This is a genomic window from Chloroflexota bacterium, from assembly GCA_040902225.1.
Taxonomy (GTDB): domain Bacteria; phylum Chloroflexota; class Limnocylindria; order QHBO01; family QHBO01; genus CF-167.
Window position 1 is genome coordinate 168,249 of the sequence record JBBDXT010000004.1, and the last position, 226,188, is coordinate 394,436.

222 protein-coding genes, 3 tRNA genes, 2 pseudogenes and 1 riboswitch (2 of these 228 running past the window's edge) are annotated in these 226,188 nt (G+C 68.7%); of the genes and pseudogenes, 151 read left to right on the forward strand and 76 right to left on the reverse strand.

Annotated features, from left to right (window positions below; all coding sequences use genetic code 11):
- Positions 1–346, forward strand: partial view of a glycosidase gene (locus WEB29_03075; protein MEX2135931.1) — the 3' portion only. The gene continues 623 nt to the left of window position 1, outside the view; 346 of the gene's 969 nt are visible here — the last part of the coding sequence; its start codon lies off the left edge, out of view; it ends in the stop codon at positions 344–346.
- Here the strand turns inward: WEB29_03075 and WEB29_03080 are convergent.
- From WEB29_03080 to WEB29_03095, 4 genes are all read right to left on the reverse strand, one after another.
- A complete protein-coding gene (locus WEB29_03080; protein ID MEX2135932.1) occupies positions 343–2,685 on the reverse strand; it encodes a glycosyltransferase family 4 protein in 2,343 nt (780 codons plus the stop codon). The two genes, WEB29_03075 and WEB29_03080, sit on opposite strands and share 4 nt — an antisense overlap.
- A 444-nt stretch (positions 2,686–3,129) precedes the next feature.
- Positions 3,130–3,537 (reverse strand): hypothetical protein, encoded by a 408-nt coding sequence (locus WEB29_03085; GenBank protein MEX2135933.1) that lies wholly within the window; start codon positions 3,535–3,537, stop codon positions 3,130–3,132.
- Positions 3,534–4,001, reverse strand: coding sequence for a hypothetical protein (locus tag WEB29_03090; GenBank protein MEX2135934.1), 468 nt, complete (start codon positions 3,999–4,001; stop codon positions 3,534–3,536). Before WEB29_03090 ends, WEB29_03085 begins: the two co-directional genes overlap by 4 nt.
- Positions 4,002–4,141: 140 nt before the next feature.
- Complete coding sequence (locus tag WEB29_03095; protein ID MEX2135935.1) at positions 4,142–4,504, reverse strand: hypothetical protein; 363 nt, start codon at positions 4,502–4,504, stop codon at positions 4,142–4,144.
- A 262-nt stretch (positions 4,505–4,766) separates the two neighbouring features.
- On the opposite strand from WEB29_03095, the gene WEB29_03100 reads away from it, so the two are divergent.
- Both WEB29_03100 and WEB29_03105 read left to right on the forward strand, forming a co-directional pair.
- Complete coding sequence (locus WEB29_03100) at positions 4,767–5,015, forward strand: hypothetical protein (GenBank protein ID MEX2135936.1); 249 nt, start codon at positions 4,767–4,769, stop codon at positions 5,013–5,015.
- Between the two features lie 414 nt (positions 5,016–5,429).
- The gene (locus WEB29_03105) at positions 5,430–5,591 is read left to right on the forward strand and encodes a hypothetical protein (GenBank protein MEX2135937.1); all 162 of its coding nucleotides are present in this window, start codon (positions 5,430–5,432) and stop codon (positions 5,589–5,591) included.
- Positions 5,592–5,669: 78 nt separating this feature from the next.
- On the opposite strand, the gene WEB29_03110 is transcribed toward WEB29_03105, so the two are convergent.
- From WEB29_03110 to WEB29_03120, 3 genes are read right to left on the reverse strand one after another with little or no spacing between them, the layout of a single operon-like run.
- Entirely contained in the window at positions 5,670–6,710 is a 1,041-nt protein-coding gene (locus WEB29_03110) for a DNA cytosine methyltransferase (GenBank protein ID MEX2135938.1), read from the reverse strand.
- Positions 6,707–7,282 (reverse strand): very short patch repair endonuclease, encoded by a 576-nt coding sequence (locus WEB29_03115; protein ID MEX2135939.1) that lies wholly within the window; start codon positions 7,280–7,282, stop codon positions 6,707–6,709. Before WEB29_03115 ends, WEB29_03110 begins: the two co-directional genes overlap by 4 nt.
- Positions 7,182–10,328: an ATP-dependent DNA helicase gene (locus WEB29_03120; GenBank protein ID MEX2135940.1), complete on the reverse strand. Its 3,147-nt coding sequence runs from the start codon at positions 10,326–10,328 to the stop codon at positions 7,182–7,184. The genes WEB29_03115 and WEB29_03120 overlap by 101 nt, the downstream gene beginning before the upstream one ends.
- 1,215 nt (positions 10,329–11,543) lie before the next feature.
- On the opposite strand from WEB29_03120, the gene WEB29_03125 reads away from it, so the two are divergent.
- From WEB29_03125 to WEB29_03140, 4 genes are all read left to right on the forward strand, one after another.
- Positions 11,544–11,795 carry a hypothetical protein gene (locus WEB29_03125; protein MEX2135941.1) on the forward strand — a complete coding sequence of 84 codons (252 nt, stop codon included), beginning with the start codon at positions 11,544–11,546 and terminating at the stop codon, positions 11,793–11,795.
- A gap of 788 nt (positions 11,796–12,583) precedes the next feature.
- Positions 12,584–12,829 (forward strand): hypothetical protein, encoded by a 246-nt coding sequence (locus tag WEB29_03130; GenBank protein ID MEX2135942.1) that lies wholly within the window; start codon positions 12,584–12,586, stop codon positions 12,827–12,829.
- A gap of 321 nt (positions 12,830–13,150) precedes the next feature.
- Complete coding sequence (locus WEB29_03135; protein ID MEX2135943.1) at positions 13,151–13,720, forward strand: hypothetical protein; 570 nt, start codon at positions 13,151–13,153, stop codon at positions 13,718–13,720.
- Positions 13,717–13,962, forward strand: a complete 246-nt coding sequence (locus tag WEB29_03140; GenBank protein ID MEX2135944.1) for a hypothetical protein — start codon at positions 13,717–13,719, stop codon at positions 13,960–13,962. The genes WEB29_03135 and WEB29_03140 overlap by 4 nt, the downstream gene beginning before the upstream one ends.
- 946 nt (positions 13,963–14,908) lie before the next feature.
- Here WEB29_03140 and WEB29_03145 read toward each other — a convergent pair.
- Positions 14,909–15,331 (reverse strand): hypothetical protein, encoded by a 423-nt coding sequence (locus WEB29_03145; protein MEX2135945.1) that lies wholly within the window; start codon positions 15,329–15,331, stop codon positions 14,909–14,911.
- Between the two features lie 124 nt (positions 15,332–15,455).
- Positions 15,456–15,531 (reverse strand) — tRNA-Ala (locus WEB29_03150).
- 75 nt (positions 15,532–15,606) lie between these two features.
- Here WEB29_03150 and WEB29_03155 point away from each other — a divergent pair.
- The 5 genes from WEB29_03155 (at position 15,607) to WEB29_03175 (ending at position 19,580) form a co-directional block, all read left to right on the forward strand.
- Complete coding sequence (locus WEB29_03155) at positions 15,607–16,389, forward strand: hypothetical protein (protein MEX2135946.1); 783 nt, start codon at positions 15,607–15,609, stop codon at positions 16,387–16,389.
- Positions 16,390–16,572: 183 nt separating this feature from the next.
- Entirely contained in the window at positions 16,573–17,628 is a 1,056-nt protein-coding gene (locus tag WEB29_03160) for a hypothetical protein (protein ID MEX2135947.1), read from the forward strand.
- Positions 17,625–17,879, forward strand: coding sequence for a hypothetical protein (locus tag WEB29_03165; GenBank protein MEX2135948.1), 255 nt, complete (start codon positions 17,625–17,627; stop codon positions 17,877–17,879). The genes WEB29_03160 and WEB29_03165 overlap by 4 nt, the downstream gene beginning before the upstream one ends.
- Positions 17,880–17,904: 25 nt before the next feature.
- Positions 17,905–18,675, forward strand: a complete 771-nt coding sequence (locus WEB29_03170; protein MEX2135949.1) for a dihydrofolate reductase family protein — start codon at positions 17,905–17,907, stop codon at positions 18,673–18,675.
- Positions 18,672–19,580 carry an LLM class flavin-dependent oxidoreductase gene (locus tag WEB29_03175; GenBank protein ID MEX2135950.1) on the forward strand — a complete coding sequence of 303 codons (909 nt, stop codon included), beginning with the start codon at positions 18,672–18,674 and terminating at the stop codon, positions 19,578–19,580. Before WEB29_03170 ends, WEB29_03175 begins: the two co-directional genes overlap by 4 nt.
- Before the next feature lie 27 nt (positions 19,581–19,607).
- On the opposite strand, the gene WEB29_03180 is transcribed toward WEB29_03175, so the two are convergent.
- The 3 genes from WEB29_03180 to WEB29_03190 form a co-directional block, all read right to left on the reverse strand.
- Positions 19,608–20,276, reverse strand: a complete 669-nt coding sequence (locus WEB29_03180; GenBank protein ID MEX2135951.1) for an alpha/beta fold hydrolase — start codon at positions 20,274–20,276, stop codon at positions 19,608–19,610.
- 118 nt (positions 20,277–20,394) lie between these two features.
- Positions 20,395–21,645 carry an MFS transporter gene (locus WEB29_03185; protein MEX2135952.1) on the reverse strand — a complete coding sequence of 417 codons (1,251 nt, stop codon included), beginning with the start codon at positions 21,643–21,645 and terminating at the stop codon, positions 20,395–20,397.
- Positions 21,642–22,178, reverse strand: coding sequence for a GNAT family N-acetyltransferase (locus WEB29_03190; GenBank protein ID MEX2135953.1), 537 nt, complete (start codon positions 22,176–22,178; stop codon positions 21,642–21,644). Before WEB29_03190 ends, WEB29_03185 begins: the two co-directional genes overlap by 4 nt.
- Positions 22,179–22,229: 51 nt before the next feature.
- Here WEB29_03190 and WEB29_03195 point away from each other — a divergent pair, with 51 nt between their 5' ends.
- Positions 22,230–23,477 carry an MFS transporter gene (locus WEB29_03195; protein MEX2135954.1) on the forward strand — a complete coding sequence of 416 codons (1,248 nt, stop codon included), beginning with the start codon at positions 22,230–22,232 and terminating at the stop codon, positions 23,475–23,477.
- Positions 23,478–23,553: 76 nt separating this feature from the next.
- Here the strand turns inward: WEB29_03195 and WEB29_03200 are convergent, their stop codons facing one another.
- The 6 genes from WEB29_03200 to WEB29_03225 form a co-directional block, all read right to left on the reverse strand.
- On the reverse strand, positions 23,554–24,180 hold the full coding sequence (locus tag WEB29_03200) for a hypothetical protein (GenBank protein MEX2135955.1): 627 nt from the start codon (positions 24,178–24,180) through the stop codon (positions 23,554–23,556).
- Between the two features lie 978 nt (positions 24,181–25,158).
- Positions 25,159–26,676 carry a hypothetical protein gene (locus tag WEB29_03205; GenBank protein MEX2135956.1) on the reverse strand — a complete coding sequence of 506 codons (1,518 nt, stop codon included), beginning with the start codon at positions 26,674–26,676 and terminating at the stop codon, positions 25,159–25,161.
- Positions 26,673–27,227, reverse strand: coding sequence for an RNA polymerase sigma factor (locus WEB29_03210; GenBank protein MEX2135957.1), 555 nt, complete (start codon positions 27,225–27,227; stop codon positions 26,673–26,675). The genes WEB29_03205 and WEB29_03210 overlap by 4 nt, the downstream gene beginning before the upstream one ends.
- Positions 27,228–27,385: 158 nt before the next feature.
- Positions 27,386–28,429, reverse strand: a complete 1,044-nt coding sequence (locus WEB29_03215; protein MEX2135958.1) for a hypothetical protein — start codon at positions 28,427–28,429, stop codon at positions 27,386–27,388.
- 355 nt (positions 28,430–28,784) lie between these two features.
- Positions 28,785–29,012, reverse strand: a complete 228-nt coding sequence (locus WEB29_03220) for a sigma factor (GenBank protein ID MEX2135959.1) — start codon at positions 29,010–29,012, stop codon at positions 28,785–28,787.
- A gap of 42 nt (positions 29,013–29,054) precedes the next feature.
- Positions 29,055–29,753 (reverse strand): dienelactone hydrolase family protein, encoded by a 699-nt coding sequence (locus WEB29_03225; GenBank protein MEX2135960.1) that lies wholly within the window; start codon positions 29,751–29,753, stop codon positions 29,055–29,057.
- Positions 29,754–29,821: 68 nt separating this feature from the next.
- On the opposite strand from WEB29_03225, the gene WEB29_03230 reads away from it, so the two are divergent.
- The 3 genes from WEB29_03230 (at position 29,822) to WEB29_03240 (ending at position 34,502) form a co-directional block, all read left to right on the forward strand.
- Positions 29,822–33,772, forward strand: coding sequence for a PHP domain-containing protein (locus tag WEB29_03230; protein MEX2135961.1), 3,951 nt, complete (start codon positions 29,822–29,824; stop codon positions 33,770–33,772).
- 78 nt (positions 33,773–33,850) lie between these two features.
- Entirely contained in the window at positions 33,851–34,117 is a 267-nt protein-coding gene (locus WEB29_03235; GenBank protein ID MEX2135962.1) for a translation elongation factor-like protein, read from the forward strand.
- 13 nt (positions 34,118–34,130) lie between these two features.
- Entirely contained in the window at positions 34,131–34,502 is a 372-nt protein-coding gene (locus WEB29_03240; protein ID MEX2135963.1) for an MmcQ/YjbR family DNA-binding protein, read from the forward strand.
- A 22-nt stretch (positions 34,503–34,524) separates the two neighbouring features.
- Here the strand turns inward: WEB29_03240 and WEB29_03245 are convergent, their stop codons facing one another.
- The gene (locus tag WEB29_03245) at positions 34,525–34,944 is read right to left on the reverse strand and encodes a hypothetical protein (GenBank protein ID MEX2135964.1); all 420 of its coding nucleotides are present in this window, start codon (positions 34,942–34,944) and stop codon (positions 34,525–34,527) included.
- A gap of 95 nt (positions 34,945–35,039) precedes the next feature.
- On the opposite strand from WEB29_03245, the gene WEB29_03250 reads away from it, so the two are divergent.
- Together WEB29_03250 and WEB29_03255 are read left to right on the forward strand one after the other, a co-directional pair.
- Positions 35,040–36,095 carry a DUF2330 domain-containing protein gene (locus tag WEB29_03250; GenBank protein ID MEX2135965.1) on the forward strand — a complete coding sequence of 352 codons (1,056 nt, stop codon included), beginning with the start codon at positions 35,040–35,042 and terminating at the stop codon, positions 36,093–36,095.
- 18 nt (positions 36,096–36,113) lie between these two features.
- Entirely contained in the window at positions 36,114–36,506 is a 393-nt protein-coding gene (locus tag WEB29_03255) for a plastocyanin/azurin family copper-binding protein (protein ID MEX2135966.1), read from the forward strand.
- Here WEB29_03255 and WEB29_03260 read toward each other — a convergent pair whose 3' ends face one another.
- Positions 36,507–37,286 carry a VIT1/CCC1 transporter family protein gene (locus WEB29_03260; GenBank protein ID MEX2135967.1) on the reverse strand — a complete coding sequence of 260 codons (780 nt, stop codon included), beginning with the start codon at positions 37,284–37,286 and terminating at the stop codon, positions 36,507–36,509.
- Positions 37,287–37,376: 90 nt separating this feature from the next.
- On the opposite strand from WEB29_03260, the gene WEB29_03265 reads away from it, so the two are divergent.
- Positions 37,377–38,270, forward strand: coding sequence for a DUF4349 domain-containing protein (locus WEB29_03265; protein ID MEX2135968.1), 894 nt, complete (start codon positions 37,377–37,379; stop codon positions 38,268–38,270).
- Here WEB29_03265 and WEB29_03270 read toward each other — a convergent pair.
- Positions 38,248–38,862 (reverse strand): biotin transporter BioY, encoded by a 615-nt coding sequence (locus tag WEB29_03270; protein MEX2135969.1) that lies wholly within the window; start codon positions 38,860–38,862, stop codon positions 38,248–38,250. The two genes, WEB29_03265 and WEB29_03270, sit on opposite strands and share 23 nt — an antisense overlap.
- A 133-nt stretch (positions 38,863–38,995) precedes the next feature.
- Between WEB29_03270 and WEB29_03275 the strand changes: the two genes are divergently transcribed.
- Positions 38,996–40,150, forward strand: coding sequence for a carbamoyl phosphate synthase small subunit (locus WEB29_03275; GenBank protein ID MEX2135970.1), 1,155 nt, complete (start codon positions 38,996–38,998; stop codon positions 40,148–40,150).
- Positions 40,147–42,939, forward strand: coding sequence for a carbamoyl-phosphate synthase large subunit (gene carB / locus WEB29_03280; GenBank protein ID MEX2135971.1), 2,793 nt, complete (start codon positions 40,147–40,149; stop codon positions 42,937–42,939). The genes WEB29_03275 and carB overlap by 4 nt, the downstream gene beginning before the upstream one ends.
- Before the next feature lie 7 nt (positions 42,940–42,946).
- Here carB and WEB29_03285 read toward each other — a convergent pair whose 3' ends face one another.
- A complete protein-coding gene (locus WEB29_03285) occupies positions 42,947–43,609 on the reverse strand; it encodes a hypothetical protein (GenBank protein MEX2135972.1) in 663 nt (220 codons plus the stop codon).
- A gap of 106 nt (positions 43,610–43,715) precedes the next feature.
- On the opposite strand from WEB29_03285, the gene WEB29_03290 reads away from it, so the two are divergent.
- The 8 genes from WEB29_03290 (at position 43,716) to WEB29_03325 (ending at position 52,756) form a co-directional block, all read left to right on the forward strand.
- Positions 43,716–46,271: a lamin tail domain-containing protein gene (locus WEB29_03290; protein ID MEX2135973.1), complete on the forward strand. Its 2,556-nt coding sequence runs from the start codon at positions 43,716–43,718 to the stop codon at positions 46,269–46,271.
- Positions 46,231–47,160 (forward strand): nucleoside phosphorylase, encoded by a 930-nt coding sequence (locus WEB29_03295; protein ID MEX2135974.1) that lies wholly within the window; start codon positions 46,231–46,233, stop codon positions 47,158–47,160. Before WEB29_03290 ends, WEB29_03295 begins: the two co-directional genes overlap by 41 nt.
- A 43-nt stretch (positions 47,161–47,203) precedes the next feature.
- Positions 47,204–47,347, forward strand: a complete 144-nt coding sequence (locus tag WEB29_03300; protein ID MEX2135975.1) for a DUF5679 domain-containing protein — start codon at positions 47,204–47,206, stop codon at positions 47,345–47,347.
- Between the two features lie 149 nt (positions 47,348–47,496).
- On the forward strand, positions 47,497–48,498 hold the full coding sequence (locus WEB29_03305; GenBank protein ID MEX2135976.1) for an ROK family protein: 1,002 nt from the start codon (positions 47,497–47,499) through the stop codon (positions 48,496–48,498).
- Positions 48,495–49,502: a type I glyceraldehyde-3-phosphate dehydrogenase gene (gene gap, locus WEB29_03310; GenBank protein ID MEX2135977.1), complete on the forward strand. Its 1,008-nt coding sequence runs from the start codon at positions 48,495–48,497 to the stop codon at positions 49,500–49,502. Before WEB29_03305 ends, gap begins: the two co-directional genes overlap by 4 nt.
- Positions 49,503–49,506: 4 nt before the next feature.
- Positions 49,507–50,697, forward strand: coding sequence for a phosphoglycerate kinase (locus WEB29_03315; protein MEX2135978.1), 1,191 nt, complete (start codon positions 49,507–49,509; stop codon positions 50,695–50,697).
- A complete protein-coding gene (gene eno / locus WEB29_03320) occupies positions 50,694–51,983 on the forward strand; it encodes a phosphopyruvate hydratase (GenBank protein MEX2135979.1) in 1,290 nt (429 codons plus the stop codon). The genes WEB29_03315 and eno overlap by 4 nt, the downstream gene beginning before the upstream one ends.
- Complete coding sequence (locus WEB29_03325; protein MEX2135980.1) at positions 51,983–52,756, forward strand: class I SAM-dependent methyltransferase; 774 nt, start codon at positions 51,983–51,985, stop codon at positions 52,754–52,756. The genes eno and WEB29_03325 overlap by 1 nt, the downstream gene beginning before the upstream one ends.
- Here WEB29_03325 and WEB29_03330 read toward each other — a convergent pair.
- A complete protein-coding gene (locus tag WEB29_03330) occupies positions 52,753–53,226 on the reverse strand; it encodes an MOSC domain-containing protein (protein ID MEX2135981.1) in 474 nt (157 codons plus the stop codon). The genes WEB29_03325 and WEB29_03330 overlap by 4 nt on opposite strands.
- A gap of 300 nt (positions 53,227–53,526) precedes the next feature.
- Positions 53,527–53,802: pseudogene (gene rpsT / locus WEB29_03335) on the reverse strand (30S ribosomal protein S20).
- A 103-nt stretch (positions 53,803–53,905) separates the two neighbouring features.
- Here rpsT and lepA point away from each other — a divergent pair.
- From lepA to hemW, 4 genes are all read left to right on the forward strand, one after another.
- The gene (gene lepA, locus WEB29_03340) at positions 53,906–55,717 is read left to right on the forward strand and encodes a translation elongation factor 4 (GenBank protein ID MEX2135982.1); all 1,812 of its coding nucleotides are present in this window, start codon (positions 53,906–53,908) and stop codon (positions 55,715–55,717) included.
- Position 55,718: 1 nt separating this feature from the next.
- Complete coding sequence (locus WEB29_03345) at positions 55,719–56,387, forward strand: CPBP family intramembrane glutamic endopeptidase (GenBank protein ID MEX2135983.1); 669 nt, start codon at positions 55,719–55,721, stop codon at positions 56,385–56,387.
- Between the two features lie 456 nt (positions 56,388–56,843).
- Positions 56,844–57,182, forward strand: coding sequence for a VOC family protein (locus WEB29_03350; protein MEX2135984.1), 339 nt, complete (start codon positions 56,844–56,846; stop codon positions 57,180–57,182).
- Positions 57,183–57,239: 57 nt separating this feature from the next.
- Positions 57,240–58,394 carry a radical SAM family heme chaperone HemW gene (gene hemW / locus WEB29_03355; protein MEX2135985.1) on the forward strand — a complete coding sequence of 385 codons (1,155 nt, stop codon included), beginning with the start codon at positions 57,240–57,242 and terminating at the stop codon, positions 58,392–58,394.
- Between the two features lie 237 nt (positions 58,395–58,631).
- Here the strand turns inward: hemW and WEB29_03360 are convergent, their stop codons facing one another.
- Entirely contained in the window at positions 58,632–59,168 is a 537-nt protein-coding gene (locus WEB29_03360) for a hypothetical protein (GenBank protein MEX2135986.1), read from the reverse strand.
- A 148-nt stretch (positions 59,169–59,316) separates the two neighbouring features.
- Here WEB29_03360 and hrcA point away from each other — a divergent pair, with 148 nt between their 5' ends.
- Genes hrcA through dnaK form a run of 3 tightly spaced genes read left to right on the forward strand, consistent with a single transcriptional unit; the run spans position 59,317 to position 62,900 of the window.
- On the forward strand, positions 59,317–60,411 hold the full coding sequence (gene hrcA, locus WEB29_03365; protein MEX2135987.1) for a heat-inducible transcriptional repressor HrcA: 1,095 nt from the start codon (positions 59,317–59,319) through the stop codon (positions 60,409–60,411).
- Complete coding sequence (gene grpE / locus WEB29_03370) at positions 60,404–60,958, forward strand: nucleotide exchange factor GrpE (protein MEX2135988.1); 555 nt, start codon at positions 60,404–60,406, stop codon at positions 60,956–60,958. The genes hrcA and grpE overlap by 8 nt, the downstream gene beginning before the upstream one ends.
- A gap of 4 nt (positions 60,959–60,962) precedes the next feature.
- On the forward strand, positions 60,963–62,900 hold the full coding sequence (gene dnaK / locus WEB29_03375) for a molecular chaperone DnaK (protein MEX2135989.1): 1,938 nt from the start codon (positions 60,963–60,965) through the stop codon (positions 62,898–62,900).
- A gap of 226 nt (positions 62,901–63,126) precedes the next feature.
- Here dnaK and WEB29_03380 read toward each other — a convergent pair whose 3' ends face one another.
- Both WEB29_03380 and WEB29_03385 read right to left on the reverse strand, forming a co-directional pair.
- Positions 63,127–63,957, reverse strand: a complete 831-nt coding sequence (locus WEB29_03380; GenBank protein MEX2135990.1) for a helix-turn-helix domain-containing protein — start codon at positions 63,955–63,957, stop codon at positions 63,127–63,129.
- 18 nt (positions 63,958–63,975) lie between these two features.
- Complete coding sequence (locus WEB29_03385) at positions 63,976–64,158, reverse strand: hypothetical protein (protein MEX2135991.1); 183 nt, start codon at positions 64,156–64,158, stop codon at positions 63,976–63,978.
- 259 nt (positions 64,159–64,417) lie between these two features.
- On the opposite strand from WEB29_03385, the gene WEB29_03390 reads away from it, so the two are divergent.
- Entirely contained in the window at positions 64,418–65,032 is a 615-nt protein-coding gene (locus tag WEB29_03390) for a hypothetical protein (GenBank protein ID MEX2135992.1), read from the forward strand.
- Positions 65,033–65,131: 99 nt separating this feature from the next.
- Here the strand turns inward: WEB29_03390 and WEB29_03395 are convergent, their stop codons facing one another.
- Entirely contained in the window at positions 65,132–65,437 is a 306-nt protein-coding gene (locus WEB29_03395; protein MEX2135993.1) for a hypothetical protein, read from the reverse strand.
- A gap of 179 nt (positions 65,438–65,616) precedes the next feature.
- Here WEB29_03395 and WEB29_03400 point away from each other — a divergent pair, with 179 nt between their 5' ends.
- Complete coding sequence (locus WEB29_03400; GenBank protein MEX2135994.1) at positions 65,617–66,057, forward strand: hypothetical protein; 441 nt, start codon at positions 65,617–65,619, stop codon at positions 66,055–66,057.
- Here WEB29_03400 and mscL read toward each other — a convergent pair.
- Positions 66,054–66,455 carry a large conductance mechanosensitive channel protein MscL gene (gene mscL, locus WEB29_03405; GenBank protein ID MEX2135995.1) on the reverse strand — a complete coding sequence of 134 codons (402 nt, stop codon included), beginning with the start codon at positions 66,453–66,455 and terminating at the stop codon, positions 66,054–66,056. The two genes, WEB29_03400 and mscL, sit on opposite strands and share 4 nt — an antisense overlap.
- Positions 66,456–66,498: 43 nt before the next feature.
- Between mscL and WEB29_03410 the strand changes: the two genes are divergently transcribed.
- Genes WEB29_03410 through WEB29_03420 form a run of 3 tightly spaced genes read left to right on the forward strand, consistent with a single transcriptional unit; the run spans position 66,499 to position 68,265 of the window.
- The gene (locus WEB29_03410; protein ID MEX2135996.1) at positions 66,499–67,296 is read left to right on the forward strand and encodes an exodeoxyribonuclease III; all 798 of its coding nucleotides are present in this window, start codon (positions 66,499–66,501) and stop codon (positions 67,294–67,296) included.
- Between the two features lie 48 nt (positions 67,297–67,344).
- Positions 67,345–67,806: a hypothetical protein gene (locus tag WEB29_03415; protein ID MEX2135997.1), complete on the forward strand. Its 462-nt coding sequence runs from the start codon at positions 67,345–67,347 to the stop codon at positions 67,804–67,806.
- 9 nt (positions 67,807–67,815) lie between these two features.
- A complete protein-coding gene (locus tag WEB29_03420) occupies positions 67,816–68,265 on the forward strand; it encodes a DUF1801 domain-containing protein (protein MEX2135998.1) in 450 nt (149 codons plus the stop codon).
- Positions 68,266–68,377: 112 nt separating this feature from the next.
- Here the strand turns inward: WEB29_03420 and WEB29_03425 are convergent, their stop codons facing one another.
- Together WEB29_03425 and WEB29_03430 are read right to left on the reverse strand one after the other, a co-directional pair.
- Positions 68,378–69,436 carry a winged helix DNA-binding domain-containing protein gene (locus WEB29_03425; GenBank protein MEX2135999.1) on the reverse strand — a complete coding sequence of 353 codons (1,059 nt, stop codon included), beginning with the start codon at positions 69,434–69,436 and terminating at the stop codon, positions 68,378–68,380.
- Between the two features lie 53 nt (positions 69,437–69,489).
- Positions 69,490–70,755: a crosslink repair DNA glycosylase YcaQ family protein gene (locus tag WEB29_03430; GenBank protein MEX2136000.1), complete on the reverse strand. Its 1,266-nt coding sequence runs from the start codon at positions 70,753–70,755 to the stop codon at positions 69,490–69,492.
- A 53-nt stretch (positions 70,756–70,808) separates the two neighbouring features.
- Here WEB29_03430 and WEB29_03435 point away from each other — a divergent pair, with 53 nt between their 5' ends.
- The 17 genes and pseudogenes from WEB29_03435 (at position 70,809) to ybeY (ending at position 84,737) form a co-directional block, all read left to right on the forward strand.
- A complete protein-coding gene (locus WEB29_03435) occupies positions 70,809–71,561 on the forward strand; it encodes a hypothetical protein (protein MEX2136001.1) in 753 nt (250 codons plus the stop codon).
- On the forward strand, positions 71,558–72,094 hold the full coding sequence (locus WEB29_03440; protein MEX2136002.1) for an RDD family protein: 537 nt from the start codon (positions 71,558–71,560) through the stop codon (positions 72,092–72,094). The genes WEB29_03435 and WEB29_03440 overlap by 4 nt, the downstream gene beginning before the upstream one ends.
- 57 nt (positions 72,095–72,151) lie before the next feature.
- Complete coding sequence (dnaJ, locus tag WEB29_03445) at positions 72,152–73,282, forward strand: molecular chaperone DnaJ (protein MEX2136003.1); 1,131 nt, start codon at positions 72,152–72,154, stop codon at positions 73,280–73,282.
- A 7-nt stretch (positions 73,283–73,289) separates the two neighbouring features.
- Positions 73,290–74,219: a 50S ribosomal protein L11 methyltransferase gene (locus WEB29_03450; GenBank protein ID MEX2136004.1), complete on the forward strand. Its 930-nt coding sequence runs from the start codon at positions 73,290–73,292 to the stop codon at positions 74,217–74,219.
- Positions 74,220–74,236: 17 nt separating this feature from the next.
- Complete coding sequence (locus WEB29_03455; protein MEX2136005.1) at positions 74,237–74,863, forward strand: dihydrofolate reductase family protein; 627 nt, start codon at positions 74,237–74,239, stop codon at positions 74,861–74,863.
- Between the two features lie 8 nt (positions 74,864–74,871).
- Entirely contained in the window at positions 74,872–75,564 is a 693-nt protein-coding gene (locus WEB29_03460) for an RsmE family RNA methyltransferase (protein ID MEX2136006.1), read from the forward strand.
- 9 nt (positions 75,565–75,573) lie between these two features.
- Entirely contained in the window at positions 75,574–75,936 is a 363-nt protein-coding gene (locus WEB29_03465) for a histidine triad nucleotide-binding protein (GenBank protein MEX2136007.1), read from the forward strand.
- Entirely contained in the window at positions 75,936–76,904 is a 969-nt protein-coding gene (locus WEB29_03470; protein ID MEX2136008.1) for a hypothetical protein, read from the forward strand. The genes WEB29_03465 and WEB29_03470 overlap by 1 nt, the downstream gene beginning before the upstream one ends.
- Complete coding sequence (locus WEB29_03475) at positions 76,823–77,938, forward strand: hypothetical protein (GenBank protein ID MEX2136009.1); 1,116 nt, start codon at positions 76,823–76,825, stop codon at positions 77,936–77,938. Before WEB29_03470 ends, WEB29_03475 begins: the two co-directional genes overlap by 82 nt.
- Positions 77,939–77,945: 7 nt before the next feature.
- Positions 77,946–79,229, forward strand: coding sequence for an MFS transporter (locus tag WEB29_03480; GenBank protein ID MEX2136010.1), 1,284 nt, complete (start codon positions 77,946–77,948; stop codon positions 79,227–79,229).
- Between the two features lie 18 nt (positions 79,230–79,247).
- Positions 79,248–79,724 (forward strand): plastocyanin/azurin family copper-binding protein, encoded by a 477-nt coding sequence (locus WEB29_03485; GenBank protein ID MEX2136011.1) that lies wholly within the window; start codon positions 79,248–79,250, stop codon positions 79,722–79,724.
- 8 nt (positions 79,725–79,732) lie between these two features.
- Positions 79,733–80,242, forward strand: a complete 510-nt coding sequence (locus WEB29_03490) for a pyridoxamine 5'-phosphate oxidase family protein (GenBank protein MEX2136012.1) — start codon at positions 79,733–79,735, stop codon at positions 80,240–80,242.
- A gap of 8 nt (positions 80,243–80,250) precedes the next feature.
- Positions 80,251–81,239, forward strand: a pseudogene (locus WEB29_03495) (proline iminopeptidase-family hydrolase).
- A gap of 62 nt (positions 81,240–81,301) precedes the next feature.
- The gene (rpsU, locus tag WEB29_03500) at positions 81,302–81,478 is read left to right on the forward strand and encodes a 30S ribosomal protein S21 (GenBank protein ID MEX2136013.1); all 177 of its coding nucleotides are present in this window, start codon (positions 81,302–81,304) and stop codon (positions 81,476–81,478) included.
- Between the two features lie 78 nt (positions 81,479–81,556).
- The gene (locus tag WEB29_03505) at positions 81,557–82,003 is read left to right on the forward strand and encodes a GatB/YqeY domain-containing protein (GenBank protein MEX2136014.1); all 447 of its coding nucleotides are present in this window, start codon (positions 81,557–81,559) and stop codon (positions 82,001–82,003) included.
- Between the two features lie 3 nt (positions 82,004–82,006).
- Complete coding sequence (locus tag WEB29_03510) at positions 82,007–84,118, forward strand: HDIG domain-containing metalloprotein (GenBank protein ID MEX2136015.1); 2,112 nt, start codon at positions 82,007–82,009, stop codon at positions 84,116–84,118.
- A gap of 31 nt (positions 84,119–84,149) precedes the next feature.
- On the forward strand, positions 84,150–84,737 hold the full coding sequence (ybeY, locus tag WEB29_03515; protein ID MEX2136016.1) for an rRNA maturation RNase YbeY: 588 nt from the start codon (positions 84,150–84,152) through the stop codon (positions 84,735–84,737).
- Here ybeY and WEB29_03520 read toward each other — a convergent pair.
- Positions 84,734–85,879, reverse strand: coding sequence for an FAD-binding oxidoreductase (locus WEB29_03520; protein MEX2136017.1), 1,146 nt, complete (start codon positions 85,877–85,879; stop codon positions 84,734–84,736). The two genes, ybeY and WEB29_03520, sit on opposite strands and share 4 nt — an antisense overlap.
- A 30-nt stretch (positions 85,880–85,909) precedes the next feature.
- Between WEB29_03520 and pth the strand changes: the two genes are divergently transcribed.
- Together pth and mfd are read left to right on the forward strand one after the other, a co-directional pair.
- A complete protein-coding gene (pth, locus tag WEB29_03525; protein ID MEX2136018.1) occupies positions 85,910–86,497 on the forward strand; it encodes an aminoacyl-tRNA hydrolase in 588 nt (195 codons plus the stop codon).
- Positions 86,494–89,880 carry a transcription-repair coupling factor gene (gene mfd / locus WEB29_03530; GenBank protein ID MEX2136019.1) on the forward strand — a complete coding sequence of 1,129 codons (3,387 nt, stop codon included), beginning with the start codon at positions 86,494–86,496 and terminating at the stop codon, positions 89,878–89,880. Before pth ends, mfd begins: the two co-directional genes overlap by 4 nt.
- Here the strand turns inward: mfd and WEB29_03535 are convergent.
- Positions 89,867–90,115 carry a hypothetical protein gene (locus tag WEB29_03535; protein ID MEX2136020.1) on the reverse strand — a complete coding sequence of 83 codons (249 nt, stop codon included), beginning with the start codon at positions 90,113–90,115 and terminating at the stop codon, positions 89,867–89,869. The two genes, mfd and WEB29_03535, sit on opposite strands and share 14 nt — an antisense overlap.
- A gap of 160 nt (positions 90,116–90,275) precedes the next feature.
- On the opposite strand from WEB29_03535, the gene WEB29_03540 reads away from it, so the two are divergent.
- Entirely contained in the window at positions 90,276–93,134 is a 2,859-nt protein-coding gene (locus WEB29_03540) for an aconitate hydratase (GenBank protein MEX2136021.1), read from the forward strand.
- A gap of 184 nt (positions 93,135–93,318) precedes the next feature.
- Here WEB29_03540 and WEB29_03545 read toward each other — a convergent pair whose 3' ends face one another.
- Entirely contained in the window at positions 93,319–95,682 is a 2,364-nt protein-coding gene (locus WEB29_03545) for an EAL domain-containing protein (protein MEX2136022.1), read from the reverse strand.
- A 126-nt stretch (positions 95,683–95,808) separates the two neighbouring features.
- Between WEB29_03545 and WEB29_03550 the strand changes: the two genes are divergently transcribed.
- The 5 genes from WEB29_03550 to WEB29_03570 all read left to right on the forward strand — a co-directional run bounded on the left by WEB29_03550 (position 95,809) and on the right by WEB29_03570 (position 100,378).
- On the forward strand, positions 95,809–96,339 hold the full coding sequence (locus tag WEB29_03550; GenBank protein MEX2136023.1) for an adenine phosphoribosyltransferase: 531 nt from the start codon (positions 95,809–95,811) through the stop codon (positions 96,337–96,339).
- Between the two features lie 10 nt (positions 96,340–96,349).
- The gene (locus WEB29_03555; GenBank protein ID MEX2136024.1) at positions 96,350–97,210 is read left to right on the forward strand and encodes a GNAT family N-acetyltransferase; all 861 of its coding nucleotides are present in this window, start codon (positions 96,350–96,352) and stop codon (positions 97,208–97,210) included.
- Positions 97,189–98,463 carry an adenosylhomocysteinase gene (gene ahcY / locus WEB29_03560; protein MEX2136025.1) on the forward strand — a complete coding sequence of 425 codons (1,275 nt, stop codon included), beginning with the start codon at positions 97,189–97,191 and terminating at the stop codon, positions 98,461–98,463. Before WEB29_03555 ends, ahcY begins: the two co-directional genes overlap by 22 nt.
- A 47-nt stretch (positions 98,464–98,510) precedes the next feature.
- Positions 98,511–99,728: a methionine adenosyltransferase gene (metK, locus tag WEB29_03565; GenBank protein MEX2136026.1), complete on the forward strand. Its 1,218-nt coding sequence runs from the start codon at positions 98,511–98,513 to the stop codon at positions 99,726–99,728.
- Between the two features lie 164 nt (positions 99,729–99,892).
- The gene (locus tag WEB29_03570) at positions 99,893–100,378 is read left to right on the forward strand and encodes a hypothetical protein (protein MEX2136027.1); all 486 of its coding nucleotides are present in this window, start codon (positions 99,893–99,895) and stop codon (positions 100,376–100,378) included.
- Here WEB29_03570 and WEB29_03575 read toward each other — a convergent pair.
- Positions 100,375–100,785 carry a hypothetical protein gene (locus WEB29_03575; protein MEX2136028.1) on the reverse strand — a complete coding sequence of 137 codons (411 nt, stop codon included), beginning with the start codon at positions 100,783–100,785 and terminating at the stop codon, positions 100,375–100,377. The genes WEB29_03570 and WEB29_03575 overlap by 4 nt on opposite strands.
- 74 nt (positions 100,786–100,859) lie before the next feature.
- Here WEB29_03575 and WEB29_03580 point away from each other — a divergent pair, with 74 nt between their 5' ends.
- The 8 genes from WEB29_03580 to WEB29_03615 all read left to right on the forward strand — a co-directional run bounded on the left by WEB29_03580 (position 100,860) and on the right by WEB29_03615 (position 108,761).
- Positions 100,860–101,930 (forward strand): sugar phosphate nucleotidyltransferase, encoded by a 1,071-nt coding sequence (locus WEB29_03580; GenBank protein ID MEX2136029.1) that lies wholly within the window; start codon positions 100,860–100,862, stop codon positions 101,928–101,930.
- Positions 101,931–101,934: 4 nt separating this feature from the next.
- Positions 101,935–102,576, forward strand: coding sequence for a hypothetical protein (locus WEB29_03585; GenBank protein MEX2136030.1), 642 nt, complete (start codon positions 101,935–101,937; stop codon positions 102,574–102,576).
- 87 nt (positions 102,577–102,663) lie between these two features.
- Positions 102,664–104,118 carry a phosphoglucomutase/phosphomannomutase family protein gene (locus WEB29_03590; GenBank protein MEX2136031.1) on the forward strand — a complete coding sequence of 485 codons (1,455 nt, stop codon included), beginning with the start codon at positions 102,664–102,666 and terminating at the stop codon, positions 104,116–104,118.
- 4 nt (positions 104,119–104,122) lie between these two features.
- A complete protein-coding gene (locus WEB29_03595) occupies positions 104,123–105,295 on the forward strand; it encodes a bifunctional phosphoglucose/phosphomannose isomerase (protein MEX2136032.1) in 1,173 nt (390 codons plus the stop codon).
- Positions 105,296–105,359: 64 nt separating this feature from the next.
- Positions 105,360–105,629 (forward strand): hypothetical protein, encoded by a 270-nt coding sequence (locus tag WEB29_03600; GenBank protein ID MEX2136033.1) that lies wholly within the window; start codon positions 105,360–105,362, stop codon positions 105,627–105,629.
- A 77-nt stretch (positions 105,630–105,706) separates the two neighbouring features.
- Positions 105,707–105,857, forward strand: a riboswitch (cobalamin riboswitch).
- Between the two features lie 28 nt (positions 105,858–105,885).
- On the forward strand, positions 105,886–106,842 hold the full coding sequence (locus tag WEB29_03605; protein MEX2136034.1) for a helical backbone metal receptor: 957 nt from the start codon (positions 105,886–105,888) through the stop codon (positions 106,840–106,842).
- A gap of 12 nt (positions 106,843–106,854) precedes the next feature.
- Positions 106,855–107,958, forward strand: coding sequence for an iron chelate uptake ABC transporter family permease subunit (locus WEB29_03610; protein ID MEX2136035.1), 1,104 nt, complete (start codon positions 106,855–106,857; stop codon positions 107,956–107,958).
- On the forward strand, positions 107,955–108,761 hold the full coding sequence (locus WEB29_03615; protein MEX2136036.1) for an ABC transporter ATP-binding protein: 807 nt from the start codon (positions 107,955–107,957) through the stop codon (positions 108,759–108,761). Before WEB29_03610 ends, WEB29_03615 begins: the two co-directional genes overlap by 4 nt.
- On the opposite strand, the gene WEB29_03620 is transcribed toward WEB29_03615, so the two are convergent.
- Both WEB29_03620 and trpS read right to left on the reverse strand, forming a co-directional pair.
- Positions 108,758–110,020: an AI-2E family transporter gene (locus WEB29_03620; GenBank protein MEX2136037.1), complete on the reverse strand. Its 1,263-nt coding sequence runs from the start codon at positions 110,018–110,020 to the stop codon at positions 108,758–108,760. The genes WEB29_03615 and WEB29_03620 overlap by 4 nt on opposite strands.
- On the reverse strand, positions 110,017–111,021 hold the full coding sequence (gene trpS, locus WEB29_03625) for a tryptophan--tRNA ligase (GenBank protein ID MEX2136038.1): 1,005 nt from the start codon (positions 111,019–111,021) through the stop codon (positions 110,017–110,019). Before trpS ends, WEB29_03620 begins: the two co-directional genes overlap by 4 nt.
- Before the next feature lie 79 nt (positions 111,022–111,100).
- On the opposite strand from trpS, the gene WEB29_03630 reads away from it, so the two are divergent.
- The 15 genes from WEB29_03630 to sodX all read left to right on the forward strand — a co-directional run bounded on the left by WEB29_03630 (position 111,101) and on the right by sodX (position 122,802).
- Positions 111,101–111,913 carry a biotin--[acetyl-CoA-carboxylase] ligase gene (locus tag WEB29_03630; GenBank protein ID MEX2136039.1) on the forward strand — a complete coding sequence of 271 codons (813 nt, stop codon included), beginning with the start codon at positions 111,101–111,103 and terminating at the stop codon, positions 111,911–111,913.
- A complete protein-coding gene (locus WEB29_03635; GenBank protein MEX2136040.1) occupies positions 111,910–112,482 on the forward strand; it encodes an RNA polymerase sigma factor in 573 nt (190 codons plus the stop codon). Before WEB29_03630 ends, WEB29_03635 begins: the two co-directional genes overlap by 4 nt.
- Before the next feature lie 96 nt (positions 112,483–112,578).
- The gene (locus WEB29_03640) at positions 112,579–112,920 is read left to right on the forward strand and encodes a hypothetical protein (GenBank protein MEX2136041.1); all 342 of its coding nucleotides are present in this window, start codon (positions 112,579–112,581) and stop codon (positions 112,918–112,920) included.
- 9 nt (positions 112,921–112,929) lie between these two features.
- Positions 112,930–113,934 carry an acetyl-CoA carboxylase, carboxyltransferase subunit beta gene (accD, locus tag WEB29_03645; protein ID MEX2136042.1) on the forward strand — a complete coding sequence of 335 codons (1,005 nt, stop codon included), beginning with the start codon at positions 112,930–112,932 and terminating at the stop codon, positions 113,932–113,934.
- On the forward strand, positions 113,931–114,923 hold the full coding sequence (locus WEB29_03650) for an acetyl-CoA carboxylase carboxyltransferase subunit alpha (protein ID MEX2136043.1): 993 nt from the start codon (positions 113,931–113,933) through the stop codon (positions 114,921–114,923). Before accD ends, WEB29_03650 begins: the two co-directional genes overlap by 4 nt.
- A complete protein-coding gene (locus WEB29_03655; protein MEX2136044.1) occupies positions 114,920–115,390 on the forward strand; it encodes a biotin/lipoyl-containing protein in 471 nt (156 codons plus the stop codon). The genes WEB29_03650 and WEB29_03655 overlap by 4 nt, the downstream gene beginning before the upstream one ends.
- On the forward strand, positions 115,387–116,352 hold the full coding sequence (gene fabD, locus WEB29_03660; GenBank protein ID MEX2136045.1) for an ACP S-malonyltransferase: 966 nt from the start codon (positions 115,387–115,389) through the stop codon (positions 116,350–116,352). The genes WEB29_03655 and fabD overlap by 4 nt, the downstream gene beginning before the upstream one ends.
- A complete protein-coding gene (gene accC / locus WEB29_03665; protein MEX2136046.1) occupies positions 116,352–117,716 on the forward strand; it encodes an acetyl-CoA carboxylase biotin carboxylase subunit in 1,365 nt (454 codons plus the stop codon). Before fabD ends, accC begins: the two co-directional genes overlap by 1 nt.
- Before the next feature lie 23 nt (positions 117,717–117,739).
- Entirely contained in the window at positions 117,740–118,243 is a 504-nt protein-coding gene (fabZ, locus tag WEB29_03670; GenBank protein ID MEX2136047.1) for a 3-hydroxyacyl-ACP dehydratase FabZ, read from the forward strand.
- Positions 118,240–119,529 (forward strand): beta-ketoacyl-ACP synthase II, encoded by a 1,290-nt coding sequence (gene fabF, locus WEB29_03675; GenBank protein ID MEX2136048.1) that lies wholly within the window; start codon positions 118,240–118,242, stop codon positions 119,527–119,529. Before fabZ ends, fabF begins: the two co-directional genes overlap by 4 nt.
- Positions 119,526–120,002 (forward strand): biotin/lipoyl-containing protein, encoded by a 477-nt coding sequence (locus WEB29_03680; GenBank protein MEX2136049.1) that lies wholly within the window; start codon positions 119,526–119,528, stop codon positions 120,000–120,002. The genes fabF and WEB29_03680 overlap by 4 nt, the downstream gene beginning before the upstream one ends.
- Before the next feature lie 25 nt (positions 120,003–120,027).
- The gene (locus WEB29_03685; GenBank protein ID MEX2136050.1) at positions 120,028–121,104 is read left to right on the forward strand and encodes a beta-ketoacyl-ACP synthase III; all 1,077 of its coding nucleotides are present in this window, start codon (positions 120,028–120,030) and stop codon (positions 121,102–121,104) included.
- Positions 121,104–121,859: a 3-oxoacyl-[acyl-carrier-protein] reductase gene (gene fabG / locus WEB29_03690; GenBank protein ID MEX2136051.1), complete on the forward strand. Its 756-nt coding sequence runs from the start codon at positions 121,104–121,106 to the stop codon at positions 121,857–121,859. The genes WEB29_03685 and fabG overlap by 1 nt, the downstream gene beginning before the upstream one ends.
- Before the next feature lie 93 nt (positions 121,860–121,952).
- Positions 121,953–122,384: a superoxide dismutase, Ni gene (gene sodN / locus WEB29_03695; protein ID MEX2136052.1), complete on the forward strand. Its 432-nt coding sequence runs from the start codon at positions 121,953–121,955 to the stop codon at positions 122,382–122,384.
- 4 nt (positions 122,385–122,388) lie between these two features.
- Positions 122,389–122,802 carry a nickel-type superoxide dismutase maturation protease gene (sodX, locus tag WEB29_03700; GenBank protein ID MEX2136053.1) on the forward strand — a complete coding sequence of 138 codons (414 nt, stop codon included), beginning with the start codon at positions 122,389–122,391 and terminating at the stop codon, positions 122,800–122,802.
- A 4-nt stretch (positions 122,803–122,806) separates the two neighbouring features.
- Here sodX and WEB29_03705 read toward each other — a convergent pair whose 3' ends face one another.
- Positions 122,807–123,187 (reverse strand): hypothetical protein, encoded by a 381-nt coding sequence (locus tag WEB29_03705; GenBank protein MEX2136054.1) that lies wholly within the window; start codon positions 123,185–123,187, stop codon positions 122,807–122,809.
- A 66-nt stretch (positions 123,188–123,253) separates the two neighbouring features.
- Between WEB29_03705 and deoC the strand changes: the two genes are divergently transcribed.
- From deoC to WEB29_03735, 6 genes are all read left to right on the forward strand, one after another.
- A complete protein-coding gene (gene deoC, locus WEB29_03710) occupies positions 123,254–124,216 on the forward strand; it encodes a deoxyribose-phosphate aldolase (protein MEX2136055.1) in 963 nt (320 codons plus the stop codon).
- 75 nt (positions 124,217–124,291) lie between these two features.
- Positions 124,292–124,765, forward strand: coding sequence for a sigma-70 family RNA polymerase sigma factor (locus WEB29_03715; GenBank protein MEX2136056.1), 474 nt, complete (start codon positions 124,292–124,294; stop codon positions 124,763–124,765).
- Positions 124,762–125,373: a methylated-DNA--[protein]-cysteine S-methyltransferase gene (locus tag WEB29_03720; protein ID MEX2136057.1), complete on the forward strand. Its 612-nt coding sequence runs from the start codon at positions 124,762–124,764 to the stop codon at positions 125,371–125,373. The genes WEB29_03715 and WEB29_03720 overlap by 4 nt, the downstream gene beginning before the upstream one ends.
- Before the next feature lie 68 nt (positions 125,374–125,441).
- Positions 125,442–126,905 carry an aldehyde dehydrogenase family protein gene (locus tag WEB29_03725; GenBank protein MEX2136058.1) on the forward strand — a complete coding sequence of 488 codons (1,464 nt, stop codon included), beginning with the start codon at positions 125,442–125,444 and terminating at the stop codon, positions 126,903–126,905.
- Entirely contained in the window at positions 126,902–127,414 is a 513-nt protein-coding gene (locus WEB29_03730; GenBank protein ID MEX2136059.1) for a cupin domain-containing protein, read from the forward strand. Before WEB29_03725 ends, WEB29_03730 begins: the two co-directional genes overlap by 4 nt.
- Positions 127,415–127,500: 86 nt before the next feature.
- A complete protein-coding gene (locus WEB29_03735; GenBank protein MEX2136060.1) occupies positions 127,501–128,403 on the forward strand; it encodes an aldehyde dehydrogenase family protein in 903 nt (300 codons plus the stop codon).
- Here WEB29_03735 and WEB29_03740 read toward each other — a convergent pair.
- From WEB29_03740 to WEB29_03750, 3 genes are all read right to left on the reverse strand, one after another.
- Positions 128,400–129,716 carry an Nramp family divalent metal transporter gene (locus WEB29_03740; protein ID MEX2136061.1) on the reverse strand — a complete coding sequence of 439 codons (1,317 nt, stop codon included), beginning with the start codon at positions 129,714–129,716 and terminating at the stop codon, positions 128,400–128,402. The genes WEB29_03735 and WEB29_03740 overlap by 4 nt on opposite strands.
- A gap of 5 nt (positions 129,717–129,721) precedes the next feature.
- On the reverse strand, positions 129,722–130,990 hold the full coding sequence (locus WEB29_03745) for a CBS domain-containing protein (GenBank protein ID MEX2136062.1): 1,269 nt from the start codon (positions 130,988–130,990) through the stop codon (positions 129,722–129,724).
- Between the two features lie 240 nt (positions 130,991–131,230).
- Positions 131,231–131,875: a CGNR zinc finger domain-containing protein gene (locus WEB29_03750; GenBank protein ID MEX2136063.1), complete on the reverse strand. Its 645-nt coding sequence runs from the start codon at positions 131,873–131,875 to the stop codon at positions 131,231–131,233.
- Between the two features lie 131 nt (positions 131,876–132,006).
- Between WEB29_03750 and WEB29_03755 the strand changes: the two genes are divergently transcribed.
- The 5 genes from WEB29_03755 (at position 132,007) to WEB29_03775 (ending at position 138,662) form a co-directional block, all read left to right on the forward strand.
- Positions 132,007–132,168 carry a hypothetical protein gene (locus tag WEB29_03755; protein ID MEX2136064.1) on the forward strand — a complete coding sequence of 54 codons (162 nt, stop codon included), beginning with the start codon at positions 132,007–132,009 and terminating at the stop codon, positions 132,166–132,168.
- A 72-nt stretch (positions 132,169–132,240) separates the two neighbouring features.
- The gene (gene polX / locus WEB29_03760) at positions 132,241–133,992 is read left to right on the forward strand and encodes a DNA polymerase/3'-5' exonuclease PolX (protein MEX2136065.1); all 1,752 of its coding nucleotides are present in this window, start codon (positions 132,241–132,243) and stop codon (positions 133,990–133,992) included.
- Positions 133,989–134,765 (forward strand): hypothetical protein, encoded by a 777-nt coding sequence (locus WEB29_03765; GenBank protein ID MEX2136066.1) that lies wholly within the window; start codon positions 133,989–133,991, stop codon positions 134,763–134,765. Before polX ends, WEB29_03765 begins: the two co-directional genes overlap by 4 nt.
- Before the next feature lie 235 nt (positions 134,766–135,000).
- Positions 135,001–135,831, forward strand: a complete 831-nt coding sequence (locus tag WEB29_03770; protein ID MEX2136067.1) for a tetratricopeptide repeat protein — start codon at positions 135,001–135,003, stop codon at positions 135,829–135,831.
- A gap of 8 nt (positions 135,832–135,839) precedes the next feature.
- On the forward strand, positions 135,840–138,662 hold the full coding sequence (locus tag WEB29_03775) for a hypothetical protein (protein ID MEX2136068.1): 2,823 nt from the start codon (positions 135,840–135,842) through the stop codon (positions 138,660–138,662).
- Positions 138,663–138,738: 76 nt separating this feature from the next.
- Here the strand turns inward: WEB29_03775 and WEB29_03780 are convergent, their stop codons facing one another.
- Positions 138,739–139,074, reverse strand: a complete 336-nt coding sequence (locus WEB29_03780; GenBank protein ID MEX2136069.1) for a metal-sensitive transcriptional regulator — start codon at positions 139,072–139,074, stop codon at positions 138,739–138,741.
- 90 nt (positions 139,075–139,164) lie between these two features.
- Here WEB29_03780 and WEB29_03785 point away from each other — a divergent pair, with 90 nt between their 5' ends.
- From WEB29_03785 to WEB29_03800, 4 genes are read left to right on the forward strand one after another with little or no spacing between them, the layout of a single operon-like run.
- Complete coding sequence (locus WEB29_03785; protein ID MEX2136070.1) at positions 139,165–139,893, forward strand: PIG-L deacetylase family protein; 729 nt, start codon at positions 139,165–139,167, stop codon at positions 139,891–139,893.
- Complete coding sequence (locus WEB29_03790) at positions 139,893–141,788, forward strand: ABC transporter ATP-binding protein (protein ID MEX2136071.1); 1,896 nt, start codon at positions 139,893–139,895, stop codon at positions 141,786–141,788. The genes WEB29_03785 and WEB29_03790 overlap by 1 nt, the downstream gene beginning before the upstream one ends.
- On the forward strand, positions 141,785–143,818 hold the full coding sequence (locus WEB29_03795) for a thioredoxin domain-containing protein (GenBank protein MEX2136072.1): 2,034 nt from the start codon (positions 141,785–141,787) through the stop codon (positions 143,816–143,818). The genes WEB29_03790 and WEB29_03795 overlap by 4 nt, the downstream gene beginning before the upstream one ends.
- 11 nt (positions 143,819–143,829) lie before the next feature.
- Positions 143,830–144,726: an LCP family protein gene (locus WEB29_03800; protein ID MEX2136073.1), complete on the forward strand. Its 897-nt coding sequence runs from the start codon at positions 143,830–143,832 to the stop codon at positions 144,724–144,726.
- A gap of 29 nt (positions 144,727–144,755) precedes the next feature.
- On the opposite strand, the gene ccsA is transcribed toward WEB29_03800, so the two are convergent.
- Positions 144,756–145,625, reverse strand: a complete 870-nt coding sequence (ccsA, locus tag WEB29_03805; protein MEX2136074.1) for a cytochrome c biogenesis protein CcsA — start codon at positions 145,623–145,625, stop codon at positions 144,756–144,758.
- A 54-nt stretch (positions 145,626–145,679) separates the two neighbouring features.
- Positions 145,680–146,078 carry a zinc ribbon domain-containing protein gene (locus WEB29_03810; GenBank protein MEX2136075.1) on the reverse strand — a complete coding sequence of 133 codons (399 nt, stop codon included), beginning with the start codon at positions 146,076–146,078 and terminating at the stop codon, positions 145,680–145,682.
- A gap of 86 nt (positions 146,079–146,164) precedes the next feature.
- Here WEB29_03810 and WEB29_03815 point away from each other — a divergent pair, with 86 nt between their 5' ends.
- From WEB29_03815 to WEB29_03830, 4 genes are all read left to right on the forward strand, one after another.
- Positions 146,165–147,238, forward strand: a complete 1,074-nt coding sequence (locus tag WEB29_03815; GenBank protein ID MEX2136076.1) for an amidohydrolase family protein — start codon at positions 146,165–146,167, stop codon at positions 147,236–147,238.
- 18 nt (positions 147,239–147,256) lie between these two features.
- A complete protein-coding gene (locus WEB29_03820; GenBank protein ID MEX2136077.1) occupies positions 147,257–148,123 on the forward strand; it encodes a PIG-L deacetylase family protein in 867 nt (288 codons plus the stop codon).
- A gap of 106 nt (positions 148,124–148,229) precedes the next feature.
- Positions 148,230–149,315 carry an Mrp/NBP35 family ATP-binding protein gene (locus WEB29_03825; GenBank protein MEX2136078.1) on the forward strand — a complete coding sequence of 362 codons (1,086 nt, stop codon included), beginning with the start codon at positions 148,230–148,232 and terminating at the stop codon, positions 149,313–149,315.
- Between the two features lie 65 nt (positions 149,316–149,380).
- On the forward strand, positions 149,381–150,142 hold the full coding sequence (locus WEB29_03830; GenBank protein MEX2136079.1) for a metallophosphoesterase family protein: 762 nt from the start codon (positions 149,381–149,383) through the stop codon (positions 150,140–150,142).
- Here the strand turns inward: WEB29_03830 and WEB29_03835 are convergent.
- From WEB29_03835 to WEB29_03850, 4 genes are read right to left on the reverse strand one after another with little or no spacing between them, the layout of a single operon-like run.
- The gene (locus tag WEB29_03835) at positions 150,139–151,218 is read right to left on the reverse strand and encodes an ABC transporter permease (GenBank protein MEX2136080.1); all 1,080 of its coding nucleotides are present in this window, start codon (positions 151,216–151,218) and stop codon (positions 150,139–150,141) included. The two genes, WEB29_03830 and WEB29_03835, sit on opposite strands and share 4 nt — an antisense overlap.
- 2 nt (positions 151,219–151,220) lie before the next feature.
- Positions 151,221–152,354 carry an ABC transporter permease gene (locus WEB29_03840; GenBank protein MEX2136081.1) on the reverse strand — a complete coding sequence of 378 codons (1,134 nt, stop codon included), beginning with the start codon at positions 152,352–152,354 and terminating at the stop codon, positions 151,221–151,223.
- Complete coding sequence (locus tag WEB29_03845; protein ID MEX2136082.1) at positions 152,351–153,982, reverse strand: ABC transporter ATP-binding protein; 1,632 nt, start codon at positions 153,980–153,982, stop codon at positions 152,351–152,353. The genes WEB29_03840 and WEB29_03845 overlap by 4 nt, the downstream gene beginning before the upstream one ends.
- Positions 153,983–154,015: 33 nt before the next feature.
- A complete protein-coding gene (locus WEB29_03850; GenBank protein MEX2136083.1) occupies positions 154,016–155,245 on the reverse strand; it encodes a BMP family ABC transporter substrate-binding protein in 1,230 nt (409 codons plus the stop codon).
- A gap of 170 nt (positions 155,246–155,415) precedes the next feature.
- Here WEB29_03850 and WEB29_03855 point away from each other — a divergent pair, with 170 nt between their 5' ends.
- Positions 155,416–156,270 carry an HAD-IIA family hydrolase gene (locus tag WEB29_03855; protein ID MEX2136084.1) on the forward strand — a complete coding sequence of 285 codons (855 nt, stop codon included), beginning with the start codon at positions 155,416–155,418 and terminating at the stop codon, positions 156,268–156,270.
- Here WEB29_03855 and add read toward each other — a convergent pair.
- The gene (gene add, locus WEB29_03860) at positions 156,263–157,303 is read right to left on the reverse strand and encodes an adenosine deaminase (protein ID MEX2136085.1); all 1,041 of its coding nucleotides are present in this window, start codon (positions 157,301–157,303) and stop codon (positions 156,263–156,265) included. The two genes, WEB29_03855 and add, sit on opposite strands and share 8 nt — an antisense overlap.
- Before the next feature lie 6 nt (positions 157,304–157,309).
- Here add and WEB29_03865 point away from each other — a divergent pair, with 6 nt between their 5' ends.
- The 9 genes from WEB29_03865 to WEB29_03905 all read left to right on the forward strand — a co-directional run bounded on the left by WEB29_03865 (position 157,310) and on the right by WEB29_03905 (position 169,747).
- Positions 157,310–158,200: a hypothetical protein gene (locus tag WEB29_03865; protein MEX2136086.1), complete on the forward strand. Its 891-nt coding sequence runs from the start codon at positions 157,310–157,312 to the stop codon at positions 158,198–158,200.
- Positions 158,201–158,289: 89 nt separating this feature from the next.
- On the forward strand, positions 158,290–159,768 hold the full coding sequence (locus tag WEB29_03870) for a M17 family peptidase N-terminal domain-containing protein (GenBank protein ID MEX2136087.1): 1,479 nt from the start codon (positions 158,290–158,292) through the stop codon (positions 159,766–159,768).
- Positions 159,769–159,804: 36 nt separating this feature from the next.
- Positions 159,805–160,476, forward strand: a complete 672-nt coding sequence (locus WEB29_03875; protein ID MEX2136088.1) for an A24 family peptidase — start codon at positions 159,805–159,807, stop codon at positions 160,474–160,476.
- Between the two features lie 168 nt (positions 160,477–160,644).
- Positions 160,645–161,943: a peptidoglycan DD-metalloendopeptidase family protein gene (locus tag WEB29_03880; GenBank protein MEX2136089.1), complete on the forward strand. Its 1,299-nt coding sequence runs from the start codon at positions 160,645–160,647 to the stop codon at positions 161,941–161,943.
- 65 nt (positions 161,944–162,008) lie between these two features.
- Complete coding sequence (locus WEB29_03885; protein MEX2136090.1) at positions 162,009–164,912, forward strand: transglycosylase domain-containing protein; 2,904 nt, start codon at positions 162,009–162,011, stop codon at positions 164,910–164,912.
- Between the two features lie 15 nt (positions 164,913–164,927).
- Positions 164,928–166,187, forward strand: coding sequence for a sugar phosphate nucleotidyltransferase (locus WEB29_03890; GenBank protein MEX2136091.1), 1,260 nt, complete (start codon positions 164,928–164,930; stop codon positions 166,185–166,187).
- 40 nt (positions 166,188–166,227) lie between these two features.
- Positions 166,228–166,755, forward strand: a complete 528-nt coding sequence (locus WEB29_03895; protein ID MEX2136092.1) for a YbjN domain-containing protein — start codon at positions 166,228–166,230, stop codon at positions 166,753–166,755.
- 14 nt (positions 166,756–166,769) lie between these two features.
- Complete coding sequence (locus WEB29_03900) at positions 166,770–168,689, forward strand: hypothetical protein (protein ID MEX2136093.1); 1,920 nt, start codon at positions 166,770–166,772, stop codon at positions 168,687–168,689.
- Positions 168,686–169,747: a nicotinate phosphoribosyltransferase gene (locus tag WEB29_03905; GenBank protein MEX2136094.1), complete on the forward strand. Its 1,062-nt coding sequence runs from the start codon at positions 168,686–168,688 to the stop codon at positions 169,745–169,747. Before WEB29_03900 ends, WEB29_03905 begins: the two co-directional genes overlap by 4 nt.
- Here WEB29_03905 and WEB29_03910 read toward each other — a convergent pair.
- Complete coding sequence (locus tag WEB29_03910) at positions 169,744–170,262, reverse strand: NUDIX hydrolase (GenBank protein MEX2136095.1); 519 nt, start codon at positions 170,260–170,262, stop codon at positions 169,744–169,746. The genes WEB29_03905 and WEB29_03910 overlap by 4 nt on opposite strands.
- A gap of 87 nt (positions 170,263–170,349) precedes the next feature.
- On the opposite strand from WEB29_03910, the gene WEB29_03915 reads away from it, so the two are divergent.
- From WEB29_03915 to WEB29_03960, 10 genes are all read left to right on the forward strand, one after another.
- Complete coding sequence (locus tag WEB29_03915; GenBank protein ID MEX2136096.1) at positions 170,350–171,291, forward strand: ABC transporter ATP-binding protein; 942 nt, start codon at positions 170,350–170,352, stop codon at positions 171,289–171,291.
- Positions 171,288–172,079 (forward strand): ABC transporter permease subunit, encoded by a 792-nt coding sequence (locus WEB29_03920; GenBank protein ID MEX2136097.1) that lies wholly within the window; start codon positions 171,288–171,290, stop codon positions 172,077–172,079. Before WEB29_03915 ends, WEB29_03920 begins: the two co-directional genes overlap by 4 nt.
- A gap of 27 nt (positions 172,080–172,106) precedes the next feature.
- Positions 172,107–172,574 (forward strand): hypothetical protein, encoded by a 468-nt coding sequence (locus WEB29_03925; protein ID MEX2136098.1) that lies wholly within the window; start codon positions 172,107–172,109, stop codon positions 172,572–172,574.
- A gap of 10 nt (positions 172,575–172,584) precedes the next feature.
- Positions 172,585–172,848, forward strand: coding sequence for a GlsB/YeaQ/YmgE family stress response membrane protein (locus WEB29_03930; protein ID MEX2136099.1), 264 nt, complete (start codon positions 172,585–172,587; stop codon positions 172,846–172,848).
- A gap of 66 nt (positions 172,849–172,914) precedes the next feature.
- Positions 172,915–172,990 (forward strand) — tRNA-His (locus WEB29_03935).
- Positions 172,991–173,173: 183 nt separating this feature from the next.
- Positions 173,174–174,124 (forward strand): CAP domain-containing protein, encoded by a 951-nt coding sequence (locus WEB29_03940; protein ID MEX2136100.1) that lies wholly within the window; start codon positions 173,174–173,176, stop codon positions 174,122–174,124.
- A 62-nt stretch (positions 174,125–174,186) separates the two neighbouring features.
- Complete coding sequence (locus tag WEB29_03945; protein MEX2136101.1) at positions 174,187–174,933, forward strand: ABC transporter ATP-binding protein; 747 nt, start codon at positions 174,187–174,189, stop codon at positions 174,931–174,933.
- 4 nt (positions 174,934–174,937) lie between these two features.
- Positions 174,938–177,478 carry an FtsX-like permease family protein gene (locus WEB29_03950; protein ID MEX2136102.1) on the forward strand — a complete coding sequence of 847 codons (2,541 nt, stop codon included), beginning with the start codon at positions 174,938–174,940 and terminating at the stop codon, positions 177,476–177,478.
- A 20-nt stretch (positions 177,479–177,498) separates the two neighbouring features.
- Positions 177,499–177,927, forward strand: coding sequence for a PPC domain-containing DNA-binding protein (locus tag WEB29_03955; GenBank protein MEX2136103.1), 429 nt, complete (start codon positions 177,499–177,501; stop codon positions 177,925–177,927).
- 698 nt (positions 177,928–178,625) lie between these two features.
- Positions 178,626–179,414: a hypothetical protein gene (locus WEB29_03960; GenBank protein ID MEX2136104.1), complete on the forward strand. Its 789-nt coding sequence runs from the start codon at positions 178,626–178,628 to the stop codon at positions 179,412–179,414.
- A gap of 477 nt (positions 179,415–179,891) precedes the next feature.
- Here WEB29_03960 and WEB29_03965 read toward each other — a convergent pair whose 3' ends face one another.
- From WEB29_03965 to WEB29_03980, 4 genes are all read right to left on the reverse strand, one after another.
- Positions 179,892–180,767, reverse strand: a complete 876-nt coding sequence (locus WEB29_03965) for a tyrosine-type recombinase/integrase (protein MEX2136105.1) — start codon at positions 180,765–180,767, stop codon at positions 179,892–179,894.
- Positions 180,768–181,367: 600 nt separating this feature from the next.
- Positions 181,368–182,609, reverse strand: a complete 1,242-nt coding sequence (locus WEB29_03970) for a glycoside hydrolase (protein MEX2136106.1) — start codon at positions 182,607–182,609, stop codon at positions 181,368–181,370.
- 50 nt (positions 182,610–182,659) lie between these two features.
- Positions 182,660–183,775 carry a UDP-galactopyranose mutase gene (gene glf, locus WEB29_03975; GenBank protein MEX2136107.1) on the reverse strand — a complete coding sequence of 372 codons (1,116 nt, stop codon included), beginning with the start codon at positions 183,773–183,775 and terminating at the stop codon, positions 182,660–182,662.
- Position 183,776: 1 nt separating this feature from the next.
- The gene (locus WEB29_03980; GenBank protein ID MEX2136108.1) at positions 183,777–184,994 is read right to left on the reverse strand and encodes a glycosyltransferase; all 1,218 of its coding nucleotides are present in this window, start codon (positions 184,992–184,994) and stop codon (positions 183,777–183,779) included.
- 263 nt (positions 184,995–185,257) lie between these two features.
- Between WEB29_03980 and WEB29_03985 the strand changes: the two genes are divergently transcribed.
- The gene (locus WEB29_03985) at positions 185,258–186,136 is read left to right on the forward strand and encodes a TIGR03560 family F420-dependent LLM class oxidoreductase (protein ID MEX2136109.1); all 879 of its coding nucleotides are present in this window, start codon (positions 185,258–185,260) and stop codon (positions 186,134–186,136) included.
- Positions 186,137–186,810: 674 nt separating this feature from the next.
- Here WEB29_03985 and WEB29_03990 read toward each other — a convergent pair.
- The gene (locus WEB29_03990; GenBank protein ID MEX2136110.1) at positions 186,811–189,711 is read right to left on the reverse strand and encodes an adenylate/guanylate cyclase domain-containing protein; all 2,901 of its coding nucleotides are present in this window, start codon (positions 189,709–189,711) and stop codon (positions 186,811–186,813) included.
- 234 nt (positions 189,712–189,945) lie between these two features.
- Between WEB29_03990 and WEB29_03995 the strand changes: the two genes are divergently transcribed.
- A tRNA-Arg gene (locus WEB29_03995) sits at positions 189,946–190,021 on the forward strand.
- 46 nt (positions 190,022–190,067) lie between these two features.
- The gene (locus WEB29_04000; GenBank protein MEX2136111.1) at positions 190,068–191,270 is read left to right on the forward strand and encodes a hypothetical protein; all 1,203 of its coding nucleotides are present in this window, start codon (positions 190,068–190,070) and stop codon (positions 191,268–191,270) included.
- 173 nt (positions 191,271–191,443) lie between these two features.
- On the opposite strand, the gene WEB29_04005 is transcribed toward WEB29_04000, so the two are convergent.
- The 5 genes from WEB29_04005 to WEB29_04025 are packed head-to-tail and all read right to left on the reverse strand — an operon-like array spanning position 191,444 to position 196,978.
- The gene (locus WEB29_04005) at positions 191,444–193,489 is read right to left on the reverse strand and encodes an APC family permease (protein ID MEX2136112.1); all 2,046 of its coding nucleotides are present in this window, start codon (positions 193,487–193,489) and stop codon (positions 191,444–191,446) included.
- Between the two features lie 40 nt (positions 193,490–193,529).
- A complete protein-coding gene (locus WEB29_04010; protein MEX2136113.1) occupies positions 193,530–195,125 on the reverse strand; it encodes an alpha-amylase family glycosyl hydrolase in 1,596 nt (531 codons plus the stop codon).
- A gap of 52 nt (positions 195,126–195,177) precedes the next feature.
- Positions 195,178–195,570, reverse strand: a complete 393-nt coding sequence (locus tag WEB29_04015; GenBank protein ID MEX2136114.1) for a hypothetical protein — start codon at positions 195,568–195,570, stop codon at positions 195,178–195,180.
- A 1-nt stretch (position 195,571) separates the two neighbouring features.
- Positions 195,572–196,546: a DUF4097 family beta strand repeat-containing protein gene (locus WEB29_04020; protein MEX2136115.1), complete on the reverse strand. Its 975-nt coding sequence runs from the start codon at positions 196,544–196,546 to the stop codon at positions 195,572–195,574.
- A gap of 3 nt (positions 196,547–196,549) precedes the next feature.
- The gene (locus WEB29_04025) at positions 196,550–196,978 is read right to left on the reverse strand and encodes a DUF2089 domain-containing protein (protein ID MEX2136116.1); all 429 of its coding nucleotides are present in this window, start codon (positions 196,976–196,978) and stop codon (positions 196,550–196,552) included.
- Positions 196,979–197,343: 365 nt separating this feature from the next.
- Between WEB29_04025 and WEB29_04030 the strand changes: the two genes are divergently transcribed.
- Positions 197,344–197,844, forward strand: coding sequence for a DnaJ domain-containing protein (locus tag WEB29_04030; GenBank protein ID MEX2136117.1), 501 nt, complete (start codon positions 197,344–197,346; stop codon positions 197,842–197,844).
- A gap of 103 nt (positions 197,845–197,947) precedes the next feature.
- On the opposite strand, the gene aceE is transcribed toward WEB29_04030, so the two are convergent.
- Entirely contained in the window at positions 197,948–200,632 is a 2,685-nt protein-coding gene (gene aceE / locus WEB29_04035; protein ID MEX2136118.1) for a pyruvate dehydrogenase (acetyl-transferring), homodimeric type, read from the reverse strand.
- A 44-nt stretch (positions 200,633–200,676) separates the two neighbouring features.
- On the opposite strand from aceE, the gene WEB29_04040 reads away from it, so the two are divergent.
- The 3 genes from WEB29_04040 to pgsA are packed head-to-tail and all read left to right on the forward strand — an operon-like array spanning position 200,677 to position 202,270.
- A complete protein-coding gene (locus tag WEB29_04040; protein ID MEX2136119.1) occupies positions 200,677–201,015 on the forward strand; it encodes a hypothetical protein in 339 nt (112 codons plus the stop codon).
- 26 nt (positions 201,016–201,041) lie between these two features.
- Complete coding sequence (locus WEB29_04045; GenBank protein ID MEX2136120.1) at positions 201,042–201,668, forward strand: glycerol-3-phosphate acyltransferase; 627 nt, start codon at positions 201,042–201,044, stop codon at positions 201,666–201,668.
- Positions 201,665–202,270, forward strand: a complete 606-nt coding sequence (pgsA, locus tag WEB29_04050) for a CDP-diacylglycerol--glycerol-3-phosphate 3-phosphatidyltransferase (GenBank protein ID MEX2136121.1) — start codon at positions 201,665–201,667, stop codon at positions 202,268–202,270. The genes WEB29_04045 and pgsA overlap by 4 nt, the downstream gene beginning before the upstream one ends.
- A gap of 44 nt (positions 202,271–202,314) precedes the next feature.
- Here the strand turns inward: pgsA and WEB29_04055 are convergent, their stop codons facing one another.
- The 4 genes from WEB29_04055 to WEB29_04070 all read right to left on the reverse strand — a co-directional run bounded on the left by WEB29_04055 (position 202,315) and on the right by WEB29_04070 (position 205,416).
- Entirely contained in the window at positions 202,315–202,764 is a 450-nt protein-coding gene (locus WEB29_04055; protein MEX2136122.1) for a hypothetical protein, read from the reverse strand.
- Between the two features lie 65 nt (positions 202,765–202,829).
- On the reverse strand, positions 202,830–203,654 hold the full coding sequence (locus WEB29_04060; GenBank protein ID MEX2136123.1) for an ABC transporter permease: 825 nt from the start codon (positions 203,652–203,654) through the stop codon (positions 202,830–202,832).
- Positions 203,651–204,481 carry an ABC transporter permease gene (locus tag WEB29_04065; GenBank protein MEX2136124.1) on the reverse strand — a complete coding sequence of 277 codons (831 nt, stop codon included), beginning with the start codon at positions 204,479–204,481 and terminating at the stop codon, positions 203,651–203,653. Before WEB29_04065 ends, WEB29_04060 begins: the two co-directional genes overlap by 4 nt.
- The gene (locus WEB29_04070) at positions 204,481–205,416 is read right to left on the reverse strand and encodes an ABC transporter ATP-binding protein (GenBank protein ID MEX2136125.1); all 936 of its coding nucleotides are present in this window, start codon (positions 205,414–205,416) and stop codon (positions 204,481–204,483) included. The genes WEB29_04065 and WEB29_04070 overlap by 1 nt, the downstream gene beginning before the upstream one ends.
- Before the next feature lie 251 nt (positions 205,417–205,667).
- On the opposite strand from WEB29_04070, the gene WEB29_04075 reads away from it, so the two are divergent.
- The 6 genes from WEB29_04075 to WEB29_04100 all read left to right on the forward strand — a co-directional run bounded on the left by WEB29_04075 (position 205,668) and on the right by WEB29_04100 (position 210,925).
- A complete protein-coding gene (locus WEB29_04075; GenBank protein ID MEX2136126.1) occupies positions 205,668–207,866 on the forward strand; it encodes a glycine cleavage T C-terminal barrel domain-containing protein in 2,199 nt (732 codons plus the stop codon).
- The gene (locus tag WEB29_04080) at positions 207,853–208,227 is read left to right on the forward strand and encodes a hypothetical protein (protein MEX2136127.1); all 375 of its coding nucleotides are present in this window, start codon (positions 207,853–207,855) and stop codon (positions 208,225–208,227) included. The genes WEB29_04075 and WEB29_04080 overlap by 14 nt, the downstream gene beginning before the upstream one ends.
- The gene (locus WEB29_04085) at positions 208,228–209,436 is read left to right on the forward strand and encodes an FAD-dependent oxidoreductase (protein ID MEX2136128.1); all 1,209 of its coding nucleotides are present in this window, start codon (positions 208,228–208,230) and stop codon (positions 209,434–209,436) included. It begins immediately after the preceding gene.
- Between the two features lie 13 nt (positions 209,437–209,449).
- Entirely contained in the window at positions 209,450–209,683 is a 234-nt protein-coding gene (locus WEB29_04090) for a sarcosine oxidase subunit delta (GenBank protein ID MEX2136129.1), read from the forward strand.
- Positions 209,684–210,035: 352 nt separating this feature from the next.
- On the forward strand, positions 210,036–210,341 hold the full coding sequence (locus WEB29_04095) for a helix-turn-helix transcriptional regulator (protein ID MEX2136130.1): 306 nt from the start codon (positions 210,036–210,038) through the stop codon (positions 210,339–210,341).
- The gene (locus tag WEB29_04100; GenBank protein MEX2136131.1) at positions 210,338–210,925 is read left to right on the forward strand and encodes a hypothetical protein; all 588 of its coding nucleotides are present in this window, start codon (positions 210,338–210,340) and stop codon (positions 210,923–210,925) included. Before WEB29_04095 ends, WEB29_04100 begins: the two co-directional genes overlap by 4 nt.
- On the opposite strand, the gene WEB29_04105 is transcribed toward WEB29_04100, so the two are convergent.
- Entirely contained in the window at positions 210,922–211,605 is a 684-nt protein-coding gene (locus WEB29_04105) for a hypothetical protein (protein MEX2136132.1), read from the reverse strand. The two genes, WEB29_04100 and WEB29_04105, sit on opposite strands and share 4 nt — an antisense overlap.
- 195 nt (positions 211,606–211,800) lie before the next feature.
- A complete protein-coding gene (locus WEB29_04110) occupies positions 211,801–212,505 on the reverse strand; it encodes a metal-dependent hydrolase (GenBank protein MEX2136133.1) in 705 nt (234 codons plus the stop codon).
- A 539-nt stretch (positions 212,506–213,044) separates the two neighbouring features.
- Between WEB29_04110 and WEB29_04115 the strand changes: the two genes are divergently transcribed.
- The gene (locus WEB29_04115) at positions 213,045–213,863 is read left to right on the forward strand and encodes an adenylate/guanylate cyclase domain-containing protein (protein MEX2136134.1); all 819 of its coding nucleotides are present in this window, start codon (positions 213,045–213,047) and stop codon (positions 213,861–213,863) included.
- Between the two features lie 190 nt (positions 213,864–214,053).
- Here the strand turns inward: WEB29_04115 and WEB29_04120 are convergent, their stop codons facing one another.
- The 3 genes from WEB29_04120 to WEB29_04130 all read right to left on the reverse strand — a co-directional run bounded on the left by WEB29_04120 (position 214,054) and on the right by WEB29_04130 (position 216,472).
- Complete coding sequence (locus WEB29_04120; protein MEX2136135.1) at positions 214,054–215,166, reverse strand: DUF4179 domain-containing protein; 1,113 nt, start codon at positions 215,164–215,166, stop codon at positions 214,054–214,056.
- On the reverse strand, positions 215,153–215,689 hold the full coding sequence (locus WEB29_04125) for an RNA polymerase sigma factor (GenBank protein MEX2136136.1): 537 nt from the start codon (positions 215,687–215,689) through the stop codon (positions 215,153–215,155). Before WEB29_04125 ends, WEB29_04120 begins: the two co-directional genes overlap by 14 nt.
- A 354-nt stretch (positions 215,690–216,043) precedes the next feature.
- Entirely contained in the window at positions 216,044–216,472 is a 429-nt protein-coding gene (locus WEB29_04130; protein ID MEX2136137.1) for a hypothetical protein, read from the reverse strand.
- 262 nt (positions 216,473–216,734) lie between these two features.
- Between WEB29_04130 and WEB29_04135 the strand changes: the two genes are divergently transcribed.
- Together WEB29_04135 and WEB29_04140 are read left to right on the forward strand one after the other, a co-directional pair.
- Positions 216,735–217,049 carry a helix-turn-helix transcriptional regulator gene (locus WEB29_04135; GenBank protein MEX2136138.1) on the forward strand — a complete coding sequence of 105 codons (315 nt, stop codon included), beginning with the start codon at positions 216,735–216,737 and terminating at the stop codon, positions 217,047–217,049.
- Positions 217,050–217,165: 116 nt separating this feature from the next.
- Positions 217,166–217,597, forward strand: coding sequence for a hypothetical protein (locus WEB29_04140; GenBank protein MEX2136139.1), 432 nt, complete (start codon positions 217,166–217,168; stop codon positions 217,595–217,597).
- A 24-nt stretch (positions 217,598–217,621) separates the two neighbouring features.
- Here WEB29_04140 and WEB29_04145 read toward each other — a convergent pair whose 3' ends face one another.
- Complete coding sequence (locus tag WEB29_04145) at positions 217,622–218,053, reverse strand: hypothetical protein (protein MEX2136140.1); 432 nt, start codon at positions 218,051–218,053, stop codon at positions 217,622–217,624.
- A 373-nt stretch (positions 218,054–218,426) separates the two neighbouring features.
- Here WEB29_04145 and WEB29_04150 point away from each other — a divergent pair, with 373 nt between their 5' ends.
- The gene (locus WEB29_04150) at positions 218,427–218,627 is read left to right on the forward strand and encodes a hypothetical protein (protein ID MEX2136141.1); all 201 of its coding nucleotides are present in this window, start codon (positions 218,427–218,429) and stop codon (positions 218,625–218,627) included.
- 4 nt (positions 218,628–218,631) lie between these two features.
- Here WEB29_04150 and WEB29_04155 read toward each other — a convergent pair whose 3' ends face one another.
- From WEB29_04155 to WEB29_04170, 4 genes are all read right to left on the reverse strand, one after another.
- Positions 218,632–218,823, reverse strand: coding sequence for a hypothetical protein (locus WEB29_04155; protein ID MEX2136142.1), 192 nt, complete (start codon positions 218,821–218,823; stop codon positions 218,632–218,634).
- A gap of 41 nt (positions 218,824–218,864) precedes the next feature.
- Positions 218,865–219,794 (reverse strand): diacylglycerol kinase family protein, encoded by a 930-nt coding sequence (locus tag WEB29_04160; protein ID MEX2136143.1) that lies wholly within the window; start codon positions 219,792–219,794, stop codon positions 218,865–218,867.
- A 266-nt stretch (positions 219,795–220,060) separates the two neighbouring features.
- Entirely contained in the window at positions 220,061–221,296 is a 1,236-nt protein-coding gene (locus WEB29_04165) for an alpha/beta fold hydrolase (GenBank protein ID MEX2136144.1), read from the reverse strand.
- Between the two features lie 158 nt (positions 221,297–221,454).
- Positions 221,455–222,660 carry an adenylate/guanylate cyclase domain-containing protein gene (locus WEB29_04170; protein ID MEX2136145.1) on the reverse strand — a complete coding sequence of 402 codons (1,206 nt, stop codon included), beginning with the start codon at positions 222,658–222,660 and terminating at the stop codon, positions 221,455–221,457.
- Between the two features lie 141 nt (positions 222,661–222,801).
- Between WEB29_04170 and WEB29_04175 the strand changes: the two genes are divergently transcribed.
- Both WEB29_04175 and WEB29_04180 read left to right on the forward strand, forming a co-directional pair.
- A complete protein-coding gene (locus tag WEB29_04175; GenBank protein ID MEX2136146.1) occupies positions 222,802–223,161 on the forward strand; it encodes a hypothetical protein in 360 nt (119 codons plus the stop codon).
- A 119-nt stretch (positions 223,162–223,280) separates the two neighbouring features.
- The gene (locus WEB29_04180) at positions 223,281–223,712 is read left to right on the forward strand and encodes a hypothetical protein (GenBank protein ID MEX2136147.1); all 432 of its coding nucleotides are present in this window, start codon (positions 223,281–223,283) and stop codon (positions 223,710–223,712) included.
- 198 nt (positions 223,713–223,910) lie between these two features.
- Here the strand turns inward: WEB29_04180 and WEB29_04185 are convergent, their stop codons facing one another.
- On the reverse strand, positions 223,911–224,252 hold the full coding sequence (locus WEB29_04185) for a hypothetical protein (protein ID MEX2136148.1): 342 nt from the start codon (positions 224,250–224,252) through the stop codon (positions 223,911–223,913).
- Positions 224,253–224,505: 253 nt separating this feature from the next.
- Here WEB29_04185 and WEB29_04190 point away from each other — a divergent pair, with 253 nt between their 5' ends.
- The 4 genes from WEB29_04190 to WEB29_04205 form a co-directional block, all read left to right on the forward strand.
- Positions 224,506–224,748 carry a hypothetical protein gene (locus tag WEB29_04190; GenBank protein ID MEX2136149.1) on the forward strand — a complete coding sequence of 81 codons (243 nt, stop codon included), beginning with the start codon at positions 224,506–224,508 and terminating at the stop codon, positions 224,746–224,748.
- Positions 224,749–224,750: 2 nt separating this feature from the next.
- Entirely contained in the window at positions 224,751–225,131 is a 381-nt protein-coding gene (locus tag WEB29_04195) for a type II toxin-antitoxin system VapC family toxin (protein ID MEX2136150.1), read from the forward strand.
- Between the two features lie 117 nt (positions 225,132–225,248).
- Positions 225,249–226,058: an adenylate/guanylate cyclase domain-containing protein gene (locus WEB29_04200; GenBank protein MEX2136151.1), complete on the forward strand. Its 810-nt coding sequence runs from the start codon at positions 225,249–225,251 to the stop codon at positions 226,056–226,058.
- A 110-nt stretch (positions 226,059–226,168) separates the two neighbouring features.
- On the forward strand, positions 226,169–226,188 hold the 5' end (the start) of the coding sequence (locus WEB29_04205; GenBank protein ID MEX2136152.1) for a hypothetical protein. Its footprint extends 178 nt past the window's final position; 20 of the gene's 198 nt are visible here — the first part of the coding sequence; its start codon is at positions 226,169–226,171; its stop codon lies beyond the right edge, outside the window.

Below are 226,188 nucleotides of genomic sequence, written 5' to 3' on the forward strand. Positions count from 1 at the left end.
GACCGCGGAGGGTTGGCTGGTTATGTACCACGGGGTTCATCAGACGGCGGCCGGCGGGCTGTACCGAGTCGGGCTGGCGCTCTTGGACCTCGCCGATCCGCGCGTGGTCCTGCGACGCAGCGACGAATGGGTGATGGGCCCGAGCGAGCCCTACGAGCGTGACGGTGATGTGGGGGGCGTCGTCTTTCCGTGCGGCTGGCTGCTCGATGCAGCCTCCGACCAGCTGCGCGTCTATTACGGCGCCGCGGACAGCGCGGTCGCTCTGGCGACCGCCAGCCTGTCCGAGGTGCTCGACTATCTGCGCGATTGCCCAGCGCCTGAGCGCCGAAGCGCTCTTGCGGGTTAGCCGGGGACCACGCTCCTCGCCGGGAGTGCCGGCGTGCTCCGCGCTGCCCGGGCGGCTCGGGCAGCCCCGCGCAGCTCGCGGATGCGCTCGGCGGCCAACAGCCAGGCAAGCGTCGACTCTGCCCCGCAGTTCGCGTTGATGCCATCGCGGCCGAGCCCGTCGTGGCACGCTCCGGTCAGCGGCTCGGCCAGCGGCAACCCGAGGTCGTTGGAGCCGAGGAACCAGGCGTAGGCGCGCTCCATCACACCGCCGAAACGCGCATCACCGCTCGCCAACAGGGCGGCCCGCGCCGCCTCCAGCAGAGAGCTGGCCTCGATCGGCTGCTGGTCGAAGCGGGCGGGTGCGCCCCCACGTGGCCACCAGCCGCGGTTGCCGATTGGCGCGAGGTGCCCGGCCGCCGAGGTCTGGGCGGCCAGCAGCCATTCGAGGCGGTCGATGCCGAGCGCCGTCCAGTCGACCCGATCCACGGCCTTCCCGGCCACGATCAGCGCCTGCGGGAGCGCTCCGTTGTCATACGTCACCACCGGCTCCGGCCATGGCCACTCTGCGGGCGTGCCGGCGGTCAGCTCGGCCAATCCCGACCCGAGCGTGGCGAGCGCATGCTCCACGCCGGGCAGATCGACCCGGGTCAGGGCGGACACGCAGCCGAGGAGCGCGTAACAGCGCGGCCGAAGGTCTTTGAAGCCGAGCGCGGCCGGAAGTGCTGACTCGAGTAGCCGGCCCGCCGCCGCGACGAGCGTGCCGTCGCCTGAATGAGCCAGCAGCTCGCCGAGGGCCTGCAGGGCGCGGCCATGGCAATCTTCCGAGCCGACCGCATCGACCCATCGGCCATCGGCGGCGCGGAAGTTGCGGAAGCGGCCGCGGCTCCCATCGAAGGCCGCCTCCAGGAAGCCGAACGAGCGACGGATGGCACCAGCCACAACCGGACCCGGCACCTCCCTGGCGTGCAGGAGATGGACGGTCAGCGCTCGCGCCACGTCGTCGCTACAGGCGCCGTGCCGCGGGTCGGGGGTCCGGCCGACGGCGTGCTGCATCAGGCCGATCCCGTCGCCGAGCCGATCTAGGTGCCCCCGCGCGACGCCGACCAGCGGCGCCCGCAGCGGGTACGCCGGCCGAGGCCGTGGCCGAACCTCTGCCACCGACGCCATCGGGACGGCAGGGCGCCGCTCGCGACCCTGCTCTGCAACTTCGGCAAAGAGCATCGAGTACTGGGCCGCGACGACCGGCCAGGCCATCGAGGCAGCATAGGAGTGGGCCCGCGCGCCGAGGTTGCGCCGCAGGTCAGCATCGGTCAGCAGGTCGGCGAGCCGTGCGGCAAGCGCTGACACATCGTTGAACGGCACGAGTGCGCCGCGCCCGTCTGCCAGGAGCTCTCTGGCATGCTCGTACGGGGTGGAGACACAGGCGCGGCCCGCCGCGACGGCCAGGGAGAGCGTTCCGGAGGAGACCTGCTCGGCATTGCCGCAGGGGGTGACGAAGATGTCGCAGGCCTGCAGGCAGGCGATCAGCTCGTGCAACTCGACATAGCGGTCGACGAAGCTCACCCGGTGACTCAACCCGAGCCGTTTCACCTGCTCGACGAGCGCCCTGCGATATCGCTCGCCGTATCGACGCCGGACCTCGGGGTGGGTGGCGCCCAGAATCACGAACCGGGCTGCGGGCGCCTGATGCCGGATCTGGGCCAAGGCCTCGATGACGACTTCGAGACGCTTGGCAGGCCCCAGCAGACCGAACGAGAGGAGCATCGGCTCGTCGGGGAGGCCCAGGCGGCGACGGCCCTCGCTCGGATCGACGCGCGGGATGACGGGGACCCCATGCGGCACCACCGCCAGCTTGGCATCGGGGACCGAGTAGATGTTGCGTAGGCGGCGCCGGCCGAGCTCGCTCATGACCACCACACGGGCGGATCGGTTGACCAGCTCCGCCAGGATCGAACGCTGCAACGGCTGCGGATGCTCGAGGACGGTGTGCAGCGTCGTCACCACCGGCATGGGGAGGCCCTCGAGCAGATCCAACACCCCCCGCCCCGACGGCCCACCGAAGATGCCGTACTCGTGCTGCAGGGAGACGACCTCGACTCCGGCGGCGGCGAGCTCGCGGCCGACATCGCGGTAGGCCCGGCGGTCGCGGCGCAGGCGGAGGATGACCTCGGGCGGGTAGGCTCGCGGGTCGCCGCGTCCGTGATCCAAGCCAACCACGCGCGGCGAGCGTTGCGGATTCTCCTCGGCCGTGCCGACAAGGGCCGTCCGCAGGTCGCGGGTGAAGGTAGCGATCCCGCAGCGCCGTGGCGGGTAGGTGGCGATCATCGCCAGCGGCGGCAGCGACGGGGATTGCGTCACGGCATGCGGCCTCCTGTTGAGACGGGGAAGCGCATGTCTGACGCTACGCCGTCCTGCGGCGTCCGGCGCTGGTCGCCATCGGGTGCCGGCCCCGCTTGGCGGGGTCTGTCGGACCGGTCGATGATAGCAGCCGCCCTGCGAGGCGGTGAAAACGGCAGCCGGGGTAGGAGATAAGGGGAGGGAAAACGTCGCACCCTGGGGTTGAGGGGTAGGGTGGAGCTCGAGCGGCGACGGCCTCGGGCGATCGGTATCGCTCGCCCGAGGTTCGCATACCGGATGGAATGGTGGTCCGTGTCTCACAGTATGCGAATCACGGGCGAGTCGAAGGTCAGTCCCTTGGATCGTAGCTTCGCGACAGCTAATTGATCCCCCGCCGCACGCCAGCAGGTTGAACGGCTGTTGTTGCTGCCGCTCAAGTCGGACGGGAGCTTCAGCCTCACGCCGTTAGTTTTCGTTCTCGACGACTATCTCCCGAACAGGGTCACCCCTCTTGACATAGCTGTCAGCCTCCGTAAGCGGTTCCCACATCTCTTCATCGGTTTTCAGCGTGACAGGGCGAGACGGCTCGCCGTAGAAGGCGCGTGAAAGGCTTAGAGCAGCAAGCCCGCCCGTCCCGCCCGTACGCTCGTATGTTCGAGCGACCGAAAGACGGTCTTCCACGATTACCGCCTCGACATTCACCTTTGGTCGGTACACAGACCCGATGACCTCTTGTGTGTCGGGATCTCGTATGTCCTCGGAGTTTGGGTCGAGCACCTCGAAGCGCATACCGACTTGGACGCCGTGTGCGAGGCCACGATTGATTACGAGTTCGCGGCTGTTAAGGATGCGCGCGACTTTACCCTCGATCACTTATTAGCCTCGCCTCGCTCGCGGAATTCGCGAACTTCTTCCGGAAGTATCAACTCCCACTCCTCTAGAGCATCGTCTGCCTGACGAACGCTGATGATCGCGTGAGTCTCTATGACCTCCAGGGCTGCGTCGACCGAACCGATAGACAGGCTCCCACCTTTCGCAGCCTCCCGTCGTAACGCCCTACGCTTCTCCTCCGCCAAAGTCGAGGCGTCGAGCAGCGCACGAATGAGGCTAAGAGTCCGACGAAACGGAGGCAAGGCTAGAGGAGCGATCAGCGCGGCTGCTTCCTGCCTCACCGACGTTCGCCCCAGCCACACGCTAGCGACGGCCACGAGGAGGGTGCCAATCACGAGCAGACCCACCGCGACGTAATCGGGCAACGCGGGTTCCAAGCCCTGTAATGCCAACATCGCACAGCCCAGGACGAGAAACCCTGAAGCGCCGGCGTTGTTGGTGAGCACGCGGGCGATTCGATAGCGGGGTCCGCGAGTCTCGCTCGCTCTTTCGTTTGCCACTGACAACCGAGATTATCAGCGCAAGCGCTATCGGACGACGCTACTTCCGGCAGCGCGATCTCGGCCTGCCCGCCCGGCGTGATCGGTCACGATGCCGTTCCGAAATGGCAGGTGCGGATAAGAGTCGCCGCTAAGCCTGGTCGCGGCAGCCCGGTGGGCGCACCGAAAGGAGGTCTTTCTGGTCTCGGCCATTGACAGCGGAGGGAATCGGCGGGGCACCGACTGAAAGCAAGCGGAGGGCCCCGATCGACTACCGCCACGGCCAGGAGATAGATGGCCGGGACGATGGTGACGACCCGCCAGTCCGCCAGCGGGTAGACGAGGAGCACGAAGCCGAGGTAGACGAGCAGATCCCGCCCCGCGATCGAACCCGCGAGCGCCAGACCGGCTTGGTGCATGGCCAGGGCCGCAACGCTCGTGGTGCCCACGGCGACCGTTGCGAGCATCATGTCGAAGCTATGGACCCGTGACGCTCACAGACTCGAGCTGTGGATCACCCTGCCCGGTGGGCGCTTGACCGGCGCGAGCACCTGCGTTATAATCCGACTAGATTGGTCGGATATCACCAGACCGACGCTTGTTTCGCCCGCGCGGCAGGAGCCCGTGCGCCCGTCGTTCAAGACCCGAAGGAGTGTTCACCCATGTCTGTTGCCGGCGAATCGGGGCATATTTGGGCCACGCTCATGCAGCGAGTCACAGGCGGCTGAAATCATGGCCAGTCGCTGCCGCGCCTGCCGCCACCTGCTGCCGAAGCCTAACCCGGTCATGCCGCCGCTCGAGCTGCTGGCCGCCCTGGCGCCCCTGATGGTGCCCCTGATGGACGTCGCCGGCGAGTTCGAGGGCTACGGCAACGGCACCCCGTCCGAGTTCCTGCGCTGGCTCGATGTGGATGTGCAGCGCGCTGTTGGCATCCTGGGCAGCCGGCGCTCCGGGATTCCAGCCATCAGGGGAGCCGCATGACCACTGCCCTGCGCCTGCTGATCGCTCGACCTGCGCCGCTAGCACCCATCTGCGTTTGCCGATGCGCTCGCGGTGCGGTGGCTTCGCCGCGACCGCCATGACCACGCCGAGCACGCACACCGCTTGCTCCTGCGCCTGTCGCTAGGCGGGAGGACCCGTCTCGCCTTTGCCACCCCCAACCAGCAACGTCTTTGCCAACGAAGTCGAAGCTGCCGAGCCTGAGATCGACGTAGAGCGACTGGGTAGGGCGCTAGCAAAACGGCATTCCTCGCCGCATTCACGCTTCAATCCGCCGCTACTAAGCACGACCGACCAATACGGATGGAGCGGGACCATTACCAGCATCCCATGTGATGCGGAGCTGCACCGTGAGGAGGCAAATGCCATCGTCGCTGCCTACGAGGCGGAGGCCAGATGATCGAGCCGGAGACCCGCATCTGGTGCTACGCCTGCGGCGAGGCGATCACTGAGCCGAGCGACATCTATATCTGGAACGCCTACCTCTACCATGAAAGGTGCCTCCCGCGCACCGAGACCGCGGCCGAGACCGCGGCCAAGGCGTACGCTGACCGATGACCGAGCACGAATCTAAAGGGGGTCCTTTCGGTGCGGGCCCTCGACGACTGCGATAGCGTTCCGAGGCCGACCAGATTCTCAGACATTCATGAGGTAGCGGTAGACGACTGCGGCCTGCTCACGGACGAAGACGGGAGGGAGCGCGTTGCCGATGAGCTCTGCCGCCGCGTACTTTCCGCGTCTCAACGAGAACTCGTACGAGGCGGGAAACGACTGGAGGAGCGCGGCTTCCCGGAGGGTAATGGCCCGGTCCTGCTCTGGGTGTAGAAATCTGCCCTTCGATGGATTGACGCAACCACCCGTGATCGTCGGCGCGACGGAAGACCAGGCCATCCGCCCATAGACGTCGAAGAACCCGCGTGCGCGCAAGTGACACGAGAGGGAGAGCCGCGAATCGAGAGCGCTGCGGCTGCCTCCGTCGCGAGGTATGTGCCTGATGATCTCAAGCACATGGTCCGATCGATGCTCGGTCATATCGTGGAGCGGGTCTCCGGAAGTACCCGGGGCGGGCATGAGGCGGAGGGCATCCCCCACGGTTCGGCGGACGCCGGCCGAGGGCACGGGCCGCAACCGCTGGTGACGCGTGGCAAGAAGCAATAACCTGCGCCGCCTCTGAGGAACCCCGTAGTCTGCAGCGTCGAGTACCTCCCAAGACACTCGATAACCTCTCCGGCGGAGACGGTTCGCGAGAACCGCGAGGCGAGCGTCGGCCGCCAACCCCGGTACGTTCTCCATCATCACCGCGCGGGGCCGCAACCCATCCACGAATCTCACGATCTCAAATATGAGGTCGTTTCGTTCGTCGACCCGCGTCCCTCGTCTGCGAGTTCGGATAGAGGAGAATCCTTGACACGGGGGACATGCGGCCAACAGGTCGAGCTCACCGACGTCGATCTTTAGGCGCTGCCGCACGGCATCGACGGGAACCCGCCTGATATCGTCCTCCCACAGCACCACGTCAGGATGATTCACCCGATAGGTCTCAGCCGCGAGAGCGCTCAGTTCGATGCCCCCGATGACGCGGAACCCGGCCCATTTGAGTCCGAGGGTCAGGCCACCGGCTCCGGAGAAGAGGTCGATGGCGCGCGGAGCGCTGGAGGGAGCCGCCAAGCGGGTCATGCCGCCCCAGCGCTCTTGCGAGGTCTAGGTCCGCCGGCACATCGATTGGATACGACCGTTGCGATTCGCATCGCGGCTGTGTGCGGGTCCTCGTGCTCCCAGATCTCCATCGGCAGCCAGCCGATCATGAGAAGGCGACCGCACGTGTCTTCATCACGCTTCCGATTCGTGGCGATCTTGTCGCTCCAGAACGCGGTGTTCGTCCGAGCCAGGGACAGGTGGCTTGGACACCCATGCCAGAAGCAACCGTGGATGAACACAGCGACCCGCGAGCCGGGGAACATGATGTCCGCCTCCCGCCGAAGACCGGGCAGCGGTCGGCGGTGGATCCCGTAGCGGAAGCCCAGGCGGAACAACTCCGACCGGATCGCGCGTTCCGGACCTGTGTCGCGTTCCCGCTGAAGGCGCATTCGGTTGCTCGAGGGCAAGAAGGCTCGGGTGCCGCCAGCGGCCGGCTCGCGCGTCGACACTTTACGTCCCGCCTCTCGTGGCCCGCGCTTCGGGCAGACCGCAAAACGGAAGAAAGTCGCACCGGGTACAGCGAGCCAGTTGTCGTTCGGGTGCAGGGCCATGGAAGAATTCGCGATCACGAATCGCGGCCACCGTGTGGCTCACCGTTGACCTCGCATCTGCCATAGCCTCTGCGCTGAGATCGACATCGAGCTCGCGGCGGCCCTGATCGTCGACGCCGCCGAGGTACCTGACGAAGCCTTGGTCGGGCTCGTACTCGAGCTCGTGCTTCGCCGCGAGCCCGTACATCGTCACCTGAAGGCGCATCTCCTCCTCGTCGAGAGAATGCGCGTCGGACCCCGGCTCCCCGGACTTGAAGTCGACAATCGTTACCCGCGGAGGGTCGTCAAGCCGCACCAGGTCGATCGCCCCCGTGACCAGCGCCTTCTCCTCCTCCAGGAGCGCCTCGAACTCTCGCTCCGGCTCGAATTCAAGGCGCGATAGTTCATCGGCGTAGAGTTCCACATAGTCCGCAACAACTTCGACGGCGCGATTTCGCATGTTATCGGCCGGCTGTCCGGTCGTATGGCGTAGATAGAAAAGGCCGCTCTCAACGAGTTGCCTGACCTCGGTTTCCAGGGCCGCGCGATCGAGCGCAAGCTCTGCCCAGCGGCGGGGATCTGTGTGAATGGCCCGAAGGACGTTGTGCACGCCCCTGCCGTAACCGAACGCCTGGTCGATCGAGGGCGCGAAGCCGAGGACCTTGCGGAGGTAGAAGTCGTGGGAGCACTCGAGGAAGTACCGGAGATCAGAGAACGAGGTTACCAGCCGGCTGTCCCGCCTCGCCTCTGAGGCGATCATCGTCAAAGCGCCCGCAAGCCCGGCCGGGGTTCCGACGGTAGTCGCGCCAGCGCCAGCCATCAACGGCACCAGCTGCGCGAGGAAGCTCGACTGCTGCGTCCCCGACGCCGACACGAACAGATACCGCTCGGCTCTGGTGACCGCGACGTAGAGCAATCGGCGCTCAGCATCACGGTTGGCGTTGTCGGCGAGGTTGGCTGGGTTGATCCGTGTGAGCATCGGGCCGTCGTACGGGAGCTGCGGCGGCGTACCGGCGCGACTACTTGGGAAACGGCGGGCACAGACGTCCGCGAGAAACACTGCCGAGAACTCGAGGCCCTTGGCCGCGTGGATCGTGCTGATCGTGACCGCTTCGGGGGCAGCGAGCAGGGGGGCCTCTTCCGATCGTGCTCCCTGAGTTCCCCAGAGCGCCAAGGCGATGACCTGAAAGCGAAACTCCGCTGGTCGGGTCCAGCCCGGCGTCTCGATGCCCGTGACGAGCCGGCTGAGCTGGCCGACGTGGAACATTGCCGCCGCCTCGCGAGGCTGTTGGGTGTCCCACGCGTCGATGCCCGCCTCCTCGAGCAGGAAGTGAAAGATCGCCTGCGGGAACACGCGCCGCAATGGTCGTCGGCCGGCGAGCCACGTTCGCAACCGCCCACTCCTCAGGCGCGCCTGGGCAGTCGGGTCCGGGGGACTGTCCTGGATCCGGGCAGCCACCTCGGTCGCAGCGATCTGGAGACGTTCCTCCACGTCCTCAGCGAGCGATAGACCCTCCGCCCGAAGCGCTGCGCATGCCGCAGAAATGACGTCTCGAGAGTCAGGACCGCAGCCGAGCACGGCGTTGATCCTGCCCGGCAGGGTACGCGGGTCAGAGGGGAGTCCGACGAACTGGTCGATGCCGGCCATGAGCGCGGTGCCAGCCAGGAAGAGCAACACCTCCGGCTGCGAGAAGAGGTCCGGTCCCGCCCGGAAGACCACCGGGACGTCGCGTGCGCGGAGGGCCCGCATGTAGGTTCTCGCGTCGGTGGCCGAGCGACACAGGACGGCGATATCGGCGAAGGTCAGACCACGAGCCCCGTCGGAGGTATCGTTCCTCGCGCCCTGTCCGTCCGCCGTGACGAGTCTGGAGACGGTCTCGGCAATCCAGGCCGCCTCGTCCTCGCGCGTCGTGAATCGCGCGGCACCGACGTGCGAACTGGATTCGTCCATGCGGGACGGCCTGCCGTGACGCATGGCGGGATTGGGCAGCGTTCCGGGTGCCTGGATAGTGTTCGACCAGAGGTTGGAAATCTCGATAATCGGCGGCGTCGACCGGAAGTTCTGCGTTAGCTCGACGACCTCCCCATCCGGGTCGGCCTCCAGTTCCGCATGGAGGGCGGCCATCAGCTCTACGCGGCCGCCCCGCCAGTTGAAGATCGCCTGCCGATGGTCACCGACGGCCGTGAGTCGCCCGGCGTCGCCTACCATCCGCCGCACGAGCCTGTCCTGGATCGGGTTCAGGTCCTGAATCTCGTCGACCACAACATGACTCACCGCCGCGCGGAGGCGCTGGAGCGCGGCGGGATCCTCGCAGAGCCGAACCGCTTCCATCTGGGAGGTGCTGAAGTCGAGGAAACGTCGACATTGGAGCAGGGCGTAGAACCTGGCGACCGATGTGGCGAATGCGCGGGCGACCGGAGCAGTGCCGACATCGGTCCGCAGCGTGGCGGCTCGGCACCACTCCTCCTCGTCCTCGAGCCGGTGCGGAACCGGACCTGCCCGTAGCTCCACGTCGAGCTCACCGTACTCGTTGAGAAGGTCATAACCGCGTAGGAAGAGGTCGATCGTAGCGAACATCCCCAGACCTGCGGCACCCTGGAGGCTGGGCAGTCCAAGGACGCTGTGATAACGACGTTGTATGAGCGCGATCCGCCCGATGTCGTCGAGAACCTCGAAGGCATGGAACCGGTCAGCATCAAGGTCACGCAGCAGTCGCATGCAGTAGGCATGGATTGTGCCGACATACATGCTGCCGAGTGTCGCATCCACCCCGGCTGGCGTGATCCGCGCGACCCATTCGCGTATGCGAAACTTCATCTCCTCGGCCGCACGCTCGGTGAAGGTGAACGCCACGATCTGATCCTTGGACACGCCGTCGACGCCAACCCACCAGGCGACGCGGCGCGCCATCACCTCCGTCTTGCCGGAGCCCGCGCCTGCGATGACCAAGACGCGTCGCCGCTCCGACTCGACGGCGCGGACTTGTTCATCGGCGGTCAGGTCCGCAAGGAGAAGCGCGGCGATCGCTCCCCGCCGGTCCGCGAGCGTTCCCGGTTCTTCAGTCACAGACCTCACCCCGTCAGGCTGCCACGGTGTTCGTTTGGTCATTCGACCGCCCGACGAGTCTCATACGGAAACAACCCCTAGTTGACCGGCACCACCGTACTCCAGTCTGCGCTCGGGTCGTGCCAGCTCGGGTGTCACCGCCCTTGGAAGTGGCTTGATCCGGCTCCGTCGGAACACAGTCCCGAAATGACCTCCCTTTGAGCCGACCGAGAGCTGGGCGGCGCTCAGCACGAATGGGCCCGGTCTTGGGGGTTCCCCTTTTGAGACGGGTCTCGTCCAGCGACGGCGTACGATTCGGACATGGGTAACGACCTACCGACGGGCCCCGCGGTGCCATTCCCAGACGGCGGGGGGCGACGTCGGCAAGTGGTGTCGTGGTCTCGCAGCCCGCGCGCCATCGCGGCCATCGCGCTGCTGGCTGGCCTAGCGGCCGGGATCACGCACTACCTCGCCTGGGCTTGGATTCGTCCCATGCCGGCGTACCTGCCGACTTACCGACCCGACCCAGAGTTTTGCCTGATTTTCACGCGGACACCGCAGTCATACGGCAACGTAGATCGCGTGCCGTGCTCGAGTCTTGGCTATCTCTTGGGTTCCCCCGTCTGGGACGACGTGCTGTTCGCCGGGCTGGTCGCGGTCGTCGGGTACTTCCTCTTGGTCGGTCTCATCCTCTCAGTTCGAGCCATTCGGGGACCGAGCCGGTGAGGAAGCGATGGACGATCTCGGTCACCTACCGCGGAGGTCCGATGGACGGACAAACCGAGGAAATCACGGACCTCACGGCGGAAACCCGCCCTGACATTCTCTTTGTGTTTCACGAGCACGTCTTCTCTGACCGGACGCGAGACAGGCGCTTCCGGGGAGCGTATCGACGCCGTGAGGACGGTCTGTGGTATCACGACGGATCCCTCGGCGCGGCCGATGCGCCCGTAGGGTCCGGCGACGGCCGCGGCGATCGGTAGCGTTACGGGCGACTCCGGCCCCTAGACTTATCGCCGTGCGCGATAAGTCGGACGAACCAACCTCCCCGGCCGTGTTCGTGCCAGAGCGGCCCGCCCCCGGCGGCGACGAGCTGCTGCGCATGCTGCGGCTCACGAGCGGGTATCCGGCATTGCCTGGCCTGCTCCGAGCAGGAGCATCGGGCGAATCTCGCAGCCTGATCCGGTGGGCGGCCCGGCTTCTCCTTCGGCCGGGTGGCCACCTACACTTATCCCCATGAGCGGACATACGAAGTGGAGCGAGATCAAGCGGCAGAAGGCCGCCACGTCGATCAGCGGGGACGCCTACAAGCTGGCGCTCCCGCTGCTCGTGGAGCGCGCTGGCGGTGTGGTGGAGATCAGCGAGGCCGAGTACGACGCCTTCGCTGAGCGGCACGGCGGGATACGCGAGGTCGCGGTGCAGATCAACCGGACTGCGGCGGGCCTGCGGCTGACGATCGTGCACAAGGAGCGGCCGCCGCTCAGCTGAGTGCCGTCACTTAGGTTCATTCTCAGCCGTGTGAGTGGGTTCGCGAGGAGACGGAAGATGGGTGATCGCGGCGCAGAGTTCTGGGTGACCTGGCTCATTCTGGCGGCGATCATCGGAGCAATCTCGAACTCACGTGGCAAAGGCTTCTGGGGCGGGTTCCTGATCTCGCTCATCCTGAGCCCGCTGATCGGCCTGTTGGTTGTGCTATTCAGCGGAGACGGCCAGAAACGGGCCCCTGCTGGCAGTGCAAGGAGCAGGTCATTGTGGGCGCCGCTAAGTGCAAACACTGCGGGGCTATGCCGAGCAGGCGCTCCGCCGCCTGGGGGATGGGTTGCGAAAGCGACGGCAGGTAGCACCGAGCGGGTAGCCGAAGAGCCGTGCACGGCCCTACGCTTGGTGACGTGCTCCCAGACACTGATGAGGTAATCGCCGAGCTTGTCCGTTTGCGAGACGCCGCGGAGGCCGGAACCGACGATTCGATCACGTTCCTGGGCGGGGAGCTCAGGATCGCGGTCTATTCGCTGGTCCAGGGACACGATGCAATCGCGCGAGGCGAGATCATTGGGGCCTTGCACTACCTTCGTCTGCTCTCCGAGACAACGATCCGGGTTCGATGGATGGGCGGAGACGAAGACGTTGCAGACGATCGTGGGCGACCTATCGCAGATATGGCGACTATTCGGTCGCGCGCAAGTTCGTTGCAAAAGCGTGACCTAAAGATGTTGGCGGCAGCTCAACGCGCAATCGCTGAGATCGGGCACGGTGATCCTGACCTGTCTGATGCGTTGGTGGCCATGGCCGACGCGATCGACGGGGCGGAGGCGCCTTGGAGCATCAAGAGCCTGGCCACGTCGAAGAGTGGCCTCTCGGCCTATGCCGGACATCGCCTCTGCTCGGCGCTCATTCACCCCGGTCGCGCCATGCGTCGCGGGACCCTCATGCCGCGGGACCGCATCGGCGCCATGCTTGCGGAGGTGGGATTCTTGTGCGCGGCATGGGGTGACGCGGCACTTCGTGCGTCTCATGCGCAATAGAGTCAGGGCCAGCCTGGCAGACGACGCTCGTGCGAGTAGGGCCCGGGGCGCTGGGCCTCGGGTAGCATCGCAGTAGCAACAGGGGCGAACGGCCCCGATTAGTGGGAGTCTCGTATCAGTGACGTTGAGCGCGTTGGACGCACCGGCGGACGTTCGCGGACACTATGGCGGGGACTGCAAAACCGCGTACACCGGTCTCCCGTCGCAGCGGGGCTTGGGGGCGTGCTGGACCCCCGTTTGCGGCCTTGCGTGGATGCAGTATGGTATGTACATTCCATGCCACGCCGACGATCTGCAGAACCTCGCTACCGCCGCCGCGTCGTGCTGGAACTGACGCCGGACGAGTCGAGCGTCCTTGACAGCCTTGCCGATCGCCACGGCACCATTCGCGGCGCAGTCCTTGCCGGTCTGCGCGAGCTGGAGGCGAACCGCAACGCCGCTCTGGAGGCGCAGGCGGCTGACTTGAGCAAGCGGCTTGAAAGCGCCGAACGAGACGTGCAGGCTGAGCGCGATCAGTCGACGGCGGAGGTCGCCGCACTCAACGAGGAGCTCGCCGCCAGCCGTACGGCACTCAAGCTCGCACAGGGGCAGACCAAGGAGGTCCGGGCCGACCTGCGCGAGACGAGGGCCAAACAGTCCAACCAGACGGCCGCGCGGCGTGCGGCAGAGGCAGCTCGTCAGGCCGCCGAGGCCCTCCGCGTCCACTACGCCTATTGCGCGACCTGCGACAAGCTGGTGCCCGAGGCGGAATGGGCTGAGCAGCCCTGGGGCAATGGGTTCGCCACCTACCACAAGGCCCACCCGTTCCGCGAGAAGAATGGCGGCCTCCTCGGCCAGCCGGCGACCGTGTTGTTCTGGCGCGGGCGGTCGACTGCCGATGGCACCCAATGAGGGCCGACCGGAGGCCCAACGCCGCGGACTCGCTCCCGAGCATCAGTGCCGGCGCCTTGCTGATCCTGCTGCTCCTTATCCTCTTCGCTGGCCGCACTCGGCGCCAGGCGGCGGGTGGCATTCGGGTCGCGACGCCGGCCTTCGTCCCGCTCGCCCAGGATGCAGCGAGCCAAGTTGCCAGCGAGCTAGGGGCAGCGGTCGGTGAGCTGCTCGACGCCGAGCGCCGCCGGAGTGAGGGCTAAGGTGAACGGCACGTCGCGTAGGGTGGCGCTCTACACCCGGATCTCAACCGACGAGGTCAACCAGCCCTACTCGCTCGGCGCCCAGCGCGACCGGCTGGAAGCCTACGTCGCTGCCCAGCCGGGCTGGCAGATCGTGGCCCACTACGAGGATCGCGCGTCTGGCAAGAGCCTGGAACGGCCGGCACTGGCTGCCGCAAGGCGCACGGCGCGGGCGGGCCAATACGACCTGCTCCTCGTCTTCCGCGTCGACCGCCTGTCGCGCAATCTCGGGCAACTGGCGGTGCTGATCGAGGAGCTGGAGGGCGCGCGGGTCGCCTTCCAGTCGCTGTCCGAGCCGTTCGACACCACCACCCCGGCGGGGCGGATGATGCTGCAGATGCTGGGCGTATTCGCCGAGTTCGAGCGGGCGTCAATCATCGAGCGCATCGGTGCCGGCATGGAGCGCAAGGCCCGTCGCGGGGAATGGACGGTCGGCAGTTACCCGTATGGCTACCATCGCGGCCCCGACGGCCCGGGCCTGACCCCCGACCCAGCCGCCGCTCAGGTCGTGCGCGACGTCTTCGACAGGTACGTCACCCACCACCAAGGCAGCGGGGCGATCGCGGCCTGGCTCAACGCACGCCGTCTGCGCACCACCCGGGGCGGTCCCTGGACCCGAGCTTCGGTCCTCAAACTGCTCGGCAACCGCGTCTATCGCGGCGAGGTGCCGTTTCGCCGGAGCTGGCATCCCGGGCAGCACCCCGCACTGGTTGATGCCGACCTGTTCGAGGCCGCCCAGCGTCTGCGGGCGGGTCGCGCCCGCTCGCCAGCCCAGCGGCGCACCAACGCCAGCCCGTTCCTGCTCAGCGGCCTGCGCTTGGTCTGCGACCGGTGCGGGAGCCCGCTGGTCGGCACGGCCGCCCACAACCGGTCCCGCCGCTACGACTACTACACCTGCACCACTCGATCACGGCATGGCACGGCTGCCTGCGACCAGGACCGTCTGCGTCGCGACCAGCTCGAAGCTGCGGTCCTCGGCCAGCTCGCCGAGGTCTACGCCAACACCACGGTGTTGCGGCAGGCGCTCGACGCGGCGGATCAACAGTGGCGCGCGGAGGAGGGAACCCGGCGCGGTCGGCTTGCGGCCCTCGCTGTAGAGCGCGTCGACTTGGAGCATCGGCTGCAGCGCTACCTGGTCGCCTTCGAGGAGGGACGCCTCCGCCCGGAGACGGCGCAGAGCCGCATCGGCACCATCGAGGCCCGATTGGCGGTGATCGGTGGCGAGGAGGCGCAGTTGGTGACCGAAACAGATGCCGGCGACTGGGGACCGCCCGATCTCGACTTCGCCGCGGCATTGCTCGGGGTATCGCTCGACGCGATCCTCGCCCACCAGCTGCCTCCTGAGCGCAGCAAGGCACTCCTAGCGCAACTCATCGAGGAGGTGCGCGTCGTCTCGGGCCAGGACGTGCGAGTCACATACCGCGTGCCGCCCGAGGTTCGCTTACCGGATGGAATGGTGGAGATGAGGGGACTCGAACCCCTGACCCCTGCGATGCGAACGCAGTGCTCTCCCGGCTGAGCTACATCCCCACGAGCCGAGGCAGTATATCAGCGCCCTTTGGGGGCTTCCCAAACTAGAACATCTGTTCTATCATCGGTTGGGCCATGACCGATGCCGCACGGCCCATCCGACCCCTCCCCGAGCTCCTCGAGGCGCTCCGCGATTACGGGCTGCGGCGCGGGATTGACCCCGGACCGATGGTCGCCGCCAACCCCCTTCCCACCGGTCAGCCGGGGCTCGATGCGGCGCTGCGCAGCGGCGGCTGGCCGCGCGGCGCCCTGGCCCTGCTCGATGCCCCGCCCGGCGGTGGCGCCACCAGCCTGGCGCTCGGATCGCTGGCCGCCTGCCAGGCAGCGGGCGGGCAGGTCGCCTGGCTCGACCCTGCTGGTCGCTTCGATCCGGCGACTGCGGCTCGGCTCGGCGTCGAGCTGGAATGGCTGCTGGTCGTCCGTCCCGCCGATCCCGCCGAGGCGGTGGAGCTGGCTGGCTGGCTGGCCCGCAGCCGCCTGATCGACCTGCTCGTCCTCGACCTGGCCGATGCCCCGCCGCCGCGCGGCCTTGATCGCCTGGCCGATCTGCTGCTGCGTGCCGGGGGCACGGCCCTGCTGCTGGCCGGACCTGCTGGCCGCGAAGCCGCCGGGCGCGTAGCAGGGGTTCGCGTTGCTTTGGCCCGGCGAGCCTGGCTGGCAGTGGGGGAGGACCTGGTCGGGCAGCGGGTCGAGGCGACCGTCACTCGCCATCGCTGGGCACTCGCCGGCGGCCACGCCGAGCTGGACCTCTGGTTCGGCGAGGGGCGCCGGATCGATCCGCTCCTGCACTCCGCCGCGGTCCCACGCGAGGTCCATCCCGTCGCCGAGCAGCCCGCGCTGCGTGTCATCTCGGCCTGACCCTTCCCCGATGCGCGGCAATGTGCGCCCAATGAGCATAACGGCCAAGAAGAGGCGTTCTGCCGCCCCAAATTGGCTCTCCTTTGCACCCAGCGAGCAGGAAGGCCAAGCAACGGAGTTTCGTGGTCCTGACTTGGTCGTTATGTGCACTGGGTGCACACGGGGCCACGGAGCGGCCCCGTGATGCGGCTGTTGGCACTCGTCTGGCCGTCGCTGCGCGCGCCGGAAGCGGAGAGCGGCACCTTCGAGGCCATGCTGGACCGGCTCGACGACCTCTCCCCGCGGATCGAGGCGGTTGACCGGGGAGTGGCGCTGGTCGACATCACGGGGCTCGGGCCGCTCCTCGGCGACGAGCGGCGAATCGCGGCGCGCGCGGTGGCACTGGCGCGCGAGGTCGCCCCACTCCCCGTGAAGGCGGGAGTAGGGGACAACCGCTGGCTGGCAGTCCTGGCCGCGCGCCTGGCACGTCCCCAACGAGCGGGAGCGCTGGCCTCATTCCATGTGATCCCGCCACGGGGAGGAGGGGCGGCCCTGGCGCCGCTCTCCCTGGACCTGCTCCCCGCCGATCCGGTCACGCGCGCCCGCTTCGCGCTGTTCGGGCTGACCGCCATGGGGCAGCTGGCCACGCTCCCTCGATCGGCGGTCGGCGCCCAGTTCGGCGAGGCCGGCGAGCGGCTCCAGCAGCTGGCCCGGGGACAGGACCACCGCCCCCTCGTTCCACGCAGACGCCCCGAGCGGCTGAAGACGCATGCCAGCTTCGAGCCGCCGGCGGAGGGGATCACCGAGATCGCCCTGGCCCTGCGCCGCCTCACCGCCGAGCTGTGCGACGTCCTGCGCGCACGTCACCTGGCACCCGGCCGCGCCACGCTCAGCCTGCGCATGGAGGATGCCCCGAATCTCAGGGTGGAGCTGGCCTTTCCCGAGCCGGCGCTCGAGCCGGACTGGATCGCGCGCCTGCTGATCGGTCGTCTGGAGCAGGTCACCCGTTCGCGGCAGGCCACCGAGGAGGAGCCGCGGATCGTCGGCATCGGCCTTGCCTTCGACCACCTGGCCGATCCGGCAGCAAGGCAGCTGCCGGCCTTCGAGGCGCGGGTCGGGCGCTGGGAGGAGCTGCGCTGGTCGCTGGAGCGGCTAACGATGCGCTTCGGGGAGGGCCGCCTGTGGCGGGCCGTGCATGACCGGCCAAGCGCGTCGCTGGCCGAGCGGCGGGCACGCCTGACGGAGATCGGTCCGTCATGACGCGGCTGTATCTCGACCATCCCCTCATCCAGGTCGAGACCGACCCGACTGGCACGCCGCTCCGCCTGAGGCTGGACGGCGAGACGCACGGCGAGGTGGGAATCTGCAACCGCTGGCGCGTCGACGACGACTGGTGGCGCGAGCCGACGGCGCGCTCCTACTTCAAGCTCGTCACCCGCGACGGGCTGCTGTGCACCGTCTACCTCGACGAGATGCGCGGCACCTGGCACCTGGAGCGCATCTTCGACTGACCGATCGTGCGCGTACCATCGCCGCATGCCGGCCTTTCGCGTCGACCGCCTCTGGCCCGATCCCGTCGCCGACCTCGACCTGGACGAGGCCTTCGCCGAGATAGCGCTCCCATCGCCGCCGCCGGAACGGCCCTTGGTAGGCGTCAACATGGTCACCAGCATCGATGGACGTGCGCAGCTTGGCGGTCGAGCGGAGGGGCTGTCGGGACGAGCCGACCGACGGTTGCTCCAGCTTCACCGGGTCGCGTATGACGCGGTCGGAAGCGGGGCCGGAACCCTGCGTGCCGATGACTTCTACTCCCACCTGCCGGCCGACCTTGCCGCCCGACGAGCCGGCGCTGGACGTCCGCCTCAGCCCACCGCGGTGCTGATCGCCGGCGTTGGTCCGGTCCCAACCGATCGCAGGTGGTTCAGCCACGCCGACCAGCCGCGGATCCTGATCGTGGGTGGGGGACCGGCAATGGGCGAGCCACCGGGCACGGAGCTCCTTGTCGCCCCGACCGACCAGCCGGAGCCGGGCTGGGTCCTGGATCGCCTCGCCGAGCGCGGCATCCGCTCGCTCCTGCTCGAGGGAGGACCGACCACCAACGCCGCCTTCCTGGCGGCTGACTGCATCGACGAGCTTTACTGGACCATCGGTGCTCGGCTGCTGGGGACCGGCGCCCTGCCCATGATCGCCCCGATCCCCGGCGGGTCGCCGTGGGCCGAGCATGCGCGCGAGGGGCGGCTGGTCAGCCTCCACCGCTCCGGCGATGAGCTCTTCGTCCGCTACCGCTTCGAAGCCGGCAGCCCGTGAGCGGCGTCGACCTCGGCCGACTCGGAGCCTGGGGCCACCTTGACAGCCTGCCCATCGAGAAGGCAGGCGCGTATGCTCGCCGCGTCGACGAGCTCGCCTACGGGACGCTGTGGGTGCCTGAGACCGTGGGCCGCGAGCCGTTCACGCTGCTCGGCCTGCTTGCCGCGGAGACCGGTGACATCAGGCTGGGGACCAGCATCGTGGGCATCTGGGGCCACGATGCCCAGACCACGCGCATGGCGGCCATGACCCTGCAGGAGGCCACCGGCGGCCGCTTCGTGCTCGGCCTGGGCGTCTCGCACCTCCACCTGGCCGAGAAGCTGCGTGGCCACACCTTCGATCGCCCCCTGACGCGCATGCGCGAGTACCTGGCCGCATATCGGGCCGCCGTCTATCGTGGACCGATGGTCGACGGCGCGGGCGATCCACCGATCCTGATCTCTGCGCTCCGCGAGCGGATGCTGGCTCTCGCCGCGACCGATGCCGACGGCGCCTTTCCCTACCTCGTCACGCCCGAGAGGCTGGGATGGATGCGGGGCGTGCTGGACATGGCCGCGGCAGGACGCGACGCCCGACCCGTCCTTGCCGTGACGATGCCCGCGGTCCTGGAAGAGGACGCGAAGGCCGCTCGCGCCGCGGCCCGTGCTTACCTGACGCCCTATCTCCGCACGCCGGCCTACCAGGCCAGCTGGGCCGAGCAGGGCTTCGAGCCGGCCGACTGGGAGAAGCCGGGGAGCGATCGGCTGGTCGACGGGATGGTTGCCCAGGGCGACGTCGAGGCGCTGCGCCAACGGATCGGGGAGCTCGTCGCCGCCGGCGCCGACCACGTGGCGGTCATCCCGCTGGCGAGCGATGGGACGACCGAGCACCTGCCCGTGCTCGCGGCGCTCGCCGCCCCTTCCTGACCCGCCCCGCCGGCGCCGTACGCCGGGCTACGAGCGGTAGCTGCCTCCGGTTGGGCAGGTCGCGTCCGCGGCGTCATTCAGGGCAGCGAGGATGCGGGGGAAGGTGACGCTCGGGCTGTGCAGCAGCCCATCGTGCGTTACTCCGGAGACTTCGAAGTGGCAGGCTCCACCGTCAAGTCTCGACCGGTCCCACGGCACGATCTCGTCATTGCGACTGTAGATGGTCGCCCAGGCCGGCCCGTTGGGCGTGTCATCACCGCTGTTCAGCGCCGACAGGAAGCTGCTCCACGGACACATCTGCCCGCCGTAGAACCCTGGCAGGGCGCAGGCGGTATAGACCCCGTACTGCGGCGTGCCGAGCGATACATAGGCCTGGACCGATGCGGCGCCGCCCAGCGATCTGATCAGGTACCGGCCCGATAGCCCGCCCATGCTGTGCATCACCAGGTCGACCCGCTTCCAGCCGCGGGCGGCGATCTGGTCCTTGATGTACTGGGCGTTGACCTTGTTGTCCTGGCTCGGCAGGCTGAGCGCCACCACCGTGCGCCCCTGGGCGGTGAGCCAGGGCTTCAGCTCGGAGAAGTTGCCGGCGCTGCCACGGTAGCCGTGGACCAGGAGGATCGGATCGGGGGTTGCGCCGCGGACCGGCGCAGCCAGCACGGCCAGCACGGCGGTTGCCAGGAGGAAGGCACGCACGCGGCGTCTCATTGCCGTATTCCGGGGACGGATCGCGCGCAGCATCGGCCTGGCCTGGGCTGGGAATGTGCCGACCAGCCTACACCTCGCCACAAGAGCCGAAGGCCACCGGATCGGCTCAAGCAGGATCGGGTGTGACCTCGCCGGCGGTCTCGACCCAGCGCACGTCCCGAACGGCCCGAACGAGCAGGACGCCCAGGTTGCCAGCGAGCACCAGGGCCGCTGCGCCGAGCAGCGTGGCCGGCAATCCAATCGCTCCCGCCAGCGGGCCAGCCAGCAGGAAGCCGAGCGGCTGGAAGACCAGCGAGACCAGCCAGTCGTAGCTGCTCACCCGGGAGCGGGCATGCTCCGGCACGTGCTGCTGGAGCATCGTGAACCACCACGTGTTGGAGAGCTCGACCGCGACGAGCGATAGGAGTGCGCAGGCCGCGATGAGGAGGACGGGCAGCGGGCCGACCAGTGCGATCAGGGGCAGGGACGTGGCGCAGCTGATCAGGAATCCCACGAAGAGGGGCCGCCTCGGACGGAGTCGCAGCGCCAGCAGGCCGCCGATCAGTCCGCCGATCCCACTCCCCGTCAGGATGATCCCCCAGGCTGCGGCACCGCCCAGCTCCCGATCGGCGACCACCGCGCCCAGGATGAAGAACGGCGAGCTCGCCATGTTGGTGATGCCGAACGTGCAGATGGCCGCCAGGATCCACCGCCGCGACGTCACCTCGCGCCACCCCGCCGCCAGCTCCGCGAAGAACGGTTGCTGGGTTGGGCGCGCTTCGACCGGTTCCAAACGGAGCCGCAGCAGGGAGACGGCGCTGATGGCAAAGGTCGCGGCGTCGATCAGGAAGATCGGCCCGGTCCCCCGAGACAGTGCGATCACCAGCCCTGCGACGGGCGGACCGAAGATCCTGGTCGCGTTCCGCGAGAGGCCCATCAGCGCGTTGGCCTGCTGCAGGCGGCCCGGGCTGACCGTCTGCGGCACCAGGCCGCTGCTCGCCGGCAGGAAGAAGGCGCTGGCTCCACCGATCACTGCAGCCCCCACCGCGAGGTGCCAGACCTGCGCTGTGCCGCTGATCAGCAGGATCGCCAGCACCACCTGACCGACGGCGCGCACCACGTCGCACGCGACCATCACCAGCTGGCGCGGCAGCCGATCGGCCCACACCCCGCCGGCCAGCACCAGGGCGACGTGCGCCACGGTGAAGGCGGCGAAGACGATCCCCAGGTCAAACGCCGATCCGCCGATCCCCAGCACGGCGAAAGCGATCGCCACGGTGATGAGCGCGTCGCCGGCCGCCGAGGCGGTATGCCCGATCCACAACAGGCGGAACTGCCGCTCCGCCAGGGCTCCGAGCATGCCTGCCCGTCCGGTCATGTGCGGCTCGCCGTCCACTCCGCGCGACTGATGCCGTAGACCAGGACCCGGTGTCCCATCACCTCGGTCTCGCCGCGAAGCGACTCTCCGAGGCGCGTGGCGACCGCGATCGACAAGTGGTTATCTGGGTCGATCAGGCTCAGCAGATCCGGGAAGCCGATCTGCTCAAATCCCCAGTGCATCGCCGCGCGGGCGGCCTCGGTCGCGTAGCCGTGCCCCCACCATGCCCGACCGAGCAGGTAGCCGACCTCCGCCCCCGGCCAGTCAGCAGGGTTGATGATCCCTGCTCGACCCACGAAGCGACCACTCGACCGTTCCTCGATTGCCCACTGGCCGTAGCCCCGCAGCGCCAAGTGGCCGAGCCAGCCGGCGACCGCGCGCCACGCCTCCTGCATGGTCGGCACGTGGCGGTCGCCGATGTAGCGCATCACATCGGGGTCCTGGGATAGCTCGAAGAGCGCTGTTACATCGGCCTCGCGAAATGGCCGCAGGGTCAGTCGCTCGGTCGCAATCGTTGGAATCGCCAGATTCACGTCGGGGATGATGCGCCAGCACCTCGTGCGGGCGCCGCTATCATCCGCGCGATGTTGCCGCCCTCAACGCCCGAGATCGAGCGCCATCGCTCCCGTGCGCTCGCGACCTACTTCACGGCGGCGGCGCTGACGAGCATCGCCTACATCGCGACCTTCACGGTGGCATCGCTGGCTGCGCCGGAGATCACCGGCTCGGCCGGCTCCAGCGGCTGGCCCAGTGCGATCGCCGTCGCCGGCACGGCCCTTGCAGCTTCGTTCCTCTCATCCGTCATGGCGCGCCGAGGCCGTCGGGCGGGGATCGTCCTGGGCCTCGCTGTCGCTGTCGCCGGCGGTGCGCTGGCAGTGATCGCCGTGACGGCGGCGTCGCTGATACTCCTCCTCGTTGGCTCCGCGCTGGTCGGATTTGGCAACGCCGCCATGAACCTGAGCCGTTACGCCGCCGCGGACCTCTTCCCGGTCGACCGTCGCGCCGGGGCGCTCGGTTTCGTCGTGTGGGGCAGCACCATCGGCGCCGTGGTGGGCCCGAACCTGGTCGCACCAGCCGGTGGCATCGCGCCAACCTTGGGCCTCCTGCCGCTGGCCGGGGGCTTCGCGATGGCGTTCGTGTTCCTGCTCGCTGCGCTGGCGGTAGCCACCCTGGGTCCTCGAGCACCGATCCAGCCGCACCTGGACGAGCCGACGCGGGCGGTCGGCGAGCGGCCGAACTCCCAGCGTCGCCTGCTGGTCGACCTGCTACGAAAGCCGCAGGGGCGCACCGCCCTCGTCGCCTTGGTGACCAGCCAGCTGGTGATGACCCTGATCATGACCATGACCCCGTACCACCTCCACGCCGAGGGTCACGGGCTGGAGACGGTTGGCCTCGTGATCAGCGCCCACACCTTTGGCATGTTCGCTTTCTCGCCGCTCTCGGGACGGTTGACGGACCGATTCGGCGCGAATTCAATCGTCCTCGCTGGCTTCGCGGTCCTCGCCGCGGCCGGGGCGCTCGCTGCCGTGATGCCCGAGGGCGGGGCGGCGCTGGCGATCCCACTGTTCCTTCTGGGCGTCGGCTGGAACCTCGGCTTCGTGGCGGGCAGCTCATTGATCACCTCCGAGGCCCCGCTCGGGGACCGGGCACGCCTGCAGGGCGCCAGCGATGCCCTTGTGTGGGCAACTGCCGCCGCGGCCAGCTTCGTCTCCGGCTACGTGGTGCTCACCGCGAGCTACGCGTTCCTGGCTGTCGTTGGCGCCGGCCTGGCGGTCCTCCTGGCCGCTGCTGTCGCCCTGGACACGCGCTCCTCGCGGACAATGCCGGCCTGACGCACCCCGATCCGCGGAGCCAATACCGCCCGACTGCATACCGGCTGCGGGGGGTGCAGCTCAAGGTGCTCGGCCGTCAACGGAGCAGGAGCGGCTGCCACGCGATGGCTGAGTTCGGCCCCACGGTGAACGTTCGGGCGTCACCCCCAGCAATCGGCTGGATCCGCACGTCGGAAGTGCCCTGGATGCTCCATGCCAGACTCGCCCCGTCGGGCGAGCCGATCACCTGGCCCGGTACTCCATCTGGTTGCTCAAACCGCGCAAACTCCGTCGCGTCTGATGTCAGCACGACGACACTGATCTTGAATCCTCCGACCTCCTGCTCGTAATAGGCCAACGCCCTGCCGTCCGGCAACCACGTGAAGGTTTCACTGACAAAACCCGGATATGACAGGATCGGCCTCACGTTCCCCGCCAGGTCGATGAGATCGACCTCCACGGTGCCGAGGTCGTTTCCCACCGCGCGGGAGTAGGCCAGCACGCTGCCGTCGGGCGACCAGGCGATCCATTCACGAAGCCTCTCCCGACTGCCATCGTCGGCCCGCCCGCCGAGCAGGCGCTCTCCGGATCCGTCGGCAAAGCTCGTCCAGATCTCTGGGCCGCGTAGGTCACCAGCGAAGGCCGTCGGTTCGGGGTTGAAGCGAATGAAAGCGAACGCATCGCTCGTCGGAGACCAGATCGCGCCAATGGCTTCAGAAACCACTAGATGCGCGTCTCCAGTCGTCACTCGCATGACATACAGATCAGCAGACCCAGGCTGATCCTGAGTGGTGCACGTGTGCGGGATGCGCGTGAATGCGAGTTGCGATCCATCCGGCGACCACGCTGGATGGGTGTCGTAGGCGCCGGTCGGAGGCGAGCTCCTCGCGATGACGCGACCTGTGTCGTCTAAGACGGCAACCCGACCCTCCAAGACACAGCCCAAGTCGGCATCCTGACGATGCTCACTGATGGCGAGCGCTCCTCCATCGGGCGCCCACGATGGGGATGCTGCGTACCACCCCTCGCCCACCTTCGCAAACAGTTCGCGATCCCCACCCTGGTCAACCGTCCAGATATCACGTCCAGACGCTCCCGTGATCTTCCCGTTGAGCACTACGGCGATCCAGGGCGTGGAACCCTCGCCTGCCGCAACCCAGCCCGACACATCGCTCGGCATGAGGGACAGCTCGTGCCAGCGGTAGCCGTCGGCAACTTGGGACCTTCCGATCACGCGCGCCCGCTGACCTGCCGACAGACTGGCACCGTGTGCGGCGTCCAGCCCCGGTTCGTCTCGCACGCGGAGGCCATCGACGAGAGCCTGGACCAACGCCCCGCTCGTCAGGGGCGTGGGCATGAGCGAGGCCGACTCAGTGGGGGCCGGCTCGTCCGACGCCGGTGCCTGAGATATTGAACGCTGGGGCGACGGGCTGACCGCAGGAACGCATGCCGCAGTCAACATCACAAAGACGAGCGTCACGTATCGCTTCAAATTGACCACTCCACAACTGTACTAGTCGACATTTGCGGCGATCCGCCAAGCCGGCTCGGACGCGCGGAGCCGGCGCTCGCGCACCCAGCCGGGGCCCAGTGGGCTGGCCGAGCTGATCACGAACTGCATGCGGCAATAGAAGGTGGCCTGGACCTGCCCGATGTAGTTGGGATCAGCAGGCAGACACTGCTGCGGCGGAGTCGCGTTCGCTCATCCGCTCGCACCCAGCGCCCGGACACTCCTGATCACGAACTGGATGCGACACGACAGGGCTCCGACGTCGCCTCCGGTCGGGCAGAGGGCCGACGTTGGATCATCCCAGTGCCCGGAGATCTCGATCCATTGCCCGCGGGATGGCATGACGATGCCGCTTCCGGGGATTACAACGAAGTCCAGCCGGTTCCCGTTGCGCTCGTCATAAAACGCCATCTCGATCGGCCTGATGTCGTTGGCCGCGTAGTTGCAGAAGAAATAGGCAACGGCGGGGTCGGCGGCGCACGGCCCACTCGTCTCGAAGTCGGGTGGCAGCTCGGGGTACCAGCCGCTCACCGTCAACTCCTGGCCGCGGAAGCACCCAAGCCGAGTTGCCCAGTCGGTCGTGGTGGAGGTGTAGGTCAGGTCGGTCAGGGTCATCGGCCCTTCCGGACACGGGTTCTCGACGATCAACCAGGGGTCGGTCCCATCTCCCGACGCCATCCAGCCGATGAAATACGGACCGATCCCTGTGTAGCTCTCATAGTCGATCGGAGCCACGCGGTACCACTCGAACCCATCGGCCTCCACCGGCCCCTCGAGGATGTAGACGTGCTCGGACCCGGTGGCGGTGCCGACCACGGCCGGCATCGGGTCTCCATCGGCGATCGGGATGCCGACGTTTGGCGAGTCGAGGCCGGCCTGCTCGCGCACGTTCACGCTTGCTGGCACGACCCGAGCGAACGCATTGGGAGCAAGCACGTCGGGAACGCCGGCAATGAGTGGCACCACGTCCGTAACGACAAACGTCCTGCGGCAGCGCTCGATCATCTCCGCCGCTGGCGCAAGCGATGTGGCGCCGCCGCCAAGCTGAGTCTCGCGGCAGGTTTGAGCGGCCGGGTCATCGAAGTGGCCCGTGACACGGACCTGCGCGTACGGCCCGGAGGGGATCGATAGGCTGGCCGAAGGGTGGATGGCCACAAACAGTCCTGGCGCGCCAACCTTTCTGGTATCTCCGGCCGCCTGCAGGCTGAACGCCGAGCAGGCGAGCCAGGCAGGCTCCGGTGCACTCGGGCAGTCCGCAACACCGCCGCCGTACCACGTCGCATCGAAGGTCAGCGGGGCATCGCCATAGCAGGCGACCGGATCGCTACCGGGATCGAGGGGTCCCGTGGGCACCATGTCGATCAGGGTCGTGATGTCGGTTGGCGGGTTGATGCAGCCCGCCGGTGGAGTAGCGGAAGGGCTGGGCGCGGTAATCGACGGCGATGGCGACGAATCGCCTACATCCGGAATCAGGTTATTGAGCTGAAGGCTAGCGAGCACGGCGATGACGATCACCGCGGTCAACGCCGCCGCGCGAAGAAGGGTGGCCATGGGGGTCTCTCCTATCAGGCGCTGCTGCCAGCTTCGCCGCTGGGATTCGGTGGAAACTCGCTGCAGTGCCGTCTCGAGCACCCGATCAGGCGCCTGTGGCGGCGCCTCCCGGCGCAACCAGGCCTGCAGCGTGCGATTGAAATCGTCGTCGCGGTTCATGCCGTGCCGCCTTTCGTCATGCCGCCGCTGCGGGCATCGGCCTCCAGCGCCGCTCGAAGTGCCTGGGTCGCGTGATGGACGCGGGATTTGACCGTCCCGAGCGGGACGCCGATGGCGTCGGCGACTTCGGGCAGGGACAGCCCCATGTAGTGGTGGAGCACCAGTGCCGTGCGGTGATCCGGCGTCAGCCGGCGGAATCCACGCTCCAGCGCGTCCCGCTCCGCCAATGCCGCGTTCGAATCTGCGACCGCGGGCTCGTGGATGGGAAGCAACGTCATCTCGGGACGGCGCTGCCGCTGTCGCCTGCCTTCGTCGTGGCAAGCATTGACTAGCAGGCGTCGCAGCCAGGCGTCGAACCGATCCGGATCGCGCAGCGAGGGCAGGTCGCGCCAGGCGCGCACAATCGTCTCCTGGGTTGCGTCATCGGCCATGGAGTGGTCGCGCAGGATGAGCATGGCGGTGGCGTACAGCCGATCCACGACGCTGGCCGCCAGCGCCGAGAACGCTTCTCGATCGCCGCTCCTTGCCAGCTCGACCAGCTCGCGCTGCACCACCGATGCCTCCCTTGGCCCGGTCAGTCCGGGCCGTTCAACATCAATGGCGGGCGCACTGGCCGAATGGTTCTAAATTGGTTCGGGGTCCAACAGTCAGCTGTTGACGAAGAGAGCGGGCTGCCGGACGACGCGAGTCGAACGACTGGCGCCGCTTCCTACGGCCCGACCACGCCCCGCAGCAGCACTGAATCGTGCGGCACGCCGTATTCAAGTTCGCGATACAAGAATAAGACGACCTCGTCGTGCCATGCCGCTAGGTTGTGTCCGTTCGAGGTGCCGGCAAGGATCGGACCCGCCTGCCAGCCGGCACCGTCGGCGGATGTCCAGGTGGCCGTACCGTCGGGCGCGGCGCCAACTGCAAGGAGGCCACCATCGAGCTGAAGGACCCCGTCGCCTGCGCCCTCGAAGTCGGCCGGCAGCGCAACCGCGGTCCAAGCCAGGCCGTCGGGTGAGATCCAGGCCGATGGAACACCGAGTTGGTCTTCGGTCGTACATCTCTCGCAACCGACCGCAACGAATCCGCCGCCCATAACAGGGCTGACGGCGTACATCACCGCTTCCTCGCGATCCGCGGAAGGCGGCGCGGCCTGCCAGCTGCGGCCGTCGGTCGAGACCCAGGACGACGCCCAAGTCCGCGCAGGCGCATAGCTCGCCGCCAATCCGACCGCCACATACTTCCCATCGGCCCAGACCGCGTCCCAGACAACGGCGCCCCCCGTCACCGATTCCCAGACGACATCCAGCGGCGTCGTCTGGACCCAGCTTGTTTCGGCCGTCCACACCCAGATTCCGCCCCCGTACTGGTGGACGGGCCCTCGCGTAAGTGCGAGAAGACCAGGATCTCCGGCCACGAGATCCATCACCGCACCACCCTCGGCAAAGAAGACGTTCTCGGACTCGATGGACTCCCATTCCGTCCCATCGGCCGAGCGCCAGCCAACCGGTCGGAGGACGTCGCCGTCATACGCAAAGAAAGTGCCAAACGAGAACAGGGTGTCGCCGAGACGCGCCAAGGCGCCCATCCCCTCGGACCCGTCGTCAGGTCGTTCCGGGTTCTCCCGCCATTCATTGAGAGTGCGTGACTGGGGCACGGCATGCTCCTCCCAGGTCAGACCGTCACCCGAGGTCCACGCGGCTGACCCGTCTGCCGTCGCTCCCACCGTGACGAGTTGGGCGCCGTCGACGGCGAGCGCGTGCACCTGCCCGTCGAACGCGTGCTCCGACCACAAGATCTCGTGGACGCGTGCGGTCGCAGGTGTGGCAGATGGCGCCTCGCCGAATGTCGCGCCAGGCGGCGGAGTCGAGGCCCCAGGCGGCGGTGCGGAGGCTCCGGCTTCGGGCGAGGCACAGCCCACAAGCACAGCGATGCTGGCGAAAGCGATCGCGGAGGTCCGTCTCGTCCAAACCACGCTGGAGTATAGGAACAGCTGCCCTGCGGCCGGACTGCGGTCGGCCGGGCGCGGCGCTGAGCGCAGAGTCAGCATTCCGTCCGTAGCTCCCCCGGATGGCTACTACAGCCCACGGTCACTCCGTCAGCCCTCCTTACGGGGGCCATTACCTCGACCGCCAACAACCATGGCGGTCGCGCCAGGCGCGCACAATCGTCTCCTGGGTTGCGTCATCGGCCATGGAGTGGTCGCGCAGGATGAGCATGGCGGTGGCGTACAGCCGATCCACGACGCTGGCCGCCAGCGCCGAGAACGCTTCTCGATCGCCGCTCCTTGCCAGCTCGACCAGCTCGCGCTGCACCACCGATGCCTTCAACATCAATGGCGGGCGCACTGGCCGAATGGTTCTAAATTCGCCGGCGCGCTGCTGCGCGACTCAGGACAGGTTGGAGCGCAGGAACTCGACGGTGCGACGATAGGCGAGTTCGCTCGCCTCCTCGGTGTACTCGGGGCGATCGGGCTCGGCGAACCAGTGGCTGGTGCCGTCGTACAGGTAGGCCGCCGATCCGGTGCCCTCCTGCGCCAGTCGGGCGACGAGCCCGGGGACGCCGGCCGCGTCATCCTCATACGGGTCGTCGGCGGCGAAATGCGCGAGGTAGGCGGGCCGGATGCCCTTCTCCGCGTCTCCTGGCAGCTCGGTCCCGATGCCGCCGTAATAGCTGACAAAGGCGGCGGCCTCCGGCCGCTTCGCGACCAGCTGCCATCCATACGCGGCGCCGAAGCTGAAGCCGATGACGCCCGCGCGGTCGCCGGCGACATCGGGAAGGGCCAACAAATGGTCGAGTGCCGCCGATACCCGGCCGAGGAGCCTGTCTCCGGCGGCCTCGTCCGGCTCGACCACCCCAAGGTTGGCCTCCGCCTCGTCGATCGTTGTGAGCACGGTCCCGTTGAAGAGGTCCGGCGCCAGCACGGTGAAGCCGTCGCCTGCCAGGCGGTCGGCGAGGTCGCGCATCATCTCGGTCAGGCCCCACCAGGCGTGCAGCAGCAAGACCGGCGGACCGGGGGATGGTCGGGCCGGGGCGAGGTAGGCGTCGGTGTCGCCGGCGGCGGTCTGAAGTCGTGTCATCTGTCCCATGCCGCCATGCTACAGGGGTCGACAGGGGCTTGGCGGATTAGAACGCACGTTCTATCATTCGTCGTCCAATGGACACGCCGGACGGCTACTGCGAGCTCCACGCGCACTCCAACTTCAGCTTCCGGGACGGGGCGAGCCATCCAGAGGAGCTGATCGCGCGGGCGGCGGTGCTGGGCATGCTGGCGCTGGCGGTCACCGACCACGCCGGCCTGTATGGCGCGGTCCGCCTGTCGAAGGCGGCTGCCCAGACCCGGACCGATGAAGCCCGGGACGCCGGCCTGTCACCGGTCACCGCCATTATCGGGATCGAGCTGACCATCCCGCGAAACGAGGGCGAGCTGCGCTTGGCTCGCCGCGGCCGGAAGCTTAACGACCCGTTTCGCGGGGAGCATGCGAGCCGAGGCTGGCCCGGCGAGCTGCATGCCGGCCCGATCCCCGGCGATCACCTCGTCGTGCTGGCCCGTGACGCCGCCGGCTACACCGCCCTGTCGCGGCTCGCCAGCCGTGGCCACCTCGCCGGGGAGAAGCAGTTCCCGATCTTCGCGCGGGAGCTGGTCGAGGAGGGACTCGACGACGGTCACGGCCACCTGATCGGGCTGTCCGGCTGCCGCAATGGGGAGGTGCCACGCCACCTGCTGGCCGGGGAGCGGGATGCTGCGCGCGAGGCAGCGCAACGCTGGGCGAGCCACTTTCCGGACGGCGACTACGCGGTGGAGCTGTCGCACCATCTCGAGCCCGATGACGACTGGCTCACGGCGCAGCTTGCCGAGCTGGCGGAGGAGACCGGGCTGCCGACCGTCGTCACCAACCAGGTGCACTACGCGGCGGCCGGGGGCCATCGGCTGCAGGACGTGCTGGTCTGCATCCGCCATGGCGCAAGCCTCGACGAGGCGCGCGAGCTGCTCCTCCCCAACGCCGAGTACCGCCTGAAAGGCGGGGACGAGCTGGCCGCCATCGGCGCAGGACTGTCCAACGCGCCCGCCCGCCGGGCCTGGGAGGCGGGGATGGCACAGGCGGCCGCCATCGGCCGGTCCTGCAGGCTGGACCTGGACTTCGAGCGCTATCGGTTTCCGGGCTTCACGGTCCCCGAGAGAGAGACGCCGTTCTCATATCTGTACCAGCGTGCACACGAGGGCTTACGCGTCCGTTATCGGCCCATTACCAGGCAGGCGGTGAAGCAGCTGGCGCACGAGCTGGAGATCATCGAGCGCACCAACCTGGCCGAGTTCTTCCTGATCGTGTGGGACCTGATGGAGTTCGCGCGGCGCAAGGGGATCATCGGCCAGGGGAGGGGGAGTGCCGGCGACTCGATCGTGGCCTACTGCCTTGGCATCACCAAGGTCGACCCGATCGCCCACAAGCTCCTCTTCGAGCGCTTCATCAACGAGGCTCGCACCCTCCCCGATATCGACATCGACTTCGACGTCAACCGCCGCGAGGAGGTGATCCAGTACCTCTACACCCGCTACGGCGAGGACCACGCGGCCATGGTCTGCACGGTGATCACCTACCGAGCCCGATCCGCCGTGCGCGAGGTGGCCAAGGCGCTGGGCTTCCCGCTCGAGGCGGTCGACCGGGTGGCCAAGGCGCTCGACACGCGCGACGCCTCCGACGTTGCCCGCGACCTGGCTCTGGATGGCGGCTTCGGCTGGCTCTTCGAGGAGGCCGGCCTGGATATGCAGGCGGAGGCGATCCCGTCAGGCCGTGATGGCCGAGGCCATGCCGATGCAGCGGCAGGCGCCATCACGCGTCAGCCCTCCGACTCCCCGTGGCATGGCTCCGCCCGACCGGCGCTGGCACTCCCGCTGCGCCCTGACCTGGCCGATGCCGAGTCGCGCGCCCGTGACGCCGCCGGCGACCACGACGGGCGGCCCTACAGCGAGAGCGGCTGGGTGCCGCCGCGCCGTCCGAAGGTCTTCGACCAGTCGGTCGTATCGGTCAAGTACGAGGGCTGGGAGCAGAAGCGCTATGGCCCGGGCGGCCTGAAGCTGCCCGAGCCGCGCGACAACGGCACGCCCGGACCGTCGAGCGAGCGGCCAAGCGTGGTGCGGGTGGACCCGGAGAGCGGCATGCCGATCGAGGAGCGGCGTCGCCCGAGCGTGCTGCCACCGATGCATGGGGGGAATGAAATCGCACCGGAGGCAGGCTTCCGGTGGTCTCCCATGCACGAGACGAATGAGGCAACACCGGAAGGGATCGATCCGCGCGATCTGATGCGCCCTATGAATAAGGCGCAGGAGCCCGCCCCCCACGTTGCGCCGCGCAACCGGTGGCAGTGGCTCCTCCAGCTGTGCGCGGAGATCGACGGCTTCCCGCGTCACCTGGGGATCCACGTCGGCGGGATGCTCGTCACCCGCACCCCGCTGATCGACCTCGTCCCGATCGAGCGCGCCACGATGCCCAACCGGGTCGTGACCCAGTACGACAAGGAGGACATCGAGGCGCTGGGGCTCGTGAAGATCGACCTCCTCTCCCTGCGAACCCTGGGCGTGGTCAGCGAGTGCCTCGACAAGATCGAGCGCGACACGGGCGAGCGCATCGACCTCGACCAACTCCCCCACGACGACCCCGAGGTGTTCAAGACGATCCGGGCCGCCGACACGGTCGGCATGTTCCAGATCGAGAGCCGCGCCCAGATGCAGGCGCTGCCCAAGAGCCGGCCGGAGCGCTTCGAGGACCTGGTGGTGCAGGTCGCGATCATCCGGCCCGGCCCGATCCAGGGCAACGCGGTGCATCCGTATCTGAGAAGAAGGGCAGGGCAGGAACCGGTCACCTACCTCCATCCCAGCCTGCAGCCGATCCTGGAGGACACCCTGGGCGTGATCCTGTACCAGGAGCAGGTGATGCAGATCGCGATCGAGGTGTGCGGCTACACGGCGCTCGAGGCGGATATCTTCCGCAAGGCGATGGGCTCACATCGGTCGCACCAGAAGATGCAGGCCGAGCGCGATCGGTTCGTGGGCGGTGCCATGCGCACGGGGCTGACGGAACCCGACGCAGACGATCTCTTCCGTCGCTGCTCCGCCTTCGCCGAGTTCGGGTTCGCGCGGGCCCACGCCGCCGCCTTCGCCAAGATCACCTACGACACCGCCTGGCTGAAGCAGCGCTACCCGGCCTACTACTATGCCGGCGTCCTCAACAACCAGCCGATGGGCTTCTACTCGCCGGCCGTGATCGTGGGCGACGCCAAGCGGCATGGAGTGCGGGTGCTGCCGGTCGACGTCAACGCCTCGCGCTGGGAGCACGAGGTCGAGCTCCAGCCTGAAGCCAAAGCCGCGCTGCGGCTGGGGATGCGCCAGGTGAAGGGGATCGACGAGTCAGCGCGCGAGACGCTGGAGCGCGAGCGCGCCATCGGTCCGTATACGGGCGTGCGCGACTTCGTGGCGCGCACGGGCCAGGGCGAGCAGGTGGTCGAGCGGCTGATCGCCATTGGGGCGTTCGACTGGACCGATGCGCCCCGCCGCGAGCTGCTCTGGCAGCTGCGCAGCACCCTGGCCGATGCCAACCCCGCTCGTCCCGCGCTGGGCCTCACCGACGACGCGCAGCGCGAGCTCGGGGCGACGCTGCCGCCGATGTCCTTCGCCGAGCGGGTGGCGGCCGACTACCGGGAGCTGGGCCTCTCGCCGACGGCCCACGCAGCGGAGCTCTTCCGGGAGCGGCTCACTCAGCGGGGAGTGCTGCCGATTGCGGAGGCGGGGAAGCGGCGCAATCGGTCACGCATTCGGCTGGCTGGCCTGGCGGTGAGCATCCAGCACCCCATGACCGCAAAAAACTTCGTCTTCATCGCGCTCGAGGACGAGACTGCCATGATCAACGTCACGGTGCGGCCGCAGGTCTACACCGCGCACCGCGCCATCCTGCACCGAAACCCGCTGCTGGTGATCGACGGGATCCTGCAGGTCGAGGGCGAGGTGCTGAACGTGGTGGCGCGGCGCATCCACCCGGTCGCGACCGTGATCGCCGAGGACGCCCGCGAGACGCGCCTCGAGCTTGCCAAGCAGCAACGCCTGTTCCGCTAGGCAGCGCGCACGCGCCACCCTTGACGCCCGGCCGATCGGGGGCGCAGGCTTGCCTTCACCAGCTTCGGAGGCAGTCCGATGTCCGAGGGACACGACCCCGAACAGGCGATCGGGACCGTCACCCACTACTTCAGCCACCTCTCGGTGGCCGCCGTCGCTCTCACCGATGTACTGCGGGTGGGCGACCGCATCCACATCACGGGTCACACGACGAACGTGGAGCAGACCGTCGAGTCGATGGAGGTCGATCACCAGAAGGTGGTGACCGCCGGCCCTGGAGACGACCTGGCGCTGGCCGTGGCGGACCATGTCAGGGACCACGACAAGGTCTACCGCGAAGCCTGACGACCACGCTCCAGTGACCGCCGCCGACCTGCTCGAGCAGCTGCGCCGCGCTGCCTTCGCGCTCCCCGAAGCCTGGGAGGATCATCCGTGGGGTGAATCGGTTGCCAAGGTCGGCAAGAAGGTGTTCGTCTTCTTCGGCTCGACCGATGGCGACGAGCCATTCGGCTTCAGCGTGAAGCTCCCGATCTCGAACGACGAGGCACTCTCCATGCCGTTCACGGTGCCGACCGGCTACGGGCTCGATCGCGGCAACTGGGTCACGGTTCGGCCCCCCGATGATGTGCCGCTGGACCTGCTGCTGGCCTGGATCGAGGAGAGCTATCGCACGGTGGCACCGAAGGCGCTGGTGGCGCAGCTCGACGCGCCGGGGATGGGCCGGGGCTAACGCTCTGGAGCTGCGCGATCGGCTACTCGTCGATCGCGATGACCTCGGCGCTCCAGGGGCAGAAGCGGTCGCCGGAGAGGGTGCCGTCCTCGACGTATGACGGCAGGCCGTCGCACACCTCGGTGGTGAAGTCGGCGAACTCCAGCGTATCCGGGTCGATGTGCCAGGAATAGCCGGTGTTCACCCCTCCGTCATCGCCGCGCACGATCAGCCCATTGGGGATGCGCGGAGCCTCCTCGCCGGCGAGGAGCCGGTGCGCGATCGCGATATCGGCCGCATCGGTGAGCTGGATGCGGTACTCCTCGTCGCCGACCTGGAGCGTGACGACCGTGGTCGCCGACGCCGGCGGCGATGGCGAGGGAGAGGTGGAGGCGCTGGGTGTGGCAGCCGAACAGGCGGCGAGCAGAGCGCACAGCAGCGCCCCGGAAACGAGGGGTCTCATGGGCCTCCGGACGGTCCGGACCGTCCAGAAGTTCCGCGGAACTCTCGCGGTCGCCGGGCCGTCCTGCCGGGCAACCGAACCAGAGGACCCCAACCATGCGTCGCCTCGCCGCCCCGATAGCCGCATTCGCATTCACCCTTGCACTCGCCGCGCCCACCCTGGCCTGCGGCGGCTTGATCGGCCCGAACGGCGCCGTCAACCTGCTGCGCACGACCACCCTGGCCGGCTATCACGACGGCGTCGAGCATTACATCACCGCATTTGAGTTCGCCGGGGGCGGCGGCGCGTTCGGCAGCATCGTCCCGCTGCCAGGCATCCCGACCAGCGTCGTGAAGGGAGGCGATTGGACCCTCCAGCGCCTGCTGCGCGAGACCGATCCTCAGCCAGACTTCTTTGCCGCAGCCGGCGCTGCCGAGTCACGCGCGCAGGTGCTGCAGCAGGTGCGCATCGATGCGCTCGACATCACCATCCTGAAGGGTGGCGGCGCTGAGATCGGCGTCTGGGCCAAGGAGCACGGCTTCTCGCTCCCGCCCGATGCGCCCGAGGTGCTCGACTTCTATGCCGGGCGCTCTCCGATCTTCATGGCAGCCGCCTTCGACGCCGCCGCGGCCGCGGAGCGCGGCCAGGCGATCGGGGATGGAACACCGGTGCACCTGAGCATCCCGACCGACAACCCCTGGGTCCCGTTGCGCATCCTGGCGCTGGGCAAGAGCGCGGCCGAGGCGGTTCAGGCCGATGTCTACCTGCTCACCGACGAGCATCCGGCTCTCCTGCCCGCTCCTGGCAGCAAGCTGGCCGCGGGTGGCCTGAACCTGACCCACAGCGATTCGGCCAGCGCCGAGCTTCTCGCCGATCTGCGCTCTGACAAGGGGATGGAGTGGGTGCCGGAGGACGCGTGGCTGACAAAGATCGAGATCGACGCCTCGGCGGGGAACCTGCGCTTCGACCTGGCAATCGACCCGACCGGGGCCGGCCAGCCGTCCCTGCGCGATGCCGGACTGGCCCCCTTCGGGCCGCTGCCGGCGCCGCCAACATGGACCCCGCTGTTCGTCATGCTGCTGGCCGTCTCGTCCGCGATCCCGTTGGGCGGCGCCTGGCTGCTGGCGCTGGGAACGCGCAACGGCGGCCGAGGCCGGCCGCTCGCCGGCTGACCGATGCGGAATCTCCCGGTGCGGTCGACGGCCCTCAGCCTGCTGCTCCTGGCAGGACTGGCCGCCGGCTGCAGCCCGGACATGTCGCCGCTGCGGGTGGAGATCCGGATCCATTACTCGCAGTTCGAGCCGATCGCGCTCACGTTCCCACATGGGGTGGCCGTGACCTTTGTGCTCATCAACGACGACCCGATCGATCACGAGTGGCTGATCGGGGACGAGGCGTTCCACGAACGACATCGCGACGGTACGGAGCCGCAGCACGGGGATCGACCGACCGAGGTCTCTCTTCCTCCACTGACGTCGATCGAGACGACGCTGACCTTCGACAGCCCGGGCACGATGGACTACATCTGTCACTTCCCCGGGCACGAGAAGTACGGGATGGTTGGGACGCTGACCGTCACCTAGCTAGACCGGAGTCGCGGGGACTCCCAGCAGGGTCGGCAGCAGGTTGCCGAAGAAGAATCCGGCAATGCCGGCGAAGGCGCCGAGGACCAGGATCTCGAGGCCGGATCGCAGCCACGCCTGCCGCGTCCATCGGCTCTTGAGCACGCCGATCCCGAACAGCACGCCGCCGCTGGCCACGACCGCGGCCCAAATCGCGACCTCGATCGGCAAAACCAGGTACACAAGCACCGGCACCAGCGCCCCCAGGCCGAAGCTGGTCCCCATCACCAACGCGCCCTGCATCGGGCTCCCCTCCGCGTGCTCGCCAGTGAGGCCCAGCTCCTTCTCAACCATCGTCTTGAGCAGCACGTCGGAATGCGCCGCGATGGTCCCGGCCACGGCCGAGGCCTCCTCGCGAGGCAGGCCATCCTCCTCGAACATGTAGGCCATCTCGGCTTCGGCCTCGCCGGGGCGTTCCGCGACCTCCTCGCGTTCGCCGGCGATTTGAGCCACAAAGATCTCGCGCTGGCTCTTGCTGCTCATGTACTCGCCGGCGGCCATGCTGAAGACACCCGCGAGGCCGGTGGCGATGCCGGCGATCAGCACCGGAACGCGATCCGCGGAGGCGCCCGCGACGGTGCTCACCACCGCCAGGGTGCTGACCAGCCCGTCCTGCGCCCCAAAGATCGCCTCGCGGATCTCACCGAGCAGGCTTGCCTTGCGCCGCTCATCGGCGAGGTGATCTCGGACCCAGCTGCGGTCGAAATCTACGGCGGGCGTGCCTGGGGGTGGTGACTGCATGCCTTGATCGTACCGGAGGCCGGGAACGAGCGGGTCAACTCCTGCGTCCCGGTCACACATACGCAAGATGTAGCCCAGGAGGACGGACCGATGCCCAACGCCAATCGGCGCTTCACGCGTCCCTTGTCCGTGAGAACGCTGGCGATCCTGAGTCTGCTGATGGTTGCGTCCATCGTCGCCGCCTGCGCTGCGGCCAGCGGGCCGGGTGCTGCGCCCGGCGACGGCCGAGATCTCGGCGGTGGGCCGGTCACCGGCGGCACCGACGAAGGCGGCAACGGCGAACAGCCCGCCAGCCTCGCCGACCAGAAGATCATCAAGACCGGAGAGATCAGCATCGAGGTGCCCGATGTCGCCAGGGCGTTGGCCCGCGTGCGCGCTATGGCCCTCCAGCTCGACGGATACGTGGGCGGCTCACAGGCTGGGACCCGGGACGAGGCGGCGACGCTGACGTTGCGCATCCCCGCCGATCGGTTCGAGGATGCCCTCGCGCGTCTGCACGAGCTCGACGGTGACGTCGTCGTCGAGGCAACCAACGAGCAGGACGTGACCTCGGCGGTGGTGGACCTCGAGGCCAGGATCGCGAACCTGCAGGCCTCTGAGACCCAGTACCGCTCCCTGTTGAGCAAGGCGGTCAAGATCGAGGACATCCTGGCTGTTCAGACCCGGCTTGACGACGTTCGCGGCCAGATCGAGCAGCTTCAGGCACAGCATAAGGAGCTCAGTGGGCTGGCCGACCTCTCCACCCTGCATGTGACGCTGATTCCCAGCGCGCTGCAGCAGGCTGCTGGCAGCTGGGATCCCGGCAAAACGGTTGCGGACGCCTTCGCGGCGCTGGTAGCCGTTGGTCAGGGCGTCGGGAACGGCGCGATCTGGTTCGTGATCGTGTGGCTGCCCGCCCTTATCGCGCTGGGGCTCCTGGTCCTGCTGGTCATGCGCCTGTTCCCTGGCCTGCGCAACCGGATCAGCCGCGCTCCGAAGGCCTGACGGCGCGCCAGGCCAGGGGCAGGAGCGCTGCGGCAGCCGCGATCTTGATCAGGTCCCACGGGACGAAGTCGAGCGCGCCGACCCGTAAGGCAGTGGCCAGGTCAAGCCCCGCGATCGCCATCAGGGCCGGCACGCCGACGGCGTAGATGGCGAGGTTGCCGAGCACCATGAGCCCGATCGTCGAGGCGGGCGACCGATCCCAGCCGCGCTCGGCGAGCCAGCCGACCAGTGCCCCGGCCAGGATGAAGCCACCCAGGTAGCCGACGCTGAATCTCAGCGCCCCGTCGGCGGCAAGCCCCGACGACCCATCGGCGAAGACGCCCAGCCCCGCCGCCCCGAGCGCGACATACAGCAGCATCGAGGCCAGGCCCAGCCGTGCGCCGAGGGCTGTGCCGACCAGCAGCACCGCGGCCGTCTGGAAGGTATACGGCACCAGCGGGTTCCAGGGCGCGAACCACACGATCTGGGCCGAGATGGCGGTGAGGCCCGCCCCGCCGCCGACCAGGAGCGAGGCGCGTAGCCATCGGGCCGCCTCGCTCGAACCGATCGCCGGGACAGCGACATCGGCCAGGGTTGCGGCGCGACTGGTCATGGGCGTCACTCCTCGTGCAGGTGCCTCCAGGGGAGCGATGGTACCGCGCCGATGGCCCTCGGATGCGCCTCGGCTGCGCTACACTGCGACCGTCCTTTAAGCCCGGCACTGCGATGCCGGAAAGGAGCGATCTTTGCGCACAAGCCTGACCCGCGAACCCACGACGCCACCCGCCACCGAGCGGTCGGCGTCGTTTTTCGTGCCGGGGATCCTCGCGCTCGAGGGCGGGACGCTCTTCCGTGGCCGCCTGCGCGGCGCCTTACGCTCGGCAGAGGGCGACCTGATCTTCTCGACGGCCGCCTCCGGCTGGGGCGAGATCCTGACCGATCCCTCGTACGCGGGCCAGATCGTGGTCCTCACCCATCCGATGGTCGGCAGCTACCGGATCGATCCGGACGAGCTCGAGTCCGACCGGGTGCATCCCAGGGCCGTCATTGTCACCCGGCTGGTGACGCCACCGACTGGCCCGGGTCGCTCGTTCGAGGAGCTGCTGATCGAGGCCGGCATTCCGGCACTCGAGGGGATCGACACGCGCGCCCTGACGCTCGAGCTGCGGCGCGGCGCGGCGCGCAAGGCGGTCATTCGCGCCGCCACCGATGACGCGGGGGCGACCGAGCAGGCGAGGCAGATCGTCGGTTGGGAGGCGGTCGACCACGTCGCGGCGGTCTCGACGCGCGCGTCGTACCGCCTTGCAGCGGCTGGCACCCGTCGCGGGCATGCGACCCTCATCGACTTCGGCGTGAAGCGGTCGCTCCTGCGCGCCCTCACCGAGCGTGGCCTGGAGGTCGAGGTGCTGCCTCACGACGCCACCGCCACGGACGTGGCCGCCACCGAACCGGACCTCGTGGTCCTCTCGCCGGGCCCGGGCGATCCCTCGCGCATGGCGCCCCAGATCGAGACGGCGCAGCAGCTGGCAGAACGGGCGGTGGCGGGCGGTCCGCCCGTTCTGGGGATCTGCCTCGGCCATCAGCTCCTGGCCCTTGCCGCGGGGGCAGAAACGCGCCGCCTGGCGGTCGGGCATCACGGCGGCAACCACGCCGTGCTCGAGCTGGCCACCGGTCGCGTGGACATCGGTGCCCACAACCACGAGGTCGAGGTCCTCGACGGTCCGATGCTGGCGGCTGGCGGCTACCGGGTCAGCCACCGGGATCTCAACGACGGAACGGTCGAGGGGCTGTTGCATGCCTCGGGCCGGATCGCATCGGTCCAGTTCCACCCGGAGGGGGCTCCCGGACCGATCGACGCGGCGCGGGTCTTCGACGTGGCAGTCAACGGGGTCACGGCATGACGCCGCGCAAGGTCCTGGTAATCGGCTCGGGGCCGATCGTCATCGGCCAGGCGGCGGAGTTCGACTACGCCGGCGTGCAGGCCTGCCTGGCGCTGCGCGGCGAGGGCGTGGAGACGGTGCTCGTCAATTCGAATCCAGCCACCGTCATGACCGATCCGGACGTGGGTGGCACCGTGGTGATCGGGCCGTTGACGGTTGACCATCTGGAGCGGGTCATCGCCGAGCACCGGCCCGATGCGCTGCTGCCGACCCTTGGCGGGCAGACGGGCCTGAACCTTGCCGTCGCGCTCGACGATGCCGGCGTCCTGGAGCGCTACGGCGTGCGAGTCCTCGGAACGCCGCTGGCGGCCGTGCGCGCGGCGGAGGATCGAGGCGGCTTCCGCGACCTGGTGACGCGGATCGGGGAGCCAGTGCCGGAGAGCGCCGTGGTGGAGACGATCGAGGACGGCCTGCGCTTCGTCGAGGAGCTGGGCGCCCCGGTGGTGGTGCGGCCAGCGTTCACGCTTGGCGGCGGCGGGGGCGGCTTCGCGTCCACGCCTGAGCAGGCGCGGGCGCGTCTGACGACCGGGCTGGCGGCGAGCCCCATCGGCCAGGTCCTGGTCGAGCGCAGCCTGCTGGGCTGGTACGAGATCGAGTTCGAGGTGCTGCGAGACGCCTCCGACACGGCGATCGCCATCTGCGGCATGGAGAACCTCGACCCGATGGGCGTGCACACCGGCGACTCGATCGTGGTCGCTCCGATCCAGACGCTGCCCGATCCGCTCGTCCAGCAGCTGCGGCGCTGCGCGCTGAAGATCGTGCGCGAGCTGCGGCTGGAGGGCGGCTGCAACGTGCAGTTGGCGGTGCGGCCTGACGGCCGAGACTACCGTGTCATCGAGGTCAACCCGCGGGTCAGCCGTTCGTCCGCGCTGGCCAGCAAGGCGACCGGTTACCCGATAGCGCGGGTGGCCGCCCTCATCGCGCTCGGTAAGCGGCTGCACGAGCTCCCGAACCCGGCCACCGGGTCGGGGAGCGCCGCCTTCGAGCCGGCCGTCGACTACGTGGTCGTCAAGCTGCCGCGCTGGCCGTTCGACAAGTTCCCGGACGCGGATCGTTCGCTGGGGATCCAGATGAAGGCGACCGGCGAGGCGATGGCGATCGACCGCGAGTTCGGCACGGCGCTCCTCAAGGCGATCCGCTCCCTTGAGCCGCGGGGACACGGATGGCTGTGGGAAGACCCGGCATGGGGCCTCTCCCATCGGCCTCCGAACGACCTCGCCTCCTTCCTGGAACCAACCGATACGCGCCTGTGGAGGTTGGTTGCCCTCCTGCGCCATGGCTGGACCGATGCCGCCGGGCTGAGCGAGGCGACCGGGATCGCGCCGTGGTTCAGTGAGCGGTTGGCGGAGCTGGTCGAGGCAGAACGGAGCCTTGTCGGCATGCCGCTCCTCGAGGCCAAGCAGCTCGGCTTCGGCGACGCCGACATCGCGACCCTCTCCGGCGTGCCGGCGGTGGCGGTGCGGCGCGCGCGCGTTCGCGCGGGGATCCGCCCCGCGTATCGGCGGGTGGACACCTGCGCCGGAGAGTTCCCGGCCGAGACGCCGTACTTCTACTCCTCGCACACCACGCCCGAGGTTGCGCCCCCGACCGATCGTCGCAGCGTGATCGTGGTCGGCTCCGGGCCGATCCGCATCGGGCAGGGCATCGAGTTCGACTACTGCTCGGTACGAGCCGCCTGGGCAATCCGAGAGATGGGCCTCGACGCCGTCGTAATCAACAACAACCCGGAGACCGTGTCGACCGATTACGACGCCTGCTCGCGCCTCTACTTCGAGCCGCTTGACGCCGAGAGCGTGCTCGACGTGATCGACCACGAGCGGGCACTCACCGGCGAACCGCCTCACGTGGTGCTCACCTTCGGGGGGCAGACGGCCATCGACCTGGCCAAGGAGCTGGCATACGCCGATGTGCCGATCGCCGGGCTCACGGCCCAGGCGATCGAGCTGACCGAGGACCGGGAGCGCTTCGCCACGCTCCTCGATGAGCTCGCGATCGAGGGGCCGCGCGGGCGGCTGGCCGCCGACGAGAGGGAGCTGCGCTCCATCGTCGGCGTGCTCGGGCTGCCGGTCATCGTCCGGCCGTCATGGGTGATTGGCGGGCGCGGGATCGCGGTGCTACGGAGCGAGGATGATGTCACGGGGCAACTGGCGACCGAGATCGGCTGGCCGCTGCGGGTGGACCCGATGGTCGACGGGGTCGAGCTGGACGTGGACGTCATCAGCGATGGGCAGAACTGGTGCGTGCCGGGGATCCTGGAGCAGCTCGACCCTCCCGGTGTTCACTCCGGAGACTCGGTCGCGGTCCTCCCGCCCCAGCGCATCTCGCGGCAGGTGCAAGTGGCAGCGGCCGAAACGGCCGGGCGCATCGCCCTGCGCCTTGGGGTGCGCGGGATCCTGAACGTGCAGATGATCGTGTCCGATGACCGGATCGTGGTGATCGAGGCCAATCCGCGTGCCAGCCGAACGGTGCCGATCGTGGCCAAGGCGACCGGTCGTGACGTGGTCGCCGCCGCGGTGCGCTGCGCGCTCGGCGCGACGTTGGCGGAGGTGCGCTGGCAGCCGGGCCTCGCGGCGGACGCTCCGCTGGTCGCGGTCAAGACGCCGATCGGCTCACTCTGGCGCCTGCCGGGCGTGGATACGGCGCTCGGTCCGGAGATGCGTTCGACCGGGGAGGTGCTCGGGCTGGCGCCTGACTACGCAGGGGCCATGGCGGCCGCGGAAGCAGCGGCGTTGGCGCACTCGGCGCCCTGAGCCTCCGTCAGCGGCGACGTCGCGCGGCGGCCGCCTGGCGCGTGGCGGGGTCGGCCATGCGCCGTCGCAGATAGCCACCGTAGAAGCCCGCCAGCGCCCCAATGCCTGCCTGCAGTATCCCGTTGGTGAGCAGATACGTGGCTGCCAGCGTGGTCGCTCCAGGCTCATCGAGGGCGGCGGTCCCCGCGAGGGCGAAGATCGCGTAGCCCGCATACAGCAGGTAGCCGATCACCGCCGCCACGAAGCCGTACAGCCACGGCCGCTGCCAGCCGATCCAGCCTGCCGCCACGAGCGCTCCGAACGAGACGAACGACGCGATGCTGCCCACCACCGACCTCCCCTCCTGGACCGTGATGATGTAGGCCGCCGCCCAGAGCAGGCCCATCACAATGCCGGCGAGCGGGTTGCGGGGGATCAGCCACAGGCTCGAAACGACCGGGCGAAGCCTCCCCGTATACGTGAAGCCGGCCAGCGGATCCGGCTTGCCGGGGAGGGGGGCTGCCGGTGGGAAGAGCCGTCGCAGAAGCGATCCGGACGGTCGTCGCGCGGGGGCGGCCTCGACCTCGTCCTGCTCCTCGTCCTCGAGGCGTCCCTGCGCCTGCAGACGGGCTCGGCGACGTGCTTCCGCCCGGCGTTCAGCGTCCAGCGCGGCGGAGGTCTTCTTCGACATGGCCCGCGATTGTACGCGGGATCGGTAAGCGCGGCCTAAGCGACCGGTAACGATCCACCGCGCATCCTGCGGCGACCTGCACGCCTCCGGCTATTCGAGGTGTGCCGTGCCCGTCGTCCGCGCCGTTCCCGTTGCCCCACACCGGCTGCTGGCCGGTTTGATCTCGATCGGCGTGCTTGCGCTGGCGATCGACCACGCCATGGCGTTCCCCATGACGGAGGACCTCGGCAGCACGGCCGCCCCGCTCGTCGAGGTGACCGGTCACCTGCTCGTGAGCGAGGTGATGACGGGCGGAGTGAGCGCATCCGACGAGTTCATCGAGCTCTACAACCCGGCGCCCTCGATGCTGCCGCTCGAGGGCCTCGAAGTGGTGTACGTCACCGCCAGCGGCGCAACCGTCACCCGCAAGGCCTCATGGTCGGCTGGAGCTGCGGGGATTTCGCCGGGCGCCCATCTGCTGATCGCGAACGAGGCCGGGATCCTTGCCGGCCTGGCCGACGTGGCGTACGCCAGCGGGCTGGCGGCGACGGGTGGCAGCGTCGCCCTGCGGGTGGTTGGCGCCGCCACCGCGATCGACGCGGTCGGCTGGGGGAACGCCGCGAGCTCCTGGCTCGAGGCGCGACCGGCGCCCGCCCCGGCCGCCGGCAGCAGCCTCGAACGGCTTCCCGGCGGCTGGCTGGGATCCGGCCAGGACACCGATGACAACCTGGTCGACTACGTCGTCCAGCCGATCCCGGATCCGCAGAACAGCGGCTCGCCGCCCATTCCCGTCGCGAGCGACAGTCCGGCGCCAAGCAGCTCGCCGATCCCTTCAGCAACGGCGGAACCCAGCTCCTGTCCGACGATGGAGCCGTCCGTGGAACCGAGCGTCACCGGGACGCCCTTGGCCACCCCGTCACCTGAACCCACCGCAACCGCTGCTCCCACGGCGATCCCTGCCCCCACCTCAACTCCCGTGCCCACCCCGGCGCTGCTCTCCATCGCGGACGCGCGGTCGCAGCCTGACGGCACGACTGTGACGGTCGAGGGCGTGACGCTGACGGCCGGCGACTTCACCGATGGGGGTGGGTATCTCGTCGACGCGTCCGCGGGCATCGCCGTGCTCATCTCCGATGGGACGTTCGCTCGCGGCAAGCTATTGCGGGTCACGGGCACCCTCGACGATCGGTATGCGCAGCGCACCATCCGGACGACCGCGGACGCGGTCACAAGCCTGGGAGCCGCGAACGACCCGTTGCCGGTGGACGCGGCGACCGGATCCATCGGCGAGGCATTCGAAGGCCAACTGGTCGAGATCAGCGGGATCATCAGCAGCTCGGTGACGACGCTGAGCACAGGCCTGGCATGGGACCTCAATGACGGCAGCGGCGCAACCCGAATCCTGGTCGGGACCGGGACGGGGATCGACACATCGTCCTGGGCGCGAGGGGTTGGGCTCACGCTCATCGGCGTCGTCGGCCAGCGGGATTCAAGCGGGACCGCGACATCGGGCTTTCGCGTCCAGCCCAGGGACGCCGCCGATGTCGTCTCGGTTGAACCGATCGCGACGTCCAGCCCAACTCCATCGCCGGCGCCGACTACAACGTCATCCGCATCCGCGTCGGCCAGTCCTTCAGCCACGCCGACGCCGGGGTCGTCGCTCGTTTCGATCAGCGAGGCACGCGCGGCGGCGACCGGCACCCACCTCCGGATCCGTGGGGTGGTGACGGCGCCCTCCGGACTGATCGAGTCCGGCAGCGCCGTGATCCAGGACGCGACCGCGGGGATCCTCGTCCGGCTTGGAGCCGATGTCGGCAGCCTCGCCCTGGGGCAGCTGGTCGAGCTGGACGGGACCAGGTCCACCAAGGCCGGCATGCTCAGCCTTCGGGTGGCCACCTCGCCGCGCTACCTCGGGACGCAGGCCGAGCCGGAGCCGCTGCGTCGCGCAACGGGCGCACTGGGCGAGGGCGAAGAGGCTCGCCTGGTGGTCGTCCGCGGTGCGATCAGCACGGCGATCAGCCGGCCCCGCGGTGGCAACGTCTCCTTCGCGATCGACGACGGCTCAGGGCCGATCCGCGTCTCGATCTCCTCGCGCAGCGGCATCTCCGGCGGATCGCTGACACGGGGCGCCTGGCTGGAAGTCCGCGCGGTTCTCGCGCAACAGACGACCGGCTCCGCCCCGTCGAGCGGCTACCGCCTGTGGCCGAGGACCGCCGCTGACCTCAGAGTGATCGCCTCTCCCGTAACGGGTTCGACCCAACCGCTGGCCTGCTGCGCATTCGTCCAGACGGCGCAGCACTCGCTCCCGACCGGCGACCTCGGGAATGCTCTGCACGATCAGGTCGACGCTCCGCTCATCGCGCGAACGCCCCCGACACTGGCTCGACCTCAGCCGACCAGCTCGTCCCGGCCCATCTCCACCATCGAGCGAGGAACCGCGTCGGTGACGGACCATCAAGCGCCTGCCGCGGGACTCGTCGTCTCCGGCATGGGGCTCGCCGCGCTGGCCGGCCTGGCGGCCTGGTTCGGCCGCCGGCGCGGGCCCGACGGCGACCAGCCGATCGACGCGGAGCTGCCAGAGGCCCACGAAGGCATGGCCGCGCAAGGTGGCCCACGCCTGTCCGTGCTGCGCGTCGAGGCGAATGACGCTCGAAACGAGCGGCGTATACTCCCGCCGACCTGAGGTCCCACGCTCGCACGAGGAGCTCACCGAGGCCTTGACCGATCTCTCGCAGGCGGACGCGCCGCGCACCGGCGGTCGCCAGTACCACATCGCGCTGGAGCGGGGTGAGCTGGCCGAGTACATCGTGCTGGTGGGGGATCCCGGGCGAGTGGCCAAGGTCTCGTCCCGATGGGACTCGGTCGAGCTCAACCGCAGCAACCGGGAGATCACCACCGCCACCGGCACCTACCAGGGGATGCGGCTCTCGGCCATGTCCACCGGGATGGGCCCTGACAACGTGGAGATCGTGCTGGCCGAGGTGATGGAGATCACGGATCAGCCCACGCTGATCCGCATCGGCTCGAGTGGCGCCCTCCAGCCGGAGATCGCCCTCGGGGACCTGATCGTGTCGATCGGGGCGGTCCGTTTGGAGAACACGACCGACTTCTATGTGCACCCTGGATACCCGGCCATCGCCCACCGAGACGTGGTCTGGGCCCTCGAGGCGGCATGTCGCGAGACGGGTGCTCCGTACCATGTTGGGATGACAGCGACCGCGAGCGGGTTTTACGCTCCGCAGGGAAGGGCGATGCGCACGCTCCCGGTTCGCTATCCTGATCTCGCGGAGGAGCTGCGACGCCAACGCGTCGCCAACCTCGAGATGGAGTCGTCGGCACTCTTCGTGTTGGCAGGACTCGCGGGGTTGCGCGCCGGGACGGTATGCGCCGCCTACGCACAGCGCGTCGATGGGACGTTTCTGGAAGGCGCGGCGAAGGAGGCCGCAGAGGCACGCTGTATCGATGTCGGACTGGCCGGCATCCACCTGCTCTGGGCGATCGACAACGGAGACGAAGGCGATCCCCACGCACGCTGGTCGGGCTTGATCGGCGGGCAAGGCGGGGAGCGTTAAGCAACGCCGGCACGTTGCCGGCACACAAGGAGGCAACTCACCGATGGCGACCAATGCCTACTGCGTCAAGTGCAAGGCAAAGCGCGACATGCGTAACGAAAGCAAGATCACGATGAAAAACGGCAAGCCGGCCACCCAGGGCACCTGTCCGGTGTGTGGCACCAAGATGTTCAGGATCGGCGGCTGAACCAGGGCTTGCAGATCTGACACAGCGCGCGGGCTCCGCCCGCGACGCTCAATACCAAGCGCGTCGGCCGTTCGGTCGCGCGCCGTCGGGAGACCCGATGGCCGCCGCCGAGCGGCCGATTCCATGCTCGGCCGCTACAATGACGGCCTGTGGATGAGGTAGCCGATCGGTCGATCCTGGCGATCGACCTCGGCGGGACCCAGATCCGCGCCGCGCACGTCAGCCCCGACCTTACCGTCTCGTGCCGTCGTGCCCTGGAGACTCGTGACGAGGAGGGCGTGGAAGCGGTGATCGATCGGATCTGCGCCGCCGCTCGCACCGTGCGCGAGGATGCGCGGCGCGCCGGCCTGGCGGATCCGGTCGGGATCGGCATTTCGTCGCCCGGCCCGCTGGACCCCTGGAAGGGCGTCGTGATCGCGCCGCCCAACCTGGCGGGCTGGCGGAATATCCCGCTGGCGGCGCGCGTGGAAGAGGCTGTCGGGCTGCCCACCTACCTGGAGCGCGACACCAACGCCGCCGTCATGGGAGAGTGGCGCTACGGTGCAGGCAAGGGCGCCGACGACGTGATCTACGTGACCGTCTCGACCGGCATCGGCGGCGGCCTGGTGCTCGACGGCCGGCCCCTGATCGGCAAGGACGGCACCGCCGGCGAGATCGGGCACATGACGGTCGACATCGACGGGCCGCTGTGCGGCGACGGCCAGCCCGGCCACGCCGAGGCGATCGGCTCCGGCAGGGCAATCGCGCGTGAGGGACGCGCCCTGCTGAAGAGCGGCGCGGCGCCTGGTCTGGCAGCCCTCGCGGCCGACGCGGAGGTGGATGCCGAACTGGTGGCGCGCGCCGCCGATGCGGGCGACGTCGCGTGTCAGCGCGTTCTCGACCGCGCCTGGGTCGCGATCGGCGCCATGTGCGCGAGCCTGGTCAACGCCGTCAATCCCGAGGTGATCGTGCTCGGCGGCAGCATCGGCTGCAATCGGCCAGAGTTGCCCAGCGCGATTCGCGCCGAGATCGACCGCCGCGCCTTCCCGGCTCCGGCGCGGCGCGTGCGGCTCGAGATGACGCAGTTCGCCGGCGACGTCTCGCTGATCGGCCTGCTGCCGATCGTGAATGAACGAATGACAGATCCGTCCTATTCGAAGGAGCTCGCGTGACCCGCATCGGCATCAATGGCTTCGGCCGGATCGGCCGTCAGACTCTCAAGGCCATCCTTGAGCGCCATCCGGACAGCCTCGAGGTGGTCGCCGTCAACGACCTGGCTCCCACGGCAACCAATGCGCACCTGTTCAAGTACGACTCGACCTACGGGCGCTATTCCGGCGAGGTGTCGCATACCGAGAGCGACATCGTCGTCGACGGCTACCCGATTCGCGCCCTCTCGGAGCGGGACCCCGCGGCTCTCCCGTGGAAGGACCTGGGCGTCGAGCTCGTGGTGGAGTCGACGGGCATCTTCACGGACGCCACCAAGGCGCACGCCCACCTGGACGCCGGCGCGCGCAAGGTGATCATCAGCGCTCCCGCCAAGAACGAGGACGTGACCCTGGTGCTCGGCGTGAACGAGGGCGTCTACGACCCGGAGAAGCACCACATCGTCAGCAACGCCTCGTGCACCACCAACGGGCTGGCACTGCCGGCCAAGGTCGTGTGGGACTCGTTCGGGATCGAGCGCGGCATGATGACGACCGTCCACTCGTACACCAACGACCAGAACGTGCTCGACGTCTTCCACCCGGACCTGCGCCGGGCGCGATCCGCCGGGCAGAACATCATTCCCACCACCACCGGCGCCGCCAAGGCACTGTCGCTGGTGATCCCCGAGCTCAAGGGCCGCTTCGACGGCTTTGCGCTGCGGGTGCCGACCGCCACGGTGAGCATCATCGACTTCGTGGCGATCACGTCGCGCCCGGTCAGCGCCGAGACCGCCAACGCGGCGCTCAAGGCCGCGGCGGACGGGCCGATGAAGGGGCTGCTGGGCTTCACCGCCGAGCCACTGGTAAGCATGGACTTCAAGGGCGACGAACGATCCAGCATCGTCGACAGCCTCTCGACCATGGTCGTTGGCGACAACCTGCTGAAGGTGATCGCCTGGTACGACAACGAATGGGGCTACTCCTGCCGGGTGGCGGATCTCGCCAGCTTCATGGCCGCCCGGCTGTAGCTGGATGAACAAGCAGACGGTTCGGGATATCGACGTCCGGGGCAAGCGCGTCTTCCTGCGCGCTGACCTGAACGTGCCGCTCGACGACGGTCGCATCACTGACGACACCCGCATCCGCGCCAGCCTGCCCACGATCCGATATCTCCTCGAGCGGGGCGCGGCCGTGATCCTGGCCAGCCACCTCGGCCGCCCGAAGGGCAAGGTCAACGATGCATTGCGCCTCAAGCCGGTCGCGGATCGGCTGGGCCAGCTGCTCGGCCGCAACGTGCGGATGACCGGCGACGCCCTCGGCCCCGGCGTCCAGGTGGCGATCGGCAAGCTGCGTCCCGGCGACCTGCTGCTGCTCGAGAACCTGCGCTTCCACGCCGAGGAGGAGGCGAACGACCCCGGCTTCGCCAAGGCGCTGGCCGACATGGCCGAGATCTACGTCAACGACGCCTTCGGCTCGGCGCATCGGGCCCACGCCTCGACCGAGGGGATCACCCACTTCCTGCCCAGCGTGGCCGGGCTGCTGCTGGAGCAGGAAGTGACCGCTCTCGCCAACCTGCTCCGCAAGCCGCCCAAGCCGTTCCACACGATCATCGGCGGAGCCAAGATCAGCGGCAAGCTCGAGGTCCTCGAGGTGCTGCTGGCGCGCTGTCAGGCGGTCCTGGTCGGCGGTGGCATGGCCAACACCTTCCTGGCTGCCAAGGGCCATGCCATGGGCAAGAGCCTGGTCGAGACGGAGCAGCTGACCAACGCCGAGCGGATCATGTCCGAGGCGCGGCGCAAGCGCGTGCGCCTGATGCTCCCCACCGACCTGGTGATCGCCGCCCAGATCCACCCGCGCTCGCAGCGCCAGGTCGTGCCCCTCAATGGCGTGCCCAAGGACTGGATCGTGGTCGACATCGGTCCGCAGACGGTGGAGGCCTACACGACGCACCTGGCCAAGGCGCGAACGATCTTCTGGAATGGACCGATGGGCATCTTCGAGATCGCCCAGTTCGCCGATGGCACGAACGCGATCGCCAACTACGTGGCCTCGCGGACGGGCGATGGGGTGATCACCGTGGTCGGCGGTGGGGATTCGGTATCGGCGGTCGACAAGCTCGGCCTGACCGACCAGATGAGCCACGTCTCGACCGGCGGCGGCGCCTCGCTCGAGTTCGTCGAGGGCAAGAAGCTGCCCGGCGTCGAGGCCCTGCCCGACCGATGAACACCGCGATCTCCGCCGTCCACGGGCGCGAGGTGCTCGACTCCCGCGGCAATCCGACGATCGAGGTCGAGGTGCGGCTCAGCGGCGGAGGCTGGGGTCGCGCGATCGTTCCCTCCGGAGCCTCGACCGGCGCCCACGAGGCGGTCGAGCTGCGCGACGGTGACAGGTCCCGTTATGGTGGCAAAGGGGTCCTCGACGCGGTGGCGAACGTGAACGGCGAGATTGCCGAAGCGGTCCATGGCTTTGACGCGTTCGACCAGCCGGGCCTCGACCGCCTGTTGATCGTGCTCGATGGCACGCCGAACAAGGCCCGCCTGGGCGCCAACGCGCTGCTCGGCGTCTCGCTGGCGGCCGCCCATGCGGGGGCGGCGGCCGAGGGCCAGCCGCTGTATCGGTACCTGGGAGGCGAGGCCGCGCACCTGCTCCCGGTGCCGCTGGTGAACATCCTGAACGGCGGCAAGCACGCGGTGGACTCGACCGATTTCCAGGAGTTCATGATCGCGCCCCTCGGCGCACCGACCTTCGCCGAGGCGCTGCGCTGGGCGGCAGAGACGTTCCACGTGCTCGGCCGGCTGCTCGAGGAGCGCGGCTTCGCCACCACCGTCGGCGACGAGGGTGGCTACGCCCCAAGCCTCGAGACGAACGAGGCGGCGATCGGCCTCGTCCTGGAGGCGATCCAGCGCGCCGGCTATCGGCCCGGCGAGCAGATCGCGATCGCCCTCGACCCCGCCGCGAGCGAGGTCTACAGCGAGGGGCAATACGTGCTCGCCCGCGAGAAGCGCACGCTGGCGAGCGACGAGCTGATCACGTTCTGGGCCGATTGGATCGACCGCTACCCGATCATCAGCCTGGAGGACGGCCTGGCGGAGGACGACTGGACGGGCTGGACCGCGCTCACCGCGCAGCTCGGCGACCGGATCCAGGTGATGGGCGACGACCTGCTGGTGACGAACACCGAGCGACTGGCGCGGGGCATCCGTGAGCGGGCCTGCAACTCGATCCTGATCAAGCTCAACCAGATCGGCACGCTGACCGAGACGCGCGACGCGGTCGAGATGGCACGGACTGCCGGCTGGCGCTCGATCGTGAGCCACCGCTCCGGCGAGACGGAGGACACCACCATCGCCGACTTCGTGGTCGCGATGGGCACCGGCCAGATCAAGACCGGCAGCGTCAGTCGCAGCGAGCGGATCGCGAAGTACAACCGGCTGCTGCGCATCGAGGAGGAGCTCGGCGACGCCGCCGAGTACGTCGGTCGCGGCGCCTTCGCGGCGCTGGCCGGCTGATGGACGGCCTGACCGATCACGCACGCACGAACCGGGCCTTCTGGAACGAGCTCTCCGACACCTACCAGGCCGATCACGGCCCCGACCTGGCGCGCCACGGCGCGGCCTGGGGCGTGTGGCAGATCCCCGAGGACGAGATCCATGCGCTCGGCGAGGTGGCCGGCAGGGACGTGCTGGAGTTGGGCTGCGGGGCTGCCCAGTGGTCGATCGAGCTGGCCAGGCGCGGGGCCCGGCCGGTGGGCCTCGACCTCAGCGAGCGTCAGCTCGAGCATGCCCGCGAAGCGATCGCCGAGGCTGGGCTCGACTTCCCGCTGGTCCACGCCAGCGCCGAGGCGGTGCCCTATCCCGACGCCAGCTTCGATCTCATCTTCTGCGACCACGGAGCCATGGTCTTCGCCGACCCCCGCCGCACCGTCCCCGAGGCGGCGCGGCTGCTGCGCCACGATGGGCTGCTCGTCTTCAGCATGCACACCCCCATCGCTGACATCTGCTGGCCGCCCGATTCGGAGCAGGTCACCGACCAGCTGCGGCTCAACTATTACGAGCTGAACGTCGTGGACGTGGGGGAATCCCAGCACGTCGAGTTCCAGCTGCCATATGGCGAGTGGATCCGCCTCTTCCGGGCCAACGGCCTGATCGTCGAGGATCTGATCGAGCTCCGACCAGAGGCCGACGCTGTCAGCACCTACCGCACCGACGCGGACCGCGAATGGGCGCGCAAATGGCCGATGGAGCACATCTGGAAGGTTCGACGCCAGCGCGATGACCCCTAACGAACGGTGTCTCCGGGGCGGACTGGCCCCTCGCTGATCACCCGCGCGTACCACCGTGCGTCGGCGGGGTTCGTCTTGCCGCTGATCCGCGCGAATCGTCCGTTTGAGAACCACTGCGCCTGCTTCTTGCACGGAGCGGCGTGCCAGGTCAGCTCGATGACGAGCCCACCCTCGCCGATGGCGAGCCGATCGCCCGGGCCTATCGCGTCCAGCTCGATCCCCTCGAGCGTCAGGTTCTCGCCGAAGGCACCCGGAAATGCGTTATGCCCCTCGGCTACGAGGCGCCCGATGGCCTCCATCGAGTAGAGGCAGACGGCCTGGTCCACGCCTCCGTGCATGGGCACCGGCTCCTCGTGCCGGTCATCCTTCAGGCCGAGCGGTCCGACCCATTGCTCGGCGACCGGCAGCTTGGGGACTCCGCCTTCGTTGACGTTGACGCTGACCACGCGGCCGGATCGGGGCTCATCCATCGGAGGCTGAGTCTAGCGCGCTAGGATGCCGATCTAGCCCTCGGCGGGAGCCTCTGGCTCGGCGTCGCCAACGGCCTTGGCCCGCTTGCGCGCAGCAGCGGTCTCGCGGGACGCTCGAACCACTGCGACCTTGGCCTTGCCGGCCGCGGTGCGCGGCCGATCCGCGGCCTTGGCGGCAGCGGCCTTCGAGGCCTTCGACGCGGCGACCTTCTTGCGCTGCGCAGTCCGGGTGGCGGTCGACTTCTTCTTGGGGGCCGACGGGGCCTCGCTCGCGGCTCCGTCCAGCAGGTGGGCGGCGTTGGCCTTGGCCATCAGCCGGCTCTTGCGGCGAGCGGCGTTGTTGGGGTGGATGATCCCCTTCTCGGCGGCCTTGTCGAGCGCGCTGATAGCGGCCGTAACCGCAGCGGCGCCATCGCCCTCGGAGCGGCCCAGCGCAATGTTGCTGGCCTGCAGGACGAGGGTCTTGGTCTGGCTCCGCGTGCGCTGGTTGACGGTGCGGCGGCGGAGCGACTGGCGGACGCGCTTCAGGGCCTGCGGCGTGCGCGCGCCCTTCCAGGTTCGAGCCTTTCTGGCCACAGGTAGTCCTCAGCGATGGCGGGTGAAATGGAAAAGAGCGCCGGCGAAGCCTGGCGCCGTGATCGGGCGAGTATAGCATCGGTCTCGGCTAGACTCCGGCCCGATGATCCCCCCGGAGCGCACCCGCAACTTCAGCATCGTTGCGCACATCGACCACGGCAAGAGCACGCTGGCGGATCGGCTCCTCGAGGCAACCCACACCATCGACCCGCGCCAGATGACGTCACAGGTCCTGGACAGCATGGATCTGGAGCGCGAGAAGGGGATCACCATCAAGGCCCGCGCGGTGCGGCTCCAGTACGACGCCAAGGACGGGCAGACCTACGCGCTCAACCTGATCGACACCCCCGGCCATGTCGATTTCACGTACGAGGTGAGCCGGTCCCTTCAGGCCTGCGAGGGGGCGATCCTGGTGGTCGACGCCAGCCAGGGGATCGAGGCCCAGACGTTGGCCAACATGCACCTGGCGCTGGAGCAGCAGCTGGTCATCATCCCGGTCATCAACAAGATCGACCTCGCCTCGGCCGACCCCGAGATGGTCCTGGGGGAGCTGGAGGAGACCCTCGCCATCCCGCGCGAGGAGGTCATCCTGGCCTCGGCCAAGGAGGGGCGAGGGATCGACGAGATCCTGGAGGCGATCGTCAAGCGCATCCCTGCACCCAGCGGCCACGCGTCGGCGCCTCTCCAGGCGCTCGTCTTCGACAGCCACTACGACCCGTACAAGGGCGTGGTCGCCTACGTCCGCGTGGCCAACGGTACGCTCCACGACCACGAGCGCATCCGCTTCATGGCCACCGGCGTCGAGACCGACATCCTGGAGCTCGGCTACTTCCGGCCACAGCCGGTCCCGACCCGTCGCCTGACCGTCGGTGAGGTGGGTTATGTTGCCTCCGGTCTGAAGAGCATTGCCGACGCTCGCGTGGGCGACACCCTGACCGATGCCGACCGCCCCGCGCCCGAGCCCCTGCCCGGCTACAAGCAGGCGCTGCCGCTCGTCTTCGCCGGCATCTACCCGATGCGTGGCGACGAGTACCCGCTGCTGCGCGACGCGCTCGAGAAGCTGCACCTCAACGACGCCTCGTTCGTCTACGAGCCCGAGTCGAGCGTGGCGCTCGGATTCGGCTATCGCTGTGGGTTCCTTGGCCTGCTGCACATGGAGATCGTCCAGGAGCGCCTCGAGCGCGAGTTCGGGCTCGAGCTGATCGCATCGGCGCCGTCGGTCGAATACCGCGTCAAGCGCTTGAACAGGGCCGATGAGCTTGTCGTGGACAACCCCGCCCAGTTCCCGCCAGCCGGCGAGGTCGAGTTGATCAGCGAGCCATGGGTGTCGGCCACGGTCATAACCCCGACCGACTACATCGGGCCGATCATGGAGCTGGCCACCACCCGCCGCGGCGACTTCATCAACATGGAGTACCTCGACCCCAAGCGGGTGAACATGCACTTCGAGATGCCGCTGGCCGAGCTGATCATCGACTTCTACGACCAGCTGAAGAGCCGATCCTCGGGATATGCCAGCCTCGACTACGCGTACCTGGGCTATCGGCCCGGGGAGCTGGTCAAGCTCGACATCATGGTCAGCGGCGAGCCGGTGGATGCGCTCTCCCTGATCGTCCATCGGTCCAATGCTTTCCGGGTCGGGAAGGCGCTGGTCGAGAAATTGAAAGAGCTGATCCCGCGCCAGATGTTCGAAGTGCCGGTCCAGGCGGCCATTGGTTCCAATATCATCAGCCGCGAGACGATCCGGGCGATGCGCAAGAACGTGCTGGCCAAGTGCTACGGCGGCGACATCACCCGCAAGCGCAAGCTCCTGGAGAAGCAGAAAGAAGGCAAGCAGCGGATGAAGCGGATCGGGTCCGTCGAGATCCCGCAGGAAGCCTTCCTGGCCATCCTCCGCATGAACGAGGGGCAATAGCGTGAACTTCCAGGACTCGTTGCGCCTCTCGATCGCCCTGGGGCTGACGATCTTCCTGGTCCTGCTGCGCTTCGACTCGGATCGCATCATGCGTTCCGACTACTTCCGCTCCCGATCCCCGTGGATCGGCCCGCTCTCCTACTACGGGCTGGTGGTGCTGTTCGCGATCGGGATCGCCTTCATCCTGCCGCGGGGCCGGGCGCAGCTCTTCCTGGCCCCGGGCGACCCGGAATCGATGCTGCCGGTGATGCTCCTGTTCTGCGCGGTGGCCATCCTGAACGGGCTGGTGCTCGCGTTCCTGCGCTACCGCGCCATCCTGCCGTTGCCCACCCCGCTGGTCGCCACGCGCCTGGCGGGCGCCGCGGCCAACGCCTTCGCAGAGGAGCTGCAGTTCCGCTCGATCGTGCTGGGTATGCTCCTCTTCGCCGAGCTGCCGGGCGGCGTGGGGACCGCCCTGGTGGTGCAGGCGCTGCTCTACGGCCTGGCGCACCGGCGCCTGTGGAGGGAGCGCGATTGGTACTTCCTGGCGGGCTCGGTCCTGCTCGGCTATGGCGCGGGGCTGGCGACCGTGACCACCGGGTCGGTGGTGCCGGCGATGGTGGGGCACTTCGCGGTGACAGCCTCGCTCTTTGCCTTTGCCGGGGGACGGCTCCGCCAGAGGCCGATCTAGGGAGTTGACGGCGCGCCGAGACGCCGACCTCGGATGGCTTCGCAACATCCTCGCCGGCCGCCCGGTGCGCGCTCCACATGGGGCCTTGGTTGACCAGCTACCAACCACATTGGTAGATGAGTACGCCGGGACCCACTGAGGATGGCTCGGGGCCTATCCATGCATCGGGCTACCAGTGACACTGGTAGGACCATGCGTAAGCGGTTGTCCGGAGGCCGAAGTGCGCCGTTGTACCAACAGGGTTGGTGAGCCGCGAGGATCAATGGGCTGTTGACATGGCCTTAGTACGTGGGGTGCCACATGGGCACCGATGCCCCATTTCCTGGCCCCCGGCACCATGCGTGCTGGCCAGTGCCATGCACCCGGCGGGGTGTCGATCCTGGGCAAGCCCAGGCGTCGTATAGGTAGACCGGCGAACGCAAGCGCCAACAGTAGTACGAGAAGGAGATCCCACTCATGGCAGCCAAGGTCATTCACGTGGAAGTCACGGGCAAGGACGGGCCCGCGCTTCAGAAGTTCTACTCCGACATCTTCGACTGGAAGCTCGACACCGACCTTCCCGACGGCTACGGCATGGCAAGGGACGAGACTGGATTCACCAGCGGCATCGGGCCGACCCGCGACGGGTCCGCCGGCCAGGTGACTTTCTACGTCCATTCCGAGGACCCGGCCGGCATCCTGCGCCGCGTCGAGGAGCTCGGCGGCAAGGTGTTGATGCCCCTGACCGAAGTGGCCAAGGACACCACCATCGCCCTCTTCGCCGATCCCGAGGGTCACGTCGTCGGGATCATGTAGTCCTGCCGTCGCAAACCGCGAACACCGCCCCGAGCCCGCTGCATGTACGCTCGGGGCGTGTCGTTTCCCTCGCACCACCTGTACGTCCACGTCCCCTTCTGCCGGCTGGTGTGCGCCTACTGCGACTTCGTGACGGTGGGTGGGCGCGGCGTGGAGATTCCGCGCTACGTCGAGGCGTTGTTGCGCGAGATGGCGCTGCGACCGGCATCGGGCCAGCTGGCGACCATCTACTTCGGTGGCGGCACGCCATCCCTGCTTCCAGCCGATGCTGTTGCTCGCGTTGTGGAGGCAGCCAGGGACCGATGGGGCTCGGAGCCTGCCGAGATCACCCTCGAGGCCAACCCGAGCGAGCGCGAGGCACCCGATTGGACCGCCCTGCGCGCGGCCGGCGTGACGCGCATCTCGCTCGGCGTGCAATCGTTCCGTGACCCCGAGCTGGTGACGTTGGCCCGCGGCCACACCGCCGAAGAGGCTCGCGCTGCCTACGCGTCAATCCGGGTCGCGGCCTTCGAGAACGTATCAGTGGACCTGATCTACGGCATCCCGGCCCAGTCCCTGGAAGATTGGCGAGAGGGCCTGCTGGCCGCGCTTACGGTCGAGCCCGAGCACCTCTCGCTCTATGCGCTTCAGCTCGCGCTCGCGCCCGATGAATGGGCCGCGCCGCCCCGTCCCGGCGCCCTGCGCTGGCGGCATCGGATGGTGGTACGACAGGACGATGGCCTGGCGGCGGCCCAATACCAGCTTGCCGAGGAGCTGCTGCGCAGCGCCGACTACCACCACTACGAGCTCTCCTCGTGGGCGCGGCCGGGCTTCGAGTCGCGCCACAACTCGGCGTACTGGGAGCGCAGGCCGTACACCGGCATCGGCGCCGGGGCGCATTCGTATGACGGTCTGACCCGTTCCTGGAATGAGCGCGACCTGGACCGATACCTGGCACGGACCGAGGCGGGTGAACGAGTCCTGGCTGGGAGCGAAGAGCTCAACGAGCCGACCCGCGCCTTCGAGGCAATTGCGCTCGGGCTGCGCCGGTTAACGGGGTTCCGACGCGCCGACTTTGCCACGGAATTCGGTGAGGATCCGGTCCAGCGGTTCGCAGACGCCGTGGCTGAAGGGACCGCGGCGGGGTTGCTCGAGGTCACCGAGGAGGCGGTCCTGCTCACTGCCCGTGGGCGCCTCTTCGCCAACGAGGCGCTCGTCGCGTTTGCGCCCTAGGCTGTGATCGACCCCAGAACCCAGAGGAGAACGACAGATCCGAAAGATCGTTGCCGGCCTACGAGCTCCGGCTCCAGGTCTACCCGATCCTCGTCGGGACGGGGAAGCACTTCTTCGAGGAGTCCGTCGGCGAGCTCCCGCTGAAGCTCGTGGAATCCAAGATCACGAGCAACGGCTCCACTACCAGCCTGCACCGGGGTAAGGCCAGGGGGTGCAGTTGGGTGGCCAGAGGGCCCTTCAGGCCCTTCCGCGAGCCCCGGCCAGTGCCGCGGCGTACGCGGCCGAGCCGATGGCGCCGGCCAGAAGGTCGTTCACGGTGTCCCAGGTGCCGCGCACGTTATGGAGCCCGAACCAGACGTCGCTGTAGTACTCCTGAGCCTCAAGCCCGATGTGGGCCAACTGCGCGAGGCCGACGGCGCTGAGTGGTGGCAGGTCAAGGAGCTCAGCGAGGACGACGGTGGCCGCACCCGTCCCGTGCGCATGAGGAATTGCGTCGAAATAGCGATAGCGGTCGTACAGGTCGAAGTGGTTGCCGAGCAGGTCGAGCGAGAAGATGGACAGGTACAGGTTGTCCGTCCAGAACGGGTAGCGGCCTCGCTTTCCAGCGCCATGCACAACCGGCACCAGCAGGCTCAAGGGAATCATCACGATGCCTCGGGTGCCAATCGCCTTCCCTGCGAAGCGGTGATCGTTTCTGTGAAGGAGGGCCTCGGCCAGGATCGCGACGATGGTCCCGCGCAGGAGGGCGTTGATCAGCACACCGATGACACGCATGGGCGCATCGTACGGCGGCCGAGCCGCGTTGACACTGGTCCGGCGGGGTTGGTACGATTCCAGCCGAACCATTTAGCACTCTCATCGGTAGAGTGCTAACGGACCCGCAAGGGCACGACAACGGAGGCCAGTCTTGGTCGGCGAGGGGATGACCCGCGGCGAGAAGAGCGCCCCGTCTCGGTCGGTGCTGAACCTGACCGAGCGGCAGCGCATCGTGCTGCGCGCCGTGGTCGAGGACTACGTGCTGAATGCCGTGCCGGTTGGTTCGCAGGCGCTGGTGGAGCGCTACGGACTGCCCGTGAGCTCGGCCACCGTGCGCAGCGCCATGGCCGAGCTCGAGGCGCTGGGCCTTCTGAGCCACCCGCATACCAGCGCTGGCCGCGTCCCCTCCGACCTGGGCTATCGGACCTACGTCGAGTCCCTCATGCGCGAGTCGGCCCTCGACCGCGCCGACCAGCTCATGATCCGCCACCAGTTCAGCCAGGTGCAGCTGACCAGCAACGAATGGCTGCGACTGGCCGCCTCGATCCTGGCCACCAGCACTCGCTCCGCCGCCGTCGTGACGCCGGCCCGGGCGCGGCGCGCCCGCTTCGGGCACGTCCAACTGGTCGAGCTGGCCGATCAGGCGCGCCTGGCAGTCCTCGTGCTCGGCGACGGCAACGTGGTGCAGCGCCGGCTCCAGCGCAGCAGCGTGGAGCGGGCAACCGCGGGAGATGCGACCGGGCAGGCTGAGCTCGACACGGCCGCAGCCACTCTCAACAGCGGGCTCGCCGGCCTGTCGGCGCCGCAGGTGCGACGCAGGCTGGGCAAGCTGGCTCCGCTCGCGGCGCACGTCGCCGAGGTCCTGGCGCAGATGCTGGAAGAGGCGGACTCGGTCGCGGTCGAGGAGGTCTTCACCGACGGCATCGTCAACGTCCTGGAGCAGCCGGAGTTCGCAGGCGGCGCCAAGCTGCGCGGCGTGCTCGAGGTGCTCCAGCGATCGGACTTCCTGGAGCAGCTGGTGCCGGTGCTGAGCCGCCGCGGCGGAGTCACGGTGATCATCGGCCACGAGAACATCAACGACGCGATGCACGAGGTGAGCCTCGTCTTCGCGCCGTACGGCACGGAGGACTCGGCGCTTGGCCTACTGGGCGTGCTGGGCCCGACACGCATGCCGTACCCCCGCGCCATTCCGACAGTGCGCTATCTCTCAACGCTTATGAACGAGCTGATCTCGAGTCACCCAACGGAGAACCATGACTGAGCGACCCACCAACGGCGCCCCCGAGGACGCGCCCCACGCGCGCGGGCCGTCGCGCGCGGCCCTGATCCAGCAGCTGGAGGACATGCAGCGCGTGCTGGATGAGACGCGCGAGCAGTCCGACGAGCACCTGCGCGGCCTGCAGCGCACCGCCGCCGACTTCGCCAACTACCGGCGTCGGGTCGACGAGGAGCGCGAGGGCCTGTCCCAGTTCAGCAACGCGCTGCTGATCGGCAAGCTGCTGGCCGTCCTCGACGACTTCGATCGCGCGCTCGAGAACGTGCCGAAGGACATCCACGAGGGTTGGGTGGACGGCGTGCGCCTCGTCGAGCGGAAGCTGCGCGGCCTGCTGGAGGCCGAGGGCGTCACCCAGATCGAGGCGCTCGGCCAGCCATTCGATCCGAACCTGCACGAGGCGGTCGTCCACGAGGAGACCGAAGACCATCCCGATAACCAGGTGATCGCTGAGCTACAGCGCGGATACCGGCTGCGAGACCGGGTCCTGCGCCCATCGCTCGTCCGCGTCGCGAACAATCCAAAGGAGCACTGAACAGATGGGAAAGATCATCGGCATCGACCTGGGCACCACCAACTCGGTGGTCGCCGTCATGGAGGGCGGCGAACCGCAGGTGATCACCAACGCCGAGGGCGGCCGCATCACGCCATCGGTCGTCGCCTTCGCCAAGAGCGGTGAGCGGCTGGTCGGCCAGGTCGCCAAGCGCCAGGCGATCACCAATCCCGAGAACACCATCTTCAGCATCAAGCGCTTCATGGGGCGCCGATTCGAGGATCCCGAGGTCGCGCATTCGAAGGACCTGGTGCCGTACCAGGTGGAGAAGGACCCCAAGTCCGATGGCGTGGTCGTGACCCTGGCCAACGGCAAGACCTTCAGCCCCCCCGAGATCAGCGCCATGATCCTGCAGAAGCTGAAGTCCGATGCCGAGGCCTACCTGGGCGAAAAGGTGACCGAGGCGGTCATCACCGTGCCGGCCTACTTCGACGACACCCAGCGCCAGGCGACCAAGGACGCCGGTCGGATTGCCGGGCTGGACGTCAAGCGCATCGTCAACGAGCCGACCGCATCGGCCCTGGCGTATGGGCTGGACAAGACCAAGGACGAGAAGATCGCGGTCTACGACCTGGGCGGTGGCACCTTCGACATCTCGATCCTGGAGCTGTCCGAGGGCGTCTTCGAGGTGCGCAGCACCAATGGTGACACCCACTTGGGCGGCGACGACTTCGACCAGCGCGTGATCGACTGGCTGTCGGAGGAGTTCAAGAAGGACCAGGGGGTCGACCTGTCGAAGGACCGGATCGCGCTCCAGCGCCTGAAGGAGGCCGCCGAGAAGGCCAAGATCGAGCTGTCGAGCACGACCACCACCGAGATCAACCTGCCCTTCATCAGCGCCGATGCCGCCGGGCCGAAGCACCTGGTCATCAGCCTGACCCGCGCCAAGTTCGAGGACCTGGTTGCTGACCTGGTGAGCAAGACCTCGGGGCCGGTCAAGCAGGCGCTCGCCGACGCGTCGCTCAAGCCGACCGACATCGACGAGGTGATCCTGGTCGGTGGCATGACCCGCATGCCGGCTGTGATCGAGGCTGTCAAGGCCATGTTCGCCGGCAAGGAGCCCCACAAGGGCGTCAACCCCGACGAGGTGGTCGCCATTGGCGCCGCTATCCAGGCCGGGGTGCTGGGCGGCGAGGTGAAGGACGTCCTGCTGCTGGACGTGACGCCGCTGTCGCTGGGGATCGAGACCCTGGGCGGGGTGGCGACCAAGATGATCAACCGCAACACGACCATCCCCACCAGCCACACCCAGATCTTCTCGACCGCGTCGGACTCGCAGCCGTCGGTCGACATCGTGGTGCTGCAGGGCGAGCGCGAGATGGCCTCCGACAACAAGAAGCTGGCCACCTTCCGGCTGGATGGCATCCCGCCGGCTCCCCGGGGAGTGCCCCAGATCGAGGTCACCTTCGACATCGATGCCAACGGCATCCTGAACGTGGCCGCCAAGGACAAGGCCACCAACAAGGAGCAGAAGGTCACCATCACGGCCTCCTCCATGCTCGCCAAGGAGGACGTCGACCAGATGGTCCGCGACGCGGCCGAGCACGCCGAGGAGGACCGCACGCGTCGCGCCGAGATCGAGTCACGCAACGAGGCGGACGCCCTCACCTACCAGGCCGAGCGCCTGATCAAGGACATGGGCGACAAGCTGTCGGATGACGACCGCAAGGAGATCAACGACCGGATCGAGGCCGTCCGCGAAGCCCTCAAGGGGACCGATGCGGGCGTCGTCGACTCCACCAAGCAGCAGCTTGCCGAGGTGCTCCAGAAGATCGGCACCCGCGCCTATGAGGCTTCGGGAACTCCCGAGCCCGGTGGCGAGGATGGCACCGGCGGCGAAGGCGGCGAGGGTGGCGGACCGGCCGATGGAGCCGCGCCCGAAGAGGAAGGCGAGACGATCGAGGGCGAGTACAAAGAGGTCTGACGATCCTTCTTGACTCCGGGATAGGGCCGAGCGACCATCCCTCGGCTGGCTGGCGCAACAGCCTGCGGGACGGCCGCCCGGCCCTTTCACACATCGGGAAGTGCCGAGACTTCCCTGCTTCCCCGGAAGCCCGCGCCTTAGCGCACCGTCCTTGCCAGATCGCAACCAGGCTGCTGTTGCGCGACCTGACCGGCTCGTACATCGCCAGATTGCAACCAGGCTGCACTTAGGCGGGTTTGGGCGGATCCTGGACACCTCCGCGCGCCCCATCCACGCTCACGGCCGCCCGCCCTCGCCGTACCCGCTGCCTTCCAGCGCGCCTAACGCCAACACCCTTGCGATCTGGCAACTTGGCGAGCAGCAGGAGGCCGCTCGGAGTGCCGCTGGGCTTCCGAATCCAGGCGACGGCGCCCTTGCCGCGTAACCCGAAGCGCGCAAACAGGCGCGAATGGTCGGCCAAGCGCCGGCGGTTGGTGGTGCTCTCGGCAACGACCAGGACCGCGACCGCGCCCGTTGCCCGCCATCCGTGCGAGCGCGCCACAGTCGGCGCGACACGCTCTTTGGCATTCAGCGTCCCGAGCAGGTCCTGGATCTCCGCGATGACCGTCTTGATCTCGATCACGGCGAGCGTATTCGTGACTGCGTGGAATGCCAGCAGGTCAATACGGCCGCGATCGCCGTATTGGTTGAAGCTCGCTTCGGGGACGACCGTCCAGCCGAATCTCTCCAATCGGCGGGTCAGCCACTCGGCCAATCGTGCGTGGTCGGCGTCGCGCAGCCGCGCGAGTTCCGCACCACGAAAGCCCGCATCAAACCCCAATCGCAGGTCTAGCGCGGAGCCGATGCGCCGGACACCCTGGATCGACAGCGCCTCGGCGTGTCCGCGTTCGAGCAGACTGATGAGTGAGGCGCTCACCCCGGCCTTTCCCGCCAGATCGGCTTGCCGCCAACCCCGCCTATGGCGGAGCGCCCGAACGATCCCACCCAGCTCCGCGTCATTCACTGGCGCGATGATCGCGTTCGCGATGTACGGGCGTGTTATCCGGCGCTTAGGCACACGCGGCTCGGTGAATGGTTAGCCCTTGACGTCCGTGACCTCGAAGAAGACGACGAGTGGGGCGAGGCGCTGAAACGCCTCGTGGTCGGCCAAGCCGTCACCCATGGCGTTCAGGGCGTCCACCGCAGCCATCCAATCGGCCAGTGAGTCGAAGGAGGCTTCGAGGACACGCGAGTACCGCGAAGGCGCTCCGCGGCTCATGACCGTCCCTCGCTCAGCCGCAGTGTTCAGATCCCGGTGGCGCTCGTGAGCTCGGGGACCAGGTGTTGCGTGAGGAGCCCGTCAACCTCGTCGGTGTCGAGCTCCTGGGGGAACAGCAAGAGGACATCGAGCATCTGCGCCTCCTATCGGGCCGCCACGTTGGCTCTCAAGCCTGTTGGATGCCATTTTGACCCTGCGTAGAATCGTGCTTCCTGGCGGCGGACCACGGACGAGGAAGCGGAGAGCGCGAGGGGCCACCATGACCAAGATCTGGAGTGAGATGCCGGTCGCGAGGTTGAAAGAGCAGGTCGCGGACCTCGCGACGCTGGTGTGGGTCGTGTTCTGGGGCAATCTCGTCTGGCAGCTGTTCCAGGTGCTGGCCGGCTTCGCCCAGGCCGGACGGACGATCCACGCGGGCGGCCTGGCCATGATCCGGAGCGGGCGGGACGTGGGGGAATCCCTGTCCGGTGTGCCACTCATTGGGGAGCAGGTCCGCGACGTGGTGCGCAACGCCTTCGCCGGCGCCGGCCGGCCGCTCTCCGAATTCGGGACGGACCTGGAGCGCTTCATCCTGGTGGTGGCGACCGTGCTGGCCCTGCTCTTCGCACTGGCGACCCTCGGGCCGTGGCTGTCCCGCTACCTGCCGTGGCGCTGGGAGAGGCTGCAGCGCGTCCGGTCAGCCCATCGGGCCATCCGCACCGCGCCAAAGGTCAGCCATGCGAAGGTCGAGACCGCCCTGGCGATGCGGGCCGTCACCCGGCTCGACTACGCGACGCTGCTCGAGTACACCCCGGATCCACTTGGAGACTGGGCCAGCGGCCGCCACGATCGGCTTGCTCGCGCTGAGCTCGCCAGCGTGGGGTTGCGGCCATAGAAAAACCGCCCCGGCACGATGCCGGAGCGGTCTTGCGTGGCTACGAATGCAGGGACAGCGGGTAGGCCGACGGTCCGTGCAGGCAGCCTTCAAACGGGACTAGGCGGTGACGGGAACGCCACGGAACAGGGCCAGGTCACCGATGTAGGTGGTGACGAGGTGGACCCGGTCCGCAATGTTCTGCTTGACCCAGGTGGCGGCCATGTCAGCCGACTTCAGGGCCTCGTCGCGGGTCTCCCAGATGCTGATCGAGAGGACCTTGTGGTTGCCGACGTCGACCAGTCCGTAGTTCACGAAGCCAGGCTCCTTGACGAAGGTCGGAAGGATGCCCTTCTCGGCAATGCCGGTCAGCTCAGGGAAGGTGCCCTTGGTGAGATCGTACGTAGAGATTCGTGTGTAACGCATGTTTGACTCCTCTGCCCCCATTTGCGGCTAAGTCGACACGAAACGGGTTCGCCGATGGCTCTTCGTCGTGCGCCGGCCATGAGATCAATCGGTTCGCAGCCTTGCAGCCGAGACGCGTAGTGTAGCACCTGTGATAGATTAGCGCCAGCCTCGCTACAGAGCAGTACAGGAGTTCACAGGTGCCAAGGATCGAATTCGAGGCCGAAACGGAAGAGCAGCTGGTGGGCCTCGCCTGGCGATGGGTGATGGGTCCCCAGCACCAGCCCGGCGATCCCGTGATGGACGAGGCGGACCAGGCCGACCTGCGGCGCAAGCAGCTCGGCGAGGTGCTGAACGCCATCCAGGGTGCCGATAGCCGTCGCCTCCTGCGCGAGGTCGCCGAGCTGTCCATCCGCAATGCCGCCCTGCCGCTGGATGCCGACCTGACGGCTCGCTACGGAAAGCAGACGGGGACCGCCTTCGCCGGCATCGTGGCCGGCCCGAACAAGGTGATGCGGCGGGTAGCCCATCGCGACCTGATCACCTGGGATGCCGACGTGCGCGGGTATCGAATGGATCCGGCCGATGCCGAGATCGTGCTGCAGCGTTGGCCGGTGCCTCTGACCCCGGGGAGCGCCTAGCCCAGCTGGCTCGTGCAGTGCGGGCAGCGGGTGGCGGCGGTGGGGATATCGGTGGCGCAGAACGGGCAGGTCTTGATCGGCGGCTCGTCGTCGGGCTCAGACTTCTTCAGGCGGGCGGTCATCGCGTTCACCGGCTTGACCACGAAGAAGAAGATGGCGACCGCGACCAGGAAGAAGGTGATGAGCTGGTTCAGGAAGAGCCCGTAGGAGACCGGCGTCGTGCCCGCGGTGAAGGACAGCGTCGAGAAATCAGGGATCCGCAGGAAGCCCAGCAGCGGGGTCAGCACGTTGGTGACGAACGAGGTCACGGTTGCGCCGAAGGCTGCGCCGATGACGATGCCCACCGCCAGGTCGATGACATTGCCGCGCAGAATGAAGTCGCGGAATTCCTTGAGCATCAGGCTCGGAGTATAGGAGCGGCCGCGGGCTAGACTCGGACCGATGCGCCTCGCCACCTGGAACGTCAACTCGCTGAAGGCTCGGCTCGACCGGGTGCTGGCCTGGACCGAGGCGATCCGGCCGGACGTGCTGTGCATGCAGGAGACGAAGCTCACCGACGCCGCCATGCCGGACCTGGCGTTCCGCGCCATCGGCTACGAGGTGGCGCACCACGGGCTGGGGCAATGGAACGGCGTGGCGATCGCGTCGCGGATCGGGATCGATCAGGTGCAGGCAGGCCTGCCAACCTCCGACGGTTGGACCGATGACGGCGGCCGCTTTCTGGCCGCCACCTGCGGCGGCGTCCGCTTTGCGAGCATTTACGTGCCCAACGGCAGGGTGGTCGGGTCCGAGTTCTACGATCAGAAGCTCGTCTGGCTGGACCGCATCAACGAGTGGCTGATCACCGGGTGCGACCCGGCTGAGCCGATGGCGGTCTGCGGCGATTTCAATGTCGCCCCTACCGACGATGACGTCTACGACGCCGCGGCCGTCCACGGGGCAACGCACGTGTCCGAGCCGGAGCGTGCGGCGGTCGCTCGCATGCGCGAATGGGGGCTGGTCGACATCGTGCGACGCTTCCATCCGGAGCCTGGCTTCTTCACCTGGTGGGACTACCGTGCGGGGAACTTCCACAAGAACCTGGGGATGCGGATCGACCACGTGTACGTGACCGAGCCACTGGCCGGGCGGGCGGTCGCTGCCGAGCGCGACCGCGATGCCCGTAAGCCATCAACCTACCCGGGAATCCCCTCAGACCACGCACCGCTGGTGGTGGACTTCCACGACCAGGCCAGTTGAGCCAGGACGAGCAGCCTGGCCCGAGATCCCGAAGTCTGGAGATCAGTGATGGCAGTCAACTTCAATCCTGTGCCCCATCCGAGGATCGCGGAGCGCAGGAAGGCCGGACCGCCCAGGAGGTCGGACGAGCAGGTCGGATTCAATGGGCGCTTCGCGCTCCTGATCACGACGGTGGTCGGGACGATGTGGTGCGCCTACGCGTTCGCGGCCCTCGCGCTGGTCGCACTCCCGTCGGCCCTGACCAGCGGTCCGCTGGCGATCGTGCAATGGGTCAGCCAGACGTTCATCCAGCTCGTGCTCCTCTCGATCATCATGGTCGGGCAGAACATCATCGGGAAGGCATCGGACAAACGCGCTGAGATGACCTACCAGGATGCCGACGCGAGCTTCCACGAGGCCGAGCAGATCCAGCGGCACCTCAAGGCGCAGGATGAAGCCCTGAACGTCATGCTCGACAAGCTGCTGAAGCTCGAGGCTGCCATTCCCAACGCGGCATCCGATCGTGGTTGAGGGTCCGTGATGAGCACCTCCGCACTCGAGGAATACCTGACGACCATCCCTGATGCTCAGGCCGAGCCGATGGTCCGCGAGCTCGATCGGATCATTAGGAAGTCGCACTCTGAATTCGATGTTGCGATCAAGTACAAGATCCTGATGTACGCCCTGAATGGCGACTTCCACACCTGGGTATGCGCGGTCAACGCCGGCCGCAGGAAGGTCTCCCTCAATTTCCTCTATGGCGTTCTGCTCGACGATCGGAAGAAGGTCCTGCGCGCCGGGAGCTCGGTCCTCATGACCTGGGACATCGGCTTTGACGAGGATCTCGACGCGGCGGCGGTGGCGGCATACGTCGCGGAGGCTGTCAAGCGAAACCCCGACTACATCGCAGACCGAGAGAACGTGTTGGATATGGCCCGTCAGGCCGCCGCGAAGGCTGGCCGACGCCCCAAGTCGCCGCCCGGTCCATAAGCCACACTTATGCTCCTGCACCGATGAGGCCTCATCGGTGTCGGCTGATAACTGACGTTTATGCCGCGGCGCTCCGCGAGCGCGATCGGTGCATGAGTATTAGTCGGACTTATCAGTCCCGACGCGCGTAGCGAGCGAACTCGACTGAATGCACATCTGCGTGGGGGACGCTGAAGCGGAGCATGGCGTCGGCCTCGGTTCCAACCGCCGTTTCCTCGTCGCTCGACAGCGGACGGACTAGCCGCAGGACCGCGGTGGCGGCGCCCCTGTCGCGCTGGAGATGCCATTGGCCAAGGGCCGTCCCGGCGAGCAGGAGCATGCCGGGGATGGGGCCGTCCTGGTACGTGAACGCGGGCCGCTCAACGTCGCCGACGAAGCGGGATCGGTCAGCGTGCGATAGCAGGAGGTTGTCGTAGTCCGCCAGGAAGCGGACGGGGGCAGGCGTCTCCGGATCTGGGCGGGGTGCATCGGGCAGGTCGAACAGCTCGCGCCCGGCTCCGTCACGGAAAACCCGAAGGCGGGGCCGCAAGCGTGCGAACACCTCGCCCAACCGCGTCACCCCTGCCCAGGCTTGCGCGTCCATCACGGACGCCGGACCAAAAGCGGCGAGATAACGCAGCACGATCGGCTCGGGGTCGGTGGTAGCCAGCACCGGACGGCCAAGCCATGCGTCGAGGGCGGCGAGCTTTACCGCCCCGGGGCGGCGCCACACGCCGCGGGGTGGCACCTGGACCAGCGGCACCAGCGCGCGCACCGCATTCGTGACGGTGAGCCGATCGCGTCCGGGCCAGCGGGTGTCGAGGTGCCGGATGAGCTCGGTGGGCGTGCGTGGCGCATCGGCAGTGAACCTTCGAACCTCGGTCGCCAGCTCGGCGAGGTCGATCCCCTCCAGCCGGCGCGCCCAGATTCCGCGCAGGCTGCGGTCGATCGCGGGCTGCGTGAAGGCTCGCAGGACGAGGGCGTCGTCATCGGTGACGAGGTGGATCGTCGAGCGCATGACCGCCACGCGCACCAACCGCCGCTCCTCGAGCAGCTGCCCGGTGGCGATCGGGTCAAAGTCAGCCAGCCGCGACCAGAGGCTCAGGTACCACGACTGAGGTGTCTGCGCCTGGAGTCCGACGAGGTGGTGGACCGTGTCGTAGGGCGTCATCGCGACGCGCTCGAGAAGCATCTGTCGCGCGAGCGTCGCCCGGTTCAAAGCTTCGCGGCTGAGGACCTCGAACTTCACGAGCCGAGGCGCCGGAGCCCACCGGCGATGTCGCGGCCCAGCTTCGTGCGCGGCCAGGTCACGGCACCGGCCCCGACGAAGCGGCGGTACGCGTCGAACGCCCCGGCCACGGCGGGGACGAAATCAGGCTCCTCCATCGGTCCAAAGCCATCCTCGAACCAGATGCCGGCAATCCGCAGGGTGCGTGAGGCACGTTCGTAGCGTGGCTCGATGCGCCCGACCAGGCGATCCCCGAAGAGCAGCGGCAGCACGTAATAGCCGTGCCTGCGCTTGGGGGCCGGGACGTAGACCTCCCAGATATAGTCGAATCCGAAGAGTCCCTTGACCAGGCGGCGGTCCCACATCAGCGGGTCGAGCGGCGCAAGGAACGAGACCGATGGCCCGGCGCGCCTCGCGGGCTTGGCGGCGGCCTCGAGCAAGGGCAGCTCGTCGGCCAGGACGTGGCGGGCCTCCCGGAATCCCTCCACTGCGACCGGGACGAGGGTGCCCTCCTCGACCAGCGCAGCCGTCGTCCGCGCGCGATCCGCGGCCGTCCCGGCGCCTGACACCAGCTCCCCTGCACCACCAACCGCCATGAGTCCGACCCCCCGGTGACGGCTGAGCAGCCGATGGCGGAGCTGGTCGGCCTCGCTCGCGTGCGAGTCGAGCATCTCGGCGGGAACCAGCCGCTCGATCAGGTCGTAGAAGCGGCGGTTGCCCTCCCGACGAGAGATCCCCAGCTCGCCGACCACGAAGAGGGCCTCCATCACCGCACGGGCGGCCTTGGTGCTGGTCGAGGCATCGTTGTCCCACCACCACTGGATGCGATCCTCGACATCCCGGAAGGACGCGGTCGAGACCGGACCGCTCTCGCGGATGTGATCGCGGATTCGGTTCGCCAGGCGCGCGTGCTCGGCCAGGAAGTCCCGGTATCGGCTGGCTCCGGAGGTCCAGGCCAGCCGGTAGAAGGGCAGCTCAGCGGCGGGGAGGATGTTCAGGCTCTTGTTGTAGAGCTCGATGAGGCGCCGATCCCTGCCGTACAGCCACCGGTCGCACCACTCTCGCCGGTAGCCGGCGACCCGGTCGTGGAGCGCCAGGTCGTGGCTGCGGGTGCCGGGCACCTCCAGCGGGTCGAACTGCAGGCTTCCCAGCCGATCGATCACGCCGAGGACCGATTCCGGCTTCGCCGGCAGGGAGCGCGGCGGATCGAGCAGGTGGCGGCGGACGAGGAAACGGCGGGCATGGTCGGCAGAGATGTGGAGGTCGGGAAGGGGTGCGGGCATAGGCCGCGATGCTAGCAGCGGCCCGCGGTGCGCCACTTCGTACAATGGGTGCGATGGTGATGGAGCGGATGCCCGAGGGTCCACCCACATCAGGTCCCGTCCCGGCCGATGAGGCCGCTGCTCGGCGCGCGCTGCGGGTGCAGATGCTGGCGACCGAGCACTGGAGCCTGCTCGCGACCCGCTCCCTCTCCTGGAACGAGGCATTCGCGCGCGCGAGCATGTTCCTCTCACTCCTGTCGGGAGCGGTGGTGGCGCTGGCCCTGGTCGCCCAGGCCACCGCATTCGGTGAGGGCTTCGTGCTGTTCGCGATCATGCTCCTCCCGGTTGTCCTGTTCGTGGGGCTGGCCACGTATGTCCGGCTCCTGGAGATCAACAACGAGGACTACGTCTGGGTGCGCGGCATGAATCGGCTGCGCGGGGCATACCTCGAGATCGACCCTGGGTTGGCGCCGTACTTCGTCACCGGTACCGATGACAGCGCCGAAGCGATCTTTCAGACGTTCGGCTCGCTGCCGAATGAACCCGGCAGCCTGGACGTCGGCAATTTCCATGGCTTCGTCACCACGCCGGCCACCATTGCCTTTGTCGACGCCATGCTCGCTGCGGTACTGGCTGCGATCGTGGCGGTCCAACTCCAGGAGGCCATGCTGCCGGCTGCGGGCGTCGGCGTCCTGGCCTTCTTCGTCGTCGGCGTGGCGCTGGCGGTGATCGGCTATCGGAGCCAGAGGATGGCCCACCTCGCCCCAGCAGCCCGCGCGTCCAATCAGGATCTAGCGCCCAAGAACCAACAGGAGGGATCCCAGTGACCGATCAGTCCCCGGCCGCGCCGCCCGCGCCACCTGCCCCACCCGCCGCGCCGGAGTCCGGCTGGGCGGGCGCACCTGTCACCACCCCGATCACACGCCCGGGACCGATGCCCGGGTGGCACTACGCCGGCTTCTGGGTCCGCTTCCTGGCAATCCTGATCGATGCGATCGTCATCGGGCTGCTGTCTGCAGCACTCATTCCAATCACTGGCGCGCAGATCACCACCACGACGAATGGAGTCGTGACGGTGAACTACGCGGAGAACGCGTACAGCGCGCTCATCGGGCTCGTGTACTTCATCGGCTTCTGGGCCTGGCGCGGTCAGACCGTCGGCATGATGCCGTTCAACATGCAGGTGGTGGGCGTCGCCGATGGCAAGAAGATCGACCTGGTGCGCGGTCTGTTGCGCTATGTCGGGTTCATCATCTCGATCATTCCGCTCTTCCTGGGCCTCATCTGGGCCGCCTTCGACTCGCGCAAGCAGGGCTGGCACGACAAGATCGCATCGACGGTGGTGATCCGCCCGAATTGATCACCGCCTCGCTGGCACTCTGATGTAGAGAGTGCCAATCGCTATAATCCGCGCGCCATGGCTGTCAAGCGTGACTACTACGAGGTGCTGGGCGTTCCGCGCGACGCCTCCGACGAGGAGATCAAGCGGTCCTACCGGCGCGCTGCGCAGCGCCACCACCCGGACATCGACTCGAGCGACGGGGCGGAGGCGCGTTTCAAGGAGCTGAGCGAGGCGTACCGCGTCCTCTCCGACCGGCAGCGTCGAACCGCGTACGACATGTTCGGCCACAGCGGAGTGGATGGAGTGGGCGCAGGCGGCTTCGAGGGTGGCTTCGGCGGTGGGTTCGGGCCGTTCGGCGACATCTTCGACGCCTTCTTCGGCGGCTCGCCGGCAGGCACCCGCGGACGCCGACGCGTGGTTGCCGGCGCCGACCTGCGCTACGACCTGACCATCGAGTTCAGTGAGGCCGTCTCTGGCGTCACGCGCGAGATCAGCTTTCCGACCCTCGCGCGCTGCTCGGTCTGCGAGGGGTCCGGGGCCGAGCCGGGAAGCGAGCCGGAGAAGTGCCCGGAGTGCAACGGCACCGGCGAAAAGCGGCGCGTCAGTCAGACGATCCTGGGCCAGATGGTAAACATCACCGCCTGCCCCCGCTGCGCCGGCGAGGGTCGCATCGTGTCCACGCCCTGCGCAACCTGCCGAGCCGACGGCCGCGTCCGCGAGCAGCGCACGTTGAATGTCGAAGTGCCCGCTGGCATCGAGTCCGGTCAGCGGATCGCGATCGAGGGGCAGGGCGAGGCCGGTCCCCGCGGCGGCCCGCCCGGCGATCTGTACGTCGCGGTCACGGTGCGCGAGCATGCTCAGCTCCTCCGCCGCGGCACGGAGCTCTTCTATGAGCTGCCTGTCACATTCCCGCAGGCAGCCCTTGGCGCAACGCTCGAGATCCCGACGGTCGAAGGCACTGAGCCGATGGAGATCCCGGCCGGGACCCAGAGCGGCGCCGAGCTGCGCCTCCGCGGCCGCGGTGTGCCCCGGCTGCGAGGCGTGGGTCGCGGCGACCTGCACGTGATCGTGACGGTCGTGATCCCGCCAAAGCCCTCGAAGCGTGAGCGTGAGCTGCTCAAGGAGCTCGGGGAGGTCAGCTCGCCCCCGGTCCTGCCCAAGGGCGGTCCAAGCCTGGTCGATCGGCTTCGCGATCTGTTCGGCTAGGCCGGCCGTGCGCTGGCTGGAGCTGACGGTCACTTGCGACAACGAGGCGATCGAGGCGGTCAGCGAGATCTTCGGCCGCGTTGGGCAGGGGTCTGCGGTACGGCCCACGCGCCTGATCCGGGATCCCGCGGACGAGCTGTCCGCTCGTGAAGACCCGACTGCACCGTACGAGATCACTGCCCACATCCCCGAAGACGAGGAGGCCCCAGCCGCGGTCGAGTCCACGGAGCGGGCGCTATGGCATCTCCAGGCCTTCGGGCTGCGCCCGGTCGGCGAGCTGCGAGTCCGCTCGGTCGACGACGCGGACTGGACCGACGCCTGGAAGGCCGGCTACGCCCCGCAGCGCATCGGGCGCGTGGCGATCGTGCCTTCCTGGCTGGATGAATCGATCGGGACCGATGAGGTGGCCCTGCGCCTGGACCCCGGCATGGCCTTCGGCACCGGCCTCCATCCGACGACGCGCGGCTGCCTTACGCTTCTCCAGGAGATCTCGCCGATGCCTCCCGTCGTGCTCGACGTGGGCTCCGGGTCCGGGATCCTGGCCCTGGCGGCCCTGCGCCTCGGGGCGGATGGAGCAGTCTGCTACGACACTGATCCACTCGCCGTGGAGGCAACACTCGCCAACGCCGCGGCCAACGACCTGGCGGATCGGGTCACCGCCCAACTCGGGTCGTTGCCGCTCACGCCACCCGGCGAGGCCTATCGGCTGGTCCTTGCCAACCTCGTCGCAGCCGTGCTGGTCGACCTGGCCGAATCGCTCGCCGCCCACACTGCTCGCGGCGGTACGTTGCTGGCCAGCGGCATCATTGAAGGGCGTGCCGAGGAGGTCCTCGCCGCTCTCGCCGGCGCGGGCTTTAGCCTCGAGAATCGCCTTGACGACGGTGAGTGGGTCTCGCTTCGATTAGCGATTCCCGCTTCGCCACATCGGGCGCCTTGACAGATGGAGGACGACGAATGCAACTCACGATCACGACGTTTCTCTCGGTCGACGGTGTCATGCAGGGTCCGGGTGGCCCGGATGAGGATCGCAGCGACGGGTTCGACCGCGGCGGATGGCTGGTGCCGCACTTCGACGAGGCGACCGGCCAGTTCATGATCGAGGTCTTCGACAAGGCGGACGCCTTTCTGCTGGGGCGGCGAACCTACGAGATCTTCGCGGCGTACTGGCCGAAGGTGACCGACCCGGAGGATCCGATTGCGAACCCACTCAACACCCTGCCCAAGTACGTCGTCTCGACGAGGCTCCGCTCCGCAGAATGGCATGATTCGACCATCATCAAGGGCGACGTCCCCGGCGAGGTGGCGAGGCTCAAGGCGATGCCGGGCCGCGAGCTTCAGGTTCACGGCAGCGGTACCCTCGCCCGCACGTTGCTCGAGAACGACCTCGTCGACGAGTGGCGCCTGCTTGTCTTCCCGGTCATCGTCGGAGCGGGCCGGCGTCTGTTCCCCGACCTCGGAGTCGCTACCGGTCTTCGTCTCGTCGACTCACGTACGACCGGCTCCGGCACGGCAATCCACGTCTATCAGCCGACCGGCCGTGCCGAGTTTGGAGAGGTCGAGCCTCCGCCGCCGAGCCTGTGAATCAACGCGTGTCCCGATTCTTCGTGGAGCCGGCGGCGATCGTGGGGGAACGGTTTCCGATCCCTTCGAGCATTGCCCACCAGCTATCGCGCGTTCTGCGGCTGCGCGATGGCGACGAGATCACGCTGCTCGATGGTCTGGGTGGGGAGGTGCGATGTCGACTCGAGGGGGGCGACTGCGTCGTTCTTGCGCGAGGCGTGGCTGGGGGCGAGCCGAAGCACGAGCTCACCGTCTGGCAAGCACTTCTGAAGGGCGACCACCTCGAGCCGGTCGTTCGGCATGGGACGGAGATCGGGATCGCGCGGTTCGGACTGTTCGTGAGCGAGCGCTGTATCGCGCGCGAGCTGAGCCCGCGACGGCTGGAGCGGCTGCAAGCCGTCGTCCGCGAGGCAGCCGAGCAGTCGGAGCGGGGAATCGTGCCGCCGGTCGACGCGCCGATTCCGTTTGCGGAAGCGCTGAAGACCGCTGCGCCCGGTTCGGTCCTGCTGTTCGAGCGGCACGAGGGCACGCGGCTCACCGAGGTGGAGGCGCCGCCGAGCGTTTTCATCGGTCCGGAGGGAGGGTTCAGCCCTGACGAGGTCGCAGCCGCAGAGCGGGCGGGATTGGAGATTGCTGGCTTGGGGCCGCGCATCCTGCGCTCGGAGACGGTGGCCGTCGCCGTTGCGGCGGCGATCTTGTCGCGGACCGGCGACTTCGCCTAGGCTCCGCGCATGGCCGATCGCGACCCCACCTACCAGGCCGAATGCCTCTTCTGCCGGATCGCGGCGGGCGAGATCCCGGCGGACCGGGTCTTCGAGGACGAGGCGGTGATCGTGTTCCGCGACATCAACCCGAAGGCGCCGACGCATGTCGTGGCCATCCCGCGCCGCCACATCGCGTCAGCCGCAGACCTGACCGATGCCGATGGAGACCTGCTTGCTGCCCTCTTCAGCGCGCTCCGACACGTGGCCGGGAAGGCGGGACTGAGCGGCTACCGGATCCTGACCAACGTGGGCGCCGAATCCGGGCAGAGCGTGTTCCACCTCCACTTTCACCTGCTCGGCGGCCGCTCCATGACCTGGCCGCCCGGCTGATGTTTCGAGCATCGGCTTCGGTTGCGTCCCGCCCTCGACTCCAGCTGGTCCTGCTCAGTGCCCTGATGCTCTTCGTCGAGCTGGCCCTGATCCGCTGGTCCGGCTCGCGCGTCATCTACCTGTCGTACTTCAGCAACTTCGTGCTGCTCGGCAGCTTCCTGGGGATCGGCATCGGGTTCCTGCGTGCCAAGTCGCGGGTCGACCTCTCCCCCTACGCCCCGTTGGCCCTGGCCTTCATCATCGGCGTCGTTCTCGTGCTGCGCATCGAGATCGATCGCGGCGGCGGCCGAGCCATCTATTTCGGCGGCTTCGAGGCGCACGGCCTGCCGCTGCCGGTGGTGCTGCCGATCATCTTCGTGGCGGTTGCGGCGGTGATGGCCCTCATCGGCGAGGCTGTCGCGCGCACCTTCGCGCGGTTCCAGCCGCTGGAGGCGTATGGCCTCGACATCGGCGGCAGCCTGCTGGGGATCATCGGCTTCACGCTGCTGTCGTTTACGGGCGCACCTCCCGTGGCCTGGGGCCTACTGGCCGCCGTCCTCATGGTGCTGGCGCTGCCCACCTGGAGGCGCTGGATGACGGTCGCTGGGGCGCTGCTGCTGGTCGGCCTGCTGGCGCGCGATTCGGTTACCCAGAACACGTCATGGTCGCCGTACTACCGGGTCGTGACCGTCCCGCTGAGCGAGCCGGGCGAGTTCGCGGTGAGCGTCAACGGGATCCCGCACCAGACCATCTCCTCGGTGGCGAAGCGCCGGGCGGAGGAGCCGATCTACTTCGTGCCGTTCGAGCGCCTGGCACGGACCGATCCGGGTCGAGTCCTGGTCGTGGGTGCCGGCACCGGCAGCGACGTGGCGGTTGCCCTGTCGCTGGGGGCGACGAGCGTCGATGCGTGGAGATCGATCCTCGCCTCGCCCAGATCGGGGCTGAACGCCATCCCGACCACCCGTACGACGACCCACGGGTCCGGGTGATCATCGATGACGGGCGCGCCTTTCTTGAGCGCAGCGACGCGGAGTACGACCTGATCCTGTTCGCGCTGCCGGACTCGCTGACCCTCGTCTCGGGCCAGTCCTCGCTTCGCCTGGAAAGCTACCTGTTCACCCGCGAGGCGCTGACCGAGGCCCGTACCCACCTGGCGCCGGGCGGTGTCTTCGCCATGTACAACTACTACCGCGAGGCGTGGCTGATCGACCGCCTGGCGGGGACGCTGCGGGCCGTGTACGGGCACGCCCCGTGCCTCGACAACGTCGGGACGGTTGGGCGCCTGGCGGCGCTGACCGTGGGACTCGAGGAGGCATCGGTCGAGTGCGAGGCGAGCTGGTCACCGACCACCGAGGTCGTGGCGCCGGCCACAGACGACTACCCGTTCCTGTACCTCCAGCACCGCGAGATCCCGATCTTCTACCTGGTCAGCATCGGTCTCATCCTGGTCGTCTCTGCCGCAGGGGTGCGCATTGCAGGTGGACCGATGCGGGCCATGGCCCCGCACCTTGACCTGTTCTTCATGGGTGCCGCGTTCCTGCTCCTGGAGACTAAGAGCGTGGTCCAGTTCGCGCTCCTGTTTGGCACCACCTGGGTGGTGAACGCGCTCGTCTTCGGAGGCATCCTGCTGAGCGTGCTGGCCGCGGTGATGTTCGCCCGACGGTTCCGGCTGCCGAGCCCGGCCATCCTCTTTCCGTTGCTGTTTGTGGCGGTCGCCATCAGCTGGTTTGTTGAGCCGAGCGCGCTCCTGGGGCTCGACCCGGCCTGGCGGTTCATCGCCAGCATCGGTGTCTATTTCAGCCCGATCTTCCTCGCCAACCTCGTCTTCGCGCAGCGCTTCGCCGCTACCGAGGACTCGACCGCCGCGTTCGGTGCCAACCTGCTCGGCGCCATGGTCGGCGGGGTGGTCGAGTATGCCGCGCTGGTAACTGGCTACCAGGCGCTGGCGGTGCTGGTGGGGCTGCTGTACGCCGCCGCCTGGATCACAGGTCGTAGTTCCTTGGTTGTGAAGCCGTTCCGTTGATCGGCTGATGCTCCGGGTCCTTCGCCAGCGGGACTACGGGCTGCTGTGGTTCGCTGGCCTGATCTCCACGCTCGGCGACTTCGTGCTCTTCGTTGGCCTGCCGTACGAGATCTATCGCCGGACCAACTCGACGCTGGCCACCGCCGGGATGACGCTGGCATTTCTTGTTCCGAGCATCCTGCTCGGATCGGTGGCCGGGGTCTACGTGGACCGATGGGATCGCCGGCGCCTGATGATCGTGGTCAACCTCCTCCAGGCGCTGATCATCCTTCCGCTTCTGCTGGTCGGCCAGCTCGGCCTGTGGGTCATTTACGCCGTGCTGGTGGCGGAGAGCAGCGTCTCCCAGCTCTTCAACCCAGCCCGGGTGGCCCTTGTCCCGTCGGTGTTGAGCGGTGGAAAGGAGGAGCTGCTGACTGCCAATGCGCTCACCGGCGTGGGACAGCACCTGGCGCGGCTGATCGGGCCGGCGGTCGGCGGCGTGATCGTGGCCACCGGCGGGCTGGGAGCGGTCGCGGTCATCGACTCGGCCTCCTTCGTGGTATCGGCGGGCATGCTCGCATTGATTCGCGCTCGGCCGATGGCGCCGCGCCCCACCGACTCGGTCGAGCACGCGGCACTCTCCGCCTGGCGGCGGCTGGTGTACGAGTGGCGGGTTGGCCTGCGTGTGGTATGGCACCAGCCGGTGCTGCGCGCCCTGCTGGTCTTTGCCACCATCGTGGGCATCGGGGAAGGCCTGACCATCACACTGTTCGTGGTGTGGACCACGGACGCGCTGCATTCCGACGCCACGGGATACGGCTGGGTCCTCTCGACGCAGGCCATCGGCGGGCTGGCGGGCGCGCTGGTGATCGCGCGCCTTGGCGCGAGGTTGCGACCGCTGCCTCTGCTGATCGGCAGCGCCCTGGCGTTCGGCGCCATCGACCTGGTGCTCTTCACCTATCCGGTGGTCTATCCGTACATCGGGCCGGCGCTCGTGATGCTGGTGATCGTGGGCGTCCCGGGTGCCGGCCTGGGTGCGGCGACCACCACGCTGCAACAGTCCGAGACCGAGGACAGCCATCGTGGACGCGTCGTCGGAGCGATCGGCGCAGTGGCCGGCGTTGGTGCGCTTTTCGGTGCGGTCGCAGCCGGCATCCTGGGTGAATTCCTGCCGGTCATCCTGCTTCTCGTCGTGCAGGGGAGTGGCTACCTGATCGGTGGAACGGCCGTGGCGCTCCTCGTCGGCAGACGTCGCCTTAGTGCCGATAAGGAGGGAATCGGGGGTGTAGGCTCCGGCGGTGACCGCGGCTAGGACGAGGAAAGGCGACTGATGGCGAGGATCATCCTGTTCGGCTCGGCGGTGGTGGGTGTCCTGGCTGTGACGCTCGCCTACGCCGTCTGGAGCGGCCAGTACGAGGCTGAGCAGCCCAGCCCGTCGGCGGTTGCCTCGGGAAGCCTCGCGCCGGGCGCGTCTCCGAGCGCCGAGGGGAGTGCAGTGGCCAGTGCATCGGCCCAGGCGGAGCCCAGTGCCGCTGCCAGTGGTGCGACGACAACGTCGACGATCGCCGCCTTGGACTTCGGCCCCGACCTGACGGTCGCAGCGGGTTCCAGTGTCACCTGGACGAACAACGACACCGTCGCCCACACGGCCACCGAGGGGTCGAACGGGGTCGCGGCACCCAACGCGCGCTTCGACCTCCAGCTGGCGGTCGGGGCGTCGGACAGCTACACGTTCACGGATGCGGGGACGTACCAGGTCACGTGCACCCTGCACCCGACGATGAACATGACGGTCACGGTGGAGTAATGCGGCAGATGAACCTCGACATCTATGGCCATGACCCGATTCCGTGGTCGCGCGCCCTCGACCAGCTCGTGGCGGCGGCCGCGAGCGACACGGCGGATGCCCCGCAGACCTGGTGGCTGACCACCAGCGGCCCCGATGGGCAGCCGCACGCCACCGGAGTGGGTGCCTGGTGGGCCGATGACAGGTTCTACTTCACGAGCGGCGCGAGAACGCGGAAAAGCCGGAACCTGGCCACGAACCCAAGGTGCGCGATCGCTGTCGCACTCGGTGACCTCGACCTGGTGGTCGAAGGGACCGCTGGCAAGGTGACCGATGAGGCGACGCTTGAACGGGTCGCCGAGCGTGCCCGGGAAGGGGGCTGGCCGGCGACCGTGAAGGACGGCGCCTTCACCGCCGAGTACAGCGCCCCGAGCGCCGGGCCGCCGCCATGGGACCTGTATGTCATGACGCCGCACACGGCGTACGGAGTGGCCACTGCCGAACCGTTCGGAGCGACTCGCTGGCGCTTCGAACCCTGATCGACCAAATGCAGGGACCGGACCCCTACCTCGACAACTCTGGCAGGGACGACGTCCTCTCGGGTGGCGTGAAGCTGATCCCGATCACCACGCCGAAGGGCGACTTCCGAGTGTGGACCAGGCGGGTCGGCAACAACCCGACGGTGAAGGTCCTGCTCCTGCACGGGGGACCCGGGGCTACGCACGAGTACCTGGCGGCCTTCGACTCGTACTTTCCCGCGGCCGGGATCGAGTACTACTACTACGACCAACTCGGCTCGGCCTACAGCGACCAACCCGACGACCCGGATCTCTGGACGATCCCCCGGTTCGTCGACGAGGTCGAGCAGGTGCGCCAGGCACTCGCGCTCGACCGCGACAATTTCTACCTGCTCGGCCAATCCTGGGGCGGCATGCTGGCGATCGAGTACGCCCTCGAGCACCAGCAGCACCTCAAGGGGCTCGTGATCTCCAACATGATGAGCAGCGGCGCGGCGTACAACGCCTACGCCGAACGCGTGCTCATGCCGGCGATGGACCAGGAGGCGCTCGCGCAGATCAAGCGCCTCGAGGCTGCGAATGCGTTCGACGATCCGCGGTACATGGAGCTGCTGATGTCGCACTACTACGTGGACCACATCCTGCGCATGCCACCCGAGGCGTGGCCGGATCCCGTCAACCGCAGCTTCGCCGCCATCAACCCGGCCATCTATGTGCCGATGCAGGGCCCGAGCGAGCTCGGGGCGAGCGGCACCCTGGTCACCTGGGATCGCACAGCCGATCTTCCGAACATCTCGGTTCCGACGCTGGTGATCGGCGCCCGCTACGACACGATGGATCCCGAGTTCATGGAAATGATGGCGGGCAAGGTCCAACGCGGAACGTATCTCTTTTGCCCCGATGGCAGCCACATGGCGATGTACGACGACCAGGTCACCTATTTGAAGGCATCCTCGACTTCATTCGCAACGTCGAGCAAGGTGCCCAGCGATTGATTGACCCTCTCCACGCTCGCTGATAGACTCCCCAGGCTTTCGCGCAGGATCGCGCGAGTCCATAGGCTGAGAGGAGGCGAGACGTTTGGCAGAGGTCCGCGTGGGCGAGAACGAGTCGTTCGAGAGCGCGTTGCGCCGCTTCAACAAGAAGATCCAGCAATCGGGGATCCTGGCCGAGGCGCGACGCCGCGAGCACTACGAGAAGCCCAGCGTGAAGCGGAAGCGCAAGGAAGCCAAGAAGCGCAAGGTAACCCGCGAATAGCCGCCAGACGCTCCCTCAATTCGCGCGGGCGACGGTCAACCGGATCACCAGACGGATGACGCCCACCCCCATCAGCCGATGACCCTGCAGGACCGGATCGAGACCGCCATGCGCGACTCGATGCGCGCCCGTGACGAGCGCCGCACCCAGACGCTGCGCATGGCAATGTCTGCCGCCCACAACCGCGAGATCGAGCTCGGCCGATCGATATCCGACGAGGACTACGTCGAGATCCTCGGCAAGCAGGTCAAGCAGCGCCGCGAGAGCATCGAGGCGTTCCGGGCCGGCGGTCGCGAGGCGATGGCCGCCAACGAGGAGGCCGAGGCCGAGATCCTGGCCGAGTTCCTGCCCGAGCCGCTCTCCGCCGAGGAGCTCGAGACGGCGGTCCGCGCAGCGATCGCGGAGACCGGCGCCTCGTCGCCGGCCGACCTCGGCCGGGTGATGGGCAAGGTCGTGCCGCAGACCAAGGGACGTGCCGACGGGAAGGCCGTCTCTGACCTCGTGCGGCGCCTGCTGGGGAGCTGAGCGATGTTCATCCCACGCACGCTGGCGAGCACTGAGTCGTCCTCGGGACGAGGGGCTTGGGCCCGCACGGCGATCGTCGGCGGCTTCCTGGCCGTGGCCATCTTCGCCGTCCTGAGCGTCAACGTTGGCAGCGGCCGGCTGAACCTGTCGGTTGGCGACGTCGCCCAGGCCGATATCACCGCTCCGTTGACGCGCAGCTTCGTCAGCGACTCGCAGACCGAGGCGGCCCGCACGGCAGCCGCCAACGCCGTCGCGCCGGTCTACGAACAGATCGGACCCCCTGCCGACATCCGCGACCGCCAGCTCGTCGCGTACGACAAGATCACGCGCGCGGTCCGCAACGTCCTCCTCCAGCGCGACGCCGGCACGATCACCGAGGACGAGCTGCACCAGCAACTCTCGTCGGCAGTCCCCGCCCTTGCCGACGACCAGGTCTCGCTGCTGGCGTCGCTGCCGGTGAACAACTGGATGCTCATGGCGGATGCAGGGCGGGGGGTGCTGGAGGCGACGCTCTCGGCGGAGGTGCGCGACGATCGGCTGGCCGAGGCTCGGCAGCAGGTACGGACCAACATCACCAACGACCTGCCCCAGCCGCAGCGTGAGCTGGCCGGCGACCTGGCCGCCGCCCAGGTGGCACCCAACACCCAGCTGTCTGCCTCGAAGACGGCCGCCGCCCGCGCCGCCGCCCGCGCCAGGGTCGTGGATGTGGTCGTGGAGGTGCGCCAGGGCGAGATCGTGGTGCGCGAGGGCGACCCCATCACGGCGCTCGACGTCGAGAAGCTCGAGCAGCTGGGCCTGACCCGGCCCAGCCTGGAAGCCGCCACGCTCGCCGGCCATGCCCTGGTGGCCATCCTGCTCGCCTCGCTGCTGGTCGCCTTCCTGTGGCGCTTCGAGCCGACCATCTGGTTCCGCAACCGCTCGCTGCTGCTCTTCGTGCTTGCGCTGCTGGGAACGGCGGTGGCGTTGCGCATCGCTGCGGATCGGACCCTGTGGGCCTACGTGGTGCCCACCGCGGCGACGGTCCTGCTGACTGCCATCCTGCTCGACGGCGCCGCCGGCGCTGCCATGGCGCTGGCCCTGGCAACCCTGGCGGGGGTCATGAACCAGGATGCCTTTGGCCCGGCGGCGTACACCCTCGCCGGTGGGCTGGCAGCCGTGATCACGATCGTCCGAGCCGAGCGGCTGAACGTGTTCGTGCGGGCGGGAGTCGCCATCGGCCTCGTCAACGTGGTGGTGCTCACCGCCTTCAACCTGATGGAGCAGCGCGACGTCGCGGCGATCCTGCAGGGGCTGGCTGCCGGGACGGTGAACGCCGCGCTGGCCGTCTTCCTGGCGGTCGGCTCGTTCGCCGTGCTCGGCAACCTGTTCGGGATCATGACCGTCTTCCAGCTGCTCGAGCTGGCGAACCCGTCGTCGCGCCTGCTGCGCAGGCTGCTGATGGAGACCCCGGGGACCTATCACCACAGCGTCATGGTCGGCAACCTCGCCGAGCGGGCGGCCGAGACGATCGGCGCGGACCCGCTCCTTGCCCGCGTGGCGGCCTACTACCACGACATCGGCAAGATGAAGAACCCGCTTGCCTTCATCGAGAACCAGGCCGGTGCGCACAACATCCACGACGACCTGACGCCCGAGTCGAGCGCCCGCATCATCGCCGGCCACGTGCGCGACGGGATCGACCTGGGATACGAGTTCGGGCTGCCGGTGCAGATCATCGGCTTCATCCCGCAGCACCACGGCACGAGCGTGATGAGCTACTTCTACGGCAAGGCGCTGCGCGAGCTGGGCGGCGACGAGGAGGTCGCCGCGCGCGACCGCTATCGCTACCCGGGGCCGAAGCCGCAGAGCCGCGAGGCAGCGATCCTGATGCTGGCCGATGGCGTCGAGGCATCGGTCCGGTCGCTCGAGGAGAAGGACGAGGTCTCGATCCGTGACATGGTCAATCGCATCGTCGATGCACGGGTCGAGGATGGGCAGCTCGATGAGGCGGAGCTGACCCTGCGCAACCTGTCGCAGATCAAGGAAGCCTTTGTCCAGCAGCTGCTGGGCATGTACCACACCCGCATCCAGTACCCCGACAACGTCGTGCCGCTTGAGCAAGAACGCGAGGCTTGAGCCCCGACCCGGCTGCGCCTAGGATGGCGCCATGGGCTGCGTCGTCACCTTTCACCATCGGATCAGCCAGGATCGGCTGACCGCGGCGATGGAGCCCCAGGCCCCCGACGCATTTCACGCGCTGCTTGAGTCGGCGCTGGGCGAGACCGCCGAAGCGGCGACGGGCTCCCAGGACGTCGAGATCGAGCTGACGCTGTGCGGCGACGAGGAGATGACGCACCTCAACTTCGACCACATGGGCGAGCGCGGACCGACCGACGTTCTCGCCTTTCCGCTCCACCAATGGTCGATCGACATGGGGCATTCGCACCTGGCCGATGAGGATGCCGGCACTCCGCCCGGACCCCTCCTGCTGGGCGACGTGGTGATCGACGTCGACCAGGCGGTTCGCCAGGCGGTCGACGGCGGCTGGAGCCCGGCACAGGAGATCGCTCTGTTGTCGGTGCATGGCACGCTCCACCTGGTTGGCCACGACCACGTGGAGATCGAGGACGAAGAGGCGATGCGGGCCATCGAGCGGCGGGTCCTGGCACGGCTGCACAAGCGACACGCCGACGTGGGCTGGCAGCCCGGCTCGCTCTTCGACCAGCCAGCCAACACGGTCTCCGCCGGCGCCTAGATCCATCGGTCTGCCGCGAGCTCGGCGGGTACCGAGGCTCCGCTGAGGATCGCGTCGACCACCAGCGTGGCAGAGCCCGGGCCGGTCGAGATGCCCCATGGGCCGTGGCCGGCACACACGAAGAGGCCCGCGATGCCCGCGACCGGACCGATGAACGGGCGGCTGTCGACCGACTGCGGCCGCGCGCAGACGCGCACCTGGCGCACCGGAGCGCTGCCGATCGCCGGCAGGTAGCGCGTTCCGCGCTCTATCAGCAGCCGCCCAACGCGCCCTGGGTCGGGCTCGTCCGGCAGGAAGATGGAGCCCAGGGTCGAGACACCCGCCGCGCTCGCAACCGTGAAGAGGGAATGGGGGTCGGCCGCAGGCTCACCCTCCGCGGCTCGTGCCGCCGCCACCAGCGGGCGGTTGACGGCGTCCACCGCGTCCTGCTCGATGACGTGACGCGGCGCCGCCGTTCCGAGGTCGAGCTGCACGGTCACGCCCCATGTGCGGCTGATCGGCCGCCAGGTGCCGGCAGGATCGACCAGGGGCGGTGACCACGGGCCGGCCGCGATCAGGACGGCTCCCGCCGCATGCCGCGTCCCGTCCGAGAGCGTGACGCCCCTCACCGTCCCGGCTTCGATCCACGGCTCGGCTGCGGCCCCAACGCGCAGCTGCGCACCGCGCTGCGTGGCCAGCCGGCTGAAGGCGGCGGTGGCCGAGGCGGGAGGAATCGGATAGCCGGTGTCAAGGCGACAGGCGGCGAAACCGGGCACCAGGGATGGCTCGGCGGCTGCCACTGCATCGGCGTCCACGAATTCCACGGCGAGGTCGGGGACGACGTCGGTCAGGAGCTGCACCTGGCGGAGCGAGGCTTCGGCATCGCGGTTGAGCATGAGGACCCCCGCCGGTCGACCCGGTAGCGCAAACCCGTCGTCGGCGAGCGCGAGCTGGCGGTATTGCTCCAGGCTGGCTTGGTACAGCGGGGCCAGGATGGCGTCGAAGGGATGCTGGATGGCGCCGAGGTTGCGACCCGATGCCCCCGCGCCAATGGCGGTGGCCTCGTATAGCACGACCGTCGCGTCACGCTCGGCGAGGATGGCGGCCGCTGAGCAGCCGATGATCCCGCCGCCGATGATGGCGACGTCGGGGGAGCGCGACATTCCGGCGGATTGTGCCACCATCGGCCGCGCATGAAGGTCATCTGCGGCCTGGGCAACCCGGGCGAGCGCTACCTGCTCACGCGCCACAACGTCGGCTTTCGGGTGGTGGACCTGCTCGCCGATCGCTGGGGGCTGACCGGCGCCGGCCGCGTCCGCGATGGCGCGGCGGTGCTCGAGGCCACCCTGCACGAACCGATCGGGAAGGTGCTGCTGGTGAAGCCGCAGCGCTTCATGAACCTGTCGGGCTCCGCCCTCAAGGCCGCCATGCGACAGACCGATGCAGATCCCGCCAGCGACCTGCTGGTGATCGCCGACGATGCCGACCTGCCGCTGGGAAAGGTGCGACTGCGGCGATCGGGCTCGGCGGGCGGGCATAATGGCCTGCGCGACATCATCGACACCCTGGGGAGCGACGAGTTCAACCGGCTGCGGATCGGGATCGGCCGGGGCGGTGAGCTGGTCGACCACGTGCTGGCGACCTTCAAGCCGGGGGAGAGGACCCTCGCCAGCGAGGCGGTCGCCACCGGAGCCGATGCCGCCGAGCGCTGGCTGCGCGACGGGATCGACGCGGCGATGACCGAGTTCAACGGCCTCGACCTGGGCGAAGCGCCGGAGTGACCTCCCCGACCCGAAGCGGAGCCGACCGGCGCATCGCCGTCCTGTCCGCCGAGCTGGCGGCGCACTTGCCGGCCGCGACCTCCAGCCCGCTGCGGGTCCCGGCCGCGGCCCGCGCCGCGCACCTGGCCGCTCGACGGGGTGGCGTGGCGGAGCTGGCGCCGCTGGTGGCGGTGGTGCGGAACGACGAGGAGGCACACCGCCTCACCGATGACCTCGCCGCCTGGCTGCCGGCGGGAATGGTTCGCGTCCTCTCGGAGCGCGCCGCCCTGCCGCTGGAGCGAGCCCTGCCCGAGCACGATGAGTCGGGCGAACGGCTGGAGGTCCTTGACCTGCTGGCCGGCCGCCATCATCACCTGGTCGTGGTGGCTCCGCTGCTGGCGCTGGTGCAGCGAACCCTCTCCCCTGCCCAGCTGGCCGCCGCGCGGGTTTCGCTGCGGGTCGGTGAGCGGATCGAGCAGCGAGTGCTGCTGAAGGCCCTCGTCGCCGGCGGCTACGAGGCGGCGGTCGAGGTCAGCGGCGTGGGGGAATTCGCCAACCGCGGCGGGATCATCGACCTATGGCCGCCTGGGACCGTCGATCCCCTGAGGTTCGAGCTCTTCGGCGACCAGGTCGAATCCATTCGTGCGTTCGACCCGATGACTCAGGGCAGCCGGCGCCGCGTCGAGCGCGCCGTGCTCCTGCCGGCCAGCGAATTCCTCCCGGGCGGTGGCTGGCAGGCCCTGGCCGAGCACGCGCCGGACCTTCCCTCGGAGGCTCTGCAGGCTGACCTGGCGCGACTCGAGCAGGGCGACCTGGCCGAGGCGGCGGAGACGTGGGCAGCCCTCCTCACCGCTGGCCCGGCGACCGAGCACATCCCCGCGAGCGCACACGTCGTGCTGACTGACCCGGCTGAGCTGCGCGCGATCGCTGCCGACCTGGATGTGCAGGCCACTGAGCGACGCGCGGGGCTGATCGCCTCGGGCGAGCTCCCCGACGCCTGGCCCCTGCCGTACGAGGCTGCGGCCGCCCTGGCCGTCCTCGAGTCACGCGCCGTCGAGGTGCTCGACGAAGGCGGTACCGATGCCGGGTACGCCACCGCCCCGTCGCTGCCGGGACGCGCCGACCGCATCGGCTCTTGGCTGGCCGAGCTTGGGGCGGGAAGGCGATTGGTGGTGACGACCGACCAGGCCAGCCGTGTCGGCGAGCTGCTCGAGGAGGAGGGACGGGCAGTGGCGCCGGTGGCCGAGCTGCATGAGGCTCCCCCGGCCGGAGGCATCGGCCTCGTCCATGGCTCGCTCTCGGGCGGTTTCACCCACGCGCCTTCGGGGTTGCAGCTGCTCACCGACCGTGAGCTGTTCGGCGCAACCCGCGTCCGACGCCTGACGCCCTCGAAGCGTTCGATGACGCGCGACCTGATCGGGAAGCTGGCGGTCGGCGACGCGGTGGTCCACATCGATCACGGCATCGCCCGATACGCGGGCATGACGCAGCGCGAGTACGGCGGCGCGACCAAGGAGTACCTCCAGCTCGACTTCGCCGGCGACGACAAGATCTTCCTGCCCGCCGACCAGATCGGGCGCATCACGCGCTACAGCGGCGGCCCCGCGCCGACCCTCTCCCGCCTGGGCGGGACCGATTGGGAGCGCACCAAGGGGCGGGTGCGGCGCGCGGTCGCCGAGCTGGCCGAGGACCTGCTGGCGATCTACGCGGCGCGCGCGTCGGCACCGGGGTTCAGCTTTTCCCCGGACACGACCTGGCAGCGTGAGCTGGAGGAGGCGTTCCCCTATACCGAGACGAAGGACCAGGAACGGACCATCCAGGAGGTCAAGGCCGACATGCTGCGCCGCCGGCCGATGGATCGGCTCGTGTGCGGCGACGTCGGCTACGGCAAGACCGAGGTGGCCCTGCGTGCTGCGTTCAAGGCCGTTCAGGACGGCAAGCAGGTCGCGGTGCTGGTGCCCACCACGGTGTTGGCACAGCAGCACCTGGGCACCTTCCGGCGCCGGCTGGCGCCATTCCCGGTGCGGGTCGGGATGCTGAGCCGATTCGTCGGCAAGGCCGAGCAGGCCCGGATCGTGGATGCCACGGCCGGGGGAGAGGTCGACATCCTGATCGGGACGCATCGGATCCTGTCGAAGGACATCGCCTTCGCCGACCTGGGCCTGCTGGTGGTCGACGAGGAGCAGCGCTTCGGGGTCGGCCACAAGGAGCGAATCAAGTCGATGCGCCGCGAGGTCGACGTCCTGACCCTGTCGGCCACGCCGATCCCCCGCACGCTGCACCTCTCCCTGGTCGGGATCCGCGACCTGTCGGTGATCGAGACGCCGCCGGAAGCGCGGCTGCCGATCCTGACCCGCATCGCGGAGGACGACGACGGCCTGGTGCGTGACGCCATCAACCGCGAGCTGGACCGCGGCGGGCAGGTCTTCTACGTCCACAACCGGGTCGAGACGATCGAGGCGGCCGCCGAGCGGGTTCGTCGCCTGGTGCCGCGGGCCAAGGTGGCCATCGGCCATGGACAGATGGCGGAGGGGATGCTCGAGAGGGTGATGCTCGACTACGACGCCGGCCGCTTCGACGTGCTGGTGTGCACCACCATCATCGAGTCGGGGCTCGACATCCCGAACGCGAACACGATCGTCATCGCCCGCGCCGATACGCTGGGGCTGGCGCAGCTCTACCAGCTGCGCGGCCGGGTCGGCCGCTCTGACCGACGCGCCTACGCCTACCTGCTCCACCGCCGAGGTCAGCCGCTGTCTGCCGTGGCGCGCAAGCGGCTGCATGCCATCTTCTCGGCGTCGGACCTGGGTGCCGGTTACCAGATCGCGCTGTCAGACCTCGAGATTCGTGGGGCCGGCAACATCCTGGGCCCCGAGCAGCACGGCTTCATGGCTGCGGTCGGCTTCGAGCTGTACACCCGCATGCTGGCCGAGGCGGTCGAGGCCGGGCGTGGCCGGGTGGTCGCCCCCGAGACGGCCGCGATCCGGCTCGACCTGCCCGGATCGGCATACCTGCCCGACGACTTCATTGCCGATGCCGGCGCCAAGCTGGAGGCCTATCGCCGCTTTGCCGCGATCCACGACGAGGCCGATGTCGTCGCTCTGCGGGCCGAGCTGCGCGACCGATTCGGCCCCGCCCCGGAGCCGGTGGAGGGGCTCTTCCGCGCGGTCGCGGTGCGCATGGCCGCCGAAAAGGCGGGCGTGCCCGAGGTGCACGCCGAGCCGGGGCGGGTCACGCTCAAGTGGCCGCGCTACGACCGAGCCACCGTCGTGCGGGCGTTGACCGTGGCGGGCTTCCGGCCGGTCGCCGCGTCGAATCAGGTGCGCATCCCGGTGCCGCCCGGTCGCGACCCGGTCGAAACCGCGCTGGGAGCGTTGGCGGCCCTGGAGGCTAGTAGTCCTTGATCGAGTGGCACTCCATGGTGGCCGATATCTCGATCCCGTCTTCGGTCGTCGCCTCGATGGTGACGGTTGCGGTGTCGCCGCGATCATCCAGGGTGGCGGTGCCGGTGCCGAGGGTGCCGCCGACCGCCACCGGGGTGACGTTTATGGTCTCGCTGCCGCCGTTGAAGTACGCAAGGGCCCAGATCGGCACGGCGGTGAGAGGCGAGGCTGGCGTGGCGGCAGTGGCATCGGTCATGGCGAACCCTCTCCTCCGGCGACCATGCGGCGAAGAATACGAGGCTTGAATCGGGGCGTATACTCCGAATTGATCACTCGACCCGGGACGGGCGCACCCGTCCGGCGCCGACCGCTCTGATACCGCGCTCCAGGCGCGGATGACGAAGGAGGCGCGTCCCGTGTCCAGTCAATCTCCCCTCATCGATCCCGCCCAGGCCCGTTCGACGCTGCGCGTCGGCGATCGAACCTACGCCTACTATCGCCTCGATGCCGCGGGCGCCGTTGACCTGGCGCGCCTGCCCTACACCGTCAAGGTCCTGCTCGAGAATGCGCTGCGGCACGCGGCCGGAGGCTCGGGCCTGGTCTCGCCGGCCGACGTGCGAGCTCTCGCAACCTGGGATCCCTCACAGCCGGGGGAAGCGGAGCTGCCGTTCATGCCGGCGCGCGTGATCCTGCAGGACTTCACCGGCGTCCCCTGCGTCGTGGACCTGGCTGCGATTCGCGACGCAGTGGCGTCGATGGGTGGCGATCCCTCGCGCGTCAACCCGCTCGTGCCGGCCGACCTGGTCATCGATCACAGCGTGCAGGTCGACCTCTTCGGTTCGGAGCTGGCCTTCGCCGGCAACGTTGAGCGCGAGTACGAGCGCAATGGCGAGCGCTACGCCCTGCTGCGCTGGGCACAGCAGGCCTTCGACAACTTCAGGGTCGTTCCGCCGGGTACCGGCATCGTGCACCAGGTCAACCTCGAATTCCTGGCCGACGTGGTGACCGCGCGACCGGATGGCGAGGGAGAGCCTGTCGCCTTCCCCGACACGCTGGTCGGGACCGATTCGCACACCACCATGATCAACGGGCTTGGGGTCGTCGGCTGGGGGGTCGGCGGAATCGAGGCCGAGGCCGCGCTGCTCGGTCAGCCGCTCTACCAGCCGATGCCGGTGGTGGTCGGCTTCCGCCTCGACGGCGAGCTGCGCCCGGGCGCGACCGCCACCGACCTGGTGCTGTACGTGACCGAGATGCTGCGCAGCCATGGCGTTGTCGGAAAGTTCGTCGAATTCCACGGGCCTGGCCTCTCCCGCCTTGGCCTGGCCGATCGGGCCACCATCAGCAACATGTCGCCGGAGTTCGGCGCGACCGCCACCCTCTTCCCGATCGACGACGAGACGCTGCGCTATCTGCGCATGACTGGCCGGTCGGCCGAGACGGTGGATCGGGTCGAGTCCTACGCCAAGGCACAGGGCCTCTTCCGGACCGATGCATCCGTCGAGCCGCGATTCAACGAGTCGCTCGGATTGGACCTGGCAAGCGTCGAGCCATCGGTCGCCGGGCCGCGTCGGCCGCAGGACCGCGTCCCGCTGACCGACCTCCAGCGCTCGTTCCGCGAGGTGTTCGCGGATGGCCTCAAGAACCACCGCCTGGTGGACGAGGCGAGCGCCGAATCGTTCCCGGCCAGCGACCCGCCGTCGTTCAACGCCAGCGCGCCCGTCGAGGATCGGCGCATGGAGCGGCCCGAGGCACAGGCTGACCATCCGCCTGTCGAATACCAGCCGGTGGACGTCGAGATGGATGGTGGGCGGTTCACGCTGCGCTCCGGTTCGGTGGTGATCGCCGCCATCACCTCCTGCACCAACACCAGCAACCCGAGCGTGATGGTGGCCGCCGGCCTGCTTGCCCGGAACGCCGTGGCGCGCGGGCTGAGCACCCCGCCATGGGTCAAGACCTCGCTCGCGCCGGGCTCACGGGCGGTCACCGACTACCTGGCCGGCGCGGGCCTCATGGCGCCACTCGAGGCGCTCGGGTTCGACCTGGTCGGCTACGGGTGCACCACCTGCATCGGCAACTCGGGGCCGCTGGCCGACGAGATCGCCGCCGCGATCGAGGCCAACGACCTGGTCGGCGTGGCGGTCCTCTCCGGGAACCGCAACTTCGAGGGTCGGATCCATCCGCTGGCACGGGCCAGCTACCTCGCGTCGCCGCCGCTGGTGGTGGCCTTCGCCCTTGCCGGTCGGGTCGACATCGACCTCACAACCCAGCCGCTGGGGACGGATCGCGACGGTCGGCCAGTCTTCCTGGCAGAGCTGTGGCCATCCCCTGCCGAGATCGCCGATGTCGTGGCCACGCAGGTCCGGTCCGAGATCTTCACGCGCAACTACGCATCGGTCTTCGATGGTGATGACCGGTGGCGAGCGCTGCCTGTGCCCGCAGGCGATCGCTACGCCTGGGACGCGGCCAGCACGTACGTGGCGCTGCCGCCGTTCTTCGACGGGATCGGGCCTGAGCCCGCGCCGCTGGAGGACGTCGTCGACGCCAGGGTCCTGGCGGTGCTGGGCGACAGCGTCACAACCGACCACATCTCCCCGGCCGGCAGCATCGCCCGCACCTCACCGGCCGGGACGTGGCTGGTGGAGCGCGGGGTCGAGCCGCGTGACTTCAACTCGTACGGGGCGCGTCGCGGCCATCACGAGGTGATGATGCGCGGCACCTTTGCCAACATCCGGCTGCGAAACCTGCTGACCCCCGACGCGGAGGGGAACATCACCGAGTACCTGCCGTCCGGCGAGCGGATGAGCATCTTTGACGCCGCGCAGCGCTACGCCGACGAAGGCACCGAACTCGTCCTCCTTGCCGGCAAGGAATATGGCTCGGGCTCGTCGCGCGACTGGGCCGCCAAGGGACCGTATCTGCTCGGCGTGCGCGCGGTCATCGCCGAGTCGTACGAGCGAATCCATCGGTCAAACCTGGTCGGGATGGGAATCCTGCCGCTGCAGTACCTGCCCGGGGAGAGCGCCATGGCGCTGGGCCTGACCGGCCGGGAGCGACTCAGCGTGACCGGCATCGCCGATGGGCTTCGGCCTCACCAGGAGCTGAGCGTGACCGCCACCTCAGAGGAAGGTCGCGACCTGCGATTCCGCGCGATTGCCCGCCTCGACGGCGAGATCGACGTGACGTACTACCGCAACGGGGGCGTGCTTCAGACGGTGCTCCGCCGCCTGGTGAAGTCCACAGCCGATCGCCAGTCTTGGGGGCCAGCTATTCAGTAGGTACCTGGTACGTCGATGGAGCGACGGCCGACGGGGCTCGCGGCGACCGCTCATTCACCGGGTGACTCGTGCATCGGAGGGGGTGGGCACGCTCGGGGCCTCACCGCCACACCAGTGATTGTGTGAATAAGGGCACAGCCCGCGCGACCGTCGCGGCTTGAGGCCGCAGGCACCGGACCCGAGTTCAGGCGCTCAACGCCGACGGCCAGCCGTGGGCGAGCAGCTCGATCACCTCGACCGCGGGCAGGGCGGGGGAGAAATGGAAGCCCTGGCCCAGCCGGCAATCGATGGCTCGCAGCCTGGTCAGCTGCTCGGCGGTCTCGATCCCCTCGGCCAGCACCTCCATGTGCAGCGTCTGGCCCAGCTTGACGATCGACCGAACCAGGACTGGAACATCGCGCCCGTGACCGATCGCGGCCGTGAAGGAGCGGTCGATCTTCAGCACCTCGACCGGCAGGCGCTCCAGGTAGCTGAGCGACGAGTAGCCGGTGCCGAAGTCATCGATCGCCAGCCGCGCCCCGAGTGCGCGGAGGCGGTGCAGGGTCGCGGTGCTCTGGTCGAGGTCCGCCATCAGGCCGCTCTCGGTGATCTCCAGCGTCAGGCGCTCAGGGGGAATGCCACTCGATTCGACCGCATCCGCCACGGTCTGCACGAACTCCGGCTCCTGGAGCTCGCGCGCTGACACGTTGACCCACATCGACAGGCGCTGGAGCCGCGGCCCGGAGAGGCGTCCGGCGGCGGTCCAGGCAGCGAGCTGTCGGCAGGCCTCGCCGATCATCCAGCGGCCCAGCGGCACGACCAGCCCGGTCTCCTCGGCGATCGGGATGAACTCGGTTGGAAGCACGAGCCCGCGCTCGGGGTGACGCCAGCGGACGAGTGCCTCGACACCGGTGACGTTGCCGCTGCGCAGGTCGACGATCGGCTGGTAGTGCAGCTCGAAGTCCTGGTTCGCGATCGCCTGCTCCAGGTCGCCCTTGAGCTCCATCCGCGTCACGGCGGCCTCGTGCATGTGTGGCTCGTAGAAGGCGAAGCCCGCCTTCCCCGACGTCTTGGCGGTATACATGGCCAGGTCGGCCTGACGCAGGAGGTCATCCGGTTCGGTGCTGCCGTCAGAGGTGATGGCGGCGCCGATGCTTGCCCGCATGACGACCTGCCGGCCGTGGAACTCGAATGGCGAGCGGAGTGCCTCCAGGATTCGCTCGGCCGCGCGCCGCGTGCCGTCCTTGTTGGTCTCCTCGAGCAGGATCGCGAACTCGTCGCCGCCAAATCGAGCCGTCGTGTCCTCGGGGCGCATCACCGCCCGCAGTCGCTCGGCGACCGCCACCAGCAGCTGGTCGCCGGCTTCGTGGCCGAGCGAGTCGTTGACGGTCTTGAAGTCGTCGAGGTCGGAGAAGAGGACCGATACGGACCCTCGACCGCGAGCCTGGCGAGCCAGTGCGTGGGCGACCCGGTCGCGGAAGAGAGCACGGTTGGCGAGGCCGGTCAGCGAATCGTGGAAGGCCTGGTGCTGGAGCTGCATCTCCAGCTCCTTGCGCAGGGTGATGTCGTGGATCAGCGCGCTGAAGCGAATATTATCGCCGCTGCCGACCGGCCAGATCGTCAGCTCGGCCAGGAATTCGTGCCCGTCGCGATGCAGCGCCGTGACCTCGATCCGCTTTCCGACGAGGGGACCCTCCCCGGTCACCAGGTAGCGAGCAAGCCCTGCCCGATGTGCCGCGCGCTGCGCGACCGGAATGATCTTCTCCTCGAGCGGCTCGCCCAGTGCCTCCTGCCGGGACCAGCCGAAGGCCGCTTCTGCCTGCGCGTTCCAGTCGATGATGCGGCCCTGGGCATCGATCGCGACATACGCCTGGCTGGCGCTCTCGATGATCAGCTGAGTCTGCTCCTCGTTCTCGCGGGCCGCCATCTCGGCCTCTTTCTGCGCCGAGATGTCGATCATGTAGCCGCGGTAGCGCGTCGGCTCGCCGCGCTCGTTGCCGATCACGACCCCCTCGTCGCGGATCCAGATCTCGCGACCGTCCCGGGTCCGCATGCGGTACTCGCTCACGGACCGGGCGCCGATGTCACGGCGGCCTTCAAATTCCTCGTCCTCGAGGACCCGCTGCCGATCGTCGGGGTGGATATGGCTCATCCACAGGCTCGTGTCCGCCTGCCACTCGGCGGCGCTGTAGCCGAGCAGCTCCTGGATCCGGGGGCTGACGTAATGCCAGGTGGCATCCGCCCCGAGATCGGCGACATACAGGACCGCTGGCAGCTCCTCCACCATGGCCCGGTATCGCGCTTCGGCGTCCCTGAGGTCGTCGACCAGGCCACGGCGTGGTCCGACGCCCGACCAGGCGAGGATGCCAATGAGGCCGATCGCGCTGGCAATCGCCAGGACCAATGTCACCTCGCGCCCGCTGGGGACGAGCTTGGTGGCGAGCGCGGCGATGATGCCGATTCCAACGAGCAGCACGACGTTCACGAGTGCCACGACCTGCCGATCGCGACGCCTCGCGGCCGCGCGCCCTCGTAGCTTCATGGTCACCAGCGGTGGATCGGGCTCCATATCACCAACCGAAGGTACCCTTCCGCCCTCACGACCCGAATAGCCCGTTCGTCCCGCTCACGTTGCCGGGGCGGGACGCATCGGTCTAGACTCAGCCTCGCCCGTTCGCCCCACCTGGAGTGCCCCGTGACCGCTCGCTCCACCGACGACCTGCGCGCCAAGATCCGCGAGGTGCCGGACTTCCCGAAGCCGGGGATCCTCTTCTACGACATCACCACCCTGCTGCGCGACGCCGATGCATTCAAGGAAGTGATCGACCGCATGGCCGAGGCGGTGAAGGGGGAGAAGATCGACCTGGTGGTCGGGATGGAATCCCGGGGGTTCATCTTCGCGGCCCCTCTGGCCGACCGCCTGGGAGCGGGATTCGTCCCGGTGCGCAAGCTCGGAAAGCTGCCGGCCGAGACGATCGAGGTCGAGTACGACCTTGAATACGGGACCGCAACGCTCGAGATCCACCGTGACGCCATCACCCGTGGGCAGCGGGTCTTGGTGGTGGACGACCTGCTGGCCACGGGCGGGACGGTGCTCGGCACGATCGAGCTGGTGCGCCGGCTGGGTGGCGAGATCGCGGGGCTCTCGTTCGCGGTCGAGCTGACCGCGCTGGGCGGGCGCGACAAGCTCGCCGAATTCGCGATCCACACGCTGCTCGCCTACTAGTCGCCCGTCGATGGCCGCTCTCCCAGCCACCCAGCTTCATGCTCGCTCCGTCACGGATCGCGACGAGATCGCGGCGTATCTGCGCAGCGACCGTCGCTACGCCGCCTATGCCCTCGGAGACCTCGACTCGCCGGCGCGCGGCCGCTGCTCATGGGGGATCGCCTACGATGCCGGCGGCGAGCCCGCAGCGCTCGCGATGCACCACGACGGCCTCGTGCCGCAGCCGCTCTTCCTGATGGGCGAGCCCGACGGCTGCCGGGCCGTGCTGGCCAGCGTCATCAAGCCGCGAGACGCGTTCTTCCAGGCGATGGAAGCCCTGGACGCCGCTGCCGCGGACCTCTATGAGCTCGAACGGGCGACCGTCTTGCTGCGGATGGTTGTCGACGCGACGACCTTTGTCCCCACCGCGGGCGTTGCCGTACGCCTCAGCGCGGCAGACATCGACGATCTGAATCGGCTCTATCAGCTCGGATTCCGTGCGGGCTTCGCGCAGGCGATCCTCGACGACGCGGTCTATTACGGGATCCGCATCCACGGCCGCCTGGTGAGCGCCGCCGGCACCCACGTCATCAACCGTGGCGAGGGGATCGCGGTGGTCGGCAACGTGATGACCCACGCCGACTACCGTGGCCACGGCTTCGCCAGGATGGTGACTGGCGCGGTGACCTTGGATCTGCTCGAGCAGGTCCCGGACGTGGCCCTCAATGTCCACGCGGATAACGAGTCGGCCATCGCGGCCTACTCCAGACTCGGCTACCGTGAGTACTGTCGGCTGACCGAGAGGCTGGGGCGCCGCCGTTCCGGCGGCTGGGGGTTGATGCGACCGATACGAGAGGCAATGAGAATCACGTGGCCACGAGACCAACGCTGAAGGGTGACGTTCGCGACATCGGCCTGGCCGATGCGGGGGCGCTGAAGATCGAATGGGCAGATCGCCAGATGCCGGTGCTGGCGGGAATCCGCGAGCGGTTCGCGGCCGAGCGACCGCTGGCGGGCTGGAAGATCAGCGCCTGCCTGCACGTCACCGCCGAGACGGCGAACCTGATGCGCACCCTGGCAGCCGGTGGCGCCGATGCCGTCCTCTGCTCGTCGAACCCGCTCTCCACCCAGGACGACGTGGCGGCTTCGCTGATCGAGCATCACGGCATCCCCACCTACGCCATCAAGGGAGAGGATCGCGACTCGTACTATGGCCACATCGCCGCAGCGCTGGACCACGCCCCCCAGGTGACCATGGACGACGGCGCAGACCTGGTCTCGGAGCTGCACACGAGGCGCACGGAACTGCTCCCCGATGTTGTCGGCGGGACCGAGGAGACGACCACCGGCGTCATCCGGCTGCGCGCCATGGCGGCGGCCGGCAAGCTGCGCTTCCCGGTGCTCGGGGTCAATGAGGCGCTCACAAAGCACCTCTTCGACAACCGCTATGGCACCGGGCAGAGCGCCATCGACGGGATCCTGCGCGCGACCAACGTGCTGATCGCCGGCAAGCAGGTGGTGGTGGGTGGCTACGGGTGGGTCGGTCGCGGCATCGCCGCCCGCGCGGCCGGCATGGGCGGCATCGTGACCGTGGTCGAGGTCGACCCGATCCGGGCGCTGGAAGCGGCAATGGACGGCTACCGGGTCACGACCGCCTCGGTCGCCGCCGAAGGTGGCGAGATCTTCATCGCCGCCACCGGCAACCTGAACGTGTGGGGCGCAGCCGACTTCCCGAAGATGCGGGACGGCGCGATCCTGGCCAATGCCGGCCATTTCAACGACGAGTTCGAGCTGTCCGCGCTGGAGTCGCAGGCAGCCTCGTCACGGGAGGTGCGGCCCTCCACGCGCGAATACCTGATGGCCGACGGGCGGCGCCTCTTCCTCCTCGCCGATGGACGCCTGGTCAACCTGGGCGCCGCCGAGGGGCACCCGGCGCTGGTGATGGACATGAGCTTCGCCAACCAGGCTCTTGGCCTGGAGTGGCTGCGCTCGCATGCCGGGGAGCTGGAGCCCCAGGTCTACGGCATCCCCGAGGAGATCGACCGCGAGGTGGCGCGCCTCAAGCTGGAGTCGATGGGGATCGAGATCGATCCGATGACGGTCGCCCAGAAGGCGTACAGCGAGTCCTGGGAGTCTGGCACCTGAGCGGCGGCCGGCGCGGCGTGCGCGCCGACGCTACACTCGGCCCCGCAATGTCCATCCCTGACGGCCACACCCTCTTCACCTCCGAATCCGTGACCGAGGGTCACCCCGACAAGCTCTGCGACCAGATCGCTGATGCCGTCCTTGACGACGTCCTGTCCCGCGATCCGGAGTCACGCGTGGCGGTCGAGGTGGCTGCCACGACGGGGCTCGTCTTCGTGCTCGGCGAGATGTCGACCAAGACCTATTGCGACGTACAGTCGGTGGTGCGCGACACCGTGCGCCAGGTCGGCTACGACAACGCGCGCCTGGGCTTCGACTGGGAGACGTGTGGGACCATCACCGCCCTGAAAGAGCAGTCGCCCGACATCGCGCTGGGAGTCGACCACGCGCTCGAGGCGAAGCAGGGGATCGACCCGGACGAGCTCGGTGCCGGCGACCAGGGGATGATGTTCGGCTACGCCTCGGACGAGACCCCTGAGCTGATGCCGATGCCGATCCAGCTCGCCCACCAGGTGAGTCGCAAGCTGGCGGAGGTGCGACGCGACGGCGGGCTGTCATTCCTGCGGCCGGATGGGAAGAGCCAGGTCACGGTCGAGTACGACGCCGATCGCCGTCCGCGACGGGTGCACACGGTGCTGGTCAGCACCCAGCACGATCCTGAGGTTGCACCGCTTGACCTGGAGGAGGGGATCCGTGAGCTGGTGATCCGCGGCGCCATCGATGCGGACCTGCTCGACGACGACACGCGTTACCTGGTGAACCCGACCGGGCGCTTCGTGATCGGTGGACCGATGGGCGATTCCGGCCTGTCAGGGCGCAAGATCATCGTCGACACCTACGGCGGCATGGCCCGCCACGGTGGCGGCAGCTTCAGCGGCAAGGACCCCACCAAGGTGGACCGATCGGGCGCCTACATGGCCCGCTACGTCGCCAAGAACCTGGTCGCCGCCGGCCTGGCGCAGCGCTGCGAGTTGCAGTTGGCGTATGCCATCGGCGTGGCTCATCCGCTCTCGATCAACCTGCAGACCTTTGGCACCGGCGTCGTGTCTGATGCGGTCCTGGCCGACCTGGTCGAGCGCAGCTTCGACCTCCGTCCCGGCGCGATCATCGCCGGGCTCGACCTGCGCCGGGCGATCTACCGCCCAACCGCCACCTACGGCCACTTCGGGCGAAGCGACCTGGACCTTCCCTGGGAGCGGACCGATCGTGCCTCCGCCCTGCGCGAGGCGGCCGGCGCGGTGGGAGTCGCTGGGGCGCCGGCCTGAGCGACGCGGTGACGCCCCGCGCCACGCCAGATTCGCCGATTCGCTGGGGAGAGCCGCCGCGCGGCGGCAGCCTCGGGGGCTCATTCTCGGCGCTCGTCTCCCGGTTGCGGTCGATGCTCGGAGGAGGGCAGCTTCCTTCCAAGCAGTCCCTGCCCACTCTCCCCATGGCGCTGCGCCGCGGCGAGCTTGCCCAGCGCTACCTGGCTGCCGAGGGGGCGGCCGATCATCCAACCGCGGGCGGGGCTGCCTCGACCGCCGTTGAGCAGGCCATTACCGAACAGGCCTGGTGGCCGGCCGACGTGTGGGGTCATCGCGCCCTGTGGCACTTCGAGCAGGCCGGCATGGAGCTGGAGGCGACCCGCGCCGCGCGACGGATCGGCGACGTGCGCGTGGGCGGCGGTGACCCGGCCAGCAGCCGCCGATACTATGCCGAGGCGATCAGCGAGGCGCGCGACATCGGCGCGGAGCGAGAGGAGGGCCTGGCGGCGCTTGGGATGGGCCGCGCCGAGCTCGAGTTGCGCAACGTGACGACGGCTCGCCGGCTCGGACAGATCGCGCTCGACCTGCTTGAGCGCTGCGAGGCGCCAGCGGACGAGACGGCTGCGGCACGTGACCTGCGTGGCGAGGAGAAGGAAGTCAGCGGGAACTAGTCCTCGACGAACCCCGTGCTGAGGAAGAAAGGCGGCGGACAGCCCCCGATATCGAAGCCGGTTGGTGGGACGGTCGAGTACCAGCCTCCGCCCATCCGCACCGATTCGCCCATCCTCAGCTCGCGCCAGCTTCCGTGGACGACAGGCTGTCCGTCCTGGACCCGCAGGAAATACCCCGGCGGCCAGACGACGGTGGACGAATCGTCGCCCGTTGTTTCGATGCAGCCGTCCACCTCGACGAGCTCGCCTTCGAAGAGTGCACCGGGCCCACTTCCCCAGATCGAGTGTCGAGGGAATGCGTAGCCATCCGGGACGGGCCATGCTCCGTAGATGTACCACGCGGCGTAGGCGCCGCCGACCACGAGCGCGACCCCAATCAACATCGCGAAGCGTCTCAGCCCCGTCATCCATAAACCATAATGATCTGGGTGGCGCATCGGTTCAAGCTGCCGGCCCAACGATGGTGGTACGGTCACGCCCGATGTTTGCGATCGTGATGGCCGGCGGCTCCGGCACCCGCCTGTGGCCGCTATCGCGGCGCTCATCTCCGAAGCAGCTGCTGGCGCTCACCGGGGATACGAGCCTTCTGCAGCAGACAGTGGCGCGCCTCGGCAACCTGCTGAAGCCGCATGACGTCTACGTCATCACCTCGCAGGCGCATGTCCGTGCCACGCAGGCGCAGCTGCCGCAGCTCCCTCCCGGCAACGTGCTGGGGGAGCCGCTGGCCCGCTCGACCGCGGTGGCGGCGGGGCTCGCCACGGTCCTCGCCCGCCGGGAGAGCGACGAGGTCGCGCTGGTGCTGCCGGCGGACCACTTCGTGGCCGACGAGGGCAAGTTCATCGAGGCACTCCAGGAGGCCGAGCGCACGGCGGAGCGCGGCTACCTGGTCTGCCTCGGCGTCGTCGCGACCGCCCCGGCCACCGGATACGGCTACATCAAGATCGGGACGCCATTACACGCCCCGCAGCAGACCGCCATGGTCGAGCACTTTGTCGAGAAGCCGAGCGTCGCCGAGGCGAAGAAGATGCTCGCCGACGGCGGCTACCTGTGGAACGCCGGAATCTTCGCGTGGCGCGTGTATGCCTATCGGCAGGCGGTGGAGAAGTTTCAGCCGGCCCTCGCGGAAGCGCTTGACAAGATCGGGTCGCTGCATCGAACGCCGGGCTGGGTCTCGGAGGTCAGGGAGATCCTCGAGCCGGTGCAGGCCATCTCGATCGACGTCGGGATCGCCGAGCCGGCGGCTGCCGATGGACGCATGGCGGTGGTGCCGCTCGACGCCGGCTGGAGCGACATCGGCTCCTGGTCGGCCCTGCTCGAGGCGCTCTCGGCGCGGACCGGGGCGAGCCTCGTAGCGTCCGGCCAGCACCTTGACCGCGGCTCGGAACGAGTGCTGGTGCATGGCGGCGAGAGACTGGTCGTCACGGTCGGGCTGCGGGACATCATCATCGTCGACACCCCCGATGCGCTGCTGGTGTGTGCCCGCGACCGGGCCGAGGAGATCAAGCCGGTCCTGGACGAGATCGCCGAGAAGGCCGGCGAGCGGTACCTGTAGGCCGATGTCGCCGGTGCGCCTTGCCTGGCTGGCGCGGCTCGTCGGGGTGGGGTTGGCGCTCTACCTGCGCCTCGTGGTGCGGACGTGTCGGGTCATCGGTCCGGCCACCCGCGACCAGGTGGTGCTGACTTCCTGGCACGAGTTCAACATGCTCACCTTCGTCGTGGCTCGAAGGCGGCGCGGCGATCTGCCGCACGCTTCGTTCTCGACGAGCGGCCTCAGGGGAGCCGCGATCACCTCGATGCTCAAGCGCAGCGGCACTCGGGTTGAAGTCTTCGAGCTGCCTCCGGAAGAGGATCGTGCCGCTGGCCGGGCATTCGCCCTCCGCATGGCGCGCGCGGCCGAGTCAGGCGCCTCGCTCATCGTCACGCCGGATGGCCCGTTCGGCCCCTACCGCGTCGCCAAGCCCGGGGCGCTGATCCTGGCGCGCGCCTCAGGCCTGCCGGTCCAGCCGTGGGCCATGTCGATTCGGCCCACGATCCGCCTTAGGGGCCGATGGGATCGCCAGCTCGTCCCGCTTCCCTTCTGCCGGATCCGCATCATCGAGGGCGAAAGGTTCACGGTGCCACCTCGCAAGCCCGTTCGCGCCCTGGTGCCCGTTGTGGAGGCGGAGCTGAATCGGATCAGTGGAAGGTCAGCAGCCTGATAAATAGCCGAAGCGCCGGTCTTACAACCGGCTCGCCCGCCTGATGGTCGGGCGCTACCATACCGGCATAGCCCACCTTCACTGCCCATGACCAGGATCAAGTTCGGCACCGACGGCTGGCGTGCCGCGATCGCCGAGGACTTCACGTTCCACAACGTGCGTCGCTGCGCGCGCGGCGTGGCCGAGTACCTGGCCGCCGAGGGGACCGCGGACCGCGGCGTGGTGGTCTGTCACGACCGTCGATTCGCCTCGGAGTATTTCGCGCAGGCATGTGTCGAGGTGCTGGCCGCGCACGACATCCGCTCGTTCATGCCGCCCGATGCGGTGCCGACCCAGGTTGGCAGCTTCTTCACCCACGAGATGGCGGCCGGGGCCGGGATCGTGATCACGGCCAGCCACAATCCGTGGATCGACAACGGCTTCAAGGTCAAGGCCGACAGCGGCGGGGCGGCTGCGCCCGAGATGCTGGCCGCGATCGAGGCGACCATGGACCAACACCCCGAGGACGAGCTCCCGCCTCGTCGTGACTACGCCGATGCGGTGACCGCCGGCCTGGTCGAAACCTTCGACCCGTATCCCCGCTTCCGTGAGCAACTGGCCAGCATCGTCGACCTCGAGCGGATCCGTGCGGCGCACGGCCGGGTGCTGGTCGAGCCGATGTACGGATCGGGTGCCGGCTGGTTCACACGACTCCTGGGCGGGGGCGGGCTCACCATCAACGAGCTGCACACCGAGCGCAACCCGTTCTTCGGGGGCGTCAATCCCGAGCCGATCCGCCCCAACATCGATGCCTGGCTGCGGGAGATCTCGCGCTGGGGCGCGGACATTGGGATCGCCTTCGATGGCGATGCCGACCGGGTCGGGATGGCGACCGAGGAGGGCGTCTTCGTCAACCAGCTGCAGGTCTACGGCCTGCTGTACTGGTACCTGCTTGAGGTGCGGGGCCAGATTGGTCCCGCGGTGTACACCGTGACCAGCACCTCCATGGCACCCCGACTGGCCGAGATCTACGGCACGCGGGCCTACGAGACCGGGGTCGGCTTCAAGTTCGTCGGCCCCAAGATGACGGAGACGCACGCGGTCATCGGCGGGGAGGAGTCGGGAGGCTTCGGCTTCGGGATGCACATCCCCGAGCGCGACGGCCTGGCGTCGGGCCTCTTCCTGCTCGACCTGTGGCTCACCAGGGCCAAGAAGGCGTCCGAGGTGCTGGCCGAGCTCCAGGCGCTGGCTGGCCCGAGCTACTACAACCGCATCGACATCCGCTTCCCCCGCGAGGGCTATGACAGCGTCAAGGCCGATACCCTCGCCCGGCTGGAGCACGAGGCGCCCGAGACGCTCGCCGGCGGAGCGGTCGTCCGTCGCCAGGCGCTCGAGACCGGTGATGGGTTCAAGTTCTATCGCGACGACGGCGCCTGGCTCCTGATCCGGTTCTCCGGAACCGAGGCGCTGCTGCGCATCTACGTCGAGGCGCGATCGCCCCAGGATGTCGAGACGCTGCTCGAGGAGGGCCGCCGCATCGCCATCGCGGGGGTTCCAGCCTGAGCCGATGAGCGACGCTCGCGACTACTTCGGCTACAAGCGCCCTGACGACGAGCCGGGTCGCCGCGAGGAAGCGGCCGCGGACGATCCGACCGCACCGCCGCAGTTCGACGAGGCGATCACGCTCGACGATCCGAGGGTGATCCGCGGAGTCGACTCCGAGGACATGGTCGGTCGCGTTCGCGAGCTGCCCCGCCAGCTCGCGCTGGCGGCCAGGGTCGCCGCCTCGGTCAAGCTGCCGCCGTCGCATACCCACGTTGACGCAGTCTGCGTGCTGGCGATGGGCGGCTCGGCGATCGGCGCGGAGCTGGTGGAGGGGGTCGCCGGCGACCGTCTCAGGGTGCCGCTGGTGGTGCATCGCGACTACGGCCTGCCGGCCTGGGCCGGTGAGCGGACGCTGGTGATCGCGGCCAGCCACTCGGGCGAGACGGTGGAGACCGTCTCCGGGGCGGAGGAGGCGCGCCGCCGTGGGCTGCCCCTGGTCGTCATCAGCACCGGTGGGGCGCTCGGGGCGACTGCGGCCGCCGAAGGGACGCCATACCTCCGCTACGAGAGCCCGGGTCAGCCTCGCGCCGCGATCGGCTTCGGCATCGGCTTGATGCATGAGCTGCTGGTTCGCGCGGGCCTGCTCGTCGATCCGGACCCGCTCGGACCTGCGGTAGAGACGGTCGAGGCATTGCTCGAGCGAAATGCGCCATCCGTCGAGACCGATGCCAGCCCGGCCAAGCAGCTGGCATGGTCGATCTTCGGTCGGGTCCCGATCATCTACGGCGCGGGGCGGATGGCCGCAGTCGCGCATCGCTGGAAGACGCAGATGAACGAGAACGCCAAGGCGTGGGCCGCCTTCGAGCCGATGCCGGAGGCCAACCACAACGCCATCGAGGGGAGCCTCAATCCCAGGGAGCTCTCCGACGCGCTCTACGTGGTCGAGCTGCGCGACCCGACTGAGCCGCCAGAGATCGCCGCGCGCTACGGCGTCGTCAACGAGCTGCTCGGCGAGCGCGCGACGAACCGCAGCGTAGTCTGGGCCGAGGGGCCGTCACCGCTGGCGCGGGTGCTCAGCGGCGTCGCATTCGGCGACCTGGTGAGCGTGTATCTCGCAATTCTGTACCAGACCGACCCAACCCCGGTTACACTCTTGGCAATGTTGAAGCAGCGGCTCGCTCGGTCGACCGACTGACGGGCGCCGGTAGTAACGGCGCCGGGTGCCGGCGCTGGGAGGGCAAGCGACGGTGCATTCGAGCATGATCGGCAAGGTCGAAAAGGCGATGCGGTACGCGCACGAGCCTGACCGCGTGAAGATTGGGCGCCTGACCGCCACCTTCTCCGGCGACAACGGGACACATACCGTCTCGCTCGATGCCGATGCATGGCACTGCGACTGCCACCTCTTCGAATCCGCTGGCGGCTGCTCGCACACGCTGGCCGTCCAGAAGATGCTCGACCCGATGCTCTCCGACGCGGCCAAGGACACGCCGCTCTATGGTCGACGCGAGGCAGCTGCCCTGGCGTAGGGCCCCGCCTGCGTTCGCATTCGAGGCCCACCGCGCGCTCGTCGCCGGTGGGCCTTCTGCTACGATCGGCGCCTTATCAACTGAAGACCGCGTCGGGTGCCGTGGCCGCAAGGACCACGGTTCAATGGAGAAGCCGGTGAGACGCCGGCGCAGTCCCGCTACTGTATCCGCGCCCCCTTCCACGGGAGCACGGGAGCCAGGTCGCCAGCCCGCACGCGATGTCCAGCCCCCTCGTGTGAAAGGGAACGGCATCACCATGGCTCTCCGTCTTCGTCCGCTCCTCTGGCTCCTCGTCCTGCTTCTGGTCGCCTGCACGCCGGCACTTTCGAGCAGCCCAACGCCGATACGCACCGCCTCGCCAGTCCCGGCAGCGAGCGTTTACCCACTCACCCTGACCGATGACGCCGGCCGGGCTGTCAGCCTGGAGGCGGATCCTCAGCGGATCGTCAGCCTCGCCCCCTCGAACACGGAGATCGTATGCGCCCTCGGCGCCTGCGACCGCCTGGTCGGGGTGACCGACTTCGACGACTATCCGCCGCAGGTGAGCGATGTGCCCGAGGTCGTGATCGCGGCCCAGGTCGACCTCGAGAAGGTCGTCGCCGCCGATCCGCAGCTCATTCTCGCGGCCGGCAACGAGCTGACCCCCACCGCCGTGGTCACCCAGCTGGCCAACCTCGGCTATCCCGTGCTGGTGCTCTATCCGCAATCCCTCGACGAGCTGTATGCCGATATCGAACTGATCGGTCGTGCCATCGACGCCTTCACCGAGGCGGTCGACACGGTGGCCAGCATGCGCACCCGCGCCCAGGCAGTCGCCGATGCGGTCGCATCGGCGGAGCGCCCGCGCACGTTCTACGAGGTGGGCGTCTTCCAGGGAACGATCTACACCGCCGGCGCTGATTCCTTCCTCGCCTCGCTCATCTCGGTTGCCGGCGGCGACCCGATCACCGGGGATCCACGCTCGACCGCCATCCAGCTCGAGGACCTGGTCGCGTCCGACCCGCAGCTGATCCTGCTGGGTGACGCGGTCTACGATCCTTCGATCACGCCGGAGGTCGTCGCGGCCCGGGTCGGCTGGGAGGGGATGACAGCCGTCAGCAGCGGTCGCATCGTGGTGATCCTCGACGATCCGGTCATCACGCGACCCGGGCCGCGGATCATCGATGGGCTGGAAGCGCTGGCACGCGCGATCCACCCCGAGCGATTCAGCTAGGCCGTCCTGCAGATGCGTGCTGCCACCGCCACCAGCCCGCGCTACGTCACCCGCCCCTCGCTGACGCGGGCAGGGCTGGTACTGGGCGGCAGTGGGGTCCTGCTGCTGATCACCATGCTCGGCGCCGTGGCGATTGGCAGCGTCGGGGTGGGGTTCGGCGACACGGCAGCGATTCTCGGGAAGCGGCTGCTGGCATTGCCAATTCCCGTGACATGGAGCCCCGCCGCGGAGACGATCATCTTCGAGCTGCGCCTGCCACGCGTCCTGACGGCGATGCTGGTTGGCGGTGGGCTGGCCATGGCAGGCACGGTCTTCCAGGCGCTGCTGCGTAACCCGATGGCGGATCCGTACATCATCGGTACCGCTGCCGGCGCATCGCTGGGGGCGATCATCGGCATCCTGGCGCCCGTGCTCGTGCCGGCCCTCGCCGTGGGCGCGGGGACGGCGTGGCTCGGACTGGGCATGGTGCAGGCGCTGGCCTTTGCCGGCGGGATCGGCACCGTCCTGCTGGTCTACGCCGTGGCTCGCGGCAACGGCAGGGTGCCGGTGGTGACGCTGCTGCTGACCGGGTACGCCGTCTCATCGGTGCTGGCGGCCGGGGTCGCGCTATTGATGTTCGTCTCGGGGCGTGCACTTGGCACCATCTTCGGCTGGCTGATGGGATCGCTGGCGGGCGCCACCTGGCCAGGGCTCGCGTTTGCGGCACCGCTGCTGGCCGCCAGCTTCGCCCTGCTGCTGGTTCGGTGGCGACGCCTGAACCTCCTCCTGCTGGGTGATGACCAGGCGGGGCACCTTGGGGTCGAGGTGGAGCGCGAGAAGCTCGTGCTCACCATGCTGGCCACCCTGGCGACGTCGGCGGCGGTGGCGATCTCGGGCACGATCGGCTTCGTGGGCCTGGTGGTGCCGCACCTGCTGCGCCTGGGGACCGGACCGGATCACCGGCTGCTGCTGCCGGCCAGCATCCTGTATGGCGCCGCACTTCTCGCGCTGGCGGACCTCGGCGCGCGACTGGCCGGGGGGATCCCGGTGGGGATCGTCACCGCCCTCTTGGGCGCGCCGTTCTTCATCTGGCTGCTGAGGCGATCGCGCGACCTGGGCAGGGCGGCCACGGCATGACTGTCGCAACCGATGCGCTGGTCGTCGCCCGCGACCTGGTCGTCGGCTTTCCGCTGCCCGGCGGTGGCCGGCGAGAGGTCCTGCGCGGCGTCGACCTGGCGCTTGCGCGCGGAGAGCTGGTGGCATTGCTGGGCACCAACGGCAGTGGCAAGACAACGCTCCTGCGCACCTTTGCGGGCACGATGGCGCCGGATCGGGGAACCGTCGTCTTCGACGGCAGGTCGGTCAGCGGCTGGCGCCGGCAGGCGCTCGCCCGGCGCATCGCGGTCCTGCCCCAGCAGCTGGAGCTGCCGCTCGGGTTCCGAGTGGCGGAGTTGGTGGCGATGGGGCGCGCTCCGCACGCTCGGCGCCTCTTTGCCTCCACCGCCGACGACGAGCGGGCGATCGCCCGCGCGCTCCTGGATGCCGATGCCGCCGACCTGGCTGACCGCCCGGCCGAGGAGCTCTCCGGTGGGGAGCGCCAGCGGCTGCTGGTTGCGATGGCACTCGCCCAGGAGCCCGACCTGCTCCTCCTCGACGAACCGACCCTGCATCTCGACCTCGCCCACCAGGTCGCCCTGCTGGGCGCGATCCGGCGGTTGCGCGACCAGCGCGGACTGACCGTCCTGGCCGTGCTGCATGACCTGAACCTGGCCGCCGCCTTCGCCCCGCGGGTGGCGATCCTCGACGAGGGCCGCGTGGTCGCCGATGGACCGCCGGCGGATGTGCTGAGCCCCGACCTGGTGCGTCGGGTGTTCGGGGTCCGGGTCGACGAGGCGCGCACGCATGACGGGCATCGCCACCTGGCACTGCGCGAGGTCTAGCGCTCCTGGCCTTCGCCCTCGTCCTCGTCGACGGTGATGTCGATCTGCTCCTCGCCATCGGCGCGCACGCTGCGGTGGACATGGATGTGCGGATGCGTCTCGTCCGAGACCTGGGCCTTGGCGACCTTGACCATCGTCCCCTCGTCGACGTCGCTCAACCGCTCGGCTTCGGGAAGGGCGACGTTCGGCAGCTCGCTCCACAGGACCAGGTTCAGGAAGACGTTCAGCACGGCGATGACCGGGATGCCGAAGAGCGCGCCCCACACCCCGGCGACCTGGGCGCCAACCAGCAGGCCGACCAGCACCAGGATCGGGTGCATCCCGAGCGCACCCTGCATCAGGCGTGGCTGCAGCCAGTTGACCAGGATGGTCTGCACCGCGACCAGGATGATGGTCGAGATCAGGAAGGTGTCGGGGGTGTAGATCCAGGCCGCAGCGATCGGCGGGATGAGGGCCAGCGGCGGGCCGAAGAAGGGGATCAGCATCGCCAGCGCCGACAGGGTCCCGACCAGGAAGAGATACGGGATCCCGAAGATGCTGCCCACGAGGGCCACCAGGAGGGCCTGGATGACGGCCAGCACCAGCTGCGCCCGCAGGAAGCCACCAAAGGCGCGCGCCACGCTGCTCTCCAGGATCTGCATCTCGTCGGAGTACTGTCGCGGCACCGCGCGGTTCAGCTTGGCCAGCAGGCGCTCGCTGTCGATCAGCATGTAGAGCGACAGGATCAGAATCAGGAACAGCGCGCCGAGCGTCGCCAGCGTGGCCCCGGCGATCTCCTGTGCCTGGTCGAAGATGGCCCCTGACAGGATGCCGACCTGGTCCTGTGCACTGTGGAAGAGCTCGACCAGGTCGATCTGCAGCCGATCGAGGCCGAGCGTGGACTGGTAGCCCGCCAGCGTTGCCTCGATCTTGGCGGCGGTCTGCGGGAAGTCGTCGGTGGCCTGCGCCAGCTGCTGGGTGATCGCCGCCCCGGTCGTGAAGAGCGCGAACCCGAGGGCAACCAGGGCGAACAGGTAGGCGACACCGACCGCCACGCCACGAGAGATGTGCCGTCCCTCGAAGAAGTGGACGACCGGGGACATCACGAAGGCGAGCAGCCATGCCAGGAACAGGATCAGCAGGATCTGGCTGAAGCCGCCCAGGAAGCCGATCAGGATCTGGATCAGGAGCACCGCGAAATAGGCGGATCCCAGGACCAGGAACGCCAGCAGCCAGCGGCGCTCGCGGGGCCCGATCCCGGTCGTTGGCTGATCGCTCATCCGCGGCCGCCCGCCGGAGGGCCGATGCCAGTGGCCGCCCGGACCTCGCTCATCGTCGCCTCCAGGATGGGGCGCACCTTGGCCGCACCCGCCGCAAGCACGCGCTCGACGTGACCGGGGTCCGCCGCCAGCTCCTGCCGGCGCACCCGCATCGGGCGGAACCGCTCGATGATCCGCTCCGCCAGCAGCTCCTTGGTCTCGACGCAGCCGGTGCGGGCGGTCCGCTCGCCGTCCTGGATCTGGAGGTAGTCCTCGCCGAAGAAGCGGTGCAGCTGGCAGACGTTGCAGACCTCGGGACGCCCCGGATCGGTGCGTTTGATGCGCTGCGGGTCGGTCACCATCTTCTGCACGGTGCGCCGGATCTCGTCCGGCTCGGCAAAGATCGGGATCGTGTTGCCGGCTGACTTGCTCATCTTGCGCACACCGTCGGTGCCGAGCACCACCGGCGCGTCGGTGAAGACCGCCTGGGGCTCGGGGAAGATCGGTCCGTAGCGGCGGTTGAAGGCCCGCACGATCTCGCGCGACAGCTCCAGGTGCGCCGCCTGGTCCTTGCCGATCGGCACCCGGCTGGCCTTGTAGATGACGATGTCGGCCGCCTGCAGGACCGGGTAGTCGAGCAGTCCCATGCTGTTCTCGACGCCCTCGTCGCGCTTCTCCTTGTAGGTGGGTGTGCGCTCCACCCAGCTCACTGGGACGACGGTGTTGAAGATCCAGGCCAGCTCCGCGTGCTCCGGAAGGTCTGACTGCCTGATCAGCGCGCACCGGTCCGGGTCGAGTCCCACGGCGAGAAGATCGAGCACCATCTCGTGCGTGAGCTCGCGCAAATTCCGCCCGTCGTGGACGGTGGTCATGGCGTGGTAGTCAACGATCGCGTAGATCGCCTCGTACTGATCCTGGAGCGCGACATAGTTGGCCTGCGCGCCAAGGTAATTGCCCAGGTGCGAGGCCCCGGACGGCTGAATTCCGCTGAAGACGCGCTCGCGCACGGTCGTCTCGGTCATCGGCGGCGAGTGTAGCGTGCGGGAGCGGCCACGGCCGCTCGGAGGCGGTCGCTGGAACTCAGGCGGCATAATGCCGCGCATGACCGATGCAGCCGACTGGTCGCGCGCCGCCGATCCCGCACGCAGAATCGGGCACGCGGTCGAGTTCCACGCCGAGATCGCATCGACCAACGATCGCGCCCGCGCTGCACTGTCCGAGCCCGGCGGCGAGGGGCTGGCAGTCGTGGCGGACCTGCAGACCGCCGGTCGAGGCCGGCGTGGCCGGACCTGGATCTCGCCGGCCGGGGCGAATCTTCTGTTCAGTGTCGCGTGGCGACCTGCCATCGCGTCGCCGGAGGCTGGCCTGCTCGGGGGGGCGGCCGCGCTCGCAGTCCGTGATGCGTGCGCCACGCTGGTCCCCGACGCAGGGCTCGCGATCCGATGGCCGAACGACGTGGTCGATCGCGATGGTCGCAAGGTGTCGGGCCTGCTGGTCGAGACGGCTCTTGAGAGCGAGGAGCTGGCCGAGGCGGTGGTCGGGATCGGGATCAACGTCAACTGGCTCCCGGCCGAGATGCCGCCGGAGATCGGTGGCAGCGCGACCTCGCTGCAGGCGCTCCGCGGCGCGCCGATCGATCGGGTTCTGCTGCTGGGGAGGATGCTCGACGCCCTGGACGTGGAGGCGCGGGCACTGGAGAGGGGTGACAGCCCCCTGCCCCGCCTGCGCGCCAGCTCCTGGCTCGACGGGCGAGAGGTCGAGGTCGAGACCGGCGCCGCGACGATCGCCGGACGCGCCGCCGGGATCGCCGACGACGGGTCGCTCCTGCTCGACGCGGAGGTCGGGCGCGTGGCATTGAGCGTCGGGGAGGTGGCGCGGGTGCACGAGCCGCTGCCCGCCACCGTGCGGCGATGAGCGAAGCGGCTGTCCGACCGAACCTCACCACAGCCCCGGACGGCGACCCTGACCGCCCGGACGTCCTGGCGGCGCAGCGTGACCGCGCGGCCTTTGACGTTCTCTACCGTCGCTACCTGGATCGCGTCTACGGCTACGCCTTCTACCAGCTGCGCGACCACCACGACGCCGAAGACGCCACCGAGCGCACCTTCCTGGCGGCCCTTCGCGCCCTGCCGGAGTTCCGCGACGAGGGCGCCAGCTTCCGGGCATGGCTCTTCAGGATCGCCCACAACACGATCATCAACGCCCGCCGCAGCCGATTCCGACGCCGCACCGAGCGACTCCCCGATGGCCTCGATCGCATCGCCCCGAATGCCGATCCCGCCGGACTGGTCCTTGAGGCGGACGAGAGGCGTCGGGTTCTGCGCGCCGTTGCCGAGCTACCCGAAGACCGCCGGCAGGTGGTGCTGCTCCGTTTCGTCGATGGCCTCAGCTCGCGCGAGATCGGGCAGGTGATGGACCGATCCGAGGGCGCGGCGAGGGTCCTCCTGCACCGGGCGCTGCGCGACCTGGCGGCTCGCCTGTAACGAAGGGCGCCTCGCGGTGTTGGCTAGGATGACGACTGCCCGCACCGATCGAGGAGACCCAGCCTGCCAACCCGCACGGCGGCCGAACGCCTGGATGTGGCCGTCGATCGCCTTCTGACCGGACGCCATCCCGCCGTAGGGCCGGAGCTGGCGCCGCTGGTCGACGCAGCCTCGGTCGTGCGTTCCGCGCTCGGCCCGCTACCGGCCGGATCACGTTTCGAGGCTCGCCTCGCCTCGCGCCTGGCGGGCCAGGCGCCGCTCTGGCACCTCGTCGCAGCGATCGGCGACGCGACCCGCCGCGAGCTGCGCCACCCAGGACGGATCCTGATCACCGGCGCGGTCTCATCGGCCGCTGTCGGGGTCGGGGTCACCGTCCTCGCCTTTCGGCGCGCGGGACGGCGGCACGCCGGCGCCGGCCACCAGCCGGCGCATCGGTAGCCAAGCCAGATGCAGATCAAGCTCCCCTTCTCCCGGCGGCGCGAGGTCACGCCCGAGACGTGGACCGTGTGCCCCAGCTGCGAGTCGCAGATCTTCAACCGCCAGCTGGAGCGGAACCTCCGCGTCTGCCCCACCTGCGGCCACCACTTCCGGATGGGGATCGGGCAGCGCATCGAGCTGCTGCTGGATGACGGGAGCTTCATCGAGCGTGAAGCCGGACTCGAGTCGGGCGACCCCCTCAGCTTCCACGACCAGAAGCCATACGTCGATCGGCTCGAGGCGTCGCGCATCAAGACCGGGCTGCGAGAGGCGGCGGTGTGGGGGATCGGCACCATCGACGGGCAGCGAGTGGCGATCACGCTCTTCGACTTTCACTTCATGGGCGGCAGCATGGGAAGCGTGGTCGGCGAGAAGCTGGCTCGCTGCTTCGAGGCTGCCCTCCTCGAGCGGATTCCCGCCATCGTGGTCAGCGCCTCGGGCGGCGCGCGCATGCAGGAGGGAACCCTCTCGCTGCTGCAGCTCGCCAAGACGACCGCCCCGCTGATGAGGCTCGATGCAGCCGGGATCCCGTTCATCAGCGTCCTCACCGATCCCACCACCGGCGGCGTCCTGGCCAGCTTCGCGTCCCTCGGTGACGTGATCCTGGCCGAGCCGAAGGCGCTGATCGGGTTCGCCGGGGCGCGCGTGGCGAGCGGCACGGTGGGGGAGGAGTTGCCGGAGGGCTTCCAGAGCGCCGAATCCCTCCTCGAGCACGGCTTCGTCGACGACATCGTTCCGCGCTCTGAGCTGCGCGCCACCCTCTCGCGCCTGCTGCGCCTCCTGCCGGTAGCGGCGGTCGAGGATGGCTGGCAGACGCCGGGTGACACGCGGGGCTGGGGCCCGATCGGCGTGCTCTCGGGCATGGCCGAACGCCTCGGCACGGCCGTCAGTGAGACGATCGGGATCGATGTCGAGCAACCGCCCGCCGACGAATCCGGACCAGCCGCGCGTCGCACCCGCGAGGACGAACGATGAGCGAGATCCTGCTCAGCGCTGAGCCCCCGACGGCCGAGGCGATCGAATTGGCCTGGCGCCGCGTTCAGCTGGCCCGCCACCCGCAGCGGCCCCGCACGCTCGACCTGGTCGCGCTCATCTTCGATGACTTCGTCGAGCTGCATGGTGACCGCTCGTTCCGCGACGATCCGGCCATCGTCGGCGGGCCGGCGCTGCTCGACGGCCGCCCGGTGATGGTGATCGGCCACCAGAAGGGGAAGGACACCGAATCCAACATCTTCCGCAACTTCGGCTCCCCGTACCCCGAGGGGTTCCGCAAGGCCCAGCGCCTGATGCGCCTGGCGGACAAGCTGGGGATGCCGCTCGTCACCTTCCTGGACACGGCCGGTGCATTCCCCGGTCCCGCGGCCGAGGAGCGCGGCCAGGCCGAGGCGATCGCCTCGTCAATCAAGCTGATGACCGGGCTCCAGGTACCGATCGTGGTGGTCATCATCGGGGAGGGAGGATCCGGGGGCGCGCTGGCGATCGGCGTGGGGGATGAGATCCTGGCGCTCGAGAACGCCACCTACTCGGTGATCTCCCCCGAAGGTTGCGCGGCCATCCTGTGGCGCGCCCCCGAGGCCGCGCCAACCGCGGCGGCCGCGATGCGCATGACCGCCGCCGACCAGCTCGAGCTGGGCGTCATCGACGGGGTGATCGACGAGCCGGGCGAGGGCGCGCACGGCGACCACGCGGGGACCGCCACCGCCGTCAAGGAGGCGATCCTCGGGGCGCTGGGCAGGGTCACGAGGCTTGAAACCGAGGCACTGCTGACGACCCGCTATGCTCGTCTGCGCGGAATCGGGCTGTTCCGGGAGACGGAGACCTCGTCGGCGCAGCTGCCGCAGGAGCCATCCCTTCGCCGCCGGATCGGCCGCCTGCTGCGATTGCCCGGCGTGCCGCGGCGGCCGCGCTGGAGCGAGATCTGGCCGAGCAGCGAGGACGCCGACAACAACGAGGAGGGTGCATGACCGACGGAGCGGATCCGCTGAAGCAGATCGAGCAGGCCGCTGCGGAGCTGATCCCCCAGCTCACCGAGCGGCTGGCACAGCACGGGCTTGGCGAGATCGAGGTGCGCCACGGCGACCTGCGCATCCGGGTGGCGCGGGCCGTCGCGCCTGCGCAAGCACAGGCGGCGGCTCCCGGCCGTGCCGTGCCCGCGCACAGCGCGCTGCCCGGCGACCGGGTCGGCGTCGTGCCCAGCGGCCCGTCGGCCCAGGGCGTGACTTCGCCTGCCGTCGGCTTCTTCGTGTATGCCGATGGGCTCGGCCCCGGACTGCCGGTCGACAAGGGCGATGAGCTGGGGCACGTCGAGATGCTTGGCGTCCGCCACGATGTCCGCGCGCCGCGCCGTGGCCTGGTCCGCAACCTCGTCACCGAGACCGGCGAAGCGGTCGAGTACGGCCAGCTCCTGATCGAGATGGAAGCCGCCGAGTGACCGTCGCGCTCGTCTTCTCCCCGCAGGGGTCGCAGTCCGTTGGGATGGGACGTCAGCTGGCGGCCGTCTCGCCGGCCGCCGCGGCGGTCTTCCGGGAGGCGGACGCGGCGCTCGGCTGGGAGGTATCCCGTCTCGCCTGGGAGGGCCCCGAGGATGAGCTGAACGACACGCGACACACGCAGCCCTGCCTGCTGGCCACCTCGATCGCGTGCCTGCGCGCGCTCGAAGAGGAGCTCGACGGGATGGGGGAGGGGCTCTCCCCGTCCTTCGTCGCCGGCCATTCGGTCGGCGAGTACGCCGCACTCGTCGCTGCCGGCGCGCTGTCGGTTGACGATGCCCTGCGCCTGGTTGCCCACAGGGGCGAACTCATGGCCGATGCACGCGTTAGCGGCGGCATGGTGGCGGTGATCGGCCTCGACCGCGAGGCGGTGACCGCTGTCGTTACAAGCCTGGGCCTGGACGCGGACCTGGTCGTCGCCAACGACAATGCCCCGGGCCAGGTCGTCATCAGCGGCACTCCAAATGCCCTGCTGGCGGCGACGGAACCGCTGCGCGCCGCTGGGGCGCGGCGGTCGATTCCGCTCAAGGTGTCCGGGCCATTCCATTCCCCGCACATGGCCGGCATCGGCGCCGAGCTGGCGCGCGCCCTGGCCACGGCGGACTGGCACGATGCCGAGCCACCGGTGGTCAGCAACGTCACGGCCGAGCCGGTGCGCGACGCCGCCGAGATCAGGACCCTGCTCGCCCGCCAGCTGCATTCCCCGGTCGAATGGGTCGGATCGGTCCGACGCATGGCGGACGAGGGGGTCGACACCTTCGTGGAGTGCGGCCCTGGCAATGCCCTGACCGGCATGGTGCGTCGGATCGTGCTGGAGGCGCGCACGCTGAACGTCTTCGACCCGGCCAGCCTGGCGGCGGCAGCGGATGCGCTGGCCGGGGCGATCGTCAGGGTGCCGGCCTGATGTTCAACAAGGTCATGATCGCCAACCGCGGCGAGATCGCGGTGCGCATCCTGCGCGCCTGCCGCGACCTGGGCGTGCCGGCCGTTGTCGCATTCAGCGAGGCGGACCGCGACACGCTCGCCGTCCGCATGGCGGACGAGGCGATCTGCATCGGTCCTGCCGAAGCCCGAAAGAGCTACCTCAACCAGCCGGCCGTGGTGTCCGCAGCGCTCATTGCGGGGTGCGATGCCGTTCACCCCGGTTACGGGTTCCTCTCCGAAGATGCGGGCTTCGCGGAGGTGTGCGCGGCCCACGATCTGCACTTCATCGGCCCTCGAGCGGAGGTGCTCGAAAAGTTCGGCAGCAAGTATGCGGTTCGACGCATGCTCGCCGCCAACGGGCTCCCCACCGTGCCGGGCAGCAAGGGCATCCTGTCCGACCTGCGCGATGCGCTGGACCAGGCTTCGGCGGCCGGCTATCCGGTCCTGCTCAAGCCGTCGGCCGGCGGCGGCGGTCGCGGCATGCGCCTGGTCCGCTCACCCCGCGAGATGGAGACCTCCCTGCCGCTGGCGCGTTCCGAAGCACAGGCGGCCTTCGGCGACGATTCGGTCTACTTCGAGAAATGGATCGAGGAGAGCCGGCACGTCGAGGTCCAGGTGCTGATCGATCGCCACGGCAACGGGATTCACCTGGGGGAGCGCGACTGCAGCGTGCAGCGACGACACCAGAAGATTATCGAGGAGGCGCCGTCGCCCGCCATGGGAGACGATGCGCGAGAGACGCTGCGCGACCTCGCCATCCGCTCGGTCATGGCCGCCGGCTACGAGAGCGCCGGCACGCTCGAGTTCCTGCTGGACGGCGACGGCAACTTCTACTTCATCGAGATCAACTGCCGCATCCAGGTCGAGCACCCGATCACCGAGATGCTGACCGGCATCGATCTGATCGCGGAACAGATCCGGCTGGCATCCGGCGAGAAGCTCGCGCTGCGCCAGGAGCAGGTCCAGCTGCGCGGGCACGCCATCGAGTTTCGGATCAACGCCGAGGACCCCGGCGACAACTTCGCGCCGCAGACCGGGACGGTCGAGGAGCTCCAGCTTCCTGGCGGACCGGGGGTTCGCGTTGACACGCACCTCTATCCCGGCTACGAGGTCCCGCCCTACTACGACTCGTTGCTGGCCAAGCTGATCGTGTGGGGTGAGACGCGCGAGATGGCGCTCGCCCGCTCGCGTCGTGCCCTTGCCGAGTTCCAGGTGTCAGGGATCAAGACGAACCTTCCCTTTCATCGTGGGATCATCGACAACGCCGCCTTCCTGGACGGCGCAGTGAGCACCAACCTGCTCGACCGGGTCGGACCGGCCGCCTTCGTGGCGGGCAGCGCATGACACCAATGGAGGACGAAGCGCCGATGACCGACGACGCTGCCGTCACCGGAACCGCGGTCGACCTCGCCTTGCCGCTCGAGGCCGCCGACATCATGCGCATCATCCCGCATCGTTACCCGTTCCTTCTCATCGACCGCGTGGTGGAGCTGGAGCCAGGCAAGCGCGTGGTGGCCACGAAGAGCGTGACCGCCAATGAGCCCCAGTTCACCGGCCATTTCCCTGATCGGCCCATCATGCCGGGCGTGCTGATGGTCGAGGCGCTGGCCCAGGCAGGGGCGGTCGCCGTCCTGTCCCTGCCCGAATACCGCGGCAAGCTGGCTCTCTTCGCGGGGATCGACGACTGCCGCTTCCGGCGCACCGTGCTCCCCGGCGACACGCTTCGGCTGGAGGTCACCCTCGAGAAGCTGCGCGGCGTCTTCGGCCGTGGCCGGGGCGTCGCCAGCGTGGACGGCGAGGTGGCGGTTGAGGCGACCATCTCCTTCGTGATTCCCCGCGACCAGTCGATCGCCGGGGGTGAGCCACGGTGACCGACCGCTGGCAGCGACCCAGCTCGGCCGAGCGCGGCGAGCGGCGCGTGGTGGTGACCGGCATGGGCGCCGTCACTCCCATCGGCAACGACGTGCCGTCGTACTGGGCGTCGCTGGTCGCCGGTCGCAGCGGGATCGACTGCATCGCCGCCTTCGATCCGTCGCGGCTCGACGTCAAGATCGCCGGCGAGGTGAAGGACTTCCAGCCCGAGATGGTGATGGCGAGGAAGGAGGTCCGGCGGCACGATCGCTATGTGCATCTCGCCTGGGCCGCATCGGTCGAGGCGCTGGCCGATGCCGACATCCCCAACCCGATCGTGGACGAGTCGCTGGCCGAGGGGACCGGCGTGATCATCGGCTCTGGGATCGGCGGGATCAATACCATGATCCGCGACGTGATCGAGGCGCATGACCTCGGCGTCGAGCGTGTCGGGCCGTTCCTGGTGACCTCCCTCATCCCGGACATGGGCGCGGGTTTCGTGGCCATCAACGCGAATGCCCGAGGGCCGAACTACGCGACGGTCAGCGCCTGCAGCAGCAGCAACCACGCCATCGGCGACGCGCTCAACATCATTCGTCGCGGGGACGCGGAGGTGATGATCGCGGGGGGAGCCGAATCGGGGATCGGCGAGATCCCGGTCGCCGCCTTCGCCGCTATGCGCGCCCTCTCCACGCGCAACGACGCGCCGCAGAAGGCGTCCCGCCCGTTCGATGCCGACCGCGACGGCTTCGTCATGGCCGATGGCGCCGGGGTCCTCCTCCTCGAGGCGCTGGAGCACGCCGTCGCACGGGGTGCCCGCATCCATGGCGAGCTGGTCGGCTACGCCGCCACGGACGATGCATCGCATATCACGCTGCCAGCTCCCGGCGGTCGGGGCGCGGTGGCCTCCATGAGCCTGGCCCTGGCCGATGCGGGCCTGACGACCGACGAGATCGGCTACATCAACGCGCATGGGACCAGCACCGTGCCCAACGACAAGGCGGAGACGGCGGCGATCAAGACGGTCTTCGGCGAGGGCGCCTACCGCGTTCCGGTTAGCAGCACCAAGAGCATGACCGGGCACCTGCTGGGCGCGGGAGGCGGGATCGAGGCGATCGCCTGCATCCTGGCGATCGAGAACGGGATCCTGCCGCCGACGATCAACTACGAGAACCCGGACCCCGACTGCGACCTCGACTACGTCCCGAATATGGCGCGCGGGGCGGCGATCGAGACGGCCATGAGCAACTCGTTCGGCTTCGGCGGGCACAACGCGACGCTCATCTTCAAGCGGTACGTGGCGTGAGCGTCGATGATGCCCCGTCGGAGCAGGTGCTGGCCGCGATTGACCTCCTGGCGCCCGGCTTCGAGGCGAGCGGACTTGACGAGCTCGAGGTGGAGGCGGGAGACCTGGTCGTCCGCCTTGCCCGGCCTCGGCCGGCCCAACCCGCCGCGCCTGCCCCAGCCGCGACCGGCGGCGCGCCTGCCCCAGCCGCGACCGGCGGCCCGCTCACGCCCTACGGCGAGTCGGCCCCGGGGATGCGCTTCGTGACCGCGCCGCTGACCGGTGTCTGGTACGCCTCTCCCTCGCCGGGCGCGCGCCCGTATGTCCAGGAGGGGGACGAGATCGGTGCGGGCGCGGTGGTCGGCCTGATCGAGGCAATGAAGCTGTTCAACGAGATCAAATCGGACGTGGCCGGCAAGGTTGTCCGTGTCCTCGTCGAGCGCGGGACGCTGGTCAAGCGCCAGCAGCCACTCGTCGAGATCGACCCGCGCTGACCGCACGATCGCAGGAGGAGGACCGATGGCGCCGAACGCCGTGATCACCGGGTGGGGGATGTATGCGCCATCGCGCGTGATGACCAATGACGACCTGGCAAAGATGGTCGACACGTCCGACGAGTGGATCGTGTCGCGGACCGGGATCCGCGAGCGACGAATCGCGGCGGACGACGAGAACACCACCATCCTCAGCGTCCACGCCGCGCGGGATGCGCTGGCGGTGGCAGGCGTGGACCCAACCGAGGTCGACCTGGTCATCGTGGCCACCTGCTCGCCCGACTATCCGCTGCCGGCGACCTCGGTGACGGTCGCGACCGCCCTGGGCGCCACCCGCGCGGCGGGGTTCGATCTGCAGGCGGCCTGCTCCGGCTTCCTGTACGGGCTCGCCACCGGCGGCAGCTTCATCCAGAGCGGCATGTACCGCAACGTCCTGGTCATCGGCGTCGAGGTCCTGAGCCGATTCCTGAACTGGAAGGACCGCAACACGTGCGTGCTGTTCGGCGACGGGGCGGGGGCGGTGCTGCTCGAGGCGTCCGAGCAGCCCGGCGGGCTCATCGGCTTCAACCTGTACAGCGACGGCACCGGCTACGAGGGGATCATCGTGCCGGCCGGCGGTTCCGTCTGTCCCGCCTCGCCGCAGACCAGCGCCGAGGGCAAGCACTTCATCCAGATGGCCGGGCGCGAGGTCTACAAGTACGCCACCCGCCAGCTGGCCGACTCGGCGGTCGCCGCCCTGCGCGACGCCGGCATCAGCGTCGGCGAGGTTGACCAGTTCGTCTTCCACCAGGCCAACCTGCGCATCATCGAGAAGGTGCAGCGCCAGCTCGCGATTCCGGACGAGAAACTCTACATCAATATCGAGAAGTACGGGAACACGAGCGCGGCATCGGTGCCGATGGCGCTGGTCGAGGCGATCGCCGCGGGTCGCGTCAAGCAGGGAGACAAGATCCTGATGGTTGCCTTCGGCGCCGGCTATACGGCGGGCGCGGCGGTGGTCGAGTGGACCGCCGATCCCGCGCGCGCGTTCCTGGCACCGGGCGAGCAGACGCGCCTCGGCATGCCGCGCATCGCCGAGCCCGAGCTCGCGGTCGCAGGCTGATGTTCGATCTGACCGACAAGGTGGCGCTGGTCACCGGTGGGAGCCGCGGCCTTGGCCGCGCCATTGCCCTGGCCCTGGCGCAGCAGGGAGCCGACGTGGGGGTCAACTACCGCGGCAATGCCGAGGCGGCGGCCGAGGTGGTCGCCCAGATCCGCTCCATCGGCCGGGCCGCGATCGCGATCCAGGGCGACACCAGCGCGGGCCGCGAGGCATGCGAGGCGATCGTCAAGGCGGCCATCGACGAGTTCGGCAAGGTCGACATCCTGGTGAACAACGCGGGGATCACGCGTGACAACCTGCTGATGCGAATGGACGCCGACGAGTGGGAGTCGGTCATCAATACCAACCTGTCGGGTCCCTTCTGGATGACGCGCGCCATCGCCAGGCCGATGCTCAAGGCCCGCTCGGGTCGGATCATCAACATGAGCAGCGTGGCCGGCCGAATGGGAAACGTCGGTCAGGCCAACTACGCCAGCGCCAAGGCGGGTCTGATCGGCCTCACCAAGTCGGTCGCGCGCGAGCTGGCCAGTCGCGGGATCACGTGCAACGCCATCGCGCCCGGCCTGATCCAGACGGAGCTGACGGCCGACATCTCGGAGGCGGCCCGCGACTTCGTCATCAACAGCACCCCGCTGGGGTACATCGGCTCCGTCGACGACGTGGCCGCGGCGGCGGTCTACTTCGCCTCGGATGAGTCGCGGTACGTCACCGGACAGGTGCTGGGCGTCGATGGCGGGATGATGATGGGCAGCTGATCGGCGGTCGCAGCCGGCAGGCCCGTGAATGACCGGGACAGATCGGCTGACTACACTTCTCCTTCCACCCAAGACTGCTAGCTGAGGAGCCCGATGCTGACCATCCGTTCCCTCCTGCACCCCTCCCGCATCGTCGATGCCCACTGCGACATCCCGTGCGGCATCTACGACCCCGAACAGGCCCGGATCGAGGCCGAATCCTGTCTGCGCATCATCGAGAAGCACGACGCCAGCGAAGACAAGCTCTTCCGCGCGCGCTGCATCCACGTCAAGGAGGAGCGCGCCGAGCTCGTGAAGCATCACCTCGACGTGCTGTGGCACGACTACTTCAAGCCGGAGCACCTGGAGAAGTACCCGGACCTGCACGACACCTTCTGGAAGGCGACCAAGCAGGCCAGCAAGGTCAAGCAGTCGCTCGACGCGGCCGCGGCCAAGGATCTGCTGGCGATGATCGATACCATCGACGAGATGTGGAAGGCGACTGGAGGGGCCGAGAAGACGCGCGTCAGCGGTCGTCCCTCCTAGGCCGATGGCTCGCGGGCAGAGGCTGAGCGTGCCGCTCTTCCTGGCGCTCGGCATGGCGGCTGGGATCACGCTTGGCCGCCGATGGCTCGACGTCGTCGAAGTGCGCGGCGGTTCGATGGCCCCATCCCTGCTCGCCGGCGATCGCCTGCTGGTGGAGTCCCGTTCCTACCAGGGGCGCCCGCCGCGCCGCGGCGAAGTCGTGCTGGCTGCCGATCCCCGCGAGCCGGAGCGCGAGCTCATCAAGCGCGTCGCCTCGATTGACGATGCCGCGTCGTCAGCAGAGCTGCGTGGTGACGCTCCCGAGGCCAGCACCGACTCTCGCGAGTTCGGGGCGATCCCCCTGTCGGCGATCCGCTGGCGTGCTGTCTTCCGCTACTGGCCCCCGCAGCGGGCGGGCCGGCTGGCGCCCGGTCAGTAGTCGCTCAGACCGCCCCGCACAGCTCGCCTACGGCGTTCACGCACCCCTCCAGATTGGCGGGGAGCAGCTCGACGCGCTCGCCGGCCTCGGCCTGGATCAGCCACTCGGTTCCGGGCACCGGTCGAACGGCGATGCGCGCCGCCGGCGCGCGCTCGCTCACGAAGGCGACCACGGGACCCAGCCCGGCATCGCCGTACTCCTGCCGGATCGCTCCCGCATCGACGAGCACGATGTCGGGGCGCCGCAGCGCCACCGCCTGGTGCAGCCGGGCGGCATCGTTGTAGAAGAAGGCGAGTGCACGGCTCAGCCGTCCCTCGACCGCATCGGCCAGATCGCGGTCACGAGTGAGGCAGTACACCAGGACCTCGTGCGACGGGTCGGTCATGCCCGCGAAGACTACACCGGGCCGCCGATGGGCCTGGATTGGGCCCAGCGGTACAATTCCGGGCCCATGGCCACCACCACCCCGGCTAGGCGACGTGCGGACCGCGACCTGAGCGCGCCTCGCCATCAGGCGCTCGGCAGCCTGCTGGGCCGCGTCTGGGCCGTCGACCAGGTCGGTGTCGATGAGCGCGCCGCGTCCCTCGCCAAGCGCAGCATCAAGCGCGAGTCGAAGCTGTGGGGGCTCGACCTGGCGATTCGGATGGTCGACCTGACCACCCTGGAGGGGAAGGACACCCCCGGCAAGATCCGCGCACTGGCCGGCAAGGCTCGCCGGCCCGATCCGACTGATCCGAGCATCCCCAGCGTCGCTGCCCTGTGCGTCTACCCGAGCATGATCGCCACTGCCAAGGCGGCCCTGGCAGGGTCCAGCGTCAAGGTCGCCTCCGTCGCCACCTATTTTCCGTCCGGTCAGGCCCCGCTGGCGGTCAAGCTGGAGGACGTTCGCCAGGCGGTCGCGGCCGGCGCCGACGAGATCGACATGGTGATCGATCGTGGCGCGTTCCTGGCTGGCCACTACGCCCAGGTCTTCGACGAGATCGTGGCCGTCAAGCAGGCGGCAGGCGACCATCACCTAAAAGTGATCCTCGAGACCGGGGAGCTCGAGACCTATGACAACGTGAGACGCGCATCGGTGCTGGCGATGGCCGCCGGGGCGGATTTCATCAAGACCTCGACCGGCAAGGTGCAGCCGGCCTCGACCCTGCCGGTGACGTTGGTGATGCTCGAGGCGATCCGTGACTTCTACGCTCAGACGGGACGCGCGGTGGGCATGAAGCCCGCCGGTGGCATCCGGACCGCCAAGGAGGCGATCGCCTACCTGACCGTGCTGTACGAGACGCTCGGACCGGACTGGATGACCCCCGACAGATTCCGGTTTGGCGCCTCGACGCTCCTCAACGACCTGCTGATGCAGGTTCGCAAGGAGCGCACCGGCCGATACTCAGGCGGTGACTATTTCACCCTCGACTGAGCCGATGGTCGAGGTCGCGGCCGCGGCCACGGCCTGAGGCCTCACGAACCGGTGGTCCGCCCCGTTTCATCAATCGTGCGACTGCCCCCGTTTCAGCGGCTGGTCGACGACCACGCCGCAGAGCTGCATCGGTTCCTCGTCGCCAGCGTGGGCGTCGTCGACGCGGAGGACTGCCTGCAGGACACGTTCCTGTCGGCGCTGCGTGCCTATCCGAGGCTGCATCACGCCGACAACCTGCGGGCGTGGCTCTACACGATTGCCCAGCGCAAGGCAACCGACGCGGTGCGTGCGCACCGGCGTCATCGGGCAACCGACCTGGATGGTGTCGCGGAGGACCGCCTGGCGAGTCCGCCGCATCGGTCACCCGACGACGAGCTGTGGATGTCGGTGCGGGGGCTCCCGGCCAAGCAGCGTGCCGCGCTGGTGCACCGCTACGTCTTCGACCTGGCGTATCGCGACGTTGGAGAGCGGATGGGGATCAGCGAGGAAGCGGCTCGACAGAACGTCAGCGCCGGCCTGCGCCGGCTGCGCATGGAGGTGGACCGATGACCGATCTGAAGCAACAGCTGCGCAACGCCCCGCTCGCGGAGCTCGACAGGAAGGGGCTCACGGCGGCACTCGCCCAGCGTGCAGATCAGGCGTCCCTTCTTGACGTGGCCTACGCGGAGATCGACTCGCCGATCGGCGAGTTGATCGTCTTCGTCACGCCTCGTGGCCTGCTGCGGGTCAAGTACGCCGATGAGCCGATCGAGGGTGTGCTCGCCGACGTGGCGGCCCGCGTGTCGCCGCGCATTCTGCATGCCCCACCTCGTACGGACGAGGCGCGCCGGCAGCTCGAGGGCTACTTCGGCCTTCGCCGCCGGACCTTCAACCTCCCGCTCGACTGGTCGCTGGTGCACGGCTTCGCCGCCGGCGTGTTGCGTCAGACGGCGCGCATCCCCTTTGGCGACGTGCGCAGCTATGGCCAGGTCGCCGCCAAGGCGGGCTCGCCCCGTGCCGCCCGGGCGGCTGGCAACGCCCTCGGCTCGAACCCGATCCCGATCGTGGTGCCCTGCCACCGCGTGCTCCACGCCGACGGCGGCCTGGGCGGCTACTCGGGCGGCCTCGACCGCAAGCGTTACCTGCTGGCACTGGAGGGATCGCTCCCAGTGCGATAATCCGCCGCGTGACCCTGACCAAGAAGCCGGAGACCCGTCCCGCCGCGGCCTCCTGGGGCCTTTCCAAGGTGGGAACCCCGTGGGAATACGCCTCCGCCCCGGAGGCGACCGACCACATCGAGATCCGCCGCGAGTACGGCCTCTTCATCGACAACGCCTTCACGCCGAGCCGTCCCAGGGCGACCTTCGAGGTGATCAACCCCGCCACCGAGGAGCCGCTCTCCCGGGTGGCGAAGGCCTCCAGGGCCGATGTCAACCGCGCCGTCACGGCCGCCCGTCGCGCCTATGAGACGGTCTGGTCGCGGCTCCCCGGCAGCGAGCGGGCGAAGTACCTCTACCGCATCGCGCGGATCATGCAGGAGCGGTCGCGCGAGTTCGCCGTGGTCGAGACCATGAACTCCGGCAAGCCGATCAAGGAGAGTCGCGACGTCGACGTCCCGTTGGCGGCGGCCCACTTCTTCTACTACGCCGGCTGGGCCGACAAGCTGGATTACGCATTCCCGGGGCGCACGCCCCGCTCGTTGGGCGTTGCCGCGCAGATCATCCCCTGGAACTTCCCGCTGCTGATGCTGGCCTGGAAGATCGCCCCGGCCCTCGCCGCCGGCAACACCGTGATCCTCAAGCCGGCCTCAACCACGCCGCTGACGGCCTACCTGTTCGCCGATGTGGTGCGCCAGGCAGAGCTGCCGCCGGGGGTCGTGAACATCATCACCGGGCCGGGCGAGATCGGGATGGAGCTGGTCCGCCATCCCGACGTCAACAAGGTCGCCTTCACGGGCTCGACCGCGGTCGGCAAGATGATCGGCCGCGCGGTCGCGGGCAGCCGCAAGAAGCTGACCCTGGAGCTCGGCGGCAAGGCCGCCAACATCGTGTTCGACGATGCGCCGCTCGACCAGGCAATCGAGGGGATCATCAACGGCATCTACTTCAACCAGGGCGAGGTGTGCTGCGCCGGCTCGCGCCTGTTCGTGCAGGAGTCCGTCTACGAGCCGCTCCTCGACAAGCTCAAGGCCCGCCTCTCGACCCTGCGAGTGGGAGACCCGCTCGACAAGAACACCGATGTCGGGGCCATCAATTCGGCCGGCCAGCTGGCCAAGATCGCCGAGCTGGTGCAGTCCGGGATCGAGGAGGGGGCCGAGATCTTCCAGCCCGATTGCGTCCTGCCCGATAAGGGCTTCTTCTTCCGGCCAACCCTCTTCACGGGGGTGAGCCAGAGCCATCGGATCGCGCAGGAGGAGATCTTCGGGCCGGTCCTCTCGGTCCTCACCTTCCGGACGCCGGAGGAGGCGATCGAGAAGGCCAACAACACGCCGTACGGGCTATCGGCCGGGGTCTGGACCGAGAAGGGAAGCCGCATCTTCAAGATGGTGGCGGCCATGAAGGCGGGTGTCGTCTGGGCCAACACATTCAACCGATTCGACCCGACCTCGCCCTTCGGCGGCTACAAGGAGTCTGGCTACGGTCGTGAGGGCGGCATCCACGGCCTGGGGGCCTATCTCGACCTGACAGCCGGAAGCGCGAACGGCCGATGACCTCCGGCGAGCACAGCTCTGGCTACCTCATCGCGCCTGGTGAGGGCGACGCCGTCTGGACGCTCGGCGGCCGGTTCGCGACGCTCATGGCCGGAGAAACCTCCGGCGGCCACGCCGCCCTGATTGAGGCTGTGGTGGGGCGCGCCGGGGAGCCTCCTCTCCACATCCACCATCGCGAGCACGAAGCCTGGTTCGTCCTCGAAGGGCAGCTCAGCTTCCAGGTGGGGGATGCCACGCTCGTGGTCGGCGCCGGCAGCTTCGCGTTCGCGCCGATGGGAATTCCGCACGCGTTCACCGTGGATGTCGAGCCGACCCGGGTCCTGTTGCTGGCAATGCCGGGCGGCTTCGAGCGCTTCGCTCAGGAGCTCGGCGTGCCGGCGACCACTGACGAGCCCCTCGAGCCGCTGGCGGTGCCCGGGCCCGAGGTGCTTGGCCCGGTCGCGGAGCGCTATGGGATCGAGGTCATCGGTCCGCCCTTGCGGATCGCGCGTGGCGAGGAGGGGACGTGAGCCCGCGAGCGCGGGCGACCGCCACCAAGGCGCCCGCGAAGCCGGGCGCCTCGGTCCTGCGGGCCAAGACTGCAGCGCCGCTCGCCATCCGCGATGGGGCAGGGTCCGCCGGCCAGCGACTCGAGGTGCGCAAGACCTACAAGCTGTACATCGGCGGTGCCTTCCCGCGCACCGAATCGGGCCGCGCCTACGAGATCCACGGTGCGAAGGGCGAGCTCCTCGCCAACGCCTGTCGCGGGACGCGCAAGGACATCCGAGACGCGGTTCGCGCCGCACGCACGGCGCTGCCCGACTGGTCGGCCAAAACTGGCTTCAACCGCAGCCAGATCCTGTATCGCATCGCTGAGCTGATGGAGGGTCGCCGCGACCAGTTCGTCAGTGAGGTGATGGCCGCCGAGGGAGTTGGGCGGCAACGCGCTACCCGCCTCACCGATGCCGCGATCGATCGCTGGGTCTGGTACGCCGGCTGGGCCGACAAGTTCAGCCAGGTGAACGGGTCGGTCAACCCGGTCAACGGCAGCTACTTCAACTTCAGCGTACCCGAGCCGAGCGGCGTAGTCGGGGTGATCGCGCCCGAGGGGTCGAGCCTGCTCGGGCTGGTGAGCCGCCTGGCTCCGGTCATCGTCTCCGGCAACTGTGCGGTGGTTCTGGCCTCCGAGTCACGCCCGCTTCCGGCGGTGACGCTCACCGAGGTCTTCGCCACGTCAGACGTGCCAGGTGGCGTGGTCAACCTGATCACCGGGCTGCGTAGGGAGCTGGTGCTGCACCTGGCGGGACACATGGACGTCAACGCTCTTGATGCGTACGGACTCGACCCGGCGCAGGGGGTTGCCGTGGAGGAGCTGGCCACGGAGAACGTGAAGCGCCTCGTGCGGCCGCCAACGAACGGATCGAACGCGGTCGATTGGCTCAGCCCGCGCGCCCAGTCGCCCTACCTGATCGGGGAGTTCACCGAGACGAAGACCGTCTGGCACCCGATCGGCAGCTAGCCCAATCTCAGCCAGCTGGCCAGCGTCGAGCCGAACAGGACGGCGGTGAGCAGGATCACCAGCCCGGTCAGGCCCCAGGCCAGCACGTTCAGCCACCTCGGGTTGGTGTGCTGGCCCATGATCCGCGGGTTGTTCACCAGCCGCAGCATGAAGACCAGGATGATCGGGAGCAGGATCCCGTTGAGGTTCTGGCTGACCAGGATGACGCCGATCAGCGGCAGTCCCGGAATGAGAACGACCACCGCGCCGATCACGATCAGGGCGGTGTAGAGCCCCATGAACGCGGGCGCCTCGCTGAACTTGCGGGAGACGCCCGACTCCCAGCCGAACGACTCGCACACGGCGTAGCTTGTCGTGAGGGGCATGACCGTCGCCGCCAGCACCGATGCCCCGAACAGCCCGAAGGCAAAGAGTGCCTTGGCGAAATCGCCGGCAACCGGGGCCAGGGCGAGCGCCGCCTGGTCCGCGCTCTCGATGGTGATGCCCCGCGGAAAGATGGTCACGGCCGTCACGATCACGATGAAGAGGGCGATGGCATTGGTCCAGATGCCGCCCAGCACGGCGTCCGCCCGCTCGAAGGTGAGCTCCTCGGGGCCTAGCCCCTTGTCCGCGACCGATGACTGCAGGTAGAAGAACATGTACGGCGTGACGGTGGTGCCGACCGCTGCGACCATCAGCAGCAGCGCGTTCGGCGCCAGCGAGACCGATGGCGAGATGAGTGCCCGCCCCACCTCGCCCCAGTCGGGACCCGCCACGAAGGCGCTCACCACGTAGGCGCCGAAGACGACCGCCACGGACAGGAAGACGCGCTCCACGACGCGGTAGCTGGCGAAGACGACCAGCGCCCAGATTCCCGCCGCCACGATCGGCACCGTGGCGTAGCGGGAGATCCCAAAGATCTCCAGCGCAGCGGCTGCTCCAGCGAACTCGGCCACGATGTTCGCGCCGTTGGCGATCAGCAGCACAACCATCGCGAAGAGGGTCCAGCGGATCCCGAAATCGTCGCGGATCAGGTCGCCGAGGCCCTGCCCGGAGACGGCGCCCATGCGCGCCGCCATCTCGAGAACGACCACCAGCAGGATGGTCGTGATCGGGAAGATCCAGAGCAGCGAGAGGCCCGTCTCCGCCCCGAGGACGCTGTAGGTGGCGATCCCACCCGCGTCGTTGCCGGCCAGACCGGCAACCAATCCGGGTCCCATCACGCCGAGGAAGGCCAGCACCCCGGACCGATGGACGCGGAAGTTCGGCAGGCGCTCGCGGAGGGAGCGCTGTGCGCGCCGCATGGGGCGGGGGAGTGCCAGGCGCCGGGTCACGTCGCCTACCGATCCTCGGCCGGCTCGTAGATCTCCGGGAGGCGCTTGCGCCAACCCTCGCCCAGCGCGCGCTCGAGGGCGTCGTCGACGGTCACGATCCCCTGCATGCGGCCCTCTCCGTCGACCACCGGCAGCGCCAGCAGGTTATAGCGCGCGATAGCGGCTCCCACCTCTTCCGCATCGAGGTCGACGCCCACGCTGATCGGTTCGGGCCGCATGAACTCGCGCACCGCCGTCTCCGGCGCCGCGACGATCAAGCCACGCAGCGTGATGGTGCCGACCAGCATCCCCTCGGCATCGGTCACGTACAGGTAATAGACGTGGTCGGCATCCGGATGCAGCTCACGCAGCCGCTCGATGACCTGCTCGGCGGTCATCTCGGGCGTAACGGTGATGAAGTCGGTGGTCATCAGGCCGCCGGCGGTCTCCTCGCCGTAGGCGAGCAGCTCGCGGACATCGGATGCCTCCTCCGGCTCCATCAGGCCGAGCAGCTGCTCCTGGCGCTCTTCCGAGAGGTCGGCGACCAGGTCGGCGGCCTCGTCCGGCCCCATCTCCTCCAGGATGTCGGCTGCCTTCTCCGGGGGGAGCGCCTCGAGCAGGTCGACCTGGTCGTCCGCTGCCAGCTCCTCGAGGACGTCGGCGGCTCGTTCGTCGTCCAGCGCGGCGAGGATCCCGGCCCGATCGCGCGGCGCCAGCTGCTCGACGATGTGGGCCACGTCCGCCGGGTGAAGCGTGCCGAGCGCCTCGTGTGGAACGCGCAGCTTCAGGCTCGAGACGCTCGATTCCACCGGGTCGACGTCCTCCCACTCGATGTAGTTCTCCGGCTCGAGGTGCAGCGCCCGCGCCAGCCGCTCGCCAGGGCCGGAGAGCCCGAGCCGACGGAGGATGCCCGCCAGCCCCACGTCAACCGCCACCAGGCGCAGCCGCGCCTCGACCGGTGCGAGCTGGATGTCATTGACGCGAACGATCTTGCGATCCTCGACGTCGACGATCTGCTTGTCGAGCAGGTCGAGCCAGAGGCGAATCTCATTCGGGCGCTGGCGAAAGCTGGCCATGTCGATGCGCGTGGTGCGCAGGCGCGCCCCTTCGGCGTCGATCTCCTCGACATCGGTCCAGGGCAGAAAGATGTCGCGACCGCCGGTGACCCGAACCACCAGCCCCGTGACCGGCGGGTACTGTTCGCCGAGAGCCACGATCAGATCGCGCAGCTTGCCGAGGGACTCGCCGTTCCGGTCGCGAACCGGACGGCCGACCAGCCGGCTGAGGAAGAGCATGAGACGACCACCTCGCTCTGGCGTCGGATGGGACGTGACGCGCGCGAGCGGCGAGGTCGACGCTAGGCGGTCACCCTCGCCCCGGCCATCGGCCTCGGGCGCGCGCAGATTCGGCTATCGGAACCGGCATCCACCTTGGATCGTGCTACGCCTCGCTGCGTTCTCCGCGGCACGACAGCTGGCCGAAGCCGCTGTCGCGTCCTCCTGATTCTAGACCGCGCTCGGTGCCCGCGGAACCCCTCAGGAAACGCTGGCCGGTGTTTCATTGAGCTGATCCCGAGCGCGAGCACGATGTCGCGCAACCTTTGCCTGGTTACCGCACGTGCGCATGTCACACCACCGTCGCCTCCCGGTTCGGGAGCGATCGATGAAAAGGTACCGGCAGCCGGCGTTGGCGCAGACCCGCAGGCGCGACGGCGCGTCATCGGCCAGGAACTGGGCAAGTGAGCTGGCGATGGTGGCGCGCGCCTGGTCGAGCCGGTCGCCGACCTGGGCGAAGGTGTAGCGAGTGCCATCCGGATCGCGCTCGACCTGGTGGTAATGGAGCCCGTGGCGAAGGATGTGGTTGAGGTCGCGCAGCTGCTCGCTCGTCGGGTGGCCGGTCTCGGTCACCTGCGCGGCGATGAGGTGCAGGACCTCGCGCAGATGGTGGAACCGCTCGATTCGCCGCGCGGTCTCCTCGGGGTCGCGCCGAAGATGCGCGGCTTCGACGGCCATCCCCCGGCCGCTGATGAGGCGGCGCTCTCGCAGCCACGTCAGCAGCGAGCTCATGTCGGGCACGGCGTCGACGGGCTCGCCCCGCTCGTATTCGAGCGTGTTGCCGAAGGAAATGAAGAGCTCCTCGGCCTGGTCGGGCTCGTTGGGGGCAGTACCATCAAGTGCCATGTAACCATTGTACAGCGCTTGACAAGTTACCTCGATCCGCGTACAGTAACCGCTGTAACCGTTCATACGGCATAAATAAGTTACAGCAGATCTCGAGCACCACTCGCGATACCCAACCCAGGAGGTTTCAAATGAGCCGAGGAACATATCTCGGACTGCTCGCAAATCTGCGACAGAATGAGATTCTCTACGAGGCACGCCGCCGCACGCACTCCACGGAGCCGATCCGCGAGCGCGACGGCCGCGGCCTTGGCGCCTCGTTGCTGCGCGTCCTGCGCATCACCAAGCGCTAACCCGCCCCAAACAGAGCGGTCCAGCCCCTCGCCCGGGACTGGGCCGCTTTTCCGTGCCCCTAGAATGGCCCGATGCCTCGGCCCCGCGCGATCTCACGCACTGACCCCACCCTCATCAGCAACGCGGACATGGCGCGGGTATTCAACGAGATCGCCGACATGCTGGAGATCTCGGGCGAGCTGGTCTACAAGGCGGTCGCGTATCGACGTGTCGCAGATGCGGTTGAGCGCTGGCCCGATGACGTCGCTCATCTCTTCCAGGCCGATGATCCCCCCAAGATCCCAGGAGCCGGCCCGGCACTGAGCACCAAGCTGGCGGAGCTGGCAACCACCGGACAGCTGGCGTATTACGACCGCATGCGTGCCCAGGTTCCCAGCGGGCTGCTGGAGATCCTGAAGATCCCCGGGGTCGGGCCGCGAACCGTGAAGCAACTCCACGACGAGCTGGGGATCGATTCCGTCGAGGCGCTGCGGGCTGCCGCGGAGGCGGGGACGCTTCGCAGCCTGAAAGGGCTCTCGGCCCGGACCGAGGAGAACATCCTCGCCGCCATGGCCCGCCTGGCCTCGCGGGGTACCCGCCTGCTCCTGCACGACGCCGATGCGCTGATGTCCGGCCTGGTCGATCAGCTGCGGGAGGTCCGCGGCGTGCGCGCCATCGAGCCGGCGGGATCGCTGCGGCGCCGAAAGGCGACGATCGGGGATCTCGACTTGCTTGCTGCGACCGATGATCCCGCACGCCTGATCCGTGCCCTCGACAGCCTGACGACCGTGGAACACGTGCTCAGCGCGGGCACGGACAAGTCGAGCATCGTGCTGGCCGAGGGGCCGCAGGTCGACCTGATGGTCTGTCCGCCGGCCGCCTGGGGCAGCCACCTGGTCCACTTCACCGGCAGCAAGGAGCACAACGTCGCCCTGCGTGGCATGGCGCTCGAGCGCGGCCTGTCGCTCTCCGAGAAGGGCTTCAAGGTCGTCGAGAGCGGTGAGCTGCAACCGATTGCCACCGAGGAAGAGGTCTACGAGCGGCTCGGCCTGCTGTTGATCCCGCCCGAGCTGCGCGAGGACAGCGGCGAGATCCAGGCCGCGCTGGCCGACCGCCTGCCCGACCTCGTCAACATGACCGATCTACGCGGCGACACCCACGTGCACTCGGACTGGACCGATGGGGTCGATTCGATCGAGGTGATGGCTCGCGCGGCGCGCGACCTCGGCCGCGCCTGGATCGTCCTGACCGATCACTCACCGTCGCTCGGCATCACGCGTGGCCTGACCGTCGAGCGAGTGACCGAGCAGCGCGAGGAGATCAGCCGGCTGAATGGCGAGCTTGCGCCGTTCCGTATCCTGCACGGCACCGAGATGGAGATCCGTGCCGATGCGACCCTCGACTATCCCGATGACCTGCTGGCCCGGTTTGACGTCGTGGTGGCAAGCGTGCACACCGCCCGCGGGCAGTCGACCGAGCAGCTCACCCGTCGCACGCTGGCGGCGATCGACAACCCGAACGTCGACGTCATTGCACATCCCACCGGGCGAATCGTGAATCGCCGCGACCCGATCGCCCTCGATTGGCCGCGCGTCTTCGAGGCCGCGGCCCGCACCGGCACGGCGCTGGAGCTGAACGGCAGCCCCCGCCTTGATCTCGACGACGCCCTGGCTCGCGCGGCCGGCCAGGCGGGCGTGCGACTCACCCTGGCCAGCGATGCGCATCGCACCGAGGAGCTCGACCAGCTCCGCTACGCGGTCTCGGTCGCGCGACGCGCGTGGCTGACGCCCGCGCAGGTGGTCGGTACCCGCACCGCCGACGAGCTGCTGGAGCTGGTGGGATGACCGCCACCGACGCGCGCCGCGAGGGGCTGTGGATCATCGGGCGCCGCATCGAGCGCCCCGAAACGATCGTGCTGGCCGCGGTGATGGCCGGCCTGGTTGTCTACGGCTGGTTCGCGCCGGCCTTCTGGCTGGCCGTGGCGATCGCCGGTCAGCTGGCGATCGGCGGGATGGGTGCGGTGTGGGTCATCGGCCCGGTCCGTTCCCGGTTCGGCTTCGCGAGATATGCGACCTTCCCGGTGGCAGGCGTGGCCCTCACCCTCCTTGGCCAGATGCTGAGCCCGACCGCGCAGCTGCTGGGTGCCCCGGTGGTCGCACTGCTCCTGTTCGGCGTGCTGTGGTACGAGCTGCGGCTGCCTGAGGGCCGATCACCGCGGCTGAGCATCGACCTCACCCTGGTGGGGATCGTCTTCGCTGCGGCCGCAGGAATCGCGGCCAGCTTTCCGGCCGCGTCCTGGCCGCCGGCCGTGCTGCTGGTGGTGATTGCGGCCGCGGTGCCCGCGCTGCGCGCGGCCGAGCTGCGCGGGCGGTACGGGGTGGAGGCGGTCGGCCAGGCCGCACTGCACCTGCTGGCAATTGCCCAGCTCGGCGCCAGCCTGGCGCTGCTGCACCTCCCCGGCGTGGTCGGCTCAGCGGTCCTCGCGCTGGGCTTTCACGCGTGGGCAGGCGCGGCCGAAGCGCTGGGCAACGGCGCGCGCACGAGGGCGGTGGCACTCGAGTTCGGCAGCCTCGCGCTGCTCGGGCTGCTGGTCGCGCTCCTCCTGAAGCCGGCATGACCGAGGCGACGCCAACCGGCGGCTCTCCTGACCTGTGTCTGCGGTGTGACGGGCCGATCCAGTCGATGGGGATCGAGGACTTCCGGGTTGAGCTGCGCGTCCCGCGTCCCCAGCCTCGGCGCGCGTTGACACCCCTCTCGGGCTCTGCTACAACAAGGCGCCCTTCGGCCTGGTGGCCCCGCCGCACGGGCAATTTCCGCACCATTGACCGCCTCAAATTGAGCTTGGGGAGACGATGACGCTCGACGAGACGGAGACCATCAACCGCCAGCGCAGGCATCTCACCGATGTCGCCATCGGGCAGGCGACGCGCGGGGAATGGGAGGGGGCGGTCTCCAGCAACCAGCAGATCCTTGAGCTGGGTGGCGACACCGACGCGTACAACCGGCTGGGAAAGGCGCTCGCCGAGCTGGGGCGTCACGCGGAGGCGCTGGACGCATACCAGGGAGCCCTGGCGCGCGATGCCACCAACCGCATCGCCGAGCGGAACGTGGGCCGGCTGCGGGTCATCGCCGGCGGCGGCGACGCGTCGGCGGTGGGGGATGGAAAGCAGGAGAAGGCATTGGCCTCGCACTTCATCGAGGAGATGGGGAAGACCGGCCACGCTCGCCTCATCAACCTGATCCCAGCCAAGCAGCTCGCCTCACTCTCGGCCGGCGACGCGGTCGAGCTGGCGCTGGAGGGGGCCCTGCTGGTTGCGCGCGTCGGCGAGGTGGAGGTGGGCCAGGTCGAGCCTCGCATCGGCGCACGGCTCGCCAAGCTCATGAAGGCCGGCAACCGCTACGAGGCAGCCATCACCACCGTCGATCGTGACGAGGTGCGGGTGATCATCCACGAGGCGTTCGCCGATCCGGCCAACTTCGGCAAGGTCAGCTTTCCCGGTAGCGCGACCGGACGGCCGGGTGACGTCCGACCGTACATCAAGGGCACGGCGCTCCGCTACGATGACGAGGAGGAGTCCGAGGAGGTGGAGGAGGAGACGGAGGAGGTCGAGGAGCTCGACACCAGCCTTCCGGAATTCTCCGCCGAACCCGACGTCGAGGAAGAGCTGCTCGAAGAACCGTAGGAGCCCGATTGAGCGAGGCCGAACGGAAGCGACTGGATCACGTCGTTCTTCCACGCCGTCTCCCCGGACTCGCACTTCTGGAGCGCTACTTCCCCTCGCCGGCCGACAATCAGCTCGACGCCGAGCTGACGGCATTTGGCCGGGCGGGCGACACGGTCCTCGATCCATGGGCCGGCACGGGCTGGACCGCTCGCCGCGCGATCGCCCACGGCATGCGGGTCGTTGCGGCCGATCCCTCGCCATTCGCGCAGCTGGCGGGCCAGGCGTTCCTGCTGGCCCCGGAGCCGAGCGCTCTTGATGCGGCCTTCGCCCAGCTCTCTGCCTCGCGGCGCGTGGACGTGCCACTGCGCCAGCATCTGGAAGAGCTCTACGCCACCCGCTGCTCGACCTGTCGTCGGCCCGTGGTCGGGGAGCAGTTCATCTGGCCTCGCGATGGTGACGCACCGGGCCGCAAGATCTATCACTGCCCGAACTGCGACGTCTCCATCGGCGGTCCCCAGGAGCGGGTCGCTCCGATCGACGACGCCGACCTTGCCAAGCTCGGGATCGACCGGGCGGTGGAGCCGGAGCCGGTGCTGCCGGTCGGCCATCCTGCAGCCGACCTCGAGGATGACCTCCCGCCCGCCCCTGTTGGGCTGACCGCGGAGCCCGACCCGGAGGACGACCCGGCAGCGCCGATCGGCGAGGTCGGCGGACCCCCGTCGCTGGCCCCCGCGACACCTGATCCACCCACCGGGTCGCTTCGTGCCGGACGCCCGCACTACGCCTCGACCGTCCACCCCGACCCCGCCGCGCCACCGGCCACTGACGTCCGGCAGAGCCTTCACTATCAGCAGCTGCGCGACCGGTTCCCGGTCCTGGATGGGCGTACCGAGCTGGTCGATGAGCTGCTCGACCTGTACACCCCCCGCAACCTGTATGCGCTCCAGACGATTGCCAACAAGATCGACGCTGAATTCCGGGAGCCGTCGCTGGCCGCGGTCTTCCGGCTGGCACTGGCGGCCTGCCTCCTGCCCGGCAGCCGCCTGAACGGGTACCCCGGCCGAGTCGCCTCGCTCCGCATCAGCGGTGGACACGTGCGCCAGCCGGCGTCCCGTCACCAGCGCGAGGTGAACGTGTGGCGCCTCTTCGAGGCGGCGGTGCACGACGTGCGGACGGCGATCATCGCCCTCGGCCGGGATCGTCGTCCCGCCCGCTTCGCCGCGGACCTGGACGAGCTGGGAGGGGTCGGTGCGGCCAACGTGCTCTGGATCCGATGCCGGCCCGCCGTGGTTGGGCAGTACTTGCCGCCGGATGGCGTCGACCTGGTCCTCGGCTCGCCGCCGCCCGCGGGGAGCGTGGACGAGATGAGCTTCGAGTACCTCGCCACGGCCTGGCTGCTCGGGCGCGAGGCGGCGGAGACGCTCCGGCTGGAGCCGCTGTTTGGAGCGGCGCACGGAGAGGGAGAGCCAGCCGAGGCAACCGCCATGCGGCACGCCATGGCGTCGGCCGCCGGGGCCCTCAAGCCGGGTGGCTGGTGCAACCTGCTGATCGAGGGCGGGGAGCTCGATCGGGTGCTGGCAGCCGCCGTGGCGGGGGCGGCCGCCGACCTCGAGCTGGTCGACGTGGTTCATCGAGAATCGGTTCGCTCCGGCGATGCGATGGCGCTGCATTTTCGAAAGACGTCCGCCGAGGATCACCTGCGCCGGGTCATCGAGGCGACCCCGCTCCAGCTGGGAGCCGAGGACGGGCACCTCACGTACCCGGAGCTCGCGGCCGCGATCGACCGTGCGGTGACCGCACTGCTCAGGCGTCGCGGCGAGCCGGCGGGCCTGATGCGTGTCGGCGCGGCGGTCATCGTGGAGCTGCAGGGCTCGGGCCTGCTGGCGCGCCTCGCAGCCTCCCGCGGCCCGGCGCAGGAGGTCGCCGATGGCGACGCGAAGGATGTGCCGCCCGAGGAGCGACCCGAGCGCGGGCCGAACCTGCTCGCCACCCTGCTGCGCGAGGAGCTGGCGCGCGACGATCACCCATCGCTGGTCCGCATCGGCGATCTCGACCGCCCCCTGTGGTGGCTTCGCCTGCCGGAGCTGGACGAGGCGCCGCTGGCGGATCGGGTCGAGTGGGCCACCTTCTCCATCCTGACCACGGCGGGGCGCCTCGATGAGCATGCCTTCCTGGAACGGATCTTCGTCCTCTTCCCCGGGCTGGACGCGCCGGACGAGGAGCTGGTGCGGGCCTGCCTGGCGGCCTACGCCTCGGTTGGCGAGAAGGGGTTGCTGCGCACCGAGGAGGATCTCGCGGCGCGGCAGGAGGACCACGCCCGGATCATCGGCACGCTGGTCGACTACGGCCATCGCCTCGGCCTTCGTGCGTGGGTCGGTCGCCGTGAGCACGACCGCCCGTATGCCGGCGCAACCCTCCTCGAACGCCTGCGCGAGGATGAACGGCGCGCGTACCTGCCGCTCATCGTGCGCGCCGCGGCGGAGATGCTGGCGGCGCTCGACGCGATCTGGTACGTGCGCGGCAGGATGGCGTTCATGTTCGACGTCGAGTGGACCGCCATGATCGGAGACCCGATCCTGCGCCGTGGATGCCAGATCGAGCCGACCGACCACCAGGCGCGCTTCTGCGTCTTCCCTGCCGAGCGGACCGAGCTGCTCCGACTCAAGCTGGACCGATCGCCGTGGCTGAGAGCGGAGGTCGCTCGTCAGAACTGGCATTTCCTCAAGTGGCAGCACCTCGAGGGACTCGCCGCTCGCGATGGCGCGAGCCTCGACTGGCTGGAGCCGGTGCTCGGGCTCGACCCGCTGATCGAGCGTGGCGGGGAGCAGCTCACGATGTTCGGGGAGTAGTCGGGCGATCCCTCCGCCTGCGCGGTAGACTCGCCATTGGGAGTGTCGTGGTTCCCCCCCGCGGCACTCCCACTCTTCAGGCCCGCGGCCCCTTCGGGCGTGCTGATCGCCTGCCCAGGGCGCGCCGCACCACCGTCATCACCTCGTCCACGTATGGCTCGCCCTGACCGGTCTTGATGGCATGGGTCAGGCAGCCGTCGATGTGATCCTCGAGGAGCAGGAGCGCCACGGAGTCGGCGGCCGCCGTCATGGCCTCGACCTGCTGGAGGATGTCCAGGCAGTACGCCTCGTCCTCCACCAGCCGAGCGATGCCCCGGACCTGGCCCTCGATCCGCCGCAGCCGGTTCAGCAACTCCCCGCGGTCCTTGGTATAGGCGTGACGGAAATGGTCGTGGCCGGTCTCGCTGGTCATACTCGGGGGTAGTATGCGGACACGCGGCTGGGGCGGTCAATCGGTCGCGCGGGGCCGGGGCGCCGGTTCGCGCTACGATGCTTCGCAGCAATGCCCGATTCTGAACGCGACGAGCTGATCAAACCGCTCGACCGAGCCCTGGTGATCTTCAGCCACCCCGATGATGCCGAGTTCAGCGCAGCGGCGACCATCGCGCACCTGACGGCCTCCGGGACGCGCGTCGACTACGTTGTGACGACTGATGGCGGCAAGGGGACCGAAGACCCGACGGTGACATCGGCGCAGCTGACCGCCACCCGCGAGGCCGAGCAGCGAGCCGCCGCGGATCGGCTTGGCGTCTCTGAGATCGTTCACCTCGGCTACCCGGATGGATACCTAACGCCCAGCCTCGACCTGCGACGCGAAATCGTGCGGCAGATCCGGCGCTTCCGCCCTGAGCTGGTCATCGCCCAGAACCCGGTGCGGCGACAGGACGGGAACCCGTTCATCGGCCATCCGGACCATCTCGCCACCGGGGAGGCGACGCTGGCCGCGGTCTATCCCGCCGCGCGCGACCGTCTCAACTTCCCGGAGCTCATCGGTGAGGGCCTGGAGCCGTGGAAGGTGCGCCAGGTGCTGGTCTCCGGCGTGGAGCAGCCGAACCTTTTCGTCGACGTCTCCCAGACCTTCGAGGTCGGCCTGGCGGCGCTCCTCTGCCACGCGAGCCAGATTCCCGATCCGGCCGCGACCGAGGCGCGCGTCCGGGTGCGAGCCACGGAGCTTGGGGCGCCGGTTGGCCTGCCGCTCGCCAATGCCTTCCTCTCGATCGTGATCGACTGATGATGCGCGGCGGGCACTGGGGCGGCGGTGGCGAGCCGGACCTCCGCGCGCGGCCGGGGAGCGCCCCCGCCACCTTCCGCCAGATCGTCGGCTTCTTCCGGCCATACCGGTTGCGCCTGGCGTGGATCGCCGGCCTGATCGTGGTCACAGTCAGCATCGGCGTGATCAACCCGATCCTGCTGAAGCTGATCATCGACAACCTGACCGGGCCGCAGGACCTGGGGCTCCTCTACCTGCAGGCCGGACTCATGATCGTGCTGCCGATCGGCACCAGCCTGCTGGGCGTCTGGCAGTCGTACCTGTCGAACGTGGTCGGGCAGCGGGTGATGGACGACCTGCGGCTGGCCCTGTACACGCACCTCCAATGGATGCCGCTCCGCTTCTTCACCGAGACACGGACCGGCGAGATCCAGAGCCGCATCGGCAACGATGTCAATGGGGTGCAGTCGGTGGTGACCGATACGGCCGCCTCGCTGCTGGCCAACTTCGCGACCGTCGCCACCACCGTGATCGCGATGCTGATCCTCGACTGGCGGCTGACGATCCTCAGCCTCGGCATGCTGCCGGTCTTCGCGTACATCACCTACCGCGTCGGCAAGGTGCGGCGCGTGGTCAGCGGCCTCACCCAGAAGTCGCTGGCCGAGGTGAGCGCCATCACCCAGGAGTCGCTCTCGGTCTCGGGGATCCTTCTCTCGAAGACGTTCGGGCAGCAGCAGGCCAGCATCGAGAAGTTCGGCCGTGAGTCCCGACGCCTGGGCGACCTGCAGATCCGCCAGCAGATGATCGGGCGCTGGTTCTTCGCCATGATCGGCACCTTCTTCTCGATCGCGCCCGCGTTCGTCTACCTGCTGGCCGGCTCGCTCATCATCGGCGGCGACACGAACGTCAGCATCGGCACCATCGTCGCCTTCACGACACTCCAGAGCCGCCTCTTCTTCCCGCTCGGCCAGCTGCTCAACGTGCAGGTCGAGATCCAGGGCGCCCTCGCCCTCTTCGACCGGATCTTCGAGTACCTCGAGATGGAGCCCGAGATCCGCGACGCGCCAGATGCGGTCACCCTCGACCCCGCCACGCTCCGCGGCGATGTCAGATTTCGCAAGGTCAGGTTCCGCTACCCGTCGCCACCTGCCGCGGTGGCGGTCGCCGCCGAGGTCGAGCAGGCCGAGGCGGAGGGCCGCGCGGTGCCGATCCCCGTTCGCCCGTTTGGCCTGGACGAGATCGACTTCGAGGCGATGCCCGGCCAGCTGGTCGCCCTGGTCGGACCCTCCGGAGCGGGGAAGACGACGACCACCTACCTGATCCCGCGCCTGTACGATGTCAGCGAGGGTGCCGTCGAGATCGACGGCATCGACGTGCGCCAGGTCCGGCTCGAGTCGCTGGGGCGCGAGATCGGGGTGGTGACGCAGGAGACGTACCTCTTCCACGCATCGGTCCTGGACAACCTGCGCTACGCCAAGCCGGACGCGACCATGGAGGCGATCGAGGCGGCCTCGCGCGCGGCGGCGATGCACGACCGCGTCATGGAGCTGCCCGACGGTTATGACACCATTGTCGGGGAGCGCGGCTACAAGCTCTCGGGGGGCGAGAAGCAGCGCGTGGCGATCGCCCGCGTCCTCCTCAAGGATCCGCGCATCCTCCTCCTCGACGAGGCGACCAGCGCGCTCGACACGGTCAGCGAACGGCTGATCCAGGGGGCGCTGGCCGGCCTGATGGAGGGGCGCACCACCATCGCCATCGCGCACCGACTCTCGACCATCCTGCGAGCCGACCTGATCCTCGTCTTCGACCGCGGGCGGATCGTTGAACGCGGGACGCACGGCGAGCTGGTGCGCCACGAGGGCCTGTACGCGCGTCTCTACGCCGAGCAGTTCGCCAGCGAGCGGCCCCCCGCATGACCAACCGACTTGCCAAGGAGACGAGCCCGTACCTCCTCCAGCACGCGACGAACCCGGTCGACTGGTATCCGTGGGGCCCCGAGGCACTCGAACGCGCTCGCGCCGAAGACAAGCCGATCTTCCTGTCGATCGGCTATTCGGCCTGTCACTGGTGCCACGTCATGGCGCACGAGTCATTCGAGGATGAGGTCGTCGCCGCGCAGCTGAACCGGGATTTCGTGGCGATCAAGGTCGATCGCGAGGAGCGCCCGGACCTCGACGACGTCTACATGGCCGCAGTCCAGACTCTGACCGGCAGCGGCGGATGGCCGATGAGCGTGTTCCTGACGCCGGCGCTCGAGCCGTTCTTTGGCGGCACCTATTTCCCGCCCGAGGACCGACACGGGATGGCGGGCTTCCCGCGCGTGCTCGGAGCGATCTCCGAGGCATACCGTGATCGCCGCGACGAGGTCGTCGAGCAGGGGCGGCAGCTGGCTGTGCACCTGCGTGAGCAGCTCGAAGTGCAGCCGGGCAGGAACGAGGTCGAGCGCAAGCAGCTCGACGTCGCTGCAGCCCGCCTGGCGGAGTCGTTCGACCCGCAGCACGGCGGCTTTGGCGGCGCGCCGAAGTTCCCGGCGCCCATGACGCTCGAATTCCTGCTGCGGGCATGGCGACGCGGCAGGGACGCAGATGTCCTGCAGATGGTCACGTTCACGCTCGACCGCATGGCGGACGGCGGGATCCACGACCAGGTCGCGGGTGGCTTCGCTCGCTACAGCACCGATGCCCGCTGGCTGGTGCCACACTTCGAGAAGATGCTCTACGACAACGCGCAATTGGCGCACGCCTACCTGGAGGCGTTCCGCGCCACCGGCCAGCAGCGCTACGCAGAGGTCGCGCGCCGGACCCTGGAGTTCATGATTCGTGAGCTGGCGACCGAGGACGGTGGCTTCGCGTCGGCGCTCGATGCCGACAGCGAGGGCGAGGAGGGCCGCTTCTACACCTGGGACCTCGACCAATTCGTCGAGATCCTGCGCGCAGCGGGGCTGGACGCTGAGGAGGCACAGGCTGCCGCCGAGTATTGGGGGGTCGTGCCGGGCGGCAACTGGGAGGGCCGCTCGATCCTGCATGTCGCCGGGGCCGCGGCTCCCACACGAGAGGTGCTCGACCGCGCCCGGGGCGCGCTCCTCGTAGCGCGAGGGCAGCGGATCCGGCCGGGCCGCGATGACAAGCAGCTGGCCGCCTGGAACGGGATGGCGCTGCGAGCGCTCGCGGTTGGGTCCCTGGTACTCGGCGACGATCGCTTCGCCGACGCGACCCGCGCATGCGTGCGCTTCATCCGCGCTCACCTGCTGCGTGACGAGGGACGACTCTGGCGCACGGCTCGCGGCGGGACGGCGCATACGCCGGCCTTCTGCGAGGACTATGCGCACGTCGCCGACGGGCTCCTGGCCGCTCACGCGGCGCTGGGGGAGGTGGCGGACCTCGAGCTGGCTGCCGCGCTGATGGATCGTGCCGTCGTCGATTTCTGGGACGAGGCCAGCGGCACCTTCTTCGACACGAGCGATGAGCACGACCGGATCGTCGCCCGGCCACGATCGCTGGCCGACGGGGCGACGCCGGCCGCCAATTCGGTCGCCGCGGACGTCCTCCTGCGGCTTGCGCTGCACACCGGCGAGCCGGATCACGATCGCCGTGCCCGCAGCATCCTGCGTGCTGCGAGTGTCGCGTTGGAACGGCACCCCGCCCAGTTCGGAAGGCTGCTTGCCGCGGCGGACCGTTCCCTTGGCGAGCCGATCGACGCCGTCATCGCCGGCGACCTCGATGACCCGCTCGCGGTCGTGCTGCGACGAGCGGCCGCCGGGCCATACCAGCCGGACCTGGTCATCGCGCCACTCCCCCCCAACGACTCCGTGGCGGTCTGGCCCCTCTTCGAGGGAAAGACGGCACGCGACGGCCTGGCAACCGCCTATGTGTGTCGTGGCTATGCCTGTGACGAGCCGACCATGGACCCTGAACGCGTGCTGGCGCAGGTGGCGGGCCTGCCATGAGGCTGCGGATGATGCCTGCGGCGCTCCTCCTGGCCGGATGTGCGTCGGCGTCCCCGAGCCTCTCGCCGAGCGCCGAGCCGACCCCGAGCCCGAGCCCCACGCCGGTGGCGAGCCCCACTCCCATCCCCCTCGACCAAGCGATGCTCGCCCGACGCTTCACGGTACTGGTGGTGGGGTCGGACTCGAACCGCACCCGGCGAGAACGAGGGGAGGACGTGAACACCGACGCGCTGATGGTTGTCAGCGTCAGTGCCGACAAGTCGCGCATCGCGATGCTGTCGCTGCCGCGCGACACGGTTGACATCCCGATGCCCGACGGCTCGATCTACCACGGCAAGGTGAATGAGATCGCGCAGCGGTTCGGGATCGAGACCCTGCGTGGCGCCATGGCGACTCTCCTGGGTGTGCCGATCGACCGATATGTCCAGATCGACATGGACGGCTTCGCATCGATGGTCGACGCGGTCGGCGGGGTCGACGTCGAGGTCAAGACGCGCCTCTCCGATTCCAAGGTGGATCTGTTCCTCGAGCCAGGACCGGCTCACCTCGACGGGCCCCAGGCGCTCAGCTTCAGCCGGACGCGGGTCGATTCGGACTATGGCCGCGCCGGGCGCCAGCAGCAGGTGATCGTCGCGCTGGCTCGCAAGTGGCTCGACGCAGGGCTGGGAGAGCTCATGGTTACCGCGGAGCTGCTCGGCTCCCTCGAGACCGACATGGTCCTGGACGAGCTGCCGACCGTGCTCGAAATCGGTCGTCGCTCGACCTCGGCCGAGGTGAGCGGCATCGTCCTCGAGCCGCCGCGGTTCTCACTGTTCGTGGGGTTCGAGCCGAACAGCACGCGCGGATGGGTGATGATCCCGAACGTGCCCGAGATCCAGGCCTACGCCAGGTCGGTCCTCTCCGACTGACCCAAACGCCGGCAGTCGCGGGCACGCGGCTAGGCTCCGGCGTAGGAGTGCTGGCCGACGAAGATCAGTCCTGCCCCGAGCCAGGTGAAGAGGATCGCGGCGAAGCCCAGCACCAGCAGCCACGGTGCCGTCGCGGCCCAACGGTCCCGTCGGCCGGCCACGTGCAGGTAGCCGCCGTATACGAGCCAGGTTGCGGCCGCCGCGAGCTCCTTTGGGTCGTTGTTCCAATAGGAGCGCCACGCGAGGTTTGCCCAGACCGATCCCAGCACGATCGCGGCGGTCAGGACCGGAAATGCAAGGATCGCAGCTCGATGCGAAGCCGCGCGGCAGACGGAGGCCGAGGGCAGCGAGGCGATGCCGTCGCGCGTGGCGCGCTGCACGATCTCGCCCAGGGCGGCCGCGAAGGCGACCGCACCAATCGCGTACGCCAGCATGGCGGCCCCGACGTGGACGGTCAGCAGCAGGGGAGCCTGGAGCGCGGGCACGAGCGGTCGCACCTCGTCCGGCTGCAGGAGCGAGACTCCCAGCAGGGCGGCCGCCAGCAGGGCCACGGCGGGCGTCAGCCCGGCGATCGGCCTGCGAATGGCCAGGCCGATGAAGACGACCAGCAGCGCGAATGCGAACGCCGCACTGAACTCGTGCAGGTTGGACCAGGGCGCGTGGCCGGTGACCGCCGTGCGGGCCGCGAGGGAGCCGAACAGCAGGATCGCCGCCAGGACCGTGCCCGCCAGGGCGGTGGTCGAGCCGCTGATGCGCTGCGCCGCGGCATCGGACGCGCCGTTTGCAGGCACGATCCGGGGGCTGCGAGCGATGGCGGCGACGGCCGCCGCGATGCCGATGGCCGAAGTGCCGAGCAGCGTGATGAGCGCCGCGACCAGGAGGGCCGAGGATCCGGTCATGCGTTGGGTCCTCCGTGCCAGCGGCCCGCCGGACGGAGGGTCAGGCGGCGGCGCTCAGTCCGATGTGGCCGCCAGGGTGGCGTGGGTGCCGCATCGGTAGCAGGACTCATCGGCGGCGCGAATCGTTGCACCGCAGTTCGCGCACGAGGCGAGCAGGTCTGCCTCGCATTGCGTGCAGAAGCGCGCGCCGGCGGGGTAGCGGAGGCCGTCATTGGGACAGTACGGAACACCCCGCGGCACGTCGATCGCGCCATCTGGCGCGCGGGGCAGCGGGAGGGCCGGGAGGGTCGACGACTCGGCCTGGACACTGACCTGCGAGACGCGCAGATACCCGATCACGACCCACAGCAGGTAAAGCCCGACCATGCCGATGAACGCGTACGGCGTCAGGGTCGCGGTGAGGCCACCGAGGCCCGTCGCGATGAAATTGATGACATCCCGGATGAGCTCCATGGCACCGCGATTCTAGCATCGGCCCGAGGCGACGCCGGATCGCGGAGCTGCGCTACACTCGGCCAAATCGTCGCCCTTCGAGGAAGATGCCCCGTCCCCGGCTCGACCCCCGTATCCCGCTCACCGAGCTTCACGTCCATCTCGGTGCCGCGGTTACCCCGGCCATCATGTGGGGGATCGCACACGCCCAGGGGATCCGGCTGCCGACCAAGGATTACTGGGCATTCCGGGACCTGATCACCGTCGGGCGCCGCCGCCGCTCCTTCGACGCCTACCTCGACCTCTTTCACTGGACCGAACTGATCCAGTCGAGCCCGATCGCGGTCGAGCGCAGCGTCTACGAGGTGATCGGTGGCGCCTATCGCAAGAGCAACATCACCCGCATCGAGCTGCGCTTCAACCCGATGAAGCGCAACCGGGGCGGCGAGCAGGACCTCGACCACATCATCGCCGCGGCGGTGCGGGGCATGGACCGTGCGGTGCTCGAATACCCGCAGGTTCGGGCCGGCCTCATCCTCTGCCTCGACCGTGCCTTCAGCCATGACCTCAACGAGATCATCGCCGCCAAGGCGATCAGCTGGCACAGCCGCGGCGTGGTGGCGGTCGACATCGCGGGGCCCGTCGATCCGAGCTTCCGCTTCAGCGACTACCGCGACCTGTTCGATGAGTGCCGGCGCGCCGGGCTGGGCGTGACGGTGCACGCGGGCGAGACGGGCGGACCGGAGGAGGTGCGCGATGCGATCGAGACGCTCGAGCCGACGCGCATCGGTCATGGCGTCAAGAGCGTCTACGACCCGGCCGTGATGGGGATGCTGCGGGAACGCGGCATCGTGCTCGAGGTGTGCCCCTCCTCCAACCTGACGACCCGGGTGGTTCGGAACGTGGCCGAGATGCGCTTCATCCTGCGTTCGCTGATCGACAACTCGGTGTCGTTCACCCTCTCGACCGATGGTCCGGAGATGCTGCGCTCGCACCTGCGCGACGAGATGGCGCTCCTGCTGCGCACGGAGATGATGACCCTGGGTGAGATCGGTCAGGCGATCGAGACTGCCCATGCAGCCAGCTTCCTAGATGACGAGCAGCCTCCCGTCAATGGCTCCACGGGCGGCCGTTCGGCGGCGGACGATCACGCGCCGATCGCCCTCGAGATCGAGGTCTAGGCTGATAGACTCCCGGCCGTGTCCTCGATCTGGCGGCCGGTCCGGGAGCGGAACCCTGCCCGCAGCCTGATGGTCGTGGTCGCCCATCCGGGCGACGAGGCGTTCGGATTCGGCGGTGCGATCGCCCACGCGGCGGAGTCAGGTGCGTACACCGTGGTGGTCTGCGCGACCCGCGGCGCATTCGATCGGCGCCTCCTCGACCGGTCCCCCGCGCCCGGTGGCCGCAACCGCTCCTACCAGAAGCCGCTCATCTGGCGGAACCTGGACACGGTGCGCGAGGACGAGCTGCGCCGATCAGTCGGCCTGCTCGGGGTGCGCGTGCTGCGCATGCTCGACTATGCCGAGGAGGGGCTGTCGAAGGTGAGCTTCGACGAGCTCATCGGGCGCATCGTCCAGCCGATTCGCATGCACCGGCCGGAGGTGATCCTGACCTTTGGACCCGATGGCGTCAGCGGGGATCCGGATCACGTGGTCGTCGGGCGCGCCACGCAGGCTGCTTTTGAGCATGCGGCCGAGCCGCTGGCGTACGAGGACGACCTCGAGGAGGACCAGGTCGCCTGGCGAGCGGCCAAGCTCTACCAGCTGGTCGTGCCGGCGGCTGCTCTGCGGCCGCTTGGGGACAGGGCCCCGGACGGCTACGGATCGCCGGACGGCAGCGACACGCTGACGCTCGAGCTCGGGGAGCTGGCTCAGATCAAGCTGGGGGCCATCCGCCGCCACGTCTCGCAGACCGGATCAGCAGGCCCATTCCACGATTGGCGGCCCGAGGTGAGGGACGCGTTCCTGGGCACCGAGCATTACCGGCTGGCTGCCTCGAACCTCCCGGTGCCGGCGGGCGGCGGCGGACCTCCTGTCGAGTCCGGACTGTGGGACGGTCTCGCGTAGCCGACCGGGCTCATCCTCAACATAGGTAGCATCGATCAGCCTGCTGCTCTGCTACCCTCGGGGCAGCCTCGCCTCATCAAATACCGGAAAGGACGATCCCCTGACCATGGTCGACCAGCTCACCGACGACAACATCATGGCTGCCCTGTCTCAGGTCAAAGACCCGGAGATCGGGAAGGACCTGGTCAGCCTGGGGATGGTCAAGGCGATCGAGATCACCGGTTCGACCGTTGACCTGACCGTCGAGCTGACCACGCCTGCCTGCCCGTTGAAGGCGAAGATCGAGTCGGACATCGTGGATGGACTGGCCGCCCTAGGCGCGACCACCGTCCGCGTCGACTGGGCGAGCAACGTGAAGCGCTCCTTCGGTGGGCCTGCGGCTGACCTGATCCCGGGTGTCAAGAACACCATCGCCGTTGCCTCGGGCAAGGGCGGCGTCGGCAAGACGACCGTGGCGGTCAACCTCGCCGTCAGCCTGGCGCGCGATGGTGCCCGAGTCGGCCTCCTCGACGCCGACATCACCGGCCCAAACGTACCGCTCATGATGGGAACCAGCGGATCGCACGTCACCGGGGTAGGGTCCCGGGTCAACCCTGTGGTCGCGCACGGGGTCCAGATGATGAGCATCGAGTACTTCCTGACCGGCGGCGCCCCCGTCATCTGGCGCGGCCCGCTTATTCACTCCGCCATCCAGCAATTCCTGCGCGACGTCGAATGGGGCGAGCTCGACTACCTGATCGTGGACCTGCCGCCGGGCACGGGCGACGCCGCCCTGAGCCTGAGCCAGCTCATACCGCTCTCCGGAGCGGTGGTCGTCACCACGCCCCAGGAGGTCAGCCTCCTCGACGCGCGCAAGGCGATCGCCATGTTCAACAAGGTCAACGTCCGGACCCTGGGCGTGGTCGAGAACATGAGCGGGTTCATCTGCCCCGATTGCGGCACCGAGCACGACATCTTCGGGACCGGCGGCGCGGCCAGCCTGGGCAGGGAGCTGGGGCTCGAAGTGCTGGCACGCATCCCCCTGGAGCCGTCGGTCCGGACCGGCGGGGATGCCGGGGCACCGATCACCTCCACCCAGCATCCCTCGAGCGACACGTCGGTTGCCGCCGCTGCACTGCGCGAATTGGCGCGCACGGTCGCCGGTCGGATCAGCGTCATCGCCGAGCCGTTCGCCGGCGCCCGCGCCAGCTAGGCTCTACCCGGAAGTCCTGCCCGCGGGGGATTGCCTCGGACAGCCGGCCGGGGAGAATCGCGTCCATGCGGATCGCCGTGCTCGCCGACCTGCACGCCAACCTGCCCGCCCTGCATGCGGTGCTCGACGACGTGCTCGTGCTCGGCTGCGACACGATGTGGTGCGTCGGCGACATCGTGGGACGCGGCCCGCACCCCGCCGAGGTCGTGGATGAGCTGCGTGCCCTTGCCGTGCCGACCATCCAGGGCAACTGGGACGATGCGGTTGCGCTGCACCGCGAGCAGCCGGGCGTGGCCTGGCCGGATACCGAGTCCGAGGCCGCCGGGCAGGTTTCGCTGGCGTGGACGATCCGGCAACTTTCCGATGAACAGCGCTCGTGGCTGCGGCAGCTGCCGGGCAAAGAGCGGATCGCGATCGACGAGCGCTCGGTGCTGCTCTTCCACGGCTCGCCGACGCGTCAGAACGACTACCTGTGGAGCGACCGGCCGAGCCGCGTCTTCGCCCGCGTGGTGAGCGACCAGGGCGATGATCTGCTGTGCTTCGGCAACACGCACGAGGCCTTTCATCGGCTGGTGGGCGAAAGCCACTTTGTCGCGGCTGGATCCGTCGGCTGCGGGACGCCGGACGACATGAGCGCGCAGTACGCCGTGATCGACATCGCGGGGCCGGAGCTGATGGTCAACTTCCGATCGGTCCCGTATGACCACTTCAGCGTCGATGCGGACATGCAGGCGGCCGGCCTGTCGCCGCTCCTGTTGCGGGTGCCGCCTTCGTCGCACGTGGCGCTCGACGCCGAGGCCGAGCACCTGGTCGAGGCGCAGCGCTAGGTCTCCTGCCCCTCCTTGGCGTATGGACGACCAACCGCGGCCGGCGGCACGCTGCGCCCAACCGCGCCAGCCAGGACGATGATGGTGACCACGTACGGCAGCACGCCGTAGAACTGGTCGGGGACGGCGCCCAGCACCTCTCCCAGCCCCGCCAGCTCCCCGGTCGGTGGAATGAGCCCCACGGTTCGCCCGAACGCATCGGCGCCTGCGAAGAGGAGCGCGGCGCCAAAGGCCCCTATCGGCGTCCAGCGCCCGAAGATGACGCAGGCCAGCGCGATGAATCCACGGCCCGCGGTCATGCCGTTCTGGAACGAGCCGGTCTGCTCGAGGGTCAGGAAGGCACCAGCCAGGCCGGCGAAGACGCCACCCAGGATCACGTTCCGGTAGCGCAGCGCCAGCACGCTGATGCCAAGCGTGTCCGCCGCTCTCGGGTGCTCACCCACGGCCCGCGTGCGAAGCCCCCAGCGCGAACGGAAGAGGAGGACCTGCACCACGATCACGAAGGCGATGAGCGACATCGCGATCGGCCCTTGCTTCAGGAACATGTTGAACAGCCATCCCACCGCCGGCAGATCGGTCAGCCAATCCGGGGGACGCCAGGTCTGGAACGTGCCCGCCCCGAGCTGCGGATTGGGCGAGATGAAGATGCGATTCAGGTACCCGGTCAGCCCCAGGGCGGCGATGTTGATGATCGTGCCGCTGATGATCTGATCGGTCCGGATGGTGATCGACAGCCAGGCGTGGAGCAGTGACAGGAGAACCGCGACTGCCACGGCCACCGCCACGCCGAGGAGGATCGGTGGCGTCACGCCAAAGGGCCCCGAGGTGTCGAACTCGACTGAACCAGCGGCGAAGCCGGCCGCCACGAAGCCGAAGAAGGCAGCCATCAGCATCATGCCCTCGATGCCGATGTTCACCACGCCCGAGCGCTCGTTCATGATCCCGCACAGGGCACCGAAGGCCAGCGGCACGGAGATGGCCAGCATGATCGGTGCGATGCTCGGCCCGATCTGAACGATGTAGGCCACGAACTGGACGAAGAGCCCGATGATCGGGATCCCGTAGAGGAACTCCATCGTCAGGCCGCCCCGCCGTAGGTGCGGGTCACCGTCTGCAGCTCATCCACGACGGCACCGCGCTTGGCGCGGATGCGGAAGATGGTGCGCACGATGATGTCCGCCGCCAGGAACAGGAGGATCACGGCCTGGATGACGTCGATGATCTCAACGGGGACGCGCTCGCGGATCTGCATCAGAGCGGAGCCGGCGCGCATCACGCCGAAGAGCACCGCCGAGAACAGGATACCGACCGGGTGAGCTCGTCCCAGCAGGGCGACGGTGATCGCGTCGAAGCCTACGGAGGTCGAGTACGAGGCGGAGATGAAGTGGCTGATCCCCAGCACCTGTGTGGCACCGGCCAGGCCGGCCAGCAGCCCGCACAGCGACATGGTGAGGATGACGAGGCGACCCGGGCGCATGCCGGCGTACAGCGCGGCGCTTGGATTTGCGCCGACGGTGCGGATCTCGAAACCCAGCACGCTGCGGAACAACAGCAGGTAGGCCAACGGCACGGCCGCCAGGGCGAACAGGATGCCAAGGTGGCCGCTGCCACCAGCGCGACCGATGATCACCGGCAGCTCCGCGTTCAGCACATCGCCCGTCCTGGCGAAGCTCGCGCCCGGGGTCGCGAGCGGGCCTGTCACCAGGAATGCGATCAGCGCGGCGGCAATGAAGTTGAGCATGATGGTCGTCACGACCTCGTGGGCGCCGGTCCACGCCTTCAACGCGCCCGGGATGAAGCCATACGCGGCACCCGCGAGCATTCCCGCACCGAGCGCGGCCGGGATGGCGAGCCAGGGTGACGCGCCGGCCACGGTTGCCCCGACGCCGGCGGCACCCAACGCGCCCATCAGGAACTGCCCGTTGGCGCCGATGTTGAACAGCCCGGCCTTGAAGCCGATCCCCACCGACAGGCCGGCCAGGATCAGCGGTGTCGCCTCGCTCACCGTGCGGACGATCTCGTCGAGGCCACTGACCGAGCCGGCCAGAAGTGACCCGTAGGCGCGCAGCGGCAGCGCGATGTCGGTGACACCGCTCGACAGCGAATTCGAGATGACCATCACGGCCGCGCCGGCCACGAGCCCCAGCAGCACCGCGAGGACGGGCACGGTTGCCGCCGCCACGGCGCTGGCGAGCCACTCCCGCGGCCTCATCGAGTGACCATCTCGGGATGCGGGTCGGTGGTGGCAGCTCGTCCGGTGGCCATCAGCAACCCGATCTTCTCGCGGTTGGCGGAGCGCCCATCGACGGTCGCGACCAGTTCGCCGCGGTAGATGACCGCGATGCGGTCCGACAGCTCCATCACCTCATCCAGCTCGGCCGAGACCAGCAGGATGGCGACCCCCTCGTCCCGCTTGGCGATGATCTGACGATGGATGAACTCGATGCTGCCGACGTCCAGCCCGCGAGTCGGCTGATCGAGGACGAGCACGCGGAGGTCCCCGCTGAACTCTCGAGCCACGATCGCCTTCTGCTGGTTTCCCCCGGAGAGGGTGGAAGCGGCCACCTCGCGGGAGGGCGTGCGGACGTCGTATTCAGCGATCAGCTCGTCGGCCCGGCGGTCGACCGCGGCGGCGTCGCGGATGAGGCCACCAGCCCTGGCGAACGGTGGCTCGTTGTAGTTGGTGAGGACCAGGTTGTCGTCGAGCGGGAAGCTCAGCACCAGGCCGTGTCGATGTCGGTCGGCGGGAACGTGGGCCAGCCCGGCGCGGTACAGCGACCCAGGGGGGTGGCCGGTCACGTCCTTCCCCGCGATCGTGACCCGGCCCGAGGTGGGCCGACGCAAGCCAGTCAGGGAATGCACCAGTTCGTCCTGTCCGTTGCCGGCGACGCCGGCGATGCCCAGGATCTCGCCGCCGCGCACGGAGAGGCTGATGCCGCGCACCGTCTCGTGCCGGCGGTCGTCCCTGGCATGGAGCCGGTCGACGACGAGGACCGGTTCTCCGGGATGGGACGTGCCCCGGTCGACGGTCAGCTCGACATTCCGCCCCACCATCAGCTCGGCCAGGTCTTCCTCGTCCGTCTCGGAAGGCTTGCGGGTGCCGACCACGCGGCCGCGGCGGATGACGGTGATGCGATCGGCGACCTCCAGCACCTCGTACAGCTTGTGGGTGATGAAGATGATGGCGTAGCCCTCGGTCCGCAGCTTGCGCAGGACCGCGAAGATCTCCTGCGTCTCCTGCGGCGTGAGGACGGCCGTTGGCTCGTCGAGGACCAGGATGCGCGCGTTTCGATAGAGGGCTTTCAGGATCTCGACTCGCTGCTGCCACCCCACGGAGAGCGATTCAACCCGCTGGTCGGGGTCAATCTCCCAGCCGAAGTTCGTGCCGAGCTCGCGAATCCTGCGGCGGGAGCCCCCGCGGTTGATGAAGATCGGTCCCGACATCGGCTCCTCGCCGAGCAGGATGTTGTCGGATACGGAGAGGACGGGGACCAGCATGAAGTGCTGGTGGACCATGCTGATGCCACGGGCGATGGCGTCCACCGGCCCCCGGATCTGCACCTCCTTGCCGTCCAGCAGAACCTGACCCTCGTCAGGCGTGACGAGCCCGTACAGGATGTTCATCAGGGTGGTCTTGCCGGCGCCGTTCTCGCCCAGCAGCGCGTGGATCTCGCCCGCGCGGAGGTCCAGGTCGATGTGGTCGTTGGCCAGCACGCCGGGATAGCGCTTGGTGACGCCGCGCATCTCCAGGACGGGAGGCGCGGCGTCATCCACATGCGCGGCCTGCGGTGGATGCGGAGCGGCCGAGACCGGGTGGTCTCGGCCGCTCGCGTCGTTCATCTCCATGGGAGCTCGGAGAAAGCCGAACTTCCCTTAGCTAGGATCGGGATCGAAGAAGCACACCCCCGGGCCCTTGCACGGGTCGACAGTGCCCGCCGCCAGATCCTCGAGAGCCTTGTCGATCGCGGCCTGGATGTCGGCCGTGATCAGGTCCTCGAAGTCGTGGTACGGCGCCAGGCCGATGCCGCCATTGGTGGCGTCACCGGTCACATTGCCGCCGACGGCAGCTCCGGCTGCCACCCGCTCGATCGCCTCCTTGATGGCGAGGACGATCTTCTTCTCGGCGCTGGTGACGATGCACTGCGCGACGTTTGGTGAGGAAATGTACTGATCGATATCGACACCGATTCCAAACTTGTCCGCGTCGCAGACCGCCTCAAGGACACCCTGCCCGCTGCCGCCGGCGACCTGGAACAGGACATCGGCGTCGAGGTCGAGCATCTGCTGGGCCAGCTGACGGCCCGTGGTCGGGTCGTTGAAGGCCTTGGTGATGTCCTCAGACACGTACTGCACCAGCACCTGCGCGTCGGGGTTCACCGAGAGGCAACCGTTGTGGTAGCCGCCGATGTACTGCGGAACCGGCGGGATGGCAAAGATGCCGCCGACGGCGCCAATGACGCCGCTCTCGCTGATGCTGCAGGCAAGCACGCCTGCGACGTACCCGGCCTGTGCCTCGGCGAAGATGAGGCCCTGCAGGTTCGGGAGGATGTCATCGAAGGTGGCATTCCCGTCGCAGTCGGCCGCGGCGGGAGCAACAGCGGTGTCCTTGTTGCCTTCCGCGTCGATGCAATAGAACTGGTCGAGGCCGATGAAGTTGACGGTCGGGTTGTTCTTGGCGGCGACGAGTGTCGCGTCGCCGAGCGCAAATCCGAAGGTGACGATCATCTTGAACCCGTCGTCGATGAGTGTCTGCAGGTTGACGGCGTAGTCCTCCGTCTTCGCGGTCACCACGACCTCGCCGGTCCCACCGATCGAGTCAATGCCGGCCAGCGTTCCGCACCAGCCAGCCTCGTTGAAGGACTTGTCCTCCAGCTGGCCGACGTCGGTGACGCCGCCGACCTTCCACGCAGTGCCAGCATCCTGATCACCACAGGCTGCGAACCCGGTCGCAGCCTCGGACGCAGCCGCCGACCCCGCAGCAGACTCCGCTGCCGACTCCGCCGTGGACTCCGCTGCCGACTCGCCGCCGCCATTACAGGCCGCGAGCACCAGCGCCATGGATACGAGGGCGGCGCTCGCGCCGAGCCATCGCTGCTTCCGCATTGATTCTCCTTCTCCCCTCACTCACTGACGGCCGGCGCCGCATCCGATCGCGGGTGGCGGTCGCGTCCTGGCCCGAGGGCTAGGCCGGCGCGAATCCGCGCGATCATACTGCGGCATCAAGCGGGCACTCAAGTGTTTTGTGTGGTTGGCATCCTTATCATCCGTCCGGCATGGACCGATCCGGAGAGCCGACCCTGCGCCTCGTCATCTTCGACCTCGACGGGGTCATGTATCGCGGCCGGCAGCCCGTTCCGGGCGCCGCCGCCCTGGTTGCGGCACTTCGCGAGCGCGGGCTGCTTGTTCGCTTTGCGACCAACAACTCGATGGCGACGCGGACGATGTACGTGCCTCGCCTGGTCGAGATGGGGGTGCCGGTCGAGCCGCACGAGATCGTCACCTCGACCTCGGCCACGATCGACCATCTCCGAGCCCATCTGCCTGAAGTCCGCACCGTCCTGGCGGTCGGCGCGGAGGGGATGCTCGAGGAGCTTCGGGAGGGGGGATTCGATGCGACTGTGGCCGGCGACGCCGCCGACCCCTCGTATGACGGCGGGCCGTTGGCGCGGTCGTACGACGCCGTGATCGCCGGGCTCGACCCAGCATTCGACTATGGCCGCCTGGCCGTCGCCACGACGGCGATCCGGGCCGGCGCTCGCTTCATCGCCACGAATGCGGATCTGCGCTACCCGACCCCGACCGGCTTCCTGCCCGGGGCCGGGTCGATCATCGCTGCCCTCCGCGCCGCGGCCGGAGCCGAGCCGTTGATCATCGGAAAGCCGGAGCCCGGCATCTTCACCGCCATCCTGGAGCGTGACGGCGTGCGACCCGAGGAAGCGGTGGCGATCGGCGACAACCCGGACGCTGACATGGTGGCTGCCCATCGGGCCGGGATGAGGTCGATCCTGGTCCTGACCGGCGTGGCCGATGCGGTCCTGGCCGCGAGCCTGGAGGGGGAGCGCCGTCCGGACCACGTGGCCCGCGACCCGTCCGAGGTGGCCAGCCTGCTGGACCCGGGAATCAGCTGATGGCGGGATCCTCTGCCACCCACGCCGACCACGCCACCTCCGCCGCGCCCATCATCGGATCGACGACGGAACGGGGGCCAAATGCGCGTCGAAATGCGTTGACCGCAATGTCGGCCAGCTCGCGCGCGCTGAGTCGCAGGGCGGCCGTGGTGCGCGCCATCTCATCGGTGAGCCACGTATTTGCGACGGTGCGATCGTCGGTGGAGAGCGTCACGCTCACCCCGGCGCGGTGCATGGCGGCAAGCGGGTGGGTGGCAAGCTCGCTGACGATGCCCGCCTGGACGTTGCTCGTGGGACACAGGTCCAGGGTCACGTCATGCTCGCGAAGCAGCGCCATCACCTCCGGATCCTCGGCGGCCGTGACGCCATGGGCGACGCGTCGAACTCCGAAGGCGACTGCCTCGCGAATCCGCTCCGGCCCCGGCACCTCGCCGGCATGTGCCGTCAGCTCCAGGCCGCCGGATGCTGCGGCCACGAACGCGGCCGCGTGCGGCGGGGCGGGATACTCGGCCTCCAGGCCCGCCAGGTCGAACCCGACCACGGGAGGGCCGAAGGCCGCCGCCGCCTTCGCCAGCTCCACGTTGGCGGCGGGAGGGTGGGAGCGCATGGCGGTCACGATCAGGCCGATGAGTGGCGTGCGCGGACCGAGTCGCGAGGCCGCCTGGCTGACGCCGTTGGCCACCGCTTCGATCACGTCGGGGACCGACATCCCGCGCTCCAGGTGGAGACGCGGCGCCCATCGAATCTCGGCATACGTGAGGCCGTCTTCAGCGAGCGACTCGACCAGCTCGGCGGTCACACGGCTGAGTGAGGCGGCGGTCTGGAGGAGCGAGATCGGCAGGTCGAAGAGGGTGAGCAGCTCGGCCTGGTCCTTGCAGCGGACCGGGCCGACCAGTCGCGATACGGCCTCCTCGAGACTGAGCGTTTGGCCGGCCTCGATGGCCAGCTCCACGGCGGTCTGCGGGCGCATCGAGCCGTCGAGGTGGAGGTGCAGCTCCGCCTTCGGGAGCATCCTCATCCGATCGAGATCCACCAACAGATGATAGGTGCCGGTGGCCGGCGTCGAGCGGTGATGGTCATCGGTGTGGGGCTGGCGGTCGGGATCGGCTTCGGCCTTCGCTCCGCAGATGCAGCTCGTGCCGATCCCTCGGGCGCGTTCGCTCGCGCGCAGCTGATGGCCGATGCGGCCGAGGCAGCCGACGTCGCCCTGGCCCGGCTCGGCGCCGAGCTCGACCGTGCCCGCGAGCATGCGCGGCGCGGCACGGCGCTGACCGTAGCCGGCGACGCGCCCGCGCCCGAGCTGACGTCCGCCGCGGACCTCCTGGCGGGCGCGAGCGACGAGGCCGATGCGGCCCGACGCGGGCTGCTGGCGTTGCGCGGAATCGCCGCCGCCATCCAACCCGGGGTGACCACCCCCGCCCTCTCGTACGGAGGGACAGACCTGGAGCTGATCGCCGGCCAGCTGCGATCCAGCGCCGCTGCGGCGACCCTCTTCGTGGAACGGCGGCACGCGACCCAGGCCGTGGTCGACGCCCTCGCCGAAGCCCTGGCGGCGCTCGAGCGCGACGATCCCACGGCCGCCCTCGACGAACTGGCGAAGGCAGGTGCGCCGTTGGCGCTCCTCGAGGACTGGGAGGAGCGGTCACCGCTGCTGCGCTACTGGATGATGATCAGCGTCGACCTGCTCGACGCGGCGCACGACATCGCAACGGCAACGCTCAGCGACGACCTGGCGGCGGTGAAGGCCGCGGGCGAGCGATACGCCGAGGCGGCAGCGCTGGCGCGAGGCGCGGACAACGCGCTGGCGCTGACGCTCTCCGAGGAGGGAGCCGCGATCAGCGCCACGCCCCTGCGCCGTCTTGCGGCGGTGGCCGATGAGGTCGATGACGCGCGCTCGGGACTCCTTCCCGTGCTGCGGCAAGCCCCCTGAGCCCGCAGAACCCGGCCCTATACTGGCGCGACCGATCCGCATCCAGCAACCACGATCGGTCCGATCCGAAACGATCCTGAGGAGCATCGATGCGCGTTCGTGCCGATAGCAGCATGCCGGCATCGGTCCAGGCCGATGTACTGGCGGTGCCGATCTACCTTGACGACCGCGAGCTGCTGCCCGACCTTGCCGAGCTCGACGCAGCCACCGCTGGCGCCGTCACCCGGACGCTGACGTGGGGCGAGTTCAACCCGGTCGAAGACGAGACCGCCCTGGTCGAGGTCGAGGGGATCGGCGCTGCACGGATCCTGTTCGTGGCCTCGGGTCGACGGGGGCGGGGCGCGTGGCGGGCGCGGCGAAGCGCTGCCAAGGCCGCTCGTAGGCTGCAGGGCCGCGGCGCGACGAGCCTCGCCTTCTGGCTGCGCGATGGGGAGGGGCCCGATGGATACGCGGCTGCCGCGATCGGCGCCAGCCAGGGGACATTCCGGCCGTATGCCTACTACGGCAGGGTGCGCGATACACCGGCCATGCTGCGGAGTGTCGAGGAGCTGATCCTGATCGGCCAGGAAGCGCCGGACGATGGCGTGCTCAGCGACGCGATGGCCATTTCCGATGGCGTCGAGTGGGCACGCGAGCTCTCCAATCGGTCCGCCAACGACCTGTATCCCGAGACGATGGCCGAGCTGGCGCGAGGCCTGGTCGGCGATGGATGCACGGTCGAGGTCCTCGGTCCGGCCGAGATGCAGGCACTCGGCATGGGCGCGCTCCTGGGCGTGGGGATGGGTGCGGCCCACGAGCCCCGCCTGATTGCCGTGAAGCTGCCCGGCTGGCAGGCGGGCGGAGACCGGCGGCTGGCGATCGTCGGCAAGGGGGTCTCCTTCGACTCGGGCGGGATCAGCCTGAAGGATCCCGAGCGGATGGAGGAGATGAAGCACGACAAGGCCGGGGCAGCGGCGGTGCTGGCAGCGGCCCGGACGGTGGCACGCATCGCGCCCCAGACGCCGCTGATGGCGGTTGCTCCGATGGTCGAGAACATGCCCAGCGGCACGGCCCAACGCCCGGGCGACGTGGTCAAGGCGATGAACGGCAAGACGATCGAGGTGATCAACACGGACGCTGAGGGCCGCTTGATCCTGGCGGACGCCCTGCACTGGGCCGAGACGCAGGGCGCCACCCACATCGTCGACGTGGCGACCCTGACGGGTGCCGTGGCGGTCGCCGTCGGCGACATGATCAGCGCCTATTTCGCCAGGCCGCGGGAATGGGGGAGCGAGGTGGCCGCCGCGGCCGAAGCGACGGGAGAGTGGTTCTGGGAGCTGCCGCTCGCGATCGAGTACCGCGATACGCTCGACTCGGCACACGCGGACATCGTCAATTCCGCCTCTCGCGAGGGATCGCTCGTCAAGAGCGCGGTCTTCCTCTCCGAATTCGTCACCGTGCCGTGGGTGCATGTCGATATCGGCGGCTCTGCTTACCTGATCCGCGACAAGCCGCACAACCCCAAGGGTTCCCTGGGAACCACGGTCTCGACGCTGGTCCGCCTGGCACGCGACTTTGCGCGGGCCTAGCCGGGCCATGCGCAGCGGCGGGAGACCGACGGGGCGTTGACGATCGCAGGGCTGCTCGCGGGCATCGCCTTCGCCGTGATCGGTGCCGGCGCCGAGCGTCTCGCAAGCGCCTGGCCGGCTGACGAGGCCTCGCATCGGGGACCTGGGCTGCGGACCGCCCTGCTGGCAATCGGTGCGGGCGTGGCGGGCGGAGCCGTCGCCTGGCGATCGACCCTCCCTGCCTGGGCGCTGGCGGTCCACCTCCTGATCCTGGCCGTGCTTGTCGTGCTGACCGCAACGGACCTGGAGCAGCGCCGGCTGCCCCACCTGCTGCTCGACACGCTCATCGTGGTCGCCGCGCTGTTCGTGCCGTTCAATCCGCAGGTCGGATGGCTGGATGCGCTCATCGGCGGAGCCGTGGCGGTTGCGTTCATGGGCGTGCTGGGCCTGGCGGTGCGCGGCGGGGTGGCGCTTGGCGACCTCTACCTGGTTGGCCCCATCGGCCTGGTCGTGGGATGGCCTGCCATCTTCATCGCCGTGTTCGTGGCCGGGCTCCTCGCGGCCGCCATCAGCGTGCTGCTGCTGGTGACGCGACGCGCCGGACTCAAGAGCTACATCCCGTTCGGACCCTTCCTCGTCGCCGGCATGGTAGTCACGCTCGTGCGCGATCCGGCGCTGCTCGGTCCACTCGCGTCCGCGCTCACCGCGACCCTCGATTTCCTGAGGTAGGACGGTCTCGCCAACGGGTGCCGCCGGGTGACGTCATCCCATTGACAGGGATCTGGACAGGTCGGGTATTCTTGGCCCCCCGGCCGAACGCCAGGGTCGCTCCGAGTCCCGCGCGCGTGCCCTGGCGACGCGGCCCGAAGCAGCTACCGCCAGCGACATCAGGGAGTCATGTCGATCGCCAGTCGCCCAGCCGCGCCATGGGTCGTCGCCTTCCTGCTGCTGACGGTGGCCGCCGCCCCCCTGCAGTGGCAGGCGATGGTGCGCGCGACCGATCCGACGGTCGGCGTGGCGATCACCGAGCAGCAGCAGATGGAGGCCGAGCTGCAGCGCCAGCGCACCCAGCTGGCCGAGCTGCAGCGCGAGGAAGCCAACCTGGCCGCCAGCCTGCTCAGCATCAGCAGCGATCTGACGAAGGTCGGACTCGAGCTGGAACAGGCCGCGCGGGACATCGAGCAGGCGGCGCGAAGGCTCGAGCTGGCGCGGGCCGAGCTTCGGAAGTACGAGTTCGAGATCGACACCCTCGAGCAGACGCTCGTGGAGCTGGCAGGCGGGATCGAGGTCTCGAAGGTCGAGCTGGCCGAGCGCGAGGCGCTCCTGCAGGAGCACTTGCGCACCGCGTACGAGCAGAGCCAGACGTCGGTCCTGGAGATCCTCCTGTCGACCGATTCATTCACCAAGGCCTCGAACGAGCTCTCGTCCATGCTGACCCTGTCCGACCAGGACCGGAGGCTGGCCGATGAGATCCGCGACAGGCGGACTCGCCTGGAGGTGCGCAGCGAGACGCTGAGCGTCGGGCGCGGCACGCTGACCAAGCTGCGTGATGCCGCCGCTGCTCGGGCTGACGCCCTGGCCGAACAGCAGAGGGAGCTCGACGCGGCGCGCGCCGCACTCGAGGCGCAGCGCAAGCAACTGGAGGAGATGCGCGGCGCCCAGGAGGGGCAGCTCGCCACCGTCAACCTGAGCGCCGATGCTCAGCAGCAGCTGATTGCCGCGCAGGAGCAGCAACTCCTGGCGCAGCAGTCGCTGGTTGACAAGCTCAAGGCCGCCGCCGACCGCCTCGACATCGCCTACCGGGGTCGCTTCGACTGGCCCGAGCGAGGATCGTTCATGGTCACCCAGGAGTTCGGCCCCACGGCGTTCAATACCTTTCATCCCGGGCTCGACATGGCCTATGTGAGCCGCTGCGACGGCCCGATCTACGCCGCGGGCGATGGCATCGTGATCGCCGATGGGCGTCCGAACGCGAAGTACGGCGACTATGGCGTCGGCGTCGTCATCGGCCACTCGCAGCGGCTCGCTACCGTGTACTGGCACCTCTCGCGCGAGATCGTGACGGTGGGGCAGGAGGTCCACGTCGGAGACGTGATCGGCTACGAGGGCTCAACCGGATTTGTGACCGGGTGCCATTTGCATTTCGGGGTCCAGTTCGACGGCGCCGCGGTGAACCCGAGGAAGTACCTGCCCTGATTCGCCAGCCACCGCGCTGACGGCACGATTCGACCGATTCACGCGCATGGGGTACCGTTCGCCCGATGCACCCGGCCATGCAGCGGCGCCGTCATCGGCTGATGATCCGCCGCACCACCCAGCGTCGCAGTCCGCGACGCGGGCTCGCAACGTTCCTCATGGTTCTGGTCGGCGTCTTTGTCCTGTTCATCGGCGGCTCGATCGCGGGGACTGGCGCCGGCCTGCTGGCCGCGTACAGCTACTTCTCGACCGGCCTGCCCGACCCGCACATCATCGACGGCATCGCGATGCCGGCCAGCACGTACGTCTACGACCGCACCGGGACCCAGCTGCTGGCCCGTTTCGAATGCGAGAACCGCGAAGAGGTCCGATTCGCGGAGCTCCCCACCTGGATCGTGGACGCCACCGTTGCTGCCGAGGATCGCACCTTCTGGACCAACGATGGCATCGACTACACCGCCGTCGCGCGCGCCGCGCTGGCGAACCTCGAGGCAGGGTCAATCGTCCAGGGTGCCAGCACGATCACCCAGCAGGTGATCAAGTACGCAGGCTCGATCAAGCTGGAGCAGGCGGAGAACGAGCCACCAACCTCTGCGGCGCCTTCGGTGGAGCTGGATCCCGGGACCGCGCCGACCTCGACCGACCCATGCGAGCAGCCCGACCTCACCTTCCTGGAGGGCCGTGGGTTCGGTGACAAGATTCGCGAGCAGATCCTCGCCCGCCAGGTGACGGCGGCCTATCCGGGCCGGCCCGGCAAGGAGCGGATCCTCGAGACCTATCTCAACCTGATCTATTACGGGAATCGCTCCTACGGCATCAAAGCAGCCTCGGCCAACTTCTTCGGCACGTCGGACCTGAGCAAGCTGAGCCTGGCACAGGGAGCCTTCCTGGCAGGGCTGCCGCAGCTCCCCAGCTATTACGACCCGTACCAGCCGGTCGAGAGTCCGCGCGGTCCGGCGCGAGCCATCGCGCGCCGCGACGACGTGCTGAGCGACATGCTCGAGGAGGGATACATCACCCAGCGCGAACACGACGAGGCGGTCGCCGTCACCTGGGAGGCGATGAACCCGAGCAAGGTGACCTCGGTCCTGCGCGAGCCGCACTTCTCGTTCCGCGTGCAGCACGAGGTCGAGCGCATCCTGGAGGCGATGGGGGTCGCGAATCCCGAGCAGGCGGTGCGGACCGGCGGCTACCGGATCACCACCACGCTCGACTACCAGTTGCAGCAGGTCGCCAAGGAGCAGGTGCGGTACTACGTGGACTGTCTCGCGGGCCTGACGAGATCGAAAACGGCTGGCATCGCCTGCGGCGACAAGAACGTACACAACGGGGCGCTGGTGGCCATCAACTCAGCCACCGGCGAGATCGTCGCCTACGTCGGCAGCGTCGACTACTACAACCGCAAGGATCCGCGGGTGCGGGGTCAGTTCGACGTGGCCGGGCTCGGCCTGCGCCAGCCCGGTTCCGCCTTCAAGCCGATCACCTACAGCTCGGCCTTCCGCGCCCGCCAGGCGACCCCGGCGACCTTCTTCCTGGACGCCGTGGTGCAGTACGGCTCGTCGAACCCTGAGCAGGCCTACATCCCCACCAACGCGAACATCAAGGAGCACGGTCCGGTCCTGGCCGTGGACGCGCTGCGCTACTCGCTGAACGTGCCCTCGGTGATGATGCAGTACCTGGTCGGAGTGGACGTGACGGCCCAGTTCGCACAGTCGATGGGGGTCGCCAGCTCGGAGTACATCCTCGGCCAGGATCCAGGCCTGACCCTCACCCTCGGATCGGTGGAGATCAACCTGACCAACATGACGCAGGCGTACGGCGTCTTCGCCGCGGAGGGAACGCTGCATCCTTCGACGGCGGTGCTGCAGATCCGCGACCGCGACGGCAAGGTGATCTACGACATCGCCGAGAACGGCCCGAAGGCGACCGAGCCGATGACTCCCGCGGAGGCCTACCTGACCCACTGGATCCTGGAGGGCAACACCAACCCCCGGACCAACGACCTCTGGGGCCCGCCGTCCCAGATCTTCGACCCCAGCGGGCAGCGTCGCCACGCGGCGCTCAAGACCGGCACCACCAATGACTTCAAAGATGTATCCGCGTTTGGATACATCCCCGGCAGCCTGGTCACGGGCGTCTGGATGGGCAACAGCAACCAGGAGCCGCTCTCCAACAAGCTCGGGCAGGGCCTGTACAGCGCCGATGGTCCGCTCTACCTGTGGCACGACTTCATGAAGCTCGCCATCAACCAGGCGTGGGACTGGAACGGACAGGCCCCGGTCCCCAACAAGGACTTCGTGCAGCCGCCGGGGGTCGTGACCGCGTCCGTCTGTCGCTTCAGCGGGATGTCGCCGACCGGCGCCTGCGGGCCGACGATCGAGGTTCCGTTCCTGGATGGGACGATCCCGCCGCGCGACAACGTGCACGTCAACAAGCGCGGCAGCACCGGCGCCGTGTCCACTCCCGATGCTTCCGGCAATGGCGGCGGACGCCAGGTGAGCGGCACGTGCTTCGACGTTGTGGCCGAGGTCGCCCAGGACGGCCGTCGACCGCGCGAGATGGTGGCCGCCGCGAGACGATGGTCCGATCGCTTCGTCAACGGCCAATGGGGCCCGCGAGGGAGCTCGAATCAGATCGGGATCCTTGGACCCGAGAAGGTGTGGCTGCTGATCGCTCCGCTGCGGGGCAACACCGGCTTTGGCGCCCCGATCTGCGGGACGATCCGCGCCACGCCAACCCCGGAACCGACCCCGAAGGGGAGCGGCGGTGGTGGCGGCGGTGGTGGCGGCGGATGCGGGCCCGGCAATTCGGACAAATGCACCCCCGCGCCGACGCCTGCGCCGGAGGGAGCCCTTCCCATCCAGTCGCCAGCCCTCGTGACCTTGTTCGCTGTGCCCGCGATTCTTGGGATGGTGCCCCTCGCCGCCCGAGTCGGTCGCTGGGGGAGGCGCCGATTTCGGCGTCGCTGATGCGACAATCACGGCGTGGCGCAGTCGATCCTGACCCTGGTCCTGGCTGGCGGAGAGGGTGAGCGGCTCTCGATCCTGTCGCAGGTCCGTGCCAAACCGGGCGTTCCGTTCGGCGGCAAGTACCGGATCATCGACTTCGCGCTCTCAAACGCGGTGAACTCCGGCCTCACCGATGTCGCGGTCCTGACGCAGTACGCGCCCCGATCGCTGATCGACCATATCGGTGTCGGGCGACCCTGGGACCTCGACCGCAGCCGGGGCGGCGTCACCCTCCTGCAGCCGTACCTCGGCCGTGGACGCACCCGCGAGTGGTATCGCGGCACGGCGGACGCAGTCCTGCAGAACGTGGAGTTCATCGCCGACCGCGACCCCGAGTTGGTGGTGATCCTTGCCGGGGACCACGTCTACAAGATGGACTACCGGCCGTTCATCGAGCGGCATCGCAACTCCCGGGCGGATATCACGTGCGCGGTGCGCACGGTGCCGATCGAGGACGCGCATCGGTTCGGGATTCTCGAGGCCGATGAGGATGGCTGGATCACCGCATTCGTCGAAAAGCCGGCGAAGCCGACCAGCAACCTGGTCAGCATGGGCGTCTACGTCTTCGGGTGGCCGCACCTGCGCTCGGTGCTCTCTGCCGACCGGGTTGATTTCGGCCGCGATGTGCTGCCGGCCATGGTCGCCGCCGGCAGGCGGGTCGGCGCGTACTCCTACGGCGGCTACTGGCAGGACGTCGGAACGGTCGAGAGCTACTGGCAGACGAGCCTCGACCTGCTCTCCGACGACCCCGGGATCGACCTCTACGACCGCGGCTGGCTGATCTACACCAGGAGCGAGGAACGCGCCCCGGCGCTGATCGGGCCGGCGGCGAAGGTGACGCGCAGCATGGTGAGCCACGGGTGCGTGATCCATGGCACGGTGGAGCACAGCATCCTGTCACCGGGGGTCCGTGTCGAGGAGGGCGCCGTGGTGCGTGACTCGATCGTGATGTTCGATACCGTGATCGGTGCGGGTGCCAGCATCGACCGCGCCATCCTCGACAAGGACTGCGTGGTCGGTCCCGGCAGCCGGGTCGGCGACGGCGATGACCTGCGGCCAAACCGTGACGAGCCCGAGCGCCTCTTTGCCGGGATCACGCTGGTTGGCAAGCGCGCCCGGATCCCCAGCGGGATCGTCATCGGGCGCAACTGCCGGATCGACCCGAGCGTCGAAGAGGCCGACTTCGGACGCCGCCGCAGGATCCGATCGGGCACGACGGTGGCCCACCCTGGCTGAGGGCGCACCACCCCTCGACGCCTGGCTGGCGGAGCTGGGCGTGGAGGTCATCGGCGGCGGGGGCGCATCCGGCGACGCGGCCTTCAGCCGCGACCTGCTGCTCGATGGCGCGCGACGATTCGACCTGCGGACCACGGTGGCCTGGGTCGACGGCGTTGGGCTGTCGGTCTGGGCGTACTACGGCACCGAGGAGATGGAGGTGCCGAAGCGGGTCTACGCCCTCATGCTCCGAGCCAATTACGAGTATCCCTTCGTGAAGTTCGCCCTGACCGATGACGACCGCCCGATGCTCATGACAGAGCTTCCGCCCGATGGCCTGGATCGAGAGGCACTGGCCCGCTCCCTGGTGCGCCTGACGGTCGTCGCCGACCGGCTCCTGGACGAGACCGCGGCGGCCGTCTCCGACCGCGGCAACCTGCCGGATTGGAGCGGTCGAACGCCGCGCAACGAGGCCCTGCTGGCAGCCCACCGGGACGAGGTCGAGGCAAGCATGCCGGAGTGGGAGCCCGCGCCGGCCCGTCCGCCGCGGCGTGGCCTGTTCGAGCGACTGATGGGCAGCAACCGTTGAGGCGCCGCCTGGGGGTGGCAATCTCCGTCGCGGTGCTGATCCTTCCGCTGCTGCCACCATCGACGGCAACCGCCGCCGAATACGAGATGTCGAGCGTTGCCGACTATGCCGTGGACCCCGGCGCCGGCGAGATCGCCGTGAGCGTGGCGGTCAGCTTCACCAATACGCTCCCCGATCCGCCGGGGCAGATCAGCGCGTTCACGCACGTCGACCTCGCCATCCAGGAGGGGGCCTCCGGGGTCGCGGCGAGGGATGGATCGGGTCAGCTGCGTGTCGAGGTCGCGGCGCGCGACGGCGCGCGGGTGGCCTCGGTCACGACGAGGTCGCGCGTGCGCTACAACCAATCGGTGAGCTTCACTCTCACCTACCGGCTGGCGGATGGTGCGGCGGCGGATCTGCATGTGCGCCCCGGGGTCGTGAAGTTTCCGGCCTGGGGATTCGGCACCAGCAGCCAGGTCACCGTCCGGCTCCCGGCCGACTACCAGGCGCGCGCCGACGGCGACCCGATGCTGACCGACCGGGACGGAGCCAGCCTGGTGTTGACCAGCGGCCCGATCCCGAATCCGGATCGCTGGCTGGCGCTCATCACGGCGGTCGCTGCGCGCAACTACGTTACCCAGTCCACGAGCGTCGCCCTGGCCAGCGGGACGGTGGACCTGCAGGTCCGTGTCTGGAGCGACGATGCGGCATGGGGTGAGCGCACCCTGTCGCTCCTCGTCAAGGCCTTGCCGATGCTGGAGCGGGCGATCGGCCTGCCGTATCCGCGTGTCGGTCCGCTGGTGGTCAGTGAAGCGGCCGCCGGCGAGCCGGGTACCGATGGATCGCCGTCGGCCAACGCGGAGATCCTGGTCGCCTTCGACGCATCCGCCTTCACGTTGCTGCACCAGGCGGCGCACATCTGGATCAGCGACCAGCTGCTGTCCGATCGGTGGGCACGCGAGGGGCTTGCCTCTCATTTCGCGGCGGGCGTCGCCTCGCAGCTCGGGATCGAGCCACCCTACGATCCCGCCGCTCGCGCCACGGACCTCGAGGCCGATGCGCACCCGCTGGTGGACTGGGCAGGCGGCGGCGGCTCGGCGGCCGACGCCTACGGATACGCGGCCTCCTGGGCGCTCGTCGATCGGATTGGCAGCATGGTGGGGGAGGCTCGCCTGGCAACGGCGCTCAAGCGGATCGTCGCGGGCCTATCGGCCTATGACCCGGCCGAACCGGATGGCGAGGTCGCGGATGGACGCGCGTTCCCGGCGGTCGACACGCGCCGTCTTCTCGACCAGCTCGCGGCGGTGAGCAGCGCGGACGTGTCCGACCACTTCGGCGATATGGCATTCGGTCCCGATGCGGCTGCCGACCTGGCGCTGCGGGACGCCGCTCGGACCGCGTACCAGCGCTTGTTGGCGACAGCGGGAGACTGGGGCGCCCCCGATCGGGTGCGGGCCGCCATGAGCGCCTGGCGGTTCGACGAGGCGCAGGTTGGGATCACGGAGGCATCGGGCTGGCTGGCGGAACGTGACGTACTGATCGCGAAGGTCGGTGCAGCCGGCCTCGTGCTGTCGGATCGGCTGCGCGATCGGTACGTCGTCAACGGCGGCGGTCCCGAAGCCTCGGCCGAGCTGGAGGCGGAGGAGGCGCTGGTGGGCGCCTACGCCGCCATGCAGCAACGCACGCTGGCTCGGCGAGAACCACTCGAAGCCATCGGCCTCTTCCTTGCCGACGATCCGGCTCGGCTGCTCGCCGAGGCGGCAGGCAGCTTTGGGACGGGGGATCTACTCGCTGCGGCGGCCGCCCTCGATCGGCTGGAGCTGCAGATGAACCGAGCCCCGTCTGATGGGGCCGTGCGGCTTGCCGCCGCGGGAGTCCTGCTTGCGCTGCTCGGCCTGGGCGTGAGCGTCACCCTCCGACGCCGCTCTGGCAGCCACTACACTGCTGCCCCATGACCACCGAGGAGACGACGCTCAAGGGGACGATCGTGCCGCCTCGCTTCCTGCCGGCGGCCGACGTGCTGGCCGGCGAGACCGCCGACGTCTACTTCGAGCGGGCGCGACGCATTCTGGCCGCCGAGGGAATGGATCCGGTCGTGACGATGGAGATCTTCGCCCGCGAGCAGGCCATCCTGTGCGGCGCCGAGGAGGCCCTCGCCTACCTGCGCGCGATCCTTGGCGGCAATGGGCGCCCCGCCGGAGACCCCGCCCCGCTGGTCGAGTCGCTGCACGACGGCGACAGCATCGGCCCGAAGGAGGTGGTGATGCGGATCACCGCTCGCTACTCCTCGTTCGGCCTGTACGAGACCGCGATCCTGGGGATCCTCTCCCAGAGCACCGGCTGGGCGACTGCCGCCCGGCAGGTCGTGGAGGCGGCCGCGCCGATCCCGGTCATCGGCTTCGGGGCACGCCACGTCCACCCCAGCGTCGCCGACCAGATGGACTACGCCTCGGTGGTGGGTGGCTGCGTCGGGGCATCGACCCCCGCCGGCGCGCGCCTGGCCGGCCTCGCTCCGACCGGGACGATGCCGCACGCGCTGATCATCATCTTCGGAGACACGGTGCGAGCCGCCGAGGCCTTCGATCGACACATCGACCCCGACGTGCCGCGCATCGTGCTGGTGGACACCTTCAAGGACGAAGCGGAGGAATCGCTGCGGGTCGCGGATGCCCTCGGCGACCGGCTGTGGGGCGTTCGGCTCGACACCCCGTCGGAACGAGGCAGGGTCACCGCCGACCTGGTCAAGGAGGTTCGCGCCAGGCTCGATCAGGCCGGTCACGCGCGCGTGAAGATCGTGGTCTCGGGTGGCCTGGACCTGGACCGCATCGCGTATTTCAAGGCGTCCGAGGCGCCGATCGATTCGTTCGCGGTCGGATCGGCCATCTCCGATGCCTCGCCGATCGACTTCACGGGCGACCTCAAGGAGATCGATGGCCAGCCGGTCGCCAAGCGCGGCCGGATCCCGGGTCGAACCGAAAACCCACGCCTCCAGCGGGTCGACCTCGCGTCCTAGCGGCGCGCCAGCCACAGGATGCCAACCAGCGACTTCGCATCTCGGATGCGGCCGTCGTCGATCGCCGACAGCGCGTCAGCCAGGGTGAGCCACGACCGCTCGAGCGCCTCATCCTCGGGTGGCGCGACATCGACCGGGTGCAGATCGGTCGCCAGGAACAGGGTCAGCAGCTCGGTCGAGAATCCCGGCGCCGTGTAAAAGGCGGGCCCCTCCTCCCAACGCGTGGCCGTCAGGCCGCACTCCTCCGCCAGCTCGCGCTGCGCGCTGATGAGGGGCGACTCGCCCGGCTCGCAGGTGCCGGCGGGGATCTCGAGCAGCTCGGCTGCAGCCGCCTGACGCCACTGGCGCACGGCCGCGAGCCGCTCACCGTCCCATGCCAGGATCGCCACCGCTCCGGGATGCTCGACCACCTCGCGCGTGGCACGCCCTCCCGATTCCAGCTCGACCTCGTCGACGCGCAGCGCAAGCAGCCGACCGCTGAAGGCGCGACGGCTGCTCAGTGTCCGCTCCGGCATGCCCCGCATGCTACCCGTTGGTCAGGCGGGGGACCCCGTCATTGGTCCGGCGGTGGAGGGAGACGCCAGCCGCTAGCATCAGCGCCGATGATCGTCGTCGAGGGACTTCGCAAGGATTTCCGCACGCTCACCGCGGTGCATGACATGTCGTTCACGGTGGGCGAGGGCGAGATCTTCGGTCTGCTCGGCCCCAACGGCGCCGGCAAAACGACCACCGTCCGCATGCTGGCGGGGCTGATCTCGCCGACCGCCGGTACCGCCATCGTCAACGGTCACCCGCTGGGGGAGACGACTCAGCAGATCCGCGCCTTCACCGGCATCCTGACCGAGAGCCCCGGCCTGCACGACAAGCTGACGGCGCGCCAGAACCTGGCCTACTACGGCCGCCTGTACGGACTGCGTGGCGCCCGGCTGCAGGAGGCGGTGGAACGCTACCTCGGCGTGGTCGAGATGAGCGAGCACGCCGACCAGCGGGTCGGCGGCTTCAGCAAGGGAATGCGCCAGAAGGTGGCCATCGCCCGCGCGCTGCTGCACGAACCCGAGGTCATCTACCTGGACGAGCCGACCAGCGGCCTCGACCCCTCGGCCGCCAAGACGGTCCGCGACTTCATCGCCGGGCTGCGGGCCCTGGGCCGCTCCATCGTCGTCTGCACCCACAACCTGGACGAGGCGGAGCGGCTCTGCGACCGGATCGGAATCATGCGCGGCACCCTGCTGCGGGTTGACACCCCGGCGGGCCTGCGACGTCACGGGCGGTCGGCGACGGTCCGCATCAAGCTGAATGGCGCTCGCGGCCCCGAATCGTTCATCGGCCGCCTGGCCGACCTGCCGTACGTGACGGGCGTGCAGGCGATGGAGAGCACGCTGGTGGTGGAGCTGGCCGATCCGCCGCACGAGACGCCGGACCTGGTCGCCGAGCTGGTGGGCGCGGGCGCGCGCATCACGTCGGTGGTCGAGGACGCGCAAACCCTCGAGGAGGCGTACCTCGCGCTGGTGGGCGAGATCGGCGAACGAGACACCGACCGATGAGGCTCGGGTACGTCTGGGCGGTCTTCAGCAAGGAATGGCGCGACCTGCTCACCAACCGCCTGCTGCTGGGCGCCGTGGCGTTTCCGGCCCTCGTCTTCGCCGCCATCCCCACCGGCCTGGTCGCGTTCATCGAGGCCCGCGACCTGGATCCCAACCAGCTGGGTCAGATCGAGCAGTACATCGCCAACTTCCCGAACATCCCGGCCAAGCTGGCCGCCCAGGCCTTCATCGTCACCAACTTCATGGCCTACTTCCTGCTGATCCCGGCCATGGTGCCGATGGCGATCGCGACCCAATCGGTGATCGGCGAGAAGGTGGCGCGTTCGCTCGAACCGCAGCTCGCGACTCCGCTCGAGGTTTCAGAGCTGCTGACCGGGAAGACGATCGCCGCCGCGCTGCCGGCGATCACCGCCACCTGGCTGGTCTTCATCGGCTATGGACTGGTCAACGGCCTGATCGCCGATCCGCGGCTGACGCGATTCGTGTTCAGCGAGGTGTGGATCACGGCCATGCTCACGCTGGTGCCGCTGATCTGCCTGCTGAGCGTGCTGCTGGGGATCGTGATCAGCAGCCGCGTCAACGACCCGCGGACGGCGCAGCAGATCGGCGGCTTCGTGGTGATCCCCATCATCGCCATCGCCGTGGCCCAGTTCTTTGGTGGGAACGCCACCTTCTCGATGCAGCAGGTGCTGATCGGCGACCTGCTGGTGTCCGGCCTGATTGGGCTCACCCTGCTGATCGGGTCATGGGCCTTCGACCGCGAGTCGATCCTGACCCGCCTCACCTGACCGATGGATCGTCGGGATCCTCTCCCCGTGCGCCGTTCCCTGCTGGCGGGCCTCCTGGCTGCGGCGGCAGTCGGCGGCCTCCTGCTGCTGGTGCGCCCCTTCATCTTCAGCTTCGCCCCGCCACTCGGGGACGCGAACTACACCGTCGCCTCCGCGGCAGCGATCCGCAACGGCCCGGCGCTGGTCGAGATCGTCCTGAACGAGTCGCACGACCTGCCGGGCGAGGTGCACCGCAATGAGGCCGTGGGCCTGACGGTCGTGGTCTCGCTCGTCGGGACGGACGCGTTCGCGGTGGTGGATGCCTGGAGCCCCACCAACGACTGCGCAGTGACCCTTGGCGCCGACCGGGTGGTCGATTGCGCCGGGGACACCTGGACTTTCGACGGGGTCCCGATCGACCCGGCCGACCCCGCGCTCCTTGCCTTCCCCACCACGGTCAGCAACGGCGCCGTGGTCGTGGATTTCACGCGGCCGATTTCCCCTCCCGCGTCGTAGGATTCAGGCCATGCCGCAGAACGTGGATCTCATTGGATGGGTCGTCATCGGGTTCCTCGCCGGTGCCGTTGCCGGCTGGTTCGTCCCGGACCGAGGTCGGATGGGCTGCCTCGGGACCACCCTGCTCGGGATCGTCGGCGCGCTCATTGGTGGCTGGTTCTGGACGCAGGTCTTGAACCAGAGCCGAGCCGGTGGGTTCCTCGGCGCCCTCCTGATCGCGATCCTGGGCTCGGCGTTGGTCCTCATCTTGGTTCGGGGGTTGAGCCGCCGCTAGGTTTGACGCTCGTCTCGAGCGCGTGGGAGAATCCGGCCCGCCCTCGCCCCTTCCATGCGTCCCTTGGTGGCCTTAGCTCAACCGGCAGAGCATCGGATTGTGGATCCGAAGGTTACGGGTTCGACCCCCGTAGGCCACCCCAATTCATCTCTTCGTGTCGAGACGGGGCGGGCACCTGGCGCGCGCCGGCGCTGACCCCGGTGGTGCTCCGCTGCACCACCCATGGTCCTAGACGCCGGGGTACCTGCGCGGCCCATAGGTCATGCCACGCCCCCGGGACGTGTGCGCTACTGACCTTCCGTCGATGCCCCGCCACACTCCCTGCATGATCACCGAGATGCCCAAACGAGCGCCACGCCGCGTCATGGCGCGTGCCATCGCCCTCTCCGGAATCGCCCTCATGGGCGCCGCGTTGTTTGCCTGGACCCCACAGCCCACCACCGGCTGGGACCAGTCTTCCGCCGAGGCGACGCTGTGGCAGCTGCTCAACGGCGCGCGCACGAACAACGGTCTGCCCCCGCTCATCAAGCACTCCACGCTCGTCAGCCTGGCGCGCTGGCGCAGCAAGGACATGGTCGATAGGGATTACTTCAGCCACACCATCAAGGGCACCAGCTATCAGGTCTATCACTGGTACGACACGAATGGCCTGAGCTGGTCCTCGGGCGGCGAGAACATCGGCTACAACAACGGCTTCTCGGATGCCAACTCACCGATCAAGATCCACGAAGGGTTCATGGCCTCCTCGGGTCACCGCGCCAACATCCTGAACTCGACCTGGAGCCATGGGGGCGTGGGCGCCTACGGCAAGGACGGCGCGATGTGGGGCGGCAAGGTTCGCAACATCCGCATGTACACCGAGCTCTTCGTCAAGCTCAAGTCGGCACCGGCTCCGACGCCGGCACCGACCCCCAAGCCGCCAGCTCCGACGCCCGCACCGACACCGAAGCCGGTCGTGGCGACCCCCAAGCCCGTCGTGGCGACCCCCAAGCCCATCGTGGCGACGCCCAAGCCGGTCCCGTTCAGCACACCGCGCCAGGTGCCGGTGCAGACTGCGACGCCGACCCCAGAACCGACCCCAGAAGCGACTCCAGACCAGAAGGTGGCACGGACATTGCCGATGATGCTGGCCAGGCACGTCGCGGAGGGATGGGATCCGTCCCCGGCCTCCCATGCGATCGTCGCCCGCAGCATGCGAGTGGAGACCGCCGCCGCCCCGGATCGCGGAATCTTCGAGACGGTGATCGGCTCACTGCTCAGCTTCTTCCTGGGCTGACGCGAGCGAGGCGCCCGGCGGGCGCCTGCACCGTCCCCAACGACCGGGCTAGACTGCGGGGGATGTCGGTGATCCTCGAAGCGCACGACCTCGTCAAGCGGTATCCGGTTGGCGACGGGTCAGTAGACGCACTTCGCGGCGTCTCCCTCTCGGTCGCCAAGGGCGAGTTCGTGGCGATCATGGGATCGTCCGGCTCCGGCAAGTCGACGATGCTTCATGTGCTCGGCGGTCTCGATCGCCCCTCCGAGGGCAGCGTCCTGATCGATGGCATCAACATCAGCCAGCTCAACGACGAGGAGGCGACCCTCACCCGTCGCGAGAAGACAGGGTTCGTCTTCCAGTTCTTCAACCTCATCTCGCTGCTGAATGTTGCCGAGAACGTGGCACTTCCCTTCCTGATCGCCGGCGACTCGTTGGCCGCGCACCGCGATCGGGTCGATGCCCTGCTGGACCTGGTGGGGCTCTCCGACAAGGCGAAACACCGACCGGACCAGCTCTCGGCCGGCGAACAGCAGCGCGTGGCGCTGGCACGCGCACTGGCCAACGAGCCCGCGATCCTGCTTGCCGATGAGCCGACCGGCAACCTCGACTTCGTCACGGGCACCGAGATCCTCGACCTGATCTGGGACTCCTGCGACCGCCTGGGCCAGACGATCGTGCTGGTCACCCACGAGGCGCGGGCCGCGGCCTATGCCGACCGGGTTCTGATCGTGCGCGACGGCACCATTCGTGACGAGATCGAGCTGGGCCGGCGCCGCGACCACGAGGCACGGCCGCTGATCGCCCGCCTGGCCGCGCTGGGCCTCTAGGCCGATGCGCCTGGCGACCCTCGCCTGGCGTGGCCTGACCGCGCGGCCCCTTCGAACCGCGCTGACCACCATCGGGGTGGCCCTTGGCGTCGCCCTGGTGTCGGGGACGCTCCTCGCCAACCAGGCGGCCAGCGAAGCGGTCGAGCGAGCCGCACAGGAGATCCTGGGGAAGGCCGAGCTGCGGGTCCGCGCCTTCGACCCGGGCGGGTTCGATCCGCGCACGGTGCAGCTGCTGCGCAAGATCTCCCCCGCCGTCCTCGCTGCGGCGCCCGTCGCCGAGCGGCGCCTGCTGATAACGACGGCACCAGGGCCGGAGGAGCAGGTCTTCAACCTGCTGGTTCTCGGGGTCGATCCTGACGATGAGGCGCAGGTGCGCACGTATGACCTCGAGGCAGGAGCCTTCATCAGCACGACCCCGACTGATGCCGTCGTCAACGCCGCCTGGGCCGACGCTCACGACCTGGGCGTCGGGGACGAGCTCCGGCTCCACAGCGCCCGTGAGGGAACGCCGCATCTCCGGATCGTCGGGTTGCTGGGCGAGCTGGGCGTCGGAGCTCTCCAGCGAGGAAACGTGCTCGTCGTGAACCGGGCGACGCTGAACGATGCCTTCGAGACGCCGGCGCCGGTGGCGTACGTCGACCTCGTCCTCTTCGAGGGCCGGGCGGAGGATGTCGAGACGGCGCTCAACCGCGAGATGACGGAGCCGTTCATCGTCGAGACAGTGGCGGACGCGCAGCTTCAGCTCAGCCGGGCCCAGCAGGGCTTCGCCGGGATCGCCTTCCTGTTCGGCCTGGTCGCCCTGGTGGTGGGCTCGTTCCTGGTCGCCAACACCCTGGCCATGACGCTCAGCGAGCAGACCCGCGAGATCGGCCTCCTTCGGGCCGCCGGTCTGACCGGCCGGCAGGTGATGGGTCTCTTCCTCCGTCAGGGCGCCGCGGTTGCCGTGATCGGCAGCGTGGTTGGCCTGGCGTTGGGCGTCGGGCTGGCGGCGCTGATCATCGGCTTCCTGCGCAGCACTCGCGCGGTGCTGGTGACCGGACTGCCGATCAACCCGCTGGCGCTGCTCCTCGCCTTCGGAATGGGGATCGCCGTCACGCTGGCGGCTTCAGCGTTCCCTGCCGCAGCCGCCACGCGCGTATCGCCAATGGATGCCCTGCGCCCCTCGCGACAGCCCGCTCGCACGCTGTGGGGCCGCCTGCGCTGGATCGTGGTCCTCGAGCTGGTGGTCGTGCTGCTGGGCGTCGCGGCCTACCCGGTCGATCGAGGCGACTTCGGGGTTCCCGGAGTCGCCCTTGCGCTCGCGATCCTCCTCGCAGGCACCGCTCTGACGGCCATCCTCCTCCAGCCGCTCAGCCGCGTGGTGGGCCGTCCTTTCGAATTGTTCTTCGGCGCCGAGGGGCTGCTCGGCCGCGCCAACCTGGGACGCGATCGAGCGCGGACCGGCCTGACCGTTGGAGCCCTGATCATCGCCCTCAGTGCCGTGGTCACGCTCGGCGTGGTCGCCAACAGTGCGGGCGCCACGGCTGATCGATGGGTGAACTCCGTCTTGCCCGGCGGGTACGCCCTGCGGTTCGGCCTGCCGGTCGACATTGACACGTTCCAGCCGGAGCTCGAGGCGACGACGGGGACCCTTGCGGTCACGCCGATCGCCGACTTCCCGGCCGTGGTGCTGAAGGGCGCCGAGCCGCCGCGGGAGGCATCGGTCGCCGGCATCGATCCCAGTGTCTTCTCAGCCACGGGATCGTTGATCTTCGTCAGTGGCACGCGCGAGGACGCCTTCGCTGCCCTCCGGGATGGCGGAGCAATCCTCGTATCGGATCCGATCGCGCGGCGTGACAACCTGGGCGTCGGGTCGACCGTGCAGCTCGCCAAGCCCGGCGCCGACCCCCATTCCTTCACCGTGGCTGGGATCATCGCCTACAGCCTTCCGTCGCGGTCCGCCGAAGGAGCCCTCCTGATCAGCCTGGCCGACGCACGCGAGCTGTTTGGCGCCAATTCAGCCGAGGTGTGGGCATTCGTGAAGCAGCCGGATGTGCCCGACGCGGCATTCCAGCAGGCGATCCAACAGCAGGCGGTCGCCTACGCGGCCGAGCTTCTTACCGCAGCCGGGCTCTCCAGCGACCTGGAGCGCTCGCTGGATCGGGTGATCGGCCTGTTCGACGTGCTGGCGCTGTTGGCGGTGGTGATCGCCGGGTTGGGGATCGTCAATACGCTGGGAGTGAGCGTGCTCGAGCGCGCGCGCGAGATCGCGATCCTGCGCTCGCACGGCATGACCACGGGGCAGGTGCAGGCCATGGTGGTGGCGGAGGCGTCGATCATGGGCGCCATCGGCGGCATCGCGGCGGTCGTGACCGGAGTCTTGATGTCCGCTGCGGTCGTCGGAGGCACCGCCTCACGAGACTTCGGGGCTGGGCTCGCCATCCCCTGGCTGCTGCTGATCAGCGTCGTGCTGCTGGGCACCGGGGTGGCGGCTCTGGCGGGCCTGTATCCCGCTCGCCTGGCCGCACGGATCCCGATCGTGCGCACGATCGCCCACCACGAATAGGCGACGAGGAGGGTAGCCCGATGGCTGGGCGGTTCTGGGAGGCCTCTCCGGGCAGGGTCTGGGTCGGTCGCCTCGAGACGGGGGACGACCTGGTCGAGCAGATCGAGACCGTGTGCGCCGAGTACGGCGTGCGTGCGGCCTGGGTGAGCGCCATCGGCGCCGTGAAGCGCGCAGCGTTCGCCTATTACGAGCAGAACGACCGGCGCTACCTCGAGCTGGAGAGCAGCGAGCACCACGAGATCATCGGCTTCATCGGCAACATCTCGATCCGAGATGACCAGCCGTTCCTGCATGCGCATGCGACCTTCGGGGACCGCAGCGGGGCGGCCGTCGGTGGCCATCTGCTGCGGGGATGCGAGGTCTTCGCGGCGGAGATCCAGATCCGCGAGATGACCGGTGTCGAGCTGATTCGGACGCCGGACGAGGTGAGCGGCCTGGCCCTCTGGTAGGGCAGTCACCCGTACAATGGCGCCTCGCGCGCCCGTAGCTCAGCGGACAGAGCGGGTGGCTTCGGACCAAGAAGGCCGATGCGCTGTGGCATGAGCGTGCGGCGGGGAGCGAACGAGGCCGGGTTTTCCGCTGTCTGGAAGCCCTTTGCCTCACCAAGCGACGCGTCAGGAATCCCCGGTACAGGAGGGGTAGCCATCAGGGCTGCGAGGAGTGAGCCAGAAACTGAACCAGCCGGCATCGGTTGCAAAAGCGCCAGAGCCGAACCCATCGAGCCGAAGCTCGGGATGCGCATCGACCCCTATCCCTATCGGGTAGGTAGGAACTCCTCGCGCGCGCATGAGCCTCAGCGTCTCGAACGCCTGGGCCAGATCGAGATAGCCGCAGCGTTCCTTGCCCACCGGCCGGATTGGTCGCGGGGATCGCGTCATGCACCGATCGCCGGGCGTGGACGCGGCGAGCTCTCGATACTTCGCTGGACGCCGGGGCGGTGACCGTCGCAGCGCGGTTGACACTGGTCCGGTAGCCATTCGTCGCCCGCAGGATCGGGTCAGTGCGATCCGGAGCAGTTGCGAATGGCGCGTATACTTCGCCCGACGTTCGTCCATCCGGCGTCCATCCGGCGGCTGACTACAACCAACGGTCGAGCAGAGAGAGATATACCGCGATGATCAAGGCTTCCCGTCGACGGTGGCTCGCCATGGGTCTGGTCCTGGCGTTGATTGCCGCCTTCCCTAACGCAGCGGTCGCCAGCCATTCCTGGGGCAGCTACCACTGGGCCCGGACCACCGCCACGTTCACGCTGCTGGTGGGCGATAACGTCTCGAATACTTGGGACCCGTACCTCGATGGGGCCATCGCCGACTGGACTGCCGCGCCGAGTGACCCGACGGTCGCCGACCTGCTCGACCTGGCAGAAACTGCTGGCGGGACCAACCCCCGGAACTGCCGGCCGACGGCAGGACGGATCGAGGCCTGCAGCGCCAAGTACGGCTACACCGGCTGGCTCGGCCTGGCACAGATCTGGGTCAGCGGCAGCCACATCACGCGGGCCATCACCAAGGTCAACGACACCTACTTCAACACCGCGACCTACAACACCCCGGCCTGGCGTCGCCTGGTGATGTGCCAGGAGATCGCGCACGACTTCGGGCTCACCCACCAGGACGAGGTCTTCAACAACCGGAACCTGGGGTCGTGCATGGACTACACCAACGATCCCGATGGCGGCCCCGGCGGTTTCGTGAACGACGATCCGTCCAACGAGCACCCCAACACGCACGACTTCGAGCAGATCCAAACGATCTACGGGGGCCACACCGACAGCACCTCGACAGTCGGGCAGGTTACGGCGGCTGGAGCGCCGGGGAACGCTCCCGCCTCGTGGGGCCAACTCGTCCGCGGCTCGCGCGCGGCAGGCGTCAGCCTATATGTGCTGGATCTCGGGAACGGCCAGCGGGTCTACACCCACGTCATCTGGGCGCGCTGAGCAGTCCGCACCATCACCTAAATCAGGACCCATCTTGGCCATAACGTCGCCGAAGAGCTCACGCAGCCGCTCCACCGTGCGACACTGCATCGGCGAGCGCACGCCGGCCGGCGGCGGCACATGTTTCGCGTTCGTTTTTAAGAGTTGCCCGATGAAGCCCTCGGACGAGGTGACGGTCACCGGCACCACGATCTGCCGCCTCTGAGCTGACCCCTCGGGCACACTCGCCAAATTCCTCCCGCCTCGACCAAACGGGCCTGTTCGAGGGCGCGCACGCTGGTCCCGCGCAGTGGTCCCGGCAGGCGCCGGATGCGGCCCTGATCCCATACCCCTCCGGTCGGCCACCAGCCGACGTGGTAGGCGAATACCCGTCCCTCTGGCGATTCCTCAATCGTGCCGAACTCCGTTCGACATGTCTCGTGGCCATCGCACAGCACGCGGGTCCGGCCCTTGTCGAGACGCGGCATCAGCGCAGGCTCAGCCGTCGAGCGGCGTCGAGTGCGCGACCGCTGGCCGCCGACCGCGCGTAGCGAGACAACATCTCGCGGCTGCGCCAGCCGGCCAGCACCATGAGGTCACCTTCCTGCCCGCCGCCGCCAACCAGGCGTGGGCGTAGGAGTGCCGGAACTGGTGAGCGTGCAGGCCGGGGATGCCCGCCAGCCGCCCACGGCGGCGCAGGAGCTGGGCGATCCGCGAATCGGTCATGCGCCCCTTCTCGCCGAGCCACAGCCACGGCAGGGCGGCCTTGGAGTGCTGGCGCCGCGCGCGCCGGATGTAGCGATCGACCGCCTTGACGGCTTCGGCATTGAGGAAGCTGATCCGCTCGCGCCGGCCCTTGCCCTCACGGATACGCACCACGCCACGATCCAGATCAACATCGTTGGTATCCGGATCGTCGGGCGTCCAGCGCAGGTTGGCAATCTCCGACAGACGGGTGCCGGTCGAGAGGAAGGTGCGGACGATGGCGGTGTCGCGGAGATCCTCAGAGCGTGGGCCGCGGCAGGCGGCCAGGATGCGGTCCTGCTCCTCGTCGGTCAGGACCGGCGGGGCGTGCTCGGGCAGCTTTGGCTTGCGCATCCGCGCCATGGGTGACTCGCGGATCTCGCCCTCCTCGACCAACCAGGCGAAGAACGGGCGGATGCCCGAGTAGCGGTTGGCAGCGGTGGCCGGCCGCCAGCGGGCGAGCTGATCCTCGATGAACGCTTCGAGGTGCTCCCTGCGGATGCTGGCCACGTCGGTCGGCATGCCCTGGCCTTCGAGGAAGGCGGACAGCCGATCGAGGGATGCCAGGTAGGTGCGTTGGGTGGCAGGGGAGAGGTTCGCCGCACGGAGGTTGCGGGCGAAGCTGGTCACGTTGGCGGCCAGGTCGCCACGGGTTACGATAGCGGCGGTGGGAGTGGCCGGCTGCGTGGCTTGGAGCTCCGCTGGCGGGATTCCGAAGATCGGCGCCAGATGCGCTGTCCGAGCGCTGTGGTCAAGGCCATTTCCACTTTTCCGCTCTGTTTGAGCGTGAAACGCGCGCCCGTAGCTCAGCGGACAGAGCGGGTGGCTTCGGAGCAGCAACCCCGATGCGCTGTGGCAAGAGCGTGGCTTGTCGGGCGAAAGAACTCGAGTTTTCCGCTGTCTGGGACGCTTCGTCGCTTGGTCGCCAGCGGGCTTGTGTGTCGGCAGCGGTCTACTAGGGCAACGCGAAAGGACCCGCGGCGAGAACCTGCGCCCGAATTGCGTTGAGCGCGGGCAGGTTCTCACGAACCGACGCTATGAAATCTGGTGGCTGGGTCGCGGCTGAGGCGACGGTTGGGCTGACACCTGATGGCCCTAGTACGTCACGCCGATAGGACATTGGCTGGCCACCGCGGCCGGACAGAGAGAGCTGGACGCCACGCTGTACCTGTCGATTCACCGGCTCGGGCCGCTTCGAAGCGCAAGACCCCTACAAGAGCACTTGGCTGACTACACTGCAGCCTCCCCCGCCAACTTCCCACTGTAGAGGGCTCGCCCGTCCCGCCGCCACCATCCGGTGGTGGCAGTTGGCGGCCCGCCGTCGGCGGTGGCCTTGACGGCCAAGGCCAACTCAGTTCGCCGAGGCGGCCAGCTGCGTACATCGAAGCAGCCCGGCTCGTAGGTCCCACGTGGCTCACGCAGCAGTGTCATCCAGTCGTAGGCTCCGAAGGCCGCCCATGCGGTGACTGCCAAGATTGGAATTCCGTGCCCGTGGGCTGTCATTGCAGCCGACCATGCCTCTGACCACCAAGCGACCTGATCGTCCAAGGGGCCGGCGAGGGCGATCTCGGTCAGCGCCAATGGACGTCGGTATCGCTGCCAGGTCTCGCGCAACACGCGGGGCAGGCCGGTCACATCGTAGCCTTCGACACGTGCCATCTCGACGTCCGCATAGGCCAGACGCCCGTCGCCTCCATGACTGGATTCTGGGAATAGGTCCAGGCGGTGATCGAGATAACGGTCACTCGTGATGTAGTGATCGATGCCGAGGACATCGGGTGGGGCGGGCTCACTGCTGAGCTTGTCCAGGATCAGTCGATGAGCCGGGGAGGCCGCCAGATACCTCCACAATGGGTGCGATCGGTCGACAGCCCCGGTCACCAGGTCAAACGTCAGCCAGCGGCGATGGTTGTCGAAGTCAACCGCGGCCTGGCATTCCGCGGTCCCGTAGGTGCGCCCCACGTCCTCGTTCACGATGATGCGGGCTCCGGGGGTGACTGCCCTGATGGCGCGGGCCGCCTCGGTTAGGGCCTCCGCCTGCGAGAGGATTAGATGGCCGAAAATCGCGTGGTCGCGTGCGTACGGCGGCCACCAGCCATACAGGCCGCCGAATCGAGCGGTTGTGAGCGCCTCGTTTATTGGGAGGTAGGTGCGGACTGCAGGAAAGCGGCGCGCAACCGTGGCCGCATAGTCCGCGAAGGCCGCAGCCCAGCCCGGTTGCCGCGGATCGGCTCCTCGCGGTCCGAAGCCATGATGGAGGAGGCCGACAACAGGCTCGACCCCGAAGGCATTCATGCCGCCGATCCGCTCTTCTGCCCACTCCCAATCCGTGGCCTCCCTCGCATTGGAGGACCTTCCCCAGAGGACGGGATAGCGGACGGCGCGCGCGCCGAGGCTGGCCAGCCGCCCAAGGTCCGCAAGGCGCCGGTCATGCCCCGTGAGCGACAACTGATCGCGGATTCCGTTGCCCACCTTCAGGAATGAACACTCGGGACCTGCCCAGACTTCGGGCCCGCCCGTTGCTAGGCGGCCCATTCGCGAGACTCGGCGATCCTGCCGGCCGTGACCAGTGCCTGCCCGACGACCTGGTCCATGTTGTAGTACTTGTAGGTCCCGAGCCGCCCAGCGAAGTGCACCTGGGGGGCCTCGGCAGCGAGAGCCAGGTACCTCTGATATAAGGCTCGGTTCTCGTGTCGGGGGATCGGATAGAAAGGCTCCCCGGAAGATTCGGGGAACTCACGGACGATGGTAGTCACGTCATGGGATTGGCCCGTGAAGTGTCGGAACTCGCTGACACGCGTAAATGGCACGGCCTCATCCGGGAAGTTCACTGTCCCCGTCGGCTGATGCCGCTCTTCATCCAATGTCTCGAACTCAAACCGCAGGGAGCGGTATGGCAGCGGTCCGAATATCTGATCGAAATAGGCATCGATCGGCCCCGTGTACACAAGATGATCAAAGTCAAGCACGTGCCGAACATCGTGGAAGTCGACCCCGGTCCGCACCTCGATGCGCGGATGGGCGAGCATGCGCTCGACCATTTGGGTATAGCCGTGCGCGGGCATTGCCTGAAAACGATCTGTGAAATAGCGATCGTCCAGGTTGGTCCGGGCGGGGACACGGGCAGTTACCGACGCGTCCAGTTCGCTGGGGTCGAGCCCCCATTGCTTTCTCGTGTATCCCTGGAAAAAGAGCTCGTAAAGCTCGCGGCCGACCGAGCCGACCACAACCTCCTCGGACGTTCGGGGCGTCCCAACGGCCTCTGCGCGTTCGGCGTAGTACCGTGCGGTGCTCTCGTCATCGCCAAGGCCGACCGCGAACAGCTCGTTCAAGGTCGTCCGATTGATTGGGATCGGGACGAGCCGACCGCGCACGCAGGCGAGGACCCTGTGCTCGTACGGCCTCCAACCGGTGAACTGCGATAGGTACCCGAAGATGTCCGCCGAGTTCGTGTGGAAGATGTGAGGGCCATAGCGGTGGATCAGTACCCCTGCTTCGTCCAACTCGTCATACGTGTTGCCTCCGATATGCGCCCGACGGTCCATCACTAGGACTCGCCTACCGTGTTGGCTGGCCAGCTGCTCCGCGATGACACTTCCGGACAACCCCGCCCCGACGACGACTACGTCGTAGCCCATCTCACAAAGCCTCCGCGCCGACAACGAGCGGAGCGGCCTGCAGCTCCTTAGCTGTGGACAGCCGCATGGGGACCGGCACGTGCACCAGGTGCGATGCGGAGCGCGCTGTCTCCGATTGCGAGCCGTTTGTCACCGCCTGTTCCACCAAGATGGCCATCGCGTCCCAGGTGCGGTCCCACGAGCCCATAGCGAGGAATTGGTCCGCTTGCCGTTGCGTCTCCGTCCCGTCCGCGCGCTGGGACTCCTCGACTGCCTCAATCGTCTCGTCGATCGAGTCCGCGATTCGTACCAGGCCACGTCGTCCGTAGGGCTCGATTACGTCCCGGATGGATGTGGATACGACCGGCAGACCGGCTGCGAGGTATTCGGGCGTCTTCGTTGGGCTGATGAAGGCGGTCGCCTCATTCCGTGCGAAGGGCATCCAGCCCACGTTCCAATGGGCGAGGTAGGAGGGCAGTTCGCCATAGGTCTTCCGCCCCAGCTGATGGATGTTCCGACGCGCTGGAATGGCAGCGGCAGCGATCTTGGCGAGTGGCCCGAGCAGGACGATCTGCCAATCCTGCCGGCGGGCTGCGACGCCGTCGATCAGGCCCAGGTCTAGTCGCTCGTCGATCACCCCGGCATAGCCCAGTCTCGGCATGGCGATGCTTCGCTGGTCGGCAGGGTCCGGCCGAGGCAGCCGGGCCGCGGCGAAATGTCGAACATCAATACTGCTTGGAAAGCAGTAGCTCGCCTGGTGCCGAGCGGCCAGTCGCTGATGGAGCCGCACTCCGCCGCTGAATACGAGATGCGCTCGGCCGAGGAGCTCATCCTCGAGGGACAGGAGGCACTCCGACGCCCCTCGGAAGCCGGCCAGGTAGTCCATGCAGTCATAGACCACGACGGAACTGGCAACATGCCTCGTCCAGGGCAGCGCCATCGGCGTGTAGTACCAGAGGATCGGAGCGTCGATCTGCTCTGTTCCGATCAGGTCGTCGAGCAGGTCGGCAAGGAGCGCATTCGATTCCGGCGCCTCCATGCCCGTTGGGACGACAGGCGTCATGACACCGACGCCCTCGCGGTCAGTTCTCTGAATATGCGGGCGGGCACCTGGCTCGAAGCGCGCCTCCTCGATGAAAAAGACGCGCTTGCTCCGTGCGGCGCGAGCCATGAGGTGGTTGGGGCGCTGGTACACGAAGTCCCAGCGCAGATGAGACAGGCAGATAAGGTCTTCGGTCACGTCTTCTCCCCTCTTCGCAGTCTGGATTCCGGCGCGACGGCCGGCCACGGCGGGATGATCCTCGACCATCTGCTGCATCCCGCAAACAATCGGCGGGAGAAACATTTCAGGCTGATCGCAGCGCCCAGCCATGGGGTCGGCTGGGTGGAATTGGGAGGCCCACGAATCCACCCGAACGTGGGAGCGCCCGGTTCGCGTGACCTGCAACACTCTTCTCAGTCGAACATCGGCCTCAGCGACAAGGCGTTCTAGGCGAGGGTCATATGAAGGTAGGAATCATCGTTCCCCAGGGCTGGACCGGCGAATACACCGGCTGGGACGCCGGCCGCGCGTGGGATCGGACTACGGCGGTGGCCCGGCAGGCCGAAGCGCTCGGATTCGAGTCGCTGTGGCTTTTCGACCATTTCCACACGGTCCCAAAACCCCGGCAGGACATCACCTTCGAGTCGTTCACCACGCTGGCCGGCCTGGCGACCACCACAAAGCGCGCGCGGCTTGGCCAACTGGTCAATTGCGCGACCTACCGCAATCCAGCGCTAGTGGCGAAGATGATTTCGACGTTGGACACAATGTCAGGCGGTCGTATGGAACTCGGCCTGGGCGCGGGCTGGAAAGAGGACGAGTTTCGGGCGTATGGGTACGGCTTCCCTTCGCTGGCTGAGCGCCATGCCCGGCTGGAAGATGCTCTGATCATTGCCAACCGGATGTTTCACGACGAGGAGGCCGTCTACAGGGGCAGCACCGCATCAGTCAACGGCGCGATCAATGTTCCGAAGCCGCAGCAAAGGCCCCGAATCCCCATCGTCGTGGGGGGCAATGGCCGGAACGTGACGTGGCGGTTGGCAGCGCGCCACGCCGATGAACTCAATCTTGATAACGTTCCCGTCCACGAAATCGAGGATGCCCTGGCGGTCGTGGCCGAGCGCTGCGCGGAAGTCGGCCGCGATGCTGCGACCCTCCCGGTCTCGGTCCATATCTGGTGGGAAACGCTGGTGAATCAGGACCCGGTCGAGCTACTGAGAGGATATCGCGAGGCGGGTGTCAGCCGGGTGATGGCCTTGGTCCGCGAGTCAGCTACCACCGACGATGCTCTCGTGCGATTGCGGGAGCAGGCCGGCGATGCAGGCGCTGAGTTTGATTGAGGCCGCGACGAACTAGAGAGACGCCGAACCTGATACAGCCGCATGCGCCTTGCCCGGGTCTGTACTCGTAACTCGCCACGCCGATTCGCGTCTTCGGGCTCGCTTAGCGTTCGCGGATTGTCGGCCGTCGCCGGCAGTACCTTGTTGTCCAGCGGCGAGGACCCGACGGCACCCTCAGAATCGCCGTCGATGCTGCTTCGCGTCCACGATCCAAGCCAGTGATCGGGCCCTGACGAGCGCTGGGACGAACTTGACAAGAGGGCGTCCGATACTGGAAGACCGAGGTGGCGGGGGACAGGTTGGCCGCACGATGTGACGGGCGAAACTAACAACGTTGGCGGCCAGGTCGCCGCGGGTTAGGATAGTGGCGGTGGGATTAGCCGGCCGCATGGCTTGGAGCTCCGCTGGTGGGTTTCCGAAAATCAGCGCCAGGTTTACGTTTTCCAACCGCTGTGGTCAAGGCACGTTCCACTTTTCCGCTCTGTTTGAGCGTGAAACGCGCGCCCGTAGCTCAGCGGACAGAGCGGGTGGCTTCGGACCAGCTACCCCGATGCGCTGTGGCACGAGCGTGGAACCCGTACCAAATGTGCCCTAGTTATCCGCTGTCGAGAAGCCCTCTCGCTTCGTCAGGACTGCCGCCGTGACAGACGGATTGCGCAGCTTGGCGTAGCGGCTCAGGTGGGAATCCACGAGGTGGAGCCTGGCACTGAGGCCAAGAGGGCCAGGGCAACCGCCTCGTCAGTCGTCATGCGGCGGCCCTCGGCCCACGCCGAGTCGAGAGCGGTCGCATCGAGCGCGTTGCGGAGCTGGCCAATCGCGGCGTCGTATTCGGCCCGTTCGTCCGAGAGCATCACTATTTCCGCGACCTCGCGGATCGCCTCCGCCGCACCCAACAGGCGGGCCGCACGTACGAAGTCGTGCTTTGCTGTCGCGAGGAACCCGAAGCACTCCAGCTGGTGGGCGATCGCGCCGCGGTTGCCCGCGTGCTGCCAGCCGCGCAGCGTTTCCCGGTACAGCTCCTCGGCCTCGTCGATCTCCCCGCCACGGCGCAGCGTGTGAGCGAGTTCGCTGCGCGTCCTGAGAACGGACCTGCGGTCGCCCATCTCCTCGTAACCCGCGATCGCCCTGCCCAGCCACTCTCGTGCCTCGGCCAACCGACCGGTGAAACCGCTCTGATCGCCGCGACTCCATGCGATGAAGGCGATCGCACGCGGATTCCGGGAGCGATCGGCCGCCTCGGACGCCCTGAGTAGCCGGGCTTCGGCGCCCGCCATGTCACCATCGTCTGTCATCTGAGAATAGGCGAGGCTTGCCTCGATCGTGGCAAGCGCTAACCAGTCGTGCCTCGACTCGGCCAGCCGGACCATCTCCTCTTCCAACTCGCGCGCCTCGCTCAACCGCCCTGAGAAGGACCTCGTCGTCGCCAGCGCAGCGAGCGCCTCTGACAGCGCCTCGTCGTCTTCGGCTCGGCGAGCCAGCGCCACGGCTTCCTCGGCCCATCGCCCGCCTGCGGCGTACTCCGCACCCCACGACGATGCATTCGCGGCGGAGGCGAACACCCTCGCGACTAGGATCGTTCGCTCGCGAGCGGCGGATGGCGCAGCAGGCGGCAGCCTCAATGCGAGCTCGGCCGCCTTGGCCATCCACTCGATGGCCTCGGAGCCAATCGATCGGGATCTCCAGTAGGCGGCCAGCGCCACCGACAGGCGCAGCGCCGCTTCTGGGTCCGCCTCGAATGACCACTCCAGCGCGGTGCGCAGGTTCTCCGCCTCGGAGTCCAGGCGGCTCAGCCATGCCACCATGTCCGGGCCCCGGAGTGCAGGCCCGGCCTCGCGTGCGAGGTCCAGGTAGAACGCAAGGTGACGGCCGCGGATCGCCAACACCTCGCCAGCGCTTGCGAGCCGGTCGCCGGCGTACTGCCGAATCGTCTCGAGGAGCCGATAGCGCGTGGGTCCACCCTGGTCGGCGACAACCAGCGAGCGGTCGACCAGGCGGCCGAGGCCGTCGAGCGTCTCGAGCAGCGTGTTCGCCTCGTCGTGACGCGCGCCGCCATCGTCTTCGTGCAGCCCCGCCACGGCCGCCGCCGCCTCCAACGTGCACCCCCCCGCGAAGACTGAGAGGCGCCGCAGGAACTGGCGGTCCGTCTCGGTCAGCAGGTCCCAGCTCCAGTCGACGAGCGCCTGCAGCGTCTGCTGGCGGGGTACGGCGCTGCGGCGGCCGCCGGTCAGGAGCCGGAACCGGTCGCCGAGCCCCCGCGCGATCTCCTGCGCCGAAAGATGAGTGACCCGCGCTGCGGCGAGCTCGATCGCGAGCGGGATGCCGTCAAGGCGACGGCAGATCTCGACCACTGCGGGCGCGTTGGCAGGCGTCAGCAAAAAGGACGAGAGCACCGCGCTCGCTCGATCGACGAACAGGCGGACCGCGTCAGCTGCGGCCGTCTCCTCGAACCAGCCCGCCGCCGGCTCGTCATGATCCTCGCCCTCGCCGATGGCGCCAGGTACGACCAGCGACGGGACCTGGAAGACCGTCTCCCCGGACACTCCGAGCGCCTCACGGCTCGACGCAAGCACGGCCAACGATGGACAGCTGGCGAGCAGGCGATCGACCAGATCCGCGGCCGCGCCGATGACATGCTCGCAGTTGTCGAGGAGCAGCACGAGGGACTTCGAGCGGAGAAAATCAACCAGCGTGTCGAGGACCGCCCGTCCGGGCTCGCCAGGCACTCCGAGCGCCCGGGCGACCTCGCTGACGATGAGATCGGGGCTGGGGACCGGGGCCAGCTCGACCAGCCAGACGCCGTCCGCCCGGCGCCCCAGGAGCTCAGCCGCAAGCTGGAGCATGAGTCTCGTTTTGCCCGTGCCGCCGGTTCCGATCAGGGTCACCAGGCGATGCGCCTCCGCCAGGGCGGCAAGATCCGCGAGCTCCCGTTCGCGGCCGACGAAGGAGGTCAGCTGCGCGGGGATATTGGTCAGCTCCACCCCGACGGACCGAAGCCCCGGAAACTCGGCTCGCAGGCCGGGGCCGATGAGCTGATGCAGTTGTGCCGGCGCATCGAAGTCTTTCAGGCGAAACTCTCCGAGCTCACGGAGCGCCAGCTCCTCGGGCAGCCGATCCCCCAGGACCGCAGCCATCGCCTGCGAGACCAGCACCTGGCCGCCATGGCCGGCTGCCGCGATGCGGGCGGCGCGGTGGACCTCGAGCCCAACGTAACCGCCGTCTCGGCGCGTGGCTTCGCCCACGTGGAGACCCATCCGCACGCGGAGATCGGCGCCGGGCGGCCATTCCGCGCCGGTCAGCGCGCGCTGGCCCTCCGCGGCGGCGCGCAACGCGTGGAGCGGGCTGCCGAACGCCACGAAGAACGAGTCGCCCTCGGTGCCAACCTCGAATCCAGCGTGGCGGGCAAACGCCTCGCGCAGGATCGACCGATGGCGCTCGAGAAGCGCCTCGTAGGCATCGGGCAGGCTGCCGGCGAGGCGCGTCGAGCCCTCGATGTCGGTGAACAGGAACGCGACCGTTCCTGTCGGCGCCTCGGGCGGTCGTGGCTTCCGGCGCTGGTGAGGCGACTTGGCTGGCATGCGACCGATGGTACCGCTGCCCACAGTCGACCGAAACGGGCTTGGACCCAGCTCGGCCACGGCCCATGAGGTTTGGCGGCCAGGTCGCCGCGGGTTAGGATAGGAGCGGTGGGAGTGGCCGCCTGCGTGGCTTAGCTCCGCTGGCGGGATTCCGAAGATCGGCGCCAAACACGCTCTCCGAGCGCTGTGGTCAAGGCTATTTCCACTTTTCCGCTCTGTTTGAGCGTGAAATGTGCGCCCGTAGCTCAGCGGACAGAGCGGGTGGCTTCGGACCATCAGGTCGCGGGTTCGATTCCTGCCGGGCGCGCCAACCCTCTATCAGCCGTATCGTGCGTTGGCGCCCTAGACTCCGCGAAGTGACCGCCCAACGCGCCACCGAGGCGGAGCCGGAGCACCCGGCCGGCATCGGTCTGGCGCTGCTCGCCTTCGCCGTCTACTGGTTCACCGGGCCGCCAGGAGCAGGCGGGGACCAGTTCGTGCCGCTGGCTGACGCATTCCTCCACGGTCGGCTGTCGATCCCGGTCGATCGGCCCTGGATGGAGCTGGTGCCGGTCCCCGACGGCAGCGGCGCGCAGTACTCGCCTTTCCCGCCAGTGCCCGCCCTGACCCTGATGCCGGTCATCGCGGCGCTCGGCCTCTTCCCGGGAGTGGGGGAGCTCTCCGGCAACGTAATGTCCACGCTGGTCGGTGCGGTCAATGTCGCGCTGGCGTGGTACCTGCTGGCGGCGATCGGGGTGATGCTCGGACCACGCCTGGTGATCGCCATCGGCTTTGCCTTCACCACCCACTGGTGGGTCGCCGGCATGGGCGGCACCCATCACTACGCCGCGGTGGTGGCCGCCTGCTTCCTGCTGCTGGCGCTCAATCTCGGGGTGCGCCGCCGTCTGCCGGCGCTGGTCGGGCTGACCCTGGGCCTGGCGGCCGCAAGCCGTCTGCCGACCGGGCTGGCGCTGCCCCTGCTGCTCGCCTTCTTCGCCGACCGATGGCGCCCGTCCGGGGCGCACGCGGAGCTGCTGCTCGGACTGGCCGTGCCCGCGGTGCTGTTCGCCGCGTACAACGTCGCGCGCTTCGGATCTCCGTTCGACTCGGGCTACGTCCATATCCCGTCGGGCGACGCCGGCCTGCTGGTGACCGATGAGCCGTGGTTCAGGCACGGCCTCGTCTCACCGCTCTACATCCCGCGCCACCTGTACGCCATCTTCATCCAGGGGCCGGCCGTCGTCGGCGACTTCCCGTACCTCAAGCCCTACTCGACCGGACTGTCGCTGACCCTATCGGCGCCGTTCCTGTTCTGGGCGGTCAAGGCCCGCGGGCCGATGGTTGCGGTCACCTGGCTGTCGGTTGGCCTCGTGCTGCTGCCGGACGTGATGCACGGGTCATGGGGCTTCGCGCAGCTCGGCTATCGGTTCATCCTGGATGCCGTTCCGCTGCTGCTCCTGCTGCTCGGCTGGGCCTACCGAGAGCGCGCGTCGTGGAGTCTTGCCGCCGCGGTCGCCGTGGGCGTGCTGGTGCACACCTGGGGGATCCTGGTGATGAACCTGTACCGGTTCGCCGCCTGACGCGCCTAGCGTCGTATGACCACCGGGTAATAGGACTGACAGGTTGCCGGCAGTCTCTCGTCAGTTTATGACGGGGCAGGCATAGAAACGATGAGTCTGAGGCGCCACCGCGTTATTGGTATGACCCCCCGGTAATCAATCACATCGGGATATCAAGCCGGTCTGATCAAAGCTCACTCGTCGAGGTGGAACGGCACGTCGGCCACGATCGTGTTCTTGCGTCCGAAGAGCCGCAGCTTCAGCCGCAGGCTGGTCTGGTTGTGGAGCAGGTTCTCCCACCAATGGCGCGGCACCACCTCGGCCAGCACCACCACGATCGGGCGGGTCGGATGGAGCGACTGGAGCGCGTCCATGTAGCGCAGCAACGGCCCGACCAGCGCGCGGTAGGGGGACTCAACCACCACCAGCTCCATCCGTCCGCCCAGCTTCCCCCAGTCCTCGCGCAGCTGGTCGGCGGTATGCGGGTCGTTGGTGATGTGCACTGCCGTGGCGTGCGGCGAGATGGTGCGGGCGAAGGCCAGCGCGCGGCGCGCGGGTCGGTCGAGGCGCGCCAGCGGCACGATCACGATCGGGTCGGGCTCGACGTCGTCATCGGTTTCGGGAACCGCGTCCAGCTGGTGCTCCATGTTGCGGTAGTGGGAGCGGATCCCCACCAGGAGTGCCATCAGCGCGGGCACGAGCACCATCACCATCCACGCCCCCTGGAAGAAGTTGCTGGTGCCGACCACCAGCGCCACCGCCGCGGTCGTGGCCGCACCCAGCCCGTTGATGACCATTCCCTGCCGCCAGCCCGCTTCGCGGCGTTGCCACCAGCGCAGCAGCATCCCGGCCTGCGAGAGCGTGAAGGCAATGAAGACGCCCAGGGTGTAGAGCGGGATCAGCCCCGTGACGCTCGCCTCGAACGAGACGAGCAGCACGATCGCCAGGCCGGCCAGCGCCACGATGCCGGTGGTGAAGGCCAGCCGCTCGCCGCGGAAGGCGAACTGGCGCGGCATGAAGCCATCGCGCGCCAGGAACGACGAGAGGCGTGGGAAGTCCGCGAAGCTGGTGTTGGCGGCCAGGACCAGCAGCAGCGCCGTCGCCACCTGGGCGAGGATCAGGATCGGACCGCTTCCCACAACGTGGCGCACCAGCAGGCTGAGGACGGTCTGCTGTTCAGTCGGGTCCGGAACGAAGCCGAGGGTCGTGATCAGGTAGGCGATCCCCAGGAACAGCACGCCAAATATGGCCGTGGCCCACGTCAGCGTCGTCCGTGCATTCCGCCACTCCGGTGCCTTGAAGGCGGGCACCCCGTCGGAGATCGCCTCGACCCCGGTCAGCGCCACCGCTCCCTGCGAGAACGCTCGCAGCAGAAGGAAGAGGCCCAGCGCCTGGGTCCCCTCGTTCAGCGCCCAGTCCGGCGGGGGAACGTACTGCGGCAGGTCGCCCATTGCGTTGCGGACCAGGGCGAAGCCGATGATGGCGAGCATGGTGACGATGTAGAGGTAGGTGGGCGCCATGAAGATCGACCCGGATTCGCGGATGCCGCGCAGGTTGCCCAGCGTCAGCAGGACGACCATCGCAACCGAGATGTAGACCCGGTAGGGATAGATGTCGGGCACGATCGAGGTCAGTGCCGCGATGCCGGCAGAGACCGAGACGGCCACCGTCACCACGTAGCCGATGAGGAGCGCCGAGGCGGCCAGGACGCCTGCCCGATCGCCCAGGTTGTCGCTGGCGACGATGTAGCTGCTGGCGCCCAGCGGGTAGGCCTTGATCGTCTGCCGATACGACATCGTCACGATCGCCAGCATCGCGATGATCAGTCCCGCGATGGGCAGCGTCAGGGTCAGCGCGCCGGCACCGGCGAAGGCCAGCACCCGCAGGATCTCCTCGGGTCCATAGGCCGATGAGCTGATGTTGTCGCTGCTGAAGATGGCCAGCGCCTTGACCTTGGTCAGGCGCTCGTGCTGCTCGTGCTCCGATGAGATCGGCCGGCCGATCAGCAGGGTCCGGATGCCCCGCAACGTCCGTGTCCAGCCGCTCCGTTCCAGCACGGTCCGCTCGGTCGCCACCAGGCGACCCTCCTCGCGCTCGAACTCGTCCTCGAACGGCCGCACGATGCGAACGTACGAGTCACCCAGGCGCTGCCCGCGTCGTTTCTCACGGACCTCGAGCAGGGGATCGACGCGCGGCTTAGCCGGGTCGTTGCCGCGATCCGGCGGGCGGTTGGAACTCATGCGCCGGGTATTACAGCACCGATCGTGGACGCGCCGCCTCTCACAGGCGCAGCAGCAGCCCTTCGAGGGGACCCATCCCGAGGTTGCCCAGTGATAGCCGGCCCTGGCGCGAGCCGGTGGCGGCGATCACCTCGCCAGTGGCGCCGATCCCCGACAGATCCACGGTCGCCGGTGCGTCACCCATGTTGGCGAGGACCAGCACTCCCTCGTCATCGCCGGTTCGGGTCCACGCCACGAGGTCAGGCGGCAGGTCGGCCACCAGGCGCAGCGTGCCACGGTGCAGGGCCGGCGAGCCTCGCCGCAGCGCCAGCAGATGGCGGTAAAAGGTGAGGAGCGAGGAGGGATCGCGCGCCTGGTCGGCGACGTTCCGCTCCGCCGGGTCGACAAGCGGCAGCCATGGCTGGCCGTCGCTGAAGCCGCGGGTGGGGGACGGGTCCCATTGCATCGGGGTGCGCTGGCGGTCCCGGCCGAACCTGTCGTGAAGCGGCGCCGCCAATTCGGGGCCGTCCACCATCCCGATCTCCTCGCCGGCGTACAGGCAGATGGTGCCGCGCATGGAGAGGAGGAGCAGTGCGGCCAGCCGGGACCGCTCCTCCCCGAAGCGGGTGGCGTGACGCGACAGGTCGTGGTTGGAGAACGCCCAGGTCGGCTCGGCATCGGCCGGCGTGAAGCGCTCCGCCCGCTCGATCGTGGTCCGCAACGGCTCGGCACCCCATGGGATCCGCGACAGCTCGAAGTCGAAGCCCCGCTGGAACCCGTCGCCGGCGCCATCGCCGAGATACCTCGCCAGCCGCTCGACGGGCAGGTATGCCTCGCCCAGCAGCAGCCGACCGGGGTACTCGTCAGCGACGCTGCGCAGCAGGCGGACCACCTCTGGCGCCTCGGGGCGATCCACGGTCCAGACCGGGTCGTGTCCGGATGGATCGGGTGGGAACGGGGGGATCGGCGGGCCGGCTGGAGGATTGTCGCGCAGCTGGGTGTCCTTGATGGCGTGGATGATGGCGTCGACCCGGAAGCCGTCCACGCCGCGATCGAACCAGAAGCGGAGCACGCTTGCGATCGCATCGGCCACGTCGGGGTTCCGCCAGTTCAGGTCCGGCTGCTCGGGGTAGAAGGTGTGGAGGTAGTACTGGCCGCTGGCCGGGTCGAGCTGCCAGGCGGAGCCTCCAAACGACGAGATCCAGTTGCTCGGCGGCCCGCCGTCCGGTCCGGGATCAGCCCACGTGTACCAATCGCGACGAGCGCTGGCGCGAGACGATCGGCTGTCGACGAACCACGGGTGCTCGATCGAGGTGTGGCACGGAACCAGGTCGAGCAGCAGCTTCAGCCCGCGTGCGTGGCAGGCCTCGACCAGTCGGTCGACATCGGCCAGCGTTCCGTATTCGGGCGCGACATCGGTGAAGTCGGAGATGTCGTAGCCGAAATCGGCCAGTGGCGAGGGATAGATCGGCGAGAGCCAGACCGCGTCGACGCCGAGCGAGCGGTTGGTGCCGGCCAGATGATCGAGGTGCGCCATCAGCCCGGCGAGGTCACCGATCCCGTCGCCGTTCGCGTCCGCGAAGCTGCGAGGGTAGACCTGGTAGATCACCCCGCCCGTCCACCACGGAACGGCTGGGTCGTCGGTGGGCGGGGTCACGGATCCCGATTGTAGAGACCCGCTCAGCCCTCGCCGGGCGTTCCGCGCACGGTCATTCGACGGTGATCAGGACGCCGTCGCCGTCCTCGTCCTCGGCAAGGTCGACGATCGGGCCGACCATGTCGTCCTCGACCGCGCGCTCGATGAGCGCCGCGTAGCTGTCCGGGATGCCGGGCACCATGCGCGCTGCCATCGCGGCAAAAGCCAGCGGAACGCGCACATCGACCACGCGCCGACCACGCTCGGTGACCTGGATCCGGACGCGCCGGCCGCGGCCCGATCCTTTGCCTGGGAGTGCTCCGCTGAACGGAAATCCCTGCGCTGGAGGCTCGGGCGGTCCCGGAGCGCGGTGGCGTCCGAGTGCCTCGATGATCGGAGCCGCTTCCTCGGCGCTCAGCTTCCCCTCGGCCACCAGGCGCAGCACGGTCGTCAGCTCATCGCCCATCTCAGCGCCCGCTGGCGAGGCGACGGGTCGCCTCGTCCACGTCGATCTCACCCCGCTCCAGAGCGCGCAGCACGTCGAGCTCGGACTGCTTCTCCGCCGCCGTCGGTTCGCTCATCGGCTCAGTCGCCATCGGCTGCGTGCTGAGGCGTCGCGGCCGGCGCACACGAACGTCGCCCGACATCGAGCTGAAGCTCAGCCGCGGGCTCCCGCTGCCGATGACCAGGCGCCGGCGATCCACCTGTCCCTCGAGCCGATGGTCGAGCTCGCTGCTGACGTCGGTGGAGAGGCCGCGGATCTCGAAGGTGGCATCGCCCACCAGCCCCACCTCCAGGTCGCCGCTCACCGTCTCGACACTGAAGTCGCCACCTTCGGCGAGCTGCGTCTCGAGCTCGACATCCCCGGACACGGTGTTGGCGTGCAGCGATCGCAGCGTGGATGCCGTGACATGCAGGTCACCCGAGACGCCCTGCGATTGAACGGAGAGGGGCTCGTCCCCGCGAATGGTGGCGTCGCCCGACACGCTCTCGAGGCGAACGGAGCCTCCGGCGTTGGTCACGCTCAGATCGCCCGAAACGGTCCGATAGCGCTGCTCGCCGCGGAGGTCGGTTACGTCCACGTCGGAGGAGACCGCCGTCAGCTGGAGCTCGGCGGCGACCGGCACCTCGGCCTCGACCGTGAGCTCGTAGTGCCCGTCAGCCCCGAAGAGACGGCTGATCACGGAGCCGACGGAATGGTTGCCTTCGTGCTCCTCGACGCTCAGCTCCCCGCTGGCGCGATGCACGCGCAGCTGCACAGCTTCGAAGATGCGATCCGCATCGGCGTCGGATGAGGCAGAGATCTTGAAGGTGGCTCGAATGTGAGCCTCGCCGCCGGGGATGCCCCGGACCTGGACGTCACCCGAGGTGACCGCCAGCGAGACCCTGCTGCGGTCCCCCACGTTGTGATCGATGGACTGGGTGCGAACGTAGGTGCCCATGGCTTACGCACCCGCCAGGGCGCGGAGCGCTTCGGCGGCATCCTCGGCCGAGATCTCGCGGCGGGCGAGGCGGTCCAGGATGGCGCGGCGCTCGTTGGCTTCGTCGTCGCTGGATGGATTCGGCGCGTCTGCCTCGAGCGGCTCCTCGGGGGCAGCCTCGTCGCCATCGGCCAGGCCAAGGGCTCGCAGGAGGGCCTCGATCCGGCCGCGCACGGTGGGGTAGGAGATGCCGAGCTCGCGCTCGAGGTCCTTCAGGTTGCCGCGGGAGCGGAGGAAGGACTCGAGCAGTGTGAGCTGCTCACGTGAGAGGCGACCGAAGCGCCCGACTCCGAACTCTCCCTCCAGCGCGGTACCGCAGGTGCGGCAGTGCAGACGGGTGATCGCCAGCTCGCCCTCGCAGACGGGACAGGTGGAGATGACGTCGCGTGCCATCTATCGGCGCCCGACCTGGCGGTCCCCACCCAGGCGGAAGACGCGCTTGATGCCGGTGTCGCTTGTGGTTGCGTGGGAACGGACGGTCTTGCGAGACCGGATTCCCCGGATTTCGTTCTCGGTGTTCACGATCGCCAACTGGAACTGGTTGTACATTGTTGCTGCGCTCCTTGAGTTTTGGTATGCCGGTTGCTGGTTTTCTTAGTCGCTGAGCGGAGATTAGCCGCTTGCGTTCTACTTGTCAACCCACTTCTCGCATTTAGTGATATGTCCTTTCCAAAATAGTCGTTCGGACCACGAAATCCAACGTGCAGGACCATCCGACCAGCACCGATGCCAGTGGATTACCATCGCCCCCAGCCCCGATGGACCTGCGCCTCCTGCCGTACCAACCGGATCGCGACGTCTACCGGCTGCTGGGAGTCCTTCCGAGCGCCGGCCGCGCGGAAATCGTGGCCGCCTGCCGCCGGTTGGCTCGAGCCTTCCACCCCGACCGCAACGCCTCCGATCGCGCCACGGAGGAGATGCAGGTCGTGAATGCGGTGCGATCGCTCCTCAGCGACTCGCGCTCACGGGCCGAATACGACCACGCGCGGCTCAGGTTCCTGCAGCAGACCGCCGCGGCTGACGCGGTCCCGTCGACTCCGCAACGTCGGTGGCGGCCGGCAATTCTCCCGGCGGGCGCTGTCGGCCTGGGGCGAACGGCCCGCGCGGCGATGTCGGCACTGGTGGTCGCCATGCGGGCGCTCCCGCGGGCCCGGTGTGACGACTGCAACGCCTGGGTCCAGCCTGACTACCGCTACTGCCCCGCCTGCGGTGCACGCCTGCGGGGAGCCACGCCGCTGATATCCGCGGGTCCGGGATAGACAGGCTGCCGTCGAGGCCGCTTGTGCAGCCGTGCAGCACAGAGGCTGTGCAGCACAATCGGGCATGACGCGACCCGCAAGGTGCGACGCCAGCTGACGGCGCCTACGCCTCGCGCGGGTCGGTTCGGTCCGGGTCGATCCCCAGCTCACTGATCGCACGGACCAGCTCCTTGCGGTCTGCCGTGCCGGTGAGGCACAGGCCGTGGAGCGCGGCGTAGGCGATCTGCTCCGGGCTCACCTCGAAGTGCATGCGCAACGCCTCGCGGGTGTCGCTGCGGCCGAAGCCGTCGGTGCCCAGGACGGTGAATGGTCGGTCGATCCAGCGCGCCACCATGTCGGGGAGTGCCTTGAGGTAGTCGGTGGCGGCGATGATCGGTCCGGTCGTCTGGTCGAGCAGCTGCACCACGTACGGGATGCGCGCCTCCGCCTCGGGGTGCAGCCGATTCCAGCGCTCGGCGGAGAGCGCGTCGTTGCGCAGCTGCTGGAAGGACGGGACGCTCCACACGTCGGCCGCGACGTCGTACCGCTCGGCGAGCAGCTCCTGGGCGCGGAGCGCCTGGTGCAGGATCGAGCCCGATCCCAGCAGCTGCACATGCCGTGTGCCGCGCTCCGCCGCCCGGAAGAGATACAGGCCGCGCAGCACCCCCTCCTCGACGCGATCGGGCTTGGGCGGCATCGCCCAGTTCTCGTTGTACAGGGTCAGGTAGTAGAAGACGTCCTCGCCCGGCTCGCCGTACATGCGCCGGATCCCCTCGCGCACGATGATCGCCAGCTCATAGGCGAAGGCGGGGTCGTAGGCGAGCACGTTGGGGACGGTGCTGGCCAGGATGTGGCTGTGCCCGTCGTCGTGCTGGAGCCCCTCCCCGGTGAGAGTCGTGCGACCGGCGGTGGCGCCCATCATGAAGCCGCGGCCGCGCGCGTCGCCGAGCGCCCAGATCTGGTCGCCGGTGCGCTGGAAGCCGAACATCGAGTAGAAGGTGTAGAACGGGATCATCGGCTCGCCATGGGTGGCATAGCTGGTCGCCGCGGCCGTGAAGTCGGCCATTGCGCCGGCCTCGGTGATGCCCTCCTCCAGGATCTGCCCGTCGGTGGCCTCCCGATACGAGAGCAGGAGCTCCTTGTCGACGGGCGTGTAGCGCTGCCCCAGCGGGTTGTAGATGCCCACCTCCTTGAAGAGGGGATCCATGCCGAAGGTGCGGGCCTCGTCCGGGATGATCGGCACGATCCGCTTGCCGATCTGCGGATCTCGCATGAGGTTGCGCAGCAGGCGGCTGAAGGCCATGGTCGTGCTGGCCGGACGATCGGCGCCGGCGAACAGCTCGTCGTAGACCGCATCCGCCGCGGGCGGCAGAGGCTTGGCCTGCACCACCCGGCGCGGCACCAGGCCGCCCAGCTGACGGCGCCGCTCGAGGATATAGGCGATCTCCGGCGACTCCGGCCCAGGATGGTAGTAGGGGGCCTTGGCGAGCTGCTCGTCGGGGATCGGAAGCTCCAGGCGGTCGCGGAAGACCTTGAGCTCGTCCTGGGTCAGCTTCTTGGCCTGGTGGGTCACATTGCGCCCCTCGATCCCCGGGCCCAGCGCCCAGCCCTTGACCGTCTTGGCCAGGATCACCACCGGGGCGCCGGTGTGCTCCACCGCCGCCGAGTAGGCGGCGTAGACCTTGCGGTAGTCGTGGCCACCGCGACGCAGCTTGGCGAGGGCATCGTCCGGGAGGTGCTCGACCAGCGCCCGGAGGCGTGGATCGGGGCCGAAGAAGTGCTCGCGGATGTAGGCGCCATCGGCGACGGAGAGCTTCTGATAGTCGCCGTCGAGCGTCTCGTTCATCTTGGTCAGCAGGACGCCGTCACGGTCGCGCGCCAGCAGGTCGTCCCACTCGCGTGCCCAGATGACCTTGATCACGTGCCAGCCGGCGCCGCGGAAGGTCGCCTCCAGCTCCTGGATGATCTTGCCGTTACCGCGGACCGGCCCATCGAGCCGCTGCAGGTTGCAGTTGACGACGAAGATCAGGTTGTCGAGGCCCTCGCGCGCGGCGAGGCCCAGCGCTCCGAGCGACTCCGGCTCGTCCATCTCGCCGTCGCCGACGAATGCCCAGACCCGGCTGGCGCTGGTATCGGCGATGCCGCGTGCCGACAGATAGCGGTTGAATCGGGCCTGGTAGACGGCGGACAGCGGCCCCAGGCCCATGCTGACGGTCGGGAACTGCCAGAAGTCGGGCATGGTGCGCGGATGGGGATACGAGGCCAGACCGGTCCCCGGACCGCCCGTTTCGCGACGGAAGTGGTCGAGCTGCTCCTCGCTGAGCCGCCCTTCCAGGAAGGCTCGGGCATAGATCCCCGGCGCGGCATGTCCCTGGTAGAAGATCTGGTCGCCGGCGCCGCCATCGTCGCGGCCGCGGAAGAAGTGGTTGAAGCCCACCTCATACAAGCTGGCTGCGCTGGCGTAGGTCGACAGGTGGCCGCCGATCCCCTCGAAGCTCGAGTTGGCGCGCAGCACCATGGCCAGCGCGTTCCAGCGGATCATCTGGCGTATCCGATGCTCGATCTTCTCGTCGCCAGGGAAGTCCGGCTCCTGCTCTGTCGAGATGGTGTTGACGTACCGGGTCTGGACCAGCGGCGGCAGCCCGACCTGGAGCTGGCGGGCGCGCTTCAGCAGCTTGTAGATGATGAAGCGAGCGCGTTCGGGACCGGCCTGCGCGACGACCCCGTCCAGCGAGTCGAGCCACTCCTGCGTCTCGGCAGGGTCGATGTCGGGCAGCTGCGCCTTGAACTGGTCGAAGATCTCGTGCATCGGGCGCTTATGGTACAGACGGATGACCGACTAGACTCAGCCCGATGTCTCGCGAAGAGCGGCGCGCCTATCAGCGCATGACGAAGAAGCAGGACCCGTACGCCCTCCCGGCGACGGGCGCCGCGCGGGCGCGTCAGCAACAGCTCGAGCGCCGCAAGGCGCGGCGTGCCACTGCTTCGAGCGCGCCGCCGGGCGCCATCTCGCGACGCTTCCTTGCCTGGGCGCTGGGCGGCGCCGCGGCGATCGGCCTCGTGGCCTTCTCGCTGGCCTGGCCGAGCGGGATGCCGTTCGCCGCCTACGTCGGAGCCGGCGTTGCCATCGCGTGGGTGGTGGCCGCTTTCGGGGTGCGTGCGCTCGTCGGCCGCAACCCCGCCCGGCCCTAGCCGACGGCACGACCGGGGGATCGATGATGACGGGCATCCTCGGCGCGGCGGTCCTGGTCGTGCTCGGCTATCTCATCGGCGCGCTGCCGTTCGGGTTGGTGATCGGCCGCATGGCGGGGGGTGTCGACCTGCGCGAGCATGGTTCGGGCCGCATCGGCGCGACCAATGCGCTGCGCACGGTCGGCCTGGCCGGGGCAGCGCTCACCTTCCTGCTCGACCTGGCCAAGGGAGCTGTGGCCGTCCTGCTGGTGGGCTGGATGTACCTCGCCGGCCCACCGGGCTCGCCGCCCTGGGTCGCTGCCGCGGTTGGGATCGCGGCGGTGGCGGGTCACATCCGTTCGGTCTTCATCGGCTTCCGGGGCGGGCGCGGAGTCGCGACCTTTATCGGCACCATGCTGGTGACGGCTCCGTGGGCGGTTGCGATCGTCCTGCCGCTCGGGGCCCTGATCGTCTGGCGGTCGCGATTGGTCTCGCTTGGCTCGCTGACGGGGACCGTGCTGGCGCCGGTCGTCACGACCGGGCTCGTGCTGCTGGGCCAGGCCACCTGGGCGGCGGTCGCGCTGGCCGTCAGCGGAGCAATGTTGGTGACCGCCGCGCACGGGGACAACATCGCCCGGCTGCGGGCGGGAACTGAACGCAGGCTCGGCCAATGACCGGCCCACGCTCGCCGTCGCGCCTCACCACGCTGCCGAACATGCTCGGGCTGGCGCGCATCGCCGCCACCCCGATCGTGGTCCTGCTGCTCCTCCTGCCATTTCCGGGGGCTGGTCTGCTCGGCTTCGCGGTCTATACCGCGGCGGCAACCACCGATTACCTGGATGGCCGGATCGCCCGCGCGCGGGACGAGGTGTCGGCGCTGGGCGTCTTCCTGGACCTCACCGCAGACAAGGTGCTCGTCGCCGGTGTGCTGGTGGCGATGGTCGAGGTCGATCTCCTGCCGACCTGGATCGTGGCGACCCTGCTCATCCGGGAGCTCGTGGTGCAGGGGGTGCGCCAGGTGGCGGCGTCGGCCAGTGTCGTGATCGCCGCGCGCCGGCTCGGCAAATGGAAGGCGTTCGCGACGAACGTGGCGATCGGGGCGCTGCTGCTGGCCTTCGATGCGCAGACTGGCGGGCCGGTTGGAGAGGTGCTTGAAGCCGGGGTAATCCACGCCATCGGTTTCTGGCTGGCGTTGCTGGCAACCGCGTTGGCGGTCATCTCAGGGGTCGCGTACCTGCGCGGCGCGCTCCCCATGCTGCTCGGCCGGGAGGGCTGAGGCGGTCACGGTCGAGGGCTAGCGAGTGAGCGCCGGTTGCGGTCCTAGGCGACGTTGAACTCGCTGGTCCGGCGCATGTTCACGATCACGACCTCCGCCTGCTCGTCTGGCTCGCCATCGCGACCGAACGTCGCCGTGGTGAGCGGCATGAACCGTCGCGTGGCTCGCATGATCGGATCGTCCTGCTCGCCGGGGCGCATGTGGGCGGTGCCGGCGATGTGGAAGGAGCCGGCACGGATCAGGACCGCAGTCTGGTTCCCATGCACGCGAAGGGCCGGCTCGCTGACGTGCGGCGGGGGCACGGCAAGCACGACATCATCGGGAAAGATCTCTTGCCATTGGCTCGGATCGCCGCCTGCTGGAAGGAACGAGAAGGGCTCCCCGGCCTGCAGGATGTCCGTCATCCGCTGTCCCTGGGTGTGGACCCAACCGGTGAGGTCCACGTCCTCCAGGATGAGGCGGATCGGCTGAGGGGCTTCGCTGGCTGACGTCATGGCGTTCACCTTACTCCGGGCGCGTTGGGGCAGGGGTGGTACGAAGAGGTCAATGCCGTCAGGACCTACTTGATCAGCCGCTGCTCCAGGCGGTTGAGCGCGATCCACATCGCGATCGACCCGAACGCCACCAGGTAGGCCAGGTCCCACAGCTGGTGCCAGCCGAGCGCTCCGGTGGCCAGGCCGCGCAGCAGCTCCACCGCGTGGAAGAGCGGGGTCAGTTCCATGGCGAGCTGGATCGGCTCCGGATAGACGCTGATCGGGAAGAACGTCCCGCTGAACAGGAACATCGGCATGATCACCAGGCCCATCGGCAGGTCGAAGTCCTGCACCGTGCGCAGGTACGCGGAGGCTGCCAGGCAGGCCGCGCTGAAGGAGGCGCCGATGAGGATCGAGGCCGGGATCACCAGGAAGAGCAGCGGCGAGATCACCAGCCCCATCCCGATCATGACCAGCACGAACGCAACCACGTACAGCGTCCCGCGGAAGAGCGACCAGAGCATCTCGCCCACCGCGATCTCGCGGATCCCCAGCGGCGTGGCCAGGATGGCGTCGTAGGTCCTGCTGAAGTTGAGCTTGAAGAAGACGTTGAAGATCGACTCGGCGATCGCGCCGTTCATGCTCGCCGTGGCGAGCAGCGCCGGAGCCACGAACGCCGCGTACGAGATGCTGCGCCCGTCCGCCAGCGGCACGTCCCCGACCAGCGTGCCCAGGCCGTAGCCGATCCCGAGCAGGTAGAAGAGCGGCTCGAAGAACCCGCTGAAGATCACCATCCAGCCGCGCTTGTAGACGAGCAGGTTGCGCTGCACCAGGCGTCGCGAACGGAGTAGCGAGGCGACCAGGCCGGAGGTGGGCGCCGGTGCCGGAGCGGGTCGCGCGATGGCGGTCATTTCACCAGCCTCCGGCGCAGCAGGCGGTAGGCGATGTACCCGGTGATGGCGGTGAAAACGACCAGGTACGCGAGGTGGAGCGGCCAGGTCGACGGCATGTTGTCGAGGACGGCGCCCCGCACCAGCACGACGCCGTGGTAGAGCGGCGTGGCGGCGGCGACCCACTCCACCGCATCGGGCAGCTGGGAGACCGGGAAGAAGGTGCCGCTGAACAGGAAGAGCGGGTTGATGATGAACCGGAAGAGCGGCGCGAAGCCCGCGTCGTTGTGGCGCGTGGCGGCGAAGCCCATGATCGGCGCCGCGAACGCGACCCCGGTGAGCACCGCCGCGGGGATGGCGAGCAGTGCGAGCGGGCTGCGCGGGATCCCGAACAGGGTGAGCACGATCATGAAGGCGGTCGCCATGGTCGTCAGCCGGAAGCCGATCCAGCTCAACTCGCCGATGAGCAGGTGATGCACTTCGATCGGCGTCGCCAGGATCGCCTCGTAGTTCCGGCGCCAGGCGATCTTGCCCATGATCGGGAAGGTCGATTCGAAGCTGGCGGTCTGCATGCAGCTGCTGGCCAGGATGCCGGGGCCCAGGAAGTCGAGGTACTCGACGCCACCCAGCGCCGTCGTCCCCCCACTCGCCATCAGCTGGCTGAGGCCGATCCCCATGGCGGTCAGGTACAGCAGCGGGGTGAGGAACGAGCCGAAGAGGCTGCCGCGCCACGTGCGCCGATAGACCAGCAGGTTGCGCTGCACCACGCGCGCGGCGCCCGCCAGCGCTCCTTCCAAGGCGCCGGTCAGTGGCGGTGGGCCGGGCCGGCTGCCGGCGATGACCGCCATCACTCCACCAGTGAGCGGCCGGTGAGCCGCAGGAAGACGTCCTCGAGGGTGGCGCGTCGGACGAGCGCCGAGTCGATCGTGATGTCACGGCCGTGGACGCCCTCCAGCGCCTTCTCGCCGTCGTCGGCGTAGAGGAGGAACCGATCGGGCAGCTCCTCGACCCGTTCCGCCAGCCCGTCAAGGCGGCCGTCGAGGCTGCCGCGGGCTGCGTCGGGGACGCGCAGCTCGAGCACCTCCCTGGTCGCGTACTTCTCGATCAGCTCTCTCGGGGTCCCGGCGGCCACGATGGCGGCCTTGTCCATCACCACCAGGCGGTCGCACAGCTGCTCGGCCTCATCCATGTAGTGCGTGGTGATGACCAGCGTGGCGCCACGCTGCTTGAGCCGGTAGAGCCGTTCCCAGAGGAGGTGGCGCGCCTGCGGATCGAGGCCCGTCGTCGGCTCGTCGAGGATGATCAGCTCCGGGTCGTTGATGAGCGCCCGCGCGATGGTCAGCCGCCGCTTCATCCCACCGGAGAGCGGCTCCACCTGGTCGCTCGCCCGCTCGCTGAGCTGCATGAACTCGAGCAGCTCGGCCGCCCGCGGGCGCGCCACCGACATCGGGATGTCGAAGTAGCGCGCGTACATCAGCAGGTTCTCCTCGACGCTCAGCTCCGCGTCGAGGTTGTCGGCCTGGGGGACGACCCCAAGGCGCGCCTTGATCTGCGCAGCCTGCGTGCGCGGGTCCATGCCGATGACCGTCAGCTCCCCCTCGGTCACCGGCGAGGAGCAGGCGATCATGCGCATGGTGCTGGTCTTGCCCGCCCCGTTCGGGCCCAGGAAACCGAACGCCTCGGCGGTGCGCACGTCGAAGTCGATGGCGTTGACCGCGGTGAAGGCGTCGAACCGCTTCGTCAGCCCGCGGGCATGGACAAGGATCTCGTCGGTCGGGGGCATGGGCGGCCATTCTACCGATGGGGCGTCTGAGCGGCCGGACCGCTGGCTCCTACCAATGACACTGGTACAACCGTGCATTTCGCTAGGAATCAGACCGCTGTGGTGTCGTCACACGACGGGATACCAGCCGGATTGGTGAGAGATTGCACGAGCCGACTCATCTGCCGCTCTCGAGCGTCGATGTACCAACAGAGTTGGTAACCCCGCGCTGTCGCCCGCGCGGCTGCTTCCGAACCGGTTAGCCTCACGCCGTGAGCGCCGAAGCGGCCAGGTTCCTGCTCGACGGCGGGCGTCTGCCGTACGAGCCCGGCGACAGCGTGGCGGTCGCCATCGTGCGCGCGGGCGAGCATCCGCGGGTAGGCGGCACGCTGTGCCTCGCCGGGGATTGCGGCAACTGCGTCGCCGAGGTCGACGGGATCGCATACGTGCGCACCTGCCAGACCCCAGCCGCTCCCGAGCTCGACGTCCGCCGCCACCCGGCCGATGGAGCACCCGCCTGGTACGACCCAACCCCGAACCCCCCGGAGATCGAGGTGCGGCGGGAGGAGGCTGACCTCGTGGTCATCGGTGCCGGCAGGAGTGGCACCGCCGCGGCCGCCGAGGCAAAGCGCGCGGGTCGACAGGTCACCCTGCTGGATGAGTCGCAGGGCACCGAGGTCGTGGGGGTCTATGCCGGGCCGACCCTGATCGCGCGCACGCCTGAGGGCATGCTCCACATTCGTGCCACTGACGTGGTGGTCGCAACCGGGGCCGCCGAGATCCAGCCGGTCTGCCCGGGTAGCGGCCTCGCCGGCCTGGTAACCGCGCGAGCTGCCCAGATGCTCCACGCGGCGGGAGTGGACCTGGGGATGGCGGTGGCCATCGGTCCGGCGCCGGAGGAGGTCCCCTGCACGCCACTCAGCGGGGAGCTGGTGCGATTCGAGGGCGAGGGGCGGGTCTCAGCGGTCGTCACCCGCGAGGACGGTGCGGAGCAGACGACGCGATGCGACACGGTGATCCTGAACCTGGGTCGCTCTCCGCGCGACGTCCTGTCGCGGATGGCCGACGACCTGCCGGTGACCGTGGTCGGATCGGCCGCCGAGGCATTCCCGCTGCCACCGGCGCCGACCGAGGGGATCGTGTGCCCCTGCGTCGGGATCGGCGTCGACGACCTCGAGGGCGTCTGGGCGCGTGGCTTCAACGAGCTGGAGCTGGTGAAGCGGGCCAGCCTGGCCGGCACCGGCACCTGCCAGGGGAGCGCATGCCTGCCCCACGTCCGAGCCTGGATCGCGGCCCGCACCGGCGAGGCGCCCCAACCGTTCACCGCAAGACCCGCCTCGCGCCAGATCACGCTGGGCGAGGCCGGCGCCGACCTCTACCTCGACGCCTTCCGACGCACGCCGCTCCACGCCGAGCACCTCGCCCTGGGCGCGCAGATGGACCGTTTCGGCGGCTGGTGGCGGCCCTGGAACTACGGCGACCACCTGGCCGAGTACCGGGCCGTGCGCGAGGCAGTCTCGCTGGGCGACGTCAGCACGCTCGGCAAGTTCGTCGTGGCAGGGGCCGATGCGGTCGAGTTCCTGCAGCGCCTCTACCCCACCGATGTGTCGACCATTCGGGTAGGCCGTTCCCGCTACGCGCTGCTCCTCAACGAGCGCGGCCATGTCATCGACGACGGGATGATCTGCCGCGAAGCCGAAGACCGCTTCGTCCTGACCTTCACCACCGGCGGCGCGGGCAACGCCGAGATGTGGATGCGCGACTGGCTGGAGACGTGGGGCCTCAACGTCCTGCTCCTCGATCGCACCATGTCGCTGGCGGCGATCAACGTCACCGGCCCAGGCGCGGCCGAGCTCCTCGCCCGCCTGGGACTGGCCGACCCGCCGCGCTTCCTGCAGCACGTGCATACCGAGCTGACCGGCATGCCGGTCCATGTCATGCGCCTCTCGTTCACGGGCGAGGCCTCGTTCGAGCTCCACCACCCGGTCGACCGATCGGCCGAGCTGTGGCGGACCCTGCTGGCCGAGGGCGCCGACCTCGGGATCCGGCCCCACGGCCTGCAGGCCCTCTTCGCGCTGCGGCTGGAGAAGGGGCACGTGATCATCGGCATGGACACCGAGCTCGACACGACCCCGCGGCGACTTGGCATGGACTGGGCCGTGAACATGGAGAAGACCGACTTCATCGGCCGCCAGGCATTGGCTCGCACGGCCACCCTCCCGGACCGGCGGCGGCTGGTCGGCCTGACGATGGCCGGCGTTGCGCCAACAGAAGGGAGCCCGATATCGTCGAAGGGCGGGGTCCTCGGCCACGTCACCTCCAGCTTCACCTCACCGACCCTCGGCCACGCGGTGATGCTCGGCTGGCTGAAACGCTCGCCGTTCCCGGAGCAGGTCGAGATCGACGGCCGCACCGCCACGGTCGCCGAACCTCCTTTCTACGATCCAGAGGGTCTCCGTGCGCGCGCCTGAGCCTCTCTCGGCGCTCCGCGTGGTGGCCGCGGCCGAGGTCCTCGACGACCTGACCTTGCCCGATCACCACCCGATGCTGCGCCTCGCCCCCGACGACCTCCTGGTCATCGGAGCGGCGAGTGTCCAGGTCGTCGGGGAGCACCTGATCGTGGACGAAACCGGCTTCGTCGGTTGGTGGCTGACCCCCGACGAGGTGACGCACGCCGTACTCCCGCACGTGGATTGGCCGCTGCCCACCGCGCGGCCGGCTCTGGCCCAGGGGCTGGTGGCGGGTGTGCCCGCCAAGCTGTGGCTGGCCGAGGATCGGGCGCTCCTGCTCTGTGCGGCGGCCTACGCGCACGAGCTCGAGGAGCGAGTGTAAGTGAACGAGTTCGTCGAGACCCTGCTCGACCTGACCTGGCACGAGCCAAAGAAGTCGTACGACGTCGTCATCATCGGCGCCGGAGGACATGGGCTGGCGACGGCCTGGAATCTCGCGACCAAACATGGGATCACGAATGTCGCCGTGCTCGAGGCCAACTACATCGGCTCGGGCAACACCGGGCGCAACACCACCATCATCCGGGCCAACTACGGGATCCCTGAATCGGTGCGGTTCTACCAGCGCAGCCTCGACCTGTATCGGGCCCTGGAGGGCGAGACCGGCTGCTCGATCGTGCACTCGACCAAGGGCCTGCTCTGGCTGGCGCACACCGAGTCAGGAATGCGCGCCGAGCGCGCCCGTGCGCTGATGAACCAGGCCTGCGGCGCCGAGACGGTGATGATCACTCCCGAGGAGGCGCTGGAGCTCTGCCCCCAGCTCGACCTGTCAGGTGGCGGCCGCTACCCGGTGCTGGGTGCCTCGTACCACCCGGGTGGCGCGACGGCCCGGCACGACCGGGTGGTGTGGGCCTATGCGCAGGGTGCCATGCGGCAGGGCGTCCACGTCGTTCCGCACACACCGGTGGTTGGGCTGCTGCGCGACGGCGAGCGGGTGGTTGGCGTCCAGACCTCGTCCGGACCGATATCGGCCGGCGTCGTGCTCAGCGCGGTCGGCGGGCGGGTGACGACGGTCGCCGCCATGGCCGATCTCCGGCTGCCGATCCGGACCCATCCGCTGCAGGCGCTGGTCACGAATGCATATGCACCGGGCTTTGGCCCGATCGTCGCGTCGTCCGAGCTGCTCTGCTACGTCTCGCAGACGGGGCGCGGCCAGATGCTGATGGGCGCCGAGTTCGACTCGCAGCCGAGCTACTCGATGCAGTCGTCCTACGAGTTCCTGCAGACCGTCTCGACCAGGATGATCCACATGCTGCCGTTCCTACGGAACCTTCGGATCCTGCGCCAGTGGGCAGGCATCTGCGATATCAGTCCGGATTACTCGCCGATCATGGGCTTCACCGGTGTGGAGGGCCTCCTCATCACCACCGGCTGGGGGACGTGGGGCTTCAAGGCGATCCCCGCCGGCGGCGAGGCAATGGCCGAGCTGATCGCCACCGGCGTCACGCCGAAGCTGATCGCCGCGTTCGGGCTCTCGCGATTCGCCGCAGACCACGCCATGGCCGACCAGGGATCGGCGGGGACGCGCTGATGAGGGCCCGCTGATGCTGTGGATCACCTGCCCCACCTGCGGCGAACGCCCGGTCAGCGAGTTCCGCTTCGGCGGCGAGCTGCCCCACGTTCCGGACTCGATTATCGACGCCGACGCTCACAACCTCGACTGGGTCTGGATGCAGAACAACGTCGACGGGATCACCACCGAGCGCTGGTTCCATGTCGCCGGCTGCCGCCGCTGGCTGACCCTGCGGCGGGATACCAGCACGGACCGAGTGGTCTAGTGCTTCGTGGTCTCAGCCTGCTCAGGGCTCTGCACTCGCGCCGTGCTCGCCTGCGAGAGCGCAGCGCCAAGCCCGGCGGCCAGGCCGGGGCTCAATCGCACCCGAGCGACGATTGACCTTGGTTCCTCATGCACACCGGGCTCCCCGGTTGGTTCGGATCGGGTCAGGGTTAGCGTGACAGCGAGCGGGTTGGCTGAGATGGAGAAGCCATCGGCGAATACATCTGGATAGTCGGCCATACATCACCTTCGAGGATTGGATGCTGACAGCCTAGTCCCCGCAGCTTGACATCTGGCCTCCGGCACCGAATACTACGCGCGACGTAGTACCTGCCGCGTAGCTCGAGGCATCCTTGCCAGACCGATCTTCCAGTTCCGATCCCGGCCTCCTCCTGCTGATCAGCCTCTCCGGGGGCCCTAAACACGGCCACGCCATGCTCCTCGATGTTGCCGCTTTCGCCGGCGTGCGCCTCGGCCCGGGGACGTTGTACGGCGCGCTCTCCAGGCTCGAGCAGGACGGGCTCGTCGAAGCCCTTCCCCTCGAAGGTCGGCGGCGTCCCTACCGCCTGACCGATGCCGGCCTCGCCGCCCTGCGCGGCCGGCTCACCGGACTGAACGCAGCCGTCAGCATCGGGCTGGCGCGGGTGGGCAACCGATGAAGCGGATCGTGCGCCTCTACCCGTCGGCCTGGCGACGGCGCTACGGCGCCGAGCTGACCGACCTGCTCGAGGAGCTGCCTTCTTCTCCCACCACCACCGTCGACCTGCTGCGCGGCGCCGCAACCCTGCACATGCGCGCCCTCCTTGACCGGGTCGCTCCTCGCATGGTTGCTGCCGGAGGACACCCGATGTCAAGCCATGCCTTCCAACGCCACCCGACCGCGACTGCGCTGGTCGCGGCCCTGATTGCGACGCCGACGGCGATCTTCGTGACCCTCTCCTTCCTGGCCTACCAGCTCGAGCTGCCCGGCATGCAGGCCTGGCTCCAGCCGTTCATGGACGGCCTGGCGCAGGCGCCGCGGATCGTCGACCTGTTCCTGCTGGTCGCCCCGTTCCTCGCATTCCTGGTTGCGGCTCTGCCATTGATCGGCCTCCGCCTCGACCGGGTCGAGGGCGAGCTGCGGGTCACGCTAGCGCTTCGGGCGCGCGCGTTGAACCTGGTTGTTCTGGCCGCGTGCGTGGTGGTCGGTGGCTTCCTGGCCAGCTACCTGCTGGCCGAGTTCCTGCTCGAGGCGCCTCGCTAGGAGCGGTCCTCGATCTCCCAGGCATGGTCCAGCGCATGCCAGGCAGAGCGGCGGACGAAATAGCGAGGCGACCAGGGTCGCTGCGTCTCGCGCGGGTCGGCGATCGGGGTGCCGCGCGCCCGTGCGGCAAGTGCCGCGAGCCCGGTCTCGCGGATGGCGGCCATGCGGTCGGCCGGCGTGGCATCGGGCATGCGAGGGTGCCTGCTGCCCAGCTGCCCTACGTATGCCTCCTCCGCCTCGAGGACATGGCCCTCCATCTTGGGCAGGTCACGCCCGCCGCCACGCGGACCCTTGCGCAGCTCGACCTTGGCCTTCGCAGCCTTGGCCCAGGCCGCGTCGAACGCGTCCCAGCTCGCCTGCAGCAGGAGCGACTGCCGCTTGAGCTCCGACGCACTGAGTGGCCGGTTGTCGGCCTTGGGGGCCTCGCTGGGCACCCCGAAATCGGTCCCGGAGCCACCCTTGACCTGCTCCACCACCTCGAATTCGGCGACGCTGCCCGGCGCGGTGAACGGCACGCCGCCTGACATCACCGCGTGCGCATACCGTGGGGCGTAGGCGAAGAGGGCCGCCAGCGCGTCTTCCTCGCCGCGGGCACCCCGACACCAGCCGGGCCACTCGATCGCGCCGGCAAAGGTCCGCTTGGGGCCGATCTCCAGGTAGACCGCCAGCGGCTCAGTCATTGGTCCGCGGCCTCAAGATTGGGGATGACGGTGACAACCCAATTGTCATTTAAGCCGCAGGGCCGGCAATCGTGACTCGCCACGTGGTCAGCCTGCACGGTGCCTCGCCGAAATGACCTGCGCGTTGGTCATCAGGAGCGCACATCGGTCAGGAATGACAACCCGATGGTCATGGTTGCGAAGCCCCATGAATGGCTACGCCTCCCAGGTCTCCCCGGGCTCGAGGGCGACCACCTGCGCATCGGTCGCCGCCTGGAGCTGGGCAGGGGTGCCGGCCAGGGCCGGGAAGGTGGCGTAATGCACCGGGATGACCACCTTGGCGCCGATCAGCGCCACCGCTCGACCGGCATCGGCCGGACCCATGGTGTAGTGCCCGCCGATCGGCAGGACGGTGATGGTCGGGGCCCATCGGTCCTTCACCAGCGCCATGTCGCCGAACAGGTCGGTGTCGCCGGTGTGGTAGACGTGAGTGCCGTCCTCGAACTCGAGCAGCCAGCCCCAACAACCCATCTCGCGGGTCGCCTCGGCCTCGCGGCCTGTGACGGTCACACCGCCGGTGTGCTCGGCATGGACCATGGTGAGCCCAATCCCTGCCGCCTCGAATCGGCCGCCCTTGTTCATCCCCACCGCCTCCACTCCGCGGCTGGCGAGGTAGATGCTCATCTCGTGCGAGCAGACCACCGTGCCGCCGCGCGCGGCCAACTCAACGACGTCGGCGGCGTCGTTGCCGACATGGTCGAAATGCCCGTGGGTCGGGGCGATGACGTCCACCTGCCATGGCTCCGGAGGCGCGACATAGGTGGGCGCGCCGCTCCATCGGTCCACCCACAGCCACTTGTCGCCTGGGGAGCGATACAGGATCCCGCCGTGTCCCAGGCGGGTGATGCGCAGCGTCGCCATGCGTGCCTCCTGCGGTGCGTGCCGTGAATGCTAGCGCGGGTGAAGTCGCTTACGCCCGCTGTGCGTAAAGGGGAAGAAGGACGTGCTGCGCCCGCAACTGCAGGCCCCCATTGGCGGCTATGCACATGAGGCGTGCACCAGGACCAAGAAGGGCCTTCTCGGCGATCCTCGTTAGTTGTTATGCACGCTGGGTGTAAGCGCATGTCCTTGCCAGGCCACCGCCAGGTGCCAGCCCTGGAGGCGGCATGCAGCTGCATCGCGCCGGCCACCCCCATGACGCCGTCGCCCAGCCACTTGACCGGACGACCACCATGCTGGGACCGATGCGCGCTGCACCAATCGAGCCAGTGAGGCTCGGGATCAAGCCCGCGCGCCGCACGTCGCCGGCCGAAAACCGGTCGCCGTCGCCGGGCGAGAGGATCCCCAGCTCCACCTGCCGACTGACTTCGTCGAGAGTGATGCCCGCGCGCTCCGCGACCTCGTCTCGGGAATGGGTGGTCACCTTCGTACTCTACCCCGGGGCGATACCATCAGCGTGCATGCCGAAGCTGAGTACCGGAGGGCGAAAGGGGCTGCGCGACAGCGCCTTCGCCTACGTTGATCCCCAGGGTCGTCGGCGACTCCCGATCCACGATGAGAGCCACGTTCGCAACGCCCTCTCCCGATTCAATCAAGTGGTCTTCGAGGACGACGCGGCGCGCAATCGCGCCCGCACCAGGCTGCTGAATGCCGCGAAGCGCTACGGCATCGTGCCGGTCGGCTTCGTCACCGGTCAGCTGCGCGCCCACACTCCGCGCGAGCTGCCGACCGGCGCGCTGACCTTCCTGATGACCGATATCGAGGAATCCACCGCGCTGCTCCTCAAGCTCGAGGACCGATTCTCCCGCCTCCTGGCTGACACGCGACGCATCTATCGGACGGCCATCAAACACGCCGGCGGCTGGGAGGTCGACGCCCGGGCCGATGAGTTCTTTGCGGTCTTCCGCCAGTCCTCGGCCGCGATCGACGCCGCGCTCAGCATCCAGCGGAGCCTCCGCGACCACGCGTGGCCTGCCGGCGTGGTGGTCCGAGCGCGGATGGGGATCCACGGCGGTCGTCCCACACTCTCGGAGGGCAGCTACGTCGGGGTGGCGGTGCACACCGTGGCGCGGATCAGTGCACTGGCGCATGGCGGCCAGATCCTCGTCTCGCACAGCGCGCTCGCGGCGGAGCTGCCAGCCGAGATCACGGTCATCGAGCTGGGTGAGCACCACCTGCGCGGAATCGGGGGCCACGCGCTCTTCCAGGTGTCCGCGGCCGACCTACCCGGCGAGTTTCCGCCCATCGTGACAACCACTATCCCGCCCGATTCCCGCTGAGCGGGACTAACCGCCAACGAGCCGCCCGGCAGGCGCGTTTTGCCGCGCCACCTTGATCGTCGTTCCGCGGGGCGGGCATGAGAGCCAAGGAGCGATCCAATCTCGCGGCTGCTTGCTCGATAGTCCCCCTGGCCGGGAATGGCGCGGCGCGCCACGGCCCTGAGGCCGTGACGCGCACCGCGGACGACAGCTAGGGAACAGTCACCGTCAGCGTCCACGGGCCGTCGAGCTGGACCCGCTCGCCGTTGCTCATCCGGTAGCTGAGCTCGGCGAATTCAAGCTCCCACGTTCCGGCCACTGCATCGGTGCCGGCCACCGTCATCAGCTCGTTCACGTCGCCCATCGGTCCTTGCTGCTCTGGGTCGGTGGTGACGTGACGGCCCGCGTGGAAGCTGTAAGCCGTCCCGTCCTGTCGAACTGACCCACCGCCAACCCAACCCCAATCGAGGATGGCCGCGCCGGCCACCTGCAGGGCCATCGTGGCCTTGATCATGGTCGGGCTGACGCGGAGCTCCGTGAGCGTGAGGGTGCCCTGTCCAACGGTCGCCTGGGCATCGGTCGACACGATCGCGCCGATGGGCTCGGGCAGCTGGAACCGGAACTGCCAGGTCCCGTCAATCATGCCGGTCGGAGGCGGGCTGACGCACTCCGGCTCGGTCGCGCCAACGGTGCACTGTCCGGGGACGAACCCGCCGCCGTGGTACCCGACCGAAGTAAAGGTCAGCACCCAGGTCCCTGCCGACGGAGCTACGACTCCCTCCCAGGTCTGGACGACGGCGGACAGGCCGGTCTCATCCATCCCCATCCCGCCTTGGCTGGTGGCCCACTGCTCAGATGATCGTCCCGTCGGGTCCTGGATTTCGACCATCCACTGGAGCGCAGGGGGATCCTCGACGGCGGTGGTAGGCACCTCCAGGCCGGCCACCGTGAATCCGACCAGCACCTGGTTGAGGTCCGCATAGGCACGCTCGACGTTGATCGTCACTCCGGCATCGGTCGCTGAGAGGTCGAGGCGCTCTGCCTCGTCCCAGGCGGTCTGCCAACCGGGTTGGCCAGATGACTCGATGATCCAATCGAGGAGGCCCAATGCCCCGACCACCGCGCCGGTGAGCAGCACGAACGCCGCCAGCAGCGCCACTGGATGGAGGATGAGTCGCGGGGAGGACAGGCCGCGGCGAGGCAGAGCCACCGGGCGAGCTGCGATCTGGGCGACCCGCTGGTCCAGCCAGCGCAGGCCGTCCTCCGGGGGCTCCACGGCGACTGCCCGCAGCAGCCGGGTCTCGATCTCTTCACGCGTGGTCATCAAAGGCCTCCCGCAGCGCGGCCAGGCCACGCTCAATCTGCTTCTGTACTGCGCCTTCGCGCTTGCCGATGACGAAGCCGATCTCCCGTGCCGTCAAACCGCCGGCATACCGCAGGAGCAGGGCCTCGCCGTGATCACCGGGTAGTCGGGCAACGAGATCCAGCATCTCGACGCGCTCCTGGTCGAGGCGATCGGCCTCGACAGCGGTCCGGCGGAGTTGGGTATCGGCGCCGGCCAGGTCGACCGTCGGTCGGTGACGGCGATGCGCATCAATGGCGACGTTGCGCGCGATGCGCAGCAGCCAGGCCTGCACTCCACCGTCGCGCCTGCGGAATCGGCCCAGGTTGGCGAACGCCCGCTCGAAGGTCGTGGCGGCGAGGTCCAGGGCATCCGCGTCGCTGTGCGCCCGGGCGCGCAGGTATCGGTACACGGACAGCCGGTGCCGCTCGTAGAGCAGACCGAAAGCGGATGGTTCCAGCCGCTCGGCCTCGATCTCGACGGGCGGGCCCAGGTCCTCGTTCACGAGCGGTACCCTCAACACGGCCTTCCTCCGGCTCTGGCAGCGTAATTGAAGCTGCCGTCACCTAGGACAACGAGCCGGAAGCCCCGAACCCGACAAACGCCGGCATGGATTTACGCCCAGTGTGCGTAACGGCCAGGCACGGATCCATTACGGCCACCTCGGACCCTCAAGCTGGCTGTCTTGAACGCCCCCTGCACACCGGCGACAAGAAGAGGGCGCTTCGCTACCGAAGTTGGTCGTTGTGCTCGCTGGGCGTACACCGGACAACCCGATTAGGCACCACGCCCATTCCGGACATGACGACGCCGTGCCTGGCAGGTCGGCACGGCGCGCGTCAGCTAAAGGGAAGGAAAGTTACCGGGTCATGCCCGCGTGCACGGGCTGCGGAACTTCCCACTTGGTCAGCTGATCGGAGAGGACGCGCTTCGCCTCGTCGATCTTGTCGACGCCGATGGCGATGGTCGCCTTGCCATCGGTGTACTCGACCGGTGCGAACAGCTCGATGTTCACACCCGCATCGGCGAGCTTCTTGGCCGTCTTGGCAGCGGTGCCTGGCTTGTCCTCAAGCCAAACGGTCAGTACCGGGACCTCGTGGTAGGTGAGGCCGGCCGTGCTGAGAGCGTTCCGCACGCCTGACTCGTCATGTGCCAGGAAGGCTGCGCCACCGCGGGTGCCAATGCCCAGGGCAATGGCCGCAACGTTGATGTCGCGGGTGGCGATGGCCTGTGCCTGCCGGGCGAACTCGCCCGGTCGGTTGGCGGTTTCAAGGATGAATGCCTGCATGGGAAACGTACCTCCTGCAGCACCCCGACAACATTGCCCTGCCTGGACACCGGGGAAGCCGCGACGAACGGGCCCGCTGGGCTCTCACGGAGCCGGACTTGTCGGCGGGTGGCCCCTTTTGGACCACGCCTCAACACCCGTCCGGACGGTGAATTTTCCTCCCATCGCCGCCGTCTGTCCAACCACGCTCAGCCCGTGCGGGGAGTCTTGCGCATTCCGCTCCTGATAGCATATCTGCTATCAACGGTGGTACACTCGACGCATGAAAGCAGGACGCATGCTCCGATACGCTCGGCGCCTCGCCGGCCTGACCCAGCGCGAACTGGCCGTACGCGCGGGCGTTCCCCAGGCCACGGTCGGGCGCATCGAATCGGGCCAGATCACGCCCCGTCTCGACACCCTCGAAAAGCTGCTCCGTGCCGTTGGCCAGAGTCTCACGCTGGAAGCGGCGCGAGGGATGCAAGAGGATCGGGGCATGATCCGGGACCGCCTGCGCATGTCTCCCGGCGAGCGGGCCCGACTGGCCGTGCGTGAGGCGCGTGCGTTTTCACGCCTTGGCCGACCGGTGAGCGGTTGATGGTCGAGCGCGACTTCGATCCGATCAGGGCCCTGACTACCCTGAATCAGCACGGAGTCCGATACATCCTGATCGGCGGCTTCGCCGGCAAGCTCCGTGGATCAACGATCCTCACCGTGGACGTCGACCTTTGTTACGCGCGTGATCGTGCGAATCTCGAAGCCCTGTCAGCAGCCCTGATCGAGCTGCATGCCACGTTGCGCGGGGCCCCGGAGGATCTTCCGTTCCGCCTCGACGCTCGGACCCTGGAGGCCGGGGACGCCTTTACCTTTGTCACCGATGCGGGTGACCTGGACATCCTGGGTACGCCGGCCGGTGTCGCCGGATTTGATGAGCTTGCATTGAACGCAACCGAACTCGACCTTGACGGTGTGAAGGTACGTGTTGCAGCCATCGACGACCTGATCCGAATGAAGCAGGCCGCTGCGCGCCCACGGGATCTGGCGCACCTCGAGGTGCTGGTTGCCCTGCGCGACGAGATCGATCGGAGCGACGAAATGAAAACGGAACGTCCGACGCCTCCGAAGAGGTCGCCGGACTGTCATTGAGCCGGGAGGCCTGCCCGGCGCTGGCTAGACGCGCCTCCAGGTGACCACGCCGTCGAACAGCGTGTCGTCAGCCGCGCCTGCCCCATGTGGATCAAAGGTCCACACCATGCTCTGTCCCTTCATGAAGGTGAGGGACAGGTGTCCGCACCTCGCCGACTTGAATACGCCGGTCATGGTGTTGCCGCTGACGGTCCCCCTCAGCGTGCTCGAGAACCAGAAATCGGTTGACCCTGCATCCCAGCAGACCTGGCCGAATTCATCCTGGTAGTCGATACGGGCGCTGCTGCCACCCTTGACGACCAGGTGCTGCATGCTGCCGTCGCCCGCAGGTGGCAGCGTGTCCTGGCCGAGCCAGGTGCCGGTGAATGGCGAGGACGGGGGCGCTGCCTGGACGGCCGAAGCGGTCGCGAGCAGCGTCAGCAGCGCAAGCGTGATGACGAATGAATTGCGTTTCATTGCGATCGCTCCGAATGAGGCCCAATAGGGAGCCGGAGCATGGGCCGGTCTGGGGAGCGGCGACAGCAGGACAGGCTTCCCCCTCCCGCCGTTACTTTCGGCTTGAGGTCGCCTTGAGATTGGCTTGTCGTTCAGGACCGATGCTGGCTCCGTGATCGATCCATACGACCCAATTCACCCTGACGGAGCGGACGATCCGGAAGACCTGCCAGGCGGCGCACCGATGGTCAGCATCTCGTGGCTGGACGACGACGACTCGTTCGAATCGGAGTGGGTCTCTGACTTCAGGCCGCATCTTGAAGACCCGGCTTGATCGTTCGGCCAGCCGCGCGGCGATGGGCGCTACGCGCTCCATGCCCACCAGGACCGGGCGGTGCCGCACGAGTTCCAGGTCCGCGGCCATGCCCACGAGGTTCACGACCGCGCACTCCGCACGGCCGCGGCCGCCGCCTGGCCGTTCGAGGCCGACGATGGGTATCGCCTGTTCGAGTTCGGCGTCGAGCACGCGGTCTTCGGGGAGCGGGGCAGCGCCGACGACTGGCCGCCGGTCTACACGTCGTGGAAGGCTGACTGAGCTCCTAGCGCCGGTGGCCGAGGTGCCACCAATCGCACGTGCGGCAGTGGTAGGGGTGCAGCGAGCCATCGTTGCGGCGGTTGCGCCGGGCGTAGGAGCGGGCCTCGCTTCGACTGACGAAGACCGCCTTCGAGGTGCAGCCGCGCTCGACTTGCGGGAGGTCGCGATTGATGAACTGCCGGTAGATGACGCTCATGCCGGCATCCTCGGCGCTGGCCGCGACAGCTATCGGTCGCGCTAGCGGAAGACCCTGAGGCTCCCCGGCTGGATCTGGAAGGTGACCGGTGTGGCGCCGATGGATCCGCCGTCCGCGTGAGCGGGCAGGACGCGCTGCGCACCACGGACGGTGATCCGCTTCCCGCGGAGCAGCTCGATGCGCGGCTCGTGGCGTTCGCGGCCGCGTGCCACGGCGAGGAAGTGGCGCACGACGTCCAGCTCGCTCATGCGACTGAAGACCGCGATGTCGAAGAGGCCATCGGCGGGATCGGCATCGGGCACTAAGGCGAAACCCATTCCATGGTATGGACCGATGCAGACCGTGACCGCCGGGGCCCGCCTCTGCAGCACCTCGCCGTCGAGCTCGATCAGCATCCTCGTCCGGCGCCGGCGGAGCGCGCGCCACATGGCGCGGGCGGCGAATCGCCAGCCTGCGCGACCGCCCAGCTCAATCGCCCCGAAGCCGGCGGCATCCAGGCCCACGCCGGCCGCCTCGAAGAACAAGCGGGCATCTCCGGGAGGATCTTCCTCGGCGCCGGTGCGCCAGGCCAAACCGGCATCCACTTTGGACACCTGGCCCCGACCGATCACGTCGAGCGCCGCCTCGAGCTCCATCGGGATGCCGAGGGCGCGTGCGATGTTGTTCCACGAGCCCATCGCCAGGATCCCCAGCGCCCGATCGGTGCCAGTCAGGGTCTCCGCCACCGGGCCGACGGTGCCGTCGCCTCCCGCGACCACGACGTCCTCGCCCGGTTGCGTGTCGCGAGCGACCTCGGCGGGATCGTCGTTTTCGCTCAGCACGTGGCGTCGGACGCGCAGCCCGCGCGAGCGGAGCCCCTCGGCGACCGCCTCCGGCTCGAGCTTTGCTGGATCGTTGGAGAGCGGCACGGTGGAGCCGGGCTTGCCGCCGGAGACCGGGTTGACGATGAGGAGCAGGGCGCGGTCCGTCACGAGCCCATGCTAGGAGCAGGGCCTAACAGGACCATTCCCGCTGAGCGGGACTATCCGACAATGAGACCCGCCGCGTCGCACCTGCCGGCCTCCGAATTGCCGGCGATTCCCGCTGGGTGGGAATGGGCGCGAAACAGGCCCGTCCGCCAGCCCCTGATCGGCTCGAAGTTCGCGGTTAGTCCCACCGGGCGGGAACGCGGACGTCCGTCAGCAGGTAGGTGGTCATCACACCCCCCCTTCACTTCCACGCCGGTGCGCTCCTCGAATCATGGGGCGCAGGTGGTGACAGGCTCGACATCGGCGAACCGGTCCGAGATCCACGTCGTGATGTTCGGCCACGCGGTTGGCCCCTCGACGCTGCTGAAGTGATCGCCCTCCACCGATTGCAGCTCCACGGTGTCGCCGATCGCGCACATCGTCGTTACCCCGGCCACCTGGGCATCGAACTGGACGGCCTCATCGGCCCTGGGTGCGACGACGCGTATGGGGACACCGGTCAGAGCCAACCCCGGTGAATTCCGTGTGAGCAGGTTGTTCCATTCGGGAATCTCGGCCGGGTCACGCAGGTACGGGGTGGTGACGACCGGCGGCGGGAAGCAAGCGTCACGCCCGGCCAGGGCCGATTGGCGCCCGGAATCGGTCAGGAAGTTGAGCGGGGCGTCGTAGATGGCGTTCCAGACCCCGAACAGCAGCAAAGGGGCGGCCACCGTGTCGAGTGCTCCCACAGCGGCCTCATGGAAGGCCCAGGTGTCCCATGCCACGAGATCCGTGGGCGGGGAGGCGGCCAATGCACCCAGGAGCGTCAGTCCGGATGCGTAGCTCGGCGCCAGCTCGGCAGCCCAAAGGGCGGCATGTCCTCCCTGAGAATGACCGATGACGACCGCCTCCGCGCCCGCGTTGGCAGCCCGCAGGGCCTGGACCGCCCGGATCGAATCGAGGACTGAGCGTCCTTCCGAGATGCCGATGAGGTACGGGTGAATCCCACCGGTGCCGAGACCCTCGTAGTCGGTGGCCGTCACCACGTAGCCCTGGGTGACGAGATCGTGGACCTCGGCCGGGATCTCGCTGAGCCCACGTTTCGACGGGGCGCACTCATCGGCGATGCCGGTCGTCCCGTGGGCCCAGGCCACGATGGGGTAGCCGCTCTCGCCGGGCGCTGCTTCCGGAGCAAGGACGATCCCGGTGACTGCGACCGGCTCCCCCTGCAGTCCGGTCGAGCCGTAGACCACGAACCAGGCTCGGGTCGCAGGCGGCGACGCGAGCTCGACGACGCCAAGGACCTCGCCCGGTTTGCTCGCCGCGATGGCGTCGAAGCTCGGGTGGTAGAGGGCGTCCTCCGGGACGTCGGGCAGGCCCGCTGCGACGGAGGCGGAGGGTGAAGGCTGTGAGGCCGATGCGGCTGCCGATGGCGACGGAGCGGTGCTCGGGCTTGGCGGGTTTGAACAGGCAGCCAAGGACGCGACCGCGATCAGGGCCTGAGCGGACCGCGAGCGGATCGACATGGGGACACTCTACGGGGAACGACCGGAACAGGGCTTGCGGCGCGCGGCCGCTCTGCTGTCGTGGCCCGTCGTGCAGCCGTGCTGCATGGCTGCACGAAGAGGGGTGACGCGAAACGGGTCTTTGCGAGCCGGCGATCTCGATCGCAACCGCGCCCGTGCTAGTGGAGCAGATAGGTCGTCATCCTGCCCAGCCCCTTGATATCGATCGGCTCCCGCGTCTCGAACGCGTAGGCGGGAGACTCGCGCAGCAGTTCCCAGGTCGACGGTGCGAGCTGGATTCGCCCCGGTATCCCGGACGATTCCATGCGCGAGGCGAGGTTCACGGTGTCGCCCCACAGGTCGAACAGGATTCGCTTCTGGCCGATGACCCCGCCCACCACTGGCCCGCTGGCCAGACCGATGCGCAGGTCCAACGCCAGGTCGGTCCCGCGACGCACATCATCCAGGACGCTCAGCATGCCGCGTGCAAGCGCCACGGCGGCTTCGGCGTGATCCGAGCGTGGCTCTGGGGCACCTGCCACGGCCATGTACGAGTCGCCGATCGTCTTGATCTTCTCGACGCCGCAGGTCGCAGCCAGGGCGTCGAATCGGCTGAACAGATCGTCCAGGAAGCGGACGACCTCGGCGGGATCGGTGTGCTGCGCCCAGGGCGTGAAGCCGGCCAGGTCCGCAAACAGGACCGTCGTGTTCGGGTAGGTATCCGCGATTGGCTCATCACCGTGCTTGAGCCGCGCGGCGATCGAGATCGGGATGGCATTGGTCAGCAGCTCCTCCGAGCGGGCCTCGGCCGCGCGGCGACGGAGATCCGTATAGCGCAGGAGAACGAAGGCGATGCCAAGCGGAATCCCGAGGTTCGCAACGTAGAAGACCAGCCGCTGCGGGTACGGGTGTGGCTCGATCGTGCTGCTGAAGAGCGGGTCGATCAGGACGACACCAACGACGACCACGAGGAAGAAGATGAACCATGCCGTTGCGCGCCGCGGGCCCAGGGCGAGGATCGCGAACACCGGCCCAAGGAAGGCGAACACGATGCTGGCGCTGGCTCCCCCCAATCCGCCGAGCGCCACTTCGACGAACGCGGGGAGCAACGTGACGTGCAGGATCAGCACCATCGCGTAGCGTTCGAAGCGTCGCGTACGAGCCAGCACGGCAAGGTTGACCGCATTGAACGCCGGCACCGTCAGCGCCATGACCCAGGCCAATGCGAGCCCCTGGGAAAGCACGGGCAGCTGGAGCGCAGCGACGACCAGGATGTACCCTGCGACAACGCCCATTCGCTTGCGCAGGCGGAGGTCGTCGTCATCGGTCGCTTCATCCGCGATCGATATGAACCGATGAACCAGTCTGCCCAGGCGAGCCCTCACACCACCCAGCATGCTACCGGTCGCAACGCGGGTGCAAGGCATCGCGCCCCTGCTGTGACCCGCCGGCGGCCTCCAACTCCCCATCGTGGTCGAAGCGAGCAGCCCCGTCAGGCCCGCATGGGCCGATGAAGGAGAACCTCGATGACCAGCGATACCCCCAAGACAACCAAGGCCAAGGTGGCCAGGACGCGAAAGGCCGCGGCAACGCGGGCCGGCGGACTCGTGTCGTCCGCGCGGGACCTGGCCGGCCAGGTCGGCGCAGTGTCGGCCACCATCGCCGAGACCCTGCCCGATGCCGCAGAAGCGGTGCGGGGCAGCGCACTCGATGCATATCGGACCGTCGAGACGATGCCGAAGTCGCAGCAGAAGACGCTGATCAGGGCCTCGCTCGGAATCGGTGCCGCGCTCTTCGTCCTTGGCGCCCCGAGGCTTCTGACCCTGCTGGCGTTCCTTCCCGCCATCGCGGTGACCGGGATGAAGTTGGCGAAGCGCTCCGCCTGATACGCCGATGGAAGGTCCGGCGCCCGGACCATGACCCTGACGAGATTGTCGCCGCCCGAAAGTGACGCAGGCCCACGAACCGTGATGACCCACCAGAGGGGCCACAGAAGGAGCATCAGATGACTCAGTACGACGAGACCAAGACCACCCGCGTCGACGCGGATGATGACTTGGACGAGTACGGCAACAAGAAGGCCGAGAACAACGAGGATGCCAACGAGGCCAAGGGCGCGGCCGCTGGCGCGGTTGCCGGTGGGCTCGCGGGCGCCGCGGTCGCAGGACCGCCCGGAGCCTTGGTCGGTGGCGCCATCGGGGCAGCCGGCGGCGCGGTCGCCGGTGAGGCGACCGAGGGCGACGACGAGGCCGGTGCAGGCGCCGGTGGCGCCGCGGGGGCGATCGGTGGAGCCGTCATCGGTGGCGCCATCGCCGGACCTCCCGGAGCCGTCGTCGGTGGGGCTGTTGGCGCAGGCGCGGGAGCCGGTGCTGGCGACAAGACCGAGGACGACCTCAAGGACGAGGACGATCTGCCCAAGGACACTCCTCGCTACTAGAGCGCGCTAACCCCCATTTCTCCCACCCGGCGCTGGTTTCCCGCCCAGCGCCGGGTGCTTCTGCGGCGGCCAGGGTCACCTTGAACACGTTTCCGCAGTAGCCCAGCTGACCGCGGTCCTCGGCACGTTGCGCATCGGTGCATCCGCGGAGGTCGAAATCCCGATGGGTGGGGACATCGGTGCCGACCGTGGCCGGCGTCAGGCGCACTTCCGTCGATGTGACCTCGACCTCGACCTGCTGCGCACCCGCGGGAACGATGGTGCGGCCGCGCGGTAGAGCCGATACGGGACGAAGAGAAGCGCCAGCGACAGCAGCGTCGGGATCCCGACGAAGGTGTACGTCATGGCGACGCTCGACTGCCACGCCAGGGGCGTGCCCCGGATCACGGCCGCAAGGACGTGTGCGCTGTAGCCAAACAGCACGACCGGAAGGAAGAGCAGCAGCGCAGCCGATGCTGCGACGGCCAGGGCAAACAGGAGGCCCGCCTGGTTGTCGGTGGTCGCTGCCACGGGTGCGCCAAGTTCGTTCGGCTGAGCCATGCCGGCAGTATCGGCTGGCGCGCGGATTCGCAATGCGACCTGAGGCGTCCAGCTCACGGAAACGCTTGCGGGCGCCAGACCTTTGTCGCGCCGTGTCAGAGCATGGTCGTGCACTCGTGCAGCGGTGCTGCACGAGCGGACATGACAGCAGGGCCGGGCGCCGCGCGGTCGCGGGCGGCCGTGGTCGAGGCGGTCGAATCTCCGATGTGCTATGCTATGCGCATACATTCGCACACTTTCAGGAGATGGCCCGATGGCGCTGGCACGCACGAACCTGACCCTCCCCAAGAATCTGATGGCAGAGGTCGACCAGTTGGCCGGCCCACGCGGACGAAGTCGATACGTGGCAGAAGCGGTCGCCCAACGCGTCAAGCGCGACAAGCTCGGCAGGGCGATCCGCGAGACGGCGGGGATCCTCGTCGGAACGCCGTACCAGATGACGCGCGATGAGGTGACCACCTGGGTCGACGGACTTCGTTCCGAAGAGACTGACTGAGGATGCGGTTCCTGCTCGATTCCACCCTGCTTATGGATCACGCCAACCGGGACGAGCCTGCCAACCAGCTGCTCGAGCGCCTGCATTCCGAGCCGCATGAGCTGTACACCTGCGACGTGATCACCTGCGAGACGTTGTCACAAGGCGATGCGAGCCACCTGCGGCAACTCCGCACACTGCTCGACGCTCTCGAATATGTCGCGACATCCCCGGATGCCGCGCGTTGGGCCGCCGACTCGCGGCTGACCAGGCATCGGGCGGGGGGCAAGCTCGGCCTTGGCGACTCACTGATCGCCAGCGTGGCCGCCGAGCTGGGCGCGACCGTGGTCACCCGCAACCGCCCCGACTTCGAGCGGCAGGGGATCAAGGTCCTGAGCTACTGACTCTCCCGCTTGACCTCCCGGGACCGATGTCGTCGCAAGCTGGACGCCGATTCCAGGAACTGAGGGTGACCGCGGGGCGGTTCGTGCAGGTATGGACGGGCGGCTCACAATGGAGCCATGCCCGCCAAGGAACGGAACGAGCAATTCTGGAGCGAATACCTCTCTCGCCCGAACTCGGGCATGGCGGCCGGGCGGCGCTTCTTCAGCCGAATCCCCACCAACCCCCGGTGCTACCTGTGCGCGGCGCCGTTTGCGGGTGCTGGGGGAGTGGCGTTCCGGCTCTTCGGCAAGCGACAGTCGTCGGGCAACCCGAACTATTGCAACTCGTGCGAGAAGATGCTGATCAAGTATCACGGTGGTGCCGAGGTCGAAGCCTCCATGCTGTTCGCCGATATCCGGGGTTCCACAGCCCTCGCCGAAAAGATGACGCCAACCGAGTTTCGGACGGTGCTCGACCGCTTCTACTCGACCGCATCGGGTCTGGTCTTCGCCCATGACGGCATGGTGGACAAGTTCGTCGGTGACGAGCTGGTGGCCGCGTTTCCCTCCATGCTCAGCGCAGAGCGGCACACCGAGCGCGCCGTCGAGACAGCCCAGGAGTTGCTCCGCGCGACCGGCCACGCGGACCCGGCGGGTCCCTGGGTTCCGATCGGAGCCGGCGTGCATACCGGCCGCGTCTGGTTTGGCGCTGTGGGGGAGGGTGGTCACGTGGAGCTGACCGGCGTGGGCGATCCGGTGAACGTCACCGCTCGCCTCGCCTCCCTGGCGCAGGCGGGTGAGATCCTCGTTTCGGTGGAGGCGGCCGAGAAGGCCGGTCTGGATCCCTCGCTGCCGCGACAAACGCTCGAGCTGAAGGGTCGGGAGGAGCCCATTGAGGTGGTGAGCCTCCGATTAGCCCCAATTAGCGAGACAGTCGCGTCCGGGTGATACGCGAATGGAAGGTCGAGCTGCGCCCGCGTGACCCCAACGACACGGCCGGTCTCCCACAGTGACCCAAGCCCTACCAGCCATGGATGGGCCGAAACGAGGTACCCGACGTGACGCACATCGAAGAAGA

Bases quoted from the DNA above. Each gene is read 5' to 3' on its own strand.
- WEB29_03095 (MEX2135935.1), bottom strand. From the start codon at position 4,504: ATGATGCTCGCAACGGTCGCCGTGGGCACCACGAGCGTTGCGGCCCTG.
- WEB29_03100 (MEX2135936.1), top strand. From the start codon at position 4,767: ATGGCCAGTCGCTGCCGCGCCTGCCGCCACCTGCTGCCGAAGCCTAAC.
- WEB29_03105 (MEX2135937.1), top strand. From the start codon at position 5,430: ATGATCGAGCCGGAGACCCGCATCTGGTGCTACGCCTGCGGCGAGGCG.
- WEB29_03110 (MEX2135938.1), bottom strand. From the start codon at position 6,710: ATGACCCGCTTGGCGGCTCCCTCCAGCGCTCCGCGCGCCATCGACCTC.
- WEB29_03115 (MEX2135939.1), bottom strand. From the start codon at position 7,282: ATGGCCCTGCACCCGAACGACAACTGGCTCGCTGTACCCGGTGCGACT.
- WEB29_03125 (MEX2135941.1), top strand. From the start codon at position 11,544: ATGAGCGGACATACGAAGTGGAGCGAGATCAAGCGGCAGAAGGCCGCC.
- WEB29_03140 (MEX2135944.1), top strand. From the start codon at position 13,717: ATGAGGGCCGACCGGAGGCCCAACGCCGCGGACTCGCTCCCGAGCATC.
- WEB29_03155 (MEX2135946.1), top strand. From the start codon at position 15,607: ATGACCGATGCCGCACGGCCCATCCGACCCCTCCCCGAGCTCCTCGAG.
- WEB29_03160 (MEX2135947.1), top strand. From the start codon at position 16,573: ATGCGGCTGTTGGCACTCGTCTGGCCGTCGCTGCGCGCGCCGGAAGCG.
- WEB29_03165 (MEX2135948.1), top strand. From the start codon at position 17,625: ATGACGCGGCTGTATCTCGACCATCCCCTCATCCAGGTCGAGACCGAC.
- WEB29_03170 (MEX2135949.1), top strand. From the start codon at position 17,905: ATGCCGGCCTTTCGCGTCGACCGCCTCTGGCCCGATCCCGTCGCCGAC.
- WEB29_03185 (MEX2135952.1), bottom strand. From the start codon at position 21,645: ATGACCGGACGGGCAGGCATGCTCGGAGCCCTGGCGGAGCGGCAGTTC.
- WEB29_03195 (MEX2135954.1), top strand. From the start codon at position 22,230: ATGTTGCCGCCCTCAACGCCCGAGATCGAGCGCCATCGCTCCCGTGCG.
- WEB29_03205 (MEX2135956.1), bottom strand. From the start codon at position 26,676: ATGAACCGCGACGACGATTTCAATCGCACGCTGCAGGCCTGGTTGCGC.
- WEB29_03225 (MEX2135960.1), bottom strand. From the start codon at position 29,753: ATGGGACAGATGACACGACTTCAGACCGCCGCCGGCGACACCGACGCC.
- WEB29_03230 (MEX2135961.1), top strand. From the start codon at position 29,822: ATGGACACGCCGGACGGCTACTGCGAGCTCCACGCGCACTCCAACTTC.
- WEB29_03235 (MEX2135962.1), top strand. From the start codon at position 33,851: ATGTCCGAGGGACACGACCCCGAACAGGCGATCGGGACCGTCACCCAC.
- WEB29_03245 (MEX2135964.1), bottom strand. From the start codon at position 34,944: ATGAGACCCCTCGTTTCCGGGGCGCTGCTGTGCGCTCTGCTCGCCGCC.
- WEB29_03250 (MEX2135965.1), top strand. From the start codon at position 35,040: ATGCGTCGCCTCGCCGCCCCGATAGCCGCATTCGCATTCACCCTTGCA.
- WEB29_03260 (MEX2135967.1), bottom strand. From the start codon at position 37,286: ATGCAGTCACCACCCCCAGGCACGCCCGCCGTAGATTTCGACCGCAGC.
- WEB29_03265 (MEX2135968.1), top strand. From the start codon at position 37,377: ATGCCCAACGCCAATCGGCGCTTCACGCGTCCCTTGTCCGTGAGAACG.
- WEB29_03270 (MEX2135969.1), bottom strand. From the start codon at position 38,862: ATGACCAGTCGCGCCGCAACCCTGGCCGATGTCGCTGTCCCGGCGATC.
- carB (MEX2135971.1), top strand. From the start codon at position 40,147: ATGACGCCGCGCAAGGTCCTGGTAATCGGCTCGGGGCCGATCGTCATC.
- WEB29_03285 (MEX2135972.1), bottom strand. From the start codon at position 43,609: ATGTCGAAGAAGACCTCCGCCGCGCTGGACGCTGAACGCCGGGCGGAA.
- WEB29_03295 (MEX2135974.1), top strand. From the start codon at position 46,231: ATGACGCTCGAAACGAGCGGCGTATACTCCCGCCGACCTGAGGTCCCA.
- WEB29_03300 (MEX2135975.1), top strand. From the start codon at position 47,204: ATGGCGACCAATGCCTACTGCGTCAAGTGCAAGGCAAAGCGCGACATG.
- WEB29_03315 (MEX2135978.1), top strand. From the start codon at position 49,507: ATGAACAAGCAGACGGTTCGGGATATCGACGTCCGGGGCAAGCGCGTC.
- eno (MEX2135979.1), top strand. From the start codon at position 50,694: ATGAACACCGCGATCTCCGCCGTCCACGGGCGCGAGGTGCTCGACTCC.
- WEB29_03325 (MEX2135980.1), top strand. From the start codon at position 51,983: ATGGACGGCCTGACCGATCACGCACGCACGAACCGGGCCTTCTGGAAC.
- WEB29_03330 (MEX2135981.1), bottom strand. From the start codon at position 53,226: ATGGATGAGCCCCGATCCGGCCGCGTGGTCAGCGTCAACGTCAACGAA.
- lepA (MEX2135982.1), top strand. From the start codon at position 53,906: ATGATCCCCCCGGAGCGCACCCGCAACTTCAGCATCGTTGCGCACATC.
- WEB29_03350 (MEX2135984.1), top strand. From the start codon at position 56,844: ATGGCAGCCAAGGTCATTCACGTGGAAGTCACGGGCAAGGACGGGCCC.
- WEB29_03360 (MEX2135986.1), bottom strand. From the start codon at position 59,168: ATGCGTGTCATCGGTGTGCTGATCAACGCCCTCCTGCGCGGGACCATC.
- hrcA (MEX2135987.1), top strand. From the start codon at position 59,317: ATGACCCGCGGCGAGAAGAGCGCCCCGTCTCGGTCGGTGCTGAACCTG.
- grpE (MEX2135988.1), top strand. From the start codon at position 60,404: ATGACTGAGCGACCCACCAACGGCGCCCCCGAGGACGCGCCCCACGCG.
- dnaK (MEX2135989.1), top strand. From the start codon at position 60,963: ATGGGAAAGATCATCGGCATCGACCTGGGCACCACCAACTCGGTGGTC.
- WEB29_03385 (MEX2135991.1), bottom strand. From the start codon at position 64,158: ATGAGCCGCGGAGCGCCTTCGCGGTACTCGCGTGTCCTCGAAGCCTCC.
- WEB29_03390 (MEX2135992.1), top strand. From the start codon at position 64,418: ATGACCAAGATCTGGAGTGAGATGCCGGTCGCGAGGTTGAAAGAGCAG.
- WEB29_03395 (MEX2135993.1), bottom strand. From the start codon at position 65,437: ATGCGTTACACACGAATCTCTACGTACGATCTCACCAAGGGCACCTTC.
- mscL (MEX2135995.1), bottom strand. From the start codon at position 66,455: ATGCTCAAGGAATTCCGCGACTTCATTCTGCGCGGCAATGTCATCGAC.
- WEB29_03410 (MEX2135996.1), top strand. From the start codon at position 66,499: ATGCGCCTCGCCACCTGGAACGTCAACTCGCTGAAGGCTCGGCTCGAC.
- WEB29_03415 (MEX2135997.1), top strand. From the start codon at position 67,345: ATGGCAGTCAACTTCAATCCTGTGCCCCATCCGAGGATCGCGGAGCGC.
- WEB29_03420 (MEX2135998.1), top strand. From the start codon at position 67,816: ATGAGCACCTCCGCACTCGAGGAATACCTGACGACCATCCCTGATGCT.
- WEB29_03425 (MEX2135999.1), bottom strand. From the start codon at position 69,436: ATGCTTCTCGAGCGCGTCGCGATGACGCCCTACGACACGGTCCACCAC.
- WEB29_03430 (MEX2136000.1), bottom strand. From the start codon at position 70,755: ATGCCCGCACCCCTTCCCGACCTCCACATCTCTGCCGACCATGCCCGC.
- WEB29_03435 (MEX2136001.1), top strand. From the start codon at position 70,809: ATGGTGATGGAGCGGATGCCCGAGGGTCCACCCACATCAGGTCCCGTC.
- dnaJ (MEX2136003.1), top strand. From the start codon at position 72,152: ATGGCTGTCAAGCGTGACTACTACGAGGTGCTGGGCGTTCCGCGCGAC.
- WEB29_03455 (MEX2136005.1), top strand. From the start codon at position 74,237: ATGCAACTCACGATCACGACGTTTCTCTCGGTCGACGGTGTCATGCAG.
- WEB29_03465 (MEX2136007.1), top strand. From the start codon at position 75,574: ATGGCCGATCGCGACCCCACCTACCAGGCCGAATGCCTCTTCTGCCGG.
- WEB29_03470 (MEX2136008.1), top strand. From the start codon at position 75,936: ATGTTTCGAGCATCGGCTTCGGTTGCGTCCCGCCCTCGACTCCAGCTG.
- WEB29_03480 (MEX2136010.1), top strand. From the start codon at position 77,946: ATGCTCCGGGTCCTTCGCCAGCGGGACTACGGGCTGCTGTGGTTCGCT.
- WEB29_03485 (MEX2136011.1), top strand. From the start codon at position 79,248: ATGGCGAGGATCATCCTGTTCGGCTCGGCGGTGGTGGGTGTCCTGGCT.
- WEB29_03490 (MEX2136012.1), top strand. From the start codon at position 79,733: ATGAACCTCGACATCTATGGCCATGACCCGATTCCGTGGTCGCGCGCC.
- WEB29_03505 (MEX2136014.1), top strand. From the start codon at position 81,557: ATGACCCTGCAGGACCGGATCGAGACCGCCATGCGCGACTCGATGCGC.
- WEB29_03510 (MEX2136015.1), top strand. From the start codon at position 82,007: ATGTTCATCCCACGCACGCTGGCGAGCACTGAGTCGTCCTCGGGACGA.
- ybeY (MEX2136016.1), top strand. From the start codon at position 84,150: ATGGGCTGCGTCGTCACCTTTCACCATCGGATCAGCCAGGATCGGCTG.
- WEB29_03520 (MEX2136017.1), bottom strand. From the start codon at position 85,879: ATGTCGCGCTCCCCCGACGTCGCCATCATCGGCGGCGGGATCATCGGC.
- pth (MEX2136018.1), top strand. From the start codon at position 85,910: ATGAAGGTCATCTGCGGCCTGGGCAACCCGGGCGAGCGCTACCTGCTC.
- WEB29_03535 (MEX2136020.1), bottom strand. From the start codon at position 90,115: ATGACCGATGCCACTGCCGCCACGCCAGCCTCGCCTCTCACCGCCGTG.
- WEB29_03545 (MEX2136022.1), bottom strand. From the start codon at position 95,682: ATGGAGCCCGATCCACCGCTGGTGACCATGAAGCTACGAGGGCGCGCG.
- WEB29_03555 (MEX2136024.1), top strand. From the start codon at position 96,350: ATGGCCGCTCTCCCAGCCACCCAGCTTCATGCTCGCTCCGTCACGGAT.
- metK (MEX2136026.1), top strand. From the start codon at position 98,511: ATGTCCATCCCTGACGGCCACACCCTCTTCACCTCCGAATCCGTGACC.
- WEB29_03570 (MEX2136027.1), top strand. From the start codon at position 99,893: ATGGCGCTGCGCCGCGGCGAGCTTGCCCAGCGCTACCTGGCTGCCGAG.
- WEB29_03575 (MEX2136028.1), bottom strand. From the start codon at position 100,785: ATGACGGGGCTGAGACGCTTCGCGATGTTGATTGGGGTCGCGCTCGTG.
- WEB29_03580 (MEX2136029.1), top strand. From the start codon at position 100,860: ATGTTTGCGATCGTGATGGCCGGCGGCTCCGGCACCCGCCTGTGGCCG.
- WEB29_03585 (MEX2136030.1), top strand. From the start codon at position 101,935: ATGTCGCCGGTGCGCCTTGCCTGGCTGGCGCGGCTCGTCGGGGTGGGG.
- WEB29_03590 (MEX2136031.1), top strand. From the start codon at position 102,664: ATGACCAGGATCAAGTTCGGCACCGACGGCTGGCGTGCCGCGATCGCC.
- WEB29_03595 (MEX2136032.1), top strand. From the start codon at position 104,123: ATGAGCGACGCTCGCGACTACTTCGGCTACAAGCGCCCTGACGACGAG.
- WEB29_03600 (MEX2136033.1), top strand. From the start codon at position 105,360: ATGATCGGCAAGGTCGAAAAGGCGATGCGGTACGCGCACGAGCCTGAC.
- WEB29_03605 (MEX2136034.1), top strand. From the start codon at position 105,886: ATGGCTCTCCGTCTTCGTCCGCTCCTCTGGCTCCTCGTCCTGCTTCTG.
- WEB29_03610 (MEX2136035.1), top strand. From the start codon at position 106,855: ATGCGTGCTGCCACCGCCACCAGCCCGCGCTACGTCACCCGCCCCTCG.
- WEB29_03615 (MEX2136036.1), top strand. From the start codon at position 107,955: ATGACTGTCGCAACCGATGCGCTGGTCGTCGCCCGCGACCTGGTCGTC.
- WEB29_03620 (MEX2136037.1), bottom strand. From the start codon at position 110,020: ATGAGCGATCAGCCAACGACCGGGATCGGGCCCCGCGAGCGCCGCTGG.
- trpS (MEX2136038.1), bottom strand. From the start codon at position 111,021: ATGACCGAGACGACCGTGCGCGAGCGCGTCTTCAGCGGAATTCAGCCG.
- WEB29_03630 (MEX2136039.1), top strand. From the start codon at position 111,101: ATGACCGATGCAGCCGACTGGTCGCGCGCCGCCGATCCCGCACGCAGA.
- WEB29_03635 (MEX2136040.1), top strand. From the start codon at position 111,910: ATGAGCGAAGCGGCTGTCCGACCGAACCTCACCACAGCCCCGGACGGC.
- accD (MEX2136042.1), top strand. From the start codon at position 112,930: ATGCAGATCAAGCTCCCCTTCTCCCGGCGGCGCGAGGTCACGCCCGAG.
- WEB29_03650 (MEX2136043.1), top strand. From the start codon at position 113,931: ATGAGCGAGATCCTGCTCAGCGCTGAGCCCCCGACGGCCGAGGCGATC.
- WEB29_03655 (MEX2136044.1), top strand. From the start codon at position 114,920: ATGACCGACGGAGCGGATCCGCTGAAGCAGATCGAGCAGGCCGCTGCG.
- accC (MEX2136046.1), top strand. From the start codon at position 116,352: ATGTTCAACAAGGTCATGATCGCCAACCGCGGCGAGATCGCGGTGCGC.
- fabZ (MEX2136047.1), top strand. From the start codon at position 117,740: ATGACCGACGACGCTGCCGTCACCGGAACCGCGGTCGACCTCGCCTTG.
- WEB29_03685 (MEX2136050.1), top strand. From the start codon at position 120,028: ATGGCGCCGAACGCCGTGATCACCGGGTGGGGGATGTATGCGCCATCG.
- fabG (MEX2136051.1), top strand. From the start codon at position 121,104: ATGTTCGATCTGACCGACAAGGTGGCGCTGGTCACCGGTGGGAGCCGC.
- sodN (MEX2136052.1), top strand. From the start codon at position 121,953: ATGCTGACCATCCGTTCCCTCCTGCACCCCTCCCGCATCGTCGATGCC.
- sodX (MEX2136053.1), top strand. From the start codon at position 122,389: ATGGCTCGCGGGCAGAGGCTGAGCGTGCCGCTCTTCCTGGCGCTCGGC.
- WEB29_03705 (MEX2136054.1), bottom strand. From the start codon at position 123,187: ATGACCGACCCGTCGCACGAGGTCCTGGTGTACTGCCTCACTCGTGAC.
- deoC (MEX2136055.1), top strand. From the start codon at position 123,254: ATGGCCACCACCACCCCGGCTAGGCGACGTGCGGACCGCGACCTGAGC.
- WEB29_03720 (MEX2136057.1), top strand. From the start codon at position 124,762: ATGACCGATCTGAAGCAACAGCTGCGCAACGCCCCGCTCGCGGAGCTC.
- WEB29_03730 (MEX2136059.1), top strand. From the start codon at position 126,902: ATGACCTCCGGCGAGCACAGCTCTGGCTACCTCATCGCGCCTGGTGAG.
- WEB29_03745 (MEX2136062.1), bottom strand. From the start codon at position 130,990: ATGCTCTTCCTCAGCCGGCTGGTCGGCCGTCCGGTTCGCGACCGGAAC.
- WEB29_03750 (MEX2136063.1), bottom strand. From the start codon at position 131,875: ATGGCACTTGATGGTACTGCCCCCAACGAGCCCGACCAGGCCGAGGAG.
- WEB29_03755 (MEX2136064.1), top strand. From the start codon at position 132,007: ATGAGCCGAGGAACATATCTCGGACTGCTCGCAAATCTGCGACAGAAT.
- polX (MEX2136065.1), top strand. From the start codon at position 132,241: ATGCCTCGGCCCCGCGCGATCTCACGCACTGACCCCACCCTCATCAGC.
- WEB29_03765 (MEX2136066.1), top strand. From the start codon at position 133,989: ATGACCGCCACCGACGCGCGCCGCGAGGGGCTGTGGATCATCGGGCGC.
- WEB29_03770 (MEX2136067.1), top strand. From the start codon at position 135,001: ATGACGCTCGACGAGACGGAGACCATCAACCGCCAGCGCAGGCATCTC.
- WEB29_03780 (MEX2136069.1), bottom strand. From the start codon at position 139,074: ATGACCAGCGAGACCGGCCACGACCATTTCCGTCACGCCTATACCAAG.
- WEB29_03785 (MEX2136070.1), top strand. From the start codon at position 139,165: ATGCCCGATTCTGAACGCGACGAGCTGATCAAACCGCTCGACCGAGCC.
- WEB29_03790 (MEX2136071.1), top strand. From the start codon at position 139,893: ATGATGCGCGGCGGGCACTGGGGCGGCGGTGGCGAGCCGGACCTCCGC.
- WEB29_03795 (MEX2136072.1), top strand. From the start codon at position 141,785: ATGACCAACCGACTTGCCAAGGAGACGAGCCCGTACCTCCTCCAGCAC.
- WEB29_03800 (MEX2136073.1), top strand. From the start codon at position 143,830: ATGCCTGCGGCGCTCCTCCTGGCCGGATGTGCGTCGGCGTCCCCGAGC.
- ccsA (MEX2136074.1), bottom strand. From the start codon at position 145,625: ATGACCGGATCCTCGGCCCTCCTGGTCGCGGCGCTCATCACGCTGCTC.
- WEB29_03810 (MEX2136075.1), bottom strand. From the start codon at position 146,078: ATGGAGCTCATCCGGGATGTCATCAATTTCATCGCGACGGGCCTCGGT.
- WEB29_03815 (MEX2136076.1), top strand. From the start codon at position 146,165: ATGCCCCGTCCCCGGCTCGACCCCCGTATCCCGCTCACCGAGCTTCAC.
- WEB29_03825 (MEX2136078.1), top strand. From the start codon at position 148,230: ATGGTCGACCAGCTCACCGACGACAACATCATGGCTGCCCTGTCTCAG.
- WEB29_03830 (MEX2136079.1), top strand. From the start codon at position 149,381: ATGCGGATCGCCGTGCTCGCCGACCTGCACGCCAACCTGCCCGCCCTG.
- WEB29_03835 (MEX2136080.1), bottom strand. From the start codon at position 151,218: ATGGAGTTCCTCTACGGGATCCCGATCATCGGGCTCTTCGTCCAGTTC.
- WEB29_03840 (MEX2136081.1), bottom strand. From the start codon at position 152,354: ATGAGGCCGCGGGAGTGGCTCGCCAGCGCCGTGGCGGCGGCAACCGTG.
- WEB29_03845 (MEX2136082.1), bottom strand. From the start codon at position 153,982: ATGAACGACGCGAGCGGCCGAGACCACCCGGTCTCGGCCGCTCCGCAT.
- WEB29_03850 (MEX2136083.1), bottom strand. From the start codon at position 155,245: ATGCGGAAGCAGCGATGGCTCGGCGCGAGCGCCGCCCTCGTATCCATG.
- WEB29_03855 (MEX2136084.1), top strand. From the start codon at position 155,416: ATGGACCGATCCGGAGAGCCGACCCTGCGCCTCGTCATCTTCGACCTC.
- WEB29_03865 (MEX2136086.1), top strand. From the start codon at position 157,310: ATGATAGGTGCCGGTGGCCGGCGTCGAGCGGTGATGGTCATCGGTGTG.
- WEB29_03870 (MEX2136087.1), top strand. From the start codon at position 158,290: ATGCGCGTTCGTGCCGATAGCAGCATGCCGGCATCGGTCCAGGCCGAT.
- WEB29_03880 (MEX2136089.1), top strand. From the start codon at position 160,645: ATGTCGATCGCCAGTCGCCCAGCCGCGCCATGGGTCGTCGCCTTCCTG.
- WEB29_03885 (MEX2136090.1), top strand. From the start codon at position 162,009: ATGCACCCGGCCATGCAGCGGCGCCGTCATCGGCTGATGATCCGCCGC.
- WEB29_03905 (MEX2136094.1), top strand. From the start codon at position 168,686: ATGACCACCGAGGAGACGACGCTCAAGGGGACGATCGTGCCGCCTCGC.
- WEB29_03910 (MEX2136095.1), bottom strand. From the start codon at position 170,262: ATGCCGGAGCGGACACTGAGCAGCCGTCGCGCCTTCAGCGGTCGGCTG.
- WEB29_03915 (MEX2136096.1), top strand. From the start codon at position 170,350: ATGATCGTCGTCGAGGGACTTCGCAAGGATTTCCGCACGCTCACCGCG.
- WEB29_03920 (MEX2136097.1), top strand. From the start codon at position 171,288: ATGAGGCTCGGGTACGTCTGGGCGGTCTTCAGCAAGGAATGGCGCGAC.
- WEB29_03930 (MEX2136099.1), top strand. From the start codon at position 172,585: ATGCCGCAGAACGTGGATCTCATTGGATGGGTCGTCATCGGGTTCCTC.
- WEB29_03940 (MEX2136100.1), top strand. From the start codon at position 173,174: ATGATCACCGAGATGCCCAAACGAGCGCCACGCCGCGTCATGGCGCGT.
- WEB29_03945 (MEX2136101.1), top strand. From the start codon at position 174,187: ATGTCGGTGATCCTCGAAGCGCACGACCTCGTCAAGCGGTATCCGGTT.
- WEB29_03950 (MEX2136102.1), top strand. From the start codon at position 174,938: ATGCGCCTGGCGACCCTCGCCTGGCGTGGCCTGACCGCGCGGCCCCTT.
- WEB29_03955 (MEX2136103.1), top strand. From the start codon at position 177,499: ATGGCTGGGCGGTTCTGGGAGGCCTCTCCGGGCAGGGTCTGGGTCGGT.
- WEB29_03960 (MEX2136104.1), top strand. From the start codon at position 178,626: ATGGGTCTGGTCCTGGCGTTGATTGCCGCCTTCCCTAACGCAGCGGTC.
- glf (MEX2136107.1), bottom strand. From the start codon at position 183,775: ATGGGCTACGACGTAGTCGTCGTCGGGGCGGGGTTGTCCGGAAGTGTC.
- WEB29_03985 (MEX2136109.1), top strand. From the start codon at position 185,258: ATGAAGGTAGGAATCATCGTTCCCCAGGGCTGGACCGGCGAATACACC.
- WEB29_03990 (MEX2136110.1), bottom strand. From the start codon at position 189,711: ATGCCAGCCAAGTCGCCTCACCAGCGCCGGAAGCCACGACCGCCCGAG.
- WEB29_04005 (MEX2136112.1), bottom strand. From the start codon at position 193,489: ATGAGTTCCAACCGCCCGCCGGATCGCGGCAACGACCCGGCTAAGCCG.
- WEB29_04015 (MEX2136114.1), bottom strand. From the start codon at position 195,570: ATGGGCGATGAGCTGACGACCGTGCTGCGCCTGGTGGCCGAGGGGAAG.
- WEB29_04020 (MEX2136115.1), bottom strand. From the start codon at position 196,546: ATGGGCACCTACGTTCGCACCCAGTCCATCGATCACAACGTGGGGGAC.
- WEB29_04025 (MEX2136116.1), bottom strand. From the start codon at position 196,978: ATGGCACGCGACGTCATCTCCACCTGTCCCGTCTGCGAGGGCGAGCTG.
- WEB29_04030 (MEX2136117.1), top strand. From the start codon at position 197,344: ATGGACCTGCGCCTCCTGCCGTACCAACCGGATCGCGACGTCTACCGG.
- aceE (MEX2136118.1), bottom strand. From the start codon at position 200,632: ATGCACGAGATCTTCGACCAGTTCAAGGCGCAGCTGCCCGACATCGAC.
- WEB29_04040 (MEX2136119.1), top strand. From the start codon at position 200,677: ATGTCTCGCGAAGAGCGGCGCGCCTATCAGCGCATGACGAAGAAGCAG.
- WEB29_04045 (MEX2136120.1), top strand. From the start codon at position 201,042: ATGACGGGCATCCTCGGCGCGGCGGTCCTGGTCGTGCTCGGCTATCTC.
- pgsA (MEX2136121.1), top strand. From the start codon at position 201,665: ATGACCGGCCCACGCTCGCCGTCGCGCCTCACCACGCTGCCGAACATG.
- WEB29_04055 (MEX2136122.1), bottom strand. From the start codon at position 202,764: ATGACGTCAGCCAGCGAAGCCCCTCAGCCGATCCGCCTCATCCTGGAG.
- WEB29_04060 (MEX2136123.1), bottom strand. From the start codon at position 203,654: ATGACCGCCATCGCGCGACCCGCTCCGGCACCGGCGCCCACCTCCGGC.
- WEB29_04065 (MEX2136124.1), bottom strand. From the start codon at position 204,481: ATGGCGGTCATCGCCGGCAGCCGGCCCGGCCCACCGCCACTGACCGGC.
- WEB29_04070 (MEX2136125.1), bottom strand. From the start codon at position 205,416: ATGCCCCCGACCGACGAGATCCTTGTCCATGCCCGCGGGCTGACGAAG.
- WEB29_04090 (MEX2136129.1), top strand. From the start codon at position 209,450: ATGCTGTGGATCACCTGCCCCACCTGCGGCGAACGCCCGGTCAGCGAG.
- WEB29_04100 (MEX2136131.1), top strand. From the start codon at position 210,338: ATGAAGCGGATCGTGCGCCTCTACCCGTCGGCCTGGCGACGGCGCTAC.
- WEB29_04105 (MEX2136132.1), bottom strand. From the start codon at position 211,605: ATGACTGAGCCGCTGGCGGTCTACCTGGAGATCGGCCCCAAGCGGACC.
- WEB29_04110 (MEX2136133.1), bottom strand. From the start codon at position 212,505: ATGGCGACGCTGCGCATCACCCGCCTGGGACACGGCGGGATCCTGTAT.
- WEB29_04115 (MEX2136134.1), top strand. From the start codon at position 213,045: ATGCCGAAGCTGAGTACCGGAGGGCGAAAGGGGCTGCGCGACAGCGCC.
- WEB29_04120 (MEX2136135.1), bottom strand. From the start codon at position 215,166: ATGACCACGCGTGAAGAGATCGAGACCCGGCTGCTGCGGGCAGTCGCC.
- WEB29_04130 (MEX2136137.1), bottom strand. From the start codon at position 216,472: ATGCAGGCATTCATCCTTGAAACCGCCAACCGACCGGGCGAGTTCGCC.
- WEB29_04135 (MEX2136138.1), top strand. From the start codon at position 216,735: ATGAAAGCAGGACGCATGCTCCGATACGCTCGGCGCCTCGCCGGCCTG.
- WEB29_04145 (MEX2136140.1), bottom strand. From the start codon at position 218,053: ATGAAACGCAATTCATTCGTCATCACGCTTGCGCTGCTGACGCTGCTC.
- WEB29_04155 (MEX2136142.1), bottom strand. From the start codon at position 218,823: ATGAGCGTCATCTACCGGCAGTTCATCAATCGCGACCTCCCGCAAGTC.
- WEB29_04165 (MEX2136144.1), bottom strand. From the start codon at position 221,296: ATGTCGATCCGCTCGCGGTCCGCTCAGGCCCTGATCGCGGTCGCGTCC.
- WEB29_04175 (MEX2136146.1), top strand. From the start codon at position 222,802: ATGACCAGCGATACCCCCAAGACAACCAAGGCCAAGGTGGCCAGGACG.
- WEB29_04180 (MEX2136147.1), top strand. From the start codon at position 223,281: ATGACTCAGTACGACGAGACCAAGACCACCCGCGTCGACGCGGATGAT.
- WEB29_04185 (MEX2136148.1), bottom strand. From the start codon at position 224,252: ATGGCTCAGCCGAACGAACTTGGCGCACCCGTGGCAGCGACCACCGAC.
- WEB29_04190 (MEX2136149.1), top strand. From the start codon at position 224,506: ATGGCGCTGGCACGCACGAACCTGACCCTCCCCAAGAATCTGATGGCA.
- WEB29_04195 (MEX2136150.1), top strand. From the start codon at position 224,751: ATGCGGTTCCTGCTCGATTCCACCCTGCTTATGGATCACGCCAACCGG.
- WEB29_04200 (MEX2136151.1), top strand. From the start codon at position 225,249: ATGCCCGCCAAGGAACGGAACGAGCAATTCTGGAGCGAATACCTCTCT.